Source organism: Mycoavidus sp. SF9855, assembly GCF_024582735.1.
Classification (GTDB): Bacteria; Pseudomonadota; Gammaproteobacteria; order Burkholderiales; family Burkholderiaceae; genus Mycoavidus.
The window spans coordinates 1088725-1319410 of the sequence record NZ_CP102085.1; the positions used below are offsets into that span (position 1 = coordinate 1088725).

General features: G+C 50.4%; 120 protein-coding genes, 2 tRNA genes, 1 other RNA gene and 7 pseudogenes (2 of these 130 running past the window's edge). 61 read left to right on the forward strand and 69 right to left on the reverse strand.

Features of this window, described 5'->3' with window-relative positions; translation table 11 throughout:
• On the forward strand, positions 1–13848 hold the 3' portion of the coding sequence (locus tag NQD60_RS04320; RefSeq protein WP_257101210.1) for an SDR family NAD(P)-dependent oxidoreductase. 1785 nt of this gene lie to the left of the window's left edge; 13848 of the gene's 15633 nt are visible here — the last part of the coding sequence; the start codon falls outside the window, past its left edge; it ends in the stop codon at positions 13846–13848.
• Between the two features lie 46 nt (positions 13849–13894).
• Complete coding sequence (locus NQD60_RS04325; RefSeq protein WP_257101211.1) at positions 13895–14875, forward strand: cyclopropane-fatty-acyl-phospholipid synthase family protein; 981 nt, start codon at positions 13895–13897, stop codon at positions 14873–14875.
• 31 nt (positions 14876–14906) lie between these two features.
• On the opposite strand, the pseudogene NQD60_RS04330 reads toward NQD60_RS04325, so the two are convergent.
• A pseudogene (locus NQD60_RS04330) lies at positions 14907–15059 on the reverse strand (transposase domain-containing protein); the annotation flags it as partial.
• A 656-nt stretch (positions 15060–15715) separates the two neighbouring features.
• On the opposite strand from NQD60_RS04330, the gene NQD60_RS04335 reads away from it, so the two are divergent.
• The 8 genes and pseudogenes from NQD60_RS04335 to NQD60_RS04365 all read left to right on the forward strand — a co-directional run.
• Positions 15716–20065 carry an NACHT domain-containing NTPase gene (locus NQD60_RS04335; protein WP_257101212.1) on the forward strand — a complete coding sequence of 1450 codons (4350 nt, stop codon included), beginning with the start codon at positions 15716–15718 and terminating at the stop codon, positions 20063–20065.
• Between the two features lie 413 nt (positions 20066–20478).
• Entirely contained in the window at positions 20479–20895 is a 417-nt protein-coding gene (locus tag NQD60_RS04340) for a hypothetical protein (RefSeq protein WP_257101213.1), read from the forward strand.
• Positions 20896–21024: 129 nt separating this feature from the next.
• A complete protein-coding gene (locus NQD60_RS04345; protein ID WP_257101214.1) occupies positions 21025–26205 on the forward strand; it encodes an NACHT domain-containing protein in 5181 nt (1726 codons plus the stop codon).
• A 303-nt stretch (positions 26206–26508) separates the two neighbouring features.
• Positions 26509–28866: a hypothetical protein gene (locus tag NQD60_RS04350; RefSeq protein ID WP_257099787.1), complete on the forward strand. Its 2358-nt coding sequence runs from the start codon at positions 26509–26511 to the stop codon at positions 28864–28866.
• Between the two features lie 199 nt (positions 28867–29065).
• A complete protein-coding gene (locus NQD60_RS04355) occupies positions 29066–32935 on the forward strand; it encodes an NACHT domain-containing protein (RefSeq protein WP_257099788.1) in 3870 nt (1289 codons plus the stop codon).
• A 102-nt stretch (positions 32936–33037) separates the two neighbouring features.
• Positions 33038–33085, forward strand: a pseudogene (locus tag NQD60_RS09180) (hypothetical protein); the annotation flags it as partial.
• Between the two features lie 18 nt (positions 33086–33103).
• Positions 33104–33412, forward strand: coding sequence for a hypothetical protein (locus NQD60_RS04360; RefSeq protein WP_257099789.1), 309 nt, complete (start codon positions 33104–33106; stop codon positions 33410–33412).
• 306 nt (positions 33413–33718) lie between these two features.
• Positions 33719–34968 (forward strand): annotated as a pseudogene (locus NQD60_RS04365) (ISNCY family transposase); the annotation flags it as partial.
• 101 nt (positions 34969–35069) lie between these two features.
• Here NQD60_RS04365 and NQD60_RS04370 read toward each other — a convergent pair.
• The 3 genes from NQD60_RS04370 to NQD60_RS04380 form a co-directional block, all read right to left on the reverse strand.
• Positions 35070–35276, reverse strand: coding sequence for an ATP-binding protein (locus NQD60_RS04370; RefSeq protein WP_306438062.1), 207 nt, complete (start codon positions 35274–35276; stop codon positions 35070–35072).
• Positions 35277–35303: 27 nt separating this feature from the next.
• On the reverse strand, positions 35304–36881 hold the full coding sequence (istA, locus tag NQD60_RS04375; protein WP_257099790.1) for an IS21 family transposase: 1578 nt from the start codon (positions 36879–36881) through the stop codon (positions 35304–35306).
• A 220-nt stretch (positions 36882–37101) separates the two neighbouring features.
• On the reverse strand, positions 37102–39726 hold the full coding sequence (locus NQD60_RS04380; protein ID WP_257099791.1) for a pentapeptide repeat-containing protein: 2625 nt from the start codon (positions 39724–39726) through the stop codon (positions 37102–37104).
• An 859-nt stretch (positions 39727–40585) separates the two neighbouring features.
• Here NQD60_RS04380 and NQD60_RS04385 point away from each other — a divergent pair.
• Both NQD60_RS04385 and NQD60_RS04390 read left to right on the forward strand, forming a co-directional pair.
• Positions 40586–41024: pseudogene (locus NQD60_RS04385) on the forward strand (transposase); the annotation flags it as partial.
• 326 nt (positions 41025–41350) lie between these two features.
• The gene (locus NQD60_RS04390; RefSeq protein WP_257099792.1) at positions 41351–41488 is read left to right on the forward strand and encodes a hypothetical protein; all 138 of its coding nucleotides are present in this window, start codon (positions 41351–41353) and stop codon (positions 41486–41488) included.
• Positions 41489–41678: 190 nt separating this feature from the next.
• On the opposite strand, the gene NQD60_RS04395 is transcribed toward NQD60_RS04390, so the two are convergent.
• Complete coding sequence (locus NQD60_RS04395; protein ID WP_257099793.1) at positions 41679–46994, reverse strand: NACHT domain-containing protein; 5316 nt, start codon at positions 46992–46994, stop codon at positions 41679–41681.
• 702 nt (positions 46995–47696) lie between these two features.
• A complete protein-coding gene (locus NQD60_RS04400) occupies positions 47697–48473 on the reverse strand; it encodes a SprT-like domain-containing protein (protein WP_257099794.1) in 777 nt (258 codons plus the stop codon).
• A 430-nt stretch (positions 48474–48903) separates the two neighbouring features.
• Here NQD60_RS04400 and NQD60_RS04405 point away from each other — a divergent pair, with 430 nt between their 5' ends.
• Complete coding sequence (locus NQD60_RS04405; protein WP_257099795.1) at positions 48904–51192, forward strand: hypothetical protein; 2289 nt, start codon at positions 48904–48906, stop codon at positions 51190–51192.
• Positions 51193–51730: 538 nt separating this feature from the next.
• Here the strand turns inward: NQD60_RS04405 and NQD60_RS04410 are convergent.
• The 3 genes from NQD60_RS04410 to NQD60_RS04420 form a co-directional block, all read right to left on the reverse strand.
• Positions 51731–52228 carry a hemerythrin domain-containing protein gene (locus NQD60_RS04410; RefSeq protein ID WP_257099796.1) on the reverse strand — a complete coding sequence of 166 codons (498 nt, stop codon included), beginning with the start codon at positions 52226–52228 and terminating at the stop codon, positions 51731–51733.
• A gap of 137 nt (positions 52229–52365) precedes the next feature.
• On the reverse strand, positions 52366–53325 hold the full coding sequence (locus tag NQD60_RS04415) for a hypothetical protein (protein ID WP_257099797.1): 960 nt from the start codon (positions 53323–53325) through the stop codon (positions 52366–52368).
• Between the two features lie 439 nt (positions 53326–53764).
• Positions 53765–53986 (reverse strand): hypothetical protein, encoded by a 222-nt coding sequence (locus NQD60_RS04420; protein ID WP_257099798.1) that lies wholly within the window; start codon positions 53984–53986, stop codon positions 53765–53767.
• Between the two features lie 86 nt (positions 53987–54072).
• Between NQD60_RS04420 and NQD60_RS04425 the strand changes: the two genes are divergently transcribed.
• Positions 54073–54726, forward strand: coding sequence for a BON domain-containing protein (locus NQD60_RS04425; RefSeq protein WP_257099799.1), 654 nt, complete (start codon positions 54073–54075; stop codon positions 54724–54726).
• A gap of 1 nt (position 54727) precedes the next feature.
• Here the strand turns inward: NQD60_RS04425 and NQD60_RS04430 are convergent, their stop codons facing one another.
• The 3 genes from NQD60_RS04430 to NQD60_RS04440 all read right to left on the reverse strand — a co-directional run bounded on the left by NQD60_RS04430 (position 54728) and on the right by NQD60_RS04440 (position 57290).
• Positions 54728–54982, reverse strand: coding sequence for a helix-turn-helix domain-containing protein (locus NQD60_RS04430; RefSeq protein WP_257099800.1), 255 nt, complete (start codon positions 54980–54982; stop codon positions 54728–54730).
• A 125-nt stretch (positions 54983–55107) separates the two neighbouring features.
• Positions 55108–56856 carry an asparagine synthase C-terminal domain-containing protein gene (locus NQD60_RS04435; protein ID WP_257099801.1) on the reverse strand — a complete coding sequence of 583 codons (1749 nt, stop codon included), beginning with the start codon at positions 56854–56856 and terminating at the stop codon, positions 55108–55110.
• A 272-nt stretch (positions 56857–57128) separates the two neighbouring features.
• The gene (locus NQD60_RS04440; protein ID WP_257099802.1) at positions 57129–57290 is read right to left on the reverse strand and encodes a burhizin family lasso peptide; all 162 of its coding nucleotides are present in this window, start codon (positions 57288–57290) and stop codon (positions 57129–57131) included.
• Positions 57291–57973: 683 nt separating this feature from the next.
• On the opposite strand from NQD60_RS04440, the gene NQD60_RS04445 reads away from it, so the two are divergent.
• The gene (locus tag NQD60_RS04445; RefSeq protein WP_257099803.1) at positions 57974–58159 is read left to right on the forward strand and encodes a hypothetical protein; all 186 of its coding nucleotides are present in this window, start codon (positions 57974–57976) and stop codon (positions 58157–58159) included.
• A gap of 110 nt (positions 58160–58269) precedes the next feature.
• Here the strand turns inward: NQD60_RS04445 and NQD60_RS04450 are convergent, their stop codons facing one another.
• A complete protein-coding gene (locus tag NQD60_RS04450) occupies positions 58270–64221 on the reverse strand; it encodes an NACHT domain-containing protein (RefSeq protein ID WP_257099804.1) in 5952 nt (1983 codons plus the stop codon).
• Between the two features lie 238 nt (positions 64222–64459).
• Positions 64460–68137, reverse strand: a complete 3678-nt coding sequence (locus tag NQD60_RS04455) for an ATP-binding protein (RefSeq protein WP_257099805.1) — start codon at positions 68135–68137, stop codon at positions 64460–64462.
• Between the two features lie 597 nt (positions 68138–68734).
• Between NQD60_RS04455 and NQD60_RS04460 the strand changes: the two genes are divergently transcribed.
• From NQD60_RS04460 to fabD, 3 genes are all read left to right on the forward strand, one after another.
• On the forward strand, positions 68735–68956 hold the full coding sequence (locus NQD60_RS04460; protein WP_223691051.1) for a DUF2970 domain-containing protein: 222 nt from the start codon (positions 68735–68737) through the stop codon (positions 68954–68956).
• Between the two features lie 13 nt (positions 68957–68969).
• A complete protein-coding gene (locus NQD60_RS04465) occupies positions 68970–72431 on the forward strand; it encodes an ATP-binding protein (RefSeq protein WP_257099806.1) in 3462 nt (1153 codons plus the stop codon).
• Between the two features lie 170 nt (positions 72432–72601).
• The gene (fabD, locus tag NQD60_RS04470) at positions 72602–73792 is read left to right on the forward strand and encodes an ACP S-malonyltransferase (protein WP_257099807.1); all 1191 of its coding nucleotides are present in this window, start codon (positions 72602–72604) and stop codon (positions 73790–73792) included.
• A gap of 57 nt (positions 73793–73849) precedes the next feature.
• Here the strand turns inward: fabD and NQD60_RS04475 are convergent, their stop codons facing one another.
• The 3 genes from NQD60_RS04475 to NQD60_RS04485 form a co-directional block, all read right to left on the reverse strand.
• Entirely contained in the window at positions 73850–74875 is a 1026-nt protein-coding gene (locus NQD60_RS04475; protein WP_257099808.1) for an acyltransferase domain-containing protein, read from the reverse strand.
• 278 nt (positions 74876–75153) lie between these two features.
• A complete protein-coding gene (locus tag NQD60_RS04480; protein ID WP_257099809.1) occupies positions 75154–91410 on the reverse strand; it encodes a non-ribosomal peptide synthetase in 16257 nt (5418 codons plus the stop codon).
• Between the two features lie 182 nt (positions 91411–91592).
• Positions 91593–91826 (reverse strand): hypothetical protein, encoded by a 234-nt coding sequence (locus NQD60_RS04485; RefSeq protein ID WP_257099810.1) that lies wholly within the window; start codon positions 91824–91826, stop codon positions 91593–91595.
• Positions 91827–92502: 676 nt separating this feature from the next.
• Between NQD60_RS04485 and NQD60_RS04490 the strand changes: the two genes are divergently transcribed.
• Positions 92503–94689, forward strand: a complete 2187-nt coding sequence (locus NQD60_RS04490; RefSeq protein ID WP_257099811.1) for a hypothetical protein — start codon at positions 92503–92505, stop codon at positions 94687–94689.
• A gap of 227 nt (positions 94690–94916) precedes the next feature.
• Here NQD60_RS04490 and NQD60_RS04495 read toward each other — a convergent pair whose 3' ends face one another.
• The 6 genes from NQD60_RS04495 to mltG form a co-directional block, all read right to left on the reverse strand.
• Complete coding sequence (locus NQD60_RS04495; protein WP_257099812.1) at positions 94917–95822, reverse strand: Rpn family recombination-promoting nuclease/putative transposase; 906 nt, start codon at positions 95820–95822, stop codon at positions 94917–94919.
• Between the two features lie 380 nt (positions 95823–96202).
• On the reverse strand, positions 96203–97036 hold the full coding sequence (locus NQD60_RS04500; protein WP_257099813.1) for a TatD family hydrolase: 834 nt from the start codon (positions 97034–97036) through the stop codon (positions 96203–96205).
• Between the two features lie 23 nt (positions 97037–97059).
• Positions 97060–97569: a GNAT family N-acetyltransferase gene (locus tag NQD60_RS04505; protein ID WP_306438063.1), complete on the reverse strand. Its 510-nt coding sequence runs from the start codon at positions 97567–97569 to the stop codon at positions 97060–97062.
• Between the two features lie 20 nt (positions 97570–97589).
• Positions 97590–98648 carry a DNA polymerase III subunit delta' gene (locus NQD60_RS04510; protein ID WP_257099814.1) on the reverse strand — a complete coding sequence of 353 codons (1059 nt, stop codon included), beginning with the start codon at positions 98646–98648 and terminating at the stop codon, positions 97590–97592.
• A gap of 197 nt (positions 98649–98845) precedes the next feature.
• Positions 98846–99469: a dTMP kinase gene (gene tmk, locus NQD60_RS04515; protein WP_257099815.1), complete on the reverse strand. Its 624-nt coding sequence runs from the start codon at positions 99467–99469 to the stop codon at positions 98846–98848.
• On the reverse strand, positions 99466–100431 hold the full coding sequence (gene mltG / locus NQD60_RS04520; RefSeq protein WP_257101268.1) for an endolytic transglycosylase MltG: 966 nt from the start codon (positions 100429–100431) through the stop codon (positions 99466–99468). Before mltG ends, tmk begins: the two co-directional genes overlap by 4 nt.
• Before the next feature lie 148 nt (positions 100432–100579).
• On the opposite strand from mltG, the gene NQD60_RS04525 reads away from it, so the two are divergent.
• Complete coding sequence (locus NQD60_RS04525; RefSeq protein WP_257099816.1) at positions 100580–101662, forward strand: folate-binding protein YgfZ; 1083 nt, start codon at positions 100580–100582, stop codon at positions 101660–101662.
• Between the two features lie 47 nt (positions 101663–101709).
• Here the strand turns inward: NQD60_RS04525 and NQD60_RS04530 are convergent, their stop codons facing one another.
• The 5 genes from NQD60_RS04530 to rpsU all read right to left on the reverse strand — a co-directional run bounded on the left by NQD60_RS04530 (position 101710) and on the right by rpsU (position 107096).
• Positions 101710–102114 carry a PaaI family thioesterase gene (locus NQD60_RS04530; RefSeq protein ID WP_223691076.1) on the reverse strand — a complete coding sequence of 135 codons (405 nt, stop codon included), beginning with the start codon at positions 102112–102114 and terminating at the stop codon, positions 101710–101712.
• A gap of 7 nt (positions 102115–102121) precedes the next feature.
• Positions 102122–104164, reverse strand: a complete 2043-nt coding sequence (gene rpoD / locus NQD60_RS04535) for an RNA polymerase sigma factor RpoD (protein ID WP_306438084.1) — start codon at positions 104162–104164, stop codon at positions 102122–102124.
• Positions 104165–104370: 206 nt separating this feature from the next.
• Positions 104371–106230: a DNA primase gene (gene dnaG / locus NQD60_RS04540; protein WP_257099818.1), complete on the reverse strand. Its 1860-nt coding sequence runs from the start codon at positions 106228–106230 to the stop codon at positions 104371–104373.
• 137 nt (positions 106231–106367) lie between these two features.
• The gene (locus tag NQD60_RS04545; RefSeq protein ID WP_257099819.1) at positions 106368–106820 is read right to left on the reverse strand and encodes a GatB/YqeY domain-containing protein; all 453 of its coding nucleotides are present in this window, start codon (positions 106818–106820) and stop codon (positions 106368–106370) included.
• 63 nt (positions 106821–106883) lie between these two features.
• Entirely contained in the window at positions 106884–107096 is a 213-nt protein-coding gene (gene rpsU / locus NQD60_RS04550; protein ID WP_223691084.1) for a 30S ribosomal protein S21, read from the reverse strand.
• A gap of 492 nt (positions 107097–107588) precedes the next feature.
• Between rpsU and NQD60_RS04555 the strand changes: the two genes are divergently transcribed.
• A complete protein-coding gene (locus NQD60_RS04555) occupies positions 107589–108197 on the forward strand; it encodes a LysE family translocator (RefSeq protein WP_257099820.1) in 609 nt (202 codons plus the stop codon).
• A gap of 63 nt (positions 108198–108260) precedes the next feature.
• Here the strand turns inward: NQD60_RS04555 and NQD60_RS04560 are convergent, their stop codons facing one another.
• Entirely contained in the window at positions 108261–108554 is a 294-nt protein-coding gene (locus NQD60_RS04560) for a hypothetical protein (protein ID WP_257099821.1), read from the reverse strand.
• Between the two features lie 224 nt (positions 108555–108778).
• On the opposite strand from NQD60_RS04560, the gene tsaD reads away from it, so the two are divergent.
• Positions 108779–109798, forward strand: coding sequence for a tRNA (adenosine(37)-N6)-threonylcarbamoyltransferase complex transferase subunit TsaD (gene tsaD / locus NQD60_RS04565; RefSeq protein ID WP_257099822.1), 1020 nt, complete (start codon positions 108779–108781; stop codon positions 109796–109798).
• Between the two features lie 84 nt (positions 109799–109882).
• Here the strand turns inward: tsaD and folE2 are convergent, their stop codons facing one another.
• The 4 genes from folE2 to NQD60_RS04585 form a co-directional block, all read right to left on the reverse strand.
• Positions 109883–110716, reverse strand: a complete 834-nt coding sequence (folE2, locus tag NQD60_RS04570; protein WP_257099823.1) for a GTP cyclohydrolase FolE2 — start codon at positions 110714–110716, stop codon at positions 109883–109885.
• Between the two features lie 21 nt (positions 110717–110737).
• On the reverse strand, positions 110738–112645 hold the full coding sequence (gene dxs / locus NQD60_RS04575; RefSeq protein ID WP_257099824.1) for a 1-deoxy-D-xylulose-5-phosphate synthase: 1908 nt from the start codon (positions 112643–112645) through the stop codon (positions 110738–110740).
• A gap of 179 nt (positions 112646–112824) precedes the next feature.
• A complete protein-coding gene (locus tag NQD60_RS04580) occupies positions 112825–113703 on the reverse strand; it encodes a polyprenyl synthetase family protein (RefSeq protein WP_257099825.1) in 879 nt (292 codons plus the stop codon).
• Between the two features lie 6 nt (positions 113704–113709).
• The gene (locus tag NQD60_RS04585) at positions 113710–113958 is read right to left on the reverse strand and encodes an exodeoxyribonuclease VII small subunit (protein WP_257101269.1); all 249 of its coding nucleotides are present in this window, start codon (positions 113956–113958) and stop codon (positions 113710–113712) included.
• 186 nt (positions 113959–114144) lie between these two features.
• Between NQD60_RS04585 and NQD60_RS04590 the strand changes: the two genes are divergently transcribed.
• The 13 genes from NQD60_RS04590 (at position 114145) to NQD60_RS04650 (ending at position 128031) form a co-directional block, all read left to right on the forward strand.
• Complete coding sequence (locus tag NQD60_RS04590; protein ID WP_257101270.1) at positions 114145–115278, forward strand: FAD-dependent oxidoreductase; 1134 nt, start codon at positions 114145–114147, stop codon at positions 115276–115278.
• A 3-nt stretch (positions 115279–115281) separates the two neighbouring features.
• On the forward strand, positions 115282–115479 hold the full coding sequence (gene thiS, locus NQD60_RS04595) for a sulfur carrier protein ThiS (RefSeq protein WP_257099826.1): 198 nt from the start codon (positions 115282–115284) through the stop codon (positions 115477–115479).
• A gap of 56 nt (positions 115480–115535) precedes the next feature.
• Positions 115536–116351: a thiazole synthase gene (locus NQD60_RS04600; RefSeq protein WP_223691103.1), complete on the forward strand. Its 816-nt coding sequence runs from the start codon at positions 115536–115538 to the stop codon at positions 116349–116351.
• Between the two features lie 14 nt (positions 116352–116365).
• The gene (gene thiE / locus NQD60_RS04605; RefSeq protein WP_257099827.1) at positions 116366–117502 is read left to right on the forward strand and encodes a thiamine phosphate synthase; all 1137 of its coding nucleotides are present in this window, start codon (positions 116366–116368) and stop codon (positions 117500–117502) included.
• A 101-nt stretch (positions 117503–117603) separates the two neighbouring features.
• The gene (locus tag NQD60_RS04610; protein WP_257099828.1) at positions 117604–118980 is read left to right on the forward strand and encodes a GNAT family N-acetyltransferase; all 1377 of its coding nucleotides are present in this window, start codon (positions 117604–117606) and stop codon (positions 118978–118980) included.
• A 304-nt stretch (positions 118981–119284) separates the two neighbouring features.
• Positions 119285–120394, forward strand: coding sequence for an ABC transporter ATP-binding protein (locus tag NQD60_RS04615; RefSeq protein ID WP_257099829.1), 1110 nt, complete (start codon positions 119285–119287; stop codon positions 120392–120394).
• Positions 120391–121308, forward strand: coding sequence for an ABC transporter permease (locus tag NQD60_RS04620; protein WP_223691107.1), 918 nt, complete (start codon positions 120391–120393; stop codon positions 121306–121308). The genes NQD60_RS04615 and NQD60_RS04620 overlap by 4 nt, the downstream gene beginning before the upstream one ends.
• Positions 121295–122083 carry an ABC transporter permease gene (locus NQD60_RS04625; protein WP_257099830.1) on the forward strand — a complete coding sequence of 263 codons (789 nt, stop codon included), beginning with the start codon at positions 121295–121297 and terminating at the stop codon, positions 122081–122083. The genes NQD60_RS04620 and NQD60_RS04625 overlap by 14 nt, the downstream gene beginning before the upstream one ends.
• Positions 122084–122109: 26 nt before the next feature.
• A complete protein-coding gene (locus NQD60_RS04630; protein WP_223691109.1) occupies positions 122110–123177 on the forward strand; it encodes an extracellular solute-binding protein in 1068 nt (355 codons plus the stop codon).
• 166 nt (positions 123178–123343) lie between these two features.
• Positions 123344–124402: an extracellular solute-binding protein gene (locus NQD60_RS04635; protein ID WP_257099831.1), complete on the forward strand. Its 1059-nt coding sequence runs from the start codon at positions 123344–123346 to the stop codon at positions 124400–124402.
• 234 nt (positions 124403–124636) lie between these two features.
• On the forward strand, positions 124637–125929 hold the full coding sequence (locus NQD60_RS04640) for a 2-hydroxycarboxylate transporter family protein (protein WP_257099832.1): 1293 nt from the start codon (positions 124637–124639) through the stop codon (positions 125927–125929).
• Positions 125930–126014: 85 nt separating this feature from the next.
• Positions 126015–127133, forward strand: coding sequence for an aromatic ring-hydroxylating dioxygenase subunit alpha (locus tag NQD60_RS04645; protein ID WP_257099833.1), 1119 nt, complete (start codon positions 126015–126017; stop codon positions 127131–127133).
• A 13-nt stretch (positions 127134–127146) separates the two neighbouring features.
• On the forward strand, positions 127147–128031 hold the full coding sequence (locus NQD60_RS04650; RefSeq protein ID WP_257099834.1) for a sulfurtransferase: 885 nt from the start codon (positions 127147–127149) through the stop codon (positions 128029–128031).
• Here NQD60_RS04650 and NQD60_RS04655 read toward each other — a convergent pair.
• Together NQD60_RS04655 and NQD60_RS04660 are read right to left on the reverse strand one after the other, a co-directional pair.
• Positions 127982–129049 (reverse strand): SDR family oxidoreductase, encoded by a 1068-nt coding sequence (locus tag NQD60_RS04655; protein WP_257099835.1) that lies wholly within the window; start codon positions 129047–129049, stop codon positions 127982–127984. The genes NQD60_RS04650 and NQD60_RS04655 overlap by 50 nt on opposite strands.
• A gap of 132 nt (positions 129050–129181) precedes the next feature.
• Positions 129182–144742 carry an SDR family NAD(P)-dependent oxidoreductase gene (locus NQD60_RS04660; protein ID WP_257099836.1) on the reverse strand — a complete coding sequence of 5187 codons (15561 nt, stop codon included), beginning with the start codon at positions 144740–144742 and terminating at the stop codon, positions 129182–129184.
• A gap of 147 nt (positions 144743–144889) precedes the next feature.
• Between NQD60_RS04660 and NQD60_RS04665 the strand changes: the two genes are divergently transcribed.
• Positions 144890–145150: a hypothetical protein gene (locus tag NQD60_RS04665; protein WP_257099837.1), complete on the forward strand. Its 261-nt coding sequence runs from the start codon at positions 144890–144892 to the stop codon at positions 145148–145150.
• A 58-nt stretch (positions 145151–145208) separates the two neighbouring features.
• A pseudogene (locus NQD60_RS04670) lies at positions 145209–146069 on the forward strand (sulfurtransferase).
• 94 nt (positions 146070–146163) lie between these two features.
• Here the strand turns inward: NQD60_RS04670 and NQD60_RS04675 are convergent.
• Positions 146164–146316 carry a hypothetical protein gene (locus NQD60_RS04675; RefSeq protein WP_257099838.1) on the reverse strand — a complete coding sequence of 51 codons (153 nt, stop codon included), beginning with the start codon at positions 146314–146316 and terminating at the stop codon, positions 146164–146166.
• 584 nt (positions 146317–146900) lie between these two features.
• On the opposite strand from NQD60_RS04675, the gene NQD60_RS04680 reads away from it, so the two are divergent.
• The 6 genes from NQD60_RS04680 (at position 146901) to NQD60_RS04705 (ending at position 160200) form a co-directional block, all read left to right on the forward strand.
• Complete coding sequence (locus NQD60_RS04680) at positions 146901–148226, forward strand: condensation domain-containing protein (RefSeq protein ID WP_257099839.1); 1326 nt, start codon at positions 146901–146903, stop codon at positions 148224–148226.
• Positions 148227–148745: 519 nt separating this feature from the next.
• On the forward strand, positions 148746–155837 hold the full coding sequence (locus NQD60_RS04685) for a non-ribosomal peptide synthetase (RefSeq protein ID WP_257099840.1): 7092 nt from the start codon (positions 148746–148748) through the stop codon (positions 155835–155837).
• A gap of 69 nt (positions 155838–155906) precedes the next feature.
• A complete protein-coding gene (locus NQD60_RS04690; RefSeq protein WP_257099841.1) occupies positions 155907–157163 on the forward strand; it encodes a TauD/TfdA family dioxygenase in 1257 nt (418 codons plus the stop codon).
• A 24-nt stretch (positions 157164–157187) separates the two neighbouring features.
• The gene (locus NQD60_RS04695) at positions 157188–157397 is read left to right on the forward strand and encodes an MbtH family protein (RefSeq protein WP_257099842.1); all 210 of its coding nucleotides are present in this window, start codon (positions 157188–157190) and stop codon (positions 157395–157397) included.
• A gap of 59 nt (positions 157398–157456) precedes the next feature.
• Positions 157457–158779, forward strand: coding sequence for an aspartate aminotransferase family protein (locus tag NQD60_RS04700; RefSeq protein ID WP_257099843.1), 1323 nt, complete (start codon positions 157457–157459; stop codon positions 158777–158779).
• Complete coding sequence (locus tag NQD60_RS04705; RefSeq protein WP_257099844.1) at positions 158776–160200, forward strand: MATE family efflux transporter; 1425 nt, start codon at positions 158776–158778, stop codon at positions 160198–160200. Before NQD60_RS04700 ends, NQD60_RS04705 begins: the two co-directional genes overlap by 4 nt.
• Before the next feature lie 86 nt (positions 160201–160286).
• Here the strand turns inward: NQD60_RS04705 and NQD60_RS04710 are convergent, their stop codons facing one another.
• The 3 genes from NQD60_RS04710 to polA form a co-directional block, all read right to left on the reverse strand.
• Positions 160287–161315: a cupin-like domain-containing protein gene (locus tag NQD60_RS04710; protein ID WP_257099845.1), complete on the reverse strand. Its 1029-nt coding sequence runs from the start codon at positions 161313–161315 to the stop codon at positions 160287–160289.
• Between the two features lie 153 nt (positions 161316–161468).
• Positions 161469–162776, reverse strand: coding sequence for an NAD(P)/FAD-dependent oxidoreductase (locus tag NQD60_RS04715; protein ID WP_257099846.1), 1308 nt, complete (start codon positions 162774–162776; stop codon positions 161469–161471).
• A 59-nt stretch (positions 162777–162835) separates the two neighbouring features.
• Positions 162836–165592 (reverse strand): DNA polymerase I, encoded by a 2757-nt coding sequence (polA, locus tag NQD60_RS04720; RefSeq protein WP_257099847.1) that lies wholly within the window; start codon positions 165590–165592, stop codon positions 162836–162838.
• 9 nt (positions 165593–165601) lie between these two features.
• Between polA and NQD60_RS04725 the strand changes: the two are divergent.
• A pseudogene (locus NQD60_RS04725) lies at positions 165602–165778 on the forward strand (TIGR00730 family Rossman fold protein); the annotation flags it as partial.
• 32 nt (positions 165779–165810) lie between these two features.
• Here the strand turns inward: NQD60_RS04725 and NQD60_RS04730 are convergent.
• The 4 genes and pseudogenes from NQD60_RS04730 to NQD60_RS04745 form a co-directional block, all read right to left on the reverse strand.
• Positions 165811–166581 (reverse strand): 4'-phosphopantetheinyl transferase superfamily protein, encoded by a 771-nt coding sequence (locus NQD60_RS04730; protein ID WP_257099848.1) that lies wholly within the window; start codon positions 166579–166581, stop codon positions 165811–165813.
• 42 nt (positions 166582–166623) lie between these two features.
• The gene (locus NQD60_RS04735; protein WP_257099849.1) at positions 166624–167385 is read right to left on the reverse strand and encodes a metallophosphoesterase; all 762 of its coding nucleotides are present in this window, start codon (positions 167383–167385) and stop codon (positions 166624–166626) included.
• 53 nt (positions 167386–167438) lie between these two features.
• On the reverse strand, positions 167439–168854 hold the full coding sequence (locus NQD60_RS04740; protein ID WP_257099850.1) for a PfaD family polyunsaturated fatty acid/polyketide biosynthesis protein: 1416 nt from the start codon (positions 168852–168854) through the stop codon (positions 167439–167441).
• A 379-nt stretch (positions 168855–169233) separates the two neighbouring features.
• Positions 169234–170703: pseudogene (locus NQD60_RS04745) on the reverse strand (AMP nucleosidase); the annotation flags it as partial.
• 295 nt (positions 170704–170998) lie between these two features.
• Here NQD60_RS04745 and NQD60_RS04750 point away from each other — a divergent pair.
• Entirely contained in the window at positions 170999–171976 is a 978-nt protein-coding gene (locus NQD60_RS04750) for a homoserine kinase (protein WP_257099852.1), read from the forward strand.
• Between the two features lie 198 nt (positions 171977–172174).
• Positions 172175–172993, forward strand: a complete 819-nt coding sequence (locus NQD60_RS04755; protein WP_223691141.1) for a BPSS1780 family membrane protein — start codon at positions 172175–172177, stop codon at positions 172991–172993.
• A gap of 253 nt (positions 172994–173246) precedes the next feature.
• On the opposite strand, the gene NQD60_RS04760 is transcribed toward NQD60_RS04755, so the two are convergent.
• Both NQD60_RS04760 and NQD60_RS04765 read right to left on the reverse strand, forming a co-directional pair.
• Positions 173247–174131, reverse strand: a complete 885-nt coding sequence (locus tag NQD60_RS04760; protein ID WP_257099853.1) for an Rpn family recombination-promoting nuclease/putative transposase — start codon at positions 174129–174131, stop codon at positions 173247–173249.
• Between the two features lie 342 nt (positions 174132–174473).
• Positions 174474–176795 carry a UvrD-helicase domain-containing protein gene (locus NQD60_RS04765; RefSeq protein WP_257099854.1) on the reverse strand — a complete coding sequence of 774 codons (2322 nt, stop codon included), beginning with the start codon at positions 176793–176795 and terminating at the stop codon, positions 174474–174476.
• Positions 176796–177369: 574 nt separating this feature from the next.
• Here NQD60_RS04765 and NQD60_RS04770 point away from each other — a divergent pair.
• Positions 177370–178857 carry a DEAD/DEAH box helicase gene (locus tag NQD60_RS04770; RefSeq protein WP_306438064.1) on the forward strand — a complete coding sequence of 496 codons (1488 nt, stop codon included), beginning with the start codon at positions 177370–177372 and terminating at the stop codon, positions 178855–178857.
• On the opposite strand, the gene NQD60_RS04775 is transcribed toward NQD60_RS04770, so the two are convergent.
• The 6 genes from NQD60_RS04775 to ffs form a co-directional block, all read right to left on the reverse strand.
• Entirely contained in the window at positions 178848–179282 is a 435-nt protein-coding gene (locus tag NQD60_RS04775) for a universal stress protein (protein ID WP_257099855.1), read from the reverse strand. The two genes, NQD60_RS04770 and NQD60_RS04775, sit on opposite strands and share 10 nt — an antisense overlap.
• Before the next feature lie 105 nt (positions 179283–179387).
• The gene (iscX, locus tag NQD60_RS04780; protein ID WP_223691146.1) at positions 179388–179585 is read right to left on the reverse strand and encodes a Fe-S cluster assembly protein IscX; all 198 of its coding nucleotides are present in this window, start codon (positions 179583–179585) and stop codon (positions 179388–179390) included.
• Between the two features lie 86 nt (positions 179586–179671).
• Positions 179672–180268 carry a recombination mediator RecR gene (gene recR, locus NQD60_RS04785; protein WP_257099856.1) on the reverse strand — a complete coding sequence of 199 codons (597 nt, stop codon included), beginning with the start codon at positions 180266–180268 and terminating at the stop codon, positions 179672–179674.
• Positions 180269–180300: 32 nt separating this feature from the next.
• A complete protein-coding gene (locus tag NQD60_RS04790) occupies positions 180301–180627 on the reverse strand; it encodes a YbaB/EbfC family nucleoid-associated protein (RefSeq protein WP_257099857.1) in 327 nt (108 codons plus the stop codon).
• Between the two features lie 13 nt (positions 180628–180640).
• Positions 180641–182671 carry a DNA polymerase III subunit gamma/tau gene (locus NQD60_RS04795; protein ID WP_257099858.1) on the reverse strand — a complete coding sequence of 677 codons (2031 nt, stop codon included), beginning with the start codon at positions 182669–182671 and terminating at the stop codon, positions 180641–180643.
• Positions 182672–182690: 19 nt separating this feature from the next.
• Positions 182691–182789: signal recognition particle sRNA small type (gene ffs / locus NQD60_RS04800), an RNA gene on the reverse strand.
• A gap of 287 nt (positions 182790–183076) precedes the next feature.
• Here ffs and NQD60_RS04805 point away from each other — a divergent pair.
• Positions 183077–187642: a HEAT repeat domain-containing protein gene (locus tag NQD60_RS04805; RefSeq protein ID WP_257099859.1), complete on the forward strand. Its 4566-nt coding sequence runs from the start codon at positions 183077–183079 to the stop codon at positions 187640–187642.
• A 250-nt stretch (positions 187643–187892) separates the two neighbouring features.
• Here the strand turns inward: NQD60_RS04805 and NQD60_RS04810 are convergent, their stop codons facing one another.
• The gene (locus tag NQD60_RS04810) at positions 187893–189482 is read right to left on the reverse strand and encodes an SH3 domain-containing C40 family peptidase (protein WP_257099860.1); all 1590 of its coding nucleotides are present in this window, start codon (positions 189480–189482) and stop codon (positions 187893–187895) included.
• Between the two features lie 40 nt (positions 189483–189522).
• Between NQD60_RS04810 and NQD60_RS04815 the strand changes: the two genes are divergently transcribed.
• The 3 genes from NQD60_RS04815 to NQD60_RS04825 all read left to right on the forward strand — a co-directional run bounded on the left by NQD60_RS04815 (position 189523) and on the right by NQD60_RS04825 (position 191012).
• On the forward strand, positions 189523–189756 hold the full coding sequence (locus NQD60_RS04815) for a tail fiber assembly protein (protein WP_257099861.1): 234 nt from the start codon (positions 189523–189525) through the stop codon (positions 189754–189756).
• 417 nt (positions 189757–190173) lie between these two features.
• Positions 190174–190680: an IS4 family transposase gene (locus tag NQD60_RS04820; RefSeq protein ID WP_257099862.1), complete on the forward strand. Its 507-nt coding sequence runs from the start codon at positions 190174–190176 to the stop codon at positions 190678–190680.
• Between the two features lie 53 nt (positions 190681–190733).
• A complete protein-coding gene (locus NQD60_RS04825) occupies positions 190734–191012 on the forward strand; it encodes a hypothetical protein (RefSeq protein WP_257099863.1) in 279 nt (92 codons plus the stop codon).
• Positions 191013–191233: 221 nt separating this feature from the next.
• Here the strand turns inward: NQD60_RS04825 and NQD60_RS04830 are convergent, their stop codons facing one another.
• Together NQD60_RS04830 and NQD60_RS04835 are read right to left on the reverse strand one after the other, a co-directional pair.
• A complete protein-coding gene (locus tag NQD60_RS04830) occupies positions 191234–191842 on the reverse strand; it encodes a hypothetical protein (RefSeq protein ID WP_257099864.1) in 609 nt (202 codons plus the stop codon).
• Between the two features lie 174 nt (positions 191843–192016).
• Positions 192017–193396, reverse strand: coding sequence for a 2-hydroxycarboxylate transporter family protein (locus tag NQD60_RS04835; protein ID WP_257099865.1), 1380 nt, complete (start codon positions 193394–193396; stop codon positions 192017–192019).
• Between the two features lie 295 nt (positions 193397–193691).
• On the opposite strand from NQD60_RS04835, the gene NQD60_RS04840 reads away from it, so the two are divergent.
• The 5 genes from NQD60_RS04840 (at position 193692) to NQD60_RS04860 (ending at position 206144) form a co-directional block, all read left to right on the forward strand.
• On the forward strand, positions 193692–195014 hold the full coding sequence (locus NQD60_RS04840) for an IS5 family transposase (RefSeq protein ID WP_257099866.1): 1323 nt from the start codon (positions 193692–193694) through the stop codon (positions 195012–195014).
• A gap of 272 nt (positions 195015–195286) precedes the next feature.
• On the forward strand, positions 195287–196195 hold the full coding sequence (locus NQD60_RS04845; RefSeq protein ID WP_257099867.1) for a LysR family transcriptional regulator: 909 nt from the start codon (positions 195287–195289) through the stop codon (positions 196193–196195).
• 45 nt (positions 196196–196240) lie between these two features.
• A complete protein-coding gene (locus NQD60_RS04850; protein WP_257099868.1) occupies positions 196241–197344 on the forward strand; it encodes an ABC transporter substrate-binding protein in 1104 nt (367 codons plus the stop codon).
• Positions 197345–197475: 131 nt separating this feature from the next.
• Positions 197476–205197, forward strand: a complete 7722-nt coding sequence (locus tag NQD60_RS04855) for a hemagglutinin repeat-containing protein (RefSeq protein ID WP_257099869.1) — start codon at positions 197476–197478, stop codon at positions 205195–205197.
• Positions 205197–206144: a PoNi-like cognate immunity protein gene (locus tag NQD60_RS04860; protein ID WP_257099870.1), complete on the forward strand. Its 948-nt coding sequence runs from the start codon at positions 205197–205199 to the stop codon at positions 206142–206144. Before NQD60_RS04855 ends, NQD60_RS04860 begins: the two co-directional genes overlap by 1 nt.
• 336 nt (positions 206145–206480) lie before the next feature.
• Here NQD60_RS04860 and NQD60_RS04865 read toward each other — a convergent pair whose 3' ends face one another.
• Both NQD60_RS04865 and NQD60_RS04870 read right to left on the reverse strand, forming a co-directional pair.
• A complete protein-coding gene (locus tag NQD60_RS04865) occupies positions 206481–207083 on the reverse strand; it encodes a WD40 repeat domain-containing protein (RefSeq protein WP_257099871.1) in 603 nt (200 codons plus the stop codon).
• A gap of 48 nt (positions 207084–207131) precedes the next feature.
• The gene (locus NQD60_RS04870; protein ID WP_257099872.1) at positions 207132–211142 is read right to left on the reverse strand and encodes an NACHT domain-containing protein; all 4011 of its coding nucleotides are present in this window, start codon (positions 211140–211142) and stop codon (positions 207132–207134) included.
• A gap of 574 nt (positions 211143–211716) precedes the next feature.
• Between NQD60_RS04870 and NQD60_RS04875 the strand changes: the two genes are divergently transcribed.
• A complete protein-coding gene (locus NQD60_RS04875; protein WP_257099873.1) occupies positions 211717–211848 on the forward strand; it encodes a hypothetical protein in 132 nt (43 codons plus the stop codon).
• Positions 211849–212169: 321 nt separating this feature from the next.
• On the opposite strand, the gene NQD60_RS04880 is transcribed toward NQD60_RS04875, so the two are convergent.
• The 8 genes from NQD60_RS04880 to rimP all read right to left on the reverse strand — a co-directional run bounded on the left by NQD60_RS04880 (position 212170) and on the right by rimP (position 220131).
• Positions 212170–212256, reverse strand: a tRNA-Leu gene (locus tag NQD60_RS04880).
• 43 nt (positions 212257–212299) lie between these two features.
• Positions 212300–212824, reverse strand: coding sequence for a carboxymuconolactone decarboxylase family protein (locus tag NQD60_RS04885; RefSeq protein WP_257099874.1), 525 nt, complete (start codon positions 212822–212824; stop codon positions 212300–212302).
• Between the two features lie 61 nt (positions 212825–212885).
• Positions 212886–213434 (reverse strand): peroxiredoxin, encoded by a 549-nt coding sequence (locus NQD60_RS04890; protein WP_257099875.1) that lies wholly within the window; start codon positions 213432–213434, stop codon positions 212886–212888.
• 232 nt (positions 213435–213666) lie between these two features.
• Positions 213667–214677, reverse strand: coding sequence for a tRNA pseudouridine(55) synthase TruB (truB, locus tag NQD60_RS04895; protein ID WP_257099876.1), 1011 nt, complete (start codon positions 214675–214677; stop codon positions 213667–213669).
• 47 nt (positions 214678–214724) lie between these two features.
• Positions 214725–215093: a 30S ribosome-binding factor RbfA gene (rbfA, locus tag NQD60_RS04900; RefSeq protein ID WP_223691182.1), complete on the reverse strand. Its 369-nt coding sequence runs from the start codon at positions 215091–215093 to the stop codon at positions 214725–214727.
• A 14-nt stretch (positions 215094–215107) separates the two neighbouring features.
• A complete protein-coding gene (gene infB, locus NQD60_RS04905; RefSeq protein ID WP_257099877.1) occupies positions 215108–218116 on the reverse strand; it encodes a translation initiation factor IF-2 in 3009 nt (1002 codons plus the stop codon).
• Between the two features lie 91 nt (positions 218117–218207).
• Entirely contained in the window at positions 218208–219683 is a 1476-nt protein-coding gene (nusA, locus tag NQD60_RS04910) for a transcription termination factor NusA (protein ID WP_257099878.1), read from the reverse strand.
• A gap of 13 nt (positions 219684–219696) precedes the next feature.
• Positions 219697–220131 carry a ribosome maturation factor RimP gene (rimP, locus tag NQD60_RS04915; RefSeq protein ID WP_223691188.1) on the reverse strand — a complete coding sequence of 145 codons (435 nt, stop codon included), beginning with the start codon at positions 220129–220131 and terminating at the stop codon, positions 219697–219699.
• Positions 220132–220517: 386 nt separating this feature from the next.
• On the opposite strand from rimP, the gene thiC reads away from it, so the two are divergent.
• Positions 220518–222470, forward strand: a complete 1953-nt coding sequence (gene thiC / locus NQD60_RS04920; RefSeq protein ID WP_257099879.1) for a phosphomethylpyrimidine synthase ThiC — start codon at positions 220518–220520, stop codon at positions 222468–222470.
• 100 nt (positions 222471–222570) lie between these two features.
• Here the strand turns inward: thiC and NQD60_RS04925 are convergent, their stop codons facing one another.
• Together NQD60_RS04925 and NQD60_RS04930 are read right to left on the reverse strand one after the other, a co-directional pair.
• On the reverse strand, positions 222571–223434 hold the full coding sequence (locus tag NQD60_RS04925) for a DMT family transporter (protein WP_257099880.1): 864 nt from the start codon (positions 223432–223434) through the stop codon (positions 222571–222573).
• Entirely contained in the window at positions 223431–223886 is a 456-nt protein-coding gene (locus NQD60_RS04930; protein WP_257099881.1) for a hypothetical protein, read from the reverse strand. The genes NQD60_RS04925 and NQD60_RS04930 overlap by 4 nt, the downstream gene beginning before the upstream one ends.
• Before the next feature lie 345 nt (positions 223887–224231).
• Here NQD60_RS04930 and NQD60_RS04935 point away from each other — a divergent pair.
• Positions 224232–224308 (forward strand) — tRNA-Met (locus NQD60_RS04935).
• Positions 224309–224356: 48 nt separating this feature from the next.
• Here NQD60_RS04935 and NQD60_RS04940 read toward each other — a convergent pair.
• The 3 genes from NQD60_RS04940 to rimO form a co-directional block, all read right to left on the reverse strand.
• On the reverse strand, positions 224357–224899 hold the full coding sequence (locus NQD60_RS04940; protein WP_257099882.1) for a DUF6013 family protein: 543 nt from the start codon (positions 224897–224899) through the stop codon (positions 224357–224359).
• A gap of 103 nt (positions 224900–225002) precedes the next feature.
• Positions 225003–225842: a phosphoserine phosphatase SerB gene (gene serB, locus NQD60_RS04945; RefSeq protein WP_257099883.1), complete on the reverse strand. Its 840-nt coding sequence runs from the start codon at positions 225840–225842 to the stop codon at positions 225003–225005.
• Between the two features lie 105 nt (positions 225843–225947).
• Positions 225948–227321: a 30S ribosomal protein S12 methylthiotransferase RimO gene (gene rimO, locus NQD60_RS04950; RefSeq protein ID WP_223691199.1), complete on the reverse strand. Its 1374-nt coding sequence runs from the start codon at positions 227319–227321 to the stop codon at positions 225948–225950.
• 248 nt (positions 227322–227569) lie between these two features.
• On the opposite strand from rimO, the gene rnr reads away from it, so the two are divergent.
• Both rnr and rlmB read left to right on the forward strand, forming a co-directional pair.
• Positions 227570–229981: a ribonuclease R gene (gene rnr, locus NQD60_RS04955; protein ID WP_257099884.1), complete on the forward strand. Its 2412-nt coding sequence runs from the start codon at positions 227570–227572 to the stop codon at positions 229979–229981.
• 15 nt (positions 229982–229996) lie between these two features.
• A protein-coding gene (rlmB, locus tag NQD60_RS04960; protein WP_223691202.1) for a 23S rRNA (guanosine(2251)-2'-O)-methyltransferase RlmB crosses the window boundary here: on the forward strand, positions 229997–230686 show its 5' portion. Its footprint extends 63 nt past the window's final position; only the first 690 of its 753 coding nucleotides appear in the window; the start codon lies at positions 229997–229999; its stop codon lies off the right edge, out of view.

The window sequence follows — 230686 nt, forward strand, 5'->3', positions numbered from 1 at the left end:
GTGCAGTTGTTAGGATTATTTGTTGCGCCCGAGATGCATGGACGAGGGTTCAGTGATGCGCTGCTTGACTTGATGCTGGTCTATGGCTCGCTGCTTGACGGTGTAGAGGCTATCGTGGGCGTTACGCGCTGCGCTCATTATAGTCAGTATCAGGCGGAGTACAGCCTCGATCGGTATATTGAGTTACGTGACGAACAGGGCCAATGGGTGGATCCGATGCTGCATTTTCATACTTCGCATGGTGCCGTGATACGCGAAGTGCTACCGGGGTTTAGGCCGGGAGACACAGATAACGAAGGGGCTGGGGTGTTAATTGAATATCGCTTGCGCTCTGAGCAGAAGACGGCCGTCGAAACCGCAGATCCACAAGCGGTATCGACTGATACTACGCGAGCTGTCAATCAGGTTGAGCCGATCGTGCGCAGCGCTGTGATAGAAGTATTGGGCAGTCAACGGGCGCCAGCCTATGATCCCCAGGCGCCGCTGATGGAGATGGGGCTCAGTTCACTGGAGTTGCTTGAATTAAGACGGCGGCTGAGTACTCGCCTGGGAGAGTCGTTACCCTCGACGTTTTTCTTTAGCTATGGAACGTCTGAGGCGATCATTGGGTACTTTATGGCCCAGGCCGCGGTTCAGTTGGTAACGCAGACAACCGTGACGCCAGCACCGCAGGCAAGCACAGTCCCAGCACGTGGGGCATACGCTTCAGCAAGTGATGACCTATGGCAGGAATCCACCCGCCAGGACCAAGCTGTCGCGATCATTGGTGTAGCTTGCCGCCTGCCGGATAGAGTGAACACTCCAGCACAGTTCTGGCAAGAATTGCTGGCAGCGCGTGATGGGGTGGGGGCGTTACCCGCCCACCGGCAGGTGCTGTGGGGGAGCCAAGCAGAGCCATGTCGTTGGCAGGCAGGTTTCCTGGCCGAGGTAGAGTGCTTCGATGCGGGTTTCTTTCGCATTTCGCCGCGGGAGGCGAAATTATTGGATCCACAGCAACGTTTGTTATTAGAGGTCGCATGGGAAGCAGTGGAATCTGCCGCGATTGCGCCAGCGACGCTGCGTGGGACGCGTAGTGGAGTCTTCGTAGGCATGATGGGCAGTGACTACGAAGATGTGATTACGCGCAATGGCAGCAAGGCGGACATCAACGCTTACTTTGCTACCGGTAATGCGTGTTCGGTGGCGGCGGGTCGGCTGTCATATTTCTTCGATTGGCAGGGTCCGGCACTCAGTATCGATACTGCCTGCAGTTCATCGCTGGTAGCTGTGCACACAGCATGCCGTAGTCTGTTAGGCGGGGAGTGCACTCTGGCCTTGGCGGCTGGGGTGAATCTATTGCTCGATGACAAACGGTTTCTAGCCTACGAACAGGCAGGTATGCTCTCACCTCATGGGCGGTGTCGGACATTCGATGCGTCGGCAGATGGGTATGTGCGAGGGGAAGGCTGTGCGGCGGTGGTTTTGAAGCGTTTATCTGATGCGCAGGCCGATGAGGACCCGATCATGGCGGTGATTCGGGGCAGTGCTATCAATCAAGATGGCAGCAGCAGTGGCTTAACTGCGCCGAACCAGTTGGCGCAACAGGCGGTGATTGAAGCAGCGCTAGCTCAAGCGGGGTTAGCGCCGCACGAGATCGGCTACTTGGAGGCACATGGGACCGGCACCAAACTAGGTGATCCGATCGAGGTCATGGCCGCGGCCCAAGTACTTGGGGCCGGGCGGTCAGCCGATCAGCCGCTTTTGATTGGCTCGCTTAAGAGCGTGATGGGCCATCTAGAAGCAGCGGCGGGTATTGCCGGGTTGATCAAAACAGTCCTGTCGATGCAGCAGGGAGTGATTCCAGCACAGTTGCATTTTGAGACACCGAACCCGTATATTCCTTGGCAGCGCTTGCCGATGCAGGTCGTCGCGCAAACTCAGAGATGGCCGGCAGGGTTAAAGCGGGCGGGAGTGAGTTCATTCGGCTTTAGCGGCACCAATGCGCATGTCATCGTTGAGGAATATAGTTCGCCACAGAAGGCGTCAACGATGTTGAGCGGGCCGGTAATCGTTGTGCTATCAGCCAAAAATGAAGAGCGGCTGCGGGATCAGGTGCAGCAGTTGCTATCGTACTTGGAACACCATACTGAGACAAATCTAACCGACCTAGCGTATACGCTACAAGTGGGGCGTGAGGCGTTGGACGTTCGGTTAGCGCTTGTGGTGAGATCCATCAATGAGCTAAAAGAACGGTTGTTGGGCTATGCGCAAGGCAAGGCGTCTCAAGAAAATATATACCAGGGCGAGCTCAAGCACGCTCAGGAAACGCTGGCGATGTTTCAAGCCGATGAAGATCAGCAAAAGTGGCTTGCCAAAGGCGAACTTGATAAGTTGGCGCAGTTGTGGACACAAGGGCTAAAGGTAGCGTGGGGACACGTATACGGTGCAGTTAAACCAAAGCGCATCAGCCTGCCAACGTATCCTTTTGCCAAAGAACGATACTGGGTGCTGAAGGCCGTACCGGATCCGGTAGTGGGGGGCGAGCAGGTCGTGCCGGGGCGAGCTCAATTGGAGAGGACGTGCGCGGCGGCTAATAAGCCGGGCATCCCGCACCCTACAGAGGGCGTTACAGGTAAGCCTAGTGGCATTTCATTGTGCACGCTTGGGACTGACCTGTGCAACGATGTGTCTGCACCGGTAGAGAGCAATCAATACGTGCCAACGATGAATCACAAAACAGGTAGAGACACAACTGATTCGCCAGCGGAGGAAACAAGCAACAATCGCCCCGCGTCGCTAAAGATCCTGCAAGAAGAACTGACCAAGACTCTCGCCAAAGTATTGTACTTGGAGTACGCGGAGATTGATGCAGAGTATCCGTTTGTCGAGCTTGGCTTGGATTCGATCACGGGTGTGGAATGGGCGCAGTTAATCAACCAATCTTTTGGTTTGTCGTTACCGGTGACACGCCTATATGACTATCCCACTATCCGGCGTTTGGCCGAGCATCTGTCGCCGATGGTCCTAAGCGCACAGAGTGCAGCAGTGGCACATCACCCAATAGCTGAGGATGCAACAGATCGATCGACGCGGGTGCCTGTGGCGTCAGAGATTCAGCCGATACCGCAGCAGGAAGGCGTTGCCATCATAGGGATGTCTGGGGCCTTTCCAAAATCAAAAAACCTAGAAGAGTTTTGGGATAACCTTGTGCAGGGTAGGGATTGCGTGTCGGAAGTTCCTGCGCAGCGGTGGTCGATTGAACAGTACTACGATCCGCGTCCGGCTACACGGGGCCGAACATATAGTAAGTGGATGGGAGAGTTAGAGGAGGCAGATTGCTTTGATCCCTTGTTTTTCAATATCTCACCTGCTGAAGCTCAATCGATGGATCCTCAGCAGCGGCTGTTTCTGGAGCATAGTTGGAGTTGTATCGAGGCTGCAGGTATCAACCCACACACTTTGTCAGATAGCCGCTGTGGTGTATATGTGGGGTGCTGTGCTAGCGATTATGGCCAGGTTGGTGACGGCAGTGAGCTGACGGCCCAAGGGTTACTCGGGAATGCGTCGTCGATTTTGTCGGCCCGAATCGCCTATTTTCTGAATTTGAAGGGTCCTTGCCTGGCGCTTGACGCCGCTTGTTCATCGTCGTTGGTGGCCATCGCTGAGGCATGCGACAGCTTAATGCTCAGACAAAGCGACTTAGTTCTTGCCGGCGGTGTATATGTGTCGGCGAGGCCGGATATGCACATCATGACCAGCAGCGCAGGTATGCTATCGAAAGTCGGACGCTGTTTCACTTTCGATGCGCGAGCGGATGGTTTTGTGCCAGGAGAAGGGGTCGGTGTGCTGCTGCTTAAGCGTTTAACGGATGCAGTGCGCGATCAAGACCTGATCCACGGTGTGTTGCGGGGTTGGGGGGTGAATCAGGACGGCCGCACGAATGGTATTACAGCGCCAAGCGTGAGTTCGCAGATAACCTTGCAAAAGCAGGTCTACGAACGCTTTGGGATCAATCCAGAGACGATCTCTCTGGTCGAAGCTCATGGCACGGGTACGGCATTAGGGGACCCGATCGAGGTAGAAGCTTTAACGGAATCGTTCCGTTCATATACCGCGAAGCAGGACTACTGCGCCTTGGGATCGGTCAAAAGCAATATTGGCCATTTGCTAACCGCTGCCGGTGTTTCGGGCGTGATCAAAGTATTGTTGGCGTTGCGCCATCGCGTGCTGCCGCCGACGATCAATTTCTCTACGCTCAACGAGCGTATTACAGTGGCTGGCAGTCCTTTTTACATCAACACTGATTTGAAGCCATGGACAGTGGCGGGCGATCAACTGCGGCGCGCAGCGGTGAGTTCATTTGGCTTTAGCGGCACCAATGCCCATCTGGTGCTGGAAGAGTACCTATCATCGGCGCCCGTGGGTCGGGTGGGCAATCCTCAGCAGGTCTTGCTTGTGTTGTCGGCAAAGACAGCGGAACGGCTACAAGCGTACGCCACAAAAATGAAAGCATGGGCCGAGGGGGAAACGGAGCTTGATCTTACGGCTCTAGCTTACACTCTACAGACAGGGCGCGAGGCGATGGTTCATCGGCTGGCGTTGGTGGTGGAATCGCGCGCGCAGATGCTGGATGCGCTCGACAAATTTACCCGTGGTCAGGCGACGCCTGGAGTGTTCACGGGGCAAGCGAAAAAGAGCAGCGAGCACACAGCGCTATTTGAGGATGATGGGGACGCCGATGCGTTGTTACAGGCATGGCTGCGCGCCAAGAAATTGAGCAAGCTAGCGCAGTTGTGGGTGCACGGACTGACCGTGGAGTGGGGACAGTTATACGGTCAAACCAAGCCGCGGCGGATGAGCCTTCCGACCTATCCATTTGCGAAGAAGCGGTACTGGACGCCGACACGGGTGGTGCCAAATGGGTTAGAACGCCAATTGCATCCGTTGCTGCACCGAAATACGTCAGATTTGAGCCAACAGCGTTTTAGTACGACGCTGACCGGCAAGGAATTTTTTCTGCACGACCACGTGGTGCAAGGTCAGCGTATTGTGCCTGGAGCTGCCCAATTGGAGTGGGCGCGCGCGGCGGTGGCGTTGGCGAGTCATGGCGAGGTAGGGCAGACCGTGATGCTGCAGGAGGTGATGTGGCTGCGCCCATTGGTGGTAGCCCAGCCACGGGAAGTTCATATCGGTTTGGAGAGTCAGGAAGACGGCCGGATTGGCTTTGAAATCTACAGCGACAGTAGGGATGAAGCGGTCGTGTATAGCCGGGGTTGGGCTCAATGGGTGGCGGTAGGTGAAGCACCGCAGGTAGATCTAGAGGTAGTGCGGGCACACTGTGAGCAGACCGTGGCGGGGGAGGCGTGTTATGCACAGTTTGCGCAACAGGGGTTAGAGTTTGGTCCGAGCTTCCAGGTTCTAAAAGAATTGTGGCTAGGCGATCAGGTTGTGGTAGGCGCCTTGCGCTTGACCGCAGATGCGCCAGCCGGTTATGTCTGGGCGCCAAATGTGTTGGATGGGGCGCTGCAGGCAAGCGTGGGCCTGGCGCAAAATAAGACCAATGCACCCTTGGCGCTACCCTTCGCGGTAGCCCAGGTGAGGCAATGGGGTGAACTGCCGATGCCGGCGTGGGCAGTGGTACGGCCAGGAGTAGGCGACAGTGCGGCTGTGCGCAAGCTCGATATTGACATCGTTGATGCCAATAGGCGGGTAGCGCTACGCTTAAGTGGTTTCAGTACACGGCCTCTGGATGGCGCAATTTCTGTGCATGAGGCCATTGAGCAAGTGGTCGCAGCGCCTCAGACGGTCCTGTTAGCGCCGCAGTGGGCGGCGCAAGCCCCTGTACAACTAGAGGTCGCGCCGGTCTATGAGAGGCACGGGATCTTAGTGTGTGAGGTGGGCCAGGATAATCCACAGAGACTAGCGGAGCTTGCCGTTGCGTTGCCTGCAGCACAGTGTCTGCAGTTGAGCGGGAGTGGCCCGCTGGCACAGCGCTATACGGCGTATGCAATGCAATTGCTGGCATGGATACAGAAAGAAGTTGCCGCCCATCCTGGTGACCGGCTGTTGCTCCAACTGGTGATCCCTAATGAAGGCGAAAGCGCGGTGCTGCAGGGGCTAGGTGGCTTCTTGCGTAGTGCGCAGCAAGAATACCCGCGGTTGGTGTGCCAGGTGATGGCGGTGGCGGCTGAGGTGTCGATGCCGGTATTGGTGCAGCAACTGAAAGCTGAGGCGGCATCGCCCGCGCCGATGGTGCGCTATATCGAAGGGAAACGAGAAGTCTTGGGCTTCGCGCCAATGGCCTGCGAAGACACGACGCTACCGTGGCGTGACGAGGGTGTTTACCTGATCACAGGAGGGTTGGGCGGGCTGGGGCAAGTGTTCGCCCGGACGATGGCGCAGCAGATACGCCATCCGGTGCTAGTGTTGACCGGGCGCCGCGCGTTGCAGCCGGCGCAAGAGCGCGTGCTAAGGGAGTTAGAGGGGATGGGCGCGCGCGTCGCGTACCGGGCAGTGGACATGAGCGACGCCGTGGCAGTGGCCGCCTTAGTGGCAGAAATTACGGCGCAGTACGAGCAGTTGAACGGCGTAATCCATAGCGCTGGGGTGTTGCACGATGGCTTGCTGGCGCAAAAGAGCGGCGAGACGCTGCAGCAGGTATTAGCTCCGAAGGTAGCGGGCCTGGTGGCCTTGGATGAGGCGACGCAAGCAGTGGCGCTGGATTGGCTGGTACTGTGCTCGTCGGTGGCCAGTGTATTGGGTAATGTGGGGCAGACGGATTATGCGGCGGCGAATGGCTTTTTGGACAGCTATGCGCAGTACCGGTCGGGCCTAGTGGCGCAGGGTCAACGCCAAGGCCATACCGTCTCGGTGAGTTGGCCGTTGTGGGCCGAAGGGGGGATGCAGATAGATGCGGCCGGCCAAGAGCGGCTGCGACGAGACACCGGGCTGGAGGCGATGCCGAGTGCTGTGGGCATAATGGCATTGTGTCAGGCATTAGGGCAGTCCGCCACCCACGTGGTCGTGGAGTATGGCGCAGTGGCTCACGTGCTGCAACGCATCCGGACGACGTATGACACGCTGATGCTGCCGGCGACGACCAGAGGGGTGGACGCTGATGACGCAGTAGCAGTTGGCGAGTTGCAGTCACAGATAGAGCATAAGTTAACGGGATTAATCTCGGCGCAACTCAAAATTGCGCGAGAGGAACTGGAGCGAGATACGCCGCTCAGTGAATTTGGTTTTGATTCGATTACTCTGACGGAACTCGGCAACGCTTTGAATCAGAAGTACAGTTTGACTTTGAGTTCAACGATCTTCTTCGAGTATTCGACGATTGCAGCGCTGGCGGGCTATCTGGCGCGGGAACACCACGCCTTGCTCGCGCCGGCGTTTGCGGCAATGGCGACAGCCCCAATCTGTCCAGAGAGCGGCACTGTTTCTTCGCTGTTCACGCCCGTCCTTCGGAACCGGCGGGGACGCGTTGCACTGGCAGTGCAGAGGGGCGATGTGAGTGAGCGAGATACGATCCAGGCTGAGTCAATCGCCGTGATTGGCATGAGTGGCTGTTTCCCGCAAGCTGAGAATATCGATGCCTTGTGGGCTAACCTGCTGGCGGAGCAAGACAGTATCGGAGCGTTGCCGGCCAGTCGCTGGGCAGGTGGTTTGACGCCGGCGATTTGCCATGCAGGCGTGATCGACAGCATGGACGAATTTGATCCGCTATTTTTTGGTATTTCGCCGCGCGAAGCGCAAGCCATGGATCCGCAGCAGCGGTTACTAATGTTGTATGTGTATCGGGTGATTGAGGATGCAGGTTATTCGGTGCGCAGCCTATCGGGCAGTGCTACGGCACTGCTGGTGGGGACTTCCGCTGGCAGCGGTTATGGAAATTTGTTGGCGCAGGCGGGCGAGACGGTAGCCGGGTACAGTGCGGTGGGACTGGCAGGGTCGATGGGACCGAACCGGATGAGCTATTGGTTAAATTGGCATGGGCCAAGTGAACCGATTGATACGGCGTGCTCGAGTTCGCTGGTGGCGGTGCACCGAGCGCTGGAGTTGCTACGCAGCGGGCAGTGCACTCAGGCGGTGGTGGGTGGGGTCAACACGCTGCTGTCGCTGGAGATTCACGAGAGTTTTACCCAGGCGGGCATGTTAAGCCAGGATGGCCGCTGCAAGACCTTCTCGGCACAGGCTGATGGCTATGTGCGTGGAGAGGGTGTGGGCATGGTGTTTCTCAAACCGCTATCAGCGGCGGAGCGAGATGGCGACCATATTTACGGCCTGATTAAAGGCAGTGCGACTAACCATGGTGGACGGGCCAATTCGCTGACAGCGCCGAACCCGCGAGCGCAAGCTGATCTGATTAAGGCGGCGCTGCGACAAGCGGGGGTGGGGCCGGAGACAGTTGGTTATATCGAGGCGCATGGCACGGGCACCGAATTAGGGGACCCGATTGAAGCGCAGGGCCTCAAGAGCGCATTTGCCGAGCTGGCCGCTGAATTGCCGTTAGCGTATTGTGGTTTGGGCTCGGTGAAGAGCAACCTTGGGCACCTGGAACTGGCCGCAGGTGTGGCTGGGCTGATCAAGGTGCTGCTGCAGTTGCAGCATCGAACCTTAGTCAAAAGCCTGCATTGCGAAGAACTGAATCCGCTGCTTGCTTTGAGCGACAGCCCGTTCTATGTGGTGCAGCAAACGCGTGCGTGGGAAGCTTTACGAGATCGACAAGGGCAGGAGTTGCCACGCCGAGCTGGGGTGAGCTCATTTGGCTTTGGTGGGGTTAATGCACATGTCATTGTTGAGGAGTATGTAGGGCCACCGAGAGCGCCCACGGTATTCAGTGGCCCCGTGGTGGTAATACTGTCGGCCAGAAACGAGGCACAGCTGCGGGACCAGGCGCAGCAGTTGCTGACCTATCTGGAGCGTCAGGCTGAGGTGAATCTGGTCGATCTGGCGTATACGCTCCAAGTGGGACGTGAGGCGTTACGGGTGAGATTGGCGTTGGTGACGAGCTCCATCAGTGCGCTGCAGGAGCAGCTAGCAGGCTATGTGCGCGGCGAGGCGCTGCAAGAGGATACGATCTACGGTGAGGTAAAACGCGAGCAGGGCATCTTGGCGGCATTCCGAGCCGACGAGGATTTGCAAAAGGCGATCGAAGCGTGGGTAGCTAAAGGTAAAGTAGGCAAGCTAGCGCAGCTGTGGGTGCAAGGACTGGAGGTTGATTGGGGGCAGTTATACGCACAAACGAAGCCGCAGCGGATGAGTTTACCGACGTATCCGTTTGCCAAGGAGCGGTACTGGGTACCGCAAAACCCGGTATTGCTAGCAGATGGGGTTTTGGGCCCTGAGTTAAGTATTGTCGCAGTGGACGAGTTGCAGTCACAGATAGAGCATGGGTTAACGGAGTTAATCTCGGCGCACTTGAAAATTGCGCAAGAGGAACTGGAGCGAGATGCGCCGCTCAGCGAATTTGGTTTTGATTCGATCACCCTGACGGAGTTGGGCAACGCCTTGAACCAGAAGTACAGTTTGGCTTTGAGTCCAACAATATTCTTCGAGTATTCGACGATTGCAGCGCTGGCGGGCTATCTGGCGCGGGAATACCAAGCAATGCTCGCGCCCGCGTTTGCGGCAACGGTGACGGCGCCAATCTGTCCAGAGAGCGGCCCTGTTTCTTCGCTGTTCACGCCCGCCCCCCGGAGCCGGCGGAAGAGCGTTGCACTGGCAACGCTAAGGGGCGATGTGAGTGAGAGTAAAACGATTAAGGGCGAGCCGATCGCCGTGATCGGCATGAGTGGATGTTTTCCGCAGGCTGAGGATATCGATACCTTGTGGGCCAATCTGCTGGCGGAGCGGGATAGTATCGAGGTGTTGCCGAGCAGCCGCTGGGAGCGCGGCTTAACGCCGTCGATTTGCCATGCAGGGGTGATCGAGAGTATAGACGAATTTGATCCACTATTCTTTGGCATATCGCCACGCGAAGCGCAAGCGATGGATCCGCAACAGCGGCTGCTGATGTTGTATGTATACAAGGTGATCGAGGATGCTGGCTACTCGGTGCGGAGCCTGTCGGGCAGTGCCACGGCACTGCTGGTGGGGACCACCGCCGGTAGCGGTTATGGGAATTTGTTGGCACAGGCGGGCGAGACTGTGGCAGCGTACAGCGCGGTAGGACTGGTGGGATCGATGGGACCGAACCGGATGAGCTATTGGTTAAATTGGCATGGGCCGAGTGAACCGATCGAGACGGCATGCTCGAGTTCACTGGTCGCGGTGCACCGGGCGCTGGAGTTGTTACGGAGTGGGCAGTGTGTGCAGGCGGTGGTGGGCGGGGTCAACACCTTGCTGTCGCTGGAGGGGCATGAGAGTTTGACCCTAGCGGGCATGCTGAGTAAGGATGGCCGCTGCAAGGCTTTCTCCGCGCAGGCCGATGGCTATGTACGCGCAGAGGGCGTGGGCATGGTGTTCCTCAAACCGTTGTCGACGGCGGAGCGAGATGGGGACCATATTTACGGTTTGCTTAAAGGTAGTGCAATTAACCATGGTGGGCGGGCGAATTCGCTAACGGCGCCGAACCCGCGAGCGCAAACCGATTTGATCAAGGCCGCGCTGCAACAAGCGGGGGTGGAGCCAGAGACAATAGGCTATATTGAGGCGCACGGCACGGGCACCCAATTAGGGGACCCGATCGAAGTGCAGGGCCTCAAGAGCGCATTTGCCGAGCTGGCCTCAGAACTGCCAACACAGAGCTGTGGCTTGGGAACCGTGAAGAGCAATATTGGACACCTAGAACTGGCTGCAGGAGTGGTGGGGCTGATCAAGGTACTGCTGCAACTGCAGCACCGGACCTTGGTTAAAAGCTTGCATTGCGAAGAATTGAATCCGCTGCTTGCTTTGGCTGGCAGTCCGTTCTATGTAGTACAGCATACGCGTGCCTGGGAGGCATTAAGCGACCGGCAAGGGCGGTTGTTACCACGCCGAGCAGGGGTCAGTTCGTTTGGCTTTGGTGGGGTCAATGCGCATGCCATCGTTGAGGAATATATAAGGCCACAGAGAGCGCCCACGGTATTCAGTGGCCCCGTGGTGGTACTCCTGTCGGCCAGAAACGAGGCACAGCTGCGGGACCAGGTGCAGCAGTTGTTGACCTATCTGGAGCGTCAGGTTGAGGTGAATCTGGTCGACCTGGCGTATACGCTCCAAGTGGGACGGGAGGCGCTGGGGGTGAGAGCAGCGTGGGTGGTCCACACTGTCGATGCACTGAAAGCGCAGTTGTTAAGTTATGTGCGAGGCGAGGCGTTTGGCGAAGGCGCCTACCAAGGTGAGCTCACCCGCAGCAAGGAGATGCTTGCGGCTTTCCGAGCCGACGAGGATATGCAAAGGACGATTGAAGCATGGGTTGCCAAGGGCAAGCTTAATAAGCTAGCGCAATTGTGGGTGCAAGGGCTAGAAGTGGAGTGGGGCCCGTTATATGAGCAAACCAAACCGCGGCGGATGAGTCTTCCAACCTATCCCTTCGCCAAAGAGCACTACTGGGTGCCACAGAAATTAGCACAAGGTGGGCCAGAGCATCAGTTGCATCGACCGATCCAGCGGCCGGATCTGAGCGAGCAGCACTTGACTACAATCCCCACCAGCGATCTGGACCAAGCAAGGTGCGCTGAGTTGAACACCGGCGCAGTTGGCCGGCCTCAGATGCAGCTAGAGCATATACTGACCGGGCTGATCTCAGCACAACTAAAGATCGCGCGCGAAGAACTCGAGCGCGATGTAGCGTTTAGCGAATTCGGCTTTGACTCGGTGATACTGACCGAATTCAGTCGTACATTGAACCAAAAATACGGTCTGTCGCTCAGTCCGGCAATGTTTTTCAAATACTCGACGATTGCAAAGCTAGCCGATTATTTTACACGGCAACATCCGGCACTGCACGCGCAGGCGTTTGGGGTGACGGCAGCAAGCTATGCCAATAATGACGTGGTTCCCCCACCCTCATCACAGAGAGTCGAAACGCCAACAAGCAATACAACTGAGGTTGAGTCCATCGCAGTGGTCGGGATGAGTGGATGTTTCCCGCAAGCAAACACGCTACAAGAATATTGGGACAATTTAGTCACCGGACGGGATTGTATTACTGAAATTCCGGCAGATCGCTGGTCGCTGGATGGATTCTATATTGAGGACAAGCAAACTGCTCTGGCCAAAGGCCTTAGCTACAATAAGTGGGGCGGGTTTATTCGAGGGCTCAACACGGTATTGAATACTGATTTCTTCACCACGGCATTTGAAGCACAAGCTACTTGGACTGACTGGACGGCTGAGCAAAAGCTGTTTGTGCAGATGGTATGGACCCTACTTGAAGCAGCCGGCTACACCAGTGCTGAATTAAACCAAGTGTGTCAATCTCGAGTGGGTGTTTATGTCGGTATGATGTCGCGTCCAATGTCTTTAATCGAAGCCAATAAACCTCAAAGCATGGTGGCAACTCATACTACAAATGAGCTATCAGACATGGTGTCACACTTGTTTAAGCTCCAGGGGCCAAGCCTTGTCATCGATGCTTACAGCGCTTCTTCTATGGTAGCGATTCACATGGCCTGCGCCAGTTTGATACACGGCGAATGTGAAGCGGCGATTGCGGGTGGTATTAGTTTGATGCATCCAGAGTTGTATCAGTATTCTTGTCAGCTTAATATTCTAGGTAGTCATCCCCAAAGCCGAAGTTTTGCGGCTAACTGTGATGGGCCGTTATTTAGCGATGGCGCTGGGGTCGTGTTGCTGAAATGCTTATCTAAAGCAATTCAGGATAAAGACAGTATTTTGGGCGTGATCAAATCAACGGTCGCCAATAACGTCAATAATATCGCGCTGCCAAACATACCCATGCCAGACGTTATCTCGAATTCAATTAAGGAAAACATCATCAAATCGGGGCTTGATCCGCGAACCATCAGCTATATCGAAGCATCTGCGCCAGGATACGAGATCGGGGATGCGCTTGAAGTATTTGCAACAGAACGCGCTTTTCGTGAATTTACTCAGGAGCAGCAGTTCTGTGCGCTAGGGTCATTGAAGCCCAGCATTGGCCATGCTACGGCAGCCTCGGGTATTTCGCAACTGATTAAAGTGCTGTTACAAATGCGGCATAGGCAATTGGCACCAACGCTTCAGGTTAGCCCTTGGCGTTCTGATTTAGAGTTGGAGCATTCTCCTTTCTATCTACAGCAAGAGGCGCAAGCATGGCACCGTCCTCGTCTTCACATTAATGGAACTGAGCAAGAAGTGCCTCGCAGAGCAATGATTAATTCGATAGGCTATGGCAATTTTTATGCCGGTGCGATTATCGAAGAATACGTTTTTGAGGAAAATTCAGACCTTCGAGAAGCGCAGCAGATTGAGTGCATCGCCAGCGAGCAACTGATTGTTTTATCAGCCAAGACGGCCGAGCATTTAAAAGCGATGATCGAGCAGCTAGGGCAATTTACCCAGAGCCAAGCGCAATTTTCGCTACAGGATATGGCGTATACGTTGCAATTAGGTCGCGTGGCCATGCCGTTGCGCTGGGCTGCAGTGGTCCAAGATCGAGCTAGTTTACTCAGTGCGTTAACCTTTGCGTTGCAACAAAAGAAAGTGAAGTCGTCAGTTGCACAAGGCAGAACGATTTTTGCGAGTACGATAAATTACTCAACCAAAGGGGGCAGGGCGCGACCAGGAGCGCCAGCCGAAACACAAATGCTACAGCACGGTTTGGCGGAAAAAGACCTCATACAGATTGCAGCTAGCTGGGTGAAAGGGGCCAACATCGCCTGGGGTTTATTGCATAAAGGGCAAGCTCCACGACGCATCTGGCTGCCAGGCTATCCTTTTTTTTGATCACATATTCTTAACCACTGTTTAAGCCTAGAAACAAAGAGAAAGTATGGACCTGAATTCTATTAGTCATGTTACCAAAGAATATGTTCGAAAAAACCTGATTTCTCACAGTGCCGATACGCCAGACCTCAGTAAAGATTTTCTGAAATCTGTTGCAGCAAGGTTACGTGAAATGGGCGATATGCCTGGCTTTACGGTGGAGCAGCAGATTCGCTTATTAAAGGATTTAGCTTCCTTCGATTTAGGTATCTTCATGCTTAAAAATCAAGGCTTAAATGCATACTGGACACATAAAATAGTGACTCACATTCCTGGTCAGGCATCGACTCACCAGATGTCCGATCTTGAGTATCAGATATTAGAAAAGTCCCCTGCAATTCTTGCGACCCGGGAGCGTTTTGGAATCTTCCGTCAACAATTACAGGCGCGACTCAAACCAGGACTTACATTGGCATCTGTACCTTGTGGCATGATGGGTGAGCCATTGCTGTTGGACTATGGGCCAAATCCGAAGATTAATCTCATTGGAGTCGATCTAGATCAACAGGCATTAGATGGTGCGCAGGCAGAGGCTGAAAAGCGCGGACTGGCTAGCTATGTGTCGCTTCGTCGCGAGGACGCCTGGGACTTAAGCCTAAACCAAGAAGTAGATATTTTGGCAAGCAACGGCCTCAACATCTACGAACCTGACGATACTCGTGTGATTGCATTATATCGAGCGTTTTTCAATGCACTGAAACCAGGCGGAAGTCTGATCACTAGTTTCGTGACTCCGCCTCCAACATCGGCTACGGAATCACCATGGAATTTGGCAGCAATTGACCAAAAATCGCTATTACTCCAAGCCCTGTTAAGTTTACGCCTAATCCAAGCAAAGTGGAGTGCATTTCGGACGCACAAACCAAAGCACAACTTGAAGAGGCTGGTTTTACCGACATTACATTTATCGATGATCGTGCTCGGATCATGCCCACTGTGCTGGCACAAAAACCGCTCAAAAGTAAACGCTAAATTAATCCCACATTGACAGAATGGGTAGAATCGCGGAGACCTAAGGTTTACGACGCGTCAACAGCGCTTTTGTGGAAATTAAATGGGAGCAAATCGGAGATATCATCCTCAGGCTGACGTTTAGGTAATTCAGTGAGGACATGACATAAATATGAGTAAGGCTCAACTTGACATGCTCGGCAGGTCAACATCATGTTGTAGCATGAGTCCAATAAATTCCTGCCCAGCCTCATTCTTACTATCGGTAGCCACACGAAGTATGGACAAGCCGTGCATATCGCTACGCGACCGTGTGGATAACAAAAAACCGTTATCCACACTTACGCACCGCTTGCCCGCACTTCGGTGAAAAACGATCATCAGTGATCATATTCACCCTAACGCGCTTCGCTTGTCTTACAAATTTAGATAAAATGTTTTAGCGATTTAACATAAGAGAATTTAGGATTTTTTAAAATAATTTAAGTGTTTTTGTCGTATTTTGAGAATTTTTATATGAAAGATCTATATCTCTTTTATTTTCGTGAATGGCCTTTCGGCTCTGATTGAACCGGCTAAAACACACTATCTCTGGCGGCCCATGCTACGCAGATGGGGTTAGAGACGGCGGTTAATGGCCGGGCCGATGCGATCCAAAGCAGAGGTTGTAATCCACTACCTGTCCGTTGACCAGCAAAGGTGAAGCCGTAAATTTCTGTTCAAATACTCCCGCCGATCCAAAATATCAAAACTTCTTTACTAAAATTAGACTTTTACCTCTACAATTCAGTTAATGTGTTTACTAGGATGGTGCTGTTGCGTATTTCAGCGCAGTTCATAGCCTTCTAAATAGTCCCCAAATGGGTAGGAGAAAAAATTGTTTAGTTTCAGCACCGGAGTGCGTTCGTCATCGACAGCCATATCCTCTCAGCATCTAGCTATATCTTCACAGCATTTGTTAGGCCTGGCGCGAGCGCATCAAGCCATGGGAAATCTAGAAGAAGCCAAAAAATCGTACGCAGAGGCGGTAAACAAGGCTAAAACTGAACATGAAAAAAAGCCTGCTGATCTGCAAGCAAAAAAAGCTTTTGATGCGATACGCAACGAGTTTTTCACTTTTCTAAGTGGCCTTCAAGAGCCCGCTGCAGCGGCTAACGTTGGGGAACACAGTCCTACTTCTCCTATTCCAAATCCATTGCATTCGATCAACCGGAATAATGCAGCCACACAGAGACCGCTATCGGCACAAAGAGCGCTGGATGCCTCTCTCGCTTTATCTAATGCGATCAAGCCTGATTTTTTTGAGAAGTGCTCCTCACTGAGTGAATTAGTTTTAGTTCAGACGGTCACGCCTACTGAGGAAAAAAGCGGGCTGGTGGAGTATCTGTTTGAAAAGGCGCTATCAACGTTGGGCTCCTTAGAAATAGCGAATAAACCCAGCCTGTTTCTGGTGTACGCCCACGACAATCCAGATCCAAAGTACGGACAGGCTGAGGCCTATACGTCTAAATATTTAATCGAGAAGTTATCTAACATACGAGGCGTCAACCTATATTCGGATCAAACCCCGATGGGGCAAACGTATTCAAGCTCCACGGAAGAATTGAAAGAGGATGGCAAGTTAGAAGACATCTTAACCAATCAGCTTTGTTTATTACCCGCTCGCTTAAGAAACGATGTGAAACCGGTCAATAAGGTCGTGGTGTGTTGTTCGGAGGTATTAGGACGCTACCTAGAATGGTCGCACTATGAAGATTTTTATCAGGAACTTCGAGCAGCCTACCTCAAAGACTGTGAACAACAGGGCAGTTCGGCCATTCGTGAGGTGGTCAAGAAGTTTTCACAAGAGCAAAAATATAAAGCAGGGTTCCATCATGTATTGACAGAAATTGCTTTTTTGCAAATCCGGGCAGAGCACTGGCAAGATCAGCACGGCATTATCCCTGTTTCGTTAACGCCAAATAGCTATGAGCAGTGCTTGGCGCATTTTATTCCAGCGACGACGGTTCGGATGGAAGATATGCCCAGATTGGATGCGCAAACCAAAGCCGGGGAAGTGTATCCGAATCAAAGTCGGCACGGGGTATTGTTTAAGCTGATCGAGCGGGTGTTAGTGAACAGCGATGAAGCCCAAACGTTTCTGAACAAGTTTTGGCAGGGATACAACGAATGTATTTCACGGTTAAGCAAAGAGCCATCAATGCCTGGCAAGCTTGAGTTTATCAAACTAGTAGACAGTATCTTCGACGACATAGACAGAGAACTGCGCAGCCAGCTTCTCCAGGTCCTGCAGCAACACAAAAATATAGTAGGAAAACTGCGTCCACCCAATCTCTCAGATCTGCGCGGAGCGCTGTATCAGCATTATCAACGCTCGAATCTCTCGATTCAGCGGATATCGGGTCAGACGGTTTCGCTTGACGACTGTTATATTAATCTGGCAATCGTCGAAAGTCAGGCCCAGCGTGAAAAAGACAAGGAAGAGCTGAAAAAGCAAGCAAAGATTTTTGAACGCCTACCGAGCAGTGAGCGTCTTGAGGCGACGAATCAGAATAAATTGATCCCCTTAGATCAGCTATTTGAAAAGCAAAAACTCCGTGATGGTTCAGAGAATGTACCCAGGCGGATTCTGATCCAGGGACGGGCTGGGATAGGCAAAACAACCCTGTGCAAAAAGCTGGTGGATGAATATTATCGTAACGGCTTATGGCAGGATCTTTTTGACAACATATTGTGGGTGCCGCTACGGCAACTCAAGACGGCCTCATTCCAACATCTGGAAAATTTACTGTGCAATCGTTATTTTTCAAATCATGGTAGTGCGAAAGCATTAGGAAAACTCTTTCGTGAACATCAAGATAAGACTTTATTCATCCTGGACGGCCTGGATGAAGTCACTGAAATGTTCGATCAGCGTCATCCTTTAAATCATTTTTTAACGAATCTCCTGAATCAGTCTCATGTTTTAATCACTTCGCGTCCTGCAGGGATCAACGCATCTCAGTGCAATAATCCGGATTTAGAGTTGGAAACCATTGGGTTTAGCCCAGACAATGTCCAAGCCTATATTCAAAAATTTACGCCTGCCTCGAACCAGACAGAGATTCAGCAGTTTATCCATCGTATGCCGTTGATTCAGGGGCTGGTGAATATTCCGATTCAACTGGATGCACTGTGTTATAGCTGGGATCGACTCCCCCAAAATCGAGAAGTGACAATGTCGATGCTGTATGAGGCGATGGTGGATAAATTATGGCGCAAAGACAGCGTGCGTTTAGAGAAAAAAGAGAAAGATCAGTTATTAGGGATTGATGTCATTGAAGATTTGTCAGAGTCGGATCTGGAAGAATTAATGACGGCCGAAATCCATTATCTAAGCTATCTAGCGTTTAAGGGATTAGAGACAGAGAAAATTGAATTCAGCCGGGAAGAGCTAAGTCAACGTAGAAAAGAGCTGAATGCAAGACCTCAAACAGGGGAAAAATTACCCCTCCATTTCACCACGAATCTGAAAAAGACCTCGTATTTACATACAGCGGATGTTGAGCGGCCTGAGTCTGAGCGCCATTATCATTTCCTGCATCTAACGTTTCAGGAGTTCTTTGCGGCAAAGTTCCTAGTAGAGCATCTACAAGCCTATGCAAAAGTGGAAAGCGCATCCGCCTTTTCTCATGTTGTACAAAAGGGTTTGAGCGCCATACCGAGCCGGAATGAGCTAGAAGCATTTATCGCAACGCATAAATACAATCCGCGGTATGAGATCGTATGGTGGATGGTGGCCGGATTGCTTAAAGACACGGCATTGGAGCATTTTTTTAATGTATTGGACCAATCACCACGAGATCTGATCGGGATGCGTCATCAGCAGGTGATCATGGGGTGTTTAAACGAAGCACGATCTCAATTGACGGCAACGCCCCTTCTTGCTCAATTGGAAGATGAGTTAATGCAGTGGCTGAATTTCGAGATGGAAAATGGGCCGAACTATTACAGTCGCTTAGGTAGCCAGAGGACTTTTCCGGAACATCTGTTGCTTGATCATCCGGATAAGTCTAGGTACAAGTTGAATATTATTAAAACCTTAGGAGAACGTTCAGTTTTATCTGATGGTGCTATCGAGTTCTTGGGCATGGAATTAGAAGATGGTCAACAAGAAGACCCGACTGTCATACAACTAGTTGTTATGGCACTAACAGGATCTGAAAAACTACCTGCTGCCATTATCGAAGCCTTAGGTAAGATACTAAAATTACAAAATAAACTTGGGAGTTTGTGCAGGCAAGCGGTTACGGATATTTTATATCAACAAGACAATTTGCCCGAGCCAATTGAGCAATCTTTGCTGTACCAATTAGAAGTCGATGATAGGTATAGCAGGGTCGATGAAGATGAAGGCCCTATTATGATGGTTAGTGGGCCAATATCATTGGGCTGGCGTTACCAGATGAGCACAGCCGACGGTTTCGGGGCTAGAGTTGATTTACAAGAAAAACTACCGGAAGCTGATATTGAGGCTTTGATCGAAACGCTAAGGAATGGAGACATAAACATCGAATCTACAGCTAAAGCCGCCAGAACCTTAGGTCAACAGAGAGAACTGTCCGATTTTACAATTGATGCCTTAATCACAGCGCTAAAGGATAACAGGGCGCATGTTAGGTATGCCGTTGCCGATATATTGTTCCTACATAAAAAGCTAGATCCTAAAATTCTTCAGGTTTTGTTGGAAACAGCATTACAAGATGAAGAGCGTAAAATAAGGAGGGTAGCTATTGAGGCACTAGGTCAGCAGGAAACTTTGCCTGAATTTATCAACCAGGTCTTGATCGCAATCTTAAATGATGAAGATAGAGATGCGAGATACATAGTCGTCAGAATATTAAGGCAACGGAAAGAACTCTCTGCCAGCACGATCGATACTTTACTCACGGTGCTACAGGATGGAAAAGAAGACGCTAGATCTGCCGCTGCTGAAGTCCTAGACTCGCATACAGAAGAGCTTTATCAGTCGCTTGCGCGCTTGACATCTGATGAGGATAAATTCAGATCCGTCTATTTCAATGTTTTTTCCCCACATAGCTGTAAACATATTGCGCCCCTCTATATTCAAGACAACCAACTTTACTTTTATACGGCGGCGGGCCTTGGGCAACCAATTCAGTTGACAGCTAAACAGAATAAAGTGATCACAGAGGCTTTTAAGACCGTTCAGGCAGAAGCCAAATGACTTCAATGCTGGGGGTTTTACTCGCCAGGTAAACGCGATGATCTCAGTTGGTTACCGTGTCAGTTTTAAACGAACTGTGTTGTTCCGCCAGTAGGTCACGCGTATTTTGCGTGAATAAATGTCAACGGCCCAACGAAATCTGGGGGCCGGCGATGCAGAAAAAATCAGAAATTTTTTGCCAAAATTAGATCTTTTCACCTACAATTCAGAAAAATTTTTCACGAGGATGGCGGTTGCGCAGTAGCCATTACACTGAGTGATGGCCTTTCAAAATAAAAGAATCCCAGAATAAGTAGGAGAAGAAATTGGTTAATTTTATCGCCGGAGTGCGTTTGCCACCGCCAGTCCCATCCTCGCTGCATCTAGCCATCTCTTCGCAGCATCTGTTAGGCCAGGCGCACGCGCACAAAGCAATGGGAAATCTAGGCGGAGCCAAAAAATCGTATATAGATGCGATAGAGAGGGCCAAAATTGAACATGAAGAAAATCCCGGTAATCCGCAAGCAAAAGAAAACTTCGATGCAATATCTAAAGAGTTCTTGGCTTTCTTAAAAGAACTTCCATCAAATGAGCGTCAAGAACAAGCTGCAGTGGCTAATCTTGGGGAGCAAAGTCATATTTTCCTCTCCCAAAATCTATCGCTTCCCACCAACAGCAATGATGCGGCCATACCCGGACTCCGATCTGCGCAGGGAGCTTGGAATACCATTTTATCTAATAGTGTCAGCCCTGCTTCAATGTCGCAGGAGCGGCTGCCAATTGTGTATACCCAGGCAAAAAGCGCGCAGGCGGATTTTCTGTTTGAACAGCCTGTATCAGGGGCCATTTAAAAGTGAGGCTGACGCGCAACGCTGCGCCGAAGAGGCGCGACAACAGCAAAATCGTTGTACGGTAATGTAACTCCAAAGGATTGAACAGCCTACTGCCAGGCTAGAAAGAATAGCTTAGAAAAAGGAATAATGATGTGGGGTAATTCTGTTTCTAAAACTCTAACGAGCCACCAGGCGCAGATTCTGGCAGCGAAAATTTGTCTGGATCAAGCCCGCCAACAAAAGACAGCGCAGCAACTCGATGTGGCGTTAGTCTTATATGACCAGGCAAAAGTAACTTTTAAACGTATATCGGATACACGCAAACTTGTTATTGCGTTATCGGAGGTAAAAAGCGCCTTGAGCCAGGCTCAAACACCTCAGACAGAAGAAGATGAGGCACTGCGGCAGCATATTGCTGATATTTATTTTGAGCGCGCAGAAGTTCTGAAGGGTTTGGGGGAATTGGACAAAGCGCGAGCGAGTTATAAAAAAGCGAAAGACTGGGGCCATGAACTGACCGAGGCTGATCCCATTGCCCCTGTCGAGCACAATGCACCGATTTTGGCTCAGACGTCCATACCCGCTTCAATGTCTGTCCGGGAAAAAGGTGAGCTGGTGGATTATCTGTTTGAAAGGGCGCTGTTTACGCTGGGATCATTAAAGGTATCCAATAAACCTAGTATTTTTCTGGTGTATGCCCATGACAATCCCGTTCATGGAAAGGCCGAAGCTAGTACCTCTAAATATTTAATCAATCATTTATCTAAGATCCAGGTCACCCTGCATTCCGATCAAACGCCACTGGGGCAACCGTACTCGGGCTCCTCCGAAGATCTGAAAGAGGACGGCAAGCTGGAGGATATTTTAACCAGTCAGCTCTGTCTGTTGCCTGCTCAGGTAGAAAAAGAGGTGAAACCGGTTAATAAGGTCGTCGTGTGCTGTTCCGAGGTATTAGGAAACTATCTGCAATGGTTGCACTATGAAAAGTTTTATCAAGCACTTCGAAAAGGGTATCTTGAAGATCGAGAAGCCTATGGCAAAGACGGCGGCCAATCGGGCGCTTCGGCAATCCGTGAGGTGGTGAGAAAGTTTTCGCAGGAGGCCGAATATAAAGCCGGGTTCCATCATGTGTTGACGGAAATGGCTTTTTTGCAAATCCGGGCAGAAGAACTCAAAGTCCGGGTAGAAGAACTCAAAGATCAACACGGTATTATCCCCGTTTCATTAACCCCAAATGGTTCGGTGCAATGCTTACAGAATTTTATTGCATCGACGACAGTTCGCATGGAAGATATTCCCAGGTTTGAGGGGCAAGCATTATCTCCAAACCAAAGTCGGCACTGGGTACTGTTTAAGCTGATCGAACGCTTATTAAGGGACAGCAATGAGGCCAGAACATTTTTGGATAAATTTTGGCAGGGGTACGGTGATTTTATTGCGCGGTTAAATACCATGCCAATGCTTGGCAGGCTTGAATTTGCCAGGCAATTAGACGGCATCTTCGATAGTATACGGACGGCGCTGCACAGCCAACTTTTCTTCACCGTGCAGCAACACCAGCAACAACTGAGGGTGCTCAATGCTAATCCCCGATCTGCTATAAAGGAGCAATATTTCGATGCTTTGGGGCAAGATGAGGAGTTTGAGGAAACCCTACAGCTCTATGTTGAACCCCGCGGCAAAGCGAATTCGCATGAGGCCGACACTTTCAATCTCTTACCCAAAATTCAGACTTTTCTGAACGATGAAAAAGTGAAAGTGATCTTATTGACGGGGGACTCCGGAGCAGGAAAAACCAGCTTCAACCGTGTCCTGGAAAAGCAATTATGGAAGGGTAAAAAAGAACACGATGCGATTCCGTTGTTTATCTCTCTGGCGAGTATTGACAATCCTGTGCACGATTTGATCTCCACGGCATTAAAGAAAAGAGGCCTGTCAAAAGATCAAATTCAAAGATTAAAGAAAGAAAAGCAAAGGTTCATTTTTATTTTGGACGGCTATGATGAGATTCGGCAAACCAAGAATCTGTATCAGAGCAATGGCATCAACCAGCCTGGTAGCTGGCAGGGTCAAATGGTCATCAGTTGTCGCAGCGAATATTTAGGCCAGGGTCAGGGTTATCGAAAATGGTTTCAACCGGATCAATATCGACAGGGTGAGGCCCGGCTATTTCCAGAGGTGGTGATCGAGCCGTTTTCAGGAGAAGAGCAGAATCAGTATCTGGAAAAATATGTTGAGCGAAATCGACCAATCTGGGATGCGCAACAATTTAAAAAAGCCCTTGAACAACCTCATTTAAAAGAACTGGTAAGCAACCCATTTTTGCTGCGCGTGGTGCTGGACGTGTTGCCGTACCTGGAAAACGAGGGGAAATCTCGAACAGCTATCCAGTTACGCATGGATCTGTATAACCAATTCGTCAGGCAATGGTTCGAACGCAACGAACAGCGCTTAATCGCACGCGATTTAACAGAGAACAAAAGAGATATTTTTAGAGAGATGTGCGATGAGGGCTTTGCCGAACACGGTATTGACTTTGTGGAAGACTTGGCGGTACATCTTTATGTAAAGAATGCGGGGAACCCGGTTGTTGAATATTCGTCGTTGAGAGACAAAAGAAATTGGAAAAAGAAATTTTTTGAGCTGGATGACAAGAAACAACTATTGCGTGAAGCCTGGCCCCTGAGTCGAAGTCGGAATCAATACCGTTTTATCCATAAATTGCTACTGGAATATTTTGCGGCACGGGTTCTTTTTGCATCGCTTGATGCGTGCATGACAACGGACACCCGCCATCATTATGTTAACGACGCTTCAGCCTATAGTTTTGGAAACCAATCGGTTCTGCCTCCACGAACGCTGCGGGATATATCGCTAGCTCCCAAGCATTGGGTCGGCGATCTGGGCGTTGTGCGATTGTTGACTGAACGTGTTCAGCAAGAGGCCATATTTAAAAAACGGCTCTTAGGGATTATCGAGCGTTCAAAAACCGATGCAGGGGTGCGCCAAACAGCGACCAATGCAATGACAATTTTAGTCAGAGCGGGGGTGCAGTTTAACGGAGTGGATTTAAAGGGAATTAGGATTCCGGGTGCAGATTTAAGTCATGGGTTATTTGACCATACGCAATTTGAAGGTGCTGATTTAAGTGAAGTGAATTGGTATAGTGCTTGGTTACGAGGGGTCAACTTAAATGGGGCCGATCTCAGGGGATTGGAGTTGGGAGAAAGGCCAACTTTAAAGATGAAAAATGGAGTGAATGCCTGTTGTTATTCGCCGGACGGCCGCTGGCTGGCTATTGCAGAGGACGGTGATATTCATCTTTATGAGACAGATGATTTACAAAAAGTCCATACGTATACTGAGCATAAGGCCGGGGTGAAAAGTATAGCGTTCTCAAGTAATGGTCAGTGGTTAGCTTCTGGAAGTAGGGATAAGACAGTGAGGTTATGGCATACGTCGGGCAATCGATCTCTAGCGCACACGTATGCTGGGCACGAGGATTGGGTGAGTAGTGTCGCATTCTCAAGCGATGGTCAGTGGTTAGCTTCTGGAAGTGATGATCAGACAGTAAAGCTCTGGTTTGTTTCGAGCAATCGATCTCTAGCGCACACGTATATTGGGCATGAGTATGGGGTGAATAGTGTCGCATTCTCAAGTGATGGCCAGTGGTTAGCTTCCGGAAGTGGGGATTGGACGGTGAAGCTATGGTTAGTTTCGGGTGATCGATCTCTAGCGCACACGTATGTCGGGCATGAAGATGGGGTGAGTAGTGTCCTGTTCTCAAGCGATGGTCAGTGGTTAGCCTCTGGAAGTTGGGATAAGACGGTGAAGCTGTGGTTAGTCTCAGGCAATCAATCTCTAGCGCACACGTATACTGGGCATGGGAGTTCAGTGGGAAGTGTCGCGTTCTCAAGCGATGGTCAGTGGTTAGCTTCTGGAAGTAATGATAGGGTAGTAAAGCTGTGGTTAGTTTCGGGCGATCGTTCTCTAGCGCATACGTATGCTGGGCATGAGGATTGGGTGAGTAGTGTCGCATTCTCAAGCGATAGCCAGTGGTTAGCTTCTGGAAGTTCTGATAATACGGTGAAGCTGTGGTCTGTTTTTGGCAATCGTTCCCTAGCGCATACGTATGCTGGGCATGAGGATTGGGTGAGAAGTGTCGCGTTTTCAAGCAATGGCCAGTGGTTAGCCTCTGGAAGTGATGATCAGACAGTGAAGCTGTGGCTTGTTTCGGGTGATCGATCTTTTGCGCACGTATATATCGGGCATGGGCAGTGTGTGAGTAGTATTGCCTTCTCAAGTGATGGCCAGTGGTTAGCTTCTGGAAGCGTGGATAATACAGTGAAGCTGTGGTTAGTTTCGGGCGATCGATCTCTAGTGCACACGTATACTGAGCATGAGCAATATGTGAGTAGTGTAGCGTTCTCAAGCAATACTCAGTGGTTAGCTTCTGGAAGTAAGGATAAAACAGTGAAACTTTATCCTGTCTTTGGCAATCGATCTCTAGCGCATACATATACTGGGCATGAGGGTGGGGTGAATGGTGTCGCGTTTTCAAACGATGGTCAGTGGTTAGCTTCTGGGAGTGATGACCAGACAGTGAAGCTGTGGCTTGTTTCGGGTGATCGATCTCTAGCGCACACGTATATCGGGCATGAGGAGTATGTAAATAGTGTCGCATTCTCAAGCGATAGCCAGTGGTTAGCTTCTGGAAGTTCTGATAATACGGTTAAGCTCTGGTCTGTTTTGGGTAATCGATCTCTAGCGCACACGTATATTGGGCATGAATACAGGGTGAATAGTGTCGCATTCTCAAGCGATGGTCAGTGGTTAGCTTCTGGAAGTTCTGATAATACAGTAAGGCTATGGTCTGTCCGAACACACGATTGTCAAGCTGTGCTGAAAAGCTTTGTTGGTGACGTCCTAGCTGTTGCATGGCAGTCTACACAGGGCGATGCTGCCCTACTAAGCACAGGGGGAGCTGACAAAGCTGTTCGTCTTTGGCGAATCCCTTATGAATCAGGCCAAATTGGTACAATTACATTAGATTGGACTTCAAGACAAGAGACGCTGACTGCAACAGGTGCGTTGATTGAAAATGCCTGCAACTTAAGTCCTCAAAATGCAGTTCTACTTAGGCAGCGGGGTGCAGGGCAGGCTGAAGTCGGTGAAGGTGCCATAGCGTTTTCCTCACAAAGCTCTGACGAAATGCCCTCCGAGGAAGAAAATTCTTCGATAAATTTGACCGTTTTCCAAACCAGCGCTGCACTGCGAGTTCGAGATAAGACTGGCCGAGTATGTCAAGTGCTGCGCTTAGAACAGTAATGGTGGCAGGGAGGAGAGCGTTTCATTCTGGGGGCTGAAGTGGGCTTGACCACCTCCTCAACATTCTCCGGCGCACCCCAATCGAGAGGAAATTTGTAACAAAATCCTCAAAAATACTTTGCAGAAACCGTTTGCTCCTCCTACAATTAAAATTTCTTATTAGCGGTGGGTAGACGGATTTTTCGCGCAGTCCATTCAAAATCTTAAAAGGCTAAGCATTGATCCCTTTTAGGGGAAATATTAATACTTCTCCCTTTCGCTAAACCGAAAGGGGTCTAAAAAGTATCAACCATAGGAAAAACTATGTTTAACCCTATCAACGGAATGTTTTCGAGATCAAACCCTGTTTCACAGGGACAACCACATCATCAAACGCCACAGCAAATGCTTGAGCAAGTACAACAACATAAAGAAGCTGCGGATCACTATAAAACAGCGGGGCAGGTCGTTGAAGCGGGAAAACACTATGAAGCAGCCCAAGACTTGTTTGAAGCAGTGATGGCAAATTCTTGTGTTGATTTTAGAACAGTAAAAATGCTTGAGCCGATTTATTCAAACTACAGCTTATTATTGTATAGACAGGGAGCGAATGCAGAAGCAGAAAGAATAGAGCAAAAAGGACGAGAACTCCTTGAGCGATACGCACCCAATATAACTTTATTTAGAAAACGAGAGGCAGAGTGTGAGTTAAGTAGCGCGTATTTAAATAAAAAAAGCTATACGGCTCCAATCGAACGACCTAACCAAGTCTCTCTGCCTGACGAGTTTATCCATAAGCTAGAAATACTTTCTTTGCATCCTGTGCCGCTTGCCTCGACGGCTTCGTTTTTTAATCAAGATAAGAGATTTATTCAGCCTAGCCATTCCTATGCTTTAGTGAATAAGCTCGAAGAAATTGAAGAGGCCCGTCACTTAGTTTGGTGTTTGCAAGAAGGTCCGAAGCATCATCTGGATATATCTGAACTCAGAGGAGTCGCTGATCAAATTCTGCAAAGCTTTGCCAAGAGTCATTTCTATAATCTGGACATTGTTCAAGAACTCGTAGCCTTGGGTCCACTGGACCAAGTGGGAGTGTATAGAACGATTATGAATCAGCTCGAACGTGGACTCAAAGGTTCTATTAATTTAGCCGCATTGCAAGGCCTGGCTTTTATGATTTCACATCGCTTGCATTTGTCACAAGACGAGCATTTAACTGCTGACTGCGTAAGTTTACTTGGACAGTTAGAAGGTCTTTTAAAGTTGATGCACCGAAAAAATAATAAGTTACAGCTAGCTGCGCTACTTCAAACAATGTCACTGTTGCTTGATACAATGTATGGAGCCTTAATAAGTGAGGTAAGTGACTCGCTTAAGACATCGCTAGATTCGCTTCTTAAAGAATTACAAGATAAGAAAAACTATCAGGATGCATATTTAGCGTTTCAAGCACAATATCTCCTCCAAGCTCTCAAAGGACTAAAGAGTGATAAAGAATGGGGAGATATAGCTAAACAGGTATTCTCTCAATTTGGAGGCAGCACCGCTTACTTTGCAGGGGCATTCCAAACATGGGACCCTGATAAATTCTGGGAAGGGTTCCAGAGATTCCAGGAGGGCGTGCGTCCCCTGATGGAAAAGTGCGGCTCTAATTCCTCTAGTGCTAATTGGTATATTGCATTGCGCTATGTCGATCTTTTCGTAGAGCGAGGCTGGGTGACTGGAATAGAAAGTTTTTTAAGTCAGGGAGAATATGCAAAGGATAAATATTTCTTGCAAGGCCTGTGTGATCGATTAGAGCGAATAGCTTGTGGGAATAATGATGAATCGATAAAAGATAGTGCGCTACGTTTTTTGATGAGCTTAGAACAAGGCGGAGAAAGATGGGGCAACCACAAGGTGGTGAAGCAGTATGCAGCACAAACCCTGAATCGCATTGGCTGTTTGTGGACGCCTTTGACGCTTGAAGCGATGGAACGTCTCGATTATGCGCCTGCAGCTTGGCATCCATTTTGGCAAGGGAAGCCGAGCAGCCGCATTCTGAAGGAAATCCAAGAAACAGCTCTACACCGTGCTTATGCCAGAGGACTTCTCCCCCAGATTGGAGCATTTAGGCAAGAGATGAATGCTTCTTATGCAAATCTGGCCCAAACTGTAGAAACACACTTCATACAACCTTTAGGCACAGCCCAAACTATACAAAGGGGATTGGTGCAGGTTCAAAGCCATGTACAAGAACTCGTCCCGCGAGGAACAGGACGTTCATTAGATGGAGAAAAAAAGACCGGTGATCTTACTGATGATCAAGAGTGCAACATTGAAGCTGAAGCTACCCCTACTTCTGAGCGAACAACGCATGGAGAAGAGGAGGGAAGTGTAGGATATATAGTAATTGGTGATAGGCAAAATGCAGTAAAAGGTTCGGGTAATATTTTCAGAGATCGCTATCCAACAGAGGCCGATATCGGGGCAGCAGAAAACAAAAAGCGACCCGCTGTGACTGAAGCAATTCAGGCCAAAGCACTGAATTTTGGAGAGCGGATAGCTTTAAAAAATGGAAAAGTTACGTTTCAATTATTAATTGGCAATGACAGTAATTCAATACATGGTGACAATAACAGGATCGCTATGGATGAGATTCCGAGAACTTTTTTTGCAGCAAATTCAAGTGATACAAGATAGAACCGAAAGGGCTTTCTCCATAGTCTGGGTGCGCGCTTTCTTTTTTAGAGCGAAATCTTTATATGTCTTTTGCTCTTTTAGGCAGAGCGAGAATTAAAAAATATCCTCCATAAAGGAAGCTATGGATATATCTACCAGCGGAACAGGATCGCCAAGATTAAATTCTATCGCACAGCAGAATGAAAAGAGCCCTTCTAAAATGCTCGAAGAAATGGGTGAGCAATACATACCAGATAACACTGCCTCTTCTAAAAAACGAGGGGCAGGGCATGGCTCAAGTAGTGATCACTTAAATAAAAAATCTGCCTGGATCCGAGGAGAAAGGATTACTACAGTACAGACTAGCAGGGGCTCGCATAACGTCCAAATCATTGGTTCGAATAATATAGTCAAACCGAGTTTCTACTTTCCATTAGAAAAATTAAACGCTTATGCAGAGACCGAGCATTATAAGCCTTTGGCTCAGCTCGGCGAGCATATTGAAGCATTAAAAATCGCATACCTGAAAACGCTGGAAGAAGTAGATTCAGTCAAGGACGCACTGGACTTATATGTTGGGCCTCAAGGACAAGAGAGTGTGCATGCACGAGAAGCCTTTCCTTTAATAGATAAAGTCCATGGCTTTTTATCTTCTGAGAAAAAAGTACTTTTACTGCTCGGTGAAGCGGGTTCCGGTAAAACAATCTTCAATCGACATCTAACACTTATGCTCTGGGCTGAATATAAGCGATCCCCTGATACTCCTATCCCTCTTTTTATTGCGCTTGCTGAACATACTCCGTCTTGCCAGGATTTAATCAGGAGCTATTTACTTGAGCAAGGGTTTTCAGCAGAAGCGATTGAGGAACTTAAAACAGAACGGCTGGTTTTTATTTTAGACGGCTTTGATGAAATCAGAGATCGCATCCAGGCATTTTATACGCAGAATAAGCTCGATCAGTGGGCGAATGCAAAAGTCATCATCAGTTCTCGCCCCGAGTATCTTGGACCGGCGTATCAGAGCCAGTTTCAGAAAAGGGGTCAAACCCGGGCATTGCAAGAATATTGGCTGTCGCCAATTTCAGATGACTGGATGAATGTTTATATTGAAAAGTATATTCAGCATACCCAGACAAGATGGGATCTGGAGCAGTATCAATCAGCACTGAATCGATTACCGACATTAAAAGAAGCGATACGTCGCCCATTTTTACTACGCATGGCGCTGGATCTTTTACCAGATTTGACTGAAAGCAAGGCGCAACTTATTACCCGGATTGTGTTGTACGACGAATTTATATCGCGTTGGTGGAATCGCTCGGAAGAGCGGTTGCTGCATATTCAACTGACTAAGCAAGAGAAAAAGGCGAAAACCAAGCTGGGTCAGCATTTAGCTGAAAAGGGCTTGAGAGCGAGTGGAGAGATGGCGGTTGCTTTGACTCGAAAAGGAGTAATCCAGGCCTTTTATGATCCTGAAAGGAATGAAGTAGAACCAGAGGCCTGGCGTGCGTATTTTAAGAAGGATGCGGAAAAACGATTATTGCTGTTTAATGCGCCCCTGATTCACCAGGGACAGCACTATCGCTTTATCCATAAATCGATTCAAGATTATTTAGTGGCGCGAGTAATTTGTGGGCCGAGGTTTAGTAGTGCTGCTCCTAATGCTGATGCGGTGCTGAATCAATATTTGCTGGTGGATGAACCGTTGATTCTGGACTTTTTGGTAGAGCGAGTGAAACAGCATTCGTCTTTTAAAGCGCACTTGTATGCCTGGATAGAAGCATCTAAAGAGCCTGATGCGCCTGTGGAGATAGGGGCTGCGAATGCGATCACGATTTTAGTTAGGGCTGAGGTGCAGTTTAATGGAGCGGATTTGAAGGGAATTCGGATTCCGGGTGCAGATTTAAGTTATGGATTATTTGATTATACGGAATTTCAAGGTGCAGATTTAAGTAAAGTAAATGGATACGGTGCATGGTTACGAGGAGTCAACTTAGATGGGGCCTATCTCAAGGGATTAGAGTTGGGTGAAAAGCCAACTTTAGAGATGCAAGGAAGTGTGCTCGCTTGTTGTTATTCTCCAGATGGGCGTTGGTTTGCGGTGGCAGAAAGCAATTGTATCCAACTTTATGAGACTGAAAATTTACAAAAAGTACATACGTACGCCGAACATAGAAATAGGGTGTCGAGCGTAGCATTTTCAGGTGATAGTAACTGGCTGGTCTCCGGAAGTTGGGATAATACTGTAAGGCTTTGGTCTGTGTCGGATAATAATCGATCTTTGGTTCACACATATTCTGAGCATAAAGATTGGGTAATAAGTGTCGCGTTTTCGGAGGATAGCAAGTGGTTAGCTTCGGGAAGTTACGATAAGACCGTGAAGCTGTGGAATGTCTTTAATGATCGATCTCTAGTGCATACATATGTCGGACATGAAGGTGAGGTGAATAGCGTCGCGTTTTCGAAGGATAGTCAATGGTTAGCGTCTGGAAGTAATGATAAAACCGTGAGGCTGTGGAATGTCTTTAATAATCGATCTCTAGTGCATACATATGTCGGACATGAAGGTGGGGTGAATAGCGTCGCGTTTTCGAAGGATAGTCAATGGTTAGCATCTGGAAGTAATGATAAGACGGTGAAGCTGTGGAATGTCATCTTTGATAATCGATCTTTTGCGCATACATATGCTGGGCATAGGGGTGAAGTGAATAGTGTCGCGTTTTCGAGCGATGGCCGATGGTTAGCTTCAGGAAGTAATGATAAGACGGCGAAACTGTGGGATATATCAAATGCTCGATCTTTAATGCACACATATGCTACCTATGAGGATTGGGTGACAAGTATCACGTTTTCAGTTGATAGTCAGTGGTTAGCCTCCGGAAGTAATGATGGTACGGTAAAGCTATCGAGCATCCTAGGCATTCAGTCTCCAATTCACACATATGCCGAGCATGGAAATTGGGCGACGAGTCTCGCGTTTTCAGGAGATGGGCAGTGGTTAGCGTCTGGAAGTTGGGATAAGACGGTGAAGCTGTGGAATATTTCAGGCGAGCAATTTCTTGTGCACACGTATATCGGGCATGAAAATGGAGTAGAGAGTGTCGTATTTTCTGCTGATGGAAGGTGGTTGGCCTCTGGAAGTAAAGATAAATTGGTGAAGCTATGGAGTATTTCAGATGATCCATCTTTAGTGCACACATATATCGGGCATAAAAAAGAAGTGACAAGTGTCGCCTTTTCGGTCGATGGCCAATGGCTAGCATCTGGAAGCTGGGATAAGACAGTAAGACTATGGTTTACCTCAGATGATCGGTCTCTAGCGTATATCTATGTAGGACATAAAGGTGAAGTGAGTAGCGTTGCATTTTCGAAGGATAGTCAATGGTTAGCGTCTGGAAGTATTGATAAGACGGTGAAGCTATGGCATGTCTTAGACGATCGATCTTTAGCATATACCTATGTAGGACATAAGGGAGAGGTGACGAGTGTCGCGTTTTCGAGCGATGGTCGGTGGTTAGCATCTGGTAGTTCTGATAAAGTGGTAAAGCTCTGGTCTTTGCGCAGCCGATCTTTAGAACGCACATACATTGGACATAAGGGAGGAGTAAATAGCGTAGCGTTTTCATCCGATAGCCAGTGGTTACTCTCTGGGGGTAACGATAATACAGTAATAATATGGTTTGTTTATCCCAACGATCAACTAGCTATAGCAGCTAGATTACAAGGTTCTTCTGGACCGGTTTATAGTATTGTCTGGCAGTCTATGCAAGATGGGAAAGCGGCCCTACTAAGCACAGCAGGAGCAGATAAGGCTATTCGTCTTTGGCGGGTCCCATATGACTCACTCCAAATTGGTGCTATCAGGTTAAATTGGACTTCAAGGCAAGATACGTTAATTGCGGCAGATGCACGGATTAAAAATGCTTACAATTTAAGCCCTCAAAATGCAGCCCTGCTTCGGCAGCGAGGTGCAAATGAAGATACTGATGAGTACAACATAAACCAACCTTCTGAGTTCGAAAGCGATGATGAATCAATTATTAATGAAAATTCCTCCTTCGAATCAGAGGAGTCAAGCGAGGAGGAATGAAATATGGCTCGTGCCAACGACCCTCCGCCTGGCAACAGGCGTTATCTAGAGGGGAATGTGAAGACTCATCGATATCCAGATCGGCTTTGAGCTCGCTCAAACTTGTGGGTAATTGCAAGGTATTCACCCAGTGGTGCTTGGATCGCCTCCGGCAGTTTGGACTCTACGGTGCGATTGTGGCAAACTCAAACGGATCAGTGCCAAATACTCATTCAAGATTGTGGGCCAGTCAGAAGTCTTGCTTGGAAAGAAATTTTCGGAGACCATTATTTGGTGACAGGCAGTATGGATAAATCTGTTCGCCGTTGGAAAATTAACAAAGAGGGGGAAGAATATAAAATGTATTTATGTTGGAGTACGGCGCACAGCTTACTAACAGTGAGAGGGACATTGATTGGAGATGTGGAAGGTTTAAGTGAGATAGATGAGAAACTGTTAAAACAACGTGGAGCACGATTGTGTCAAACAGCTCGTTAAATTTTATGCGCCGTGCAAAGGCACGGTTTTCTCAGCGGGTGCGAATCCCGCCCGGCCTCTCGCTCCAGTCGGTAGCAATCGGAGCGGAGCGGTCGAATTTTGGGGACGGTTGCCATCGTGGCGGAGAGAATCGCCGGAGAGGTTCTTTCGCCAGGAATGTCTGCTTAATTTAACATAATATGAATTATGGACATATACGATGTAGGCCCCCAATAGTAATGTCCTATTTTAGCTCAGTACAAAAGTCCTACTTTTAGATCACTAGCCTTATGCTAAGGGGCTTATTTTGCTGATCTAAGGCGTAGTATGGCTAAACCAGGATGGATTACGATGAGCATGCTCGAACTTGAGCGGGTCAAGGTTATACAAGCAGTTATCGAACGTCGTTTGAAACGTTACCAGGCAGCAGAGCACCTAGGTTTGAGCCTTCGGCAGATGACACGAATCGTTGATCGGTATCGCAACTTCGGGGCGGCTGGAGTACCGTCCCGGCACCGTGGCAAAGCGAGCAATCATCAGCTCCAGCGGGTATTTCTGGGCGTGCGATTGCACTCATTCGTGAGCACTACGTGGACTTTGGTCCAACGCTGGCTTGCGAGAAGCTATACGAATGTCACGACATTAAGCTGGGCAAGGAAACGGTGCGTCGCTTGATGATTGAGGCAGGTCTATGGGTCCCTAGACGACAACGGTCTGCTAAGGTTTACCAGCCTAGAAATCGACGATCCTGTCTGGGCGAACTGATCCAGATCGATGGCAGTGACCACTTTTGGTTTGAAGACCGTGCGCCCTCATGCACATTGCTAGTGTACGTTGACGATGCGACCAGCCAATTGATGGCGCTACACTTTACGGCAACCGAATCTACTTTCTCATACTTCGAGGCCACTCGTAAATATTTAGATAAACACGGCAAACCTGTAGCGTTCTACAGTGACAAGGCTAGCGTTTTTCGAGTCAATGCCAAAGACGCAACTTCGGGTAAAGGACACCCCCAATTTGCTCGAGCGATGTACGAATTAAATATCGAAAGTATCTGCGCCAATACCAGTCAAGCTAAAGGTCGTGTAGAACGAATGAATTTGACCTTACAGGACCGTTTAGTCAAGGAGTTACGGCTACGCGGCATCTCTACCCAGCAAGAAGCAAATGCCTTTGCGCCACATTTTATTTGTGATATCAACGCTCGTTTTGCCAAACCGCCACGTAGTGACTTCAATGCTCACAGAGGGATTCGTAGCGATGAGAATTTGGATCATATTTTTACCTGGCGAGAGCTCCGCAAAGTCTCCTGCAACCTGACCTTGCAGTACGATAAAATTTTATATTTGTTGCCAGATAATCCCGAGATGCGCTGTTTGATCCGTAAGTATCTCGAAATCGTTGAATACCCGGACGGTCACATCGAGGTCTGGAGCAATGGCACCTCTGTGCCCTACACAATTTATGACCGCTTGTCGGAGATTGATCAGAGCTCAATCGTGGAAAATAAACGCTTAAGCCATGTCTTGAGAGTAGCTCAGACCGTACAAGCAAAACGGGATAACCGTCGTAATACACACGCCCCCTCGCGGACCCATGCAGGCCAACCCGTTAAGTCCAAAGTGAAGGATAAAGGCCTTAAAAAACAGCGAGAATTGAACGCTGCAGATCTCAATCATGCGATTTCTGTTGTTAACAATCTGAGTAAGCGTGCGATGCGACGGTTGTCACGGTGTGAGCATTCGCGGTCAACTAACATGCCGAAACGTTCTTCAAACGATAGATCATCGGTAGCGCGTTGAGCAAACTGCTCGCTAAATGCGATGGCCATGCCATCGAGCTTGAGAGCCTTAAGTTGGTTGAGGGTGTGCTGATTCAACATAGATTTCCTTTTAGGTGAGTGACGAGATTAGTGGTAGTACCCAGGTCCACGCACGTTGTCATGCGTGGTAAAGCGAAGTTCGGTTTGGGCGGCGGGTGTAGCCGGTAGGGATGGCTCGAGACGGTCCAGGCCTGATTTCAGGATATTGGAGACGCTTTTATAGGTCATTGCATCTAAGGCGGTGGCGCGTGTACACGCCGCTTCCAAGCGTTCTTTGCCGAAGGCGCGCAACAAATGCATCAAGCCTAAACAGGAGCGATAGCCCATTTCAGGATGAGGCTTAGATTCCAGCAGATGTTGCACGATTTGGTGTGTGGCCTCTCCGATCGATTCGCCCCAATTTAATAATCGTCCGGGCGACCATTGCCGGTGAGCTTGGTGTGATTTGGGCATGTGTTCGACCAAGGTCGTGTGATGGTCGTTGGGTATTAGGTGACTTGCTACGTTGGGGTGGGAGGCTATCCTCTTGCCCTGATGGAAGCATTCAATGGTGCCAGCCGTGATGCGGACCTCGACCTCACGTCCCACCAATTGGTGGGGCACGCTGTAATAATGACGATCGACGTCAATGTGGTAATCAATTGACACCCGCGCTTTCTTCCAACGCGCCAGTTCAAACGGTTGTGCTGGCAGTGGCCGCAGCACTGGACGATCGATTGCCTCGAACGCTTGGATGCGATTGCCAGGCAATTTCTTGAATGGCCGGGTGTTGAGGTCTATCAGCAGAGTCGCGATAGCGTGGTTCAATTCGGACAAGCTGAAGAAACGCAGGTTACGCAAGCGTGCGAGAATCCAGCGTTCAGCAATTTGCACACCGACTTCTACTTTGCCTTTGTCCTGTGGCTTATAAGGCCGTGCAGGCAGTACTGCGCAGCTGTAATGGGCAGCGAACTCAGCATACAGACGCCCCACCTGAGGTTCATACCGATCAGGGTTAGCAATTAAGGCGCGAGCATTGTCACAAACGATGACTTCGGGACTGCCTCCGATATAGGCGAGCGCCTGGGTGTGCGCCTCGATCCAGTCTGCCGAGGTCTGGCCAGCAGTCGCTATCGCAAATGTATAGTTAGAAGCGCCTAGTACCGCTACAAACAGTTGAGCTTGATGGGTTTCAACGTTATGCAGGTTGGCCACGGCAATGGTCTGGCCAGCATAGTCAACAAATAACTTCTCACCCGCTCGATGAATCTGGCGCATCGAGCGCTTGAGTGTCTTGGCCCAAGCACGGTAATGTACGCACAAGCTTGTATAGCTGTAAGGCCGGCCCGGACATTGCGCGCAATACTCTTCCCACAGCAATTGCAGTGTGACGCCTTCGCGTTTGAGTTCTTGATGAAGCCAAGCATAATCCGGCGGCGTGAACTGGGACGCGCGCACGACAGGTGTCTCAGATTTGGGCTTCAGTCTGGATAACAGCGCTGTTTCGTCTAGCGCTTGCGCCTCTTCCCAGGCTAAACCCGCTTGGCTAGCAAGCTTAATGTACTTGGCAACAACGCCTTTAGAGAGCGACAAGGCCCGGGCAATCGCCTCTAGCGACAAGCGGCATTCATACCGCAGCCTTAATACTTCTTTAACTTTGCGCATGGTAATTCGTCGACTTGGCATCGCATACCTAAAAAGCGCATCACGATACCGGGTTATTCAAATTACCTTCGCTTGCCTACAGACTTATCAAATCGCCGATCATTTCTAGCTTTCCGATTTCAGAAATTTTACCCAAAATAGGTCACGACAATTCTGTAATCAGCGGTCACGATAATTCTATAATGACCGGTCACGATCCTGAAATAGGCGGTCACGATAGTCTGAAATACGCATTTCTGTATTATTCACCAAAGCATGGACTCGGCTCACCCACGGCCTTACGCTGCTTTAACAGCTTCTTATTCATCGGGCTTAAGCCTTCTATGCCTTGAATGGCAGTGCCTGTCAAAATCAATCTATCATGCAATGTACTCCAAAATAGCCGTACTTGATAACGTCCCTCTTCTTCGATGACCTGCCATACGCGAACCGATTTATCGACACAGCCGGTTACCAAATAACTGCTATTAGATATCTCTTTCCAGGCAAGGCTATTAATGCCCCCATGAAAATCTCGAACTACCGCTAAACACTGACCCGAGGCCGCGTCCCACAGACGAACCGTTTTGTCATCACTGCCCGAGGCGATCTGATGACCGCTCGGCGAATACACCACGCTATTAACCCAGTGGGTATGCCCTTGTAAGGTGTGGCCGACCTCCCCGCTGTGCACGTCCCACAGACGAACCGTTTTGTCCCAACTGCTCGAGGCGATCTGATGGCCGCTCGGCGAATGCACCACGCTACTAACCCTGTCGGTATGCCCTTGTAAGGTGTGGACGGCCTCCCCGCTGTGCGCGTCCCACAGACGAACCGTCTTGTCATCACTGCTCGAGGCGATCTGATGGCCGCTCGGCGAATACACCACGCTACTAACCCTGTCGGTATGCCCTTGTAAGGTGTGGCCGACCTTCCCGCTGTGCGTGTCCCACAGACGAACCGTTTTGTCCCAACTGCTCGAGGCAATCTGATGACCACTCGGCGAGTACACCACGCTACTAACCCTATCGGTATGCCCTTGTAAGGTATGGCTAGCCTCCCCGCTGTGTGCGTCCCACAGATGAATCGTTTTGTCCCAACTGCTCGAGGCAATCTGATGACCGCTCGGCGAATACGCCACGCTACTAACTGATTGTGTATGCCCTTGTAAGGTGTGGCCAACCTCCCCACTGTGCGTGTCCCACAGACGAACCGTTTTGTCCCAACTGCTCGAGGCAATCTGATGACCACTCGGCGAGTACACCACGCTACTAACCCTATTGGTATGCCCTTTTTGTAAGGTATGGCCGACCTCCCCGCTACGCGCGTCCCACAGACGTACCGTATCGTCAGCACTGCCCGAGGCAATCTGATGACCGTTTGGCGAATACGCCACACACCTTACAAAGGCGGTATGCCCTTGTAAGGTGTGGACAGCCTTCCCGCTGTGCGCATCCCATAAACGAACTGTATTGTCATAACTGCCCGAGGCGACCTGATGACCACTTGGTGAATACGCCACACTCATAACACAATCAGTATGCCCTTGTAAGGTGTGGATAGTTTCCCCGCTGTGCGCGTCCCACAGGCGTACCGTCTTGTCAGCACTGCTCGAGGCGATCTGATGACCGTTTGGCGAATACGCCATGCTAAAAACATCACCGGTATGCCCTTGTAAGGTGTGGGTGATCTCCCCGCTGTGCACGTTCCACAGACGAATTATATTGCCGCCACCCGAGGCGATCTGATGACCGCTTGGCGAATACACCACGCTCATAACATGGGAGACATGCCCTCCTTGTAAGGTATGGACGGTCTCCCCGCTATGCGCGCCCCACAGACGAATCGTCTTGTCATTACTGCCCGAGGCGATCTGATGGCCGCTCGGCGAGTACGACACGCTAAAAACCCTGGCGGTATGCCCTTGTAAAGTGCGGACGGCCTCACCGCTGTGCGCATCCCATAAGCGAACTGTATAGTCATTTCCACCCGAGGCAATCTGCTGACCATCCGGCGAATACACCACGCTCAAGACAGTGCTGATGTGCCCTTGTAAGGTGTGGATTTTCTCCCAGCTCGAGGTTTCATAGACGCTGATCGTACCGTCTGCGAGGCTCACCGCACACGCTTTCCCATCCGGGGAATACGCGCAGGAATATATCTCACTCTCTTCCTGGAGATAAGGCCATTCGCCAAACTTCACACCGCCCATCTGCGCCCCGCTTAAATTCGCCTGGCGCAGCCAACTCGTCCGAAGGTTGACTCCAGTCAAATCCGATCCTTGCAATTGCGCTGAATCGAATACTCCACCACTCAAATCCGCACCTGGTACCCGTATTCCATTTAAATTCACTCTATTAAACTGGACGCCACTTTTCACTAATAGAGTCAGTGCATTAGCCGCCATGGGCTGTACTTCTTCTGTTTTCGAGCGTTCGACCCAGCTTAGTAAATTTGCCTTCAACTCCGGCTCTTGCTGGACTTTTTCTCTTAAATATCCAAATAGCTCTGGATTATCAGCAAGGCGTAACAACTCAAAAAATGCTGGTTTCTCTACCACTTGATCGAGTTGTCCTGATTCACCTAGCCTTTGCAATTGATTCAATGCAAAGGCTTGCAAGCTTGCATCCGACTTAACTAGCATCCGTTGATATTTCGGCACAATTCTTTGCTGCAGCAAGTGTAATTTTAGAGCAGGCGAATCCAAGGGTTCTTCGTCGCGAGTCACTATAGTCAATGCTTCAAAAAACGCCTTCTTGGCCGTCCAGTCCAAATGACTTTCTATTTCTTCTCGAACTTCGATGGGGAGTGAGAGTAATGTAGGCACTGTAGGTTTTTGTGCTGCCGTATAGGATGAAATAGTAGAAAGCGAAATAGGGTTTAGCATGGGTATCTTTGAGTTAAGTTTTGGCGATATTAACAGGCAAAATTTAAATAGACTTGAATATAGTTCTAGGCTTATTTGGACAGCTTTTCCTGCTTACCTAGTGCCTCAGCAGCCCTAGCATGTCCTCGATCTTAATACAGAAATGCCTCATCACACCCATACGTCACATTTTCTTATATTTACTAAGGCAAACATAAAAGAAGAAACCGCGAGTTAGATAAGGAGTATGAAGAAGCACTTTTTAAACTCTGCCAAACTCGAGAATTACCTATGGATGAGCGCTTAAAGGCTTGTCTTAGCCGCATTCAACAAAGTATCCGAGAGGCAGCATCTGGAGGAAGTGAAGCGGGAGAACGTGAAAAACTTATTTTGTGTGCTGATGAAGCAAAAAAGGTAGATTGAGGTGGTCTTAATTTTATTCAAATCAGCAGTTTAGACTGAGATGTGGCGGATTTTTTGCGAATCACGGCCAAGGATCAGCTTGAATCGGATCACGCTTCAAATATGATCTGATTGTATCTATACGTATATTCAATGGGGCGCGCCAACGAGACGTTTTTTGCGCCTCAATAAGGTCTTTTTTTAGATTTTCGGCACGATATTGTTTAGCCTCGAAAGGCTAACGAGACAGATTGCTGGGACTCTAACATGGATTGACCACCTCAGCCCCCGCTTTTGGGATAGAGGACCTGGTGGGGGCTACCGCAGATAACCCTACCCCCTTTTATTTTAATCATAAAAACCAGACACTTCTATTTAGCCCAAGATAAGACATTTCTATTTAGCCTTGACATGTTGTAGCAGCTAGATAGTAATGTCTGGTTTTAGCTAAATAGAAATTATCGATGCTATCACAGCATTAAAGGTGATCTCGGAGGTCGGCACAAATTTATCGCGCTTCAAGAGCGTCAAGCATTTCACCTCCTGGCTAGGTTTATGCCCGGGCACCAAGGTTTCGGGAGGGAAAGTGCTTTCGAGCACTTGTAAACGCACCGCTAATCGAGCGACGCAAGCCCTTAAAATGGCCGCCGCTGCTTTACGGACAAAGTAAATCTGCGTTAGGTGCCTATTATCGCCGCATGTGCGCACGTTTGGATAAACCTAAAGCCATTACAGCAACTGCTCATAAACTAGCCCGTCTCATCTACGTCATGCTGACCAAAGGAGCTGAGTATGTGGATGAGGGGCAAGATTATTATGAACAACGCTACCAGCAGCGAGTCATACGCTACATCTCTCAACGCGTAGAGAAACTGGGCTTCCAGCTCGTACCTATATCTCAACGTCAGTTCGAATGAATCTGAATAGAAATATTACAAAGATCATGTAGATGGATTGCTCGCAAGGCTGTAAGCAATGATTCCGCTAGTAGATTGATCGGTATAGGGGGCAACTTCAAACCGAAGGTGCCTCAGGCCTGATTTCAAAACGAAACGGACGTCCAAGCAACCACCAATTGCCGGAGGGCATTGTGCCGCGCAAGCTCTTAGAATGAGAATGGCCGCAGCTGCTTTACGACGAAGTCAGTCTGCGTTAGGGGCGTATTATCGCCGCCTGTGCGCCCGCCTAGATCGACCACAAGCCATCACGGCGAACTCATAAGCTGGCTCGCCTCATTTACGCTATGCTGACCAAAGGGACTGAATATGTGGATGAAGGCCAAGATTATTATGAGCAGCGCTACCAGCAACGCGTCGTGCATAACCTCTCCCAACGCGCGGAGAAACTAGGATTTCAACTTGTGCCTATACCTCAAGAGTAAGTTAAAAAATCTTTAATAATCAACACTTTATAATTTGTTTCTTGAATGCTTGATTGAAGCCATGGTGGGCTGACCTAGTCACTCGGAGCGCTCCGTGAGCTCACTATGAAAGTGAACTGGCCGGGCAGCGCCCGAGTGACGTTGCACCCTATGCCAGTACTATTTAGAAGGCATAGCGATGCATCGGTTGTTAGCCAAAAATCTTCTTCTTCGCAAAGCCCTTTAAGAAAGTATTCTTACTTACAGGATGTTTCGTCGGAGCGGAATCTTCCTCGCAAGATACTATGCTATCTTCAGTTTTCTCAGGCGACGTCGCTCCTTGCTGCTCTAAGAGCCGTTTATCCAAGCCACTTAAACCCTGCACGCCATCGATAAAGGAGACTACCGTGCTACCTTCAGTTTTCTTCAGCAATCCCGCTCCGCGCTGCTCTAAGAGCCTTTGGTTCATCCGGCTTAAGCCTTGCACATCCTGGATAGAGGCATCCGTCACAGCAAGCATAGTATGTGTTGAACTCCAGCACAGGCGCACCTGAACTTGATCATTCTCTTCTATCATATACCACTGGCGTACTGACTTGTCGTAACTGCCCGTTACCAGATAGTTGCCATTGGGCGTGACTTTCCAGGCAAGACTATGGATCCGTTCACTAAAACCTTGAATCACCGCCCGGCACTGCCCCGAGTGCGCGTCCCACAGACGCACCGTATTATCATCACTGCCAGAGGCAATCTGATCTCCGCTCGGCGAATACGCCACGCTGCTAACCCAGTTGGTATGGCCGCTTAAGGTGTGGCGCAGTTGCCCCGAGTAAGCATCCCACAGACGTACCGTATTATCCCAACTGCCAGAGGCGACCTGCTCTCCACTCGGCGAATACGCTACTCTCCAAATATGGCTGGTATGGCCGATTAAGGCGTGGTGCAGTTGCCCCGAGTAAGCATCCCACAGAAACACCATATTTTCCCCACTACTAGAGGCGATCTGCTCTCCGTTCGGCGAATACGTCACGCTAGTAATCTCGCCAGTATGGCCGCTTAAGGTGTGGCGCAGTTGCCCCGAGTAAGCATCCCACAGCCGCACCGTATTGTCACGACTGCCTGAGGCGATCTGTTGGCCATTGGGCGAATACACCACGCTATAAACCTCGCGGGTATGCCCGTCTAAGGTGTGGCGATGCTCACCCGTTTTCGTGTCCCACAGACGCACTGTCTGGTCAGTACTGGCGGAGGCGATTTGCTCGCCGCTCGGCGAATACGCGACGCTTAAAACATGGCTGGTATGGCCGCTTAAGGTGCGGCGCAACTGCCCCGAGCGCGTATCCCACAGTCGCACCGTACAGTCCCTACTGCCCGAGGCGATCTGCTCTCCGTTCGGCGAATACATCGCATGATTAACATAGTCGTTATGGCCGCTTAAGGTATGGAGCACCTGACCTGAGTGCGCGTCCCGTAGCTGCACCACATAGCGCAGAACGGAGGCAATCTGCTGACCGCTGAACGAATACGCCACGCTATCAACGACCTCGTGGGTATGGCCACTTAAATTGGGGCGCAGCTGCCTCGATTGCGCGTCCCACAGTCGTACTGTCTTGTCCCAACCGCCCGAGGCGATCTGCTCGCCGCTCGGCGAATATGTCACGCTAGCAATACGGTCGGTATGGCCGATTAAGGTGTCGCGCAGCTGACCAGATTTCGTGTCCCACAGCCGCACCGTCTTGTCATCACTGCCAGAGGCAATCTGATCTCCGCTCGGCGAATATGTCACGCTAGTAACAGGGTCGGTATGGCCGCTTAAAGTGTAGCGGGCAGCACCCGTTTCCACGTCCCACAGTCGCACAGTATAGTCCCCACTGCCAGAGGCAATCTGCTCTCCGCTCGGCGCATACGTCACGCTCCAAACAGTGTAGGTATGTCCTTCTAAGGTGTGGCGCAACTGCCCCGAGTGCGCGTCCCACAGTCGCACCGTCTTGTCATCACTGCCAGAGGCGATCTGCTCTCCACTCGGCGAATATGCCACGCTAGTAACCCGGTGCGTATGGCCGCTTAAGGTGTGGCGCAACTGTCCCGAGTAAGCATCCCACAGTCGCACCGTATAGTCCCCACTGCCAGAGGCGATCTGATCGCCCGTCGGCGAATACGCGACGCTTAAAACATCGTCGGTATGGCCGCTTAAGGTGTGGCGACAAGCACCGGTTTCCACGTCCCACAGCCGCACATTATAGTCCCCATCGCCAGAGGCGATCTGCTCTCCGTTCGGCGAATACGTCACGCTATAAAAACTGCAAGGACTGTAAAAACTGTAAGCACTGTAGGGACGTGTTAATAAGGTGTGAATTTTTTCCCAATTTGAAGTCGCATACACGTTGATGTTGCCACCCGTAAGACCTACGGCAAAGGTTTTCTCATCCGGTGAATACGCGCAGGAATACACATGGTTCTCCTCTTGGAGATACGGCCATTCGCCAAACTGTACCGCGGCCATTTGCGCACCGCTTAAATTGGCGTTGCGCAGCCATATAGCGCGAAGATTGGTTTTTCTCAAATCTGCTCTTTGCAACTGAGCAGAATCGAATACGCCCTCACTCAGATCCGCTCCTGGAATCTGGATTCCTTTTAAATCCGCGCCATTAAACTGCACGCCCGCTTTGACCAAGATCGTGATCGCATTCGCTGCTACTTGGCGTACCCTAGCATCGGTTTTGGAGCGCTCGATGATCGCTAACAGCTGTTTCTTAAATGGAGTCTCTTGCTCAACACGCTCAGCCAACAAGCGCACAACACCCAGATCGTTTACCCAATGCTTTGGGGCTAACGATAATTCTCGCAGCCTTCGGCCGGGCAAAACAGCTTGGTTTTCAAAACTATAGACTGAGGCGTTGCTACCACGGCGGCGGGTGCCCAGCGCCATGCACTCATCGAACGAATCGAAGAGCGCCTGCGCCACAAAATATTCCAGCAGTGATTTATGGATAAACCGGTACTGATTGCCGCTTCGGCTCAGCGGCCAGGCGTCTTGCAGCGGTTGCTTTTCTTCTTCCCGACCGAAAAAAGCGTCCTTCCAATTCCCCTTGTCTTTGTATAAAGAATACTCGACAACCGGGTTACCCGCATTCTCTGTATAGAAATGCACCGCTAAGTCTTTCACAAATCCGATACCGTGCTGGACAAAGTCATCATCGCACAACGCTCTGAAGATTTCCCTTTGTGTCCCGGTTAAATTTTGTGTGCTTAAGCGCTGCTGGTTACGTTCGAACCATTGTCTAACGAACTGGTTGTACAGGTCCAGGCGTAACTGGATGGCAGTTGGCGCTTTCCTCTTTTTCTCCACGTACGGCAAGGCTTCTAGCACCACACGCAACAAAAATGGGTTGCTGGCTAAGGCTTTTAAATGAGGTTCTTCGAGGGCTTTTTGATATTGTTGCGCTGCCCACTCCGTTGGGTTGTATTTAACATATTCTTCTAAATACTGATTGCGCTCTTCTTTTGAAAACGGCTCGACCACGATTTCTTGAAACAACGTGTCCTGGTCCTGCAAATTCGGATTCGGTTGAAAACGGCTGCGATAGTCCTGGCCCAGATATTCGCTGCGACAACTGATCACCATTTGACCCTGCCAGCCGTCGGGCTGGTTGATGGCATTGCTTAGATACAGATTCTGCGTCTGCCGAATCTCATCATAGCCGTCCAAAATAAAGACGAACCTTTGTTTTTCTTTTTTTAATTTCTGAATCTGAAAGTCTGACAGGCCACTTTTCTTTAACGCTTTGGCAATCAGATCGTCCTCAGGCTTGTCAATACTCGCCAGAGAAATAAACAGCGGAATTGCATCGTCGTCTGCTTTTTTATTGTCCCATAAATGCTTTTCTAGACGGCGGTTGAAGGTGGTTTTGCCCGCCCCGGCGTCCCCCGTCAACAAGATCACTTGTTTATCGTTTAGCAACGCTTGCACTTGGGGTAACAGGTTAAAAATCTCGATTTCCCCATCCAGGCTCGCTTTGCCGCGCGGCTCAACATACAGCTGTAGAGTTTGCGCAAATGCCTTATCTTGCTTGAGAGCCGCGAAATAATGTTCCTTCAGCGCGCTCCTGGGGTCTGTATTGAGCACCCGCAGTTGTTGATGTTGTTGCTGCACGGTGGACGCAAGCTGGCTCTGCAGCGCGGTCCGTATACCATCGAAAATGCCGTCTAATAGCTTGGCGAATTCCAGCTTGCCAAACTTTGCATCACTCTTTAAACGGAAAATAAAATCGCTGTGTCCATACCAAAATTTGCTTAGAAACGTTTTCGCCTCATCGCTGTCCACTAACAGCCGTTCGATCACCTTAAACAGCACCCCGTGCCGACTTTGATTCGCATACACTTCTCGTCCCGCTTGGGCTTGCTCCTCAAATCTCGGAATATCCTCCATCCGAACCGTGGTCGCTGGAATAAAATATGCCAAACATTGGTCATAGCTATTTGAAGTTAACGAAACCGGGATAATGCCGTGCTGATCGTTCAGATGCTCTGCCCGGATTTCCAAAAAAGCCATTTCCGTCAACACATGATGGAACCCGGCCTTATATTTTTCCTCTTGTGAAAATTTCCTGACCACCTCACGGATTGCCGCAGGACCTTTTTGTCCACCGTCTTTGAGATAGGCCTCTCGATCTTCGCCGTAGGCCTCTCGCAGTTCCTCATAAAACTTTTTATAATCTGACCAGTCTTTCAGGTAATTTCCTAATACCTGAGAACAACACACCACAACCTTATCGACCGGTTCCACCTCTTTAATTAACCGAGCCGGCAACAAACAGAGCTGATTGGTTAAGATATCCTCTAGCTTGCCTTCCCCTTTCAGATTTTCCGCGGAGCTTGAATACGCTTGTCCCATCGGCGTTTGATCCGAATACAAGTTGACGCCTCGGAGGTTAGATAACTTATCGATTAAATATTTAGACGTAGAGGCCTCGGCCTTGCCGTGAGCGGGATTGTCGTGGGCATAGACCAGAAAAAGGGTGGGCTTATTGGGCACCTCTAAGGAGCTCAGCGTCAACAGCGCCTTTTCAAACAGATAATCCACCAGATCGCTTTTTTCCTCGACAGACATTGAGGTAGGTACGGCAGTCCGAACCGAAGCCGACTTATTTGATGATGGAAGGGGCTGCGAAGCTTCCACGCGATGTTGCTTGGCCTCATCGTGTCCCCATATTTCAGCCTTAAGATAACTGGACCGTGCCTTGGCAAATAAATTTAAGCCTTTTAACACTTCCCCACGTTCGAAATAAGCATCGGCCATCATGGCCCGTAAGGTCTCATCTGCTAATGTGTGGGGATCTTGCGCTTTCCTCAAGGCCTCTTTTACGCTCCCAAGCGACTTCAGTGTTTCTTTCAATTGATCGTATAGGGTCAGCGCTGCATCCAAGTGCCCTTTTTCCCTCTCAGTGCGAGCTTGGCTTAAATAATATTCAGCGACGTTCCGCGTGAGGGTTTCTGGTAACGCCGAGTGAGATATTTTCCCTAACATATTTATTCTCCATTTTCTTTAATGCTGATTCATTAGATCAGATCGACGTTGCTTGAGTGCACACCGCTCGCGCGATTTTGCCGTCGCTCATGGTCGATACCGGCTGTGCAAAAAATAAATTGAAGCTGATCCCAGCCGAACATATCGACTGAATATAAAAAAACTGGAGGGATACTAATCGCACTGCTCTTGAAAAACAAGAAGAATGTTTTTCATTTTATGGTTCTTGACCCTTGGTATACCTCCACGACCGCTCCGCTTGCTACTGGCTGGAGCGAGAATCGCCGGGCGGAATTCGCACCCGCTGAGAAACCGTGCCTTTGCACGGCGCACAAAAAAATCGAACGATAAGACTTTCCAAGGATGTGTAACGACCGGCGCATTGGGCGAAGTAATGCCCGAGGAACTAGATATTGGATCCAAATTCCACCCCTTCTTGCCTTTGCAGCACTGATTGGGGAAAAAGAAAACGTCCCCTCGGAAAATTCTGATGATAGTCATATAGACTATGTACCAATAAATTTTAAGCCGCTGTATACAAAAAAGACCGGATAAATAAGGTCACAGTTCTCAACAGAACCACAAACCCATAAGTCACATACAACATTAAAAATCAGTTTGTCTTGCAAAAACGGAGGGGACCATAGATTTCAATTGTCGGTCGATACAACTATCAGTTTGGTAAGTTCCCCTGCCCTGCCTTCATATAGATATAAAAAGTTCGCTACACGCCTCACATCGGATATGAAGATTGGGCTTTCCCCACACGTTGATATCACAAATTGAGCAGGAATATTTTGTCTTTGATTTGGCTTTTTGCTGTTCGGCATGGTGTTCAAAATGGGGAATCAATGTCGCCATAGGTATGCTAAGGAGGCTTTCTGGGGAAGGTATCAAAGACTGCAAGAGCGTAGACCCATCTTGATCTGGAGAGAGTGGAATAACTGAGTGTTGTGATAGGTTCAAAATATCAGACCTTGGGATTCTGCGATCCGCCCATCTAAATTGATGGCCTGATTCGATCAACTCAATACACGCTTTCTTAAACTGGCCGGTCTTGATCAAATAATCAGACATTCTTTGTCCAGTTTTATCTCCACCTGGACGACCAGTTGAGCTTGGCATTAAGCCTATAGATTCCATTTTGTCGGCCCATTCACGATTATGATAACCAGAGCGACTTGGCCTACCAAATTCATGCTGCCATAAATGGCATTGTTCATGCACTAAAGTTTGAAAGACTTCAACGATTTTTCTGTTAGCAAAATAAGCAGGATTTAGAGCTATTTCATGAACGTTTTTTTCACCCTCATTGCTCCATCGAAGAGGGGAAAAGAAACCTAGCGTATTTTTCTCGCGCTGCACCGTGATAAGGCAAGATGGCAGTGCATTTTCAAAGAGTGTCTTATTAAACCAATCATAGGCCTGCTGTAGCTGGCTATAGAATTCATATGTTGGTTTGATCATTTGAGTTTTCATCCTTGAATTGTATCGTACGATACAATTCAAGCTCCCCAAAATTTAATAAAAACAGTTTCCCTCTCGATTCTGAGCCACCACCTTATGCTAAGCGATTTATATCGCTGATTTGAGGTATGTGTGATAACTAAACTTGGATGTATTATGATGAGCATGCGCGAGCTTGACCGAGTTAAGGTCATAGAGGCAGTTATCGAACTTCGTTTGAAGCATTACCAGGCAGCAGAACGCCTAGGATTGAGCATTTGATTGGTTCTAATGCATTATTTTAAAACTGTAGTTAAATATTGATGAGTACAGCTGAAATACGCAGCTGAAATTTCAAATAACATTAACTTTTATGAAAGTGAAAGCTGAAAAATAGACAGGACATATGGATTTGATTCTGGAATTTTTCTTATCTAAACTCCATTCGGATTAGGAAACAAAAATGCTTTTATCGAAACTCTCCCCAGTCGCTTTTGCGCTCAGTACACTCCCTTTATCTCTAACCAATGCACGCACAAGCGAGAGACGTGATGACCTGAATAGCCACGTTCATTTTTCAAATGATTCGCAATACAAAGTCTCTGCGCAACCAGTACAAATAGTACGGAAAGCGGTAGACAACAAAGTTGCAGATCATTTGAGAAATGCGCTGACTTTCCCTCTTTCTACTATAGTTACCTTGCCTCCCGAGACAAACAAAGTACCTTGCACTGTAGCTGCTTCTTCTCTTCATGGGATTGTTTACGGCATGCCAGATACGAGCGTGCCAGGGGGAGCTGGTGTATCCATTACCATGATGGGGCAGCTGAGAGCACTTTTTGATCTCATTAGGGCAGCACCAGATTTCACGCAAGTAGAGATTGATCTTGGCGACGGCAACCCGATACGTGTGTTGGATACGAAGACGGGAGATAAATTCTTGCCTGGTAAGCTGGCACTCGGCCTGTCGAATATATTGATTGATATGAAAGCGAAAGGTGATCCGAATTATGCAGATTACCTTGCAACATATCAAAAAATAACTACCGCGATGATGGCGCAGATAAGTAATGTTGATTACCTCTATGCAAATAACTCTTGGGGCGAGTTATATTACCTTATTGCACTCAATAATTTTAAAGAACAGTATATGCTCAATGAAGTTTTCAATGACGCAATGCTGGCTATACTGGAAAGTCATTTGACTTTCTGTGATATGTTTGGAGTATATAAAAGCGGCAACTGCCCAGCAGTAAGCCGCTCCATTGATATTGAGTCGCTTAATACGGCTAAAAATTATTATGCAGTCGCATATGGAATTGCTGGGTTGAGACAAAAGCTAGAATGGAGCAATCCGACATTCTTCTCATCCACCGACCCCGATGTGGCATCGATGAGTGCACGTGATGCACTTTTGCATAAAATTATTGGTCATATTAGAGATGACTCTTCTGGTGGATTCTCCGACGAAGCATCGAATGTTAATAAGACCTATTATGACCAGGCGCGCTTTGATCGATATAGCGCTGTGCTTATCCCTGAAGTTCTAGAACGCGCTCTTGAGATGGGAGATGAGACTAATTTAACGCAGGAATTAAAGGGCTATCTGCGAAAATCGGTTGATTTAATTCTTCCCCAACTCAATATGGATGGTCAGGGTTTCAACTATGGCCGGTCTATCGGCCCATATGGAGATACAGGTTTTACGGAAATCCTAACGGCAGCGGCAAATGCAGGCGTGTTATCCGCACAGGAAATGCAGATAGCCTATGCATTCACTTGTAAATCGGCTTATCGCTATAGCACTTTCTGGTACGACGCTACCCTGCCTACTCCATCAGTAAATATGTGGGTTAAAGGTCGCGGGACAGACGCTTACCGCGGCAAGAATCGTGCCATGGGTGAAAATTTTAGCCTCTTATACCATTATATGTATGTGAATGCCTGGTGGAATAAGCTAGGTTTTGGCGGTAAGGCACCTATGCCTGATTCTGATTTTCAAGCCTGGCTAAATATGATGCCGAATTATACCCTTACTTGGTACAACTTGCCTACTGATAAGGACCACCCATATAGCGCAGCGCTGGTCACGGTACGCGATGGAAAGCGCGTAATTAATCTGAACCTAAGCCAAGCACCAGACCTTAACTCGCATACTCCATACTATCCAATACCTTTTTCCGACAAGTTAATTTATGGAACAACAGATGTGGGTTACGCATTATTGATTCCTCAGGTTTCTTATAATGAGAAAAATTACATTCCAGTCACCTATTATAAAAATCTAAATGTGCAGGAACGCAATAGCCAGGTTATTTTATCCTTCGATACGACCAACTTTAGATTAGCTAGAAGAAACGCAGAATATGCAACGGATATTGACCTACAAGCCCATACAGTTATAACGTTTGAACGAGGTACTATAATGCGAACAGATACGCTAAGTTCTAAAACGCTAACTGTAAATATCACCATTGAGACCGACTTCACCTCTTTTGCTGATTTTCAGAATACTGCAGTTAATGAAGATGGTTTTTCAGTACGCTATGTAAATAGCGATGTCACAAACTATAGCACCACAGGATTTGATAGCTGTACATTGTCTAATTTTGAAATGGTAGATGGGAAAACCAATCCGTTTTCAACAACCCCGATCGGGCAGTTAAACTCGAATTTTGCATGTACAACGCGCCCCTTCGCACTGAAAGCAGGCAGTGATCGCGTTTTTACTTGGGTTTTAAAGTACGCTTGACCGTAACTTCTCAATAGTTCCATGCTTGATTGACGTGACCAGGCGTAGATATTCAGGCCATTACGCAGGCCACTTCTAACGGGGAGCCCTTTCTATCATCAAGGACAATGCGTTTCATTCTGACTGCTGACGTACCGCTCGAGCCTATTCAATGACTGATCTGCTTGTTCTGCCCCTAATCGTTGGTTTCAGGCTCATCTGTCAGGTTTTGACCAGTTAGAAATTTACAGTGTTACTCATTTGCGCACTAATCCTTACCCTACCCGAAAGTGGCAAATAATATTACTTAAAACTGTGTATTTCATGATTTTTGATGCACTTTCTAGACATAAAGACGCTTCTGTCTAAGCTACTCCAGAAGCATGCGGAACCGAATGGGCGATAGTTAGAAACGCTCATTTTTTGGCCGCTCCTAGCGCTCATCTACGTCTTCCGGATAGACCAACGGCTTATGTACATTTTCCGTTCGGTTGATCTCCGAGGGCCGGCAACTTCAGTCCATCTCAGTTTTTGCAAAAACTGAGATGGACTACATCAACTACGCAAACTTTATCATCAACTCATCCTTACGAGCTGCCATCTGGGCACCTAGTTCAATCATGTCTAACTTTGAGCCCTCGACCTTTGGAAACATCTCGTTCTGCTCTTCCTTGACATGATGCTTCACGTACTCGGACAACACTTTGATCTTCGCGTCGAACATTTCGCCACTGGGCTCAACGTCCTTGACTTGAGCGACGAGGTTCTTGAGGGTATCGTGTTCGACAGTTGCCTCAGGCACCAGCTCGTGGTCCTTTAAAGCTTTCTTGACGGCGGGATAAAATATCTCCTCTTCAAGCTGGGCATGGACCGTTAACTCGATGCAAATTTGCGTGACCAAGTCTTTTTTCTTCGTGGCCACGCGCGCTTTTTCGTATTCTTCGAAAAGCTCCTTGACGTGTTTGTGGTCAGCCCGCAGCATCGCTGTGGCTCCTAAGATTTTTGATGCATGGGTGCTCTTCTTCGTGGTCGTCGTTGCCGTCTTTGTGCTTGCCATGATTGAGTCCTTTAAAAGGATGCCACAAGAATGAGGGCATGAACAAAGCGATCAAAATGGTGATCGGAATGGGCATACCAAAAAAAAGCAATAGCGGTGAATGCATGTTACGGCTATAAAAACCATTCTGTGGCGATTTATAAATCTTGGCGACGGCCGCCATACATGGCACCTAAACTGCCAAAAAAAGCACCGAAAAGCAACGATGCAGAAAACCAAAGCGCTGCATAGGAAGACGCTTTGCGCACCTTGTCGGCGGATTCCTTCGCAGTGACCTCGACCTCCTTGAGCTTCACCTGAATCTTGTCAAAGATAGCTGTCACGCGCTTTTCGGCATCGGCTTGAGCCATGCCTGTGCGTTGCGCAACCAATTGGGCAACGTAGCGCCTATCTTCTGAAGGCAAAGTGTTCGTTCGGATGCTATTGGAAAAGATACGAATCACTTCAGACTTGGAATTGGCCGAGTTGACTTCACTGCCTGTTGGCTGTGCTGAAAATGAGCCCGTTGAGGCGCTCATGTCCTTGCGAAAAAGCGAATCGACAAAGTAATCCGTGTTCTCACCAAGGGAAGGAGCAGCGTTCTTGACTACGGCCCCTCCAGCGCTGGCAGCAGTGCCGGCTACTGAGGCAACTGCTTCGCCGCCTCTAGTGAGAATAGAGCTGATCGTTGTAGTCAGCAATGCTGCGGTCAATAGCGTCGCTACGGCCCATGTAATGAAACCATGCGCTGTGTCGCGAAAACATCTCTCGTTAGTTTGCACGACCGCCCATTTCGTCCGCAGGCGACCGGCCAGATAGCCGCCCACACCAGACGCCGCTAGTTGCGTAAAAGTAAGCCACAAAATGGTCGACATACCTATCGCCGCCGTGCTGGCGCCTTGGTTCGACCACGGCGAAACGGATGACAAGCCGAGGCCCATGCCAAGCATCAGAAGAATCAAAGAAAGCGCTGCTGCCCCGGCTGCGCCTGCAAAAATGGCACCCCAAGAAACGCCTGAGATGATGGGAGCTATCTCAGCTGAATGAAGGCTGCGTGCTGTCTGGCTGCCCTCGCGTGAGGTTGTGGCGGCTAAGGTTGGTGTAGTTGGTGTACTCATCTTTTCCTCTGTCGTGAATTCAAAGCATTATTCTCGCAAATCAATACATCTACCTTCAAAGCATCGGTCGTAGTGCGTTTAGCCTTACAGATCTCTTTGAAATTCCTTGATCTCATTTAGAAAATCGTTTTGTGTACCGACTAACGTTATCATTTTCTGCTCCTTATAAAAATGTGAGAAGAGGACCACGGTATAGCTAAAAGTGAGCTTTTTTCTACCAAATTAAAAGGCCTAGATGGATAACACAATCTAATATAGCACCATGCTGTGACTTATCAGTGGTAAATGTCCTCGAATTTTGGGATTGAATTGCTGCGCTTCTTGGCCTATGGCCGGCGCTTGTCAGGATGAACATGCGTCGGTCAGGGATGCGGCAGCCCGTGCGCTCAGTATGCAACTCCATGCTGCCAGATTTGACGCCTAGCTGTAATGGCCGGTTTCAAATGCGAGCAGCTACACCTAGTCGCTTCGCTGCCTGGTAATGCTTTAAACGGCGCTCAATAACAGCTTGTACGACTTTGACTCGGTTAAGTTCACGCTCGATCCAGACAGCCCTTGAGTAAACTGGTGAATAGCCGCCTGTGCTGGCCTGGATCGCGGAGTTTTTGTATTGTCTGAGGCTTGCTACGGAAGGATTGGGTATGAGTAATAGCCGTGACATAATTAACTATGCATAGATTTGTATATTTTAGAAATAGCCTATACTTTTAATAGAGGTGTTTAGTTTTATGGTGTAGGAGAGATGCGATGAAAACTAACGCGCAGCTTTACGAAGACATTATGGATAAGCTTGATTTTGAACCCAGTGTGAATGCTTCTAATATCACCGTCGCAGTAAATGGGGAAGTGGTTGTTTTAGGCGGTACAGTGGGCAGTTTGTTTGAAAAACATACTGCAGAACGGGCAATCAAAAGCATTGCAGGGGTGAAAGCAGTGGCTAATGAGCTACGAGTGGAATTAGCAAGCCAATATCGAGTATCGGATGTTGATATTGCGAATGCCGCTGTTAATGCATTGAAATGGAACAGTACTCTGCCTCAGGAGCGGCCTCAAGTCGCCGTCGAAGGTGGTCATGTGACACTGACTGGCAAGGTAAATTGGTGGTATCAACGTGAAGCAGCTGAAAAAGCTATCAGATGGCTTTCAGGGGTAAAAAGCCTTAATAATCAAATTACGATACAAAGTAGCCTCTCACCAAAAGATATTAAAGCGCTGATTACCAAGGAATTTCATCGCCATGCGCAAGTGGATGCAGAACGGATCCATGTCGAAATTGAAGGCAGCAAGGTGATACTAAAAGGTAGGGTAGGTACCTGGTTAGAACTACAAGAAGCTAAACGGGGAGCCTGGTCGGCACCGGGCGTGGTGAGCGTCGTGACTGATGAGTTAGTAATCGGCTAGTTTAGAAATCTCTTCGGGAAGATTTTTTGGCTAATTTTACATTTTTGGGGGATGGGCGACTCTTCTGAGCGGCTAAAATACGGTAAACGGTAGCTTCACCGATAGTAAGTTGGCTGGCAACGTTAGCTTTTGTTGCACCCTCAGCCGCCAAGCGAATAACATTCTGGCGGTGATCCGATGCAATGGGTTTGCGGCCTTTGTATTTACCCGCAGTTTTGGCTTTCAGGACTCCCTCGCGCTGGCGTTCCAGCATCATTTCCCGTTCGAATTGCGCATTATGCGGTGCACTGCATAACGCGCAATATGGGACTTGCATCCTTTACTCCTTGCCGGTCTTCTGGTTTTGATTTCCTTTCCGTCAAACGCTACCAATTTCATCAGCTACTGCCAACTCTGAATAAATAGCTCAATAACGTAAATACGAAGAATGTCCATTAAATATGCGTTATGGCCTTTGCAGTTCTCTTGAATTGCAGTATGCGTTCGAATTGGATCGATATAACCTTCCTTGGCTAAAAAACCCTCAAGGCAGTGCGCCATCACGTGATTTTTATGCTGGCGGATGCCGAGTAAATTAATACCCGTTATTTCGCCTTTGTTATGCCGCCAGAGGTGCGGATAACCGGTCGCGGTAGAGACAGATTTTCTAACGATAATGCGATTATGTGGACCTTCAAAGTGACGATAGCTGGGTATCGACAGGGCGAATTCGACCATAAGCTGGCAAAGGAAAGGATGATGTACGCTCCGTTTGAATGGATGCGCCGGCATGCTCACATCATCTAGCGCAGAATAGGCCAGAAACAACTGGTATAACTTGCCAGGAAGACGAATCTTTGTCTTTTGAAGAAATGGGTGCAAATGGGACCGGCCATCGAGCGGTTCTAGTTGAACTGCGTCAGAGAGCAGCCTAAACGTGCCATCGCCCTCTTCATAAGGATTCGGAGAAAATGAAGACTTGATTGTCTGCCATATAATTTGGGCAAACGGTTTCCTATGAATCAATGCCAAATCCATCGCAGTACGAAACAGGTGCCGCCAGCGCAGCGTAAGCGCTGCATCGGCCAGCACACCAAAAGGCGGCGGCGCGAGAAAAAGCGAATCCCCGCCATGTCCGCTGATTAGCATGCTGTTTTCACGCTCGTCGAGCCTGCTGGCGAAATGCTGACGAAATGCAAGCATGCCATGTTGGTTATGTGGTTTCGCAAAGCGAGGGATTTGCTTGATGGGCGCGAATGAAAAAACTTTATTATCGATTTCGCTAAGGTAGGCTCCCGTGCTTTGAGCGACGCGGCGTGCATGCTCAAGCTCGTTGGACGAACCAACCTCGGAATTGTAATAATGAGCGCAAACAAGCGGCTGCGTAGCGGGTACTATTTCGCGCAGGGCCAGCAAAATGGAACTCGATTCCAAGCCGCCTGAAAGCTCTAACACCGGCCGGTCATTATTCGACACGTACAGGCTCAGGTAGTTTTTTAAAATATCGTATGGATTTTGAGAGAGGGAATTATAAGCAGGGCTCATGAGAGGATCCCAAACTGGCGACATTTCTGGCTCGCGTCCATGCGTATAGAAAACAGCGCATCCTGGCGGAAGTTCTGAGATACGATCAAATGGCAGTGCACCGCTCTGAACTGTGCCGGTGCGCAGCCAAGTGGTAAAGAATGATCTATTCCATGCCGGGCGTTCGCCCATATCCGTAAGCACCTGATGCAAACAGGTGATGGTGTCTGAAAACAGCAGGCCATGGCGCTCAGACCACGACCAATACACCGTCCACCGGTTGCTCGGATCGCAACAGCAAATGAATTTTCTGGCGACCTTATCGAAACAGACAAATAAATATGTTCCCCAAAATTTGGCCGTTAATAAAGAAGGGCCTTTTAAAGCAATCTCACGCAAATCACTATCGTTGATTTCAGTGTTGTCTTGCTTTGAAAAAGCTTGCCCATACAGGCAATAGAAATGCCTTTCGTCTTCTCTAGATAAAATGCGCGCACTATGGCGCTCATCTGCCTCTTGCCATAGTGCGCCAGCTATCTGGCCAGTTTTATCATGGGTTAAAGCCCAGTCCCGGTTTAGCGTTAAAAGTTCCTGTGTTTCTGGATAAGCGATGCCGAATACGGTCATAGGGCAGTTCCAATAGGTTGGTTGGAAATTCAAAAATGACCGGCAACTCCCCTCTCATGCCTTTACTTTAGTTCCCAGTCATCTTATTGGTTTTAATAGCTTACTCTGAGAAATCACGACGAGCACAATGACTTGCCCGGAAAAACGTGCATCAAAAATATTGGACATCAAATGATGAGGCATTTTTATTCTTTTTCGTGTACTTATTGTCAAGATAACGCCACACAAGCCCCTCCTCTATAGTGCACTTGCCTGGCGTTTTCTTGATGCAATTAAGGATATACGTACCAAGGAGCATAACCTCCTTCAAAATAAGTTCCAGTTGCCGTGCCCATTGTCAACTCAGACGCACAAAATTCCATCAGAGCTTCATCTTCCGATTGGATATTTTGCATTTTAGGAATATTTAGCTCTTTGTCGTTGCTTTTGGTCATGATTATTTCCTCGTTTCATAATGCAGGTTGATGAAATTTACTAACCCACGGATGGATATAACAAGTGAAAATCACCTGACTATTCCATCACGCGTGCCTTTTACTATAGAAATGGAAAAGCCCTTAGGCAAGAAGTTTTTTTGAGACGGTCTTATTTTTGTAGAAGGAATTGAGATACCGCTTTTTCAGGCAAGCAATATTTCCATAATTTCATTGAAGAGGAACGCTCAGAATTCGGAAAAGCGCGATTGGGACATATTGGGACATATTCGGCCACCGGATCCTAAAGTCCGCGCACCGTTTTCGACCCTACTAACCTTGGATGGCAGCTAGTTCGGATAGAGATTCGTCACGTACCAGCAGGCGCTGTAGCACGGATTTTGTGTAATCGATCATCTCCGTTTCGATCAATGCTCCATCCAAGGCGTTGTCGCTCTGCGCTCAACATCTTGCTGATCGCCCTCCCCCGCCATACTGATTCATAAAACTTTGTACATATGAGATACCTGCACAATAAATGAACTTTATTGTTCGCTTACTGTATATTTAAATGCACCTACGGGAATTGATGGTTGTCCTAGAACACCGGGATGCTGCGGCCGTGGGACCTGAGCTACCTGAGCATGGAATCGGCGCTATCCGAAGCCGGCTAGATCTCTCAGATTCCTTCCCGCCTCACGCTGATGACAACAGTACACACGGCACGCCGGATCTCGGATTTGCGTCCACATCTCCACTGGGACGAGCGGAGGAGCATCTGGATTGCGACACCGGACTGTGCCCTACGCGACTTGCGCAGAGTGGGCCGTAACCTCGACCTCGTGACTGAACCCACCCAAGAACCTTATGAACATGCGCACACAAAGTGACCTTCTCCAGTTGGCTGGCCGATATGCGAACCCGCAACCCTCCAACTAACTTTAGAGGGTTGCGAAGCCGCGATCGATTTCTCAAGGCAGCACACCGAGAGGGGTCAGGCTCATGCGCTGATGGCACTGGCCTTTACTGATTGTCCAGCGGGTGGAACGGGCTGTGCTGCCGGCAGCGTACCGACCGTCGTGCGGTTTGCCGGCAGCTTGAGTCTAGATGCCACGGAGCCCATGCTGATGAGCCTCTTACCTGCCCCACTGAAACTTAAAGGTGGAATCGGGTTACCCACAGCCCCACGTTGCTTTAAGAGTTGCTGGTTCGCATGGCTTAAGCCATGTACATCTTGGACAGAAGTATCCGTCACGGTCAGCACATCATGGGTTGAGCTCCAGTTCAAACGCACGTCGCACTGATCACCCTCTTCTATAATCTGCCACAAGCGAACGGATTTATCAGCACAGCCGGTCACCAAATAATTGCCGTTGCCGACCTCTTCGTCGCTGGCCTCTTTCCAGGCAACACTATAAACCGCTCCACCAAAAGCTCGAATCACCATCCGACATTGCCCCGAGGACACATCCCATAGACGCACCGTCTTGTCAGCACTGCCCGAAGCGAGTTGCTGGCCGTTGGGCGAATACATTACACTTAGCACATCGCCGGTATGCTCACTTAAGGTGTGACTGAGCTGACCAGTTTGCGTATCCCACAGTAATACCTTCTTGTCATCAGCGTAGGTGGCGAGTTGCTGGCCATTGAGCGAATACACCATACTTCCATGCACGCCCATATTCCGGTTTAACGCATGTCCGTTTAAGGTATGGCTGAGCTGACCGGTTTGTGCGTCCCATAGATGGACTTTATTGTCCTCATCGCCGGATGCAATTTGCTTGCCATTGGGCGCATACACCAGGCTATAAACCTTGCCGGTATGTCCGCTTAAGGTATGGCTGAGCTGACCAGTTTGCGCATTCCACAGACGCATCCCGGCGCTCCAATCGCCGGAGACAATTTGCTGGCCGTCGGGTGAATACGCCACGCTCCAAATCATGTTGTGGTGCCCGCTTAAGGTTTGGCGATGCTCACCGGTTTTCGTGTCCCACAGACGCACTGTCCGGTCAGAACTGGCGGAGGCGATTTGCTCGCCGCTCGGCGAATACACCACGCTATTAACCGGGCTGGTATGTCCGCTTAAGGTGTGGCTTAGTTCACCAGTTTGCGCGTCCCACAGAAGCACTTTGTTGACCTCATCTATGGAGGCGATCTGCTGGCCGTTGGGTGAAGACACTACGCTCTTAACTGCGCTGGTATGCCCACTTAAGGTGTGGGTGAGTTGGCCGGTTTGCACGTCCCACAGCCGCACCGTTTGATCCCAACTGCCGGAGGCAATCTGCTGGCCATTCAGCGCATACGCCACGCTCGAGACCCCGCTGGTATGTCCGTTTAAGCTGTGGCTAAGCTGACCCAGGTATCCATCCCATAGTCGTACCGTATTGTCACGACTGCCGGAGGCGATTTGCTGACCATTGGGCGAATAAGCCACGCTACAAATCTCATTGGTATGCCCGCTTAAAGTCTGGCTTAGTTGACCGGTTTGCGCGTCCCACAGAAGCACTTTATCGAAATCATCTCTGGCGGCGATCTGCTGGCTGTTGGACGCATACACCACACTCTTAACCGCGCTGGTATGTCCACTTAAGGTGTAGATGGGCTGACCGGTTTGCGCGTCCCACAGCCGCACCGTATTGTCACGACTGCCAGAGGCGATCTGTTGGCCATTGGGCGCATACACCACGCTATAAATCTCGCGGGTATGCCCGTCTAAGGTGTGGCGATGCTTACCCGTTTGCGCATCCCACAGCCGCACCGTCTTGTCAGAGCCACCCGCGGCGATCTGCTTGCCGTCGGGCGAATACGCCACGCTATAAACCGTGCCGGTATGTTCGCTTAAGGTGTGGCTTAGCTGACCGGTTTGCGCGTCCCACAGACGTACCGTACTGTCATAACCGCCGGAGGCGATTTGCTGACTATCGGGTGAATACCCGATACTCAGAACGTAGTGATTATGTCCGCTTAAGGTTTGGTGGTGTTGACCTGTGTGTGCATCCCATAGATGAACTACCTTGCTTTTAATGCCGGTAGAGGCGATCTGCCGGCCGTTGGGCGAATACATCACGCTACCCACTGGCTCGGTATGTTTGCGTAAGGTGTGGCTGAGTTTACCGGTTTGCGCGTTCCACAACCGCACCGTTTTGTCGAAACTACACGATGCGATCTGCTGACCATTGGGCGAATACACCACGCTATAAATCTCATGGGTATGTGCGCTTAAGGTGTGGATCTTTTTCCAGGTCAACGTGTCATACACGCTGATTGTGCCGTCGCCCAGGCCCACCGCGCAGTTTTTCCCATCCGGGGAATATATGCAGACCTTGACCAGGCTCTTTTCTTCAAGAAAAGGCAATTCACCAAACTGTGCACCCGCCATTTTTGCGCCGGTCAAATTGGCCTGGCGCAGCCAACTATTGCGCAGTTTGACCTTCCTTAAATCCGCCCCTTGCAACTGCGCAGAATCGAATACGCCCTGATTCAGATCAGCGCCTGGAATCTGGATGCCCTGTAAATCTGCTCCATTAAACTGCACGCCTGCTCTAACCAAGATCGTGATTGCATTAGCCGCGGCCTTGCGCGCTTCTTTATCGTCTTTAGAGCGCTCTATGACCGCGTGCAGCTGTTCGTTGAACAGGGGCTCCTGTTGTACACGCTCGGCGAGAAATTGCAAAATGGATGGCTCGTTGACAAAATTCTTCTTCCACAAGGGTGAGTCGAGCAAGGGCTTATCAATCTCCACCGCAGCGGCTTCCACCGCAGCTTGGCTATCAAAGCTCCAGTCAGAACTGACGCTGCCTCGACGGTTTGAGGTTTGTGTCAGGGCTACTTTGCGCGCGCGCTCGCCATCTTGCGGCTCAAAGATCGCACGGGCCACCCCATATTCCAATAGCGACCGATGGATAAAACGGAACTGATTGCCACTGCGCGTTAATGGACTGGCTTCACGCAGCAGGTGCTTGTCGTCTTCCCGACCAAAAAATTTTTCTTTCCAGGTCCCTTGATCTCTAAAGTGCGAATACTCAACAACTGGGTTCCCCGCTTGCTCTTGATAGATCTCAGCCGACAAGTTTTTCAAAAAGACGATGCCATTTTGCGTAAAGCCTTCATCGCTCAAGCTCTCAAAGGCTTTCTTTTCTAACTCGGTTAACTTTTTATCTCCCAAGCGTTTTTTACCACGCTCTAGCCATTGCTCCACGAACTGGTCGTACAGCGCCACCCGGGTTACCCGGACCGTAGAAAACGTTTGACCCACATCCACCATGCGAGGCAGTACCTCTAAGGACAAGGTTAAAAGAAAGGGATTCTTCACTAAGTCTTGTAAGTGAGGAATCTGCTCAAGCGCCTGCTTGTAATCTTTTGCCTGCCAGAGTGGTCTACTCACAGCCACATATTGCTTGATGTACTCTTGAATCTTTTCCTTTGAAAAAGGTGCCATCACCGCTTCCTGAAATAGCTCTGACTTGGCCTGGTGATTGCGGTCCGTCGGCTGAAAGCGATCCCGATAATCAAGGCCAATATATTCGCTGCGGCAGCTGATGACCATCTGCGCCTGCCATTCCCCTGACTGATTCAGCTGATTACTCATATATAGATTATGAGTTTGCTGACTCTCGTCATAGCCATCGCAAATTAAGACGAATTGATGACGTTCTTTTAACTCTCTAATCTGTGGTTCGGTAAAACCCGCTTTGCGTAAGTGTTTGGGAATCAGATCCTGTTCGGGCTTGTCGATCGCGGGCAAGTTAATAAAAAGCGGGATGCTTTGATTTGTCTTGGGCGTATAGGCGTGCCATAGGTCCTTTTCGAGCATCCGGTTAAAGGTCGATTTACCCGAGCCGGAGTCCCCTAAGAGCAGCATTACCTTTTGCGTACCCTCGAGAAATTCGTTGACCTTAGCCTTTAGATCAAACAGCGTCTTATCGGATGCTTTTAGGCTGGGCTTGGCCTGTGGGGAGATATACACGGCGTCGCCCCGTTCTTGCAAGCGCTGACGCCTGAGCTTACGTAAATCGACTTCGACATCGGGCTTATTCTGCACGCGGTCTAGTAGAGAGGAAGAGGCCGATAGGGGTAGCACCACGTTCAGTGGATACTGGCTGTGGACTTCCTCCTGGCACTTTTTATAGAGCTCTTGTGTATCGGCATCGCCACTCTTTTCTAACTTAATAAGCATGGTTTTAGCTGCCGTAGCACTCACCGACTTCACAGACTTATCGGATAAGTGGAGCAGGATCTTAATGATCCATTGCTTTACGTCAGCCAACTGGCCCCACTCTGTATCGTTGGTATATAGCTCACTGAGAAAATCTAAGGCGCTTTGACGCGTGTCAGCGTCCCATAGCGGATTCGCCGCTATTTGGCCCAAGCGTTCACACAGCCCCCATTGAAAGGCAGGGTGACGGCGGCAGGGAACAGTCCGCACTAATTCCTCAAATGCCGTGAATTGCCCATTTTGCAGCAAGGTGTCACTACCGCGTAGCGCGCTATACCAAGTGCTTTTGCGTTTAAAAGCGAAGCCTTCTCGCAAGCTGTCGATAAGACCCTGCCCCTTCTCGTACAACTCCATCGCGCCTTCGACCCCGTCCTTAAGGGTCTGCGCAGCTCCTACCACGTCTGCGACGCCCTGCTGAATACTCTGCAGCCCTTCTACAAAACCCTTCAAGTCAAAGGCTTTGACGGCACTGACGATCCCAGCCACACCATCAATGACTTTAGTGGTGCGCCGCCACGCCGCGTCCCATGGGGTTTCATTATCGGGCACATACAGCAATGCCTGAGAGGCGTAGGCTGCTTTATAAACCAGATAGGGGTCATCGCTCCCTTGTAATCCGTCCAGAGAACCGGCGAGCGGCGCATGGAGTTTTTCGCGATCTAAGCCTGTGACCTGGCTATCGGCCATCGCATCCAACACGTTCGATACCGTGCGCGTTAATTGATAAAGGTTGTCCGTGGACTGCCCATGCGTTTCTTGTAAGCGGGTGTTTAAAAGGGTTAATATTTTGACTAAATCATCCGGCTTTAAGGAGCCGCGGGTGGCGCTTTGAATCAGTCGAGCCAGTCCTTCCACCAAATGGAACTCCAGCAAAAGGGGCTGGTTAACGCCATCCACAAACGCGGCCAACAATTTTTGAAAGTTGTCTGGTTTCAGTGCGGGGGCGACACACAAAATTTCGGTGACGGTCGCTTCATCTTTGAGTTCGTCATTGATGAAGGCGCGGATCAAATCGGTGGCGAGCGTGTGCAGTCGCTCTCGTTCTTCAGTATTACTGGCGGTGGCTTGTGACCAAAGACGCTCTTTTTCTTCGAGTGTTTCGCTAGAGAGCGCAGCTTCTGATAAAAGGCTTAGGCAGTACGCGAGCTGAGCGGTGCTCGTGAGACGCTCGTCCACTTCGAGTAGTTCATGGTCGGCGACAGGCCGAGACACATCCTTAGCAAAAAGCTTGAGAGCGATCTGTGCGACGTCAAGGCCCGGGTTTTCTTGGCTCAGCAGGGAAGGAATGGCGAAGGAAGCAGCGGGAGAAAGGAATGCGCCTTTGATTGAACCAAACGTGCTGCTGGGGCGTGGTGTGGTGGGGGTCAATCTGACTTGCGCTTCGACATGCCCCCAGGTTTTTGCTTTCTCATAGCTGGCATTCGCCTTATCGAGCTTGCCCAGCGCTTTGAGTATATCGCCGCGCTCTAAGTAGATGGCGGCAAGGTCATCCCGCAGAGCTTGGTCTTCTGGCGTCTGTGGGGCCTGCGCTTTTCTGAGCGCTTCTTTCACTTGAGATAAAGGAGTCACATGGCGCTCGTCAGCGACTTTGACCAATGAGGCCTTGGCATGCTCATACAAGATAAAAGCGGTTTCCAGATGTTCCGCCTCCTTATGATAACGACCTTCCTTTAAATAGCTTTGAGCAAGCTCTAGGTTGACGGCGGCAGACGTTGCGTGGGTGAGTCTGGACAACATAGGGTTTTCCTTTTATTCTTTGCTACTAAATATTGTAAAGCCGGGCTTATTTGGGCCAGCCCGCACCGATGCTTCATCTTGGCAGTTTTCTCTAGAGCCAAGTGAGCCAGAAGCATAATGGCTACCGCATAATGCGCGGACCTTTTGGGCAACAATCCGTCGCGCACCGGAGTATATCGGTACTTTGCCGGTGCCGTCATCCATTCGTTGCTGTGATCGACGACACCATCCCCTAGGACTACATGACTAAACAACTATTTTGCTGATGTCGCACCTCTTCTACAACTTGTTGCGCTTCAGCTTCGCTCTTAAACACCCCCTGATACGGGCGGGTACGCGCCTCCAGCGGCGAGCCGAATCGATAGCCGTAAACACTAGGACGCACCTGCTGGGATGGGAGATACAACGCTGCGCCCTCTGCCTCCGTCTCTACCTTGACGCCTGGTTTGGAGAAAAATCCTTGGACACTCCAGCCGCCCTGTAACGACCGCCCCGACTCGTCCGCTTTCGGCTGACTCAAGCGTGCATTCGCTTCCCCCGTCATTAGAGCAAGGATCACCCTTTCCTGAGAAGACAGCATATCTACGCCCCCTGTTTTCAGATAATCCATCACGCGGCGCGCACCATATTCGGCCAGCGTTTGAATATCTTGGGTGCGCCAGGCTTGTCCCGAGAATACAGGCTGCCAGCAACGGGCCGCATAGTAGGCCATTTCTTCTATCTGCTGCTGGATGCCGGCAGACACGCGCAGACCTTTTGATGTCTGCTCAGGATCTACAACACGCAGAACACCCGCCTTTTGATCACTGCGCTGCGGCTCGCTGAGCAGTTTCGTCACCGCCTGCACGATGGCCGGCAGATCGACCGTGTCGGAGGCTCCGATCGTGGCATTGAATTCGATTTTGGGTAATGCACGTGATACCGCCTCGATCAGACTTTCTGCTAACGCGGCTTTATTTTTCAGCAGCGCTTCACCATTCGCGCGTCGCAGCAGTTGAATAATTTGATACAGCTGCTCTTCTTGGAATTGTTTGGCAAAGAGGCGAGCATGCTTGTTCTCTGGCACGTCCAAATTAATCCGCTGCGCCAAAGTGTGATACCACAACTCCTCTTGCTGAAGCTGCTGCGTACGTTTTTCCTCCTGGGTTTTTTCCTGGGCTTCGAGCGCAGCAATTTTCTGTGTGAGCTCGGCTGCTTGGGTCTCGAGGGCGGCTTGCTGTTCGAGGACTGCTGTTGCATGCTGCTGCCACAACCAGGCATAGGCCGTGGCCTCGACGACCTTAATCTGATCGCGAGAAATGAGTTTCGGCGGTGCGCTGCAGGCGATCAACTGTGCTTCACAATACGCTGTCAGGCTCGCCTGGGTCTCCCAGCTGGCGGTTTGGACATTAATTTGGTCCTGTGTGACCGTCTGCTGATGTTGCAGCAGTTTTTGTTCTATTTTGAGGCCTAAGACTTTTGTCACCGACTGAAAGGCCCCTATTTGGATGGGCAAAGCCTGGTCAACGAAGAGCTTAGCCAGGGCCCAATACTCCGTTTCGTAAAATGCTCGCGCTAGATTGAAGTAAGCACGGCCCTGTCTTTCTCGACGCTTGCCATCGTAAAGGAGAATCTGGCAGGTATGCGTCATCCCGGCCTCAAAATCGCCCCCCGCCAGATAAGCCTCGCCAAGGTAAATGGACAGCATCCCCAATGCTTGGTGCTGGTTTGCCGTCTCGTGTCTCAGGAAAATACGGTGCGTCTCGTACAGCGCATCGATCGCAGGTTGATAATTCCGCTCAGCTGCCGGCCGAGCATCTTCCAATTCTTTCTGGATAATCCCCTGATCGATCAAAATCTCGGCGCGCACACGTTCGTTGAATACCGCCGGATGTCGATCGAACCATCTCGCTAATTCATCAAACCTTTCGAGCGCATCAACTAAACGTCCTTGCTTGCGCAACGCCCGGGTGAGATTGCGCAGCGTATAGGCAATCGCCTCAGGATTGCCGACTTCGCCCAAATTGACTTGAATGGCGTAACTCTTCTCAAAATTCTGAATCACTTCCACGGCAACCTGGCCGCGTGGAACTAGTTGAGAAGCGAGGGTCCCCTCTTGATACAGATATTCTTCCGCATACAGTTTGAGTAATTTGGCCTCTTCCTGATTGGCCTCTTGCCGAGTGATGGACAAGGCAAAGTCCTCTGGCCGCTGTTCAAAGTGCGTGAGTTGCTCCTTGGACAACCCCTGCTTAAAGAGGCGCTGGGCCCCTTGCAGACAATCATAGGCTAGCTGTAACTCACCATGATGTAGATAGTAGAGTCTGGCTAGGCTGCTACCCAACGTCAGCACTTGGTGCAGTAAGGGCAAATTCTTAGCAAAGGAGACCGTAGCACAGGTCTCAAAAACAAGCGTATGGACCAGATCAGTATAGGGTTTTAAGTCTTCTGGCTTGTTATGGCGACCATCTGAGCTTTCATTATCTGTCAAATAATTGAAAACCTCAGACAGTCGCTGGATGTTTTTTTCAAGCAGTGGACGTTGTTCTGACAGATACCGTTTTTGCACCACACTTAGGAAGGCCGGGTTAAGCTTGAGACTGTTAGTCGCCTGATCGAGGTCCACAATCTCGAGCTGCTTTTGGGACAACATCTGAATGGCGTCTTGATCAACCTGTTCATTGCCAAAAAAGGCCAAGGGGATGCGAGGTTCTCCCAGCCAGGCCGCCTGTTTAAGGATAGTCAGTGCCCGCGCTGTGACCGGGTTCGTTACCGTTTCCGCTTCTAGTGGCCCTAGACTCGCCTGCGCGATCTCACTCAATAAGATATCTCGTACCTCTTGGTGTTGCTCAGGTTGCGCCAAAAAGTCGGCAAAATTCCTAAAACTCGCCATCGTAGCTTGGTAATGTCGGCACAACGCCTGAATGACAGCTGGAAACCCCTCTGTCATGCGAATCACCTGAGCAAAATCACACGCGTCGAGCGGCTCTTGCGGCAGGCACTGCTGAACTAAATCCTTCGCTTGCTCCGGGGTAAAAAGGCTCAGTGGCAGAGAGTCAACGTCTCGCTCTAAGCATTGTTTGAGCTTATCGGTCAATGGCTGGGCTGTGGTATAAATCAATTGACCGGACCAAAAAGACGGCTTCAGCCAAGTCAAGACAAGATCGGCATTACTCGGCGTTAGCCCGTCCAAGATCAATAATGAACGAGGATGTTGCTGCACATAGCTTGCCACTTGCCGCAGGGCTGTTTGCGGCCTTAAATTGCCATAACCGAGCGCGTAACCAATGGCTTGGATATCTGCATGAGCACGGTTCACACTGCTGCAGTCAATCCAGGCAAGCAAATCGTAAGACGCGAAGAACGCATCAGGGCGCGGATGAATCAAGCGCTGAAGCAGCGTGGTTTTACCCACACCAGGCAGGCCGATGACTTCAATTAGGGCTTTGGGCTGATCCTTTAGCAGTTCGAATAATTGGGCTGATTCTGCTCGAGGAACGTAATGGTCTGGACGAATCGGTAGCTTACCAAGGGAAAATCGGGGACCTGATGCCGCCAGCAAGCGGGTCAATTGCTCTACCGCGTTAGCATGGCCCCAGCCTTGTGCTTTTTGGTAGCACGCTTGGGCTTGGTCAACCTGTTTGAGCTGTTCGAATACTTCCGCATGCTCGAAATAGACATCAGCAATGCACTGCCGTAAGGCTGTTTGCTCCGGTGTTTCAGATCGGTCGCGCTCGGTCACTTGGACTTCTGACGGCGTCAAGCCCTGCTGCTTGGCCAACTCAAGCAGGGCCTCGGCCACCTGCTCATACAAGGGATTGGCCTGCTCGGGCCGCGCTTCTTTATGCGCGCGCGCTTGCGCTAAATCTGGCGCAAGCCTATCTGAGGCAAAAGGCAGTAGCGGTGTATTCGGATAATGCGTTGAAATGTTTAACATGGGGTTAACCTTATTGCGCTTGCAGTTAATGGTGTGTATTGAGCAACTGCAAGGGAATGTAAAAATAGTGTGGGAGGAGGATCTTCACCCTAGGAAAAATGAATGCGTTTGACCTAGATTTAGATTGTCTTACTCGTGTAGAGAATCAGCCGATTGAATATAATTTTTTTGTAATCGCTTCCTTTCGAAATGAATCGGGACATGTTGGTAAGCGCGGAATGCCCGCGCTTAACTTAATCTGCCACCAGACACTCACCCGCTTGAGACACATAGCGCAAACTCACGCCCTTTTTTAAGTGAGTAGCAACGCTATGCAGCCTACAACTTGCATAGCTCTTCAACATATATTGATGGGCCAGAAATGCGCTCAGTTCACTCATTCACGTAGTGCGATTTCAGATGAATTGCCAAATTAGGATTAAAATATTATCGATACTGCTTTGGTTCGTCAAGCATGTTGGGGGGAGCAAATCAATCATCCGGTTTTTAGCACGTGAATTGTCCGGTTTCTGGGTGGCTTATGTGTTGTCAACAGCGATTGAAATTTGATACAGTTGGCAGCGAAATCCTGACTCTAAATCCGATAAGGAATAAAAAATGAACACGCAAGGGGAAAAAATGCTCAGTCGCAAAGCACTGTTGGGCGCAACCATGAAAGCCATATTCTGGGCTTTTATGGGGATTCGAAAAAGCCGCGATCATAAGCAAGACGTTGAACGCCTCAACCCTCTCCATGTATTGATTGCGGCCCTCGTAGGCGGATTGATTTTTATAACCACACTGATCATTGTGGTTAAGCTTGTCGTCAAAAATTATTAGGGCGCTATCCAATATGCTATTGAGAATCGTCGATAAGTCAGAGCACTCCGCTGCTGCAGAAAGCGTGCCGTGCGCCTACTCAGAATCTGTTGCAGGGGCCCCCGCGCACCGGGCAGAGCCGGTTGAAATTTCTGTCGAAACCCGTACTGGCGTCACGCGTTTTGTGACGGATTTTGACTTAGCCTCGATCCCTACCGATTTACGGCAAACCTTGGACTGGTATTTCACTGAATATCCGCATGCTGCCACCGCTCAACCCGATGATCATGGTATCGCTGCCAAACTGACCGAGCTTGGACAAGCCATCGGCAATCAGCTTTTAGGCGAGCAGCCGCAATTTGCGCAGGCCATCGCGGCGATCCAAAAACAAGGGATTCAGCAACTCACTGTCCGCATTGAGTCAACGCGCGCCAGCTTTTTGGCGCAGCCGTGGGAGTGGTTGGTATTGCCAGCTAGCAGCCAGGTATTGTCGACGATAGTGAAGAGCTTTGAAAAGCGATTCACCGGTGGCAGATTCTCGGAATCGGATACTGAGTTGGAATACAATCTGAAAGTCACACCGCCGGTGCCAGATGCCATTGCTGAGCTTAATCAACAAATGGGAAATTCAGCGCCAACCCAAGCCGCCGCGGAAAAACCCTATCATGCGCCGCTGTGCATCTTGCATATCGTCTCTAGAGCGTACTCAGAATATCTACCTTTTGCATCTAGCGCGGCGCTCGAAGCCGCCACGGATTCGTTCTGCTCAGAAGGCGCCATCCACTATGAAATTTTTGTCGCAGGGACTTGGGCGCAGCTGCAAAAACGGCTCAGCGACTCTCAGCGTCCTGTGCATATTGTGCAGTACGACGGCCCACTCGTAGTAGAAGGTACGGCAACCGGCCGTGGACAGAATACTGGCGCGGCGTGCTCTGAGCTGCTCAGCCTTCTGCTGGAGGATGCCGGCACTACGTTCGTGCCCATTGCATTTGCCGATTTTACGAAAGTGCTGGTGCAGAACAAAATCGCGGTGCTGTGCCTCGATGCCCGTGGGTATTTCAAGGGTAGCCAACTGCTGGATGCCGCCGCCGGCTTAAGCGCTGCTGCCCATGCTGCTCATCATGCAGGTCTGGGCAATCTGATTGGACTGGCGCAGATCACGGATCCGTGGACCAGTGGCCAGTGTTTCCAAGCTATTTATCACCGTCTAACAGCCGGCTTAAGGTTGGGCCAGGCCGTTACCCAAGCACGTCAGCGCTTGCAAGCGCAAACCGAAATCGCGCGCTTTACCTCACAAGGATTACCTTTTCAGAGTTGGCCATTGCTGGTTCATTATGGTGGTCAAACCATTACATTTTTTGACACCCCGCAGGCACGTGTGAGTCTGTCGGAGTCACAAACCTTGGCACATGCACGCAAGCGCTTACTGGGTTTCAAGGCCACCCTACTGTCTCCTTTGCTCAACCATGCCAGCGATGGGCCAGCGCTCGCCCTGCTGGCCGCACTTGAAACTTCACCGCAAGCGCTGCTGCTCACCGGCCCGGCCGGCAGCGGTAAGACGCATCTCGTGCATCGTCTTGCGCTTTATTTGGCGCAGCGCGAGCACATCAATTTTGCCTTTTATTTTGATTTCAGTGACGATTTTTACGCCGTCGATATGATGCTGGAAATGATCGCTCCGGTCCTTGGGCTGGCCCCCAGTCAGCAGGCTGAAACCAAGGCTGCGCTTAACCAGCTGCGCTGCTGTTTTGTCCTAGATGGGCTTGCGCCAGATCTCTTAGCGACACAGCAAACACTCAGCGGCTTCGTGCATGAATTGTTGGCTAATGGACATTTAGTCCTCATCACCGCGCCATGCTGGCAAGATAGGTCGCCCTCGGCATTCACCGAGATCCCGCTCGTGCCCCTGCTCGCTGCTGAACAGCGCCTGCTGGCGGCAGCTCAATTGCGTGCGAACACTCTCGTGGGCAAAGATCTAGACCACGATTGGCCGGCCTTGTTGATGGCCACCCAAGGCAATCCGTTTCTGCTCCAGCACGCGCTGCCGCTGCTCAATCACCTCACGGTCACAGCGCTCACCACAGAACTCAGCGCCCGCATCGCGCACGATCGCTCGGTGGTTGATTCATTTTATGCATGGCAATGGTCAGAGATGCCGCACCAATGGCAAGACCTGCTACTGCTGAGCGCTGAAGTCGATGGCCTGCTGCTGGAGTTGCTGATGGTTGCCTTCGATCAGAAGGAACCTTTCGCGCCGGCCAAAAAACTAATGGCACTCACGGGCAATGAAGCGGCGGTCTTCTCTGACGGACTGACGCTGTGGCAGCAATGTGGTTTTCTCGTTAGCCTGCCCCACGGTCGGATCATTGATACCCGCTGCCGGCCTTTTCTAGAGCGCAAACGGCACGAACAAACTGAGCGTGCGGTCACCGCCATCGAAAGCGAACTGTATTTCAGTCAAGTGCTGTGCGAAGGAATCCGCATCTTAAGCCGCCACCTAAACGGTCAGCAAAATCCCACCTTGGCTCACTATCTTTTGATGCATCGGCGAGACTGGAGTACGCATTTAGAAAAACTCTGGTTTGCCCAAGACTACCGTGGTTTTCTGAGTGCCAAACATGCCTTTGATCAAGTGCTGCGGCAGGCTCAGTTGGGCGCAGAAAGTGCTGCGTGGTCACTCAACCTGTTGGCACGCTCCCCTGCTGTACAGGTCGATGACGAGAGCGAGCCGGAAGCGCCGTTAGCTTGGCTGGCGCTGGCCCTCGACGCCATGGCTGCCAACCATGCGGCACACCAGGCCAGCCTAGCCAACGGCGCCGAACGCTGGCAAGCGTGGCTCGATGCCCTGCCGGCTATCATCGAAAAACAGCAGATTTTGTATTTTCAGCAAGCGGCTACCTTCCTCGATGTGTTCTATCAAAGTCGGCAAGATTGGACCGCAGCGCTTGCCGTGAATGAAAGAGCAGTGCAGGTCTATACTCAGTATGAAGCCTGGCCGAAGGCGATCCAAGCACTTAAAGCGCTCGCGCGCTGCTATCTCGAACTGGGAGAAGCCGAACAAGCTTTAATCTGCGAGGACAAAATCCTTAATGAAATTTCTTACGCCGGCGCGCCCCCCGGCTTTCACGCTCAGCAAGTGTTCGATGTCGCTTGCGCACGCGTTGCCCGCGGCTCTTCTAGCTATGCGCAGGTCACCTTGGACCAGTTAAAAGCCATGGACGAATCTAAACGCTTCGGCGATATGCTGGATGGGCTGCAGGCAGATATCGACTACCAGCAGGAAAACTACGCGGCATCGATGCCCTACTACTGCAAACTGTGGGCCCGCGCGATCCAAGCCGGTCAGCAGCCCTATATCGAGCAATTGAGGCAAAAATTCTTACAGATTGAGCAAAAGCTAGGCGCAGAAGTCTTCGCGCAATACCTCGACGATGAACTGGAAGAAAATATCGTGCGGCCGCAAGAATATATCGCGACACCAAGGACGATACATTAGGCTTCAATCTACGCAGCTTTTCTAGAATTGAACCAGCGGCGGTGAGTTTTCTTCGGGTCTGCATCTGAGGTAATATGGCGAAGTTCCGAGCACCACCCGGTCCCGCATCATGTCTTGTTTTTATAGTAGTTTTTTAACAGTCTGTAAGAAGTTTTATTTGGAGGATTGTCATGAGCGTCTATATGTTTCCAGGCCAGGGTTCCCAAACAAAGGGAATGGGCGACACGCTATTTAGTCTGTTCCCAGAACTCACCGCCACCGCCAGCAAGATTCTCGGTTACTCAATTCGGGATTTATGCGTCAAAGATTCACGTAAGCAGCTTAACGACACTCGTTATACACAGCCAGCTTTGTATGTCGTGAATGCCCTTGCTTATCGACAACGCAGCAAAGAGACAGGTACTACTGCCAACTATCTGGTGGGCCACAGTCTCGGTGAATACAATGCGCTAGAAGCCTCCGGCGCGATCAGTTTTGAAGACGGCCTAAAACTGGTCAAAAAACGCGGAGAATTGATGAGTGCGGCCCCCAAAGGCGCCATGGCTGCGGTTATTGGATTAACCCAAACGGCGATTCAAGAAATTCTGCAAGCCAATGGCCTCACGGCGATTGATATCGCCAATCTGAATTCGCCCACGCAAACCATCCTCTCTGGCTTGAAAGAAGATATCATCCGCGCGGCCTCATTCTTTGAAACTGACGGCGTTCGTTACACACCACTGAACACCAGCGGTGCCTTTCACTCCCGCTATATGGAAGCCGCTAAGAAGGAGTTCGAAGCTTACCTGCAGGAGTTTACTTTCTCGGCGCTTTCAATCCCAGTCATTGCAAACGTCGATGCCAGCCCTTACCAAGCTGATCGCATTGCGGCTAACTTAGCGGCCCAGATTACACAGCCGGTCCAATGGGTAAAGAGTATTCAATACCTACTGGCCGAGGGAGAGGCCGACTTCGAAGAACTCGGCGTAGGACAGGTCTTGACCAAGCTACTTGCCGACATCAAAAAGCATCCTCTAGCCAGTGCACATCCTGCGCCGGCCTCACCTCCGGCTATGCAACAGCAAGCGATTCCGACTTCTGCTGTGCAACTGCAGGCGACTCCGACTCCCGCTGCCGCTATGCAACAGCAGGCGGCAGCGCGCGGTGACCGTGAGCAGGAGCTTATCGCACTGCAACAAAAAATCAATGAATGGAACCGCAGCTATCCAATTGGCAGCAAAGTCAAGGTCGCTTCCCATGAAGGTCCTGTGGCCACGAAAACCAAGGCCATGATGCTGTTTGGCCACCGGGCCGCGATCTATCTGGAAGGCTATAACGGATATTTCGAGTTGAATAGTGTCCAGCCCGTCGAAGCAAGCTAAAAAAGCATGAGCAGCGATGGTACACGCCGCTGCTCAATTCTAAATGTATCCACGTCCTTACGGTACCGCTAATTCCTGCAACAACGTGGAGAGGCTAGCCACGTCCTTGCCAAACTGATTGATCGCGTGGCGATAACGCTTGGTATCGAGCGACATGTACTTAATGAAATTGGCCAGGGAACCGGTCGCGCTCAGGTCCACGAAGAAGTTGGCTGATGCAGCCGACGCCAGCGTCCGCATCAGCGCATAAAAATCCACCTTCTGCCGGACGATGTTCCAGATATATTCACCTGGATTGATCAGATCGCTCGCTTCGATCATGCGGCCATAGGCGGGCGAGTAACACGGCAGGCGAGGGGGACGCATAGCTACGCCATCGGCGGTTGCCATGATCTGGTCCCTCATGGACTCGATATAGCTCGAATGAAATGGGTACTGGACCGGCAGGTCCTGCGACAGGACGCCGATTTCAGTCAAGTGGGTTTTCACGCGCATCAGCGCAGTTCTAGGACCGGCCACGCAGAAGTTTTTGGCAAAGTTGACACCCGCCAGTTCAACGCCCTGATAGATGTCCGGATACTCGTCGAAGTGAGCAAACGGCGCCAGCACACTCATCATGCCGCCTGGCAGGCAATCGTTGGCGAAGATTTGCGCCTGCCGCATGACTAGACGTAATCCGTCCTGCCATGAGAGGCCTCCAGCCACCGTCAGTCCGATGTACTCACCAAGGCTGTAGCCTAGCACCGCCCCCGGTTCAATGCCTGCGGCGCGCATCACCGCCGTCAGACTATAGCCGATACTGAATAAGGCCGGGTGCGTGTGAAGAATTGCATTGAATGGCTCGTGGCTTTGGCGACGGTCGTCGTAGAGGATCTGCGCAAGCGATTGGCCGAGTTCCGGCTCGACGATTGCGCTGCATGCGTCCAACTGCCGACGGAAGACAGGGTTTTCGTCGTACAGCTGCCGCCCCATCTGGAAGTACTGAGTTCCCTGCCCGCCATACATGAAAATCTTACAGTTCGCGCCGCCGGTCTTGAGCGGTGCTGCCATGAGATCGTTGGCGATCGACATCGGTGCCGTCATGATCGACTCCAGGGTGCCAACAAAACACGCCGGTCGATTGTGGTTCCGACAGAAGGCCTATCTAAATTCTTGCGTAAATTTTTGTCTTGGTCATCTTCCATTTGGGTCCTTCCGACGCATTTCTTCTTCATTCATAGCGTCTATATGAACGCCCCCGTTTGAGCAAGCTTTCCTTGAGTTCAGACAGGTAGTCCTCATAGAAAGACTTACATCCTAAACTTACCTCACAGTTTTATCATGAGGTAGCCCTACCCTTAGCATACATCCAGCCATGGCGACTAACCTTTTTGTAATTTCTCCAACCTATTAGCCAACACTCGGCCAATTTTGGCCATCGGCTCCGACTGATCCATGTATTTATGTTCGCAATGGATATCATGAGTTTCAATATCTCCAAGCACATAAGACTTCCACAGATCAGGGGAGCTGGCGAATCGATCTTCTACTACTGTGGCACGGAAAAAGAGTATATCGCCACGGTAAATAAGTGGTGCAAAGTCTTCTGAAATGCGCTCGTTGTTTCTGATGACATCTCCAGTTTTTTCCCATAAATATTTCCCTGCATCAGCCATTCCTTCAACGCTGTAGCGATTAAGAATAGCGATGAAATCATCATCCTGATCGACTACATCACGTAGGGGGGAGAGGTCTGAATAGCTATCCATTAAAGCAAGCAGTGCGACTTTCTCACCCTGTTGCTCAAGTTGAGTTGCCATACTATACGCAATATTGCCGCCCAAGGACCATCCGAGTAGGTAGTAAGGCCCATCAGGCTGCACGCGACGAATCTGCTCGATATAATCTGCCGCCATCGCATCAATACTTGGTGGCAGTGGTGCCGAGCCATTCATACCGCGTGCCTGTAGACCATAGATCGGTTGGTCTTTACCTAAATGTTGAGACAGGCCGATATAACTCCAACTGATACCGAGAACGGGGTGGATGCAAAAAAGAGGCGGTCGTGTGCCTGATGGCTGAATGGGAAGCAAAACATCAAATGAATCTTCCTGAGCGCTATTTGGCTGCATTAAACGCTGCGCCAAGTCGGCTACGGTTGGAGCCTCAAATAATGTACGTAATGTTATCTCGATGCCTAATATCGAATTAACGCGGCTCATCATCCTCACAGCAAGAAGCGAGTGCCCGCCAAGCGCAAAGAAGTTGTCGTGACGGCTAACTGGTGTAAGGCCCAACAATTCACTCCAGATTTTTGCCAGCGCTATTTCAATCTCCCCCTGTGGTGCTTCGTATATCTGGCGCGCAAAGTCTTCGTCAGACAGCACCGGCAATGCTCTTCGATCTAGCTTACCATTTGGTGTTAGCGGCAACGCATCTAAGCGTATAAAAGCACTGGGCATCATATATTCAGGCAGCTTAGCAGCTAGGTGGGCGCGTAATGTAATAGCAAGCGGCTCATCAGCCTCAGCCACCACATATGCAACTAGGCGTTTATCACTTCCTTCACCCAGGGCAAGTACCACTGCTTCACTTACCTGCGAATGTTCAGTCAGGCGCGCTTCGATTTCACTCAGCTCAATACGAAAGCCGCGGATCTTGACTTGATGATCGTTACGGCCTAGGAACTCCAGATTACCGTTGGGTAGATAGCGGACCAAATCGCCCGTCTTATACATCCGAGCGTTGACTTGATCACTGAATGGATCAAGCAAGAAGCGCTCTTTTGTCAATTCAGGACGATGCAAATAACCACGCGCGACGCCAGCCCCACCGATATGCAACTCTCCTACCATCCCAAGTGGAACGGGCTGCATCAATGAATCCAAAATATATAGTCGTGTATTGGCAAGTGGACGACCAATCGTGCGCCAGTGACTATCGTCAGCGGTTACGTCATGAGCCGTATTAGTAATCGACGTTTCGGTGAGGCCATAGCCATTCAATAAGCGTGGACGATGGCCTGTGCCAGTAAACCACGCCTGATGAGCTGCTGCCGCGCTGAAGGCATCTCCACCAGCATAAATCGTACGCACGCACCCCGGGATAGCTACCTGCTCCTGAACCAGTTGCGCCCAAAATGGGGTTGGTAAATCAACCACGCTAATTTGGTTAGCTTCGCACAAAGCCCAGAATTGCGTGGCTCCTGCCACCCAAGCATCGGTACGCAACACAAGGGTTGCACCACGAGTCAAAGTAAGAAAAATTTCTTCGACAGAGACATCAAAAGAGAGGGAAGCAAATTGCAGCATGCGATCCTGCGAACTAAAGTCCAATAATTTAGCTGCCGCGGTCACATCATTGACTACGTTTCGGTGCTCAACCATCACGCCTTTCGGTCGACCTGTGGAACCCGAGGTATAAATCACATAGGCTAAATGCTCTGCATTTAGTCCAAATTTATATGGATCAGGATTGAGGCTACTATAACGTTCCCATTGCGTTGCATCAGCTTGTAAGTCTAAGACCGGAACCTCAGCGCCTAAGCATTGCACAACGGCGGCATGCGGCACACCAATACTCAGTAAAGCCACCGGCGCACAGTCTGTCACCATATCCACCAAACGTTCGGGCGGATAGTCTGGATCTAACGGCACGTAGGCCCCACCTGCCTTGATCACCGCCAACATAGCTATTACAGCCTCTATGCTGGACTGTGCAAGTAATGCTACGCGGCTATCGGGCTGCACCCCTAAATCTCTCAGGTAGTGGGCAAGGCGATTCGCTTGTGCGTTGAGTTCTGCATAGCTGACAGTCTGGTTATCTCGCACTAACGCGATAGCTTGCGGAATCCGTTCAACTTGCGCCTCAAACAGCCAATGAAGACATTGGTGCTCGGGATAGGGTATTGCCGTCGCATTCCAGGTATCCAGTAGCAATTCTTGCTCGGAGGGCGGCAATACTTCCAACTGATAAACCGGCTTGTCTGGCGTATGTTCTAATGCTTCCGCCAAGCTCTGAAGCGCCTGATGCATATAACCACAGACTCGCTCTGCATCAAATGGCTGTGCGATGTAAGCCGTTAACCCTAACGCTTGTCCATAGTCTTCTACGGATAACCCGATCGGATAGTTATCTCGCTCCTCTGATCGTAGCAATTCAGCTTTGGAGCTGATTTGTCTTTCATCTTGCATTCCATGATGCCGATAATTCAGCAGCGAACTAAACAGCGGAGTACCAGCAGGTACCCTACTGCAACGTTGGGCCAATGCGAGCGATGCGTGTTCATGTTCGAGCAAGGTCGCCAATCGTGTTTGGGTGTCACGCACGCTTTCTTGAACACTGCGATGGCCTACATCGATGCGCAGTGGCAATGTGTTGATGAATAATCCGAGTGCGCGGTCTGCTCCTTCCCCTGCTTGCATTCGCCCGAACAACACCGTGCCAAATACCACTCGTTGTTGACCAGTAGTGCGTGCAAGAACCTGTGCCCAAGCCAAATGACATAAACTGGCTAGACTGACATTTAACCGCTTAGCCTGAGCGCGAAGGCGATCATTTAGATCCTGCGCAAGCGTCCGATACGACTCGGTTACTTGGGTGCCATCACGATAGACCTCTGATAATCCAAAAGGCAGTGTAGGCTCATCCACCTCTGCCAGCATCTCTTTGAAGAAACGCTCATGTGCCTCCTGGCTTACCCCTAAACGAGCCTGGGCAACTAAATTACGGAAAGTCTGTGGTGCGAGCAACGTGTCGCCCTGCCCTTCGAGGAAAGCTTGAATTTCACGCTGCATTTCCTCGAGTGTTGAATGATCGCCAATTAAATGGTGCAGCAACTGAGTCAGTTGCCAACGCCCATCGTCATCTTGCGCAATCACGAATTGGAGCAACGGTGCTTGTGTCAGATCAAGACGATGATGACGTGGGTCAAAACGTTGGCTAAGTTGCTCGGCAATCAGCCCGTCGGCTGTATCTAAAGAAAGTTCAGTAATGGAGAGTGGTGCATGACGCCAAACCACTTGAGCAGGTGCAGACAGCTTGTCCCACACAAAAGCTGTACGCAAAATGTCATGTCGATTAATGACCTGCTGGACTGCATGCAGATAACGATTCAGGGATTCTCGATTCGCAAAAATCATCTGTGCTATCAATAAATAAGGATCGCCTTTGGTTGCCAACAAGTGATGGAACAAAATGCCGTCTTGCAAAGGCGATAATGCATAAATGTCCTGAATATTCGCGACTCCACCAGGCGTCTGTTCAATAATCTGATCAATTTCAGCTTGGCTAAAATCAATGAGTGGCAGCATTGCTGGTGTCAAAGCAATGGTATTGGTCGTAATCAAATTCGGTGGGATGATGACTTCTTGGTGCTGATCTAGCGATTGCGCCAATGCTTTGAGTATGGGCTTATCGAATAGCGCTCGCACGGAAACGGTGAGGCCTAAGCGACGCAAACTCTCGATCATCTGTACGGCGAGTAGCGAGTGTCCGCCCAGCGCGAAGAAACTATCATGACGGCTAATTCGTTCGATCTTAAGTAGCTTGGACCAGATGTTAGCCAACGCCGTTTCAATTTCTCCTTGCGGTGCTTCGTAGGCCTGACGAGCAAAAGCCTCGCCATCCGGTGTCGGCAACGCGCGTCGATCCAACTTACCATTTGATGTCAACGGCAATGCATCCAGTCGCACAAAGGCAGCAGGCACCATATACTCAGGCAGCTTGTCCACCAGGTGCGTATGCAACGTGGCAGCCAGTTGCTCATCAGTTTCAGCCACCACATACGCAACCAGGCGCTTATGACTCCCCTCTCCCACAGCGAGCACCGCTGCTTCACGCACCTTGGAATGCTCGACAAGGCGCGCCTCAATCTCGCCTGGCTCGATCCGTAGGCCGCGCATCTTAATTTGGTAATCATTACGCCCAATAAATTCCAGATTGCCATCGGGCAAATAGCGCGCGAGATCGCCCGTCTTATACATTCGCGCATCTTCCTCTGCGCTAAACGGATCTTGTAGGAAACGCTCAGCCGTCAGTTCGGGGCGGTTTAAATAACCGCGCGCCACCGCAACCCCACCAATATATAACTCTCCTGCAGCACCTACTGGTACAGGTTGATGATGGGCATCCAATAGGTAGAGGCGGATGTTCGCCATCGGTCTACCGATAGGAACGATTTCACTGTTAAAGTCAGGTGGGGAAGGCCATACCGTGGCACCAATCGTGGCTTCTGTTGGACCATAGCCATTAAAAACAAGGCCGTGATGGCGCACAGCTCGCAATAATGTTGCATTAAGCGCCTCACCGATCAAGAACAGCGTCACAGGTGTGCTCAGATTAGGTAAATCTCTACCGTCTTGAAGTAGCGCTGGTGGTATCGTCGCGTGAGTAATCGCATGGCGCTCCAGGTAATCCCACAGTCTATGCCGATCAAGGCGAGCCGCGGCAGGTGGCAGGTATAAGGAGGCCCCACAACCTAAGGCCATGATGATTTCCCACGTGCTCGCATCGAAACCAGGAGAGACAAACTGCAAAATCCGGCTGGAAGCATCAACGCCAAAACTCGTCATTTGCACATGAGCGAGATTCACAACGCCTCGATGTTCCACCATAACCCCTTTGGGAGTACCAGTGGAACCGGAGGTATAAACCACATAGGCCAAGTGGTGGGGAGTCAAACTAGACACGGACGGATTGGTATCCGCCAGCGCCGGTGGGGAATTCGGGTCGAGCACGGTACGTAACGCAAGCACAGCCTCACCTAGCACGCTACGTCCAGTGGCATCAGTTAGCAGAATGGTCGGCGCGGCATCCGCAAGGATCTGCGTCAGACGCTCACTCGGATACGCCGGATCAAGTGGCACATAGGCACCGCCCGCTTTTAAAATCGCCAGCAGCCCCACTATCCACGCTGGACTGCGTTCCATACAAATCGCGACGCGCCTATCCGGTCCAACCCCTAACTCAATCAGCCGATGCGCAAGTCGATTCGCTCGCGCATTCAGCTCGGCATAACTGAGCTCTTGATTTTCATACACGATCGCAGTCGCCTCTGGCGTACGTTCCACCTGTGCTTCAAACAACTGGTGAACGCACTGATGAGTCGAATACTCCCGCTGCGTGGCGTTCCAGGTTTCAAGTAAGAGCTTACGTTCAGCAGGCGCCAGGATATCCACCTGAGCAAGGCTTTGCTGTGCATCGCTCACCATCGCTCGTAATATCGCATAGAGATACCCCACCTGCCGCTCTATTGTCTGCCGATCGAACAAGGCCTTTGCATAACCCAACTCACCAATGATCTCATCACCCACCTCTTGTAAATCCAATTCAAGATCAAACTTGACGGCATCGTAATTCGAGTCAACTGGCGTCACTTCCAGAGCAGGTAAATGCCACTTACTCCCTTCGTTATTCTGCCAGGCGAACATCACTTGAAATAACGGCGTATGGTCCAGCCTGCGTGGTGGTTGAACAATCTCTACCACCTGCTCAAAAGGTAAGTCTTGATGCGCTTGGGCTGCTAATGTACCGCGTCGGAGACGCTCAAACAGTTCAATGGTATTCGGTTCACCAGACAGATCAAGACGCAACGCCAAGGTATTCACGAAAAAGCCGATCAAAGGCTCAATCTCAGGATGGTTGCGATTGGCGCTGGGGGTGCCAATAACAATGTCCTCTTGGCCGGAAAGGCGCGACAGGACAGCACCCCAGCCAGCTAGCAAACTCATAAACAGGGTTACACCATGTTTTTGGCTGAGTCGTTTAAGTGCACTTGTCATTTGTGCATCTAATTGAACCGGCACGTGATCCCCAGAAAAAGATTGCTGCGCAGGACGCGGCCGATCGGTAGGAAGATTCAACAGTATCGGTGCATCGGCTAAGGTGGTGCGCCAGTACTCGCTTTGCGTTTTGAGTCGATCTTCCGAAAGCCACTGTCGTTGCCAAGCTGTGTAATCTGGGTATTGAATACCCATCGGCGGGAGCGGACTAGCGCTTCCCGCACGATAGGCGGTATAGAGGGCTTCCAATTCTCGCTGCAGCACGTTTAAAGACCAACCATCTGAAACAATATGGTGTTGAGTGAGCAAAAACACATGCTCCTCGTCAGTGAGTTGGATCAAACCCGCGCGAATCAGTGGACCTTGGGCTAAATCGAAAGGTGCACGGGCCTCTTCAATACTTAAGTGCTCAACTTGTTCAGTAGCGTTTGGATATTGGCGCAAATCATGATAACGCATCGGCAGGCCCGACTCGGGGGGTAGTAGCTGAATCTGAGGTTGGCCATCCACCGTCATGAATACCGAACGCAGTGCTTCGTGGCGTGTAAATACCGTATCCAATGCTCGCTGCCACGCGCCTCTATCCAAAACGCCAAGCAAGCGGATAGCTAGCGGAATATGATAGGTCTCGTTGATACCCTCAAGCTGGGCCAAGAACCATAGCCGTTGCTGGGCAAATGATAGAGGTAAAACACCATCGCGAGACACCGAAGCGATAGTGGGGGAAATGGTGTTTGCTTGAGTCAAACGTTCGTTCACCGCTGCTGCAAATGCTGAGAGGGTGGGTAAAGCGAACAGCGCCGCCAACGGTAACTCGACGCCCAACAATGTAATCCGGTTCATTAAACGCACAGCAAGCAGCGAGTGGCCACCCAGTGCGAAGAAACTATCATGACGGCTGATCTGCTCTACCTTAAGCAATTCAGACCAGATAGCTGCTAGCATAGTTTCGATCTTCCCCTGTGGCGCTTCGTATACCTGGCGGGCAACCGCCTCATCAGATGGGGCGGGCAACGCACGTCGATCCAATTTACCATTTGGGGTCAGCGGCAGCGCATCCAGCCGCACGAAGGCCGCCGGCACCATATAGTCAGGCAATTTGGTTGCGAGGTGCACGCGTAATGTAGAAACAAGTTGCTCATCAGCTCCAGCGACCACATAAGCGACGAGGCGTTTATCACTCCCCTCACCCAGCGCAAGCACCACGGCTTCACGCACCAGCGGATGCTCAATCAAGCCCGACTCAACCTCACCTGGTTCAATCCTAAATCCACGGATCTTGATCTGATGATCGTTACGACCTAAAAACTCTAGATTGCCATCAGGCAAGTAACGGGCTAGATCGCCCGTCTTGTACATGCGAGCGCCTTTATCCTCGTTAAACGGATCGGGTAGGAAGCGCTCAGCGGTGAGTTCAGGACGATTAAGATAACCACGCGCAACGCCAGCTCCGCCTATGTACAGCTCACCCACTGCGCCGACTGGCACCGGCTGGCCATGTACATCGAGTAGATAAAATCTGGTATTGGCAATCGGCCGACCAATAGGGGCCGCTTTACTACTAAAATCATGCGGACGGTGCCACATAGAAGCCCAAACGGTTATTTCTGTTGGCCCGTAAGCATTGAATACGGTAATTTGTTGAGCCAAGTTATGAAGTAATAATGCGCTAGGCGCTTCACCCGTGAGGATTAGTGTAAGAGGTCTATTTAGACTGGGTAAACCTTTACCATCCTGGAGCAGTGCGGGTGGCAAGATAGCGTGAGTGATCGCATATTTTTCTACATAATTCCACAAACTATCTCGATCACGCCGGATGTTATCAGAGGGTAGATATAAGCTGGCACCATGACTGAGGGCCATAATTTCTGGCACACTGACATCGAAGCTGATAGACGTAAACTGAAGAACTCTACTAGATGAATGAGGCACCAAGTAAGCCTGTTGAGCCTGAGTGAGGTTAACAACGCTTTGATGTGCCACCATCACCCCTTTGGGGGTGCCAGTGGAGCCGGAAGTGTAAATGACATAAGCTATATGATCTGAATGAAATTCAGCGATCTTTGGATTAGTAATGATTGATTCCGGTAGTTGATTCGGGTCAAGCACAGTCAATGAAGCGCAGGCTGCTTCACCCAATACCGTGCGGCCAATGACATCAGCTAGCAGAATCATCGGCGTTGCATCGATAAGGATGTGGGTTAGACGCTCGCTCGGATAGGCCGGATCAAGCGGTACATAGGCACCGCCCGCTTTTAAAATCGCCAGCAGTCCCACCATCATTGCAGGACTGCGTTCCACACAGATCGCTACACGCTTATCCGGTCCAACCCCTAACTCAATCAACCGATGCGCAAGTCGATTCGCTTGCGCATTCAGCTCGGCATAACTGAGCACCTGATCCTCGTAAACAAACGCAATCGCCTCTGGCGCACGTTCAACCTGTGCTTCAAATAACTGGTGAACACCCAGATGGCTCGGATAATCCTGCGTGGTCGCGTTCCAGGTATTCAGTAGCAATTCTCGCTCAGTTCTCGGCAACGCCTCAAGCTGATAAACCGGCATGTCTGGTGTGCGCTCCAGTGCCCTCACTAAGCTTTGCAGCGTCTGCTGCATATAGCCGCATATCCGTACCGGATCGTACGGCTCTACAACCTGCGCCGTTAAACCCAAGGTATGGCCACCATCCTCCACCGACAAGGTGAACGGATAATTGGTGCGCTCGTGTGCACCTAAAAATTCGATGCCAGGCTCGGTTAAGCCATCATTTAATGGCGCGGTATTGTGCCGGTAGTTCAATAACGCACTAAACAGAGGGGTGCCAGCGGGTACATTACTGCAGCGCTGTGCTAATGCCAACGACGCGTGTTCATATTCCAGCAGCGAAGCCAGTCGCGCATGGGTATTGCGTACGCTATCTTCAACCCCCATGTCATTCAGATTAACGCATAATGGCAACGTATTGATGAATAGGCCCATCGCACGGTCTGCTCCTTCGCCTCCTTGCATTCGCCCCAATAGTACCGTGCCAAACACAACCCGCTGCTGACCGCTGGTACGTGCCAGGACCTGTGCCCACGCCAGATGGCATAGACTGGCCAAGCTTACGCCGAGTCGCCTTGCCTGAGCGCGGAGACGATCATTTAAATCCTGTGGCAGCATCCGGTGCGACTCAGTCACTTGAGCGTCATCTTGATGGACTTCAGCCAACCCAAAGGGCAGCGTAGGTTCATCCACCTCTGCGAGCATCTCCCTAAAGAAGCGCTCGTACGCCTCTTGGCTTACTCCTAAGCGAGCCTGTGCGATGAGATTGCGAAAAGGCTGTGGCGGGGCCAACATATCACCTTGGCCATCAAGGAAGGCCTGTATCTCACTCTGTAACACTTCCAACGTCGAGTGATCGCCGATCAGATGATGAAGTAATTCAACCATTTGCCAGTGACCATTCCCATCTTGCGCAATCGCAAAGTGCAACAACGGCGCTTGTGTCAAATCAATACGATGCTGACTAGGATCAAAGCGGTGCAGGAGTTGCTCGTTAAGGGGTCCAGCGGCTGGATCCAAAGAAAGCTCTTCGATTGACAGCGGCGCATGACGCCAGACCACCTGTGCAGGCGTGGACAGCCCTTCCCAGATAAACGCCGTGCGCAGAATGTCATGGCGATTCGCCACCTGTTGAAGCGCATCCAGATAACGATCAAGCAATGCTCGGTTGGCAAACGACATCTGTGCAATTAGCAGATAAGGATCCCCTTTCGTTGCCAGCAAGTGATGGAACAAAATACCGTCTTGCAAAGGCGATAGCGCATAAATGTCTTGAATATTCGCCACGCCACCTGGCATCTGCTCAACGATCCGATCAATATCAGCTTGGCTGAGGTCAATCAGCGGCAGCATCGCTGGCGTCAAAGTAGTGGTATCGACCGTAATCAGATTTGGGGGGACGACCACTTCTTGATGTTGACCTAGCGATTGCGCCAACGCTTTGAGCGTAGGCTTATCGAATAGCACTCGCACGGAAACAGTAAGACCTAAGCCACGCAAACGTTCGATCATCTGCACCGCGAGCAGTGAATGCCCTCCCAGTGCGAAGAAACTATCATAGCGACTGATTCGTTCGACCTTAAGCAACTCAGCCCAGATGTTCGCTAATGTCGTTTCGATCTTCCCCTGCGGCGCTTCATATGCCTGGCGAGCAACGGCCTCATCAGATGGGGCGGGTAACGCACGTCGATCCAGCTTACCATTCGGGGTCAGCGGCAACGCATCCAGGCGCACAAAAGCAGAGGGCAGCATATATTCAGGTAGCCTAGTCGCAAGGTTCGCGCGCAAGGTAGAGGCCAGTTGCTCATCAGCTTCAGCTACCACATACGCAATTAGGCGCTTATCGCTTCCTTCACCCAGCGCAAGCACCACTGCTTCACGCACCTGTGGATGTTCGATCAGGCACGCCTCGATCTCGCTCGGCTCAATTCTGAATCCGCGGATCTTGATCTGATGATCGTTACGACCTAAAAACTCTAGATTGCCATCGGGCAAATAGCGCACTAGATCACCTGTCTTATACATCCGCGCATCTTCATCTTCTCTGAACGGATCAGGCAAAAAGCGCTCAGTGGTTAATTCAGGACGGTTCAGATAACCACGCGCCACGCCAGCTCCGCCTATGTACAACTCACCCACGGCACCCATTGGCGCCAGCAGACCATTTGCATCGAGCACATAGAGCTGGGTGTTTGCGAGTGGTCGCCCAATAGGGACGACAACCTCTTTATTGAGATCAGATGGGCAACGCCACGCAGTCGTGCATACTGTTGCTTCTGTTGGACCGTAAGCATTAAAGATAACACCTTGGCTGGACAAGGCTCTAAGTAATGCTGCACTGGGCTTTTCACCCCCCAAAATCAACGTCAGGGGGGTCTTCAGATTGGGGAAATCCTCGTTCCCCTGAAGCAGCGCAGGGGGGAATGCAGCATGAGTGATCGCATGTTTTGCAAAATAATCCCACAAGCCATTTCGGTCACGACGGACACCATCGAGTGGCAAATATAAGCTTGCGCCACTCCCTAATGCTGTAAAGATTTCGCCAGTGCTGGCATCGAAACTAAAGGAGATAAATTGCAAGACCCGACTGGATGGACCTATCTCAAAATAAACCTGTTGTGCCCGAGCAAGATTGACAATGCTTCGATGTTCCACCATTACCCCTTTAGGCGTACCGGTGGAGCCGGAGGTGTAGATCACATAGGCCAGGCGATTTGAGCTCAGTCCGGGAATATGTGGATTGGTAATAGCCAATGCCGGCAACTCATTAGGATCGAGTGCGGTTATTGAGGATAGGGTTGCTTCACCTAATGCAGTGCGCCCAGCCGCATCAGCTAGCAGCATTGTCGGCGCTGCGTCAGTAAGGATGTAGGAAAGACGCTCACTCGAATAGGCCGGATCAAGCGGTACATAAACACCGCCCGCTTTTAAAATCGCCAGCAGTCCCACCATCATTGCAGGACTGCGTTCCACACAGATCGCTACACGCTTATCCGGTCCAACACCCAACTCAATCAGTCGATGCGCAAGACGATTCGCTCGCACGTTGAGTTCGGCATAACTGAATACCTGATCCTCGTAAACAAGCGCAACCGCCTCTGGCGCACGTTCAACCTGTGCTTCAAATAACTGGTGAACACACTGATGGGTTGGATAATCCTGCTTGGTCGCATTCCAGGTATTCAGTAGCAATTCTCGCTCAGTTCTCGGCAACACCTCAAGCTGATAAATCGGCATGTCTGGTGTGCGCTCCAGTGCCTCTACTAAGCTTTGCAGCGTCTGCTGCATATAGCCGCATATCCGTACTGGATCGTACGGCTCTACAACCTGCGCCGTTAAACCCAAGGTATGGCCATCATCCTCCACCGACAAGGTGAACGGATAATTGGTGCGCTCTTGTGCACCTAAAAATTCAATGCCAGGCTCGGTTAAGCCATCATTCAATAGCGCGGTATTGTGCCGGTAGTTCAATAACGCACTAAACAGAGGGGTGCCAGCGGGTACATTACTGCAGCGCTGTACTAGTGCCAACGATGCATGTTCATATTCCAGCAGCGAAGCCAGTTGCGTATGGGTATTGCGTACGCTATCTTCTACCCCCATGTCATTCAGATTAACGCATAATGGCAACGTATTGATGAATAGGCCCATCGCACGGTCTACTCCTTCACCTCCTTGCATTCGCCCCAATAGTACCGTGCCAAACACAACCCGCTGCTGACCGCTGGTACGTGCCAGGACCTGCGCCCACGCTAGATGACATAGACTAGCTAAGCTTACACCGAGTCGCCTCGCCTGAGCGCGGAGACGATCATTTAAATCCTGCGGCAGCATCCGGTGTGACTCAGTCACTTGAGCGCCATCTCGATGGACTTCAGCCAACCCAAAGGGCAGCGTAGGTTCATCCACCTCTGCGAGCATCTCCCTAAAGAAGCGCTCGTACGCCTCTTGACTTACTCCTAAGCGCGCCTGTGCCACCAAATTGCGGAAAGGTTGTGGCGGGAGCAACGTGTTACTTTGGCCTTTCATAAAAGCCTGTACTTCGCTATCCATCAATTCAACGGTTACATGGTCGCCAATTAGATGATGTATTAATTTAACAAGCAGCCAGCGTCCATTGTCATCTTGTGCAATCGCCAAACGCAGTAATGGCGCTTGTATCAGGTCAATCCGATGCTGACGAGGATTAAAGCGGTGCAGGAGTTGCTCGGAAATAGGTCCAGTAGCCGAATCTAAAGAAAGCTCTTCGATTAGCAGTGGCGCGCGACGCCAGACCACCTGCGCAGGCATAGACAGCCCTTCCCAAATAAACGCCGTGCGCAGAATGTCATAGCGATTCACCACCTGTTGGAGTGCATCCAGATAACGATCAAGCAATGCTCGGTTGGCAAACGACATCTGTGCAATTAGCAGATAAGGATCCCCTTTCGTTGCCAGCAAGTGATGGAACAAAATACCGTCTTGCAAAGGCGATAGCGCATAAATGTCTTGAATATTCGCCACGCCACCTGGCATCTGCTCAACGATCCGATCAATATCAGCTTGGCTGAGATCAATCAGCGGCAGCATCGCTGGCGTCAAAGTAGTGGTATCGACCGTAATCAGATTGGGTGGGGCAGCCACTGTACGATGTTGGCCTATCGATTGAGCAAGGATGCTAAGGTTGGGTACATCGAATAGTGCGCGTATAGAGACGGTGAGACCATGGTGATGCAAGCGCTCAATCATCTGTATCGCGAGCAGCGAGTGTCCACCCAGTGCGAAGAAGCTGTCGTAGCGACTAATTTGTTTAACATTGAGCAGCTCAGCCCAAATCGCAGCTAATAACTTTTCGATTTCGCCTTGAGGAGCTTCATATGTCTGACGAGCAAAAGCTTCGTCAGACGGTACTGGCAACGCGCGCCGATCCAGTTTACGATTCGAGGTCAACGGCAATGCGTCTAGCCGCACAAAGGCAGCCGGTATCATAAAGTCAGGTAGTTTAGCCGCAAGGTGCGTGTGTAGCGTAGAGGCCAATTGCTCATCAGCTTCAGCTACCACATAAGCAACCAGGCGCTTGTTATTTCCTTCACCTAGCGCAAGTACCGCTGCTTCGCGCACTCGCGGATGTTCGATCAAGCGCGCCTCAATTTCACCAGGCTCCACCCTAAACCCACGGATCTTGATCTGATGATCATTTCGACCTAAAAACTCTAGGTTGCCATCAGGCAGGTAACGTGCCAGGTCACCCGTTTTGTACATGCGCGCACTTTCTTGCTCACTGAATGGATCAGGGAGGAAACGCTCAGTGGTCAATTCTGAACGGTTCAAATAACCACGCGCAACACCAGCTCCACCAATGTACAGTTCACCAAACGCGCCCAATGGTACAGGTTGACCATGCGCATCTAACAGATAAAGTCTGGTATTGGCTATGGGTCGACCAATAGAGACTGTGCCACTACTAAGACGATGCAATTCAGTAGGCCAAACGGTTACCGCATGAGTTTCTGTCGGCCCATAAGCATTAAAAACGACCCCGTGGTGCGTTAAGTTTTGGAGTAACGTTGCACAGGATGCTTCACCTGTTAAAACAAAGGTAAGAGATATGCCTAGATTGGGTAGGTTTTCACCATTTTGCAGTAGTGCTGGCGGTAAGATAGCATGCGTAATCGCATGCCTTGCCAAGTAACTCCACAGCTCATTTCGATCATAGCGGACAATATCAGGCGGTAAATATAAACTTGCACCGCAATTTAAGGCGATGAGTATTTCCCAAATACTTACATCAAAATTAAGCGAAGCGACCTGCAAGATCCGACTCGATGAGTGGGCTCCAAAACAAGCGACTGGCGACTCAACGAGATTGACGATGGCGCGATGCTCCATCATCACGCCCTTGGGCATGCCGGTAGAGCCAGAAGTGTAGATAATATAGGCCAGGTGATCTGAACGGAGTTTAGAGACCTTAGGATTGATGATAGCTGACTCCGGCAGCTCATTCGGATCAAGCACCATTATTGAGGATGAGATTGCCTTGCCTAATGCCGTGCGCCCCGCCATATCAGCTAGCAGAATCGTTGGCACGGCATCGGCAAGAATCTGGGCCAGGCGCTCACTTGGATACGCCGGATCCAGTGGCACATAAGCGCCCCCCGCTTTTAAAATCGCCAGCAGTCCCACTACCATCGCCGGGCTGCGCTTTACACAAATTGCAACGCGCTTATCCGGTCCAACCCCCAACTCTATCAGGCGATGCGCAAGACGATTCGCTCGCACATTCAGTTCCGCATAACTAAGTTCTTGATCTTCATACACAAGCGCAATCGCATCTGGCATGCGTTTCACCCGTTTTTCAAACAGCTGATGAATGCATATCTTGTCCGGATACGGCACCTTAGTCGCGTTCCATGTCTTTAGCAGCAACTCTTTTTCAGCCTTCGGCAGCAAATTAAGTTGCTTCACAGGCTTTTGATGATCGCTTTCAGCTGCCTGGACAACCTCCCGTAAATGCGCACTCATCCGATCAACCACTTTCGCATCCAAGCACTGTCTGTCGTACAACCACCTGAACCGCCCACGCGCATCAATCTGGAGCGTTAAAAATGCGCCAATCGTTTGCTCATCCGTCGCATCGTCCACTATCGATATGCCAATGCGCCATGGTTTTGTTACTTGGAGCTCAGGTATTTCCCGCAGCACTGGATCATGACTCGCCAAATCCTGCGCAAAAACTCTGTATTCGGCGAGTTGTTGCAGTTCTCCTTTGACTTGCTCCAGCACACCTGAAAAAGACATATCCCATTCAACGTTGAGTTCCATCGGGACCATCGATGCACGTAGCGACGAAGAGGTAGCGGTAGTTTGTTTATTGGAGAGCGGATAACCAATCTGCAATCGAGTCTGTCCTGTTAGACGTACTAAATAAATAGCAAATGCAGTAAGAACGGTCCACCGCCGATCATTCTCCCCATATGAGAGCGAACTGTACCAAGCACTAGTGGTCCATTGCGCCAAAGCTTGTCTTGGCCTCATTTCATATGGCAGCTGAATCGACTGATAGGCTCGTAACCGGTTACGCCAGAACGTCTCGTGCTGCGTAACTATCTTAAGTATTTCTCTGATTTTAGGGGCTTGATTGGCTATCAGCTCTGGGAGAAATTTTCCGGGCTGAAACTTGGCTTGCAAAGCTGGCTCTTTAGGGTCTATTGGAGAATTATCAAGAATCGTCCGCTCTTTGCTTAAAGCCTCATTCACATCTTCTTGCTGCGCTTGAGTTTTACCCAGAGCTTGCTGATTGATAGTCGACTGACCAGTTACACGAACGCCCAACATTCTGACCCCCTCCTAAGAAACAAATCATAAATTATTGATATACAAAGGCTTTCTAGGCTATTTGTGAAATAGGCGTAAGTTGAAAGCTCAGTTTTTCAGCGCGCTGAGCAAGATTATGAAGTACCCGCTGCCGATAGCGTTCTTCATAACAATCCTGGCTTTGATCCACATATAGTGACTTGCTAGGCTTGCTTTAAATTTTCTTCAATTTCCTCCATTCTTTCAAATGGAAGAATTTGTTTCAAGGTGGCTTGCGTCTCGATGAATGAGTCGTGAGCTTCATAAGGATTTTCATTTTGCCACCGGGTACAAGCCCACCCTAAATACGCTTTGTCCTTTTGGATATCGGTGGTCTGATCGCGGTTGAAACCTATGGACTTATTAGAATTTCCAGCTCCAGATACTGTCGGTAGCATAGCAGTACATATGGGCCCTTCCCGGTTTACCAAGCTAAGTCTTTAGGCCGATGTGCTTGCGTTTTGACCTACCCTTGCCACCTCATCGCCACTTGCTTGAGCAACCCTATCGAGAACCCACATCCTATTCAAAATGAATGAACTCTATGCAAACTTAAAGTTCACATAGCCCCCTTTAACACATATTGATGGACCAGAAGCGACTGCTCTCTTAGTTCACAATTTCTTATATTTACGATTTTAGATAAACAATTGAACCAGATGTTAGTTATGTTAAACGAATTCGTCAAGCAAAAATATGGCCTATGTCAGTGTGGGAATGTAATGAACGCCTCCCACCAGTCTGTAGGGCGAATGGAAGAGGACCCTCCAGACTGGATATAAGTCTGCAACCAAAATTATTGAAAAATCACCTTGCAAACCGGGGGCCTACCATATAAGGATTTATTTTCTTAATATGCCATTTTCTTGCAATTTATGCCACTCTATTTCGACGAAAAACCTTTACCACAAAAGAGCTTACGAATTATTCAGGGCCGACTTATTAACCGACTACCTCACCCCACAGGCATGAATTGAAAATTTGGCAAATTGGGAGAATCCATATATAACTAAACAAATGAATTTGTGAAAAATGCTGATTTCGGCATTAGTTAAATTCCAATCGAGAGAATAAATGCTTTTGTCAAGACTCCAGCCAATTGGCTTTGCGCTCGGTACACTCTCCCTTTTAGCCAATGCACACAGAGGCGAGAGAGAGGACGGTCTGAACAATCCAACTGCCGCTCTCTCCACTAAGGCTATCTCGCCTTTTGGGGTAGCCAATATATCCAACACTGCAGCTGATTCTCTTCACGGAATTGTTTACGGTATGCCAGACACGAGCGTCCCGGTGGGCGCAGGCGTACCCATTACCATGATGGGGCATATGAGGGCGCTCTTTGATCTTATTAAGGAAGCGCCTGATTTCACGCAAGTGGTGATGGACCTCGGCGACGGTAGCCCGGTACATGTGTTAGATACGAATACGGGGGATAAATTTTTGCCTGGTAAGTTGGCGCTCGGCCTGTCGTATACATTGATTGATATGAAAATGAAAGGCGATCCGAATTACGCGGACTACCTTGCGGTTTATCAAAAAATAACTACCGTGATGATGACACAGATGAGCGGCGCCAACTACACGTATGCAAATAATTCCTGGGGTGAATATTACTACCTCCTCGCACTCAATAATTTTAAAGTGCAGGGTATGCTCAATGAAGTCTTCAGTGATGCAATGCTAGCTACACTGGAAAATCGTCTGGCCTTCTGCGATATGTTTGGCGTAGCTGCAAGCAGCAATTTGAGTACATGCCCTGCAGCAGGCATGGCGCTCGATATTGCATCGCTTAATTCTGCTCAAAATTACTATGCGGTTGCTTATGGAATTGCCGGCTTGAGACAAAAGCTAGGGTGGAGCAATCCGACCTTCTCCTCCTCTACCAACCCGGCTGTAGCATCAATGGATGCGCCCGAGGCACTTTTATATGCAATTACTAAGCATATTAGAAACGATTCTTCGGATGGGTTTTCTGACGAAGCCTCGAATGTTAATACCACCTATTATGATCAGGCGCGCTTTGATCGATACAGCGCTTTGCTCATTGCTGAAGTCGTCGAACGAACTCTAGAAATAGGCAGTGAGGCTAATTTGACGCAGGAATTAAAAGGTTTTCTGAGGAAATCAGTCGACCTCATTCTTCCTCAGCTCAATACCGATGGTCAGGGTTTCAACTATGGCCGATCTATTGGCCCATATGGAGATTCGGCTTTTGCGGAAATCTTAACTGCGGCGGCAAATACAGGCGTGTTGTCCAAGCAAGAAATGCAGATAGCCTATTCATTTATCTATAAATCGGCTTATCGCTTTAGCACTTTCTGGTACGACCCAACCTTGCCCACGCCATCGGTGAATATGTGGGTTAAAGGCCGTGGCACTGATGCATATCGCGGCAAGCCTCGTGTCATGGGTGAGAATTTCAGCCTCTTACACCAATACATGTATGTGAATGCTTGGTGGAACAAGCTGGGTTTTGAGGGTAAGGCACCTACGCCTGATGATGATTTCCAAGCCTGGCTAGATAAGGAGTCGCGTTATACCCTCACCTGGTACAACCTGCCTACCGATAAAGGTCACCCATATAGTGCAGCATTAATCACGGTGCGCGACGGCAAGCGTGTAATTAATTTGAATCTAAGTCAAGCACCGGACTTTAACGCGAATACTCCGTACTATCCAGAAATTTTTTCCAATAAGTTGATCTATGGAACAGCAGATCGAGGTTACGCATTGTTGATTCCTCAAGCTTCTTATCAGGAAAAAAATTACATTCCGATCACCTATTACAAAAATCTGAGTGTGCAGGAACTCGATGCTCAGGTTATTGTATCCTTCGATACGACCAACTTTAGATTAGCTAGAAGAAACACAGAATATGCAACGGATATTGACCTACAAGCCCATACAGTTATAACGTTTGAACGAGGTACTATAATGCGAACAGATACGCTAAGTTCTAAAATGCTAACTGTAAATATCACCATTGAGACCGACTTCACCTCTTTTGCTGATTTTCAGAATACTGCAGTTAATGAAGATGGTTTTTCAGTACGCTATGTAAATAGTGATGTCACAAACTATAGCACCACAGGATTTGATAGCTGTACATTGTCTAATTTTGAAATGGTAGATGGGGAAACCAATCCGTTTTCAACAACCCCGATCGGGCAGTTAAACTCGAATTTTGCATGTACGACGCGCCCCTTCGAGTTGAAGGCGGGCAGTACCCGTGCATTTACTTGGATTCTGAAGTACGCTTGACTTATGCTTTCTAAAAACCTATCCACAAATTAGGGGTAATATGCACATAGCTACCCCGAGTGCCCTCTTTGTCTGCATAGGTTGTGCCGGTTCGACTCGGTCTTAAATGTCTAGACCACTGATACGTTAACCTATATTCCGCTACCCCCGCTCCGCTTCTCAGGTACTAGTTGTGTAGTAACTGAGCAAATAGACTATGAAGCCTAGTTAAAGTGTGCTGAGGATATTTAATGTTGGGGCGCTATTTTTTTGATGTCCTCGTCAAAAAGACCGGTCACTTTTTTAACAAAAGCAGGTTCTGATCCCTCGGCTAGCATTTTTTTAGCAATAGCGAGCGCTTTCTGACGTTCACCTTCTTGCCGTAATTGTTCGTTAAAAGTCATGATACTCTCCCGCTTCTCAGGTAATACTGTGCTTAGTAGCTTAAATAAATCTTCCGCTTTTTGCGGTTGCTTCCCTTGTTCATTTGAACCAATATACTCTAGCATAGCAAAAAAATATGACTCTGTCGTATGAGATATTGCCATCTTCAAGATGCCTTGGTCTGCAAGCTGCCGAATTGTTTCAATAAAATTGCGTTCCTGATAGCGCTTAAAAAGTAGTTCCATCAGTGAGGCTGCTCCATGCTGCTTCAAGGTATCGACTGGCAGCATTGTCAAATCAATGAGTTGGAACTGTTTGAAGACTAGCGCTCTTGCCATCTCAACATCATCAAAGTCTTCAAAGATATCTGTTGAATACGGATAGGGAGATACGGCGCCATGATAAAGACATATCGGCAAGACTAATGGGAGTGAGTTATGCCCAGCTTTTAAATGATCTCCCATCAAATTTACAGTGTACTGCAGCAGTCTAAAAGCCATATGTTTGCTGGCGGTAGATTGATGCTCAAGCAGCAGTAAAATGGGGATATAGCCTGCTTTGCCATTGATTTGGCAAGCGTAGACCATGTCGCTATGCACTTCGCGTAGCTCAGCACTAACATAGCTTTTATCAATGGCTCGTAGAGTGCTGAGGTCAAGCTGTTGATAGATATCAGCAGGTAAATGGGCTTTTAGAAAATCGAGAGCAATTTGTTTTTCTTTGAGGCTTCCCTTAAAAAATTTGTCATGGGGGTGAGAAATGATGGACATAGAAGTCGCTGGAATACTGAATTCAAATGTTAAAGAAAAATAGTGCACTAGTTAAACTAGTATAAGTCGAGGTGTTATGATTAATTTTGTGTGGCTCAAACGATACTTGGGTGACTACCATGATTTGTCTATTAATCAGGACGACAGTCAGGGAATGGCTAAAGGTTTAATTAAGCTTGCTATTAGCTTTTAAGATGGAATAACAGATGATCAGCACTACGGTTGGGCACGTAGTTTCGGTAAATATACTGAGTTTGCCAATATGCAAAATTAACTAGTAAATTGAAGTGATAACTTGCTAAAACTCAAGCTTTGGGAAGTGTGGTAAGCGGCTCGCTAGCCGAATGGCCTTCAAAGGAAATATAAATAGTTCTTATATATCAATAGCTTATAATTCTGTTTATTGAAAGCGTGGGTAGCGGAATATAGGCGTTAAGTGCTTCAATCCCAAAAAGCTTAAAGAAATTATCACTCGTCGCGCGGGCGACTAAGGTTTCAGTTTCACCACGCAATTGCGCCACAAAACGGCCCACATGGCTGACAAAAGCCGGCTCATTTGTCTGGCCACGGTGTGGCACTGGTGCTAAATAAGGGGAATCGGTCTCAATCAGTAGGCGCTCTAATGGCACGCGCCGAGCAAGGTCTTGTAGATCGCGCGCATTTTTAAAGGTGACAATCCCAGATATGGAGATATAAAAATTCAGCGCTATCGCTGCCTCAGCGACTTGCCAACTCTCGGTGAAGCAATGCATCACCCCCCCTACTTGATCTGCCCCCTCTTCGCGCATCAACCTCAGGGTGTCATCTGCGGCTGCGCGGGTATGAATAATTAACGGTTTGCCGACTGCACGCGCGGCCCGAATGTGCGTGCGAAACCGTGCGCGCTGCCATTCCATCTCAGCCGGTGTCCGACCTTCTAGCCGGTAATAGTCGAGCCCGGTTTCGCCAATCGCCACCACTTTGGGGTGCGCAGCAAGCTCGATGAGCTGCGCAACGCTCGGCTCTTGCACATTTTCGTAGTCTGGATGCACGCCTACTGAAGCAAATAGATTGTCATGGGCTTGCGCTACGGCGAGTACCTCTGGCAAAGTTTCAAGGTCAACGCTCACACAAAGTGCATGGCTGACTGAATGAGCGCGCATGTTTTCAAGCAATTGCGGCAGCCGCTCGATCAACCCCTTAAAGTTGAGGTGGCAATGTGAATCAACAAACATGGATATCCCGTTAACAATAATAATTAGACTCTGCGGCCAACAATAATCAGATCATGCTCGGTCTCGTTTAGTTTGGCAACACGCGGCAACACACCCCAATCGGAGAAGCCAAAACTACGAAAAAGCTTAAGGCTTGCTATATTCTGCGCAAAGACAAAACCGAGCACAGTACTAATCCCAAGTGACGGCGCATATTCAAGAGCGCACTCCAACATGAATTTGCCACATCCCTGTTGGCGCCAGCGTTCATCAATATAAATGCTGAGTTCCGCGGTCGCGCTATAGGCTGGCCGGCCGTAAAAATCGGAGAAACTTAGCCAGCCCACAATACATTCAGGTACTGCTTCGCTTTCAATCACCCAAACTGGCCTCGTCTTGGTTTCGCGCCCCTTCAGCCATGTCTCGAGGCTTTCGACCGTGATCGGCTCGGCATCTGCCGATACCTGCTGCGATGGCACAGTTGAATTATAGATGGCCACAATGGCTGGCAAATCAGCGAGCGTTGCATCTCTAATTTGGATGTTGATTAGCATAGGCATCGCGCATACCGGCGTCAATGAGTGGTAAAAATAGACCGATAGTCTGCAAATAATTCCTCAAATACTAAGCGGGCATTCAAGGGGTGGTTTTCAACTGCGCGCCGCAGGCTCACGGTACGGGCATAACGAACTAGTCGTAGCGGATTAAGATGTTGGGCGCAGCGGGCTAATGCCGGCTTATCCGCTGGGTAGTAACGGGTCTGGTTTGCTAGATGCAATAAGGTGAGGTCATATAACCAACATTGCAACCAGCTCAGCACGAGCGGAATCGGTAGTTTATGCAAGTTTGCGCCACAGGCAAAGGGGTCACATGCCGCACCGGCGGCGAGTTGGTCTAGCGTAAAACGCCTTAAAGCGGCATGTTCATCGTGCGCGTAAGCCAGCGCCGCCAGCGGCGAGCCAGCCGCTTGCGCCAGGGCGCTAGCGGCATCCTCTAAGCCTTGCTGCGTTAACCAAGGCAACGCGTGAGCCGGTGCGGGCACATGCATTGGCCAGCGCCGGCAACGGCTTACGATGGTCGGCAATAATTGAGCAAGCTGGGTACAAACCAGTAGAAAAACCACATTGGCCGGTGGTTCTTCTAAGGTTTTTAATAAAGCATTAGCGGCGGCGGTGTTAAGCGCCTCAACCGGATACAGTAAAACGACACGCCGGCCGTTGCGGTGCGAACCCAAGGCACAAAAATCCAACAGTGCCCTCACCTGTTCGATTTTAATTTCTTTACTGGGGGCCCGGGTTTTTTTCTCGGATTCCTGGGCTTCGCCATTGGTTTGCGTGGCCACGGCATCATGGCTTAAAGCGGCGATATTTTCCGGGCACAACACGCGGTAGTCAGGATGATTGCCCTGCACAAACCAATGGCAAGCAGAACACTCATGACAGGGCTGCCCATCGGTGGTGGGGGTTTCACATAGCAGCCCCTGCGCCAGATAGCGCGCAAAGTCAACTTTACCGATGCCTGCTTGACCATGTAATAGGAGTGCGGACGGCCACTGTGCACGTAATGCATAGAGGCGTTGCCAGTCTTCAAGTTGCCAAGGATAAATACTATTTTTCACGCTTAAATAAGCCATTAAACAAATTAGTTAAAGTCATTTATAACTTTAAGAATTATAAAACAAAGAGGTTTCATCACTTTAGCCTCTACTTTTTAAGCAGGTGGGCAAGGGGCCACGCATAGCAAGCTTAGAGACTGTAATTAAAGCAATTGCTTAAGTAGTTAATAGAGATCACAAGCAAAGCGATTTATTAAGTACAAAAACCTTAAAATTCATAAGGATACAATCACTTTCTCTAGTTCTTGTTGAACTTCTGCAATGCTGCGCGCCGCATCCATCAGCACAAAACGATGCGGGGTTTCATCTGCCCGGCGCAGATACTCAGCCCGCACGCGAGTAAAGAAGGCGTCAGATTCGCGCTCGAATTTATCCGGCGTGCGCGCCAGGCCGCGCCGTTGATTGGCAATTTCAGTGGGAATATCAAACAGTACGGTAAGATCAGGTTGAAACTCGCCTTGTACCCAGGTTTCTAACGCGGCTAGCCGAGTCAACGCCAGCCCGCGCCCGCCACCTTGATAGGCAAAGCTGGCATCGGTGAAACGGTCGGACAACACCCAATCGCCTCGCTTCAGCGCAGGCTCAATGACGGTTGCCAAATGCTCGTAGCGCGCAGCAAACATTAAGAGCGCTTCGGTCTCGAGCTGCATCGGTTGATGCAACAACAACTCGCGCAGGGCTTCGCCAAGCGCCGTGCCGCCTGGCTCGCGAGTGACAATAACCGCGGCTCCAGCAGGCTTTAATTTGAGTTCAAGCTGCTCGCGAAACCACCTTAGATGAGTCGATTTACCTGCGCCATCGATGCCTTCAAAGGTAATCAATTTGCCACGTGCCGTCATTGCATACCTCGGATAAATCTATCGACAGCACGATTATGATCGGCCAAGTTGTTCGAGAATTCACTCGTGCCATCGCCCCGTGACACGAAATACAGAGCAGCGCTCAACCCTGGCCGCGTCGCGGCATCCAGTGCGGCTTGGCCTGGCAAGGCAATCGGGGTCGGCGGCAAACCCGCACGGGTATACGTATTATAGGGTCCATCTGCCTTTAAATCCTGTTTGCGCAAACGGCCCGTATAGTCAGTTGCTAAGCCATAAATAATGCTTGGATCGGTCTGCAACGCCATGCCGATGCGCAGCCGGTTTGCAAAAACAGCAGCAATAAACGGCCGATCTGCTTGCCGGCCGGTTTCTTTTTCGATGAGAGAAGCCACAATCAATACTTGATAAGGTGTTTTATAGGGCAAATTCGGCGCCCGCGTAGCCCAAGCGAGGATTAAACGTTCTTGCGCGAGTTCATAGGCACGCCGATAAATACCGAGCTCGCTCGCCCCTTTTTCAAAGAAATAAGTGTCTGGAAAGAACAGGCCTTCGGGGTGGGTTTCTTGGGCGCCAATGGCTTTCATTAATTGAGCATCGCTCAGATCGGCTGTGTCGTGCGTTAAAGCAGGATGGAGCGCCAACTCGGCACGCATTTGCGCGAAGGTTGAGCCTTCAACAATCGTCGCTGCATATTGACTCACATCGCCTTGGGCAATCTTTTGCAAGACTTGATAGGAAGTAATGCCGCGATGAAACTCATAGTTACCGGCTTTTAATTGGGTCGTCATTTTAAGCAGACGCGCCAACAGTTCAAATGGCGTCGCCTGGACGGGTACCCCTTCGCTTTGCAACTGCGCGACTACCCCTCTAAAGCCACTGCCTGGCTTGATGGTGACATCGAGCGTGTCATGCGCAAGCCGTAGTGGTGTGTTGGCCCAGAGATAAACGCCACCCGCTATCAGCAAGGCAAAGATCGTCATGGCGCGCAAAAATTTTATGGCACAGAGCCGTAACCGTCTTTTCATCTGCTGTTTAATCACAAGCATCTCGTGCATCGTGTTGAAAAGCCCATATAATACTTGCTTGTTTAGATTGAGCGAAGTCTCAAGCGTAATCTTAAGGCAAAAAATGAAGCAAATAGCAACTTTTACTGGCTGGGGTGAGATGTCTTCTGTTCTATCAAGTAGCGTTCAGGACCTGACAACTGGCGCCTTTACGGTGTTGGATCAATTTTCTATTTTGGCAGCAAGCGGCCCGGATGCGGCGGTTTTTTTGCATGGCCAATTGACGAATAATATTGAAAAGCTTGCCGCAGAAAAAGCACAATTTGCTGGTTTATGCTCCATCAAGGGCCGTTTACTGGCGACTTTCCTGGTTTGGCGTGCGGCCAAACACAATGATGAGTCGAATGCTGAGACCATTCAACTGATGTTGTCGCGTGATCTGCAAGCGGCGATACAAAAGCGCTTGTCGATGTTTATTTTGCGCAGCAAGGTCAAGCTCAATGATGTGGGCGCTGATAATGTGCTGATTGGTTTGACCGGCAATGCGGTGCGGCTGTTAGCGCCACTTTTTCCAAACTTGCCAGAGCTAGCGCACAGCAAAGTTGAGAGTGAAGCAGGCACACTAATACGCCTGTCAGATGCGCCAATTGCCGTGTCGCCTGTCTCCACTGAGACGATTGCCACCGCCCACTGCGCGCGCTATCTATGGATTGCGCCCCATGCCGTCTTCAACGCACAGCTCACGACCCTAAGCACCGGCCTGACAGCTATCAAGCCAGCGGTTTGGGATTGGCTGGAGATACGCGCTGGCGAGCCGCGCATTACTGAGGCCACGCAAGATAAATTCGTCCCACAGATGGTCAATTTTGAAGTGATTGGCGGGGTTGATTTTCATAAAGGGTGCTACCCCGGCCAAGAGATCGTTGCACGCAGCCAGTATCGTGGCACGATTAAGCGCCGTATGATGTTAGCGCATACAGATAAGGCCCAGCCCGGCACGGAAGTCTTTCACTCTACCGATCCGCAGCAACCCTGCGGGATGGTGGTGAATGCGGCGCCAGCCCCTGGTGGCGGGGTGGATTGCTTGGTTGAGCTCAAACTTGCAGCACTTGATCAGGAAGCGGCTAGCACCATCCATGTGGAAACATCTGCTGGGTCCGTCCTCACGTTATTGACACAGCCCTATGCGTTACCTGCTATTGCCTAGCGGTTTTAAGCAAGATTACATCAACGATTCAGAGGAGGTTCATTGAATCAACGATTCAACGGACGTTCCCGCAAATATTTGAAAGTACCCAAGGCTTTGGCGACAAAAGTATCGCGATTGTCGCGCACCTCGCCTTCACAATACGCCATCGTGCTGGATCGATGAAGAACGCGCCCGAAGGCGCGCAAACACCCCAGCCCAGGTTGCATGAAATTAGTCTTCATTTCTACCGTGACAACCCCTGTGTTGGCCGCCGCGATGCTACGCGCAGCTAAAGCCAGAGCACTATCCAAGAGCGTCATGGTGACGCCGCCGTGGGCAATATTCCAGGCATTCAGATGAAACGGCTCGAGTGGCAACAGCAGCTCACTCTCACCGTTTTCAGCCCGGATTTGTTGGATCCGCAGCAGATCAATAAATGGACTGCTAGGAGATTCGGCCGGTGATTTCATCGGTGCTTTAATTGCTCACCAAATACGGCCTTAATTTCTCGGAACGGCTTGGGTGACGTGCTTTACGCATGCCTTTGGCTTCGATTTGACGAATCCGCTCACGCGTGACATCAAATTGCTTACCGACTTCTTCCAGGGTGTAATCCGAGCTCATATCAATCCCGAAACGCATCCGCAGTACTTTAGCCTCACGCGGAGTCAGGGTATCGAGTAGATCCTTAACGGAATCGCGCAAGCCTGAATACAACGCTGCATTTTCCGGGGTAACGGTGTTGTTATCTTCAATAAAATCGCCCAGATGAGAGTCATCATCTTCACCAATGCGGGTTTCCATCGAGATCGGCTCTTTCGCAATTTTTAAGATCTTCCTGATTTTGTCTTCCGGCATTGCCATTTCTTTGGCTAGCATGGCAGGGTCAGGTTCACGCCCGGTTTTTTGCAAAATTTGCCGCACAATCCGGTTCAATTTGTTGATGGTTTCAATCATATGCACCGGAATTCGGATGGTCCGGGCTTGATCTGCAATTGAACGGGTAATCGCCTGGCGAATCCACCACGTAGCATAAGTCGAAAACTTATAACCGCGGCGGTATTCAAATTTATCCACCGCCTTCATCAAGCCAATATTGCCTTCTTGAATTAAATCAAGAAACTGTAGGCCGCGATTGGTGTATTTCTTAGCAATCGAAATCACCAGCCGTAAATTGGCTTCGGTCATCTCGCGTTTAGCCTGACGAGCGCCTAACTCGCCCCTGGCCATCTGCCGATTGGTTTCTTTTAGCTCTTTCAGAGGCAAGACGACACGCGCTTGCAAGTCGATCAGCTTTTGTTGCAACTCATGAATCGCAGGCAGGCTGCGTTCAAGCACCGCACTATAAGAGCGCCCTTCAGCGATGATTTTTTTCGCCCATTCAAGATCCGTTTCATGGCCCGGAAAAGTCGAGATAAACTCAGTACGTGGCATGCCGCAGCGATCTACCACAATCTGCAAAAGTTGGCGCTCAACAATTCGCACTTCTTCTACTTGCGCGCGCAATGTGCTACATAAGCGCTCAACTGTGCGGGCCGTAAAGCGAATCGAGACGAGTTCAGTTTGAATCGTTTTTTGCGCTTTTAGATACGCTTTTGATTGATATCCTTCTTTCTCAAAAGCACGGCGCATTTTGTCGAACCAGTCGCCGATGGAGGCAAATTTCTCCAGCGACTTTTGTTTCAATTCCGCTAACTGTGCAGCATTTGCCCGCTCGGCGGCTGCGCCCTCGTCATCCTCATCTTCTTCGGCATCTGCGTCGTCCACTTCATCGTCTTCCGCCTCAGCTTGCTCAGCTTCAGTGTCAGCCGGTTCATCCCCACCTTGGGAACTCTCTTCGATTAAGCCATCGACCAGCTCATCAATGCGGATTTCATCGTTAGCCACGCGCTCGGCCATGGCTAAGATATCCGCAATCGTGGTTGGACACGCAGAGATGGCCTGGACCATATTCTTCAGGCCCTGTTCAATGCGCTTGGCGATTTCAATTTCACCTTCGCGCGTGAGCAGCTCGATGGTTCCCATTTCACGCATATACATGCGCACTGGATCTGTCGTGCGGCCAAATTCAGAGTCAACGCTTGATAAGGCAACTTCAGCCTCTTCGTCAGCTTCATCATCACTGGTCACAGTGGGAGCATTATCGCTGAGCAACAGCGTCTCCGCATCGGGCGCTTGCTCGTAAACAGAAATGCCCATATCACCAAAAGTGCTGATAATATTATCTAGCGCTTCGGTTTCAACTAAATCGTCAGGTAAATGATCGTTGATTTCAGCGTAAGTAAGAAAGCCTCGTTCCTTACCTAATTTAATCAGCGTGCGTAATTTTCCCCGTCGCTCTTCGAGTTCTTCATTCGTGCCGGGCTGATGTGACGCAAACGCATCTTTTAATAGCGCTTTTTCTTTGGCGCGACGATCGCGCGCTTTTACTTTTTCACCTTTGCCGACACCCTCTTCTGGCTGCTGCGCATCAGTGTCGGCGCCAGTAACCGGCTGGGCTAGCGTGCTTTCAAGCGCGATTTTGCTAGATTTAGCTTTACCGACAGCAGATTTTTTCCGCTCTTCGGTTACTTTACTGCCCGCCGTTTTTCCGCTTACTGTCTTTGCCATTACAATCTACCTTTGCTTAAAAATAGCCAGCTAAAACCCACTATTTTAACATGTGAAGTTATATCTAATTAAAACTTTAAATCTAAATACTCTAATACTTTATATCTAAATACTCTCTAACTCGCTAAACGCTGCTTGAGTTCTGCCGTTTGGCGTAGCAATGTTGCAAATTCTGCCGTTTCTTCGGCGGATAATTTCAATTGCCTGGCTAAATGCTCACGGCGCTCACACAACTCGCTATAACGTAGCTTAATAATAGCCGCCTTCAATTCCGCGCCGGCTAAGCGCTCTTGCTCTTGATATCGATCCGTATCGATACTCGACATCTCCAGCGTGCTTTGCATCAAGTCACGTACATTTTCATCATAGACAAGAATTTCACGAAAAATCTCCTCATATGCTGGCGCATAGCGAGAATTTCTTAATAAATCCGAAAGCAAGCTAAAATTTGCTGTGTTACCGAGTGCCTGGGCGTGCGTGAGCACCTCCTCAAAAAATGCTGTATTACGCGTAATATGAAGCAGTGCGTGTCGCTCGTCCTGATCTAAAGTATCTGCAATGCGCGGCCAAGAAATGAGGTTACGTAACGCGCGTTGCTCATTGTCCGTCACCCGCCTGCGCTCACTACGCACAGGTGCTTGGCGAATGGCCTGAGCCGGTGCTTGCTTGACCTCGCATAAGCGGGTCACTTCGGCCAGCGGCAACTCAAACTGAGTCGCTAAGCGGTGCAAAATTTGCGCGCGCAACGCATTGGCCGGCAAACTTTGCACTAACGGCTTAGCGTCAAATAAAGCTTGCGCGCGTCCTTCCGGCTGCTCCAAGGGCTTGTTAGCCAGTATTTCGTTCAACAAAAATTGCGACAACGGCAGTGCGCCTTCAATCTCGCGCGCTAATGCGGCCGCGCCATATTCGCGTAAATAGCTGTCTGGATCATGTTCTGTCGGTAAAAACAAAAAACGGATGGTGCGGTTATCCGCCGCATGCGGCAAAGACGCTTCAAGCGCACGCCGCGCCGCGCGCTGGCCAGCCGGGTCCCCATCAAAACTAAAGACCACTTGATCGGTTTGCCGAAAGAGCTTATGCACATGATTCGCCGTACACGCCGTGCCAAGCGTGGCCACGACGTTCGGAAAACCAAGCTGTGCTAAGGCGACGACATCCATATAACCTTCCACCACCAACACATAACCTTTTTCACGGATTGCCGCGCGTGCTTCAAACAATCCGTATAATTCGTTGCCCTTATTAAATAGGGGCGTTTCCGGGGAATTCAAATACTTTGGCTCACCTTGTTCAAGTACCCGCCCGCCAAAGCCAATCACATGCCCGCGCATATTACGGATAGGAAACATAATGCGGTCACGAAAGCGATCATAGCGGCGCGGCTGACCCTGCGCATCCGTTTTTTGGCTGTCAATTACAAGGCCTGCCTCGCTCAACTCAGGCGCCCGATAGGCAGAAAATACTGCGCTTAAATTTTGCCAGTTATCAGGAGCATAACCGAGCCCAAAACGAGCGGCGATTTCTCCGCTTAAGCCGCGCTTTTTTAGATAGGTCACGGCGTTCGTCGCGCCCCGCAATTGTTTACGGTAGTAATCGCACGCCTGCCGCATGGTGTCGACCAAGCTGCTGGCTAGATTGCGCGGGCTAGCTGCGACATGATTGCCAGCGGAGTTAAATTGAGGCTCACGCGGAACAGTCAGGCCAGCGGATTGAGCCAATTCAGTCACGGCCTCGACAAATGCCAGGCCCGTATGCTCCATCAAAAAACCAATTGCACTGCCATGTGCACCGCAGCCAAAGCAATGATAGAACTGCTTGCTCGGACTCACCGTAAAAGATGGGCTTTTTTCCGTATGAAATGGGCATAAGCCCATAAAATTCGCCCCACCCTTCTTTAACTGCACGTACTTACCCACCACCTCAACAATATCAATGCGGTTCAGTAAATCCTGCAAAAAAGTGTGGGGAATCATGATAGAACTGACTCCGATTTGAAACCGCCCTTCTTCCCAGAGCAGCGGGTTATCGGTGGGTTATGGATTAAGTGCTGAGCGTGCACTTTGATAGAACACCAGTAAGGTGCTCGCTTAGAGCAGATACAATAAGCTCATTAACGTGCTGCTGACAATGCCGCTTTAACCTGCATTGAAACCGCTGTCATATCGGCGCGGCCAAGCAGGCTGCTTTTAAGCAACGCCATCACTTTCCCCATATCTTGAGGGCCAACCGCACTTACCTGCGTCATTGCAGCTTGGATTGCGGCGGCAATTTCTTGCTCAGTCAAGGGCTGCGGCATATACCCTTGCAATATGACAAGCTCGGCCTCTTCCTTCGCTGCCAAATCAAGCCGGCTAGCATTTTGGAATTGAACGATTGAATCTTTTCTTTGCTTAATCAGCTTGTCAATAACACCGAAAATGGCCGTATCATCAAGCTCGATGCGCTCATCAATTTCACGTTGCTTAATCGCGGCCAGCAATAAACGGATCGTCCCTAGTCGATCCGCCTCGCGGGCGCGCATGGCGGCCTTCATGTCCTCGGTAATGCGATTTTTGAGAGTCATGATGTGCTTTCCATCCAATGTTTGCTTACTCAGAAAAGCAGCAGGCCAGCAACAGTTAAAAAATTAATAGAGTTTTTTAGGCAGCATCTGACCACGCAAACGCTTGAAATGACGCTTGACTGCGGCTGCTTTTTTACGTTTACGCTTAGCTGTTGGCTTTTCGCGAAACTCGCGTGCGCGCAACTCAGTTAAAAGTGCATTTTTTTCAATTGTGCGCTTAAAGCGCCGCATTGCTACTTCGAACGGTTCGTTCTCTTTAACGCGAATAGTGGTCATGTGTTCAGAGTGAGTTTATAAAATTTAGGGCAATTCAAAGGTCGACATTATAGCATAGGGAAAGAAATCTTCGTGCGATAGTATTCAGCGCGCGCTCCCCTTACTCTAGCAGACCTTGGAGCAACCGCCGTTACGCCCGCGGCGATTGGCGCAATTGCGTTTAGAAGATTGAATCCGTTGAGGAAAGCGACCTACCGGTGACAAGCTGGATACAGGTATCTTTTGTCGCGCTCACAGGACGCCATCAATATACCTAACGATGAGATATTACATAAGTGCTAAAATTTTATCTTCAGAAAGCTTGGTCACTTGCTTGATAAAATCAAGCGCCACACCTTCCGCCAACATATTTCTAGTATTTCAAGCGTAGCTTCTTGCAAGCCTTTTTGATGTCCCCTCTCAATCCAACCTGCATTCCGCTACCCCTCATTTAGAAACTTGAATTTCGAACTGTCAGATCAGATCATACACATTAACCTCTAGGATAAAGTGATGTTAGTAAGCAAAATTGTTTTATTCGCATCGATATTATTTTCTGCAGCAAATATCCCGGGTCCTAATATTGTCTTTTTAGTGGCACATGTATTATCTAAAGGAAACAAGGGAATAGCGTATTATATTTTTGCCATGTTGCTTGGGGAAGCTCTCTGGTTGTCTGTTGCTTACCTCAGTTTAAGTGCTTTACCCGGACATGCCGATTATATTATTACTACTATCAAATGGCTCGGCGCAACATATCTGATGTATATTGCTTTTAATTTATGGAAAGCGGATGCTCGTATTGAAGCTTCCAGGCAAGAAATGACTTCAAAAAATATGTTTGCCGCTGGAATATTCCTGAGTGTCGGGAACCCAAAGATAATGATATTTTATGTTTCGGTCTTGCCATTTTTCGTTAGTGGTGCTGATCGAAAGTTTACGTTACTGCTTATCCTAGTAGCGACCATGGCGGTTGTGGTGGGATTCGTCTATGCAATCTGGTTAATCTTTGCAACAAAGCTCAGAAACCTTTTTGGGTCGACGAGATTCATCAGGCTATTGAATAAAGGATGTGCCTTGCTGATGATCGTGTGTGCTACCTTTATTGCATTGAGCAAGTAACGCAAAAATATCTAAGAGAGACGAGAACTTTCAGGAAGCAAGAATATCTCGCCCCTCTCGCCTTTAATGTCTAAGCTTTTCCATAAAATTATTGCTCATAGAAACTTCATATTTTTCGAAGCGGAGCCGATCTTCTCGCCGCACAGTGACGGCATAATGCTGATTGATCGGCCATTTGTAGTTTTCGTCCCGCGTATCCGGAATTTCATCGCATTTATCTTTAGCAAATTTGCTATAGAAATAGTAGGTAATCTCTTCAAGTCGAGCTAATCCCTGGTCCGTAAACCGGATGCCATGTATCGATTTGTCTAGCTCAATCAGATCAAGCGAGTGCAAGGCATTGAGTGTTTTGCCCATTACACGGCGTCCAAACGATGAGTATTAGGCCAAATGGGAGTTGAACCTAATCCGGAGACCAGGGCATTCGCAATATGAGACAATGCTTCAGGCTGCCAAAAATTTGTTTGGCGAACATCAAGAGGGTGAGCATCCATCGCAAGCCGCATTTATCTCTGTTTGACGAAAATAGACTTCGGTAGCAGCTAAACCTTAAACAAAACTCTCGTTAACTTATTATCTTTATGCTCGTTTTCGGTATCGAAAGTTCTTGCGACGAAACCGGACTCGCGTTTTATGAAACAGAACGCGGTCTATTGGCGCATGCCTTGCATTCACAAATTGACATGCATCGCGCCTATGGCGGTGTCGTGCCTGAACTGGCTTCGCGCGATCATATTCGGCGCGCGCTGCCCCTCCTGCAACAGATCTTGGAGCAAGCTGCCATTACGCCCGCGGCAATTGACGCGATTGCGTTTACGCAAGGCCCTGGACTCGCCGGCGCGTTACTGGTAGGCGCCAGCATTGCCAATGGCCTTGGCCTAGCGTGGGATAAGCCGGTGATTGGCATCCATCATTTGGAAGGACATTTGCTCTCGCCATTACTGGCCAACGATCCACCCTCATTTCCGTTTGTTGCCTTATTGGTCTCGGGCGGCCATACGCAGTTAATGCGCGTGACCGATATCGGCGATTACGAAATGTTGGGTGAAACGCTCGACGATGCGGCAGGTGAGGCATTTGATAAGACCGCGAAATTGCTTGGGCTAGATTATCCGGGCGGCCCGGCCGTGTCACAGTTAGCGACCACCGGTACGCCAGGAGCGGTTGTCCTGCCACGGCCAATGCTCCACTCAAAAGATCTCGACTTCAGTTTTAGCGGGCTTAAAACAGCAGTGCTCACGCAGGTAAAGCAATACGGCCAGCCACTTGACGAACAGGCCAAGGCAAATCTTGCCCGCGGTTTTGTCGATGCCGCAGTTGATGTCCTCACCACAAAATCCGTGCAGGCCCTTAAACAAACAGGCCTAAACAGGCTGGTCGTAGCCGGCGGAGTGGGCGCTAATCAGCAGTTGCGCGCCGCGCTTAAAGTCGCGGCACAAAAGTATGCCTTTGATGTGCATTATCCAGACCCAGAATTATGTACCGATAATGGCGCAATGATTGCGCTGGCTGGTGCGCTCAGGTTACAGCGTTGGCCAGAACAAGCCAATAAGCATTACGCTTTTACGGTGCGGCCACGCTGGGATTTGGCTGCGATTTAAATGCTGCTCCGCCTCAGTGTCTCAATTTAAGTACGCTTTGAGGTGCTTTGCTGCTTGTCGCATTCATTGCGGCTTGGCTACCACTCATTGTCGCTTGTCGCACTCAATCAGCGCATAAGCGCTGTGATTGTGTATAGACTCGAAATTTTCAGCCTCAAGCATATAGGCGACCACCCGGTCATCTTGATTAAGCCGGCTCGCCACATCGCGCACCAAATCTTCGACAAATTTTGGATTGTCATACGCGCGTTCGGTCACAAATTTTTCATCTGGCCGCTTTAATAGCCCCCATAACTCACAAGAGGCGGACTCTTCGGCAATTCGTATGAGTTCCTCAACCGGGAGTTGATGATCATTTAACTCAGCTTTGATGATCAGGTGCGAACGCTGATTGTGCGCGCCGTATAAAGAAATTTCTTTTGAGCATGGGCATAAGCTCATCACCGGCACCAGCACTTTCAAAAAAATCCGGCTGCTATCGTCACGCGCTTCGCCAATAAAGCTGACCTCATAATCAAGCAAGCTTTTGGCGCCGGATACCGGTGCGGTTTTATTGATAAAGTAGGGAAAAGTGGCCTCAATTCGACCTGCTGTAGTCTCTAATTTAGCCAGCATCTTCATCAGCATTGCCTGAAATCCGGCTAGGTCAAGCGGGATTGCCTCCCCCGTCACCGCGTCTATCGTGCTTGCTTGGAGTAACTCGATAAAGCGCGACATATGCGTGCCTTTTTGCTCACTTGGCAAATACACATCCAGGTCAAAAAGGCCAATGGTTGGCTGGCTAGCGCCCGTGGCGCTTCGCACTGTGAGCGGATGGCGCACGGCTTTGATACCCACCCGCTGGATCGGGATTTGGCGAGTATCAATACTGCCCTGCACATCGGACATAACAAAAACGGGGTTCAATACATTACTCATAGCAACACATTCCTGAGCTTTTTATATAACTAATTTTGGCGCGTTAGCGCTTAAATTCTGGGTTGTATGGGTGGCAAAACGCTGACGAATGGCCTGTACAATACCGGCGCTATCCAAGCCACAATTTGCCAGCAGCCGCGCTGGGTCACCTTGAGCAATAAAATCATCAGGCAAGCCCAATTGTAAAACAGGCCGCTGAATGCCTGCGGCTAATAGGCTTTCAATACAGGCGGAACCTGCCCCGCCCATCACGCAGCCCTCTTCAACGGTGACCAGCGCGTCATGCGACTGGGCGAGTTGCTGCACGAGGGCGTCATCCAGCGGCTTAATAAAGCGCATATTCGCTACGCTGGCATCTAGTACATTGGCTGCTGCCAAGCTTGGCGCAACCATCGCGCCAAAGGCCAGAATCGCAATGCGCTGGCCGGCAGGTTGACTAGAGGTACGCCGCACCTCACCTTTGCCAAGTGGTAATGCGCTCATCTGTTTCTCTACGGTGACGCCAGGGCCTACGCCACGTGGATACCGCACTGCGGTCGGGCCTGGCTGTTGCAGTGCCGTGTAAAGCATTTGCCGGCACTCGTTTTCATCTGATGCCGCCATCACCGTCATATTTGGCAAACAGCGCAAAAACGCAATATCATAAGTGCCGGCATGTGTTGCGCCATCTGCGCCGACGAGGCCAGCACGGTCAATGGCAAACAATACCGGGAGATTTTGTAGTGCGATATCATGAATCAATTGATCATAAGCACGCTGCAAAAAAGTAGAATAAATCGCCACCACGGGTTTTAACCCTTCAACCGCCAAGCCGCCGGCAAAAGTCACGGCATGTTGCTCAGCAATACCAACATCGTAATAACGATCAGGGAAACGTTGCTCAAATTCAATCAGGCCCGAACCTTCGCGCATGGCAGGTGTAATGCCAACCACTCGCTCATCTTGCTCAGCGATATCGCACAGCCACTCACCAAACACCTGTGTATAGGTTTTGCGAGCCGCAGCAGCACTCTTAATGCCCTCGGCCGGGTTAAATTTTCCGGGGCCATGATAGAGCACTGGATCAGCTTCAGCCAGGCTGTAGCCCTGCCCTTTTTTAGTGATGACATGCAGAAATTGCGGCCCTTTCAGTTCTTTGAGATTTTGGAGCGTTGGAATCAGGGATTTCAAATCGTGACCATCAATTGGGCCAATGTAGTTGAAACCAAATTCCTCAAAGAGCGTAGCAGGCGCCACCATGCCTTTCGCGTGTCCTTCCATCCGGCGCAAAAATTCGAGCACTGGCGGAGCACCGCTTAAGAGTTGTTCAATGCCTTTTTTAGCCGTCGCATAAAAGCGACCAGAGATCAGCCGCGCGAGGTAGCGATTTAATGCTCCCACGGGTGGAGAAATCGACATCTCGTTATCGTTTAAGATCACGATCAAGGGCACATCGTCATAAATACCGGCATTATTCATTGCTTCAAAAGCCATGCCAGCAGTCATCGCTCCATCGCCAATCACGGCAATCGCAAAACGCTCTTCGCCTTTTAATTGACTGGCGCGCGCCATCCCAAGCGCGGCTGAAATCGAGGTGCTTGAATGCGCTGTGCCGAACGTATCATATGCAGATTCGCGGCGGCATGGAAAGCCAGAAAGCCCGCCTAACTGACGCAGCGTTGACATGGCTTCGCGCCGGCCAGTCAGAATTTTATGAGGATAGGCTTGGTGCCCCACATCCCACACAATTCGGTCATCAGGTGTATTGAAGACATAGTGCAGCGCAATCGTAAGTTCAACCGTGCCCAGATTAGAGGACAAGTGCCCCCCCGTACGCGATACGCTATCGAGTATAAAAGCACGCAATTCATCGGCTAAGCGCTCTAACTGGCTATGCTTAAGTCGACGTAGCTCAGCTGGCTCATTAATCGTATTTAACAACTTATACATGTGACTCGATTCTCATTGTGACTCCACTCTAATAGGGGGAGTTTTAACCCTTTTTTAGCTAGGGCGGCTCTGGCTAGCACTAAAAAAGAAGCGCGACGAAGATACATCATAGATAGGTTTAATCTACACGCTCAATCATTAAGATAGACTTAACATAGCGTTCAACCATTAAAGGCAGGTTAACATACACGTTCAACCATTAAATCAGCTAAGCGGGCGAGCCAACCCGCTTGCTCTCCAAGTGGCGCAAGCGCTACTTGCGCTTGCTGATGCAATTGGCTAACCAAACGCTGCGAGGCGTCGAGTCCAAGTACGGAGACATAGGTTGGCTTGCCGTTTTGGCTATCTTTGCCCGCTGTTTTGCCAAGCGTTGCCGAATTTGCACTCACATCAAGAATATCGTCCACCACCTGAAAGGCAAGTCCAATCGCAGCAGCATAGTGATCCAGCGCCTGTTTAACGGCGCCCGTCTCTTGGCCACAGGCAGCACCCATGCGCACTGCGGCGGCCAATAAAGCCCCGGTTTTCATCCGGTGCATGGTTTCCAGCGCGGTTAGCGAAAGCGGGCCACCGACGCTTTGCAAATCAATCATTTGCCCCCCCGCCATGCCTAGCGAACCACTCGCCGTGGCTAACTCGCGCACCAGCACGGCCTGCAGCGAGCCCGCGAGCGAGTTTTGGGTCAAAGTAATAAAAGCCTGTGCCTGCAACGCATCGCCGACCAATAACGCAGTCGCTTCACCATACGCGATATGGACTGCGGGTTTGCCATGCCGCAAATCATCGTTATCCATCGCCGGGAGATCATCATGGACCAGCGAATACGCATGAATCATCTCCAGCGCAGTTGCCGCGACATCAAGCGTCGCAGAGGGCGCTCCCGTGATACTGCCCGCCGCATGACAGAGCAACGGCCGGATGCGCTTGCCATGACCCAACAACGCATAGCGCATCGCCTGATGCAACCGGCTCGGTTGCTGGGCAACGGTAGGTAAATAAGTATCCAGCGCTTGTTCAGTGCGGGCCACAATAGCCTGCCGCCATGTCTCAAAATTCATACAAATTTACGTACCGAGCGGCGAATTGCCAGTTTCAAGCGGTTTGAGCATTTCACCATCGAGCACGCGGACTTGCTGTTCTACTTTTTCAAGTTGCAGCCGGCAATATGTCATTAAGCTGACCCCGCGCCGATAAGCATTGAGCGATGCCTCAAGGCTCAAACCGCCCTCTTCCATCTGTCTAATGAGGGCCTCAAGCTCAACCAGAGCCGCTTCATAGTTGCTCGGTAGCGAGTCGGCAGTGAGTTCCCCCATACCGTCTTTAAGTTCGAGTTGAGCGGACTGAGCTTTAACCATGGGTTTTCAAATTGGACCAAATTCCATATTATATGCTGATGTTTAGGTTAAATTAATGGCCTAATCGTGTTCGGTATGCTTTCTTTTCGGTTTAATGCTTAAATTTTGAAAACTATTCCTCAAACAGATACGGCTCGTGCCGCTCTGCACGCAGTTGCCACCTCGCCTGAGATTGCCATTATCGGCGGTGGACTGGTGGGCCGCTTAATCGGCTGGCAGTTGGCTCGTAGCGGGCGCCGAGTGGTACTTTATGAACGGGGAGATGCGGCTGGCAGCCAGGCCGCCGCCTGGGTCGCAGCCGGTATGTTAGCGCCGCTGGCGGAAGCTGCGCTCTCTGAAGCCTTGATTGCCGAGCTCGGCATGGAGTCGCTTGAACTCTGGCCGACGATCTTGGCTAAATTGCCAGAGCCAGTATTTTTTCAGCGCCATGGCACCCTGGTCATCTGGCATACGGTAGATCGTACCCAGGCCCAGTTATTTGAACAGGGCATGCGCGCTCATCTGTCCGCTGACCTGCAACAACACGGTATTATTAAGCTGCAAGGTGCAGCGATGCAAGCCACTGAGCCGGCGCTGGGCGCGCGCTTTTCGCAAGCCCTGCTGCTGCCGCACGAAGGTCAACTCGACAACCGACAACTGCTCACCGCTTTAGCCGCAGGACTGGCCCAGCATCAGGCCGAGTTGCACTGGGGGACGACGATTGACGATCGCGCGTTACCTAGCGCTGGCCTGGTGATAGACTGCCGCGGACTGGGCGCCCAACAAAGCTGGCCCGCCTTACGTGGCGTGCGCGGCGAAGTCATCCGGATCCATGCTCCAGGCATTGGCCTGAGCCGACCGATACGGCTTCTGCATCCACGTTACCCGCTGTATATTGCCCCGAAAGAAAACGATGTATACGTGATTGGCGCCACTGAAATTGAAAGCGAAGATCAATCAGCTGTCAGTGTGCGCAGTGCGCTTGAATTATTAAGCGCCGCTTTTTCGGTACACCCAGCATTTGGTGAAGCACGGATTCTTGAGTTCAATACCCAATGCCGCCCAACTTTGCCGGATCACCTGCCCGCCATTACCTGGGATGGAGCACGTATACTACGCATTAACGGCTTATCTCGGCATGGCTATTTAATTGCGCCGGCCATCTGCCAGCAAGCGCTCGCTATGATTGAGCGGCTGCTTGACGGCACCATCGTCAATGCCGATACATTTAACGTATGGCGCCAGCAGACACGCTGGCCCAGCTTATTTCAAACAACTCATCTGCCCGCTATAGGTTAATTTATGCAAGTTCTACTTAATCAACGCTCTTTCGAGCTACTCCCCAGCGCCAGCTTGGCCGATGCCCTGGCGGCATTCGGTGCGCATCCGCCGTTTGCAGCAGCGGTTAATGGGGTCTTTGTGGCCCAGGCAGATTATTTTCAGCATCTGCTCAAAGATGGCGATTGCATCGATGTAGTGCAGCCGGTTATGGGCGGATAAAAAATTAAAAAAGTTGATAACAATCATTTATTTACAACATATATCTTGAGTATTCAATGAACTTGATCACACCTCCTGACGACACCTTAACGCTCTACGGCCAAACCTTTTGCAGCCGTGTATTGCTCGGTACCGCCCGTTATCCATCATTACAAATTCTTAGTGATTCCATTGAAGCCGCGCAGCCGGCGTTATTGACGGTTGCCTTACGCCGCCAGATGAGTGCAGCAGCATCGGACACCGGTTTTTTCACCACGCTTAAAAACCATGCGATCCCTTTTTTACCTAACACCGCGGGCTGCCATACCGTGCCAGAAGTGCTCGCCACGGCTGAGATGGCGCGCGAAGTGTTTGGCACGGACTGGATCAAGCTCGAACTGATTGGTGATGACTACACCTTACAACCCGATACCATCGGCTTAGTCGAGGCCGCGGCCAAGCTCGTGCAAGCAGGCTTTAAAGTGCTGCCCTATTGCACCGAGGATCTGGTGGTTGGACAACGCTTGCTGGATGCGGGTTGCGAGGTGCTGATGCCATGGGGCGCACCGATTGGCACCGGCAAAGGCATCGTTAATCCTTATGGTTTACGTTTATTACGCGAACGACTGCCTGACGTGCCGTTAATCGTCGATGCTGGCCTTGGCGTCCCCTCCCATGCGTGTCAAGTGATGGAATGGGGCTTTGATGCCGTGCTATTAAATACTGCCGTCTCGCAAGCCACTTACCCGGTACAAATGGCACGCGCGTTTACTGAAGCAGTCCAGGCCGGTCGTCGTGCTTATTTAGCTGGACCGATGCCGGTACGCGATAGCGCGCAGGCCAGTACCCCGGTAGTCGGCATGCCGTTTTGGCATCAAGCTCCAACGCCATAAGAACAACCTAAAATATGAACGGGCAAACCTCTGCACACGCGTTATCGAGCCACATAACATTTTGGCCGCCTGCGGCCCCGCTGCTAGCCGCAACCATGCGTATTCGCGCTGATTTAGGCCAGTGGCCATCGCCTGCTGTACGGTGGCGTTTATGCAGCACTCTGCCCCAGTCTATTGACGCGAATGATTTAATCATTCTGCATAGCGACACGCTTACGAAGGATGCCGATCAGCATGAGCCCGGCCATTTTGCTGCAGCCGCTGGCGTACTCACCGTAACAGCTGAAACCATCACCCTGCGACTTGGCGGCACAGTCTATCCATTAGCCGGTGAACGATCAGACGATTGGCTCGCAGCGCTTGCTGCATTTCTTGATTGTGGTTTTATGCCGCCTGATGCGCTGGTCCTGGCCCATGCCTGGCGTGAACCTCATCGAGCGGAGAGCAATGCCTGGCCGGTTGACTATACTGACTTTCCGCGCGTGCTGGGGCTCGCTGCAGTGCGCCCCAGCATACCCTTTGCTGCCTGCCCTTGGCAACTCGGACTCTATCCCGTTGTAGCCAGTGCCGATTGGGTCGAACGCTTGCTTGAGTTAGGCGTCAAGACGATTCAATTGCGCGCCAAAACCCTCGAGCACGCGGCGCTCCAAGCAGAAATCAAACGGGCCGTACAGGCAGCCCGCCACTATCATGCGCGGCTGTTTATTAACGACCACTGGCAGTTGGCGATTGAGGCGGGCGCTTATGGGGTTCATCTGGGCCAAGAGGATCTACAGACAGCGCAGTTGCAGACGATTGCCAACGCAGGCTTGCGGCTTGGGCTATCGACCCATGGCTATTATGAAATGCTGGCTGCGTGCCACCTCCAACCCAGCTATATTGCATTAGGTGCCGTATTTGCGACCACCACCAAATCCATGCCAACCGCGCCGCAAGGGTTAACTCGGCTTGCGTACTATGTGCAGTTACTTAAAAAACAGGTACCCTTGGTGGCCATTGGCGGGATTGATGAGACGGTACTCGCTGACGTATTAGCCACCGGCGTGGGCAGCGCAGCCGTCGTGCGGGCGATCACTGAAGCAGGTGACTTGCGAAAAGCGGTTGCGACTTTGCAACACGCTTTTGTGCGAAACCATGATTTGGACAAGTAAACTCCTAGCGTCAAGCCAAAATCTACCTCGGAACGCTGCCAACCAGCCATTACATGCCGCCAGGCACGCTGCTTAACTTCGAATTTTAAGGATTTTAAAGAATGTCGTTTGAATTCAGAAAAATCGATGCAAACGATATAGGGGATTTTTACGATATCCGTTTTTCTGTATCGGAAAATAAAATTTGTTCGCATCAAGTTCATTTACTCGATAGAGATCGAATTCTGCAGATTTTTCAGGAGGAAGGTAGCTGGATTTGCCTGGATGGAGCGAAAAAGGTTGGAGTTTGCTGCGGGACGCTGAACCCTTATCCCCATATTTTCGGGCTCTTTATCCGGCCTGAATACGAAGGGCAAGGCATCGGCGAACACTTATTATCTAACTGTCTGGCGTGGTTTCATGCAAAAGGGGTCAATGAGGCCATGTCGCCCGCTAATGCGCCCGCACCGCTGCAGGCGATTGCCGTCGCGGTCACAGTCGGCGGGAAAATCGGCATTCCTGCGCAGACCATCCTGGCCAATAGCGGGGTGACGCTAGATGATCTGCAAAATCCAGATAAAATGAAGATGGTGACCCATCAGCAAGAACTCTCGGTATTTGGCAATATATTAACTGCTAGCCAAGACTCATCCGTTGGCTTACTGATTGGCAAATCGCTTGATCTCTATACGTATGGCATTCTCGGCGCAACCATGATGGCGGCACCGACGCTAGGCGATGCGTTGCAGTGCTTATTCGATTTTCCATTACTGCCCGTGTGCTACTTCAAACAAAGCTTACGGATTGAAGGCGAAATGGCCGTCGCCATTGCTAGCGACTATCGTTATCGACCAGACTTAATGGTCGTCAATACAGATATGTGCCTGGCGTCATGGCATATGCAAATGAGCGATGTTTTAGGTCAGCCACTCGCCATTGAGCGGCTCACTTTTGCCTATAAAGAATACCCTACGCACGCGTCTCTTTATCCTAAACTATTTGGTTGCGAGGCCCAATTTGGGGCGCCGGAAAATGCCATGTACTTTCCGGCTAAGCTGCTCACCATGCCACTCCCTCGAGCGAATCCCATCCAATATCATATGATGAGGGAGTACTGCGAACATTTGCATAAGGATTGGGCCGCAAAACAGGTCCATGACATTACCACGCAAGTATTATTACTATTGCGCTCTAGTCCGAGTCGCTATGGTTCTTTAAATCTGGTTGCCGAAACCTTACATATGTCTCCCAAAACGCTCAGCCGGCGGCTTGAGCAGTCGAATAGTGCATTTCAACACCTATTGGATCGTGCTCGACACGATTTAGCATTAGACTATCTGGCGCATACTGTCTTGCCCATCAGTGAAATTGCTGAAACACTTGGTTATGCCGAGACCTCCAGCTTCCGGCGCGCATTTTTACGCTGGACGGGCCAATCTCCTGCCGGCTGCCGCGCTGCTATCGTTGGTGCAGACCAAGAAGAAACAAAACACCGGTAACCAAAAAGACCGTGCCGTACTGTGCTAGTCTATATGTCAAGGATTCCTCAACTTTGCATGGTATTATAAATATTTAAGCCTCTTTTTGTGGATGCTTTTTTTACTCACTTTGTCTAAAATTACCGCATGAATGTCCATTTATGATTCCCCTTCCCTGGCGATCAACTGATAGCATTTCCGCTGCCTCTGAGAGGGGCTATACTTACCTGTATTAAAAGTAAGTAACCCAATGGAAGTGTTTGATTTTTACGAAATTTCATAGAAGTCTTTATTACATCATATGAGACAGGTCACACAGATTAAATTGACAAAAACATCCGAAATAGCTTCTATCAAGAAAGAAGAGGGCAGCTTGCTTGCTACCCAACCCGTTTGTCTTACCATTAATGAATTAAGTTTTTCTTATTTTGGACAAATGGGTAGCACGTTACTCGATAACATTTCATTAAAAATATATAAGAACGAGTTTTTTACTTTACTGGGCCCGTCTGGTTGCGGCAAAACGACCCTGTTGCGTCTGATTGCAGGTTTCCAGCAACAAATTTCTGGCCAAATTTTGCTTGGCAGCCAGTCTTTGACTGAAAAACCTCCGTTTCAACGCCCAGTCAACACGGTTTTTCAAAATTACGCCTTGTTTCCACACTTGACCGTTGCCCAAAACGTAGCCTTCGGTCTGGAAATGAAAAAGTTCTCTGCCACGGCAATTAAGACAACAGTTAGCGATATGTTGTCATTAGTTAAACTAAAAAGTGAAGCGCACCACTACCCTCGAGAGTTGTCCGGCGGCCAGCAGCAGCGCGCGGCGCTTGCCAGAGCCCTTGCCGCGCGTCCAGAGTTATTACTGCTTGATGAGCCTCTGTCTGCGCTTGATTTAAAACTGCGCAAAGAAATGCAAAGAGAACTTAAACGTCTACAGCATGAAACTGGCATTACTTTTCTGTTTGTGACCCATAACCAGGACGAAGCGCTCTCCATGTCGGATCGTATCGGGGTGATGGTAGATGGGCAAATCCAGCAAATCGGCACTCCAGCAGAAATCTATAACCGCCCTGTCAATCGCTGCGTTGCCGAATTTATCGGCGATATCAATTTTCTGGATGGCGTAGCCGGCCAAGGTCACGTTACCCTGGCAGGTGGCCATTCGCTGCCGGTTCAAACCAATCAAGACGGATTTGTTACGCTCGCCTTTCGTCCCGAGCACGCCACCTTAAATCAACAATCCGGTCTGTTTTCTGGCCGTCTCAAAGAAATTCTTTATTTTGGCACAAGTACAGTCTATTACGTAGAATGTGAAGGGCAACCGTTAATTCGAGTAAGGTCGCAAAATATAGCAGAGGGACACGCACCGTTTGTGATCGGTGAAAAAGTCTATGTGCAAATTCCGCGACATGCTTTCCGGGTACTTATGCCATGAATCTTTGGGCTAATTTAAATCAATATCGACGACGGCTATTGTTACTGAGTCCAGTACTTCTGCTGCTATTTGGTGGCATGGTATTGCCGATGACGATTATGGCCGTTGCCTCATTATCAGGCGCGGCAGATTATGGCGGCGTATCATGGGGAAAATTCTCCGCAGCAGCCTATGGTCAATTCCTATTTGAACGAAATTTTGATGACCAATTAGTCTTTAACTCAGGGTACTTGCTGATTTTTTTACGTTCATTCGAACTCGCTACCCTGACCACATTAGGCTGCCTCATTTTAGGCTTTCCCACCGCCCTGTTCATTGCCTTACAACCTATACAGCGGCGCAATACCCTGTTGATTCTAGTCAGTATTCCATTTTGGACAAATTTACTGGTCCGCATCTACGCCTGGATTGTATTGCTGCGCGATGGCGGTAATATTGAGCAGGTATTACATCGGCTGAATCTCACCACTGGCCCGCTTGGCTTAATGTACACCGACACAGCCACCGCAATTGGCTTGCTCTATGCCTTTTTACCCTTCATGATTTTGCCAATCTATGCGAGCTTGGAAAGACTAGACTGGCGTTTAGTTGATGCTGCGCGCGATTTAGGCGCAAATAGTTGGCACGTGTTGCGGCGCATCATTATACCGTTAGCTCTACCGGGCATTATCTCGGGCTGTACACTCGTTTTTGTCCCTGCCTTAGGCATGTACATCATCCCTAACCTGTTAGGCGGGAGCAAATTTTTGATGATTGGTAATTTGATTCACTTGCAGTTTACTAATGCACACAATTGGCCGTTGGGTGCAGCCCTGAGCTTCGTTTTATTGGGACTCGTTCTATTAGGCATGCTCGTGCGTAAAGTGCGCTTTATAAAAACTAAAACCCGAGGGCAAACGCATGAATACGTCTAAATGGCATTCTTTCCCTGGCATTCAGACAATCGCTGTTTTTGTCTTTTTATTTTTATATATCCCAATCATCGTCATCGTCCTATTGAGTTTCAATCAAGGCGATCTGGCAACCATTTGGCAAGGTTTTGGTTTCAACGGATATGCCGAAATTTGGCGAGACCCTTACCTCATCCGCGCAGCCCAAAATTCATTTATGGTGGCATTAATCGCGATGTTGTGTTCAACGTTAGCCGCCACGCTTGCCGCCCTTGCCTTGCGGGGACGTAATTTTATCGGCAAATCAGCGATCGTCGCCTTGATTGGTTTACCTTTGCTGGTGCCAGGTATCGTAATTGCCGTCGCAACCCTGATGTTTTTTTCTTTTGCTGGCTTAGAGCTCAGTCTGACAACCATTCTTATCGCCCATATCGTTTTTTGTATCCCGTTTGCTTATTTGCCTATTCACGCACGTTTATCCAGAATTGATGCTAATTTGATCGAAGCGGCAGGAGACCTTTACGCTAATCCCTGGCAGGCTTTTTGGCGGATTACCTGGCCGCAATTGTTGCCCGGCGTAGCAGCAGGTGCCCTACTCGCCTTCATTACGTCAATGGATGACTTTATTATTACTTATTTTGTTGCGGGCCCCGGCGCGACAACTTTACCAGTTTACATTTTCGGGGCGATCAGGCGTGGCATCTCACCTAAAATTAATGCGGTTTCAACCCTTATTTTAGGGATCTCGGTACTGTTTGTGACCCTGTCGTATTTTATTGGGCGGCAAACTCAAAAGTGAAATTTTTTTCGGGAGATTTTGAAATCATGAAGATACTAAAATGGTCAATTGTAAGTCTCTTGCTCGGCTTATATAGTGTGACGAACGCAGCAGAAGCTAAGGTTAAAAATTCAGCCCGTAAACTCCATTTTGCTAGCGCACAAAATTATTATCCACCCGAACTCTTGCAAAAATTCGAGCAAGAAACAGGCATAAAAACCACCTTCAGCACCTATGATAGCGATGGGACTTTGGCGGCTAAATTGAATGCCGGGGGCAAAGTATACGATGTTATCATCGTCAATGAAGCGTATGTACCTACCCTAGTTAACAGCGGGTCAATTGGGAAGTTAGACAAGACAAAACTGCCGAACTTCAAAAATGTCCAGGCCGAATACCGCGCTCCATCGTTTGACCCAAAGCGGGAATACACGATGCCCTATACCGCGATTTTGACTAGCTTCGCCTATGATTCTAGCCGCGTTCCTGGCGGTAAGCTGGAAGATAGCTGGGGCGCTTTTTTTCATCCAGATAAAGCCTTATGGGGAAAAATTGCTAATTTAGATGAACGAGATGATCTGTATATTGCTGCCGCTTGGTATCTTGGCCTAGACGAATGCACCGAGAACGCGAAAGATGCCGAGAAGGTGCTTACATTACTACGCGAACAGAAACCCTACGTGATGACTTATAGCAATGATGGGACAACGGCTCGGATGGCGAATCAAGAAGTCATTATGCAGCAAATATGGAATGGCGTTGCGGTCCGAGTGCGGTCGAAACTACCGACTACTGTATTTGTTTATCCCAAAGAAGGCGTGATTCTTTCGCGGGATAATTTTGCGATACCAGACAAAGCCAAAAATATGGATGCAGCGCATCAATTTATTAATTGGATGCTACAGCCAGAAAACATCGCTCAAGTTTCTAATAAATACAGATATAGCAATGCCATCATAGGAGCTGATAAATTCATCGACCCTGACTTAGCCAATGATCCGGCATTTACGCCTCCGGCAAAATTTCGTGACCGCATTAGGCCGTTTAAGCTTTGTTCACCTAAAGGATTGGCTTTGCGCAACAAGGTTTGGGTTAAATTAAAGATGAAGAGCTAAGGTCACCTAGGTCAGATACTTCAGTCACCTCAATCAGAACAGCACCCGATCACGATGCTTATCAGCAAAGGCAAACTATATGAATAGTCTTATCCGTCTATCTGTTCTGAATGCTAGACCCGCATTGATTGGGGCAAGTATGCGTGACTTTGCATTCATCTAAACTATGAAAATACTTAAACACTGCTTGCTGGCCAGCTTACTCTTTGGCTTACATGGCATCGGCAATCAAGTCGCCGTGGCCGGCACGCTGCAAATTGCTAGCTGGCCAGATTATTACCCCCCTGAACTGCTCAAAAAATTTGAGCGGGAGACAGGAATCAAAGCGGTACTAGATAGCTATGACAGTGACGCTACGTTAACCACCAAACTAAAATCGGGGGGGTGGTATGATGTCGTCATAGTGGCGGACATTTATGTCTCCATTCTTAAGCGAGATGGTTTGCTAATGAAGTTAGATAAAAGCAGACTACCCAACCTCGAGAATGTTAAACCTGAATACCGCTCGCCATCATTCGATCCAAACCGCGATTTTGCACTACCTTATACCCTGGTTTTGACCAGCTTTGTTTATGACTCAGCGCGCGTTCCTGGTGGCAAGCTAGAAGAGAGTTGGGCATCTTTTTTCAGACCAGATAAAATGTTACATGGCAAAATTGCCAACTTGGATGAGCGAGATGATCTGTATAAGGCTGCCTCTTGGTACATTGGACAGGATGAGTGTTCCGAAAGTCGTGAGGATGCAAAACGCGTGCTTGAAGTTTTGCAAAAACAAAAGCCCTATGTGTTGACGTACAGTAACGATGGACCCATTGAGCGCATGTTAAGCAAGGAAGTGATTATTCAACAAATCTGGAATGGCGCAGCCGTTCGAGTTAGGCCTAAGCTAGCCAGCGCAGTATTCGCCTACCCCAAAGAAGGGGTGGCTCTGTCAATGGACAATTTTGTAGTACCCGCTAAGGCTAAAAATGTGAATGAAGCCTATCGATTTGTTAATTGGATGCTACTACCAGAAAACATTGCTGAAGTTTCCAATAAATATAAATACGATAATGCGATTATTGGTGCAGAGAGATATATGGATACTAAATTAACCGATGATCCCGCATTTCGTATCCCGGAAGAGTTTCAAAGCCGAATTAAACCATTCAAGCTTTGCTCGCCTAAAGCATTAGCTTTACGCAATAAGGTTTGGATGCAATTGAAAAAATCTGGAGGCCATTAAACAATTAATGGCCATTGAATTTGCTCTGGCCAGATGCTTGGCGGCTATATCGACCAGGGCTACACTTAATTCCTATTGATAGGCAAAAGGATAAGAAAATTGCATCACAGCATAAACAAAAGTGATTTACTCGATCTAAGCTCTCCGTCATCGAGCGGGGCTCTCGAGGCTCTAGGGCTGTATACGACACTTTTAGTCCCCGCCTCACATAGATCCAGGCAAACACCATCGACATTGGCTCCTGTAAACCGCTGGTGGCAATTAATGGATACTGGCGTCGGCATCATCCCGCTACCGATTTATTGCGTGCTTTTTGCTGTCTTGGGTATTCTCTTCGCCATCGACGCATTCTCCAGCGAAATCTCGCTCATCTTTGCGCTGCTGGCGGTGCTGGGTTTTAGCTGTGCTGAATTAGGCGCGCGCATACCAGGCTTGCGGAAAATTGGCGGGGCGGTCATCGTCACCACTTTGCTGCCGTCATGCCTGGTGCATTACTCGCTCCTGCCAAGCAAATTAGTGCAGTCCATTACCGAGTTCTGGTATGCGACCAATATTCTCTATTTGTTTACCGCGGCCGTTATTGTCGGCGGTATTCTGAGCATGGACCGGCGCCTGTTGATTAAAGGTTTTGCTAAGCTCTTTATCCCACTGGCCGCCGGCTCAATTGCCGCCGCTATCGTGGGCACCCTAACGGGTATGGCGCTTGGGCTGAACGCACACCATGCCTTTTTTTATCTGGTTATGCCCATCATGGCCGGCGGCCTCGGTGAAGGCGGCATTCCATTGACGCTAGGGTATGCGGCGATCTTACAGGTCTCACAACCCGAGTTGCTGGCGCAGATCGTGCCGCCCGTTGTACTCGGCAATCTAACCGCAATTGTCTGCGCGTCAATCCTTCATCAACTCGGCAAACGCTATCCCCAGTATAGCGGAAATGGCCATTTACTCACCCTCCCTATTACCGAATCATCTGACGAGAAAAATCCGTTTTCCTTTACGATCGAAAAACTCGCGGCGGCGGGGATGATTGCCCTCAGCTTGTATTTGGCCGGCGTTGTGATCTATCAATTCACCGGCTTGCCCGCCCCGCTAGGCATGCTATTACTCACGGTCATTATTAAATTAGCGCGTATTGTCTCACCTGAATTTGAACAGGGCGCGCATGCCATGTATCGTTTTTTTGCGGTATCCTCAGCCTATCCAATTTTGTTTGGGATTGGTTTGATTCTCACGCCTTGGGATGTGTTTTTAACCGCCCTAACACCGGCGCATTTTGTTACGATCTTCGCTACGGTCGTCACCTTAACCACCGTTGGCTTTTTCGTTGGACGCTGGGCGGGTTTGCATCCAATTGAAAGCGCGATCGTGAATGCCTGTCATAGCGGCATGGGTAGCGTCGGAGATATGGCGATTTTGACTTCGGCCCACCGTATGCAACTCATGCCTTTTGCACAGCTTGCGACCCGCATTGGGGGCGCCTTGACGGTGGTCGTCGCGCTGCTTATCTTTAGTCAATGGACCGGGTGACGAAGAGCGCATTATTATTTCCGCATGGCTGAGCATCATTCGATTAAGAGAGAGGTATAATCGCTGGCTTTTAATCGAAAAGTAGATGTCTGATTTAAGCTGCACCTGGCTCCAATCATCTGATGGGCAACCCCCTGTTGGCGCTTATTTTGACGAGAAGTTCTACCAGCACGAACTGCAAACGCTGTTTAAATGCGGCCCGCGCTATATGGGCCACGAATTAATGGTGCCTGAGATTGGCGATTACTTTTCGCTGCCAAACGAACGCGATGCGCGCGTGCTGGTGCGCCAAAAAAACCGGACCGTCGAGCTTTTATCGAATGTGTGTCGTCATCGCCAAGCCATCTTGTTAGAGGGCCAAGGCCAAACAGAAAACATCGTATGCCCGCTCCATCGTTGGACTTACGCGTTAAATGGCGAGCTCCTGGGCGCGCCACACTTTGCTGAAAATCCCTGCCTAAATCTTGACCGCACCCCTCTGCATAACTGGCGTGGCTTGTTATTTGATGCTAATGGACGTGATCCACAGCATGATTTGGCCACGCTCTCCAATGCCTACTTCGATTTTTCGGAGTATCGCTTCGATCATGTTGAAGTCCACGAATGCAATTACAATTGGAAAACCTTCGTCGAAGTTTACCTAGAAGATTACCATGTGGCGCCGTTTCATCCTGGCTTGAGCCACTTTGTCTCCTGCGACCAGTTAGAATGGCAATTCGGCGATTGGTATAACGTGCAAACAGTCGGCGTGCATCAAGCGCTGGCGCAAGCTGGCAGCCCAGCCTATCGCAAATGGCAAAACGCCCTGCTACGTTTTGGCGCAGGCCAAGCACCAAAGCATGGCGCAATTTGGATGATGTACTACCCGAATTTGATGATTGAATGGTATCCCTATGCGCTGGTGGTCTCAACGCTGATACCGCGCGGCCCTCGTCGTACAACCAATATCATTGAATTCTATTACCCAGAAGAAATCGCCCTGTTTGAGCCCGAATTAATTGCGGCCGAACGCGCAGCGTATATGGAAACCGTCGCCGAAGATGATGAGATCGCCAGACGCATGGATGCAGGGCGTGAAGCCTTGCTGGAGCGCGGTATGTCTCAGGTCGGCCCGTATCAGAGCCCGTTAGAAGATGGTATGCGGCATTTTCATCAGTTCTTGCGGCGCAAATTATGTAATATAGAGGAGAATTTAGCTGCGTGAGGGAGCATTCTCTATGTCTATTCATCGCTATACAACGTTAATCAGTGCCACCAATCTTGCCGCATTGATCGCCAGCGGATCCGAAACCATGACTATTTTTGATTGTCGTTTCGATCTGACCGACGAAAATGCCGGCAAGCTTGCTTATGAGGCCGATCACCTGCCCGGCGCGCACTATGTACATCTTGCCAACGAGCTGTCTGGACCTTGTACGGGGCAAAATGGCCGTCACCCACTGCCCGAACGCACAACGCTTGCCCAACAGCTAGCCGCTTGCGGCCTACACAATAACCATCAAGTAATTGCTTATGATGCGCAGGGTGGGATCTTTGCGGCACGCTTATGGTGGCTATTACGTTGGCTGGGTCATGAAGCCGTTGCGGTGCTTGATGGCGGTTTGCAAGCATGGCAAAAAGCGAATCTGCCACTTTCTAGTACACGGCCCATAGCACGATCAGGTGACTTTGAACCTACGGCACCGCTTGCAGTCACTACCGATGTCACCACCGTGATGCGTAATCTGAGTACGCATGAATATACCCTCATCGATGCGCGTTCCGCCGCTCGTTACCGCGGTCAGAATGAAACGCTTGATGCCGTTGGCGGGCATATTCCAGGGGCCATCAATCGATTTTATAAAGATAATCTGACGGCAGATGGCCACTTTAAACCAGCGCACGTTTTACGCGACGAATTCAATTCGCTGTTGGATAAAAAGCCAGCACAACGGGTTATCTTACAATGCGGATCAGGCGTTTCTGCATGCTTAAATGCGTTAGCCATGGAAATTGCCGGTTTGCATGGGGCTGCGCTTTACGCTGGTTCGTGGAGTGAGTGGTGTGCTGATCCTACGCGACCCGTTGCGACTGGGTATACCCATGCAAAAGTCGCTCCATGATCAAGTCTCCCACTGGGGAGCACTCATATGCGTGATCTAGCGCCTGGTCCAAGCATGAGCGGTCAAACTGCCACTCTATTTCTAAATGGGGGGCTATATTTTCAAAGGCCTTGGCCACTTGCTGTTCCAAGATGGTTTCTGGTGAGCCATAAGAAACCATGACACCGAAAAAACGACCTATAAAGGAAACTATCTCAGCGGTACTTTTACCTAGCCCATTGGAACAATGAAAGATCTCGAATATACGCGATACGCCTTGCCGCTCCGATAACGCGATCGCCTGATCAACCAGCCGGTTCACTGGGATAAAATCGAGCCGCGCTGAATAATTCAATGGGAGCCTGATGGTTTGCACACCAGCCTCCTGTAGAGTCTTTATAATTTTGACAAACATATAGAAGCCAAAATCACTCTTAACCCATCCAGTCTTTTCATGGCCGACAATCACTGTCGGGCGAAAAATCGTTACTGGTAAAACACCATTAGCAGATAACAATGCTAAAGACTGTTCTGCGCACCGCTTGCTGAGTTGATAAGGATTAATACAGTCGCTAGCAAAGTTAAGGGTCTCCAAGGCTTTGCCACCCGAGATTCCTGCTACATATGCTGTAGACACATAGTAAAAGCGCTTACATTTCGTGGCAAATTTAGCGATGCACTGATACAGAGCGATTGTCGTACTTGCATTCGTTCTTAGCGATTCCACTAACCTATCTATGGAAAAACTCATTTCCGCTGCGACATGCCAAACCTCGCTAATTTCGGCCAAATAATGTGGTGTTAGGTTAAGGCATGGATTGTGCTCATCGCTTTCAACCACATGCACATTGCGTTCGATTAGAGATTCAGCAAAATCAAGGCCGAAACCCTCTGCAGCAGCGCGTATCGCTGTGCGTGTACGCTCACCATTCGGGTCATTTCGCACTAATGCAATAACTTGCACAGACCTTGTCAATAAATTTGCCGCCAGAGCACTGCCAACAAAGCCCGTGGCACCTGTAATCAAAATGGTTTTCATGTCATATTCCAGTTCCGTCTCCACATGTTATCTCTGCGATATAAAGTGGTTGCTTTTCTATCGGTCATTATCGAAGATGTGTATCTTCTACCCACTTGTCGCTGCAATGCGCCGAGGGCGCGGCGTGAACGGCTAAGAAACAGTGCGGCCATCCGGACGCATGGTCGTCGTCACCGCAAACACGGGCGCAAGCACCGCTTGGTGTTCCCTTGCCAGATAGTCGGCCAGCGCTGCAATCGTAGGATACTCGAAGAATATCGTTGGACTCAGGGCCAAGCTGTATTGCTGGTGCAAGGCGTTGCTGAATGCTATCTGCGCGATTGAGTCAAAACCAAATTCGCTGAGCACTACATCTCGCTCCAGTTCCTCCCGCACAATCTTTAGTTGCGTTGAGAGCATCCCCGTTAATGCATGCTCTATTTGCGACGGCAACTCGCCAACTGCCGCTGGTTGTGCCATAGCTTGTTGCACCGCCGTCCATTGCGGCGCCAGCAAGACGGTCTGAGGCGCAGCCGCCACCTGCTCAGCGGCCTCATCATGCACAGTCCGTGTACTAAAACCACTTAAGCGTAGCGCCACCTGTCCATTCGCATCGACAATGTCAACGTCAAGCTTGCGGATTGCCGCGCTGTCGCCTGCTCCTGGCCGCACCACCGCCCATGCCGGCATTGGCAATTCACCCCATTGCCTCACCTGCGCCACCGCAAACGGTAACGCCAAGGTCACACCGGTCATGCCTTGCGTCATCCCCACGCTTGCCTGCAGCGCCCCGTCTAACACATTCGGCGCCCACGCATATCCTACCGGCCCCTCGCCCAACAACCTCAATGCGCCCACCGCTAGATCATCTCCTATCCACAATTCGTGCAGAACCTGGAAGCTCAGACCGTAACTCAACCCCAGTTGCGCAAATCGGGCATAACATGCCTCGCTCGTCAAGCTTTGCTCACATTGCCCGCGCAGCGCCGCCAGATCCATCTGCGGCGCTGCGCCCGCCTCGGCTAGTTGAGCCCAACCCTGGCTGTACACTACCGTCTCGTCTCCACTGCCGCTGTAGATCTCAAAGCCAATCCGGCCGTCTTCCTGCATTTCCAGACCAATATGCACGTCCTGCAACTGTGCTACCACCAATGGGCGTAGCCACGTCACTTCCTGCAGCAAAACTGATAATCCCTCTATCCCCCCATCGTCCTCGCTGGCCAACGCCACCGCCGCGCGTGCCCACTCTAGTTGGGCGGTGCCGGGCACCGCCCGCTCATCTTGCACCACGTGATCGCGCAGAAAAAACTCCTCACCGGTGAGCGTTGTAGTAAAGCGCTGCTTACTCAAAGACGATGTGTTCCGGTGGACCAGCGGATGCAGCCGGCGTTCTAGCCCCCCTTGCAGTGCCGCCGGCACCCAGTACCGCTCCTTGGCAAAAGGATAAGTTGGCAGGCTGATCCGCTTTGGCCTCGCTGCACCATATAATTGCCCCCAAACCACCTCCAGTCCCTGCACCCACAACCGTGCTAGCTTGCCCACCTGGCCCTTGGCAATCCAAATTTCAATCGCTTTTTGCATTCCTTCGTCGTCTCGGAATAGCGCCAACGCCTCCTGGCTGCGCTTAGGCTCGCCTTGGTAGAGACCCTCGCCAGCCGCCTCACCGCGCACGTAGCGTAATAGCTGTTCCTTCAACGCACGGATGGATCTCGTTACCAATGCCAACCTGACCCCCAGTGCCTCGCGTCCCACCTGCAGCGTATACGCTAGGTCGGTCAAATTCACTTCAGCTTGGCGCTCCAGATGCGCCAGCAACTGCTGCACCTGACCCCGCAACTGCGCCTCGCTCTTGGCCGATAGCACCACTACTACGGGCCCATTTGATATCGTCGGCGCCCTCTGTGGCCCAATGTATTCTTCAACGATGACATGCGCATTGACGCCACCAAAACCAAACGAACTCACCCCAGCTCGGCGTGGCAATATTTGCCCTCGCTGATCTCTTAATGCTTCCCACGCGCCCGTTTTCTGCACCACATAGAATGGACTACCGTGCAAAGCAAGCAGCGGATTCAGTTCCTCGCAATGCAAGCTTTTAACCAAGGTCTGGTGCTGCAGTTGTAGTAGCACCTTGATCAGGCCTACCACACCTGCGGCCAATTCTAAGTGCCCGATATTGCTCTTCACGGTCCCCAAACCGCAACTCTGCGCCGGCAGTTCTGAAGCCAGTTCTGCGAACGCGCTCTTGAGTCCCTGTACCTCGATCGGATCGCCTAATGCGGTGCCTGTGCCGTGCGCCTCGATGTAGCTTACCGTGCCCGGCTCCACGCCCGCTTGTTGCAGCGCAGCCTTGATCAGATCAGCTTGCGCTCGCGGGTTCGGCGCCGTCAGCGAATTAGCACGCCCGCCATGATTGGTCGCACTACCTTTAATCAAGCCGTAAATATGATCACTATCTCGCTCAGCCGCCGACAGCGGTTTGAGGAACACCATACCTACGCCTTCCCCACGCACATAGCCATCCGCCTGTGCTGAAAAAGTCTTACAGCGTCCATCCGCGCTCAACATGCCCGCCTGGATAAAACTCTCATGCATTTCCATCGACAGCAGTGTATTGACCCCACCCACCACCGCCTGCGCGCACTGCCCGCTACGCAGCAACTCCAGCGCCCGGTGCACCGCGACCAGCGAACTCGAACACGCCGTATCGATTGGTTCACTCGGCCCATGCCAATTTAGCCAGTAGCTCATCCGGTTCGGGCCCATCGACCCCGCCAGTCCCGCCGCGCTGTACCCTGCCACCGTCTCGCCCGCTTGCGTCAGCAACTGTCCATAACCGTTACCGGCGGAGGTCCCTACCAGCAACGCCGTGGCGCTACCCGACAGACTCTGCACCGAGTAGCCGGCATCCTCGATCACCCGGTACACGTACAGCATCAGCAGCCGCTGCTGCGGATCCATCCCTTGCGCCTCACGGGGTGAGATGCCAAAAAAGAGGGGATCAAATTCGTCTATATTTTCGATCACCCCGGCATGGCGAATCACCGGCGCCAACCCACGCTCCCAGCGGCTCGCCGGCAATGCCCCGATGCTGTCCCGCTCCGCTAGCAGGTTTGCCCACAAGGCATCAATATCCTCTGCTTGCGGGAAACATCCGCTCATGCCGATCACCGCGATCGGCTCGTCCTTGACCGTATTGTGCCCACTCACATCGCCCCTCAACGTTGCCGCAACAACGCGTTCCCGCCGACGCTGGCGGGCGGAAGCGAACGGCGAAGACACTGTGCTGCTCTGCAGACGGGTCGGCGCCGTCACCGTTGCCGTAAACTTGGGCGCTAGCTCCGCTTGGTGTTCCCGCGCCAGATATCCCGCCAGTGCTGCAATTGTTGAGTACTCGAAGAATATCGTTGGACTTAGAAGCAAACTGTACTTCTGGTTCAAGGCATTGCCCAACCCTGTCAGCATGACCGAGTCAAAACCAAATTCGCTGAGCGGCGCATCTCGCTCCAGCTCCTCACGCGCAATCTTCAGTTGTGCTGAGATCAACCCCGTCAACGCATACTCTATTTGCGACTGCAACTCGGCTACTGTCGCTGGGCCATCAGCGTCCAAAATTGCTGTCGGTGTTTCGCAAGCGGCCCGCAAGCGTTGTAGCACAGGAGCCACTACGCCATACCCCACAACCACGTGCGCTACGGGCTGCCCCAGCGCCTGACACAGTGCCGTTACGCCGGTAGCACTCGGCATTGCCTCCAGCCCAGTGTCTCGTCGCAACTGCTCTTGGGCGGCCGCATCTATCTGCATGCCCCCTTCGGCCCACAGCGGCCAACTCACTGATACGGTGCGGCCTTGGCGTTGCCCCTGTGCCACTAAACTCACCCGGTACTGCGCATAGCTGTCTAGGAAGCCATTACCCGCTGCATAATCCACCTGCCCAATATTGCCCAACACGCTAGCCACCGACGAGCACAACACCAGCCAATCCAGCGCCACCTCTCGCGTCGCCTCATCCAAGGCCACCAAGCCCGCCACCTTCGGCGCTAGCACCTGCCGCACGGTCTCGCCAGTCTTCTGCGCCAGCAAGCCGTCGTGCAGCACCCCAGCGCTATGGATCACACCATTCAGTTGCCCGTACTGCGCCACAATTTCCACTACTAAGGTTGCCACTGCCACGGCATTGCTCACGTCCACTGCCCAGTACGCAACCCGCGCGCCCATCGTCTGTAATTCCTCCAGCACACGCTCCTGCGACGGCGGCAATGCGCGGCGCCCGGTCAGCACCAGTACCGGATGACGTACTTGCTGCGCTATGGCCCGCGCAAACACTTGCCCCAGTCCACCCAAACCGCCGGTAATCAGATAGACGCCTTCGTCATGCCATGGCAGCGCCGTCTGTTCACCTTGCCATGACGCCAAGCCCCAAACCTCTCGTTGCCCTTCTACATAGCGCACCACCGGCGTTGGCGACACCGCTTCAGCGCGCAATCGTTGTACCAATACTGGCACCGATACCTTCGCCTCTACCGCCACCACCTGGCACGCCAACCGCGGATATTCCTGCTGCGCACTACGCAATAAGCCACCCAGACCTTGCAGCACCGCCCCTTCGCCTTCGCTAGGCACGACCAGTTGTAGCAACAGCGTCTGGCCCGGATGGGCGGCGATCTCTTTTTGGATCCATTCCAGCAATTGCACTGCATAGGTCGTATAGCGCTGTGCTAGCGTGCCCGTTGTCGTCAATCGCACACACTGCGCTGCAGGCACTACGGTGGCGAGTTCGGTGACTGTCTTTGAATCATCCCCACCCACCTCGCAAAATAGAATTCTGTGCGCCCCATACGCCGGTAATGCCACGGGTTGTGCCGTGGCTTGCACCGTCCATTGCGGCGTCAACAGGGCAACCTGAGGTACAGCTGCCGCTTGCTCGGCGGCCTCACGCATGGGCCGTGTACTGAAGCCACTTAGGCGCAAGGCCACCCGCCCACTGGTATCGACGATGTCGACATCAAGCTTACGGATTGCTGCACTGTCGCCCCCACTCGGGCGCACTACCGCCCACGCCGGCACTGGCATTTCGCCCCATTGCCTCACTTGCGCCACGGTGAATGGCAACGCCAGAGTCGCACCGGCCGGGCCTAACGCCAACCCCACACTTGCTTGCAGTGCTCCGTCTAACACATTCGGCGCCCACGCATATCCGGCGGGCACTTCTGCAACCAAGCGCAAGGCGCCCACTGCAACGTGATCGCCTACCTGCAATTCGTTTAGCATCTGAAAGCTCGGACCGTAACTTAACCCCAGTTGCGCAAACCGCGCATAACACGCCTCAGCCGCCAACGTCTGCTCACATTGGCCTCGCAGCCCCTCCAGATCCACCCTAGGCGCTTCACCCACCTCGGCTAGTTGAGCCCAACCCTGGCTGTACACTACCGTCTCGTCCCCACTGCCGCTGTAGATCTCAAAGCCAATACGGCCATCTTCCCGCGTCTCTAGACCAATATGGACGTCTTGCGGCTGGGCTATCACCAGTGGGCGTAACCACGTCACTTCCTGCAGCAAAACGGATAATCCCTCTATACCCCCCTCGTCCTCGCTGGCCAACGCCACCGCCGCGCGTGCCCACTCTAGTTGGGCGGCGCCGGGCACCACCCGCTTACCTTGCACCACATGGTCGCGCAGGAAAAATTCCTCACCGGTGAGCGTGGTACTAAAGCGCTGCTGGCGTAAAGATGACGTATTCCGATGTACCAGTGGATGCAGTTGACGTTCTGCTCCACCTTGCACCACCGTTTGCGGCACCCAATACCGTTCCTTGGCAAACGGATAGGTCGGTAGACTGACCCGCTGCGGCTTCGTTTGACCGTATAACTGCCCCCACTCTACCTCTAAGCCCTGCACCCACAACTGAGCCAGCTTGCCTACCTTGCCGCGGACAACCCATTTACCGATCGCTTCCTGCAATTCCTCATCGGCCCGAAACACCGACAAGGTATCTTGTTCACGTTTAACCTTGCCGTAATACATGCCCTCCAATTCGCCCTCGCCCTGCAGGTAGCGCAATAACTGCTCCTGCAGAGGCTCAATCGCAGTCACTATCAGCGCCAAGCGCACTCCTAGCGCCTCACGCCCCACCTGTAACGTATAGGCCAGGTCAGCCAGGTTCACCTCAGCTTGGCGCTCCAGATGCGCCAGCAACTGCTGCACCTGATCTCGCAACTGCACCTCGCTCCTGGCCGATAGCACCACTACTACGGGCCCATTTGATACCGTCGGCGCCCTCTGTGGCCCAATGTATTCTTCAACGATGACATGCGCATTGACGCCACCAAAACCAAACGAACTCACCCCAGCTCGGCGTGGCAATACCTGCCCTCGCTGATCTCTTAATGCTTCCCACGCGCCCGTTTTCTGCACCACATAGAATGGACTACCGTTCAAAGCAAGCAGCGGATTCAGTTCTTCGCAATGCAAGCTTTTAACCAAGGTCTGATGCTGCAGTTGTAATAGCACCTTGATCAGGCCTACCACACCTGCGGCCAGTTCCAGATGACCGATATTGCTCTTCACGGTCCCCAAGCCGCAACTCTGCGCCGGCAGTTCTAAGGACAGTTCTGCAAACGCGCTCTTGAGTCCCTGCACCTCGATCGGATCGCCTAATGCGGTGCCTGTACCATGCGCCTCGATATAGCTCACTGTCCCCGGCTCCACGCCCGCTTGTTGCAGCGCAGCCTTGATCAGATCAGCTTGCGCTCGCGGGTTCGGCGCCGTCAGCGAATTAGCACGCCCGCCATGATTGGTCGCACTACCTTTAATCAAGCCGTAAATATGGTCCCCATCTCGCTCAGCCGCCGACAGCGGTTTGAGGAACACCATACCTACGCCTTCCCCACGCACATAGCCATCCGCCTGTGCTGAAAAAGTCTTACAGCGTCCATCCGCGCTCAACATGCCCGCCTGGATAAAACTCTCGTGCATCTCCATCGACAGCAGCGTATTGACCCCGCCCACCACCGCCTGCGCGCACTGCCCGCTACGCAGCAACTCCAGCGCCCGGTGCACCGCGACCAGCGAACTCGAACACGCCGTATCGATCGGTTCACTCGGCCCATGCCAATTTAACCAGTAGCTCATCCGGTTCGGGCCCATCGACCCCGCCAGTCCCGCCGCGCTGTACCCTGCCACCGTCTCGCCCGCCTGCACCAGCAACTGTCCATAACCGCTACCGGCAGTTGCCACCAGCAGTGCTGTAGCACTGCCCGATAGACTCTGCACCGAGTAGCCTGCATCCTCGATCACCCGGTACACATACAACATCAGCAGCCGCTGCTGCGGATCCATCCCTTGCGCTTCACGGGGCGAGATGCCGAAAAAGAGGGGATCAAATTCGTCTATATTTTCGATCACCCCGGCATGGCGAATCGCCGGCATCACCGCATGGCTCCAACGGCTGGCAGGTAACTCCCTAATGCTATCCCGCTCTGCTAGCAAATTTGCCCACAAGGCGTCGATATCCTCAGCTTGCGGGAAACATCCACTCATGCCGATTACTGCGATCGACTCGTTCTTAATCGCATCATCCCTCAGCGTTACCGCTGCAACCGTTCCCCGCCGGCGCCGAGGGATAGGGGTAGAGAGCGGAGGAACGGCACCGATATCTGGATAAATCTGCTCCGACACCGAAAACGCGGACGCTAGCACCGCTTGATGCTCCTTCGCTAGATAAGAGGCTAGCGTTGCAATCGTCGAATACTCGAAGAATATCGTTGGACTCAAAGCCAAACCGTACTTCTGGTTCAACGCGTGGCTAAAACCTGTCAACGTGATCGAGTCAAAACCAAATTCGCTGAGCGGCGTATTTCGCTCCAGTTCTTCTCGCGCAATCTTCAGTTGTGCCGAAATCACCTCACTCAACGCAGACTCTAGCCGCGACGACAACTCACCCACCGTGCTCAGGCTAGCGTTCAGAACCGTTGCGGTAACCGGCAAGTGCCGCTCGCTCGCGCCTGGTGCGCGGACCGTGGCCTGAACAGGCCGTACAGCGGAACGCCTTGGACTGATTAGCGCTTCGATTTGGTGTGGCTGCCGCACTACGCCATTGCTGAACGCCGCCACGATCTGCTGGCCTAGCCCGTGCGCCGCCTCAGCAGGGAAGGTGATGGTCTCGAAGCCCTCCGCTGCCAGCACCTGCTGCCACATCGGCGAAGTCAGCCCAGGTGTACCCGCGATCCGTAACGCACTATCCTCGGCTAACCACCAGCCGTCCAGCAACCCAAACGTCAAGTGTGCAAACAGACCCATGTCTGTCAGTTCATTAAGCAACAGCAAACCGTTGCCCTTGAGGAGTGTCTTGGCATGGCGCACCGTACGGCGAATATCATGCGTAGCATGTAGAACATTAGCCGCCACTATGACGTCGTAGTGACCCAACGCGAAGTCTTGCCCCATCGGTGCGCGCTCGATGTCTAGTTTCTGCGTATGCAGATACGGCACCTGCGGTGCATAGTGCTGCTGCGCATGCAGCAGAAATGCCGCCGACACGTCCGTATAACAATATTGCACGATCTGCGACGCATACGGCGCCAGTTGTGCAAACATCATCGTACTGGTGCCGCCGGTGCCCGCACCAATCTCGAGTATGCGTAGCTTGGCCTGCGGATCGGCTTGCAAGCGCGCTTGCACATACGCGATAAGTCGCTCGGTAAGCACCGCATTGAAGTAGTCCGCTACTGGATGATTGCGGTACACGCCTTCCATCCGATCTAACCGCCCTTGCGGGAACAGCACCTCGGTCGCCGCAATCTCGCCGCGCAGCACGGCGGGCAAAGCCCGCAGCGTGACATCCACCAATTGGACCTGGGCCCGCAGCGTCGGCTTGTCTTGAGCGGTGGCGCAATACACTTCCCATTGCGCCCAACATTCGGCTGGATCGCCTGGGGTCTGTGCGAGCAGCCCGCGCGCCTCCAGCCAGCGCAGACTGTGTGCGTGCCAACGCGTATATGACGCGGGTGGGCGCGTATCCGCTGTAAGCCACCCCAGGGCAGCCAACTGCGCCCGCAGCAACGGTGCGAGCTGCACTTCGAGATCCGTTATATCCTGTGCCGCCCCCTCGGGCAGCGCCACCTCCACCTGCGGCAACACCACAGCCGGCGCAACGGGCAGCGCTGTCACCGTCTCGTGCGCCTCAATTCCCAATACATCGGCCACCGCAGTCTGTGTCGTCTTCACAAACACCAGTTGATCCACCGGCCCGGCCAGCAACTGCTCCAGTGTAGCCATCGCCTCGGGCGACTCAATCGAACCAATACCCATCTGCGCCATCCGCTCGCGGTAGGGTGCTGAGGCCACTATCCCCACACTGCCCCAATAGCCCCAGTGCATTACCTTCACCGGGTAGGGCCGAGCGCCCATCCCTTGCGCAAACGCATCCGCAAAGCAGCACCCCGCCGCATAGTTGCTCTGCCCTGGCGGCTTCATGAAGCTCTGGATCGATGAAAAGAATACCAGCCAATCCAGCTTCTCCTGGCCGAACACCTCAGTCAGATATTCCGTGGTGGCCACCTTGGCCGACCATGCCGCCTCGAAGGTCGCTTCATCCATCTGCGCCAAACTGCGGTCAGCTAGCACAATCGCTGCATGTACCACCCCGTGGATTGCGCCGAAACGCTCCCGGATCATCGCATGCGCCAGCGCCAGTGCATTCTGGTCGGTCGCATCCGCTTGCAGGTAGAGCGGCATTGGGCCCAATGCCCCAAGCCGTGCGCACTGTTGCGTGATGGTTGCGTCTTCGGCACGCCGGCCTAGCCAAACCACTTGGGCCTGGTAATGTTGGATCAGATACTCGCTTAAGGCCATCCCCAAACCGCCCGCTCCGCCGAGGATTACGTACACCCCACCCGTGCGGTAGGCTGATCCCATGGCCGCAGGCAGCGTGCACGGCGCGAGCCGTTGCCAGTACCCCTGCCCATACCGATACGCCCGCGCATCGCCCCGGCCATCGGCTGGTTGCTCTAGCAGCCACGCTAAGGGTACATCCTCGTGCGCTGGCACATCGAGCAGCCGCACCCGCCAGTGCGCATACTCTTTGGCCAGTGAGCCCATCAAGCCGTGGACGCCAGCGGCGGTGGCATCGACTGCCTCCCTCGGCCACACTGCTTGCGCTTGCTGCGTCACCACCGTCAGGCCCAGCGACCGTGAGCCGTAACCCAGCGCCAGTAGCGCTTTGAGTAACTTGAATCCTAGTTGCGTTGCCACCGCATTGGCGGGCGGCACCCACCACACCAGATGATCCAAAGGCGAATCACTATGGCAGCGTTCAATCAACGCTTCCATACTCTCCGTACCTGTCAACAAAATCCTTTGCGCCTGTGGGTAACGCTCCAGCCAGGCTGACTGCGCAGGTTCTGGGACGCCCACCAACATCACTTGCTGCTGAGGAAGCGGCCAGGCTTCATGCGTTTCTTCTGTCTCTTCCACTACCTCTTCCCACACCGGCGCTAGCGTCAACTCGCCCACCAAGACGGGTACCGGCAAAACAAGCGGTGTTGGCACCGTCTGGGGAGCTACCTCCGCGTAATCGACTGCCTCATGCAAGGGGCGTGTACTGAAGCCGCTTAGGCGCAGTGCTACCAGCCCACTGGCATCGACGATGTCGACATCGAGCTTGCGGATTGCCGCGCTGTCGCCCGCTCCCGGGCGCACCACCGCCCACGCCAGCGTTGGCAACTCACCCCATTGCCTCACTTGCGCCACGGTGAACGGCAGCGCCAGGGGCACGTCAGTCTTGTCTTGCGTCAACGCCACACTCGTCTGCAGTGCCCCGTCTAGCACATTCGGTAACCACGCATAGCCGGCGGGCACCTCTGCCGTCAAGCGCAAGGCGCCCACCGCTACGTTATTGCCTAGCCGCAATTCGTGTAAAACTTGAAAGCTCGGACCGTAACCCAACCCCAGTTGCGTAAACCGCGCATAACACGCTTCGCCTGTCAACGTCTGCTCACATTGCCCTCGCAGCGCGGCCAGATCCACCTGTGGCGTTTCACCCACCTTGCTCAACTGGGCCCAACCCTGGTTGTACACTACCGCCTCGTCCCCACTACCACTGTAAATCTCGAAGCGAATACGGCCGTCTTCCTGCATCTCAAGACCAATCTGCACTTCCTGCGGCTGCACCACTACCAGCGGGCGTAGCCACGTCACTTCCTGCAACAGAACCGATAGCCCTGCCTTGCCAATCTCACCACCGCTGGCTAGCGTCACCGCCGCGCGTGCCCACTCCAGTTGGGCCGCCCCCGGCACCACCCGCTCGCCTTGCACCACGTGATCGCGCAGGAAGAACTCCTCGCCCGTGAGCGTCGTACTAAAGCGCTGCTCACTCAAATTTGACGTGTTTCGGTGTACTAACGGATGCAGTTGACGCTCTAGCCCACCTTGCCCTTGCATCCCTTTCTGCGACACCCAATATCGCTCCTTGGCGAAGGGATAGGTCGGCAGACTGATTCGCTGCGGCTTCGTCTGACCATATAACTGCCCCCACTCTACCTCTAGCCCCTGCACCCACAACTGTGCTAGCTTGCCCACCTTGCCGCGGGCAATCCACTTACCGAGGGTTTCCTGAAACTCCTCATCAGCCCGGAACACTGGAAAGATGTCTTGCTCACGATTGACTCTACCGTGATACATCTCCTCTTGATTCACCTCGCCTCGCGCATAGCGTGATAGTCGTTCCTGCAGACTCTCTACGGTAGCCACCACTAGTGCCAATCTCACACCCAGCGCCTCGCGTCCCACCTGAAGTGTGTATGCCAAGTCTGCCAAGTTCACCTCATCCTGGCACTCTAGGTATACTAGCAACTGCTGCACCTGGTCCCGCAACCGCTCCTCATTCCTGGCCGATAGAACCACTACTACGGAGCCACTCAATACCGTGGGTACTCTCTGCGGCGCAATATGCTCTTCAACGATAACATGCGCATTAGTACCGCTAAAACCAAATGAACTAATCCCTGCACGTTTGCGCCCCGCCGGCCAAAGCTGGGTTTGCGTCACCACTCGTACCGGCAAGCGCGCCCAAGGAATATGAAGATTCGGTGTCTCAAAGTGCAGCTGCGCCGGCATCACCCCATGCTGTATCGACAGCACAGTCTTGATCAGTCCTGCGATACCGGCAGCCGCTTCTAAATGGCCAATTGAACTCTTTAGCGAGCCAACTAAAAGGGGCTGATCATCCGGCCGTCCCGCTCCAAGGACTTGAGCCGCGGCCATCACCTCGATCGGATCTCCTAGCTTGGTGCCAGTACCATGCGCCTCCAAGTAGCCGATCTCGTGCGGCGCGACTCCCGCTTGGGCTAACGCCGCTTCGATCACTGCCTGCTGCGCCAACTGGTTCGGCGCGGTTAAGCCACTGCTACTGCCATCCTGATTGATCGCACTGCCCCGAAGCACCGCTAGAATCGGGTCCTCATCGGCTTGAGCATCTGACAACCGCTTTAAAATCACCGCCGCACAACCCTCCCCTCGCACATACCCATCGGCCGACGCATCGAACGTCCGGCAACGCCCATGAGGCGATAGCATGCCCGCCTGTTCGTACGCCAGGAAGCGCTTCTCATCAAGCAACAAATTAACGCCTGCAGCCAAAGCCAGGTTGCACTCTCGGTTCAACAGACTACGGTACGCTGTATGCACCGCCACTAGGGATGAACTGCAGGCGGTATCGATACTGAGTGCAGGACCCTGCCAATCGAAAAAATACGACAGCCGACCTGCCGCTACCGAACACGCAGTGCCAGTGGCAAAGTGCGCGTTGAGATCAGCCTCGCTCCCATGCTGTGCAATCAGCCCTTCGTAGTCACCTGCCATCATCCCCACGAAGACCCCGCTACGCGTACCACGTAGCATTGCCGGCGCAATTGCGGCGGATTCCAGTGCTTCCCAAGCCACCTCCAATAACAAACGTTGTTGCGGATCCAAGAGTTCCGCCTCGCGCGGAGAAATACGGAAAAATCCCGCGTCAAAGCGATCGACTTCACTCAGGAATCCTCCCTGCCAACGGCATAAGTCGTTTTTGCCCCACCACAGCGCTTGCCGGCTGGCGGGCAGTTGACCAACAAGATCATGCGCCGCCAGCAATTTTTCCCACAGCTGGGCTGGCGTATTGACACCGCCAGGCAGGCGGCAAGCCATACCGATGAGCGCGATGGCTTCATCAGACTGACTCGATTCCGGCCGTAGGCCGTGGCCCTGTGAAGCAAGCACAGTTCTGCTTGAGGCTGTAGTTGAAGTTACGGTGGTTTGCAATGCTGGGGTGGCATTTGGCCGCGCCATAAAATACCCCATAATCGCCGCGGGCGTGCCATAGCTGAATAAGAACGTTGAGGGCAATGATTCTCCCAGACGGGCGCTTAACAGCATTCGTAATTCAAGCAATTCCAGCGAACTCAGCCCCATTTCCATCAACGGTACTTGGGCGCCATAAAACGCAGCCCGTTGACTGCCCAGCACCTGTATCACCGTGCTATATACAACTGACTCGATCTGATCAGTGACTTGCGTGGCACGCTCAGAGACAGCTTGCTGGACGTTAGTCTCGGCAACGGCAGCGCCTCTAGGACGTAACGGGTATTCGATGAGAATTCCAGCGCCCTCATTATCTGTATCCTCCGGCCGGAATCTCCTGAGCACTTCACGCAGTGCCGCCCCATGCGAAGTGTGGAAATGCAACATCGGATCGAGCAACTGGCCCTGTTCGTTGCGTGACTGGATATAGTCATCGAGGCTACATGCTTGTTGGCGCCGGATAAAATTTGCGCAGCGCGTGACCCCCACGACAGCGTCTACCCCATCCAGCGTGGCACTATAGGCCAGGATCAAGCCGATCAGCGCATCACTGAACCCCCGCCCTTGCATCTCAGGCGCAACAAACAATCCTAACAGTTGTACACAACGACCTTGGGGCCGATGTAAGCGCGCCATATCCTGGTAGCAGGTAGCACGCAGAGCCTCGAGAGACTCGATGCGCTGTGTATATAAAGCGGCCACAATCTGTCCGCCGAACTCCAACACCCACTGCTCCTGGGCAAGATCGCACACCCGCCGCTTTATTTCCGCTATAGGCGTATGAAGCGCTTTCGGCTGGCAGATCCGGTCGAGTTGCTTAAGCTGGCGTAGATCAGAGCGGATCGGATGCCGGACGGTATAAGGTTGGGGTACCAAACGATGTAGAGAAATACGGGTAAAGTCCATCTGCTTAGGGATAGCCTGTGACATGCCCTCTTCCGGAAAAAGCCCCGCCTCTGCTGCGGCCGCTAAAAAAAGCGGGGCTTCAACCAGTTGCTGGCCAGAGAAGGCATGATAGGCATCGAAATGAGCGCTTTCCGTCAGATCTCCTAGGCGCTTGACGGTGGCTGGCGGCGAGCAATGGACCTCCAATACAAGCAAGCCAAAGCGGGAAATGGCTTTACGCCAGCGGCGCAGATGCTCCACCAACCCCTGCACAGCATGGCCTACCTTAATCTCACCACCGTCACGCGCAACATACACGCCCGTACCCTTCACCTCTTCCTGGCGCCGAGCAGCGCTCTTATCCTCAAGTGGCAAGAAAGGGCGATCATGATCCAAGAAAGAACGCACATGCAGAATATTTTCTGGATCTGTAATACCTGCAGCAGCTAAATCAGCTATCAGTTGCTGCGGGTCTGCGATATCCGCCCGCACCAGCACATGCGGCAAACCCGCCAAGGTTTTTCCTGTGGCTTCGAGCGCCAGCGCATTGTAGTCTGCTCCGATCAGGGTAAGCGGATATTCTGTCAGGGCCTGGCCCCTGGCCGATCGTGTTTTGACGAGCTCGTAGATCCGGCGCAATAAACTCCCGTCTCCGCATCCCATATCCGCCACATAACGCGGTTGATTAGCCAGAGGGGATTGATCAAAGATACGCAAAATTAGGGTATCCAGTTCGGCAAAGTGGCTTTGATGCTGCACGCCGCTGGCCGTGACATTCAAGGTGCGGTCTATATGAGATTCATGCCCATGTTCATCCGCGTCGAATACCGCCTCCGCCTTGCCGAACAGTAAGTCATCGATGCCACGAAACATCGTTGCATAAGACACCACCACACCCAAAGCCCCGCTACTCGCCAACAAGGCCTGGCCGCTTGGTGTCAACCGAAAACCAGCGACCCCCACTTGCCCCCAGCCACGTTGAACAAACAAGCTCTGAATGGCTTGTAACGCAGCAATTGATATTCCGTTTGGCTGAGCCTGTTCGAGCACGTGATTGCCTAGCGTCGCCAGCTTGGCTAGCAGGGGCGCCAACAAAGCACCGTCCAACACGCTGACTACGGCCGGATCAGCGCCAACCCAGCCCGTGCCACAGCGCTCTAGCCAGCGCAGCAAGCGCGCGGGCTGCTCAGCCTGCAACGCAGGCGTTATCGACAAATGTATCAAATCTGCCAAATCGTTCGGCAACTGCCGGACAAGGGCAGCGCCTTTAGCTGCCTCATACTGGTCCGGCTCAACCCATTTTATCCAGCCTAATTCATATAAGAGCCGAAGTGCTGCATGTAAGTGTCCCACGTTGCCCCGACAGCGTGATGCCAGTTTCTTGAGCGTCATCGGTCGCGTTGACATCGCCTCGAAAACTCCATGCTGCGCAAATGCGCTAATCACAGGCGTTGCCACCCAACCATTGGCAAATCCATTGATGACATCTAGCATAATGCGGTTCTCTCTTAATTGTTATGGACCAACAGACAGGCACTCAGCTAAACCACTCATACCTTTTCATCGCTGCCATTTCTCAGCCTTAAGGAGCTTCAAGTTTTTAACACTTTACTTTAGTTTTTCAATTATTAGTTGCTACTGGTGTTAGAGCGCCCTGAGGTTCCACTCCATACCAACGACAGTGAACGCGACATTCGCGATCACGTGAAAAAGCAAAAGATCAGTGGCGGCACGCGAAGCGAGCTCGGTCGGCAATGTCGCGATACCTTCTCCAGCCTGAAGAAAACCTGTCGCAAGCTGGGCATCTCGTTCTGGGATTACCTCACCGACCGCATTTCATGCAGCGATCACATTCCGCTTCTGCCCCACTTCGTTGAACAACGCATCGCTGCCTCTACTTGAGCAGTTGGCCGCCGTTCGCCCCGGGTTATTGAGAAGATACCGTGAGGGAGCATTCTCTATGTCTATTCATCGCTATACAACGTTAATCAGTGCCGCCAATCTTGCCGCATTGATCGCCAGCGGATCCGAAACCATGACTCTTTTGGATTGTCGTTTCGATCTGACCGACGAAAATGCCGGCAAGTTTGCTTATCAGGCTCATCATCTGCCCGGCGCGCACTATGTACATCTTGCCAACGTGCTGTCTGGACCTTGCACAGGGCAAAATGGCCGTCACCCACTGCCCGAACGCGCAACGCTTGCCCAACAGCTAGCCGCTTGCGGCCTACACAATAACCATCAAGTGATTGCTTATGATGCGCAGGGTGGGATCTTTGCGGCCCGCTTATGGTGGCTATTACGTTGGCTGGGTCATGAAGCCGTTGCTGTGCTTGATGGCGGTTTGCAAGCATGGCAAAAAGCCAATCTGGCGCTTTCTAGTACACGGCCCATAGCACGATCAGGTGACTTTGAACCTACGGCACCGCTTGCAGTCACTACCGATGTCACCACCGTGATGCGTAATCTGAGTACACATCAATATACACTTATCGATGCGCGTTCCGCCGATCGTTAACGCGGTCAGAATGAAACGCTTGATGCCGTTGGCGGGCATATTCCAGGAGCCATCAATCGATTTTATAGAGATAATCTGACGGCAGATGGCCACTTTAAACCAGCGCACGTTTTACGCGACGAATTCAATTCGCTGTTGGATAAAAAGCCAGCACAACGGGTTATCTTACAATGCGGATCAGGCGTTTCTGCATGCTTAAATGCGTTAGCCATGGAAATTGCCGGTTTGCATGGGGCTGCGCTTTACGCTGGTTCGTGGAGTGAGTGGTGTGCTGATCCTAAGCGACCCGTTGCGACTGGGTAGACAGTATCGAGATAACATTTTTGATAACTTCCTCAGAGCGATATGCGTCTTTATGAAACACTTTTTCTTAGTCTGAGTACATTTCCTAGCTCGACTATAAAGCGACGCCACAACAATAAGCCTGTAACGCCAAAACCAATACTGCGGCTAAGCCAAATACTATTTTCTCCCCTGTTTGCCCAATATCCGCACGCAACCATATTTCTTCTGAAGAGCCAATAGTAAAAATAGATTTTCTGAAATTCATATAATCTTTTTATCAGGATAATATCAGTCAAGATTGCATTGTTCATTGGCTTATCAGATAAGCGCAATCGCCCTGTGTTAATGGGAATTTTGTCTTGCAAAATTTTAAGGCCCTTGCTATAGTCATTCAGAATTTAGCTTCAAAGTAAAAAATACTGTTGTCTGACCTCTTTAGTAACTAAGGGGTGCCCTCAGTCATAAAATTGGGCGTGGAGATAGGTGAAAATAAGGGCTTGGCAAGCGTAGGGAATGAGTTTCTGTTGCAGCTTGAGTGTCGCCTAGATTAATGTTCGTGCAGTGTTGAGGGTTCACCTAAAACAAGAAAAAAGGTAATTGCACGATGGATCAAAAAATCAGCATATTTTTGAATCGGCTAAGTGAGGCCGTATCTATATTGGCTGCTAAGTTGGAGACGCTTGGTCATTACTCAGTTGGAGTGGTTAACGGTCTGAGTGAAACCGTGAATACGATCGGGATCTTCTTACTTCGCATCTTTCGCCTGTTGCGTTGAAATCTGTTTAGGCTCTGTCGTAAGGCCCATCGGTCTAGGGCCGACCTTTAACTTTTTTTTGCTCGAGGTGATTTATGTCTGCTTGTATCAATCCGGTAATTTATCCTTTATCCGCCGCGCAAATAGAGATTTGGCTCGCTGAGCAACTCAACCCCGACTGCCCTGTCTACAACATCGGCCAGTTCACGGAAATCCATGGCGCCGTTGACCCGACCTTGTTCGAGGCTGCCTTGCGGCAAGTGATTGCGGAAGCAGAAAGCCTACGCCTTCAGTTCATTGATGGTGACGATGGCCCACAACAATATGTCGGTTCACCGGATTGGTCACTACCTTTGATCGATGTCAGCACAGACGTTGATCCTCAGGCCGCTGCCGAGGCCTGGATGAGAGCCGACTATGAGCAACCAGCTGACCTTCTGCACAGCCCGCTGTTTTGTTATGCGTTGTTAAAAGTCGCACCCGAGCGATTTTTTTGGTATCAGCGTACCCACCATATTGTGATGGATGGCGTCGGATTCGCTCTCATCGCGCAACGCATGGCGCAGGTGTATAGCGCGCGGGTTAAAGGCGTGGCGGCGAGCGAGTGCCCCTTCGGGCCTGTATCGCTGCTGCTCGAGAATGATACCCGCTACCACACCTCTGTGCACTTTACAAAGGACCAGGCCTATTGGCTTAAACACTGTATGGATTGGCCTAAAGCGGTGACGCTTGCAGATCGGCAAGCCCCCGCTTTGCATCACCGCCTTCGTCAAACAGCTTACCTATCCTCTCAATCGGTGCGCACTTATGCTCCTGACGCAAGTCGTTTGGCGCAGCTCGTGATTGCTGCCATGGCAGCCTATCTTCATTGTTTGACGGGTACTCGAGACGTGGTGTTGGGTTTTCCGGTTACAGCTCGTTTGGGCGAAGATCGGCGCATTCCTGGCACAGCGTCTAATGTTTTGCCTATCCGCCTCACGGTGCAGTCGGACACGAGCCTATCTTCATTGGTAGAACAAGCGGCGCAAGAGATTCAACACGGGTTTCGGCATCAACGCTACCACTATGAAGAATTACGGCGAGGGCTTAGGCACGTGCCAAGCCGACGATTATTTGGTCCCACCGTCAATATCATGACGTTTGACTATGGCCTCTTTTTTGGCGAGCATGCGTCGACCAATCATAACCTTCTTAATGGACCGGTCGAAGATCTGATGATCGCGGTCTATACCCAATCCGACGACCGTCCGCTACGCATTGACTTTAACGCGAACCCAATGCTCTACACGACTGATGAGCTGATTGCGCACCAACACCGCTTTTTAAAATTCCTGGACGCCCTTGCCACCCAACCCACACAACTCATTAGCAGCATTGATCTGCTTAATGCCGCAGAGCGGCAGCCGTTGCCAGTTGAGTAGCATGCAACGGAGCGTGATTATCTGGAAGATTAGGAGCGTGAAAAAAATGGCTTGAAAATCGCCCGATTATGGTATAGCATTAATCCTGTTTCTTTTTACGCATTACCTTTACCCGCATAATCATTAAGTCAAAGGGGAGTGGCTGTATCGCGTAATGAATCATGATAAATTCAAAGTATAAGTGTAAGGTTTTTCTGTGATTACTACGGAAAACCTTGGAGAGTAAAAAACGAAGGAGAATCTCAGTTTGAGTCCGAATGGATGAAAGATTTGAGGTCATAAAGGCAAGCAGCGCGCGCTTTAGGGATAATAGTACTTTTAGCAAATGAGCGGATCTAGATGCCCGTAATCATTGGGCGTGTTAACCATTTTTGTATTCCGTGCTAGGGTATTAGGGTACGCAAACTGGGCAGTGAGCCTCATTAGAGAAGCTTTAACTAACGCCGTAGAAAAGAGTTCAATACATTTTTTAGAAGCATAAGTCCGCAGTCGAGAAGTTACATAGATTAGAGGAAATTTATGAGCAATATCATCGGAGCTCCTACGCGGTCTCTTCACCAAGGCCAACTAATTCATTCGCCGTCTGGGCATAAAGATGACCCCGACAGCCTCATAGCACAGCAACTCACGTATTGGCAGCAAACGCTGGCTGGACTGCCCGAGCGATTGGCATTGCCAACCGATAGACCGCATCCGCCCATAGCCAGCCACAGAGGCGCTCACTTCCCCTTGCATCTTGATGCCCCTTTGCATAGCAAATTATTAGTCTTGGCTGGTGAGCACCAGGCAAGCTTGTTTATGGTGCTACAGGCCGCACTGGCCAGTTTGCTAACCCGCCTGGGAGCAGACACCGATATTCCGGTAGGTAGCCCCATTGCCGGGCCAACCGACAAAGCAGCGGATGAGCTTGCCAACTTTTTTGTCAATACGCTGGTGTTACGTACCGACACCTCGGGCAACCCTAGTTTCAGTAAGCTGTTGCAGCAAGCGAGAAAAACTTGCTTGGCGGCCTATGCACATCAGGACCTCCAATTCGAACGGCTAGTGGAAGTTCTGAACCCAGTGCGTTCGACGGCTCATCATCCATTGTTCCAAGTTTTGTTAGCGCTACAGAGCAATCTCCAGCCACAATTCGATTCTTCTGGAGTGCATCTGAGGGTAGAAGGCGTTGAGCCTACGGTCACCCAGTTCGATTTATCTTTCTATTTTAATGAGACGCCGAATGAGTCAGGGCTTGAGGGCACGATTGAATACGCGACGGATTTGTTCGATCGCAAGACTATTGCGCAACTGGCACAGCGCTTTGTTCGGCTGCTTGAGGCTATCACCCAAAATCCTGATCAGCCAATTGGCAGCATCGAATTGCTTGATGCCGCAGAGCGGCAACAGTTACTGGTCGAATGGAACGCGACGGAGCGTGAGTATCCGGCGCACCACTGCATCCATCAGTTGTTCGAGGAGCAGGTCGAGCGTACACCGCACGCCACTGCGCTCGTGTATGAAGATCAAGTATTAAGTTATGCCGAACTCAATGCGCACGCTAACCGCCTTGCCCATCAGCTGATTGAGCTGGGTGTGCAACCGGATGCTCGGGTGGCGATCTGCGTGGAACGCTCACCAGCGATGGTCATCGGCTTGCTGTCGATCTTGAAGGCGGGCGGTGCCTATGTGCCACTTGATCCAGTGTATCCAGGCGAGCGCCTGATGCACATCCTCGCCGATGCCGCGCCGTCGATTCTGCTAGCCGATACAGCTGGGCGCGCTGCACTAGGTGAGACAGCCCTCGCCTCGTTGACTGTGCTCGATCCAAATAGACTGTCAGAGTCAGCCACCAGCAACCCACACATCTCTGGGCTTACGCCTCATCATCTCGCCTATATCATCTACACTTCCGGCTCCACCGGCAAGCCTAAGGGAGTGATGGTAGAGCACACTCAGATTACTCGTCTGTTCGACGCCACCGAAGCTTGGTATCACTTCGATCAGCACGATACCTGGTGTCTGTTCCACTCCTTTGCCTTTGATGTCTCCGTCTGGGAGCTATGGGGAGCCTTGCGCTATGGTGGCAAGCTGATCCTCGTGCCACATTTTATTACGCGTTCACCGCAAGAGTTTTACCGCTTGGTTTGCGAACAAGGCGTCACCGTATTAAATCAGACACCCAGCGCTTTTAAGCCATTGATCAGCAGCCAGGCGCAAAGTGAATTGCGTGACCGTTTACGTTATGTCATCTTCGCGGGCGAGGCGCTTGAGCCCACCGTGTTACAGGAATGGTACGCGACCCGCTCAGAAGATTCTCCTCAATTGTTGAATATGTATGGCACCACAGAAACCACTGTGCATGCCACCTACCGACCGATGCAGCAGCAAGATAGCAAGCAAATCGGTAGTCCGGTTGGGGTACGGATTCCGGATCTTAAAATTTATCTACTGGATGCTTATGGCCAGCCTGTGCCGCTGGGCGTAATAGGCGAGTTGTACATTGGCGGGGCGGGTGTCGCACGCGGCTATTTGAACCGGCCCGAATTGACCGCTGAGCGGTTTCTCTCCGATCCGTTCTGCGATCGTGAGGGTGCTCGTATTTATAAGACGGGCGATTTGGCCCGCTATTTGCCTGATGGCAATTTGGAGTTCCTGGGCCGCAACGACCATCAGGTCAAGATCCGGGGCTTTCGGATTGAACTTGGTGAGATTGAGGCGCGCCTCATCGAGCATTCACAGGTACGGGAAGCAACCGTGCTCGCGTTAGGTGAAGGCGGCGACAAGCGGCTCATCGCTTATGTCGTGGCTGAGCCTGATGAACAGCTCGCCCGCAGGCTACGCGAGCACCTCGCAGCCAAGTTGCCTGAGTATATGATGCCGGCGGCCTTCGTGCGCTTGGATGCACTGCCTTTAACACCCAACGGCAAGCTTGACCGCCGTGCACTCCCTGAGCCGGAGTTTGTCTCGGATCATTATCGTGCGCCGCGTTCTCCGAGAGAGCAAAAACTGGCTGAGTTGTTCGCCGAAATCCTGGGGGTGCCACGGGTAGGCATCGATGACAGTTTTTTCGACTTAGGCGGGCATTCGCTGTTGGCCATGCGCTTAGTGAGCCGCATTCGCAAGATTCTGGGTGTTGAGTTCACTATTCGTACGCTGTTCGAAACACCCACCGTCATAGGTTTAGCGCAACTTTTTGTGCAAAATGCCGCCGTTCGTCCGCCGCTACGCCGGCAACAGCGGCCTGAGCCGCTGCCGTTATCTTTCGCGCAGCGCAGACAGTGGTTTATTCAGCAACTTGATGGGCACAGCGCAACTTATAACATCCCTTTTACCCTGCGCTTGTCAGGTGCGTTGGATGTAAATGCATTGCAAGCCGCTTTTCGAGATCTCCTCGCGCGCCACGAAAGCCTGCGAACCGGTTTCACCGAAACCAATGACCTCCCCGCTCAGCGTATTTTTTCAGTCGAAGAGCTATGTTTTTCCTTGGAAGCCGTTGAGGTCACTGAAGAAAGGTTGCCGCACACGTTAAGCCAAGCAGCAGCCCACCCTTTTAACTTATGTCATGAAATTCCGCTACGCGCCACGCTGTTTCAACTCGACGCTCAAGAACACGTACTGCTCGTGCTCTTGCACCACAGTGCTGGCGACGGCTGGTCATTAGCACCATTCGCTCGTGACCTCAGCCAAGCCTATACGGCTCGGCTTCACGGTGGGCCTCCAGCCTGGGCGCAACTGCCTGTGCAGTACGCGGACTATACGCTATGGCAGCGGAATCTGTTTAGCCACGAAGATGACCCCGACAGCCTGATTGGACAGCAACTCACGTATTGGCAGCAAGCGCTAGCCGGCCTGCCCGAGCGCTTAACGTTGCCAACCGATAGACCGCATCCATCCATAGCCAGCCACAGGGGCGCTTGCTTCTTCTTCAATACTGATCCCGCGCTATATAGCAAATTATTAGTCTTGGCTCGTGAGCACCAGGTAAGCTTGTTTATGGTGCTACAAGCCGCGCTGGCCAGTTTACTGACCCGCATGGGAGCAGGCACCGATATCCCAGTAGGCAGCCCCATTGCCGGGCGAACCGATGAGGCACTGGATGATCTAATTGGTTGTTTTGTCAATACTCTAGTGTTGCGTACCAATACTTCGGGAAACCCCAGCTTCAGTCAACTGCTACAGCAGGTGAAGGAGACCTGCTTGGCTGCCTATGCACATCAAGATCTCCAATTCGAACGGCTGGTAGAAGTTCTGAACCCACCACGCTCGACCGCGCATCATCCATTGTTCCAAGTCTTGTTGGCGTTGCAAAACAATGCCCTGCCACAATTCGATTTGCCTGGACTGCACCTGCAGGCTGAAGACATTGAATTGCCAGTCGCCAAATTTGACCTCTCTTTTCATTTTAACGAAGCGCCCAGTGAGAATGGTAGTGGACTGAGTGGAATTATCCAATACGCGACTGACTTGTTCGATCACAAGGCTATTGCGCAACTGGCACAGCGCTTTGTCCGGCTGCTTGAGGCGATCGCCCAGAATTCAGATCAGCCAATTGGCTGCCTTGAGTTACTTGATGACACCGAACGGCAACAGCTACTCGTAGAGTGGAATGACACCGCCCATCCAGTTCACAAAATAACCTTGCCTGCGCTATTCGAGGCTCAAGTCGCTAAGGCCCCCGATGCTATCGCCTTAGCCTTTGAGGACCAGTCGATCAGTTATGCCGAACTCAATGCACAAGCTAACCGCCTCGCTCACTACTTGATAGCACAGGGCATTGGCCCTGAAGATGTTGTGGCCATCGCGATACCGCGCTCGCCATATATGGTGATTGCGTTGCTCGCAGCCCTCAAAGCCGGCGCGGCCTATCTTCCCCTTGATCCCCACTCTTCTGCCGAGCGGCTATTCACCACCTTAAGCGATGCGCAGCCTGCCGTATTACTTAGACTCAGCCAAGATACCTTAGCAAGCGCTTTTTTAGCGTTGCAGTTAGACGATCCAGAACTGCAGGCTGCCCTTGAAACTTACCCAGAAACTGCGCCAACCGATCAAGATCGCATGCGCCCGCTCGATCCGCGCCATCCGGCCTATGTGATCTACACGTCGGGTTCTACGGGGACCCCTAAAGGAGTTATCGTCACTCACTCCTCTTTAATTAACTATATCCACGCCATCACACCTTGGATTAATAAAAATAATAATATGGTATGGATTTCGAATGTAGCAGCCGATTTAGGAAATACATCGCTGTATGGTGCTATTTTCTCAGGGGGAAAGTTAATTATCGTCGACGATGACGAAATACTAAGCTCAGAACTCTTTGCAAAAAAGAGTTTAAAAGATGAATGCACGCTAAAAATAACACCAAGCCATTTGGCCTCTCTGATGAAATCATTACCTCAAAAAGGCGATGATTCGAATAAAATGTTTTTTTTAGGGGGTGAACGGGTTGATGGAAATATAGCTGCCGCGATTAAGCTGAACTGGAGGGGAAGCCGAGTCGTGAATCACTATGGCCCGACAGAAACAACCATTGGTGTTTTAATCGGAGAGTTGCAACCTGAGTTCCCATTGGAGACGACACCTTTTCTACCATTGGGGAGGCCGATTTCGAACACACAAGTATATGTGCTGGATAATGGATTACAGCCTGTGCCTATCAGTGTGGGAGGCGAGCTATATATTGCCGGTGCGGGGCTAGCCCGAGGCTATCTCGACCGTCCTGGCTTAACTGCCGAACGTTTCGTCGCCAATCCTTTTGGCCCTCCCGGCAGCCGAATGTATCGCAGTGGTGATTTCATAAAATGGCGCCCCGATGGCGCCCTAGATTTTCTTGGACGTACCGACGACCAAGTCAAGATACGGGGGTTTCGCATCGAACTGGGTGAAATTGAGGCTGTGCTACGTCGCAATCCAGCGGTGGAGCAAGTCGCGGTGATTGCGCGCGAGGATCATTCCGGCGCTAAACAACTGATTAGCTATGTTGTCGCCCATGCAGACGGCACGCCTATAGATCCAGTCGTGTTGCGCCGACAATTGGCACAACAACTGCCTGATTATATGGTGCCTGCCTCGATCATTCTGCTAGAGGCTCTGCCCCTCACGCCAAATGGGAAACTCGACCGCAAAGCGCTGCCGGCACCTGATTTTACCTTTGAACGTTTCCGTGCTCCAAGCACTTCCCAAGAGCACGCGCTGGCGACCTTATTCGCCAAAGTTCTTGGTCTACCGCGTGTGGGCATCGACGATAGCTTCTTCGATCTCGGGGGGCATTCTTTATCGGCGGTACAGTTGACTTTGCGAATACAAGAAGTATTTAAGGTCAAAGTACCTGTTCGGATGCTGTTTGAAGCCGATAGCGTTGCAAAACTTGCTGAGCGTATCGAATCAAACACACTGATTGCTGCCCAATCCGAAGATTCGGACGGGACAGAACAGTTAATGATGGCCGATGCGATTTTAGCGGAGGACGTTACTAGGAAAATGACACCCAATGATTTTAACGGAGCTTGGGAAAATGTTTTGCTTACGGGTGCGACAGGTTTCGTTGGGCGTTATTTACTGATAGAACTATTGCAACAAACCAATGCACATGTTATTTGCTTGGTAAACTCAGAAAATGAGCAAGAGGCAAAAAAACGAATTGTATCTGCACTGAAAGAAATTGGCAGACAAGATATAGATATAAACAGATTTTCTACTCTATGTGGTGATCTGTCTAAAGAAAATTTGGGCCTTGCCAAACATCAGTTAACCTTCCTTTCAGACAAGCTCGACGCCATTGTTCATAATGGTGCCGCAGTCAATCATTTCTTTTCTTATCATGAATTACGCCAAGCTAATGTGCTTGCCACTGAGACTCTAATCCGCCTGGCAGCAACAGGCCGTGATAAAAGTTTACATTATGTCTCCACTTTATCGGTTGCGGCGCAGGCAGCATCAGGCATATTCACAGAAGAAAGTGATACATCTACTGCCTCCATGGCTAATGGCTACGTCCAAAGCAAATGGGTTGCTGAGCATTTGATAAGCGCAGCAGCCACGCGCGGCATCCCATGCAGTATTTACAGGCTCGGCCGAATTACAGCAGATTCCACCAACGGGTATTGCAATACGCATGACAGCACCTACCGCATTATTCGCGCAATTGCGCTGCTCGGCTTGTCTTTTAATACCACAAAACGCTTTCTTCAAACTCCGGTTGATTATGCCGCGCGAGCTATTGTCAAACTGGCAGTGCACCAAAATAAGCATCATCAAATCACGCACATCATTGCTCATCAGTCACTAGAGTTACATGAATTTGTAAAATATATTAACGACAGAGAAAGCGTTGCAATAGAAAATATTAGCTTTGGAAAGTGGGTAAAAGAATTGAGGCGTATAGCAAGTGAGACGCATAATGAAAATTTAATAGCGTTATTATCCATTACTGATCATTATGAATCCGATGAAGAAAAAGGTGATTCATTCAAAAACAGTCAACCTCCTATAGTTATGTGCGCAAAAAATACAATAAATAGACTGCATGAAATCGGTTTTGAATATCCACACTTAGGGGATCATTACATAGAATCCGTGGTTAGTTTCCTTTTAGATAGGGATGTTGAAAAAAATAAAAAAGTGGCGTAGTCATTTATAAAGGGGAGATGAGAAAAAATCATCTTAAATTTTTTTCACTTATAGAAATTGGTTAAAAAAATGGAAAATAAATATAGTGGTATTTCTGTTCGCACGCTCAAACCTAGTGAAAGGGCTGCTCATACCGACGAAAATCACACTCCTTTGGTGATTGAGCCTTTGCGTACACGTAGCTTGGATTTTCTCCATGGCTTCATGAAAGAAAATTCAGCGGAAATCATTTCCGCTCTTGAAAAGCATGGGGCAATCCTATTTCGTGGGTTTGATGTACGCTCGTCGTCTGATTTTGAAGAGCAGGTGCTTGCTATCCAAGGGATGAGTGGCATGAGTGAGATGATGATGTCGGAACCCGGCAGAACGCTCGTGAATGGAACCCGCCATGTGATCCATCCGAGCACAAATTTTAAAACTGGGGGCACACTGGATCCAGTTGGAGGAATCCATACTGAAAGTTACTATGTCCCTGACGTACCGAGGTTCATCTCCTTTTTTTGCCAAAAGCCACCACTGTTGGGAGGTGAAACAGGCTTATTCAATACCTGCCAGATATATAGCCATCTCCCAGAAGACTTAAAGTTAAGGTTAGAGCGTCAACCCTATTTGGCGGGTATGTTCAGTATCTCCCAGATTGGCAAAAGATATAATTTATCGTATGACGAGGCAAAATCTTTTTGTACCAAAATGGGCATGTCCATAACTGATTATCGTGGCGATGGCTATGCTTTTATGTATAAGCCAAGTGTTACCGAGCATCCTACAACTCATGAGAAAGCACTCGCCATTCACTTCGGCGGCGAGCTCAATGGACATGGCTTGTCACCGGAATTAATCAAAGCCTTTGCGCCTGATTATTCCTCTTTCAAATGGTGCCTGCATAGAGCCGTTTGGAGTATGCCCTATCTCAGGCGCAACCTTTTTATGCTAAGGCACCCGATAGTTTATTTTAGAGATGGCCCCAGTCTTATGGGTAGGATATTCGAATCGCCTAATAAAATAATACCAAACTCTGAAACAGATGGACTTCGTGTCGGACATGCATTTACAAAAGAGGACATCAAATTGCTAGCCAATCTGACGCGCAGATATTACTCGTCTTTCCTCTGGCAGAAAGGTGATTTTATTATCATAGATAATTTGAAGCTCGCGCATGCAGGCATGCCGGGGTTGGGTTCACGAATTATTAAGGTATTGATGTGTAATCCTTTATCTATGACTTACAGAAAAGAGTCTTCCGGATTATGCAAACCCAAGAATGATCAAGCGACTGAATCCTGGGGAGCAAAAATTCTGAAACCTAGCGCCGCAGCCATTTCATAAACTCGTAGAAAATAGGATTTTAAAATGAGCAATCCTTTTGATGACCCTAATGGCAGGTTTCTTGTGCTGGTAAATGACGAGAATCAACACTCGCTGTGGCCTGACTTGGTAGAAGTGCCTGCAGGCTGGCGCAGCGTTCATGGACCCGACGCGCGCCAGGCATGTATGAACTATATCGAAGCAAACTGGACCGATATGCGTCCTAAGAGCCTGATTGAAAGCATAGATAGCTAATGCATTGATACGCTCAACTAATAATGTGAACTCTAACCCTTTTAATGGAGACCATCCACATGGCCTTTCACGCTTTTACTGATGACATGTCACATTTTTGGATGCCTTTCACGGCCAGCCGCCAATTTAAGGCGGCGCCGCGCCTACTTGAATCAGCCAAGGGCATGTATTATCGTTCGAGTGATGGTCAACAGATACTTGACGCTTGCGCGGGCCTGTGGTGTGTCGCCGCCGGACACTGCCGTGAGGAAATCACTTCGGCGGTCAGTGCTGCGATGGCCAAGCTTGATTATGCGCCAACCACTCAGTTTGCGCATCCACTTGCTTTTGAAGCTGCCGCGAAAGTCGCCAAACTAATGCCGGAGGGCCTTGATCGGATTTTTTTCACGAATTCCGGCTCAGAAGCAGTCGATACCGCGCTTAAAATTGCCCTCGCCTATCATCAGGCACGCGGCGAAAGCCAACGTACTGGCTTTATCGGTCGAGAGCGCAGCTATCATGGCGCTGGCTTCGGCGGCACATCGGTCGGTGGTGTATCGGTCAATCGCAAAGCCTTTGCGGGCGCACTGTTGCCAAATGTCGACCATATGCCATCAATCCATAATCTCGAGCATAACGCTTTCTCGCGTGGCCAACCCACTTGGGGCGCACATCTGGCCGATGACCTTGAAAGACTAGTTGCCTTGCGTGACCCTTCGACTATCGCTGCAGTGATTGTTGATCCGATGGCGGGTAGCGTCTTCGTACCGCCGCAGGGCTATTTACAGAGATTACGCGAAATTACCTCTAAGCATGGTATTTTGTTGATCTTCGACGAAGTGATCACGGCCTTCGGTCGCCTTGGCAAAGCAACCGCTTCGGCTTTTTTTGGCGTTACCCCAGATTTGCTGACAATGGCCAAAGCGATTAATAATGGAACGGTCCCGATGGGCGCTGTTGCTGCGCATCGACAGGTATATGACACAATTATTGCTAACAGCGCACCCGGAGAAGCCGACCTATACCATGGCTATACTTATTCCGCACATCCGACTGCCGCCGCCGCTACCATCGCAACCCTTGATTTATACCAAAAGGAAGGGCTCTTTGAGCGAGCTGCTTCGCTCGCACCTGCTTTCGAACGTGCGGCGCATGCGCTACGCGATGCCCCCCATGTGAAAGATATTCGTAATCTCGGTTTATGTGCCGGCATTGAACTCGAATCCCGGCCGAATGGGATAGGTGAGCGATCTCAAGAAATTTTCGATGGGTGCTTCGAGGCTGGAGTGCTCATCCGCCATGCAGGTGACTTCGTCGCTTTCGCGCCTCCATTGATTATTGAAGAGGCACAGATCGAGCAGATTTTTGACACCGTGCGCAAGGTTCTTATGAGTGTGAAATGAAGCCAATCGGCTTTGCCATTAGGCTTCTGTCCACTTGGCCTCAGATCCAAAAAGAGATCCGTGCAACCTTCGGGCTTGCCTTGCCACTGTTTGGGGGACAGCTCTCTGCTCTCGGCATCACTTTAATCAATGTCATGCTTGCAGGTCGGCTGGGCCCCCATGTTCTCGCACCGATCGCACTCGGATCAAGTATCTGGATGCTCGCTGTGATTATTTTCTACGGCGTCATGATGGCCTTACAAACTTCGGTCGCGCAACTTGATGGCGCGGGCCGGCGCGCGGAAGTGGGGCCGCTTTTTTTGCAAGCACTGTGGCTTAACGTGATGCTCAGCATGGTTTTGATGGCAGCTGAATATCTTCTTGGCCCACTGTTAATTCAGACCATGGTGGTGACGCCGGAGTTGGTCCGCGATACCCGCGCTTTCCTAAATACGATATGTTTAGCCGGGCCAGCGCTTGGCATCTTCTGCGCCTGCCGAGGGCTGTCTGAAGGATTGTCAAGGGCGCGACTGACGCTTGCCTTCATTTTGCTCGGACTCGTGCTGACTGGCCCAGTTGGTTACGTCTTCATGTATGGCGCATTAGGTGTACCAGCGCTTGGCGCAGTCGGCAGTGGCATAGCGCTTGTCATCGTGGCTTGGATTCAGGCGCTGGCTTTTCTGTTTTATGTCTGCCGTAGTGATTGTTACCGCGACTTAAGACGCCAAATAGGCAGCAAAATACCCAATCTGCGTGTGATGTTTGATCTCCTGAAATTCGGCGTGTCGGTAGGCATAACGCGTCTGATGGAGGGGGGATTCTTTATTGCGTCTGCGCTTGTTATCGGACGCGCTGGTGCCGTGGCCGTAGCAAATCACGAGATCGCTATGAGTGTCGAGGCGATCGCCTGCACAGTATCCTATGGCCTATCAATAGCAATTTCCGTGCGCGTAGCACAAGCGTACGGGCGCGGTAATCCGGCTGAAGTATCGCGAGCCGGCTTTACTGGGATTGCCATGACTCTTGGTACCCAGCTATTGTCGGCCGGCTTAATACTGCTAATCCCCGGTGCAATCGTCTCGCTTTATACGCAGGACCCCGCCATGACCGCTAGTGTGGCAATACTTATCCAACTCGCGGGTCTACTGCAGATCTCGGACGGTCTTCAAACCGCATGCTGGGGCGCTTTGCGGGGCGTGAGAGATATGCGCATGCCGATCGTTATTACATTTTTTGCTTATTGGGTAGTGGGCATGCCGGTTGGCTGGTGGTTGTCGATTACGCGTAACTGGGGCGCGACGGGAATGTGGATTGGCCTTCTAGTCGGCCTGACTTTGGCTGCCGGAGTGCTATTTTCCCGCTTCGTATGGGTCAGCAGTCCCGCACGGTTAAACTCATCAAGTACGCTCAATAGCCGAATGCTTCTGCCATCCAAGAGTTGATATTCGGCATACATGCAAGAGGGGGCAACGTCATTTGCCCCCTCTTTTCCTACCCGACTTGGTTTTTATCTAGCAGCTAAATAATATCAAAGCCGCACTCCGGTTCTCGATAATTTACCAGCGCTCCCTTCAAATGCCTCGTGTATAATTTTTTCCTCAAGACGATTAGCCCATTTTAACAAACCAAATGGCGCCTCCTTACTTTTGGGCAGCAGTTGTTGTGTGGCTCGCATAAGGGTGTCTCTAACAGAAACGGGAGATAGAGGAATGGAGTCAGGAATCCACCAAAAGTTAATATTACTATTAAACTTGCCGAGGTGCTTGAACGAGTGATACCAGTAAGCGGGAATAAATAGCATGTCCCCTTCACCAATTTCCCCTTCGTAGCATTTTGCGTCCTGAAATCGAGGGAATTTATTTATATCAAAATTTTCTACGTCGATTTCTGAGAAATGATAAGGCCCCTTCTTTGAAGAATAAGTACAATAATATGGATACAAACAACTCATCTGAAATGGAGAATACATTTGGACGTATTTTTTTCCAGTGATCTGGGCATTTAAATTGTGACTTCCACCCCCGTCAAAGTGAAGATGGGAGCGCACACCTTTCGCACTGAACCATAATCCTGCCGAGTTCATGCTCTTCTCTTCAAAATAGCCTGGCACTCTAAAATCGTCTCGCAGAACCTCAAGGTTAGGCGACCATTGTCCCTCATCAAAAACCAATAGCTCATCACCGGTTAAATAATAGTGCGCACCTTTAACGGGATCGCTAATCAAATCCAAATACTCCCCCAAATTCGTGCTTTTAAAGGGTGCTACCTCTTTGGATGAATTTTGACCCCTGCTTTTAAATAGATGGCTCCATATTGATGCAGGCTCTTTGACGTTATAATGCGACCTCATATTTGGATGAACATGAGTATCAGACTGTTTAAACTTGACTTGAAAATTTCCTAAGCTTTGACGCAGATAATCAGGCGACCATCTAGTCAGCGCTTTCCAATCCTCAATCGCATTTTCTATTATAAGCGGCTGGTAAAGTTTGGCGAGCCCCGAAAAATCTTCGGCTGATAAATTCTTTACTCTCTTAATTTGTATTTTATTACTCATCTCATCCCCCCTGTGTTGGTCTCATATGATTTTTTTAAAAAATATGAAATTGATATTTAACTAAACAGTATTGCCTAAAAATACCAGAACCTTCTCCTTTTAATTTTGATTCTAGCACACTAAGGTGATACGTCAATAGGAGTAAACACCCTTTTAATGCAACTTCACCCGCGGCGAAATTGAACGGCGTAACCAATGCGCCACCGTATCCGTTGCCATACGTATAAAACCATGTAACGCGGCAATATGCAGCCGATACAATGACATATACATAAAACGCGCAAACAGTCCCTCAATAAATAGACTGCCGCCCATCACCCCGCCCATTAAATGACCTACCGCGCTAAAGTGACCTAGCGAAACCAGTGAGCCAAAATCACGATAACGGAAATTAGGAAGCGGCGCGCCTTTAAGCCGGCGCGTTAATGCGCGTCTCAAAAAATTGGCCTGCTGATGTGCAGCTTGCGCGCGCGGGGGGATGGTTGTGTTCTGCTCTGGCCACGGACAGCTGGCACAGTCGCCAAAGGCAAAAATGTCAGGATCGGTTTCAGTTTGCAGCGTGGCATGGACCTTCAACTGACCCCGTGGATTCGTTGCCAGCCCATCCAGTTGACTGAGTATGGCGGGTGCTTTAATGCCCGCGGCCCATACGGTAAGATCTACGGGTAGGGTTTTGCCGCTCGCCGTGTACAGTGCTTTATCCGAGACACTGGCCACTTGCTCGTTCACCATGATTTCAACATTGAGTTTAGCGAGCAAGGCAGCGGTTGCTTTTGAGACATGTTCAGACAAAGCCGGCAAGATGCGTGGCCCGGCTTCAATCAGCACGATACCGATATCATGCTTGGGGTCCAGCGGGTGTAAACCATAGGTGGCTAATATTTGGGCGGTTTGACGCAATTGAGCCGATAGTTCAACGCCAGTTGCACCTCCGCCAACAATCGCAATTTGGATCCGCGGCCGTGCGTCAGAACTACCTGGGTTTGCATCAGCGCGCATGCATGCAGCCAGTAAACGACGATGGCATGCTTGTGCTTGCGCTGCAGTATCCAACGCCTGCGCGTATTGCTGAGCACCTGCTACCCCAAAAAAATGCGTGGTGCTGCCGATGGCTATCACGAGGGTGTCATACGCCAATTCGCGAGAAGGCAATAATTCAGAGCCATCAAGATCATTAACAGCGGCCAGCGTAATGGTCTTCGCTACACGATTAAGACCGCTCAATGCACCGAGTTGAAATTTAAAATGATGCCAATGTGCTTGGGCAGCATACTCAAGCTGATGCATAAATGGATCCATGCTGCCGGCAGCAACTTCATGCAGGAGCGGCTTCCAAAGATGGGTCGGGTTGCGGTCAACCAAGACAATTTGGGCGGTTTGGCGGGCGCCAAGACGGTTACCTAGGCGGGTTGCAAGCTCAAGTCCGCCGGCACCGCCCCCCACGATCACGATGCGATGCATATATTTTCAAGCCTCAAGGACGAAATCCAGGTGATATGAATGAAGTATACATTCGTTTTCTAATGCGCTTCCTCCCAATTGTTCCCGACCCCCACGTCAACTACCAATGGCACACGCAATTGCGCGACTTCACACATTAACGCCGGCAAACACTCCCGCACTTCAGCCAATTCAGCAGCTGGCACTTCAAGTACCAGTTCATCGTGCACTTGCATAATCAGCTTCGATTGCCGTGCCGTTGTCTCTAGCCACTGTTGCACAGCAACCATCGAGAGCTTGATTAAATCGGCTGCGGTGCCTTGCATTGGCGCATTAATTGCCGCCCGCTCAGCCGCCTGACGGCGCGGCCCGTTGCCGCCATTAATCTCAGGTAGCCATAAGCGCCGGCCGAAGACAGTTTCAACATACCCTTGTTCTTTTGCACGAATCCGGGTTTCTTCCATATAGCGTGCCACGCCTGGGTAGCGATTGAAATAGCGGTCAATATAGACCTTGGCCGCATCACGCGACAGGCCCAAGTTTGACGCCAGCCCAAATACGCTCATGCCATAAATCAGGCCAAAATTAATCGTCTTGGCAACGCGCCGCTCGTCATCAGAGACCTGCTGTGGCGCCACGCCAAAAATCTCGCCGGCACTGGCGCGGTGAACGTCTTCGCCACGCGCAAAAGCGCCTAGTAAATTCTCATCGCCTGAGATATGGGCCATAATCCGCAGTTCAATTTGCGAATAATCCGCCGACACAATGTGATGTCCAGGCGCGGCAATAAAGGCTGCGCGAATGCGCCGCCCTTCGCTGGTGCGCACCGGAATGTTTTGTAAATTGGGTTCATTTGAAGCCAACCGCCCGGTGACGGCGACGGCCTGGGCATAATTCGTATGCACCCGCCCCGTTTGGGGGTTGACCATTTTGGGCAGTTTATCGGTATAGGTTGATTTGAGTTTCGACAGCGTACGATGGTCAAGCAGCAGTTTAGGTAAGGGATAATCCGCGGCGAGCTTTTGCAGTACTTCTTCATCCGTTGAAGGTGCGCCGCCGGGGGTTTTTTTGATGATCGGCAACTGCAGGCGTTCAAAAAAAATCTCGCTGATTTGCTTGGGTGAACTTAAGTTAAATGGACCACCGGCTAAGGTATGCGCTTCTTGTTCCAGTTGCATCAAACGTATGCCCAGTTCATGGCTTTGTTGAGCGAGTAACTGAGTATCGATTAAGACACCATTACGCTCCATCACTCGCAAGACGCGCGCAACAGGCATTTCGATCTCGCGATAGATATGCAGCAGGCCGGGCTCTTTCGACAGTTGCGGATAAAGCGCGTGATGCAGGCGTAGCGTTACATCTGCATCTTCCGCTGCATAACGTATTGCTTGCTCAAGCGGCACTTGCTCAAAGCCAATTTGGGCAGCGCCTTTGCCGCAAACGTCTATATATTTAATCGTGTTGAGGCCAAGGTGGCGTAGCGCAAGGCTGTCCATATCATGACTACGATGCGATTCAAGCACATAGGATTGAAGCAAGGTGTCATGCTCTATGCCAGCCAAGCCAATGCCATAATTAAATAGCACTTGCTCATCATATTTCATGTGCTGTCCAACTTTCTTTTTAGTTGGATTCTGTAGCCACTCTGTTAACCGCGCGAGGACCTCATCACGTGGCAATTGGGTGACATGAGCATCGATATCGGGTCCCCGATGGGCCAGAGGAAGATAAGCCGCATGACCCGCTTCGACTGAAAACGAAAGACCAACCAACTGCGCACGCAGCGGATCAAGTGACGTGGTTTCGGTATCAAAAGCCGTTAATTCGGCGGCATTGATTTTTTCTAACCAGGTATCAAATTGCGCCCAGTCGAGTATGCTCTCGTAATCAGGCGTTATTTCCAATGCTGGTGCGGCTAGACTGCTAGGGCTGCCGTTATCGGGTGCGGCGACTCCCGCGGTGGCTAATTCGTTTAACCAGCTTTTGAAACCGTAATGCGTGAAGACATCCAGAAGTTCCGCTTGAGCTTCAGTGCGCGTTGCCAGCGAGGCTTCGATTGACTCAATGTGTGGCTCAAGCGAGCAATCCGTACATACGGTGATCAGTTTGCTTGCCAACGGTAAAAAGTCGAGCGCGCGGCGCAAGTTTTCCCCCACGGCCCCGGTGATTTGGTCAGCATGTTCAACCACCCCTGCCAATGAGCCATATTGCGTCAGCCATTTTAGCGCCGTTTTAGGACCACATTTTTCAACCCCTGGCACATTGTCCGAGGTGTCGCCAATTAATGCCAAGTAATCGACAATTAATGCTGGCGGCACGCCAAATTTTTCAGCGACGCCGGCTTCATCCAGCAGTTCATTACTCATGGTGTTGACCAGCGTAATTTGGCTTGTCACCAACTGCGCGAGATCTTTGTCGCCGGTCGAGATCACTACTTTCATGCCAGCCTGTTCGGCTTGCCGGGCCAAGGTACCAATTACATCGTCAGCCTCGACCCCGTCCACCATCAGTAACGGCCAGCCTAAGGCACGCACTGTGCGGTGAATCGGTTCAATCTGCCGTACCAAGTCTTCGGGCATCGAGGAGCGCTGGGCTTTGTATTCGGGATACCAATCATCTCGAAAGGTTTTGCCTTTAGCATCAAATACACACGCGCTATATTCTGCCGGGTTGTCTTTGCGTAAGCGCCGCAGCATATTGATCATGCCATATAGGGCACCAGTCGGCTCTGCGTTGGGGCTGCGCAAATTGGGCAAGGCATGATATGCGCGATACAAATAACTTGAACCATCGACCAGTAATAGGGTCCGGCCTTTTAGATTGGACTGCACAGACATATGAATACGATAAACAATAGAAAAATGATACCAAGCTTGCGCGCACTCGCAGATCAAGAGCGCGGCGCATCATGGCAAATGTTTACGATTATGGCAGAGTTCATCGAAGCCACCGAATATCTGTCGGAAATTCGGCCAGCCGTTTGTATTTATGGCTCGGCACGTTTAAAACCCGATACGCCCTACCGCGCTTCATTAAGCCGGTTCGAGCGTCTTTTTTAGCGTGCGTGGCACAGTCCACCCTCCAGCAGTTCCTCTTTAACCAACGGCACACTATTTCTCATGATTAACGTCTGCTTTGCACTGCCAAAACGTTCAGCACAGACTGCCACTAAATAATCTGCAGCAGGCTTAAACTGCCAAAAATGCCAACGAGACGGCTGATCATTTAAAGCCGGATGGATTGAGATGCCTATCTCGCGATCTGCTGCAAAATGAAAACCAAACTGATCTAATGGGATCGATAACCCCATGCCACGAGCTTTGATATAGGATTCTTTGAGAGTCCAATATTGAAAAAAACGCTGGTATTGTGTTTCTGTAGGTAATTCGCTCAACGCTCTGACTTCATCCGGTGAAAAATAATGCTGAGCGATTTCAAGCGGAGCCTGACGCAGACGGACATTTTCCGTATCAACACCCAGTGCATTGCCACTCGTCACACCGAGCACGATCAGGCTTTGTGTGTGAGATAGATTAAATGATATTTTTTGCGACAGATGAGGATTGGCAATTTCTGGCCGCCCGTAAGCATTGGCTGCAAATAACCATTGCTCCGGTGCTATCGGTGCATAGCGTGATAAAACGGTACGCACCAATGCTCGTGTAATGAGATAGCGGCGTTGATCTTTAACAAAATAAAACCGTTTTTCCTGCTGCCGCTCTGCTTGCGTCAAGAGACGCCGGTACTGATTGAGTAGCGACTCATCCTGTATCGCGTCAAAGAAGACAAACCACAAATCAATTTTTTCAGGAGTCAGTTCTAACATGATTAAGGCTGATCTATGGACGATTAGAGCAGTTTCGAGGTATTAAGTTTCGTAGATACAAAGTAATTGTTTGGCTGCAATATGAGTTTCCCGCGGATATCCGAAGGCATTATTAATATACGAAATACCTTCGATCGTGACGCTGCGATTAACATGGCTATGGCCATAGACATGGATGGTTGAAGCCAGCTGCCGAATCTGCTTTTCAAGGAGGTGGGTTCCCAAGATTGGATAAAGCGTTCTTTTCTCGAGCGGAATATAGGCCGGCATCAGATCAATCCGAGGCAAAAAATGGGAGAAGGAAATCACCGTTTGATTAAGGTTGCTGAATAGCGGTTCATTTAATTGCACAAAATGTGCCGTAATATCGTGTGCGCTGAAATGCTCGGGCCAACGGCAAGCATGATAGTCCGCCCAGGTCGCGAAAATTTCTGTGCTCGGCTGGCCAAACGAATAATCGTACCAACCCAAAAGAGGAATAATCGACAACGATCCGCGATGAAATGCTTGCATTGAAGCGCCGCAATTTTCAACTAAGGCACAAATCTGTTGAAATTTGTCTAGCGATTGACGCTCAGGCCCATCCCGGATGACCCATAGGTCATGATTGCCAGGCACATAGAGGACTTTTTTAAAGCGGCTCGCCAACGTTTTCAGACACCACTCAAGCAGTGGCAAAGAATCAGAAACATCGCCGGCCAGGATTAATACATCGTCACGATAGTCATCAGTAGACAGCTGCGCGATCCATTGCTTGTTAAGCTCGTAATCGATATGCAAATCCGACAGCGCAAAGACCCTCATTATTTATAACCCTTTGGATTAGTTAGAGGAAAGAATGAAATGGGCAAGGGTCATCATGCGTACTCTTTTTGAGGCGTGAAGAATCGCTCGTAATGAGTGCGTATCTGCTGAGCCGTAGCATCCATCAGCTTGATTCCGATCTCATCGACATGACGCTGCTCCCAAGACTCTAGCGGCGTTCCTTTGACCCATTGATTAAACGCGCCCAAGGCCGGCCCAGTATGCACTTGGTAATTGACCATATCTTCCGGTGAACCGCTAAATGCGAGTCGGGTGGAATACGCAAAATACCATCGGAACACCAGCGCCATTCTGTATTTTGGATTGGTCTGCGCCTTCGCGAGATCCTGCGTCCGGCCGCGCGACTGCAAATGGCGTTCGGTCTCGGTCCAGACCTCAGCTAAACTGCGCTTGAAGTAGCTTCGCTCGAGCTGGCCTTTGAGTGCGGCGGGAATGTCATCCAGGCTTTCGTAGTGACTATACAAAGCAAAAAGTTTATTAGCCCGCATCGGGAACAGTAAGCTTTTTTTAAGCACCTGAACGCGCGCGCCCATTTCGAACATATCCCCTGCCGGCGCATACGCCATGTCATGAATGCTGGCTTGCTGCAGCATTGTCTTGACTTCTTTGGTGGCGCCAGCCTCCACCGTGCACTGGTTGATCGAGCCGGTTAAAATAAAATCCGCCCCCATCGCAAACGCAGCGGCGGCAGAGGTGGGCGTACCGATGCCACCGGCCAGTCCCACACACACAGGTTCTTGATAACTGTATTGAGCCATCAGAGTCTGCCGCAGTTGCTGTATCGCCGGCAAGAGGATGGTCGGGATACCGCCGTCGGTATGACCACCAGAGTCAGCTTCCACACAAATATCGTAACTCATCGGAACGTGTTGCGCTAATGCAGCTTGCTCGGCGGTAATGGCGCCTTCCTTTTGCAACGCCTCTACCAGATGGGCGGGCGCCGGGCTCATGAAAGCTTGGGCCACCTCTAAGCGCGAAACCTTGCCCAATACGCGGTGGGCGCACTGGATATTGCCGCTTGCGTCGCGGCTCAGTCCTTTGACGCGGAACAAAACTAAGGCCGGTGTCATTTGCATAAAGGCTGCTGCTTCGATATGGCGCACGCCGTACTTCAAATACAGATCAATCGTAGCCCGTTCAAGGTCTGGCTCAACGTAATCAGCCAGCAGGTTCAAGCCATATGGCGCGCTATTGCCCAGTTGTGATTGAATCGTCTGAATAGCAGTTTCGATGGCCTTTAGGCTCAGGCCACCCGTCCCTAGGTAGCCAATCAAGCCAGCTTGACCCAGCCGCACCACCAAAGCTGCGGAGGTAGTGCCACGATACATCGCGCCAGCCACGTAGGCATACTTCAGACCATAGCGTGTGCGAAAGGCTCGACTGCCCAGAGACTGGGCCTCGGAGGTCGGTGCTGCAGAGGCAATATCATCTGTTTTATACATTTGCATGAGACACATCCATTGGTTGAGATGCTACAAGTCAAGTTCCAAGATTAGCTACAGCAACGGGTACGATCAGTCAATTTCAAACCCCTCGAAAGGTATCCACAATCCGGCCCGTTTTCATGAATCTGAGAAGCACACTTTCTCTAACCATAAAAGTTGTGGCTAACAGGCAACTCGTTAGCTCCTCATCCCAAAAACGTCCCGACTACTCAAAATGATCCTCATATGATGAATAGAGTTTTTTTGCTAGGGGCTGTAGCGCGCAAGTTAGCGTATTCCAGTCATTTGCGCAATATAGGAGCCGACAGAGTGTCTGAGAATTGCCTAAAAATTTCACTAAAAATTCAAAGCTATTTTATTGAAACGCCGCCTCGGCAATATTTTATTGAAATGCTACCTCAGCAAAACTGCGCAGTTTACGGCTATGCAATTTATCTAGGCCGTTTTCGCGCAGTAATTCCATCGCACGCACACCAATCTTTAAATGCTGGCTGATTTGCGTGCGATAAAATGTGTTTGCCATTCCAGGCAGTTTTAATTCACCATGTAGCGGTTTGTCAGAAACGCATAAAAGTGTGCCATAAGGCACTCGGAAACGAAACCCATTGGCTGAGATCGTAGCGCTTTCCATATCAAGTGCAATCGCGCGGCTTTGCGATAGCCGGCGGATCGGCTCATGGTGGCTGCGTAACTCCCAATTACGATCATCCACGCTCGCTACCGTGCCAGTACGCATCACGCGCTTTAACGCTAAGCCTTCAAGCTGCGTGACATCGGCCACCGCCCGTTCCAGCGCCACCTGCACCTCAGCTAATGCCGGAATCGGTACCCAAAGTGGCAAATCCGCATCGAGTACATGGTCTTCGCGGACATAACCATGCGCCAGCACATAATCGCCTAGCCGCTGCGAATTACGCAAGCCGGCACAATGGCCCAGCATAATCCACGCGTACGGACGCAAAACAGCGATATGATCGGTGATTGTTTTAGCGTTAGAAGGCCCCACGCCAATATTTACCATCGTGATACCAGAGCCATCTGCACGCTTTAGATGATAGGCGGGCATCTGCGGTAAGCGCACGGGTGCGACCCCTTCAACGCCCCTCTGAACGCTATGCACCGCGAGATTGGCATTCTGGGTCACGACATCGCCGGGTTCGATAAAAGCCACATACTGGCTGCGATATGCGCTCTCAACCGGGTCGCTGGCAAGCGCCATTAAAGTACGCCCGAGTTGCACAAATTCATCGATGTAAAATTGATAATTCGTATACAGCACATAGTTCTGAAAATGCGCCGGCGAGGTCGCCGTGTAATGCTTGAGCCGATGTAAAGAAAAATCAACCCGCGGCGCAGTAAAGAGCGCCAGTGGATGGGGTTCGCCAGGCGATGGCTGATAGGTACCGTTCACAATACAATCATCGAAAGCAGCTAAATCAGGCATATCAAAAATATCGCGCATTTGACTAAGCTGATCATAATCCAGCGCGCCCTCTAGATGAATGCCCTCGGCAAACGCAAAATGGATTGGGATCGGTTGCCCCGATAAACCCACTTCAAGCTGCACTGAATGATTGCTGGCCAACAAGCTAAATTGCTGCCGATAGTAATAATCAAACAAATCTGGGCGCGTCAGGGTCGTATCAAACACCCCAGGACCTGACACAAAGCCATAAGCTAAGCGTGAATCAAGCCGAGTATTGTGCTTGATGCGCACCCTCACAAATGGGTAATACGCACGCACCCGAGTTTTAAACTGTTCACCGCGCTGATAACGTGCAAAGGCATCCCGCAAGGTGGCCGTGCTCATCGCATAGAGTTCGGCGACGCGATCAACAGCTAACATTGGATCTGCAATTTGCTCAGTGGTTATCATATTTAATCAATTCCTGCTCAGTGGTTATCATGCTTAATAAACTCCTGAATAGATGGGCGCGCTCTTGACCACCCTCGCCCGCTTGCCCTGCCTATGCTTTATTTTAGACTTCGCAAGGCTAAAGACAGAGTTTTCTACTGTAAGCTAAAAAGTGTAGCATTCTTGCAGTGCAAGTACGTAGCCCGCCCAATTTTTGTTTTGCGGCAGGTATGCTAGGTAGGTTTGCTAAAATCCTCCTTTCTGTCAAATCAAGCTAGTACTTTAAATCCGCATGGCTGTTTTCACCCCTGTCACCGAACCGCAACTTGCGCATTGGCTGCAACACTATTCGCTTGGACCCGTCCTCAGCTTACGTGGCATTACTGCGGGCATTGAGAACAGCAATTTTTTTCTCACCACCGGCAGCGGTCATTATGTGTTGACGATTTTTGAAAAACTGACCGCTAGCGAGCTGCCGTTTTATCTTAAGCTTATGCAGCATTTGGCTGCGCAGCAGGTGCCGGTGCCAGATCCAGTGGTGCGTAATGACGGTACGTTATTTGGCGAACTGTGCGGCAAGCCGGCTACCATCGTGACCAAACTAGAGGGCGCGGCCCAGTTCGTACCCAGTGCACATCATTGTGCTCAAGTTGGGAAAATGCTGGCGCAGATGCACCTGGCTGGGCGCACTTTTTCATTAGCGCAACCCAATTTACGTGGCCTAAGGTGGCAGCAGCAGGCGGCAAGCGCGGTCGATGCTTTTTTGACCGCATCACAGCGCGAGCTCTTACAGACTGAACTTGCGTTCCAACAAAATTTACAGATAAGTGCTGACTATCTTGCGTTACCTGAGGGGCCGTGTCATTGCGATCTGTTTCGCGATAATGTACTTTTTGTACCGGCGCAGGCAGCTCATCAAAATGAACGCCTAAGCGGTTTTTTTGATTTTTATTTTGCGGGTGTGGATAAATGGCTGTTTGATATCGCAGTAAGTGTGAATGATTGGTGTATTGAACCTTTAAGCGGCGAGTTCGATGCCGTGCGGATACAGGCATTTTTACTGAGCTATCAAGCAGTGCGCCCGTTTACTGCAGGCGAAACATTATGCTGGCACGCACTGTTGCGCGCCGCTGCATTGCGCTTTTGGTTATCACGGCTTTATGATGTTTACTTGCCGCGTCAGGCCACAATGCTTGAACCTCATGACCCTGCGCATTTTGAGCGGATACTGCGCGCTCATATAACGGTAGCAGCTTTACCGTCAGTTTAATTTTTTAGCCACTCCGCAAGCTATATATGCATATCAAGACAGCCACCGCCCAGCTTGGATCTTTGTGGTTTAAGGTGTTCGCCCCTTAAGTCGCGATTATTTTGCATGGCTAGGCGGCTAGCATCAGTTAAAATTGACCTACTCGCACATCACGGCCACGGCGTTGTCATGGCTTTAACTTTGAGAATAAACAACACTATGCATTTTAATAAAGTTCCCGCCAAAGCTGGCTATCTATGGTTTGAACAGGGGCTCCAGCTCTTTTGGAAAAACTTAGCCATTTTTTTGATTGGCTCTTTATGCTATTCGCTTTTGATGATGCCGCTCTCGGCTATGCCGATGCTGCTGAGCCATATATTGCCGCAGCTTCTATTTCCGCTGATCTCAATCTGCTTTATGACAGTCTGCCGCAATACACTCAAGCAAGAGCCCACTGCACCTGCCGCGTTATTCAACAGCTTACGCCTCACCTTTAGCAAGGCGACGGTGTGGCGGCTGCTTTTACTCGGTTTGTACTATACATTAGCGCTATTGATCATGTTTGCCGCCTCAGCATTGGTAGATAGTGGTTTATTAGTGCGCCTGGCATTATCTCCCAGTAGTCTCAAGCCGGAGATGCTAGAAAGCGGTCGTTTGACACTGTCCATCTTGGTAATGGCAGCCATCTACATACCCGTTTCCATGATGTTTTGGTTTGCGCCAGCTCTCAGCGCGTGGCATCAAGTGCCTTTGCGTAAAACGCTTTTTTTTAGCATGGTCGTGTGTTGGCGTAACCTGAGCGCTTTTATGCTCAATGGCTTAGTCTTGGCGGGTTTTGGCGTTGCCTTATTTGGTGCGTTGATCCTCTTATTTAAGCTAGGGGGTATTGAGCAAACGCCACAGATGTTAGCGTTTGTCGTCTCTATCATTGTGATGCCCATTTCCTTTTGCGCACATTATGCCAGCTATGTCGGCTGCTTCTCCAAAGAACCTAAGCATCCGCCATCAGTTAGCCATCAAGAAACAAATTTTAAGTAATTGATTATTAAATATTTTTAGACTCAACCTTGAAGCATAGGCATAAGTTGGAATGCCAGTTTCTGAGCGCGTTGAGTAATCTATTGACATCCTCGCCGGCCAAAGGCCGGCGATTCCTATTGCGCTCAACTCGGCATGGAGTCGAATGGAGCCGTTTCGGTGGGTTCCTGCTGCTGGCGGCATGACCTCACCGTTCACTTATATCCAACTCATGCACTCAAAAGACGCCATCCACATATCTAATGATGAGAGATTACATAAGCGCTAAAATTTTATCGTCAGAAAGCTTGGTCACTTGCTTAATAAAATCAAGCGCCACACCGTCCACCAACATATTTCTAGCTATTTCAAGCGTGGCTTCTTGCCAACCTTTTTGATGCCCTTCGTCAATCCAAGATTGTGCAATCGACATAATGTCCTCCTGATAATGTGGTGCATGGTTAATCACAAATTGGACAAACTGCTGCTTATCCATTCCTCGACCTTCTTTTACTAGATAATATAGCACCCCCCTTATTTTTTCAATCGCTAATGGATAGCGCTCAAAGAGTTCAAATACCTTAGGTACGAGTTGCTGCAAATCCCAGTTGTAGATGTATTTTTGCGCTAATTTCATTACTGCACAACGCTTATGCGTCATCAATACATCATCCGGTATTGCCGATAACGCAATCAGTTGGATGGATTTCGTCAGCGCAAATATTTCTTGTGCTATTGCTTTGTGCCTGAAGCATTCCAAAAGACTGAGCGGGCCTCTATAAGGGGCTGCTCCTCGATAGAAAATCAGCGGCAGGACCACGGGGAGCAAGGTATCACCTTGATTAAGGTGCTGCTTCATGATTGCGCTCTGGTAACGCCATAACTTAAAAGGGGTCAGTTTGCCCGCAACACTCTCGTGTTCGAGCAAAATATACGCCGAGCCTCGGTCTTTCGCCACGCGAATTGAATAGACGACATCGCAGTAATGCTGGCTTAAATTATCTTCAACGAATGCGCCCGGAGCAAGCGCCAGCGTATTAAAGTCAAACTGTTGCTGTAAAGGGGAAGGCAAATGTGTTTGCAGAAATTCTTTGGCAATCTCCACATCCATCAAAAACAGCTTGAATAATGCATCATGCGGCATCGATAAGTAGCTCATTTAGCAATCATCTAATCGTTGGTTAGTCATGTGCACACATTCTGTCACGGCGTCCCAACGATGAGTACTAGGCCAAATGGCTAATTCGTTAGCCTTGAAAGGGGCCGCCTCAGAATGCGGGTTAATTTAGGCTTGTTGGGTATATGTGTGATTTAAATTTGACTTGATTTTTATTACAGATGCTTCTGTAATGTGGTCCGGTCCCAAATCTCGGGGACTGAGAAATTGCCTAAACAGTGTGCGGGGCGCTCCGTACGCACGGCTCTTGGAGGAGAAACGAGGCCGCAATAATGCCTCGTTTTTACTCAACGTTAGATAATTGGACTGCGCTAGTGGCACTACTCACTCATCAATGGGCTGCAATTTTGCCACCGCTAGCGCCAGCCACTTCACCCCGTGTCGATTAAAGGTGACCTGCGCCCGCGCATCGTCGCCACTGCCCTCGAGGGCCGCCACCTTGCCTTCGCCGAACTTCGTATGAAAAACCGCCTGCCCCACCCAAAAACCGGTGGCGGCCGTACGCTGACGCGCTTCAAAAGCTGTCGTCGCAACGCGCTCCTCCGGCGCCGGTTTTTTGCCAAACCAATTGCGTCCCCAGCCGCTTTCACCACGGTTACCCGTAAAACTATTTTGCGCGAATGAATCGCGCTTAGGCGTCAACCACTTCAGCACCTCGGCAGGCAATTCGTCGATAAACCGAGAACACACGTTATAACGCGTTTGCCCATGCAACATACGGCTTTGCGCAAAGGATAGATATAACCGCACTTTCGCGCGCGTAATCGCGACATACAGTAAACGCCGCTCTTCTTCTAAGCTATTTGTATCCGCTGTACTATTTTGATGAGGAAACAGCCCCTCTTCAAGACCGGTGATAAAAACCGCATTAAATTCGAGCCCTTTGGCCGCATGCACGGTCATCAGCTGAACAGCGTTCTGCCCCGCTTGCGCTTGGTTATCGCCCGCCTCCAGCGAGGCATGAGACAAGAAGGCGGCCAGCGGCGTCATCATATCCGTGACTTCCGCCGTCAATATCAGTTGGGCGGACTCGTCTGCCAGCAATTGAGCAGCCGGTGTAGCACCCGGCGCTAAAGGAATTGAACGCGCTGGCGTAGCAAGCTCATAACCGCCCTCGGCCATAAAAGCCACCGCGGCATTCACCAATTCACGCAAGTTCTCAATCCGGTCTTGCCCTTCACGCTCAGTTTCATAATGGTTAAGCAAACCACTTGTCTGCGTAATATATTCAACTGTTTCAGGTAAGCCCATGGCCTGCGTAGCAATGCGCATGTGCTCAATAAGCTGGGTAAACGCGGTTAGATTTGCGCCTGATTTACCGGCAACATACGGTACCGCAGCCGCCAGCGAGCATTGGTGCTGCCGCGCCATATCACTTAATTGCTCAAGCGCACGCGCACCGATCCCACGCGTTGGAAAATTAACCACGCGCACAAATGAAGTGTCGTCATCCAGATTATCGAGCAAGCGCAAATAAGCCAGCGCATGTTTAGTTTCCTGCCGCTCGAAAAAGCGTAATCCGCCGTATACGCGGTACGGAATCCCTTGGCTAACTAACATATGCTCGAACACTCGAGACTGCGCATTGCTCCGGTAGAGCAAGGCGATTTCATCCAGCGCGGACCCCTGGTCAATCAGAGCGCGGACTTCTTCGGCCAACCAAGCGGCCTCGCGCGTGTCAGTCTCAGCTCTATAGACTCTTACCGGCTCGCCAGCCCCCGCTTCAGTAAAAAGATTTTTACCCAGGCGCTGCGCGTTATTTGCAATCAGACTATTCGCGGCATCTAAGATATGGCCATGAGAGCGATAATTTTGCTCAAGCTTAATCAGATTACGCACTTCAAATTCACGCTGAAAGTCCACCATATTGCCAACATTAGCGCCCCGAAACCCGTAAATACTTTGGTCATCGTCACCAACCGCAAAGACCGCCCCTTTGGGACCGGCTAACAGCTTTAACCACTGATATTGCAACCTGTTAGTATCTTGAAACTCGTCCACCAAAATATGTTGAAAACGCGCTTGATAATGCGCCCGTAGCGAAGTCTCACGGGCCAGTAGCTCATAACTGCGTAAGAGCAATTCGGCAAAATCAACCGTGCCTTCGCGTTGGCATTGGACTTCATAGGCTTCGTACAGCTCGACAAATTGACGATTAAAGTGATCACGCACGTCGACTTTAGCGGGTCGCAAGCCTTCTTCTTTGGCGTGATTAATAAAGTTCTGTAGATGCTTTGGAGGGTATTTTTCGTCATCGATATTCAGTCCTTTCAGCAACCGCTTAAGCGCAGACAGCTGATCAGCTATATCGAGAATTTGGAAGGTCGCAGGCAAGCCAGCCTCGCGGCAATGAACCCGTAGCAAGCGGTTGCAGAGGCCATGGAAGGTGCCAATCCACATGCCACGCGGATTGATTGGCAACAGCACCGTCAGGCGCGTAATCATTTCGCGCGCCGCCTTATTGGTAAAGGTAACGGCAAGCACTTCTGCCGGACTAAAACGGCCAGCTTGAATCAACCAAGCAATACGAGTGGTCAGCACCCGTGTTTTACCGCTGCCGGCGCCGGCAAGAATTAACGCCGGCTCATCCGGCAAAGTCACTGCAGCGCGCTGCTCGGGATTTAAATGGGTCAGTAAGTCGGGCATGAGGACACTTTAAAGTAGAGCCCTAATTATACGACGCGTTTAAGAGACCAGCGCACAGTTACAGTCTGAGACGGAGGGTTGGATTTACTGCCCTCGTTCTTAGCGCACTTTATTCTTCTAGCAAAATCAATGCTTGAGTCTTCTGTTCGGGCGGCAAGGCCTGGATATTTTTCTGCACCGCGGCCAGGACATTTTTATAATGCTCAGTCCCTTTTCCGGCAATGGCGTGTAAACAGAGGTTGATGTGGTTTTCTTCTGAAAGCCCGCTTATATAAAACCAGATACACCCACTAGCTTTATTTCTCTAAGTTATGTATAATGCTCGTTGCTTGCCGATTATAAATTGGTCAGCATCTCCGCGTTTTGTTTCTACCCAGCCTGGAAACTGTTCCTCCGTCTAGGCCGTGCTTTGCACGGATTCCCCATTCAGAGGCTGTTGCTTCTTTAATACAGCTTCCAAAACAATGCTCGCTCGCATAAACCTATGTTTTTAGCGTGTATCGCGCATTTCGGCATGGTATGACTTTAGCTTATAAACAGCCGGCGCATTGTTTATTTTTTAGGGATCCGTTCAATGAATTCTGATTATTCCACTAGCACACCTACACCAACAACTAGCACACCAGCATCTACGGCCGCCGATAGCGCAAAAAGCAACGCAGCTTTCGCAGCCCTTGGCCTATGCCCTGAAATTTTGTCAAGCCTCAGCACAGCAGGCTATACAGAACCTACTCCGGTACAGCAAAAAGCCATTCCCGCCGCACTGGCTGGCCGTGATTTGCTTGTATCAAGTCCGACCGGCTCGGGTAAAACAGCCGCCTTTATGTTGCCAGCGATTCAACGCTTTGCACAATTGCAAAAAGAAGACGCTCCAACTGCTGCTGCCGCAGCAGCCCCCGCTGAACGCTCTCGCGAGCGCCGTGGTGGCACTGGTCGTAATAGCCGCCAGCAGCCAACGGCTTACCCTGCGCTGCTGGTCTTAACACCTACCCGCGAACTCGCCACACAAGTTACAACGGCGGCAACAACCTATGGCAAACATTTAAAGAATTTGCGCACAGTCAGTATTTTAGGTGGTGTGCCTTATCCTCAACAGCTTGCATTGCTCGCTAAGCAGCCAGAGATCATCGTCGCAACACCTGGTCGTTTGCTCGACCATCTTGAGCGCGGCCGCATCAATTTGTCCAAATTAACCATGCTGGTGCTTGATGAAGCTGATCGGATGTTGGACATGGGCTTTATCGACGACATTGAAACCATCGTTGCCGCTACACCAGCAAGCCGGCAAACATTGCTTTTCTCGGCGACTATCGATAATCGGATTAGCCATCTAACCAAGAGCTTATTGAAAACGCCTGAGCGAATTGAGATCATGCACCGCCCTGAGCAACGTGCAAATATTACGCAATCAGTTCATTGGGTCGATGATCGCGCCCATAAAGATCGCCTGCTAACGCATTTATTGGCTGATCAAACCCTGGATCAAGCGGTTGTGTTCACGGCGACTAAAAGTGGCGCGGACGAACTGTCCGACCTGCTCAGCGATGCGGGCTTTTCGTCAGCGGCACTCCATGGCGACTTGCCACAAAATGCGCGGAATCGCACCATCCGCTCCTTGCGCGAGCGGCGTGTACGGGTACTCGTAGCAACCGATGTGGCTGCGCGCGGTATCGACATTCCCGGCATTACGCATGTATTTAACTACGATTTGCCGAAATTTGCCGAAGACTACGTGCATCGCATCGGCCGCACTGGCCGTGCGGGTCGCAGCGGGACTGCCGTCAGCCTGGCGCATCATAATGAAATGCAGGTGGTACGGCGGATCGAACGTTTTACCAAGCAGACGCTGCCAGTCAATGTGGTCGCCGGTTTTGAACCCCGCCGCACACCATCAGCGGCGGCGCCACGTCCAAGTAAAGGACGCACTACTGCTGCTCCACGCGGTGCAAAACCAAGCAACTACGGCCGCCCTTCTAATGCAGGACAAGGCTACCGTGGTAACAGCAACACCACCACCGCACGCCGGAGTTCTGCTGCGCGCCCTGGAGCACGTCAGCGATAAACAATCACCGGAACCTTGGTGTGCGTCAATACTCGCTGCGTTTCACTACCAATCAGCAGAGTACTGAGCCCACTGCGGCCATGGGAAGCCATTAAAATCACATCGCAGCCGCACACTTGTGCGGCTTCGATAATCCCCAAATAAGGCGATGCATGCGCACTGACATGACTTGTGCATGGCACTTGCTCATTCCTCGCCGCCTCCTTAACCTGTCGCAGATGCTCATGCGCCTCGCTTTCTTGGCGCTGGCGGAATTCAACCGGCGCCTCAATCGTTGCCTCAGCAAATAGCGGATAAGGATATTGCGGCAAACAGGCATACGCAGTGATATGAGCGCCTAACGCTTTAGCAAGCTCAATGCCACCGCGCATAGCCTTTTTCGATAGCTCAGATCCGTCAGTTGGAATCAGAATATGCTTAAACATAGCCTCTCCTTCTTCTATGGGCGCCTTTCTGCGCTGATGCCTAGTAGCACAGCTACACTTTCACCGCCCAATTAAAGCATAGACTATATTAATCGTTCCTGCCTTTTAATAATCCGAGTCTTCAATCCAAGCGGTTTGGATTGCTTCAAGTATTTTCTCACTCGAACGCTGAGGATCATCCTCAAAACCAGCAAGCTCTGTGACCCAACGGTGCAGATCTGTGAAACGCACATATTGCGGATCAATATCCGAGTGCTTATCCGTTAGCGCCATTGCGATTTCTTGGATATCAGTCCACTTCATCTCTTGTCTCCGGGTTTTATCCCTATTGAATAATGATGCAAAAAGGTTCTGCTGCTCACCGAACTCTGCCGACTCCGATTTTTTCTTTAAAGCGGGCGTCGATCAAGCACCGCGCGCGCAATTGTCCCGGCATCCGTATACTCAAGCTCAGCTCCTACCGGCACACCACGGGCGAGCCTGGTTGTCATCAAGCCTCGCCCTTTCAGCATCTGGCTCAGGTAATGGGCGGTTGCTTCCCCCTCATTATTAAAATTCGTCGCTAAAATCACTTCTTGTACTCGACCATCGGTGGCGCGCCGAAGCAGACGCTCAAAATTAATTTCGCGTGGGCCGACCCCCTCCAATGGGCTTAAACGCCCCATCAAGACAAAATATAAACCGCGGTAGGTCAAAGTCTGCTCGAGCATCAACTGGTCTGCTGGGGTCTCAACGACACACAGCAGCGCCGGATCCCGCTCAGGGTCTGCGCACGTCTCACAGGTTTGCGCCTCGGTCAAATTATTGCAGCACACGCAATGCCGCAAATTCTCCAGCGCCTGCGATAATGCCTCCCCCAAGCGGGCAGCGCCATGGCGGTTGTGCTGCATCAGATAATAAGCAATACGCTGCGCGGATTTGGGGCCAACCCCGGGCAATACGCGCAAGGCATCGATTAACGCGCCCAGACTCGAAGGGGATGTCATGCCAAACTATTCATCAAGCGTCAGATTGCAACTTAGAATGGCAGCTTAAAACCTGCTGGCAAAGGTAGGTCGCTGGTCACACTCCCCATTTTCTCTTGCGTTGCTTCGCTGACCTTATGCACCGCATCGTTAAACGCCGCGGCGATTAGATCTTCAAGCATATCCTTATCATCGTCAAAAAGACTTGGATCGATCACTACACGGCGTACTTCGTGCTTACATGTCATGGTTATTTTGACCAGGCCGGCACCCGATTGACCTTCAACTTCGATCAAAGCAAGTTCTTCTTGCACTTTACTCATGTTTTCTTGCATTTGCTGAGCTTGCTTCATAAGCCCGGCGAGTTGGTTTTTCAACATTAATAGCTCCTCTTTAAATATTGGAAATGTTTGTGGGTTGCACCGGCTTGATCGAGCCTGGTACGACAGTTGCATCAAAATCGCGAATCAGCGCTTGGGCAAATGGGTCTTGCGCCAGCGCCTGCTCCGCAACTTGCTGGCGCTGAACATTTTGAGCGGCATCTAGCGCCGCCGCAGTTTGCATTACCGGGCCAATCTCGGTAACCAGCTTGAGTGGCTTGCCCAAATATTCAGTGAGCGCTGTGCGCAACTTATCAACTTGCAAACGCTCAGCAAGTTGCGCTACCGATACTTTTAATGTCAGCGTTGCCCCCTCAATACGCACAAGCTCACTACGATATGCCAGCTCTTTCACCAAGCCACGCAATGGCAAACGTGCCACCAGCGACGGCCAATCATGCTCCACAAACCCCAACGCCACGAGTGAATCTGTTGGCGTAGAGACGTCCACATGATTAGGCATAGCGGCCTGCGCCAATTCAGGCGCAGACTCCACTGGGCGGCTTGCTTGGCTTGCTTGGCTTGCTTGGCTTGCTTGGCTTGCTTGGCTTGCTTGGCTTGCTTGGCTTGCTTGGCTTGCTTGGCTTGCTTGGCTTGCTTGGCTTGCTTGGCTTGCTTGGCTTGCTTGGCTTGCTTGGCTTGCTTGGCTTGCTTGGCTTGCTTGGCTTGCTTGGCTTGCTTGGCTTGCTTGGCTTGCTTGGCTTGCTTGGCTTGCTTGGCTTGCTTGGCTTGCTTGGCTTGCTTGGCTTGCTTGGCTTGCTTGGCTTGCTTGGCTTGCTTGGCTTGCTTGGCTTGCTTGGCTTGCTTGGCTTGCTTGGCTTGCTTGGCTTGCTTGGCTTGCTTGGCTTGCTTGGCTTGCTTGGCTTGCTTGGCTTGCTTGGCTTGCTTGGCTTGCTTGGCTTGCTTGGCTTGCTTGGCTTGCTTGGCTTGCAGCAATTGTAGGTCTGGCACCCGCTGTATTTGCTGGATAAAATGCCAACATTCTTAACAGCGTCATCGTAAACCCGGCATATTCGTCCGGCGCGAGTCCAAGCTCAGAACGGCCAATAGTTGCAATCTGATAATACAATTGCACCTGCTCTGGCGAGAATAGGCTAGCAAAACGCCGGATATCTTCTGCTTCAGGCAACTCATCAAGGACCGATTGGGGAGCCACTTGAGCCCATGCAATCTGATGCAACATCGTAGATAAATCTTGCAACGCCAGCAAAAACGATAAGCTGCGGGCGGCAAGCTCATCAGCAATCGCCAACACCTCAGCACCATCAGACGCTGCAATGGCATCCAGGAGCCGAGTCAAATAATGCTGGTCAAGCGCTCCCAACATGCCCCGCACCGCCTCTTCACTAATTTGGCCTGCGGCATAAGCAATCGCCTGATCTGTGAGCGACAGTGCATCGCGCATACTGCCATCTGCCGCGCGTGCTAGTAAGCGTAACGCTTGCAGTTCAAAACCCAGCTTCTCCTCCGTGAGGACTTTCTGCAAGTGTGCAACAATATGCACCGCAGGCATCTGCTTAAGATTAAACTGCAAGCAACGTGATAGCACGGTTACCGGGATTTTCTGGGGATCAGTAGTAGCTAGAATAAATTTGACATGGGACGGCGGCTCTTCAAGCGTTTTTAACATTGCATTGAAGGCGTGATTGGTCAGCATATGCACTTCATCGATCATATAGACCTTGAAGCGCGCATTAACTGGCGCATAGACCGCGCGCTCAAGCAAACTAGCCATTTCATCAACGCCGCGATTGGACGCTGCATCCATTTCTACATAATCGACAAAGCGCGCTTCATCAATTGCACAACACGCTTGGCATTGGCCACAAGGCGTTGCTGTAATACCCATCTCACAATTGAGTGCTTTGGCAAAAATACGTGACAACGTGGTTTTACCGACACCACGCGTTCCGGTAAATAGATAGGCATGATGTAGCCGCTGCTGTTCAAGCGCATGAGTAAGCGCTCTCACTACATGCTCTTGTCCAACTAGCGACGCAAAATCCTTGGGCCGCCATTTGCGCGCGAGAACTTGATAGGTCATCGAAAAATTTTAAATTAGGGGTGACGAGCCCAAACCCCGGCACTAGCGGGAAACGGTTGTGGCTGCTTCGTTCCCGACCTGACCAGATTGGCCGCACCACTATGCGAGGAGGCCCGTCACCCTGAATTCTACCATCGTAAGAGGATTCCTTATACATCCGTCAGTGATGGATCGCTTAAATGATTGGAATTTAGATCGCCTTTTGGAGTTCAGCGTAACTTTTAGGGCTCAAGCTTACTTCGCGCTTCATTTAAATTGGACTCAAGCCAAGACAAATAAGAATCTTCCAAAAACGCTTCGAGACAATATCCTATACAATGAAAGCTCAGTACCGATATGAGTAAAAGCCTTTTCAGCTTCTTCTTGCGGGTAGCAAAGTTATATAAGAGAGTTAAGTAAAAAGTAATGAATAAAGTAGGCAGCCTGTTAAAAACCGTCAAACTCACCTTACTGCCGCGTCACTGCGACGCCCGAGTACAAACAGATCCAATCCCTGAAAAAACCACTCAATCCGCACGACAAGCCCATTTTCGTAAAGATTCAGGTATTGAACTACCGCCTTCCCCGGCTGCTACCTTTCCCCCAGCTACCCAAGAAACGTATCAGCTAGCTTATGCTATCTCGCAAGATAGTGAGGCTATAGCGCACGATAATGAGCCGACTAAAAAGAAACACAGTTGGATAAACCATGCGAAACAAGTGGCCAGACAGTTTCAGCAAACCAAGCTTAAAAAATGGGCGCACACGCAACAGGCGATGAGTCAAAGCCTAGATGGTTTAAAGCAGATATGGCTGGCTCCCCATACGAATACAAAGCAAAGCATCTCGATGCCGCTTGCTTGGCCTACACTTTGGACAACGCCTCCAAGCGACCCGTTAGGCAACTCTAGCCAGAGCAAAACACAACGTCGCGCCAAGCAAGCAGCGGCGCTCTATCAATTGACCCCACGCAACGAGCAGATAACGACACGAGCGCTCTCTCTAACCGCTTTGCGCCGCGCCCTTTACCAGCAGTATGAATGCTCTGGCCTCTCGATTCAGCGGCTATCAGGTCAAAAAGTGCAGTTTGATACCTGCCATACCCATCTCGCTCTGGTTAAGCATCATCTGCAACCGCAACCCAATCAAACTGAGCAGGAGCCACTGGCGGCTCTCGAATGCCTAGCTAACGATGAGTCGCGCGCTACATCCCATGACAATAGGCCGATTTCGCTCGCTACTCTGTTTGAGCAACAAACGTTACGTAATGGCTCGATCGGTCTGCCTAAACGGGTTTTGATTCATGGGCAGGCGGGGATTGGCAAGACAACTTTATGCAAAAAACTGGTCCATGACTATCAGCACAACGCGCTGTGGCAAGATCGTTTTGATTGCGTGTTGTGGCTACCATTAGCACAGTTCAAGACCGATCAGACCATCAAGTTTGAAGAGTTACTGGGCGAGCACTTTTTTGCGAACCAAGAAAGCCTCCAAACGCAAGCGTTAACACAGACTTTTGAGCGACATCGAGACAAAACACTGTTCATCTTAGACGGCTTAGATGAAGTTATTGGCGAGTTGGATGAAGGCCGCCCTTTAAATAAACTTTTACAAAAACTACTCGATCAGACTCACGTTTTAATCACCTCCCGCTCGATTGGAGTGAACCCCCAGATATTAAGTCAATTTGATTTGCAGCTAGAAGCCACTGGCTTAAATCTGGATGATGTACAAACCTACGTGCAAAAATTTGTACCTGAAGCGAGCCAAGCCGCGATCCAGCAATTGATCCAAAGCACTCCACTGACTCAGGGACCGCTCAAGCTACCAATTCTGCTTGATGCACTGTGTGCTAGTCGAGAAAATTCTCGCCCAGATCAAACCACAACGATGGTCACGTTATATGAGGCCATCGTCGATCAACTCTGGCGTAAAGATTGCGCTCGCTTAAAGAAAAGAGACCAGGGTGAACGCTTACAACCCTCCGTGATCCAGACTTTGCCCAAAGCTAAATTAGAAGAGCTCATGGCGACAGAACTCTATGCTTTGGGCTATTTAGCATTTACAGGATTAGAAGCTGGCAAAATTGCATTGAATCTGAATCAGCTGACTCACAATAAAACGCTGCTAGGAATAAAATCTCCTTTCGGGCTCGTCACTGATTTAAAACAGACTTCCTTTTTACATACAGTTGATATTGGGCGTCCTGAGTTCGAACGTGATTACCATTTCTTGCACCTGTCCTTGCAGGAATTCTTTGCAGCTAAGTTCCTAGCGCAGCATCTGCAAATAGATGCTAAAACCAATCCAGCACCCACCTTTACAAACAGTGCGCCCATCCATTCAAATTTAATCCTCAGCCAAGCGCAATTGCGCACTTTTATTGCTGAACATAAATACGACCCTTGTTATGAAGTCGTATGGCAAATGTTGGCCGGGTTGCTTAAGGGCGCTGCCTTAGAACGCTTCTTTATGCTCTTAGAAGAGGAACCACGTGACGTGCTTGGCATACGCCATCAACACGTGATCATAGGGTGTCTGCATGAAGCACGCGCCCACTTGGAAGAAACCACTGTCGATAGACTAGAAACGGAGTTAATGCAGTGGCTACGCTTTGAGCTGAGCCTGAGCACAGAGAGCGTGAGCGAATTAGGTTGCCATAGAGGATTCTCGGAACATCTACTGCTCACTTATCTAAATCAGCCTGACAGCAAGAAAGCCAGCATTATTCGCACCCTAAATGCACGCTCAGCTTTATCTAACAACGCGACCCAAGCGATTCTTTCAGTGCTGCTCAAGCATAATGCAAACAAAGAGGCGAAAGTGGCAGCTGCCGAGGTATTAGGTCAACAGCACACCTTGTCTAGTGCTGTCGTTCAGGCCTTAAGCACGGCGCTACAAAATAAGGATGAAGATGAGGATGTCAGAATTGCTGCGATTAGAGCCTGCGGCCGGCAGGAGACATTAACTGAAGCGGTCATTCTGGCCTTAATTGTGGCGTTACTGGATGAGACATGGGATATCAGATATGCCGCTGGCAAAATATTGGGCCGACAGAAAACCCTGCCCGACACAGCTATTCAACTCTTAATAACCGCCTTACAGAATAAAGAAAAGCATATCAGGTCTACGGCTGCCGAGGCCTTAGGCCAACAACAGCCACTCTCTGAAACCATCACTCAAGCTTTGATCGCCGTGTTACAAAATACAGGTGAAGACAAGGAGGTCAGAGCGATGGCTGCGAGCGCATTCGGCCAGCAACACACTCTGCCTGAAGCGGCCATGCACGCCTTGCTCATGGTATTGCACAATAAAAATGAAAACGAAGATTTAAGGGCTTCGGCTGCCGAGGTCTTCAGTTGGCGAGAACCGCTTGAGCCGAGCATCAGTCAAACCTTGATCTCACGGCTACTGGATACAGATGAAAAAGAATATATCAGGTCTACCGCAGCGCAAGTATTAAATCGACGACAAATAATCCCTGAAACGGCCATTCAGGCCTTATCCGCCGTATTACAAGATAAGAGTGAGAAGGAAAACATTAGAATTTCGGTTGCCAAAGCGCTAAACAATCAAGACACGCTACCGCCCCGCCTCATTCAAGTCTTACTCTCTATGTTAAAAGGTGAGATTGAAAACGAGAGTTGGAGGATCAGAATAACTGCTGCCGATATCTTAGGCCAAGAAGCGCTACTTTCTGCAGAGATCATTCAAGATTTAACCGAGATATTACAGAATCAGAATCAAGAATGGCGGCTCCGGTGCGCGGCCACCCAAGCCTTGCATCGACAGTCAGGATTGCCTGCCGACACCTGCCAGGCCTTGATCATAGCGCTCGCAGATGAGAATAAAAAGATCAGGTCTGCGGCGGCCATGGTATTAAGCCGACAAGAAATTCTATCGAACGAAGTTCTGCAAGCCTGGATCAAAACGCTATCGAGTACAGATCAAGATATACAGTCTAAGGCCGCTAAGACGTTAGGCCAAAACCAAACTCTGCCTGAGCAGGCCAAATTAGCTCTAACCGAAGCCTTACTGGATCAAGAGAGCACGGTCAGAATTGAGGCTACAAAAGCCTTAAGCATGCAGAAAGAACTGCCTGAAGCCGTGATTCAGGCTTGGGATTCGATCCTCAAAAATCAGGCAGAGGACGCATCCATCCGGTCCACCGTTGCCCAAGCGCTGGGACAACAAGAGACACTACCAAACCCCGTGATGCAAACTTTGGTGACGGTATTAGAAGATCAGGATGAAGAAGAATCTGTCATTTCCGCCGCGGCCAAAGCATTAAACCAACATAAAGCACTGTCTAACACCGTGATGCAGGCTTGGGACTCGATGCTCAAAAATAAGGAAAAGAAAAAATCCTTCAGGATGACAGCCGCGGAAGCACTAGGACAACAAGAGGCGCTGCCAGCAACCGTTCTTCAAACCTTAGTGGCGGTGTTAAAAGATCAGGATGAGGACAAATATCTCATCTATGCCGCGGCTAAGGCATTAAATCAACAAAAAATACTGCCTGACACCGTGCTTCGAGCGTTGGTCGCGATGCTACAGAATAAGAACAACCATCAATCTGTTCTGACCAAAATCTTGAATTTACATATTGATCAGCTTTACACTTTGCTGCCAAGTCTAGCGCCTGAGCAGATACAAGCGCTCTATACTAAAGTTTTGTTTCCACGGAGCAGCACACACCTGGCACCGCTTTATATTCACAATAATAGACTTTACTTCTATACGACGACTGGGCTCAAGAACTCTGTTTCTCTAACCGCTAAACAAACTGCTGTTTTTATGAATGCTGTGTCGGAGAACAACGTACCATTACGTCGCCGTTCCCGCCTAAATATACAGACAAGTCTTCCCGCCTATCGCTCGGACCCTACAGAGCCCTCACTTTTGAGAAAGCTAGCCTCCCCTCCTGCCATCCAAAATAGCGAGCTTGCTCACTTATGTACAGACATTCAAGGGCAGGCACATTTAGTCTAAGCCTCTGAGTGATGTCCTAGCCAAGACTTGATCTGACAACTGCTCTCGCCAAACCGAGTAGCTGTCAGATCAAATTGGAACTCATACAAATTAAGCACTGCTGCTAAAATTTAGTCAATCTAAAGAATAACCTTATCCCGCCTGCCTTTGAGAAAGATATGAGACACTTTTCAACGTGGTTATGCACAATATTTGTGGATATCTCTGGGCTATTTTGCCGCTTAAAACCCTTTTAAACACCCCCGCTGGCTCAATCTGCCAAACTGCCGTCGTCGGATTGAACCGGAGTGTCCGCAACGGGTGCTCCGAGGATACTGATCTGGAAAATCGGTTTGGCGGCGAGCGACTGCAACGCCAGATCTTCAGGAATAATTTCGAACAAAGGTTGGATCAACGTGCCACCGATGATCGCCCGCCAGCTATTATCGGCCGGGCTCAGCCCCCACACACCGTGATAGACCACCGGCACGGTTTGAGCGCCGCGCGTGGTGTTGCCGAGGTACAGCATTACGTGGCCGTTGATATAAACCAGCGTGCGCATCGGTTGCCCGTTGCGTGCGAGGTAATCGAGCCGTTCAGCCGGCGTGGCGATGGAGAGATCGGTTATTTGCCCAGCGGTCATCTGGTCGAACGAATAGCGTTGCAACCATATGCCGAAGGCGGCGAAGATGTTTTTCAGTTCGGATGAACAGTCGTTATACAGCCCCGTGTTGCCCCAGCCATACGGACGCCCGATCAGCGCTTTGAGCAACGTCGCGAGATGGCGCGGCGTTGCGCTCCAAGGCGCCGGTACGATCTGTGTGTCGCTCAATTGCGCAGTGCTGATGACCGCCTGGCCGTCGATATTGCGAGCAGGAACGAGGACCTCGCGCATCCCGGGTGTCGTGCCAGGTCGGAGTGGCAGAACCGTGCCGGCCGGCGCGTCGAAGCGAAATGCCCCGTGGCTGTCACGAACCGGCGCCGAAGCGGTGATGACTGCCCCCAACGCCTGACGTGCGGTGTTCCTCCAAGTGTCGACGAACGTGTCGTCGACGAAACCGAGGTTGTCGCTGCGCACCCAACCGTGCACATCAGGCGCCTGCACGTAGCACCAGCCGCCGTCCAGGCTGCTCCCCCGCACGTAAAGCGGCGTGCCCGGCCGAATCGCCGAGATTTGCAGGCTGTCGAACGGGTAGCCTTGGCCCGCAAGACGGTGGGAATAGAAAAAAGGGTCCATGGTCGGCAGTTCACGCACGAGCAGGTTGCCGGTTGCAATCGCGCGGTGCCCAGGTGTATAGGGTGCCGCGCGCTCGAACTGCCCGACGTCCATGTTTTGAGCGATTGCGTCGATCCACGATTTCGTCTGAGGCCTGAGGTTCTGGCCATAGCCGATATCTCTATCTGGCTTGCCGGTGTTGTCGTAGTCGGCGATCCGTTGAAGCAGCAAGCCGGCGATATCGCCATCGCTTTTGCCGTGCGCGGGCATGTCGATGAAGGCGTGGTTCCAGGGCGAAGCGCTGTTCACATCGGTGCCAAAATAGCGCGAGTAGAGCACTTCGAACTGGGCGTGCTGATCACGTGCGCTCAGGAACGGCGTGTCGTAATCGGGGTCGAGCGGGTCGATCCAGTGGTCGACATCCTGACTGTAGGCGGCCATCGGAAAGAGGCTTATCGGATCGACCGCCGCAGGTGGGGCGGGCAGCACAGGCAGTGAGGCCACGCACCCGGCCAGCACGACGCATAGCGCGGCAGCCGGAATGTGCAGCCAAGCGAGCGCGCGGGAGCGGGAGGGCGCGGAAACGCCGGGCACGTGCCTTGGCGGAGTTGAGATTTCTGTATGGAGCGGAACCACTGGGGACATAATGTTTGATCGTAAACGCGCGAGGCGATGATTATACGTTGTGCGCTTCGCGCCAGGGCCTTCCTTCTATCTAATCCGCATACTCGGAAGCTTCATTGAGCAGCGACGCGCCGCAGCAGGTTCATCGGGCGAGATAGACCTCAACATCGCCACTGATAACGAAAAACAGCGCCTCAAAGCATGGAAGCTATATCGCGTCAAATTCAACTGCATCGAGCAGCAGTGCAGCTTTTCGATCGAGATCGAATGGCCTAAACCACCTGATGAGAATTGAACTCAATCGTTATTGTGCCGACCGCTTACAAGCGGTTTTTTTTCGTTTATTCAAATTTAAATCCTAAATCCGCTCATAAGCATAGAGCACTATATCGACCGCCTGCTCAGCAAGTAGAAGCCATAATCGAGGGTGATCTTGAAATTGAAAACGTACAGAACACAAACAGTTATAACAGCCACTAGGCAGCGCCACGGCAGGACCGACTTCTGCAGTCAGCGTTAACTTCTCGCAACAAAAGATAGACAGTACTTATCGGAGCGTGGCGGAGCAAACAGGCATACAAGCCGGTGACGGAGGTTTTCAAATTGAGGTTGAAGGCGATACGAAGCTGGTTGGCGGGGTAATTGCAAGTACAGATCGAGCGCCTCTGGCAATGTAACGGGTACAACCGCACAGTTCGTACAAAGCGGCGTGGTGAATTTAATCCAGCAGCAAAGCGCAAGCTATATCGGTAAGTTGGTGCAAGCTAAGGCTCTAGCAGAAGGCAGTCCAGCGCATGCGACACTACATGCCTTATTGGCAACTGGTGGAGCAGTTGCTAGCAATCAAAATATAAGCGCTAGCGCGATAGGAGGAGCCAAGTCCAGTTTATTGACAAACTTATTCAAAACAGATTCTGATGCAACGCAACAAGAGCAAGAAGCGAAACTCAATCTATTAGCGGGTTTAGTTACGGGTATTGCTGTAGCCGTTGGGCAGGATCCCATTGAATGGCAAGCTTTATATTGCCGTACGCACGGTACTAAACATCCGCCTAGCGATCCTCCTACTTTGAATCAGGCCATTCTGTGGATCGCTAAACTCGGGGGATACCTAGCGCGCAAGCATGATCTCCCGCCCGGCCCTACTGTATTGTGGCGAGGCTTCATGGCTTTGCATGAGGCTACCAAAATGTTTCAAATCATGCGCCAGAGTGACTAAGATTTGTGGGTAATCCTGAGGGGTGTACAAATACTCAATGTGAGACCGCTAAAATGACTCAAGCTGAAGACATAAAATTGATATTAATTAAAATGTTAGCATTACTTAAATTAAGCAATGCTAAAGACTGGGAAAAGGCCATCCAAAAACTCAGTTATGAGATTCTCGGTATGCCTAATGAAACCAAGCGAGAAATCCTATCATTATATGGAGGCATAGGATCATTAAATGATCTCGTTCTCCATAAAGATGGATACCCTTTGAGAAAGGAAAATGACGAATTTGACTCTTTAAAAACACAACTATTTGATTTGTGCCACAAAAATTTGTAATTAACAACCGTTGGGGATCAACGAAACGTAAAGTGCACTCAAGTTGAGATAATACCAATTTGTTGGACGCCATGCTGACAGCATAACGTGAAGATACGTACATGGACGCTTATATGGAAGGCCCCCGTTTTGCCAAGCTTTCAATTGATGATGACATGAAGGTAAAGCTTGCACCCGTACATTCGGACTTTTGATGTAATTTTGAATCACGGTATCTTCAGTTAAGATTTGCTTAAATCGAAATACAGGATATTCGACCAGTTCCCTAAGCCCAAATCGTAGACTGGTTGTAACGGATCATCATGCGATTCAACAACCGGGGTTGGCTTCACGCCAAAAAGCTTGGCAAGCCATCGCACAGGCCTGGGCTCCTCAACAGGTTTCGGTTCCAGGCTGGCAAGCGCTCGTTCAACTTCCACGTCAAGATTCTTGATTTCATCGAGAAGTTGGGCATTTTGTTTCTTGATTGGCTCGTCATCCATGCAGAATATTTCGCCGCACTCAAGGACGAAATACTTGTTGATGCTGCACTCATCTGCGAGGAATTGAAGCGCTTCGTCAATCAGAGGTCTCGCCGTAGGGAAATCAATTTTATTCAAAAACTCCTTGAGGCGCTCAACGCCGGGTGCGTAGTCGGCCACCAGCGCGATGTCGCCCTGCATCCTCCAAATGGAAGATTTGCATGGCCTTGGATTGCCGGAAAGAAGCAATTTGTAAATGATAGGGATATCGTAATTCCACTCAGAAATTCCAGTGAACGTGCGCGTCCCCTTCTTCACAGCAGAGCCAGGAACGACATTGGTTGAATACAGGTAGCTTCGGTTTGCCATGAATTTTCTCTAAAGTGAGCATCAAGAGAGGATGGATAGAGAGCCATCATATAACGGAATATAGCATATGACCTTGCCCCCGTTTAGTAACAGCTTTAGATATTACCGCCGCCATTAGATGGCAGCTTTTTTATTCCCTCGCTATTATTCTCATTACAAGCAGCTATTCAGTATTTAGGCAGTTAATCCGAGTAAGACAATTGCGCCAGTAATAGTAAGCGCTCCCCCTAGGCGAGTTGCTATCTGTGCAAATGGCATCAGTTCTAGACGGCTGGCCGAGGTTAGTATCGCCACATCGCCAATACCGCCCATCCCACTGTGACAGGCATTAATAATCGCGCTCTCGATGGGATATAAACCGACCCATTTTCCCACAAAAAAACCGACCATAGTCAGGGTAAAAACAGTGACCGCAATAGTAACGACATTAGCCAAGGTAAAAGCAGCCATTAGGTCGCTCCACGAAGTGGTAGTGATGCCAATAGCAAAAAGCAAGGGATAGGTCACTGCTGTCGAGAAAAAATGATAAACCGTGCGAGCACCCTCTTCCAGCTTGGGTGAAATCGCATAAGTAAGCTTGGCAAGTACAGCAAGAAATAGCATACCTACTGGAGCAGGTAAACCGGTCAGCTTATGCACGAGTATGCCCAATATATAAAAAGAGATAGCAATCATGCCGGCAGTGGCAATATGCTCTACCATAACTGTAGGAGCCTTGGAGGGTTTTACGGAGGCATCCTCATCAGCAGCATATAAGTGGCCTTGGCCGGTATAGTGGGGGCGGCTCTTACCAAGCTGATTAAGCAAGCTCGCGCAGATAATCGCCATCAAATTTCCAAGCACAATAGCGGGTACGATTTGGGCGAATAGCTGATTTTGCGGCAAGTTGAGAATGTCGGCATAGCCAAGGGTGAGAGGGATTGCCCCTTCGCCGATGCCACCGGCCATAATGGGAATGATGATATAGAAAAAGGTATGGTGAGCGCTTAATCCAAAGGCTAGCCCGGTAAGTGTACCTGCAATAGTTGCTAGTACAGAACCGGTAGCGATAGGGATAAAGATTTTTACAATGCCTGTAACCAGCGTCCGACGATCCATACTAAGGATGCTGCCAACGATCACACAAGCAATGAAGAGATATAAGATTTTAGTTGATTGCCAGAAACCGTTAATTGACCCCACCAATTCATTAGGTAAAAGCTTGTAATGAACCAAGCAGGCGGGGAGGAAAATCGTCACGATAACAGGGCCACCAATCTGGCGTAGACCTGGAATACGCGCCCCCAATTCGGCAAAGGTAAAGCCGAATATGGTAAGTAGCGCGAACATGATTGAGATGTCGCCAGAGACTTTTCCAAGGGCTAAAAGCACGCTCAAGCAAACAAGAATAACGCTATAAACCGGCAATGGAATAATGCCGATGCGCAGATTCATTAGTTTCTGCCATTGAAGGCAACCAAGCAGGATGCGAAACATATCAGTTTTATGTCCCTGTAGAAAATATCGCCAATTTTTATGCACCAAAACACTGCTAACAGCTGATGAAGTATCCATTTGCTTACATCTCCTTAACTAGTTTATTTTTTACGCTCCATCGGAAACACATCTATTTCCAATGAAATAATTTCGAAACCAGTATGGTTGGCGGAGAATAACGGCGGCAATAACAATAACCATTCTTTATTACTGTTTTTTTTGTAAAGAGTGAATGCCCTGTTTATATATAGTCGACCCTGAATAACTCGTAAGCTCTTATGTGGTAAAGGTTTTTCGTCGAAATAGAGTGGCACAAATTGCAATAAAATGGCATATTAAGAAAATAAATCTTGCAATTTGTGATGAGGCAAAAATGGGTCCAAAGGCAACGGCGAGCACAGGAGATTTATTCCGGTATCCGCTAAACGAACAGATCAATATGAAGCATCCGTTGGTGCGACTGGCGGGTTTAATCAACTGGGATCAGCTTAGCGTGTTGATGAGTGAGAGCTTCACCTCAAATAGAGGTCGACCTGCGACCTCGCCACGACTCATAGCAGGCTTACTGTATCTGCAATACGCATTCAATTTGTCTGATGAAGAAGTGGTGTTGGGTTGGCTGGAAAACCCCTACCATCAATTTTTTACAGGGGAAACGTACCTCCAAACCGAGGCGCCGATTGACCCGTCAAGTCTAACGCGTTGGCGTAATCGGCTGGGTGAAGAGGGCGTAGAAGAGCTATTAGCGGAGACGATCGAAGCGGCCAAACGTAGTGATGTCATCAAAGCGTCGAGCGTAAAACGAGTGATCGTTGACACCACGGTGATGGAGAAAGCGATAGCGCATCCAACCGACTCGCGACTCCTAGAGCGTTGCCGAGAGCACCTGGTGAAAGCGGCGGAACAACATGGCTTAAAGTTACGGCAAAACTACAACCGAGTCGCGCCCCGCCTATCAATCCAAATCGGCCGCTATGCGCACGCGAAGCAGCACAAACGAATGAACAAGGCGTTGAGCACCCTGCGTTCGCGAGTGGGACGAGTGATGCGTGACGTTGAAAGACAAATCGAGTCAGTGGCCGAGCAAGGGCGTGAAGCATTGCGAGAGTTGATATCCCGTACGAAACGAATCATTTCGCAAAGGCGCAAGGACAAAGACAAACTCTATGCTCTGCATGCCCCGGAAGTGGAGTGTATTGCCAAGGGCAAGGCGCGTAAGCCCTACGAGTTCGGTGTGAAAGTGTCGATCACGACAACTCATCAGGAGGGGCTGGTGGTTGGCGCACGCTCGATGCCAGGAAATCCCTACGACGGTCATACGCTGGCCGAGGCGCTAGAACAGGCAGCGATCTTAAGTGATGTGACTCCAGAGGTTGCCATCGTGGATCGGGGTTACAAAGGAATTGCGATAGAGGGTGTAAAAATCTATCACTCTGGCATGCGTCGGGGTATTACCCGTACGCTAAGCGCGATCATCAAACGACGCAGTGCCATCGAGCCCACTATTGGTCATATGAAAGCGGATGGGAAGCTCGGTCGAAATTGGCTTAAAGGGGCATTAGGCGATGCCATGCACGCTGTGCTCTGTGGCGCTGGGCATAACTTACGAATGATCCTCAGAAAGCTTCGGCTTTTTTACGTCTTTCTTTTATCCGTTTTATTCTGTCATACCTTTGCTGTTGGTTTGAGTTTTTAGATCAAATAGTACGTAAAACGATTTATTCAGGACCGACTATATAAGCCGGTAAGTTAAAAATTACTGTGGCCAGCAAAATATTCCAAGAACGTGCTATCAAGTTGTTACCGCAATACCACTGTATATTTAACCAGTTATTGCTTCTCGTCTTTTCAAATTAAACTATCTCCTACTGATAAAGCAGCGCTAAAGAAATAAATAGTCAGTTCAGTTTTTCGGGACAAGCTCTATAATTTTTTTAACACTAGATAGAAGTTTTTTGAGGAGGGGGGATGATCATCAATCAAAAGAGGCTGCGAACTTTCTATGCTGTCCATACTTGTCGAAAAATTTGCGACGCCGCAGAACGTTTAGAGACTGATTCATCCGTTGTTACGCGTCAGATTAAACTTTTGGAAAAAGAGATAGGCTGCAAGTTATTTGAGCGGCAGCCCCGCGGTGTCGTGCCAACTGAGGCGGCGCAATGTGTCTTGGAATACTATCTAGAAACATGCGCCAGTCGCGAGAAGCTCGAAACTAACTTACAAAAACTAAACGATGTACAGCGAGGGATTATTCATCTTGCGATACCCGATGGCCATATTGACGTTTTGATGGAAGGTGTCTTGAATGATTTTTGCAAAAAATATACTGATATAAATATCTGCATTGAAGAGGTTCACTCATCCACCCAAGTAATAACTAAACTCCTTGAAGATGAGGCCCATATTGGATTAACTTTTAACGTTGTGCAGAATCCAGATATTTGTTGTCGTGCGCGGGCACCATTACCCATATATCTGCTAGTAGGAAAAGATCATCCGTTTGCTGGCAGACAAAAAATCACATTTGCGGAAACATCGCATTATCCGCTTGCCTTGCCGCCCGTTTCATTCTCTTTTTGGAAAATGCTGCAAACGGTAGAACATTCAGAAAATATCAAACTAAAGCCACAATTTACTAGTAATTCTGCTGCTGCTTTGAAAGAGTTTGCGAGCACAGGCTGCGGCGGGACACTTATGTCGACTTCGGAAGCGCGCGAGGAAATTAAGAGCGGTCAGCTGATTGCACTTGAAATAGACCACCCAGTTTTTATGTCTCCGGAATTATGCTTAGCCGTTAGGCGAGGTAGATCCCTATTACCAGTGGCCAATCAGTTGCTCAGAGTGCTTACAGCAAAACTACCGAATATCTGCGGGTGAGATAGTTCGTTCAATACAGTTATTTTATTAAAGGAAATTGACGTTATGTATTCCAGACAATCTCATGATTCTAGCCGCCGTAATGCGATCAAGATGGCTGTCGCTGGCGCTGCTTCGATAGTTACCGGCGCTACTCTTGCGGGCCCGTCTGTCATAACCTCCTCCAGAACTAACTCGAAACAAATTGTTGTGCGAGATTCCGGTGGTCTTTTTAGTCAGAGATATGCAGAGATACTTTATGAACCCTTTGCAAAGAAGACGGGTATTAAAGTTATCGGCGTTGCATCAGAAGAGGAGCCTGCGGCACAAATTCGGGCTATGGTTAGAACAAAAAGATATTTATGGGATATGGCATCGCTCGGTCAGTCGGCTATCCTATTCCTGACGAGCGGCAAAGAGTGCTTCCTAGAAGAACATGGACTTGAGAGGGAATTAGTCATATCGTCGATTCCCCCGCAATTCAGATCACTTTATGGCGTTGGAACGCACATTTACTCCACCGTACTGGCATATCGTACTGATGTATTTAAGAACTCCCGGGCAGTTCCGCAATCATGGAAAGATTTATGGGATGTGAATAATTTTCGTGGTCGGCGTGGTTTGCGTAAGCATCCGTTTGATACTGTTGAAGTGGCGCTGATGGCCGATGGTGTGCCGCCGGGCAATGTTTATCCTTGCGACCTTGACAGAGCATTCCAAGGCCTTGACAGAATAAAACCGCATATTGCTGTCTGGTGGAGAAATGGAGCGCAGATTGAACAATTGGTAAAGTCTGGCGAGGTGGATTTGCTTCAGGCTTACGCTGACCGCGTGCAGCTTGCCATCGATGCAGGTGCGCCGGTTGCGTTTTCGTGGGATCAACACATTTACGGCTGTGATACGTGGGCGATTCTGAAAGACACCCCTAACGCTGATATATGTCGTGAGTTTATCAAATTTGCTTCAGACCCGAAGCGGCAGGCACTACTTGCGCCATATGGAATTGTACCGACACAGCCAGAGGCTTTAAAATATATCAGTGAAAAGCAGGCTAGACGCCTTTCAATTCATCCAGATAATTTCAAAAAAGGCTTATATATCGATGCCTTGTACTGGATGAACAATCAGGATTTGGCCATCGAACGCTTTAATCAGTGGATGCTGAGCTAACTAAACGCTTAATTCTATTTGGGCTGTATTCATGGCCTTTGATGTTCCGCCGCGAGCATTGCTCGTATTTGGTTAAATGACTGACACAGAACAGCATTCAAACTGGTTTACCAGTTTGAATGGGGGTATTAATGATGTTGAAAGTAGTTAACGCGATATCGGCTCAACAGATTCCCACAGCTTCCACTTCGTCCGACGAACAGAGGCAAACCACAACGGATGCTCATACGGCGGCACATCCCCCTACTGTCGATATTGCCCCTCCCAATTCAGCGGGTATCTCGTATAACTCGTATCAAGAGCTCGATGTTACCTCCTCAGGCATAGTCCTACAGAATGGCCCTGCTGCGCGGATGATCTTGCATAAAACCATAGGGTACAGGCCATCCAAACTCGAGGGCATCGTAAAAATCGCAGGACAACCAGCCCAATTGGCTTTTTCCAATGTCAATGGCATTCATTTATGGGGATGCAATTTCCTCAATACCCGCCGTATCATATTTGCTGCAGGTGAGCCTATGGTAGGCAGCGACGGCAACCTTGATGCATTTCTCGTGAGCAAAAAAGGGCAAATTACCATCAACAGTGTCGCAAAGCTTAAGCAGTTTGATCAAATTGACTTCATCGCCTATTCCATCAAAATAGATGGAGAGTTGCAGGCGAATATAATCAACATTAGCACTGGCAAGCATCAAGTCAATTACACAAAGTTGGGCGTCCCGGTGATTGCCACTCAGCCAGCAGCTAGCATCCAGAGTGGGCAAAATCTGCCCAAATTAAATCAAGTCAGCGCGGGGTGGCTGAGATTCACAAAGAACGCCAAAGTACATGCTTATGAACACCTAAGAATTAAAGCGGCTCTGTTATACAACTCGAGTCATCAGATTCAATCAAGCGGTGATATAACACTTGAAGTTGATCGCTTAGACAATGCCGGCACCATCCGTGCACAGCGCGATCTCTCGTTGTTAGGGAAAGAACTAGAGAATCAAGCAAACGCTTTGATTGACGGGCGAGTTCTGACGCTCACCCTACACGATCAGCTCAGAAACCGCGGGGTAATCCAAGGCAGCACCCTGGCTATTAGTGCACAGAGCCTAACCAATGATGGCACCGAGGATACAGACCAACATCAAGCTGGGGTAATCATGGCGCGCCACCAGCTTGCCATTGGAGCGCAGACCCTACACAACCAAGAGCATGGCTTAGTGCATAGCGATGGCGAATTGACAATCGGCGGTACCATCAATGCCGAGGGAAAAACAAAAGGCGCAGCACGGGCTCTAAACAATATTACGTCTTCCACCATCGAGTCAAGAGATAAATTATCGATCCTGGCCAAATATTTGGACAACCAAAATGGGCAAATTACAACGAGTTTGGATCTTACGCTGAGGAGTAAAAATCTTAAAAATACGCGAGGCCATATAGAAGCTACCGGCGATCAAAGCATATTAGCTATGCAGGTCGACGTGATTTACAATACCGCAGGCCGGCTGCTCCATACTGGCACAGGACAGGCTCAGATTGTGGCCCGCCGCGCAATAATAAATGGCGATTATAAAGATGAAAAAGGAGCCGGTCTCATCTTTGGCCAAGGCCTTCTTTCTGTCATCTCACCTAAAATACTTAATATTGAAGGCGGGAAAATCCTTTCAAATCAAGCGCTCAAAATAAAAGCCCTCTCTTTTTTAAATTATAAAGCTTGGCCCTCACTTGAAATGGAAAGTAGCAAGCATAAAATAAAAGTTGCCTTTTATTTGAATAATAAATCTGGCACGATATCAGCCCGTCAAAAAATCGAGATTGACACCATCCTCTTAGATAACTCTAAAGGAAAAATCATTGTAGGGTCGGATGAGGCCCCCTCATCGCAACCTACCCATAACGCTAACTTGCTTGAAGTGCATGCGGAGAAAGTGTTCAACCAGGATGAAGGTCAGATCATAAGCACCGGCATAGGTGAAATAAAGATTTTTTCAGATGAAATCGCTAATAGTGTGTTTGGAATAAAAGGCGGCCTGATCAGTGCTCAAGGCGGAGTCATGATGAAGGCGCAACTTATCACCAATGGGGATCACGGTCAGATTTCAGGCAAGAGTGTAAATCTAAAAGTAGAAAGATCCTTCGCCAACCTCAACGGTACAGTGTCTGCAAACGATAGATTATCGCTGAAAAGTAAACTTTTTTTAAATTGTATGGGAGGGGCCCTGCAAAGTGATGGGGATCTCTATGTTTCAGTAGATCGTTTAATCAACGATAGTATTTTACACGGCAAGGGTCAAGTCTTGATCGAGGGTAAAGAGATAGAGAATAATAAACAGGGATGGAACGACAATTACAAAATTCTAAAGGTTCATCAAAGGCACGTGTTGAAACAAGGCTCGGCTTTGATTGTTGGCGATACGGTTTCAATCAGTGCACATAATCGACCCGATGCTTTTTTGATGAACAGCGGCGGCACAATTTTTGCACATAACCGCCTTGAGATCGGCACCAAAAAAGTTGAAAACCTCAAACATGGTTTGCTTTATAGCGGCGGCACCTTGACCATCGGCGGTGAGTTGGATGCTCAGTTAAAAGTACAGGGCATCAGTGAGCACATCCTTAATGATGGATCAACGATAGATGCAGTAGGCGATCTCTCGATCCATGCAGAAGAGCTGATCAATGACAATCCTCGGTTCGAGACTGAAGAAAGGCAGATCGAAGAGCAGGAGATACACGAATGTCAGGATCAGCATACCAACCAACGCTACGATGGATCTCAAATCGGATGGCATGGTGACGTAGGGGGCCTTTACCGTGTGCACCACTCCGGTGTAGAAGTGTTTTGTTTTACTAACTATAACTTTACCCGTCGTGTGTCAACGACCGTGGCCACGCACAGCGAACCCGGTAAAATTCAAGCGGGTGGGGCAATCCGCTTATCGGGAGCGGTCATTAATGATAAAAGCCGGATTATTGCAGGGGGAGCGCTCAGTGACCTCGAAGGTGGACCAGCTCAGATTGATAACCGTGATGCCAACGGTCAGCGTGTCACGACCGATCAGGGAACATCGCAATGGTCAGACAGAAATTGGCGTGGCGGAATGTTCAGTCGGGGCTGGACTCGTGATTGGAGCGGGCACGTACCCTACCATCCCGCTCCGGTGATAGAACACCACAATCTGAATGTAGCCGTCTATCAACAACACACCGCGGTTGACCATCAAGCGCCCTCAACTGCGCTAGTGCCAAGCACCTCTGCTCTAACAAGCCGCAGCCCTTTCTTAAATAGTGGTTTACAGCACTTTCAGTTCGATCCTGATCGACCGTATCTAATTCAAACCGATCCCCGTTTTACGCGTAACAGCGATACCGTTTCTAGCAATTTTTTGCTGAATTTACTCAATCTCGACCCCCAACGCGTGCCCAAGCGCTTAGGGGATGGCTTTTATGAACAGCAACTGATTCGTGACCAAATTATCGGTTTGACGGGTCACTACTATCTATCCGGCTATCGAAACCCGATTACTGAATTCAAAGCTTTAATGCATAGAGGTGCAAACTGGGCCAAGCAACATAATCTGACGCTCGGCATAGAGCCCACGCCGCAGCAAATTGCCGCCTTAACCGCAAGTCCAGTCTGGATGGTGAATCAAAGCATCAAATTGCCCGATGGCTCAGAGCACACGGTCATGATGCCCAAACTCTATCTGGCTAAAAACGACGCCAGCCCGGTCCCTCTGAGCGGCTCGCTGATTTCAGCTAACGCCATTAAACTGCACAGCGACCGCCCATTAAAAAATGCTGGCACGATGATCAGCCGCAGCAAGATTGATCTCACCGCACGCGATATTGATAACCAGCGCGGCACTATCGTCAGCCTGGACACCCTATCGATGGAGGCTAACGATGATATCGATAGCCGTGCTGGCCAGTTGATTGCCGTCAAAAAAATGACTCTAAAAGCCGGCCATGATATCCATCTCCAGAGCCAAACCCAAACGACTCATGCCGCCAGTGGTAGCCAGACGGCGCTAGATGGCATCACCCAGGTCCAAGCCGAGCAGTTAGAAGCGTATGCCGAATCGGACATTCATCTGGCGGCGACTCAAATCAAGGTGGATGAAAATGCTAGCTTAGAAGCCAGAGGTGACCTAACGTTAGGCACAGCCACGGTAGGCGCTCAGCACCAGTTGACATGGGATGCGCGTAATGGGTTAAGCGTAAGCACAAAAACAGAAATAGGCTCTCTCATTCAAACCGGTGGAACACTTGAACTCAAGGCAGGTCGAGATATTCATGCGGTTGGCGCTCATGTGAATGTCGGAGAAGCACTTTCTGTCAAAGCTGATCGGGATATTAACGTGGCGGCAGCCCATGAAGAACTCGATTTTGCCGAATCTCACTATTCTGAATCGAGCAATGTATTCTCTTCTTCGAGTGAATTAACGCAAAACAAACTGCATAGAAAACAAGCATTGGGCAGTACCTTCTCAGGCGATACCGTCAAAATGGAGGCCGGGCATGATCTCAGTGCCACAGGCTCAAATATCATTGGCACACACGCTGTGGGTTTGTACGCTGACAATGACATCAACCTAAACGCTGCCCAGCAGATTGAGAAAGCGAGCCATTACTCAGTCAAAGAGCGCTCCGGCTTATTGGACAGCGGTAGTTTGGGTTTTACCATTGGCGAGCGCCAACAAAAAGATAAATTTGAAGGCGAAAACACTCCGCATATAGGCACCGTTATTGGCAGTGTCTCGGGTTACATCCAGGCCATCGCCGGCCGCGAATATCACCAAAGCGGCAGCCAGCTGGTAGCGCCTGAGGGCAATATCGAGGGGAAAGCACTCAAAGGCACCATCGATGCGGTCTATGAACAAGGCCGACGCTGGCAGCATAACGAATGGCATCAATCCGGCTTGACCGTCTCAGTCAGCGCACCGGTGATTGCAGCAGCGCAAACAGGCCAGCAAATGCTTCAAGCCAGCACGCAAGTGAGTGATCCACGCATGCACGCTTTAGCCGCTGGCGCTGGCGCGCTCGCGGCTAAAAACGCCTACGATGCGATCCAAGCGGATCCTAAAGCCGCTGGCGGCATTACCGTCAGCGCGATGATCGGGGAAAGTCATCAGAAGTTCCAGCAAACCCAGCTGAGCACCACCGCGTTGGGCAGCGCGATCAAAGCGGGCGGCACTGTGCGCTTGGATATGAAGGGTTTAGGGGAAGAGTCAACCCTCGCTGTCATCGGCTCTCAGATTGAAGCCAAGCAAGATGTCGAGCTCAACATAGAAGGTCCACTGAACGTTGAGGCAGCGCTGAATACCTTTAGCCAGCACAGTGAACGCCATAACCAGAGTGGCGCGGTAGGAATGGCAGCCACATTCGGCACCCAAAACTCAGTGGGTGCATGCGCCACAATCAGTCTTGGGCGTGGCCACACAGATGGCATTGAAGTCAGCCATACACCTGCTCAGATCAAAGCGGGTCGCAAACTGATGTTAAACGCGCAAAGTGATGTCCACCTAAAAGGCGCGCAACTCTCTGGCCAGCAAGTCGAAGCCAGAATCGAGGGGGATCTTGAAATTGAAAGCGTGCAGAACACAAACAGCTATAACAGCCACTATCAAAGTATTAGTGGCAGTGTCACGGTAGGACCTGCTTCTGCAGTCAGCATTAACTTCTCGCAACAAAAGATAGACAGTACTTATCGAAGCGTAGCGGAGCAAACAGGCATACAAGCCGGTGACGGAGGATTTCAAATTGAGGTTGAAGGCGATACAAAGCTGGTTGGCGGGGTGATTGCAAGTACAGATCGAGCGATCGCAGAAGGTAAGAATCAATTTGTAACGGCAACTCTGGTTGCCAATGACATTACCAATCAGGCTAAGTACGATGCACACAGCATCAGCTTAGGCGTAGGGTATAGCTCAAGTGGAAAAAACGTTGGCTCGAGCCAGTCTGGCGAAGCCGTCACGCCTGCGCATAGCGGCAATCAGCTGGCGAGTCGGAAAGGGATCAGCCCCTCGATACCCATTGCAATGAGTGCTTCGGGCACTGCATCGTCTACAACAAAGAGTACCCTCAGTGGCGCTCAGATCGTGATTACGGATGAGACTCGGCACAAGGCATTAACAGGGCAAAGTTCAGAGGACACCCTCGCCAGCCTAAACCGCGATCTAGCGCTCAATCATTCGGCGCTCGCGCCAATTTTTAATCAAGCTGAGATTGAAGCGGGCTTTGAAATCGTGCAGGCATTGGGCCGGGAAGTGAATACGTTCATTCAACATAGAGCCAAAGATGCGGATCGTAAAATTCAGCAAGCTAAAAATAAAGAGACGCTCGCGAATAAAAACGCGTTGATCTCGGAGAAGCGGCGGCAGAAGTTAAAAAACGACGCAGCTGAGTTGCGTGTACAAGCGAAAGCGTTGAATGATAAATGGGGCCCAGGTGGCCTCAACCGGCGGGTATTGACTGCGTTAACAGCCGCAGCCTCTGGCAATGTAACGGGTACAACCGCACAGTTCGTGCAAAGCGGCGTGGTGAATTTAATCCAGCAGCAAGGCGCAAGCTATATCGGTAAGTTGGTGCAAGCTAAGGCTCTAGCAGAAGGCAGCCCAGCGCATGCGACACTACATGCCTTAGTGGCAGCTGGCGGAGCAGTCGCTAGCAATCAAAGCATAAGTGCTAGCGCGATAGGGGGAGCCACGTCCAGTTTATTGACGAACTTATTCAAAACAGATTCTGATGCAACGCAACAAGAGCAAGAAGCGAAACGCAATCTATTGGCGGGTTTAGTCACGGGTATTGCTGCAGCTGTTGGGCAGGATCCATCCTCAGCGCTGACGAGCGCGAGTATCGCGATAGAAAACAACTGGCTGGCTACAGAGCAAAAGGCGCAGTCCCAAAAAGAATTAGAAGCCTGTGAAGATAGTCTCGCCTGCAAAGCAGGGACAATGATTAAATGGACGGGCATTTCAGCAAAGCAAGATGCATTGACGATGTCAGGTCTTGTCAGCGGTTTGGCTGAAGCGGGTTGGGAGGATGCAGAAGGGTTAGTGGAATTTTTTTCGGACCTGCCCAAGAGTCTAGCAGGATTGGCTTCTCTGATTAACAAAGAAGTACGGGATCAAATAGGCGAAGCGATTGCCGCTGAGTTAGATGCCAAAATTAGCCGGATGCAGGTCGCGGTGGAGAAAGGCGGCGACCAGAATGCCGTGCAACTGGGTCGGGATTTAGGCAATTTAATTTGGCAAGTAGGCTCAATAACGATAGCAGCAGCTGGAGTAACCAAGCTCACTGCATCGCTGGGAAAAGCTGGGATTCGTTTAGGTAAAGAAGCGATAGAAGAGTTTTTGCATGTTGACTTGGTGACGATGGGAGGAAATTTCGGTCATCACGGCAAGCCATTTCTGGACTTTAAGCAATTAGCCAACATGGAAAAAAGCATGGTGGGTGAGCACTTTGGTGGCAAATTTATGAAGGAATTACTGCCTGATGCACAACCCATTGCACGTGTGGGTGCTTGTGAAAAAGGTATTGATGCTTTGTATAAGGTCAATAAGAATGGCGTCGACTATGTCATAGTGGAATTTAAATACGATAAATCTACCTTCGGCAAACCTGCTGATGGGTTACAGATGAGCGATAGTTGGTTGATTGGGAAAAATACTGGAAACGACCGAATTTTGAAATTTGCCGGTCAGGAAGAAGGCTTAACTATTACAAAAGCGTGGAACGAGGGGCGCGTTGAAAAATGGTATGTCCACACGAGCCGTTTTGGTGAGGTGAGTGTTGGGCTGTTAGATAAAGATGCCAAGCGGATCCCTTTTAATACCTCTAAACTGCTAGGAAAGAAATAATGATGCGCGACAGTCTGAAGGACAAACAATGGTTTGATAAGTGGGTTAAATTTGATGAATATGCAATTGGTGAATATATCAAAGATCTTAAATCCCCTTCTGGTAATCCCGACTATCGACCACAATTTATTTTCGAGTTAGTTAAAACATATTGGTATTTGATGCTTAGCCGTTATTCCAGAGGCGATGCTATTCATGAACTAGCACAATACTTTCCACCCATGCTCGATGCTTGGGAAGAATCGGAACGTTTAAGCAAAGATATATGGGACAAGCAAACGCAATACACCCGTAATGCATGGGAGGTCAACTTTGATCAATACATTAATTGTTTTTGGCTTGTAGGTCTGGCCCTTGCACTCGAAATTCCAAACGACCAATGGCAGCGGTTACTTGTTTTGATTGATAATGAAGGAGAGGATGAATTGCTAGATCGTGTTATTGCAAGCCGGTCGCCTTCACGTAAAATTGGGAGCAAGCTATGCCATGCAAAGCCTTACCAACGCTTGCTTGATGCCATTAATGCCCCCAAGGATCAACAAGCAAAAAAACTCAAGACTTTTGTTCAGAAATGGTATTTTGAATTAGTTCGACAACCTAAAAAAGATCAACCCAAAGAAGTAGAGGCTTTCTTTTCTAAACGTCCATATTGGTATAAATTCCACCTTAATTCAATAGAACACGGTGGATATTTCGGCTATTGGTGCATCGAAGCCGTAGCCGCAGTCAAAGCCTTTGAGCTAGACGACTCACTATGCTTAGGCCATCCAAATTATCCAGGCGATTTGCTACGGCCCAATGGCCCATCTACTCATCCTGAGCAAGTAAAACAGCCAGATAGCGATTTAACTGCTAGAGAAGAACATGCTAGCGAAACGTCAGAAAAGAATACAGGTCATTTTTGGTCAAGGATTTTTAATAAAGTAAAAACCCGTCTAAACGGTTAGCTGTAATAAACTACAATTGAAAACGCCCCAACCTGCAATCAGCGGGATTTTCGACCAGGAATAATTGCAAATATTGCAAATGACGGGGCGTCCAAACCGACATTCACTGCAAATGAGCCTGCATGGATCGACGCCGACCTGCAATCCATCGCCTCAAACCCGCAGTATTGGCAACGGGCTAAAATACAGAGAGGATGGGCCAACGGGGGCATTTAAACAGACAGTCAGGTCATAGTTGACTTGAATGTCGGCCTATGAAAGCGTATATCGCTTAAATGCTGCCAAAAGTGCTTTAAAGACTAAAACTTTAAAACTGTCTCTAATCGGACGTTATGTTCAATCGGCGACGGAAAGTCTGGAGCGGAAGGCCCTCCAACGGCCTTTCGCTTCGACCGGTCGATGCCCGACGGTCAACTCAGGCTCAGGCTCAGGCTCAGGCTCAGGCTCACTCAGAGCATACCGCCCCTCCAGGGCACCCCTCTGCGTCAACAGCGCTCGATTCACCTCGCTTAAGCCGTGTACGCCTTCCAATAAGGCACCCTGCACGGTCAGACCTTCATGTCCTGAACTCCAGTGCAGCACCACTTGATAGCCTGCTGGGTCTTGTTTCACCGCCCACTTCCGCACGGACTTATCTCCGCTACCGGTCACTAGATACGCGCCGTCGGACATCGCTTTCCACGCAACGCTAAAGACGAACCCACTAAATCCTTGAATCACGCTTAGGCACTCACCCGAGGACACGTCCCACAGCCGCACCGTATTGTCCTTACTGTCCGAGGCGATCTGCACACCGCTCGGCGAATACTCCACGCTATTAACATAGGAGGTATGTCCTTCTAAGATGTGCACAGCCGCTCCGCTGTGCGCGTCCCACAGACGCACCGTCTTGTCACCACTCCCCGAGGCGATCTGCGAACCGCTCAGCGGATACACCACGCTAAAACAGTTTTGGCATAGTCACTTAGGTACGCAAGGAGGCCCACTTTACACGATCCACAGCCGCACCGTCTTGTCATGACTGCCGGAGGCGATCTGATCTCCGTTTGGCGAATACGCCACGCTATAAACAACCTCGGTATGTCCTTGTAAGGTATGCGCGAGGGCACCGGTTTCCGCGTCCCACAGCCGCACCGTATGGTCCTCACTGCCCGAGGTAAGCTGCTCGCCGCTCGGCGAATACACAACGCTACTAACAAAAGCGGTATGCCCTTGTAAGGTATGCGCGAGGGCACCGGTTTCCGCGTCCCACAGCCGCACCGTATGGTCATCACTGCCCGAGGCGATCTGCTTTCCGCTCGGCGAATACACAATGCTCCTAACAAAGGCGGTATGCCCTTGTAAGGTATGCGCGAGGGCACCGGTTTCCGCGTCCCACAGCCACACCATCTGGTCATGACTGCTCGAGGCAATCTGCGATCCGCTCGGCGAATATACAACGCTCCTAACAATGTCGGTATGCTCTTGTAGAATGTGCGCGAGGGCACCGGTTTGCGCATCCCACAACCGTACCGTATTGTCAACACTGCCCGAGGCAATCTGCGATCCGCTCGGCGAATACGCCACGCTACTAACAGCCATGGTATGTCCTCGTAAGATGTGTGGGAGGGCACCGGTTTCCGCATCCCACACTCGCACCGTATTGTCATTACTACCCGAGGCGATCTGCACACCGCTCGGCGAATACGCCACGCTATTAACAGACCCGGTATGTCCTTGTAAGGTATGCGCGAGGGCACCGGTTTCCGCATCCCACACTCGCACCGTCCTGTCCTCACTGCCGGAGGCGATCTGATCTCCGCTCGGCGAATACGCAACGCTGTAAACAGCCCCGGTATGTCCACGTAAGGTGGGCATCAGAACAAAATCAGAAACAAAAAACTGCACCCCCGCCATCTGCGCTCCGATTAAACTCTCCCTACGCAGCCGCACATTGCGTAAATTCACCTTTCTTAAATCCGCTTCTTGCAACTGCACAGATTCGAATTCGCCATCACTCAGATCCGCTCCAGGAATCCGGATACCTTTTAAATCCGCTCCGCTAAACCCTACTCTCGCTTTGACCAAAATCGTTATCGCATTCGCCGCGGCTTGGCGGACTCTAGCATCGGTTTTCGAGCGCTCGATTAGCGCTAACAACTGCTCCTTAAATGAAGTCTCTTGTTTAACGCGGTCAGTCAACAAGCGCACAACGCCCAGATCGCCTACCCAATCCTTTGGAGATAACGGTACCTTTTCCAGTGTTCGAGACCGCACAACAGGCGGGGTTTCAAAACTATGGACTGATGCGGCGCTACCTCGACGGGAGCGAGTGTCCAGCACCATGCACTCATCGAACGAATCGAAGAGTGCCCTCACCACAAAATATTCAAGTAACGATTTATGGATAAAACGGTATTGATTACCGCTTCGAACGAGCGGCCACGCTTCTCGCAGCACTTGCTGCTTGGCTTCGTGCCCGAAAAAAGCCTCCTTCCAATTCCCCGCATCTTTGAACGACAAATACTCGACAGCCGAGTTACCCGCATTCTCGGTATAAATATGCACTGCTAAGTCTGTCACAAATCTGATACCGCGCTGCGAAAATCCATCATCGCACAACTCTATGAAGGCCTCCCTTTTAGTCTCTGTTAAATTTTGGTTGCCTAAGCGCTGTTCGTTGCGCTCGAACCATTGTCTGACGAACTGGTTATACAGGTCCATACGTAACTGGATAGCCGTTCGCGATTTCCCCTCGTTTTCAAGGTGCGGTAACGCTTCTAGCACCACGCGAAGCAAAAAGGGGTTACTCACCAAATCTTTTAAATACGGTTGTTCGAGGGCATCTTGATATCGCAGCATCGCCCAATCTATTTGGTTGTACTTCACATATTTTTTTAGATACTGATTATGCTCTTCTTCTGAAAACGGCTCGATCACGATTTCTTGAAACAACCTGTCCTTGTCCTGCAGAGTCGGAGTCGGATTCGGTTGAAAACGGCTTTCATAGTTCTGGCCCAGATATTCGCTCCGACAACTCATAACCATTTGACCCTGCCAGCCGCCGGACTGGTTGATGCCATTGCTCTGATACAGATTCTGCGTCTGCCGTATCTCATCATAACCGTCCAAAATAAAGACGAACTTTTGTTTTTCTTCCTTTAATGTCTGAATTTGAAATTCTGACAGATCTCTTTTCCTTAGTGCTTTGCTGACCAGATCGTGCTCAGGCTTGTCAATACTCGCCAGAGAAATAAACAGCGGAATCGCATCATATTCTTTTTTATTGTCCCATAAGTGCTTTTCTAAAACACGGTTGAAGGTGGTTTTGCCCGCACCAGAGTCCCCTGTCAATAAGATCACTTGTTTAGCGACTTGTTTATCGTTTAGAAACTCTTGAACTTTAGATAAAAGGTTAAAGGTTTCGGTCTTCCCATCCAGACTCGCTTGGCCGCGCGGTTCAACATACAGTTGCAGGGTTTCCTCAAACGCCTCATCTTGCTTTAAGGCAGCAAAATACTGTTTCTTCAGCGCAACCCTGGGCTCTGTGTTGAGCACCCGCAGCTGTTGATGTTGTTGCTGCACCGTGAAGGCCAGTTGGCTGTGCAACGCGGTGCGGATGCCGTCGAAAATACCGTCCAAGAGCTTCGCAAACTCCAACTCGTTAAGCTTGGACTCATTCTTCAACTGGCCGATAAATTTGCTGTACCCATCCCAAAATTTGTTCAGAAATGTTTTCGCTTCGTCGCTACTCACTAACAGCCGCTCGATCAACTTAAACAACACCCAGTGCCGACTTTGATTCGCATACACCATACCTCCCGCTTTCACTTGATTCTCAAAGCGCGGTATATCCTCCATCCGAACTGTTGTTGCTGGAATAAAATGTTCCAGGCATGGCTCATAGCTATTGAGCGTTAACGAAACCGGGATAATCCCATGCTTATCTCGCAGATGCTCTTTCCGGATTTGCAAAAAAGCGATTTCCGTTAGCACATGATGGAACTCTCCTCTATAAGCTTCCTCTTGGGAAAACTCTCTCACTACCTCACGTATCGCTACCGCCGATTGGTGTGCTTGTTCTCCTTCTTTGCCATACGCTTCTCGATCTTTCAAATAGGCAGCCCGAAGCGCTTCATAGAACTTTCCATAGCCCTCCCATTTTAAGTAGCTGCCTAATACCTCTGAACAGCACACGACAACCTTATCGACCGGTTTCACATCCCCTCGCAACTGGGTCGGCAGCAAACAAAGCTGATTGGTTACAATATCTTCTAGCTTGCCGTCCTCTTTCAGATCTTCTGGCGAGCTTGAATATATTTGTCCCATCGGCGTTTGATCCGAATACAGGTTGACTTGAATTTTAGATAATTTATCTATTAAATATTTAGACGTTTCAGCCTCCGCCTGTCCGTGAGCAGGATTGTCGTGCGCATACACCAGAAACAGGCTGGGTTTATTCGACACCTCTAAGGAGCCTAGCGTCGAGAGCGCCTTTTCAAACAGATAATCCACCAGCACGCTTTTTTCCTGAACAGATGAGGCGACCTTTAGTTGCTGGACAGGCATTGACGTCGAGGTGGCCGCACGCGTTAAGGCTCGCGTACTACGCACAGGATTTGACGCAATGGGGGCAGCGGATGCCCGTGCGACTCCCTCGTAGCCCCAAGCTTGTGCTTTTCGGTAACTCGCCTGCGCTTTGTCAGATTTACCCAATTTCTCCAGAAGTTCCGCGCGCTCAAAATAGACTTCAGCAATACTCTGCCGCAAAGCTTCTTCTTCAGGGGCCTGAGGCGTACGGGCCTGGCTTAAAGCATTTTTGACCTCTGATAATGAAGGAACCAGTTGACGCGCATCCGCGATATGTCTAAAGGTCGCTTTTGCATGATCATACAAAACCAAGGCCCATTCGAGTTGCTGCACCGTCTTTTGCTGACGAGCTTGATCCAGATAACTTTGCGCTAGCATCTGCACTGGATTACCCATCAGGGCTTGAGAAACAGGGTTACCTAACATCATCACCACTCCTTTTTGTTATTCAGTTCTATAGCAATCGTTTTAAGGGGCTATGCTTCTAGCGCTCTTACGGTAACTTTTGAAAGCATTTTTACCCCTTCCTATTTTTAAAGCGCTTCAAAAACAAGCTGCTCGCTTTCGGTAGCCCCCACATCCTGACTACCCTGTTCTTAACGCTATTCCAGCGAAAATTTATCCGCGCAATTTTACTTCAAAATTTGCTTCGGAAAACTCATGCTTAATTCGCCTTAATAAGGCATAAAAACCCGTAATTTGACCATTGATCCGAAGCAGAAAATAGCCTATCCATTTGTTTTTATTAACTTTTATTTAATTTCCTCCAGGACTCGAAATCCGGCGCCGAGCTTCTCGAACTTGATCGAGAAGTCGACGGAATTTCGCTTGCTGAGGTTGCAGAAACAAATGCTTTTAACGCCAGCGCCTGCTGGCAATGGCGTGAGCAAGCGCCAGAACTGAAGGCGTTTTATTGGCAGTTACAGCAAGCTCGAAAATGATACCAAACAGCTTGAAACTCGAGAAAATATTTTAGTCCATAAATAATTTTTAAAAATAAATTATGAATCAATGGTTTGCATTAATGTTGGACGGAATGAATGACGAGCAAAAAGATTTAGCCCAGGTGGTACGCTTAGCTCTCACGGAGCAAATAGAAAATGTTCAACAGCAGGGGCTCTTAATCCGCCAATAATAGGTTACGCTGCGGCTTAACTTTGAGCAAATTTGCAGTGATTCTTAGCTATTTTTCTTGCTCCGCAAAATCAATACAATACAAGCAAGCATAAGGACTCTCGGCTGCTGAAAAACACAGCATTGCGGAGCAAAAAAACCAAAAAATCCACTTAAACGCTCGATTCCTTGTCAACTTAGGAAGCTGAGGCAATGACCATTAGCCGTATTTTTACTTATGAAAAATTAAAAAGAGGAAGTAAAGTCTTTCCAATATACATGCATTGGAATGACAGCTTTTTGACAGCCTATTTTTTTAAGTTATTGATTTATAAGACTTTTTTGGTGCGGGGGGCGGGACTCGAACCCGCACACCATTACTGGCGTCAGGACCTAAACCTGGTGCGTCTACCAATTTCGCCACCCCCGCATACTGCTCTACTTCGACGGCTAAGCGCGCTATTCTAACTGATTCATCCCTCTTCCGCTACTATAACTAGAGCAGCTGCATTCACCACCGCTGCAATTCTGCCTACATCACGCAACTGCACGGTACTCATGCCTTCTTTAACCAGCGTATCAAAGTGCGCTTTGACGCAAAAGTGGCATTGACCAATAATCGATGCGGCCAATGCATACATTTCAAAACGCCGCTTATCCACGCCGCCATGCTGCGCATAAGCATTCATTCGCAATCCTGCTGGCTGCCCTTTTAGCTCGGCATCACCGGCCATTTCCAAATACGGATACCAGGTATTATTCATGCCCATCAATGCCGCAGCGGTTAATGCGCCATTTTGTTCTTCAGCAGATAATTGGCCCGCACGTTTGATGATGTCGACGAGTTTGCCGCTTTTTGCGGCAAATGCGGCCGCTAATGCGACGCCAATCGCGTCATTGCCTTCTAGCGAAGAGCGCGCGATCGTCCCGTCAATATTTAAGCGAATATCCTTCGCGTAGTCGGGAATTAAATCCTTGATTGCATTTAAGAATTCCATTGCCTGTCCTTATGCGTGGTTAAAAAAAGCCCGTTGATGCGGGCTTTTTTGTAAGTTCACGTTACAGCGTTGCGCCACCGACTGCCCGATTGCATGGACACAGTTCATCGGTTTGCAGACCATCCAAAATACGCAGGATTTCTTGCGGATTGCGGCCCACATTAAGATTGTTGACCGAAACATGCTGAATCACATTGTCTGGATCCACAATAAACGTCGCACGCAGTGCTACGCCGGCCTCGTGGTCACGAATCCCGAGTTGGTCAATCAACTCTCCCCGGACATCACCAAACGCGTAGTGGTTAAGTTTATCCAGATCTTTGTGCTCCCGACGCCAAGCCAGTTTAACAAATTCGTTGTCGCTGCTGCCACCGAGTAAGACCGCGTCACGATCGGCAAAGTCCTTCGTCAGTTTGCCAAACTCGACAATCTCAGTCGGGCAGACGAAGGTGAAGTCTTTCGGGTAGAAGTAAATGATTTTCCATTTGCCCGGAAAGGATTGCTCGGTGATATTTTCAAATGCCGATTGCCCATTCTCTTCATGGTGATTGAAACCAGGCTTCGCGGCCGCGACGGTAAAGGCTTCTAGTGTGTCACCAACGGTTTTCATATAAGGACTCCTGTGCGTGTGTTAGAAATAAATTGGAACTTAAAATGTAGCAAGCAACTAGGTAAAAGTTTAAACCTATTAATTATAAAGTCCAATAGAATTTAACTAATATTCTAAGTGATTTTAGCAATCAGAGGGGAATTCCACGGGGGTTGCGCGGCGGCGGTGAATTCAATCCAGCACTCCCCTGCCTCAGCTAACGCTAATGCACGCCGCTATAAAAATCAGTCGTTTATTGATTTGCAATCAGCCGCTCAGGCGCTAATATGCCTTCGATTAAACGCGCCGTCCCTAAAAATTGAGAGGTCTCGCCATAGACCCGCACCAGCGCCGTGTTGAGCGCTTCAGGTAGCGTGATGGGGGCTGACTCCAGTTCTGCTTCAGCGAGCAAGCGTAAGCGTTGCCCTTGCTTAAAACGGTGCGTTAGATCGGCCGCCAGGCGCACAGCTGGGTAGGTTGAAAGTAAGGTATCAGCGGGCTGCAAACACGCTAGACGCGCCGTATGAGAAGCGCTTGAAAGCGCATCCAGCGTCACCGCATCGGTGAGTTGCAATGAACCTACCCCAGTCCGGCGGAGCGCGCTTAGGTACGCCCCGCACCCGAGTGCTTCGCCAATATCTTGCGCGAGCACGCGTATATACGTTCCCTTACTACACTGCACGCGAATCTGCATTGTGCCTGTTGCGATCGGCATTGCGTCTGCTGCGATCGGTAATGGACTTATTTGAGCGGATGCAGGTAGCATACAATCGATCAATTCTAGCGCCTCAATCGTCACTGGACGCGCGTCACGCTCAAGCGTGATGCCTGCACGCGCATATTCATACAGTGGCTTGCCATCTCGCTTAAGCGCTGAATACATTGGCGGCACTTGCCATATTTCGCCGCGAAAGCGGGCTAGCACATCATGGACTGCTTGCAGTTCGCAGCGGACTGGTCGGGTCTGCACTATTTCGCCTTCGGCATCCGCCGTGGTCGTACAGATGCCGAGTACGAGCGTGGCTTCATAGAGCTTAGTTGCGTTCAGTAGATCGCTGGAGAATTTTGTGGCCTCGCCAAAACAGAGTGGCAAAAGGCCAGAGGCGAGCGGGTCAAGCGTGCCAGTGTGTCCGGCTTTTTTCGCCAAAAGCAGCCGCTTAGCGCGAATTAACGCTTCATTGCTAGAAAGGCCGAGAGGCTTATCAAGCAGGAGTACGCCATCCAGCGCATGCCGGGCAGGCTTAGTAGATTGAGCATTCGCCATAACTGTATGGAATTTATAGCGTCGTCAGCTGACTATCATGCGGCGCGTTAATCCTTCGCGCGCACTGTATTTGCTTCATCAATTAAACGTGACATCTCCGCGGCTTTTTCAAGCGTCTCATCAAAGAGGAAATGGAGCGTGGGCACTGTATGGATATGCAAGCGCTTAAACAGCAGATTACGCAAATGCCCGGCGGCATGGTTTAACGCTGTACCCGAGGTTTTCGGGTCCCCTGAGAGCGTAGTAAACCACACTTTGGCATGAGCATAATCAGGCGTAAGCTCCACGCTTTGCAGCGTGACAAAGCCAATGCGAGGATCTTTCACTTCACCGCGCATGATCATTTCAGACAAATCACGTTGGATTTGATCTGCGATGCGCGTGATGCGCTCAGGGTTAGTCCGTTTTTTAGGCATAGTCAATACAGCTTTTATAGTGTCCGTGCGACTTCCGTAATCTCAAAGGCTTCAAGTTGATCGCCTTCAAGGATATCGTTAAAGTTCTTAACGGACATACCGCATTCAAAGCCAGCCTTCACTTCACGCACATCGTCTTTGAAACGCTTAAGTGACTCAAGCTCACCGGTATGGATCACCACATTGTTGCGTAATACACGTACCTGAGAGGAGCGTTTAACCCACCCTTCGAGCACCATGCAACCAGCAACCGCACCCATCTTAGGCACACGAAATACCTGCCGCACATCGACCAGACCAGAAATCACTTCTTTTTTCTCTGGCGCAAGCATGCCTGACATGGCCGCTTTCATTTCGTCAACGGCATCGTAAATGATATTGTAGTAGCGAATATCAATCCCGTTGGCTTCGGCAAGTTTACGCGCTTGAGCATCAGCACGCGTATTAAAGCCGATCACCACCGCTTTAGAGGCAGTCGCCAGGTTTACATCCGACTCACTAATGCCGCCCACGGCTGCATGCACAACTTGTACCCGCACTTCGTTGGTGGACAGTTTTGTCAGCGTGTGCGTTAGTGCTTCTTGCGAACCTTGCACATCTGCTTTGATGATCAAGGACAGGTTTTGGACCTCACCTTCAGCCATTTGATCAAACATGTTTTCAAGCTTCGCAGCTTGTTGTTTGGCTAGCTTAACATCACGGAATTTACCTTGGCGAAAGAGTGCAATCTCACGTGCTTTACGTTCATCTGGCAAGACGATTACTTCTTCGCCAGCGCGCGGCACTTCGGATAGCCCTTGAATTTCAACCGGAATGGAAGGGCCTGCTTGCGCCGTTGGCTTACCATTTTCGTCCAGCATAGCGCGCACACGGCCATAAGCCGCGCCCACGAGCACAATATCGCCACCTTTTAAGGTACCTGATTGCACTAAAATCGTTGCTACCGGTCCGCGCCCTTTATCCAACCGTGCTTCAATCACTAAACCCTTAGCCAAGGCTGTGACGGGTGCAGTTAATTCAAGTACTTCCGCCTGCAGTAAAATTTGCTCAAGCAATTCATCAATACCCTCTCCCGTTTTAGCGGAAACGCGCATAAACGGAGCGTCGCCACCGTATTCTTCGGGAACTACACTTTGGGCGACCAACTCTTGCTTGACACGTTCTTCATTCGCGCCAGGTTTGTCGATTTTATTGATCGCGACCACAATCGGCACATTGCCTGCTTTAGCATGAGCAATTGCTTCTTTGGTTTGTGGCATCACGCCATCATCGGCCGCTACGACCAACACGACAATATCCGTAGCCTTCGCGCCGCGTGCGCGCATGGCGGTGAAGGCCTCATGGCCAGGCGTATCAAGGAAGGTAATAACTCCGCGTGGCGTTTCAACATGATAGGCGCCAATGTGCTGGGTAATGCCTCCTGCCTCGCCGGAGGCGACTTTAGCGCGGCGAATATAATCAAGCAGTGACGTTTTACCGTGATCCACATGGCCCATGACCGTCACGACCGGCGGCCGTGGCAATCTCTCCGCATCATATGAATCGCCTTCTAACAACAAGGCTTCTGGATCATCAAGCTTAGCCGCTAGCGCAGTATGGCCCAACTCTTCAACCACGATCATTGCTGTTTCTTGATCCAGCACTTGGTTGATGGTCACCATCTGGCCTAGCTTCATCATGACTTTAATCACTTCAGAAGCCTTCACGGACATCTTATGCGCAAGTTCTGCCGCGGTAATGGTCTCAGGCACATGAACTTCGCGCACAATAGGCTCTGGCGCTTGAAAAGACGTACGGTCGTCATGCTGATGCTTTCGCCCGCCTTTAGGGCCTCCGCGCCAGCCACGGTCGACACCGCCGCTCGCATCACCTCGAGTTTTGATGCCACGGCGCTTAGCCGCATCGTCTTGCCAACTCGATGTTTTGGTCGGTTTCTTTTTATCCGTGGTCGCAGTGACACTGACTGGTTTTTTAACTTCTTTTTTGACCGCTGTTGCACCTGCTGGTTTTGCAGGTTTATGCAAGGTCCCTTTGGCAACCACCGCTGCCGGCGGCGGTGGCGACGCTACCACTGGCTTGGGTTCAACCGCGCGCATCGCTTTACGCGGCGTGCTCATCATTTCTCGAATGGCAAGTGCCTCTGCCTCAGCAGCAGCGCGCCGGCGTTGGATTTCCGCTTCATCAACGGGCGCTTTTGCGACCATTTCATGTGCGCTAGCGCTGGCTTTTCTAACTACATAGCGCTGCCCAGTCCGCACGACAGTTGCTTGCCCAGTTTGCGGTTTTTGCTCCGTGACTTGCGGTTTTTGCTCTGTGACTTGCGGCTTTTTCTCTGTGACTTGCGGCTTTTTCTCTGTGAGTGGCGCCTGCTGAGTCGATTGGCTCAGTACCTCTGCCGAGGGCTGCGGCGGAGTCTCAGTTGGCACTGCTGCTTGAGTTACAGCGGCAGCTTGTGCAGCAGCGGCTTGTTTGGCAGCAGCTTGTTTGGCAGCCTCCTCTTCGGCACGACGGCGCTCAGCTTCGGCGGCTTCCTCGCGGAGCTTGCGCTCAGCTTCTTCCTGTGCAAGCTGTGCTTGGCGTTCCTGCTGTTCCTGCGCCTGACGAGCGAATAGTTCAGCCTGCTGGCGCGCTTCATCTTCACGGCGGCGCTCCAACTCTGCTTCATTCACTTCGTTGGGCTCGGCCACTGGGGGCTCGCTAACACGGGTCTCGCTAACATTTTCGTCACGTTTAACAAAGACACGCTTTTTCCGCACTTCGACTTGAATGGTACGAGCTTTGCCCGTAGCGTCAGATTGTCTAATTTCCGATACTTGTTTACGAGTCAGCGTAATTTTGCGTTTTTCCGCATCATCCGCACCATGGGCGCGGCGCAAATGCTCCAACAGACGTGCCTTATCGGCCTCCGACAGCGAATCATCCGTGCTTTTTTTATCAACGCCCGCTGCGCGTAATTGCTCTAGCAACACACCAGCAGGCATTTTAAGCTCCGCGGCAAATTGAGCTACATTATTGCTCGCCATTCATTCCTCATTAATTTCTATTTCCCGCCTAAAACAGGCTCTTTCATGCTCTTGCTTGGGCTAAGCCCAAGCGCACATCAACTCGCTACGCTTATTCGAACCAGTGTTCGCGTGCTTTCATGATTAAAGCTTTCGCAAGTTCTTCATCCATTGCAGCGATCTCAATGAGTTCGCTGGTATCCAATTCCGCTAATTCATCACGCGTTTGGATCTGGTGCGCAGCCAGTTTTGAAAGCAAGTCGGGATTCATGCCTTCAAGCGTTTTCAAATCAAGGGCGATATTTTCAACTTCCTCTTCGTTTGCAATCGCCATAGTCAACAGTGCATTACGTCCCCGGTTACGCAACTCATGTACCGTAGCTTCATCCAATGCCTCAATTTCAAGCATTTCGTTCAGCGGTACATAAGCCACTTCTTCGAGGCTCGCAAAGCCTTCATCCAGTAAAATGTCAGCGACTTCTTCATCGACATCTAAACGGGCCATAAATAAATCACGCAAACCTGAACGTTCCTGCGCTTGCTTGTCAGCCGATTCGTCTGGCGTCATGATATTGATTTGCCAACCGGTAAGCTCACTGGCTAAACGCACGTTCTGTCCACTACGACCAATGGCAACTGCCAATTCAGCATCGTCTACAACCACATCCATTGCATGTTTTTCTTCATCCACCATGATCGACTGCACGACCGCTGGCGCCAAAGCATTAATGACAAATTGGGCTGGCTCTTCCGACCAAAGTACTATATCGATATTTTCGCCGCCAAGTTCATTGCGGACGGCTTGTACTCGCGAGCCACGAATGCCAACGCACGTGCCAATCGGGTCGATCCTTTTATCATAGGCAACCACTGCGATTTTTGCACGTGTGCCTGGATCGCGCGCTGCCGATTTAATTTCAAGCAAACCTTGCTCGATCTCAGGCACTTCGATATCAAATAAATTCATCAGAAATTCTGGCGCTGTGCGCGAGAGTTCGATCTGCGGGCCGCGGGCGGTGCGGTCAACCTTAAGCAACCAAGCCCGGACGCGATCACCGACGCGGAGATTATCCCGTGGAATCAGTTGATCACGACGCAACACCCCTTCAACACGTCCCGACTCAACAATCAAGTTGCCTTTATCAAGCCGCTTGATAGTACCGGTCATGATGACTTCGCCGCGCTCCAGAAAATCATTCAGAATCTGCTCGCGCTCGGCATCGCGAATCCTTTGTAGGATAACTTGTTTAGCTGCTTGCGCACCAATCCGGCCAAAGCCAATCGATTCAACCAACTCTTCAAGATAATCGTCGACTTCGATATCCGGGATTTGCTCAAGTGCCTCAAACAACAGAACCTGTTTATCGGGCTCTTGCAAACCTGCCTCATCCGGCACCACCAGCCAACGACGGAAAGATTCATGAGACCCATTGCTACGGTTAATGGCCACCCGAATCTCTACATCTTCATTGTAAAGCTTCTTGGTGGCTGAAGCGAGAGCCGCCTCAAGCGCAACAAAGACAACCTCTTTACTCACGTTTTTTTCGCGGGCGAGCGCATCTACCAGCATCAATACTTCGCGACTCATTGCTTTATAGCTCCTAAAATTCTATTTGCGGCACAAGGCGAGCCTTATCAAGGTCAGCTAAGGTAAAATCTAGTACCGTTAACCCTTCTTTGCCTTCAAATTGCAACTTCATGGTTTCACCTTGAGGTTGCTGCAAAATACCTCGGTATTGCTTACGGCCATCCAGCGTTCTTTTCAGTGTGACGACTGCCTCACTGCCCGCAAAACGCTCAAAATCAGCCAATTTTTTTAGTGGCCGATCTAATCCTGGCGAGGACACTTCAAGGCGCTCATAATCCACATTCTCAACCGTCAGCACATGCTGCAGTTGGTGGCTCACTTTTGCACAATCCTCAATCTTAATACCCGCTGCTTGATCAATAAAAACACGCAACACACCACGCGCGCCATACTCAATATCAACCAGTTCATAACCCAGTCCATTGACTGTAGTTTCTATCAGTTGCACGTATTGACTCCACCCAAAGCTGCCTGAAAAATGGCTTAAGCGGCCTTTGCAGCGACACTGATCTGCTGCCAAAAAAAAATGGGCTCAATGCCCATCTGTTTTGCTAGCTACATGCTTTACCTTGCGTTGCCGAGCTTAAGCTCCCATTAAGTTTATAATTCTATACTTTTTTCAGGCCAGCGACAATCTGAATCTAAAAGCCGGGAATCTAGGCCATGCTGAAAACGCTCAATAATCTAAGGTTTAAAGCAGATAATGCAGTTAAATTGCAACGCCCACAAATAGTTCTTTGCGTGCTGCCAATGAAGCTGTAAGCTTGTGGCTTCAAGTGAGTCTGGGTCCTTCAAGAAACGAATTCGCACATAACTGCTAACTGGAGTGCTATTGTGACAACTACGAATACTAAACCAAAATTCATTTCCGCCACCGCGCTTGTCGATAGTGCGGCGATTGAGGCTTTGCCTAATTCAACCAAAATTTATGTGACTGGCTCACGGGCCGACCTGCGCGTACCCATGCGCAAGATTTCACAAGCCGATACTCCAAGCAGTTTCGGTGCCGAAAAAAATCCGCCGCTGTTCGTCTACGATACCTCGGGCCCCTATACTGATCCGCAGGCCAAGATTGATATCCGCTGCGGTTTGGCAGCCTTGCGCGACGCTTGGATTGAGGAACGCGGCGATACGGAAGCGCTGCCGCAACCTAGCAGCCGCTTTGGCCGCGAACATACGGCTGAGAAAAGCCATACGGAGTCACAATTTACCGGCTCCAAGCGCGTGCCACGGTGCGCCAAAGCAGGCGCCAATGTCAGTCAGATGCACTATGCGCGGCAGGGTATTATCACCCCTGAAATGGAGTTTATCGCCATCCGCGAGAACCAATGCCGCGCCGAATATCTAGCCAACCTACGCAGCAGTGGCCCACAAGGCGAGCGGCTCGCCGCCTTACTCGGCCGCCAACATCCAGGGCAGGCTTTTGGTGCGGCCCTCTCGAGCCAGCCAGGCTCAGTTAATAACACCTATGAAATTACGCCGGAATTTGTGCGCGACGAAATCGCCCGCGGCCGAGCCATCATCCCTGCCAATATCAATCACCCCGAACTCGAGCCGATGATCATCGGCCGCAATTTCTTGGTCAAAGTCAACGCCAATATCGGTAATTCAGCTTTGGGCTCATCGATTGGTGAAGAGGTCGATAAAATGACCTGGGCCATCCGTTGGGGTGCAGATACGGTGATGGATTTGTCGACCGGCAAAAATATTCATGAAACCCGTGAATGGATTCTGCGCAACAGCCCCGTCCCTATTGGCACCGTACCTATTTACCAAGCGCTTGAAAAGGTCAATGGCAAAGCCGAAGACTTAACCTGGGAAATTTTTCGCGATACCTTGATTGAACAGGCTGAACAAGGGGTGGATTACTTCACCATTCATGCCGGCGTGCTACTGCGCTATGTGCCAATGACCGCCAAGCGCATGACCGGCATTGTGTCGCGTGGTGGCTCCATTATTGCCAAATGGTGTCTGGCGCATCACCGCGAAAGCTTTATTTACGAGCATTTTGAAGATATTTGCGCCATCATGAAAGCCTATGACGTCAGTTTTTCGCTCGGCGATGGGCTGCGTCCCGGTTCGATTTACGATGCTAATGATGAGGCTCAATTAGCCGAATTAAAAACGCTCGGCGAGCTCACCCAAGTCGCCTGGAAGCATGATGTGCAAGTCATGATTGAGGGTCCAGGCCATGTGCCGATGCAGTTAATCAAAGAAAATATGGAGTTGCAACTCGATTGGTGCGACGAAGCACCCTTTTATACGCTGGGACCGCTCACCACCGATATTGCGCCAGGCTACGATCACATTACGTCAGGCATTGGCGCTGCGATGATTGGCTGGTTTGGCACCGCCATGCTCTGTTATGTCACCCCCAAAGAGCATCTAGGTCTGCCCAATAAAAATGATGTAAAAGAAGGCATGATCACGTATAAACTCGCCGCTCATGCCGCAGATTTGGCTAAAGGGCATCCAGGCTCACAGATTCGCGATAATGCGCTGTCGAAAGCGCGTTTTGAGTTTCGTTGGGAAGATCAGTTTAATCTGGGCCTAGACCCTGATAAAGCGCGTGAATTTCATGATGAAACACTGCCTAAAGACTCCGCCAAAGTCGCGCATTTCTGTTCAATGTGCGGGCCACACTTTTGCTCCATGAAAATCACGCAAGATGTCCGTGAATACGCTGCCAAAGCAGGGATTTCGAACGAACAGGCGCTGGCTCAAGGCCAAACCGAAAAGGCGATTGAATTCAGGCGCAGTGGGGCAGAAATTTATCAGCGTGATTAAGCGAAATAAAGCGTAATCATTGAAAACACGGCGAGCGGACAAAGTGCCGCTCGCACGCTTACCGGCCATCCCTCTTATCAGCCGGAATGCACGTTGTCCTTTAGTGCTCGTATTTACGGCTAAGAAAAAACACACTACCTATAGTAAGCACTACTCCAGCTGCCTGAACCGCACTCAGCGTTTCATCCAGAAACACCCATGACAGTAAAAGTGCGATTACCGGAACGAAGTAAAGCATCACGCCGGCGATGTGTACTTCCACCCATTTAAGCGAGTACAGATAAAGAACGAAGGCCAGAAAATACTGCATGGTTCCCGATGAAATAACCAGCAGAACGGCCCCCTTCGGCAGACGCAGGCTTGCACCGGAAAAAAACAGGAACACCGGAGCCAGAATGGCCGCATACGTCAGCTGGCCGGTGAGCAGTTGAAGGGGATTCATTGATTTAACCAGCCTGGATGAAATCACCACACAGAACGCGGCTGACAGTACACCGGCGAAAATCAGCAGATACCCGGAAAAACTTCCTCTAGGATTACCGGTTTCTGGGAATACAACCAAGAGGCTCCCCGCAAGAGCACCGACAAGCAGCAGAATAAACGTTCCCGCTGACTTAACTTTCACCTTCAGTATCAGCACGGAAAGTATCAGGATCATGGCTGATTCAAGGGAGAAAATCACCGATGCCGCACCGGCCGGAACCTTCTCAAGCCCGTACAGGGTCAAAATATAGGCCAGAAAGGGTTCAAAGATACCTGTGGCATACGCCCAGAGCGCCGGACGGTTCAGCATCAGGCGGTTCCTGCTAATCAGCAGCACAACCCAGGAGAGCAGTGTCGCTGAGAGGATCTGGAAGAAGAATAGTGTTCCGGCATCCATCTGCTCCAAGCCAGCTTTGCTCAGGACTATGGAGGCACCCCAGGAAAATGCGGCCAGGAAGGCAAGGAGAAAACCTTTTGTCATATGGCCTTCTCTTTCACATACAGGGGACCATCCTTAAAACGGCGGGGGCTGAAAGGATTAAAAAATGCTGCTTCTTCTTGCACCGGAATACCAATAAATGCGCCGTAGTAAGGATCATTTGAAGAAAGCTGTTCAAGCGAAACATAAAACCGGACATTCCATCCGAATATCGTCGGTTCATGAGAATCTATATATTCAAGAGGCCGGTCGTCACAGGTCAGCTCATCAGGGATAAGAACGTCCGTATGATAAAATCCACTGTAATAGGCACTGTCTTCGTTGGCAGCCGGGCAGCCGGCACGGTTAACTTTTTCGATGTGGTGCCATGTGGTTGAAATCTTCCTGTGATACGCGATACCGCCGCGTCCAACTGACTGTTCGGTCATTATTCTGATAGCATCCAGCGCCTGGGATGCGTTCTCGTATATTTTTTTATTCAGCGCGAGCCTCATAAAATGACCTAAGGCATTAACGGCGTCTGTGAAAAATTGACTGAGTATTGAGTTGGAATAGAGGTAGTGGGTACATACATAAGATTCCCCTTTCACAGAGAATTAAACAGTCCATCTTAATAATACACACCAAGATCGATATATTAAAGAGAGATATGTAACTCCCAAGGTCCCCTGCGTTATTCACCAACTGGTGCGATCCGAAGTCATACAATTGACAGCCATCACAACGCGCAGGATCGATAAACACATGCGCCAAGCAAACTCTGCAGGCGATTTTGAAAAAATAAAAAGAATTTACTTGCGTAAACTAGAACAGTTTGCTATAGTTCTGTTCTTACCGGACGCGGGGTGGAGCAGTCTGGCAGCTCGTCGGGCTCATAACCCGAAGGTCGTAGGTTCAAATCCTGCCCCCGCAACCAACTTAGCATTGCCTGTGTCTTACAGGCAATCGCGTCAGATGCTTGATTTTACCTAGTTGCCCTCACCGTCAAAATTGTTCCATCCGTCAGCTTGATTGTTTTAGATCCGCCATTCGTTGGCAATGTAAAGCGCACAATCTGGTGATGCATGCGGTCTTTCGGACAGCGTACTTTCTGACCACTTTTCTTTGTCTCAATATAAGTCCCCTGAGGCGCGTGCGCCCGAAAACCTAATTGAATCGTAGCAACGCCGTCGTGACCCACAACTGGAGCCAGTCGCACTTTGGTCTGCCGCAGCATTGCATGCTCGCTATCGCGTGGCATATTTTCCCAGTTCGAGCATTGCCGGTCAATCGGCACGGCCCCTGTAGGCGGTACCGTTTTCCAGGTAAAATCATCGACTTCACCTGAAGCAATCAGGCGCGTTTCTTGTGAATTGCCATACAGCTTGGAGACAACTTTGACGGTGTAATGAATCGGCGCATCAAGCGATTTTGGCATTTGGCCTAGCGCCAACCTACTGGTGCCGACTAAAGCCAGGGCTGAGAACATGAATACAATTTTGACTACTGTCGTTATCTGGTATTTCATCTGCCGCTCCTGCTATTTTTATGACCTGTTTAATTACCTTGCGCCTTGTCAAAATACAGCTTCCTGAATGATCAGCACCGTCTCCTAAACACCCACCAAGCATTCATTCAAATAAGCGCAAGACCCCGTCTAACCCCGTAAAATTCAATGATACGCGTGCTGCCTGCCGCACCACTGGCTTCGCCTGAAAAGCGACAGACAAACCCGCGGGCGCCATCATCAGCAGATCATTTGCCCCATCACCTATGACAATGGCACGGGAAGCTGTGATGCCCAACTCAGCGCAGACCTCATAGAGCCGGCGCCTTTTTACCTGAGCATCAACAATCTCACCGACCACCTCACCTGTTAGCTTACCATTACTCACGCCAAGCAGGTTCGCGTGCGCATAATCCAATCGCAGACGAGCCGTCAGCCGCTCTGTAAAAAATGTGAAGCCACCCGACACTAACAGCGTATGCAACCCCGCTGCTTGCACGCCAGCAAGCATCCGTTGCGCACCTAACGAGAGCTTTAAGCGTTTACGCCATACTTGCTCCAGCACACTGGCATCAAGCCCCTTTAACAAAGCAACCCGACGCCGCAGGCTCTCACCAAAATCACGCAGCTCGCCCCGCATAGAAGCCTCAGTGAGTGCCGTGACTTCAGCCTTAAGCCCACAAAAATCAGCAATTTCATCAATGCATTCGATGCTGATCAGGGTCGAATCCATATCCATCACGACCAAGCCGAAATCAGCCAAATGCAGTGGCGGCAGGTAAGCTGCATCAAGCTGGTGCTGAGCGCACCAGGCGGTGACTTCCGAGCGCCGAGCTAAATCTACGTCGAGAATACGCCCAGCATAGTCGTCGAGACGAATGGCCGCCACGCCACCGGCAAGTGCACGCGCTTGCTCAAGGTGGGCACTGAGCAGTGGCTGTGTGCTCTGGATAATAAGATTCACTGAAATTTAGCCTAACAATAATAAGATGCACTGAAATTTATTTAGCCGACCAAATGAGTCGAAATACTTCGTTCAAGAAATGAGTAGCCATCGATAACTCCTGCGTTAACTCGCTTTGCTACAGACTTCGCCCCATAAATCATGCCCTTGGGCGCCGGTAATTTTTACCTCAACAAAATCACCCGCTTGATAAGCTTGAGATGCTTTGGAAATCGGCTCAATATAAACTACGCCATCAATTTCTGGCGCATCTGCAGACGAACGCGCCACCCCGCCGGCTTCATTCAGTTCATCCACTAAGACACGCAATGTCTGCCCCACCTTACGCTTGAGACGTTGCACCGAGACCGTCTCGGCCACTTCCATAAAGCGCGCGCGCCGCTCATTGCGTACTGCATCGGGCAACGCCCCTGGCAATTCATTGGCAGCCGCACCGGTTACAGGAGAATAAGCAAAGCACCCTACCCGGTCCAGTTCAGCGGTGCGGATAAAGTCCAGCAAAGTTTCAAACTCGGCCTCCGTTTCCCCTGGAAAGCCGGCGATAAAAGTACTCCGAATCGTTAATTCAGGGCACATCGCGCGCCATGCTTGCACCCGCTCAAGCGATTTTTGCGCGTTGGCGGGACGTTTCATCCGTTTTAACACCGCCGGATGCGCATGCTGAAAGGGGACATCAAGGTAAGGCAGGATCCGTTGCTGCACCATCAACGGAATCAGTTCGTCGACATGCGGATAAGGATAAACATAATGTAGGCGTACCCAGGCACCATACTGAGCCGCCAACTCGCCTAACGCCGTTGCGAGCTCAGTAATCCGGGTTTTGATCGGCCGGCCATTCCAAAAACCCATACGATATTTGACATCAACACCATAAGCGCTGGTATCTTGCGAAATCACGAGCAGTTCGCGGACCCCCGCACGCAACAGATTTTCTGCTTCCAGCATAATATCCGCGACCGGCCGCGAGACTAAATCGCCCCGCATCGACGGGATGATGCAAAAGGTACAGTGATGATTACAGCCTTCAGAGATTTTCAGATAGGCGTAATGGCGAGGCGTTAACTTCACGCCTGCGGCCGGCACCAGATCAGCAAAGGGGTCGTGCGGCTTTGGCAAATGCTGATGCACCGCCTGCATAACTTCGCCCAGCGCATGCGGCCCCGTGACGGCGAGTACTTTTGGATGAATGTCTTTAATCAAAGAGGCGCCGCTTGCGCTTTTTTTCGCCCCCAAGCAACCCGTGACAATAACTTTACCGTTTTCATGTAAAGCTTCGCCAATTGTATCCAAGCTTTCCTGCACCGCTTCATCGATGAAACCACAGGTGTTTACCACCACTAGATCAGCGCCAGCGTAGGTCGCAGAAATTTCATAGCCTTCGGCGCGCAATTGAGTCAAAATATGTTCAGAATCGACTAGGGCCTTTGGGCAACCCAGTGAAACAAAACCAACCTTAGGTGTAGAATGGGTAAGCGGCATCGTATAAAATCAGGAATAAAGAGGTAAACCAACAAGAAGGACGCAGGATACAACAAAGAAAACATTAAGCCAAACTGATCGGCTCGAAGAATTGATGCAACCTAAAATTTCCACTATTTGGTATAAACCTCCTTCCCTGTTAGAATATCTCTATCTAGTTAGCAGCATTGGATTTATTTGCTTCTTTCGCTGTTGCAGCTCTCATGCAAGAAAAACCTACCCACATAACAAAAAACATTAAACTGCCCTTGAATAAATTCCCTTATCCCATTCCAAGTCGCGAAGACATTCTTGGTGTGTTGCGAGCAACCACTGCTCCACTCACTGTCCATGATATTGCTCAAGCCCTCTCAGTCAAACCCTTAGAGGAGGAAGGGTTGCTGAAACGGCTAACCGCCATGGAGCGTGACCAGCAAATTGAAGCCAGCCAAGAGGGCTATTTTCAACTGGCTTCCTCCTCGACTTTTGTGGCCGGCCGCATCCAAGGTCACCGCGATGGCTATGGTTTTTTAATTCGTGACGATGCGCAAGCCGATCTCTTTCTATGCAATGCTGAAATGCAAAAGGTCATGCACAATGACCGTGTGCTCGCGCGCATGGTTGGCTATGACCGCCGTGGACGGCCTGAAGGGCATATTGTTGAAGTCACCAAGCGCGCCAATACGCATGTCACTGGCCGCTTGCTGAACGAAAATGGCACCCTGGTGCTGGTGCCAGAAGATAAGCGCATTGGCCACGATATTGTGATTGCGCCGCAGGCCCATGGTCAGGCTAAAGCCGGTCAGGTGGTAAGCGTTGAGCTGATCGAATTTCCAAGCCGTCATGCCGCGCCCTTGGGGAAAGTTGTCGAAATCCTCGGTGAGATCGATGATCCTGGCATGGAAATTGAAATCGCCGTACGCAAACACGGGGTCCCCCATCAATTTAGCGAGGCGGCACTCGCTCAAGCTAAGAGGTTACCCGAAAAAATACGCCCAACCGATCTGCACGATCGCGTCGATCTACGCGATCTGCCACTCGTCACCATCGACGGTGAAGATGCGCGCGACTTTGACGATGCGGTCTATTGCGAGCCGATCAAAGTCGGCCGCGGCAATGGTTTTCGGCTGCTGGTCGCGATTGCGGATGTCTCCCATTATGTCAAGCCAAACGATGCGCTTGACATCGATGCGCTGGAGCGCAGCACCTCGGTTTACTTTCCGCGCCGGGTGATTCCAATGTTGCCGGAAAAATTATCGAATGGGCTGTGCTCTCTTAACCCAGACGTAGATCGTTGCACCCTTGTGTGCGACCTAGTGATCAGCGCTCAGGGCGAGCTCCATGCGTATCAATTCTATCCTGCCGTGATTCATTCAGCAGCGCGCTTAACGTATACTGAAGTCGCCGCCATCTTAAGCAACACCGACAGCCTAGAAGCCAAAAACCACGCCGCCTTGCTGCCGCATTTACAACATCTGTATAGCGCCTATCAACTGCTGGCAAACGCGCGTCATCAGCGCGGAGCAATTGATTTTGATACGGTCGAAACCTATATTGTGTGCAATGCGCTTGGCAAAATCGAGCAAATTGTTCCCCGCACGCGCAATGAAGCACACAAATTAATTGAAGAGTGCATGCTAGCCGCTAATGTCTGCGCGGCTGATTTCTTAAAGCGCCATAAACACCCAGGGCTATACCGCATCCATGACAGTCCGACCGAAGAAAAGCTCGCCAATCTACGGAGCTTTTTGCGTGGCTTTGGGCTCTCGCTGGCAGGCGGCGATAAACCCCATGCCAGCGAATATGCTGCACTAATGGCACAAATACGTCTGCGGCCAGATGCGCAAATGCTGCAAACGATGCTGCTACGCTCAATGCAACAAGCCGTCTATAGCCCAGACAATATTGGTCATTTCGGCTTAGCCTATGAAGCATATGCCCACTTTACTAGCCCGATTAGACGTTACCCCGATTTACTTACACATCGCGCCATCCGAGCTGTGCTAAGCGGCAAGCGCTATCAACCCGCCCTGTTGCCGGGTCTGCAGCTCAATACTGCACTGAGCAACCGTGCCCGCGCTTTACAAAACGAAGCCAATACCGCACCGAAACCGCCACGCCAAGGCAACGAAGCGATTTGGGAGTCGCTTGGCCTGCACTGTTCAGCCAATGAACGACGCGCAGATGAAGCCTCGCGCGATGTTGAAGCCTGGCTTAAATGTTATTTTATGCGCGATAAACTCGGCGCAGAATATGGTGGCATGGTCAGCGCAGTAACTTCATTTGGCATCTTTGTGCAACTCGATACGCTGTTTGTTGAAGGTCTAGTGCATGTGACCGAACTTGGCTCAGATTATTTTCAATATGACGAAATCAAAAACGAATTACGCGGCGAGCGCAGCGGCACTCGCTACCGGCTGGCCGATCGCGTATGCGTACAGGTAGGTCGAGTTGATCTTGACACACGTAAAATTGATTTTATTCTGGTGCAGGATCAGCCAGTTAAAACTTTTCGCAAGCTGCCAGCAGGCCAAATCACCAAAACAGTCCCTGCCAAAGCCGAGAAAAAACCTAAAGCAAAAGTAACCCAGCCGGCAAAAAAAGAACCCGCTGAAACACCTCGACGTGCACCCCGCGGCAGCACCCAGGCTAGCTCAAAACGCCCGCGCAAAAAAACTTGATTTCTCTTCTACAGCATGGCTCATCTCAAACTTCTTTACGGTTTTCACGCAATCACGGCACGGCTGCGGCATGACGCATCCACTATCACTGAAATCTTATATGATCCAAACCGCCGCGACCGGCGGATGCAGGATTTTTTAAATACCGCCACCGGCGTGCGGCTGATTGCAGCTGACGAAGGTAGATTGCAAGGACTCGCCGGCACTGACCGCCACCAAGGCGTAGTCGCGCGCGTCACGGAAGTCTACCTGGCCCAGAATCTGGCCGAGTTACTCGATGGCATTAGCGGTTCAGCGCTCTTATTGGTGCTTGACGGCGTCACTGATCCGCATAATCTTGGCGCCTGCTTGCGCGTGGCGAATGCAGCTGGCGCACAGGCGGTAATCGCCCCTCGTGATCGGGCGGTGGGACTCAATGCAACTGCCGCCAAAGTAGCCAGCGGCGCAGCTGATATAACCCCTTATATTACGGTCACCAACCTAGCACGCGCCTTACGCGAATTAAAAGACGCCAATATTTGGGTGACCGGCACCGCGGATGATGCTCCCGCCAGCCTATATGAAACCAAACTTACCGGTCCGCTGGCGCTGGTCATGGGCGCAGAAAGCGAAGGCATGCGCCGCTTAACCCGCGAAACCTGCGATGAAGTGATGCACATTCCAATGGCCGGCACAGTTGAAAGCCTAAATGTATCGGTAGCCAGC

Coding starts and splice junctions, on each gene's coding strand:
- NQD60_RS04325 (WP_257101211.1), top strand. CDS start 13,895: ATGGACCTGAATTCTATTAGTCATGTTACCAAAGAATATGTTCGAAAA.
- NQD60_RS04340 (WP_257101213.1), top strand. CDS start 20,479: ATGGGAAATCTAGGCGGAGCCAAAAAATCGTATATAGATGCGATAGAG.
- NQD60_RS04345 (WP_257101214.1), top strand. CDS start 21,025: ATGATGTGGGGTAATTCTGTTTCTAAAACTCTAACGAGCCACCAGGCG.
- NQD60_RS04350 (WP_257099787.1), top strand. CDS start 26,509: ATGTTTAACCCTATCAACGGAATGTTTTCGAGATCAAACCCTGTTTCA.
- NQD60_RS04355 (WP_257099788.1), top strand. CDS start 29,066: ATGCTCGAAGAAATGGGTGAGCAATACATACCAGATAACACTGCCTCT.
- NQD60_RS04370 (WP_306438062.1), bottom strand. CDS start 35,276: ATGTTGAATCAGCACACCCTCAACCAACTTAAGGCTCTCAAGCTCGAT.
- istA (WP_257099790.1), bottom strand. CDS start 36,881: ATGCCAAGTCGACGAATTACCATGCGCAAAGTTAAAGAAGTATTAAGG.
- NQD60_RS04380 (WP_257099791.1), bottom strand. CDS start 39,726: ATGCTAAACCCTATTTCGCTTTCTACTATTTCATCCTATACGGCAGCA.
- NQD60_RS04390 (WP_257099792.1), top strand. CDS start 41,351: ATGCTGACCAAAGGGACTGAATATGTGGATGAAGGCCAAGATTATTAT.
- NQD60_RS04395 (WP_257099793.1), bottom strand. CDS start 46,994: ATGTTAGGGAAAATATCTCACTCGGCGTTACCAGAAACCCTCACGCGG.
- NQD60_RS04400 (WP_257099794.1), bottom strand. CDS start 48,473: ATGAAAACTCAAATGATCAAACCAACATATGAATTCTATAGCCAGCTA.
- NQD60_RS04405 (WP_257099795.1), top strand. CDS start 48,904: ATGCTTTTATCGAAACTCTCCCCAGTCGCTTTTGCGCTCAGTACACTC.
- NQD60_RS04410 (WP_257099796.1), bottom strand. CDS start 52,228: ATGGCAAGCACAAAGACGGCAACGACGACCACGAAGAAGAGCACCCAT.
- NQD60_RS04415 (WP_257099797.1), bottom strand. CDS start 53,325: ATGAGTACACCAACTACACCAACCTTAGCCGCCACAACCTCACGCGAG.
- NQD60_RS04420 (WP_257099798.1), bottom strand. CDS start 53,986: ATGTCACGGCTATTACTCATACCCAATCCTTCCGTAGCAAGCCTCAGA.
- NQD60_RS04425 (WP_257099799.1), top strand. CDS start 54,073: ATGAAAACTAACGCGCAGCTTTACGAAGACATTATGGATAAGCTTGAT.
- NQD60_RS04430 (WP_257099800.1), bottom strand. CDS start 54,982: ATGATGCTGGAACGCCAGCGCGAGGGAGTCCTGAAAGCCAAAACTGCG.
- NQD60_RS04435 (WP_257099801.1), bottom strand. CDS start 56,856: ATGACCGTATTCGGCATCGCTTATCCAGAAACACAGGAACTTTTAACG.
- NQD60_RS04440 (WP_257099802.1), bottom strand. CDS start 57,290: ATGACCAAAAGCAACGACAAAGAGCTAAATATTCCTAAAATGCAAAAT.
- NQD60_RS04445 (WP_257099803.1), top strand. CDS start 57,974: ATGACAACAGTACACACGGCACGCCGGATCTCGGATTTGCGTCCACAT.
- NQD60_RS04450 (WP_257099804.1), bottom strand. CDS start 64,221: ATGTTGTCCAGACTCACCCACGCAACGTCTGCCGCCGTCAACCTAGAG.
- NQD60_RS04455 (WP_257099805.1), bottom strand. CDS start 68,137: ATGTTAAACATTTCAACGCATTATCCGAATACACCGCTACTGCCTTTT.
- NQD60_RS04460 (WP_223691051.1), top strand. CDS start 68,735: ATGAACACGCAAGGGGAAAAAATGCTCAGTCGCAAAGCACTGTTGGGC.
- NQD60_RS04465 (WP_257099806.1), top strand. CDS start 68,970: ATGCTATTGAGAATCGTCGATAAGTCAGAGCACTCCGCTGCTGCAGAA.
- fabD (WP_257099807.1), top strand. CDS start 72,602: ATGAGCGTCTATATGTTTCCAGGCCAGGGTTCCCAAACAAAGGGAATG.
- NQD60_RS04475 (WP_257099808.1), bottom strand. CDS start 74,875: ATGACGGCACCGATGTCGATCGCCAACGATCTCATGGCAGCACCGCTC.
- NQD60_RS04480 (WP_257099809.1), bottom strand. CDS start 91,410: ATGTTGGGCGTTCGTGTAACTGGTCAGTCGACTATCAATCAGCAAGCT.
- NQD60_RS04485 (WP_257099810.1), bottom strand. CDS start 91,826: ATGCTACCGACAGTATCTGGAGCTGGAAATTCTAATAAGTCCATAGGT.
- NQD60_RS04490 (WP_257099811.1), top strand. CDS start 92,503: ATGCTTTTGTCAAGACTCCAGCCAATTGGCTTTGCGCTCGGTACACTC.
- NQD60_RS04495 (WP_257099812.1), bottom strand. CDS start 95,822: ATGTCCATCATTTCTCACCCCCATGACAAATTTTTTAAGGGAAGCCTC.
- NQD60_RS04500 (WP_257099813.1), bottom strand. CDS start 97,036: ATGTTTGTTGATTCACATTGCCACCTCAACTTTAAGGGGTTGATCGAG.
- NQD60_RS04505 (WP_306438063.1), bottom strand. CDS start 97,569: ATGCTAATCAACATCCAAATTAGAGATGCAACGCTCGCTGATTTGCCA.
- NQD60_RS04510 (WP_257099814.1), bottom strand. CDS start 98,648: ATGGCTTATTTAAGCGTGAAAAATAGTATTTATCCTTGGCAACTTGAA.
- tmk (WP_257099815.1), bottom strand. CDS start 99,469: ATGACGGCACGTGGCAAATTGATTACCTTTGAAGGCATCGATGGCGCA.
- mltG (WP_257101268.1), bottom strand. CDS start 100,431: ATGACGATCTTTGCCTTGCTGATAGCGGGTGGCGTTTATCTCTGGGCC.
- NQD60_RS04525 (WP_257099816.1), top strand. CDS start 100,580: ATGAAGCAAATAGCAACTTTTACTGGCTGGGGTGAGATGTCTTCTGTT.
- NQD60_RS04530 (WP_223691076.1), bottom strand. CDS start 102,114: ATGAAATCACCGGCCGAATCTCCTAGCAGTCCATTTATTGATCTGCTG.
- dnaG (WP_257099818.1), bottom strand. CDS start 106,230: ATGATTCCCCACACTTTTTTGCAGGATTTACTGAACCGCATTGATATT.
- NQD60_RS04545 (WP_257099819.1), bottom strand. CDS start 106,820: ATGACTCTCAAAAATCGCATTACCGAGGACATGAAGGCCGCCATGCGC.
- rpsU (WP_223691084.1), bottom strand. CDS start 107,096: ATGACCACTATTCGCGTTAAAGAGAACGAACCGTTCGAAGTAGCAATG.
- NQD60_RS04555 (WP_257099820.1), top strand. CDS start 107,589: ATGTTAGTAAGCAAAATTGTTTTATTCGCATCGATATTATTTTCTGCA.
- NQD60_RS04560 (WP_257099821.1), bottom strand. CDS start 108,554: ATGGGCAAAACACTCAATGCCTTGCACTCGCTTGATCTGATTGAGCTA.
- tsaD (WP_257099822.1), top strand. CDS start 108,779: ATGCTCGTTTTCGGTATCGAAAGTTCTTGCGACGAAACCGGACTCGCG.
- folE2 (WP_257099823.1), bottom strand. CDS start 110,716: ATGAGTAATGTATTGAACCCCGTTTTTGTTATGTCCGATGTGCAGGGC.
- dxs (WP_257099824.1), bottom strand. CDS start 112,645: ATGTATAAGTTGTTAAATACGATTAATGAGCCAGCTGAGCTACGTCGA.
- NQD60_RS04580 (WP_257099825.1), bottom strand. CDS start 113,703: ATGAATTTTGAGACATGGCGGCAGGCTATTGTGGCCCGCACTGAACAA.
- NQD60_RS04585 (WP_257101269.1), bottom strand. CDS start 113,958: ATGGGGGAACTCACTGCCGACTCGCTACCGAGCAACTATGAAGCGGCT.
- thiS (WP_257099826.1), top strand. CDS start 115,282: ATGCAAGTTCTACTTAATCAACGCTCTTTCGAGCTACTCCCCAGCGCC.
- NQD60_RS04600 (WP_223691103.1), top strand. CDS start 115,536: ATGAACTTGATCACACCTCCTGACGACACCTTAACGCTCTACGGCCAA.
- thiE (WP_257099827.1), top strand. CDS start 116,366: ATGAACGGGCAAACCTCTGCACACGCGTTATCGAGCCACATAACATTT.
- NQD60_RS04610 (WP_257099828.1), top strand. CDS start 117,604: ATGTCGTTTGAATTCAGAAAAATCGATGCAAACGATATAGGGGATTTT.
- NQD60_RS04620 (WP_223691107.1), top strand. CDS start 120,391: ATGAATCTTTGGGCTAATTTAAATCAATATCGACGACGGCTATTGTTA.
- NQD60_RS04625 (WP_257099830.1), top strand. CDS start 121,295: ATGAATACGTCTAAATGGCATTCTTTCCCTGGCATTCAGACAATCGCT.
- NQD60_RS04630 (WP_223691109.1), top strand. CDS start 122,110: ATGAAGATACTAAAATGGTCAATTGTAAGTCTCTTGCTCGGCTTATAT.
- NQD60_RS04635 (WP_257099831.1), top strand. CDS start 123,344: ATGAAAATACTTAAACACTGCTTGCTGGCCAGCTTACTCTTTGGCTTA.
- NQD60_RS04645 (WP_257099833.1), top strand. CDS start 126,015: ATGTCTGATTTAAGCTGCACCTGGCTCCAATCATCTGATGGGCAACCC.
- NQD60_RS04650 (WP_257099834.1), top strand. CDS start 127,147: ATGTCTATTCATCGCTATACAACGTTAATCAGTGCCACCAATCTTGCC.
- NQD60_RS04655 (WP_257099835.1), bottom strand. CDS start 129,049: ATGAAAACCATTTTGATTACAGGTGCCACGGGCTTTGTTGGCAGTGCT.
- NQD60_RS04660 (WP_257099836.1), bottom strand. CDS start 144,742: ATGCTAGATGTCATCAATGGATTTGCCAATGGTTGGGTGGCAACGCCT.
- NQD60_RS04675 (WP_257099838.1), bottom strand. CDS start 146,316: ATGAATTTCAGAAAATCTATTTTTACTATTGGCTCTTCAGAAGAAATA.
- NQD60_RS04680 (WP_257099839.1), top strand. CDS start 146,901: ATGTCTGCTTGTATCAATCCGGTAATTTATCCTTTATCCGCCGCGCAA.
- NQD60_RS04685 (WP_257099840.1), top strand. CDS start 148,746: ATGAGCAATATCATCGGAGCTCCTACGCGGTCTCTTCACCAAGGCCAA.
- NQD60_RS04690 (WP_257099841.1), top strand. CDS start 155,907: ATGGAAAATAAATATAGTGGTATTTCTGTTCGCACGCTCAAACCTAGT.
- NQD60_RS04695 (WP_257099842.1), top strand. CDS start 157,188: ATGAGCAATCCTTTTGATGACCCTAATGGCAGGTTTCTTGTGCTGGTA.
- NQD60_RS04700 (WP_257099843.1), top strand. CDS start 157,457: ATGGCCTTTCACGCTTTTACTGATGACATGTCACATTTTTGGATGCCT.
- NQD60_RS04705 (WP_257099844.1), top strand. CDS start 158,776: ATGAAGCCAATCGGCTTTGCCATTAGGCTTCTGTCCACTTGGCCTCAG.
- NQD60_RS04710 (WP_257099845.1), bottom strand. CDS start 161,315: ATGAGTAATAAAATACAAATTAAGAGAGTAAAGAATTTATCAGCCGAA.
- NQD60_RS04715 (WP_257099846.1), bottom strand. CDS start 162,776: ATGCATCGCATCGTGATCGTGGGGGGCGGTGCCGGCGGACTTGAGCTT.
- polA (WP_257099847.1), bottom strand. CDS start 165,592: ATGTCTGTGCAGTCCAATCTAAAAGGCCGGACCCTATTACTGGTCGAT.
- NQD60_RS04730 (WP_257099848.1), bottom strand. CDS start 166,581: ATGTTAGAACTGACTCCTGAAAAAATTGATTTGTGGTTTGTCTTCTTT.
- NQD60_RS04735 (WP_257099849.1), bottom strand. CDS start 167,385: ATGAGGGTCTTTGCGCTGTCGGATTTGCATATCGATTACGAGCTTAAC.
- NQD60_RS04740 (WP_257099850.1), bottom strand. CDS start 168,854: ATGCAAATGTATAAAACAGATGATATTGCCTCTGCAGCACCGACCTCC.
- NQD60_RS04750 (WP_257099852.1), top strand. CDS start 170,999: ATGGCTGTTTTCACCCCTGTCACCGAACCGCAACTTGCGCATTGGCTG.
- NQD60_RS04755 (WP_223691141.1), top strand. CDS start 172,175: ATGCATTTTAATAAAGTTCCCGCCAAAGCTGGCTATCTATGGTTTGAA.
- NQD60_RS04760 (WP_257099853.1), bottom strand. CDS start 174,131: ATGAGCTACTTATCGATGCCGCATGATGCATTATTCAAGCTGTTTTTG.
- NQD60_RS04765 (WP_257099854.1), bottom strand. CDS start 176,795: ATGCCCGACTTACTGACCCATTTAAATCCCGAGCAGCGCGCTGCAGTG.
- NQD60_RS04770 (WP_306438064.1), top strand. CDS start 177,370: ATGAATTCTGATTATTCCACTAGCACACCTACACCAACAACTAGCACA.
- NQD60_RS04775 (WP_257099855.1), bottom strand. CDS start 179,282: ATGTTTAAGCATATTCTGATTCCAACTGACGGATCTGAGCTATCGAAA.
- iscX (WP_223691146.1), bottom strand. CDS start 179,585: ATGAAGTGGACTGATATCCAAGAAATCGCAATGGCGCTAACGGATAAG.
- recR (WP_257099856.1), bottom strand. CDS start 180,268: ATGACATCCCCTTCGAGTCTGGGCGCGTTAATCGATGCCTTGCGCGTA.
- NQD60_RS04790 (WP_257099857.1), bottom strand. CDS start 180,627: ATGTTGAAAAACCAACTCGCCGGGCTTATGAAGCAAGCTCAGCAAATG.
- NQD60_RS04795 (WP_257099858.1), bottom strand. CDS start 182,671: ATGACCTATCAAGTTCTCGCGCGCAAATGGCGGCCCAAGGATTTTGCG.
- NQD60_RS04805 (WP_257099859.1), top strand. CDS start 183,077: ATGAATAAAGTAGGCAGCCTGTTAAAAACCGTCAAACTCACCTTACTG.
- NQD60_RS04810 (WP_257099860.1), bottom strand. CDS start 189,482: ATGTCCCCAGTGGTTCCGCTCCATACAGAAATCTCAACTCCGCCAAGG.
- NQD60_RS04825 (WP_257099863.1), top strand. CDS start 190,734: ATGACTCAAGCTGAAGACATAAAATTGATATTAATTAAAATGTTAGCA.
- NQD60_RS04830 (WP_257099864.1), bottom strand. CDS start 191,842: ATGGCAAACCGAAGCTACCTGTATTCAACCAATGTCGTTCCTGGCTCT.
- NQD60_RS04835 (WP_257099865.1), bottom strand. CDS start 193,396: ATGGATACTTCATCAGCTGTTAGCAGTGTTTTGGTGCATAAAAATTGG.
- NQD60_RS04840 (WP_257099866.1), top strand. CDS start 193,692: ATGGGTCCAAAGGCAACGGCGAGCACAGGAGATTTATTCCGGTATCCG.
- NQD60_RS04845 (WP_257099867.1), top strand. CDS start 195,287: ATGATCATCAATCAAAAGAGGCTGCGAACTTTCTATGCTGTCCATACT.
- NQD60_RS04850 (WP_257099868.1), top strand. CDS start 196,241: ATGTATTCCAGACAATCTCATGATTCTAGCCGCCGTAATGCGATCAAG.
- NQD60_RS04855 (WP_257099869.1), top strand. CDS start 197,476: ATGATGTTGAAAGTAGTTAACGCGATATCGGCTCAACAGATTCCCACA.
- NQD60_RS04860 (WP_257099870.1), top strand. CDS start 205,197: ATGATGCGCGACAGTCTGAAGGACAAACAATGGTTTGATAAGTGGGTT.
- NQD60_RS04870 (WP_257099872.1), bottom strand. CDS start 211,142: ATGATGTTAGGTAACCCTGTTTCTCAAGCCCTGATGGGTAATCCAGTG.
- NQD60_RS04875 (WP_257099873.1), top strand. CDS start 211,717: ATGAATCAATGGTTTGCATTAATGTTGGACGGAATGAATGACGAGCAA.
- NQD60_RS04885 (WP_257099874.1), bottom strand. CDS start 212,824: ATGGAATTCTTAAATGCAATCAAGGATTTAATTCCCGACTACGCGAAG.
- NQD60_RS04890 (WP_257099875.1), bottom strand. CDS start 213,434: ATGAAAACCGTTGGTGACACACTAGAAGCCTTTACCGTCGCGGCCGCG.
- truB (WP_257099876.1), bottom strand. CDS start 214,677: ATGGCGAATGCTCAATCTACTAAGCCTGCCCGGCATGCGCTGGATGGC.
- rbfA (WP_223691182.1), bottom strand. CDS start 215,093: ATGCCTAAAAAACGGACTAACCCTGAGCGCATCACGCGCATCGCAGAT.
- infB (WP_257099877.1), bottom strand. CDS start 218,116: ATGGCGAGCAATAATGTAGCTCAATTTGCCGCGGAGCTTAAAATGCCT.
- nusA (WP_257099878.1), bottom strand. CDS start 219,683: ATGAGTCGCGAAGTATTGATGCTGGTAGATGCGCTCGCCCGCGAAAAA.
- NQD60_RS04925 (WP_257099880.1), bottom strand. CDS start 223,434: ATGACAAAAGGTTTTCTCCTTGCCTTCCTGGCCGCATTTTCCTGGGGT.
- NQD60_RS04930 (WP_257099881.1), bottom strand. CDS start 223,886: ATGAGGCTCGCGCTGAATAAAAAAATATACGAGAACGCATCCCAGGCG.
- NQD60_RS04940 (WP_257099882.1), bottom strand. CDS start 224,899: ATGAAATACCAGATAACGACAGTAGTCAAAATTGTATTCATGTTCTCA.
- rimO (WP_223691199.1), bottom strand. CDS start 227,321: ATGCCGCTTACCCATTCTACACCTAAGGTTGGTTTTGTTTCACTGGGT.